The organism is Streptomyces sp. CB02009 (genome assembly GCF_001905825.1).
Taxonomy (GTDB): Bacteria; Actinomycetota; Actinomycetes; order Streptomycetales; family Streptomycetaceae; genus Streptomyces.
The window spans coordinates 517,355-748,040 of record NZ_LIVV01000003.1; the positions used below are offsets into that span (position 1 = coordinate 517,355).

Below are 230,686 nucleotides of genomic sequence, written 5' to 3' on the forward strand. Positions count from 1 at the left end.
CGACGGGGAGCACGGCCGCCGGACGGGCCACCGCTTCGACTCGCCCGGCAGGCGCCGCGGGCCCTCGCCCCGTGGGTGCCGCCGGTCCGGCCGGGCCCGGTGGGCTCGACCGGGTCTTCACCTCCGGGAGCCGCTCCGTCCCCGTCCCCGACGAACGGATCGCCGCCCTGGCCCGTACCGCCATGGACGAGGACGTCACGGTGCGGGAGGAGGTCCCGGCGGGGGACCGGACCGCCTACGCCGTGGCGCGGCCGTTCTACCACGACGAGACCCAGGAGACGACCGGCGCCGTCGTCGTCATCGGCGACCCGGGACTGCGGATGGCCGAACACACCCGCCTGACGTACGCGGTCCTCACCGGCTCCGGGCTCCTGACCCTGCTCGCCGCCTTCACCGGCCACCTCCTCTCGGGGCGCAGCCTGCGGCCCGCGTGGCAGGCGCTCGAAGCCCAGGAGCGGCTGCTCGCCGACGCCGCGCACGAACTGCGCACCCCGGTGGCGATCATGCGGAGCTCGATGGACGTCGCGGGGACCGACCCGAGGAACCTGCCCACCCATCTGCCGCGGATCCGGCGGGCCACCGACCGGCTGACCGATGTCGTGGAGAACGTCCTGACACGGGGGCGGCTCCAGGACTCCGCGGCCTCGTTCAGCCCGGTGCCGCTCCGTCTCGACCAGCTGGTGGAGGACGCGTGCGGGGAACTGCCGCCCGGTCGGCTCACGCTCACTCTGCGGCTCGACGAGTCGGTCGTGGACGCCGATCCCGCCCTGACGCGCGTAGCCGTGCGGAACCTCCTGGACAACGCGCTGCGCCACGGGCGCACGCCGGGCGATCCGCACGGGGGGGCGGAGATCGACGTCAGCGTGCGGGGGCACACGGTGTCGGTGGCGGACCGGGGGCCGGGCGTGGCGGCCGAGGAACTGCCCGAGCTGACCGAACGCTTCCGTTCGCGCGGGGGCGGCTCGGGGATCGGCCTGTCGCTGGTCCGGGAGATCGCCGCGGCGCACGGGGGAACGCTCACCGCACGTCCGAGGCCCGGGGGAGGGGCGGCTTTCCTGCTCGCGCTCGGACCGGCGGGGCAGGCCCGGCACGCGCGGGCGGGCACCTCATGAATTCCTCACGATCGAACGAGGAGGCTACGGACATCCTTTCCCCCCTCGTGCTGGAGAACGTGTGCCGAAGCATGCCCCCACCCCGTTCCGCCGCAGGAAGTCGACGCGGGCGGCGCTCGCCGCGGGCGTCGTCGCGGCGCTCGGCGCCGGTGTCCTGTTCACCCAGGCCAACGCGTCGTCGGGCGACACGCGGCCGCGCACCGCGCGGAACGCGACGACCCCCGCCACGGCCGAGCCGACGCCCCCGGCCGAGGCCGGGCCGACCACCGCTCCGAAGCCGTCGGCTCCCGCGAAGGCGAAGCCGACCACCGCTCCGAAGCCGACCACCACTCGGCGGGCGGGCACCACTCCCAAGGCGACGACCGCTCCGAAGGCCACCGCCCCGCCCGGGCCGACGACCGCGAAGGTGACGCCGCCCACCGCGAACGCGCCGTTCGACTACCAGATCGGCAGCCCCTACAGCCCGCCGAAGAACGTCCAGGTCGTCTCCCGCGACCGTACGGCGAAGCCCGCCGCCGGGCTCTACACCATCTGCTACGTCAACGCCTTCCAGACCCAGCCGGACGCGCTGGACTGGTGGGAGAAGAACCACCGGGACCTGCTGCTCCGTGACGGCTCCGGGACGCCCGTGCAGGACGAGGACTGGGGCGAGGTGCTCCTCGACACCTCGACCGCGGGCAAGCGCGAGCGGCTGGCGAAGATCGTCGGCGGATGGATCGACGGCTGCGCGAAGAGCGGCTTCCAGGCGGTGGAGCCCGACAACCTCGACTCGTACGAGCGCTCGGGCGACCGGCTGACGAAGCAGCACAACGCGGCGTTCGCCCGGCTCCTGGCCCAGCGGGCGCACGCCGCAGGACTCGCCATCGGCCAGAAGAACACGACGGAGCTGCTGCCGGAGCGCAGGACGATCGGCTTCGACTTCGCGGTGGCCGAGGAGTGCGGCCAGTACGAGGAGTGCGAGGCGTACGCGGCGGCGTACGCGAACCGCGTCTACGTCATCGAGTACACCGACACCGGCTACAGCAGGGCGTGCTCGGGCTGGGGCGGCAGGCTCTCGGTCGTCCAGCGCGACCTCGACGTGAGCGCCCCGGGCGGCTCGTACCGCTACCGCGCCTGCTGACCTCCCACGGGACCCCGGCGGGGACGGCCGACCGCCCCCGCCGGCATCCCGGCGAGAAAACCGGTGGCGCCCGCCGAAGCGGTGCGGCTACGGTGTCCCCGAGATCGCGAAGATCCACGCGAGAAGACTGATCAGGAGGTGTGACCGATGGCTGTCGTCACGACGGGCCTTGCCCTCACGCAGAAGTTCATCCACACCACCTCCGTGGCCACCGGCTGACCTCACCTTTCTGACACGCAGCGCCGGGGCCACCCCTGTGAAGGGTCCCCCTTGTCTTTCCCGCTTTCCCCCATCACCTCTTCCTTCTCCTCCTCCTCGCTCGACGCCCACGGCTGGGACTCCGGCTGGGCCGAGGCCTTCGCTCCGCACGCCGCCCAGGGACTCGTCCCCGGCCGGGTGATCCGGGTCGACCGCGGCCAGTGCGACGTCGCCACCGCCGAGGGGATCGTGCGCGCCGACACGGCGTTCGTGACCCCGCACGACCCGCTCCGGGTCATCTGCACCGGCGACTGGGCCGCCATCGACCCCGAGGGCGCCGGCGACCCCCGCTACGTACGGGCGTGCCTGCCGCGCCGTACGGCCTTCGCGCGCTCCACCTCGTCCAAGCGGTCCGAGGGGCAGATCCTCGCCGCCAACGTCGACCACGCCGTCATCACCGTCTCGCTCGCCGTCGAGCTCGACCTCGGCCGCATCGAGCGCTTCCTCGCCCTCGCCTGGGAGTCCGGCGCCCAGCCGACCGTCGTCCTCAGCAAGGCGGACCTCGTGCCCGACCCCGTCGGGCTCTCCTACCTCGTCGAGGACGTCGAGACCGTCGCCCCCGGCGTCCAGGTCGTGCCCCTGAGCTCGACCACCGGGGAGGGCCTCGACGTGCTGTCCGCCGTGGTCGCGGGCGGTACGACCGTGCTGCTCGGCGTCTCCGGCGCCGGGAAGTCGACCCTGGCCAACGCCCTCGTCGGCGAGGACGTCATGGACGTCCAGGCGGCCCGGGACATCGACGGCAAGGGCCGGCACACCACCACCACCCGCAACCTCTTCGTCCTCCCCACCGGGGGAGTCCTCATCGACACGCCCGGACTGCGCGGAGTCGGCCTCTGGGACGCGGAGACCGGCGTCGGCCAGGTCTTCTCGGAGATCGAGGAACTGGCGGCGGACTGCCGCTTCCACGACTGCGCCCACGAGTCGGAGCCCGGCTGCGCCGTGGCCGCCGCCATCGAGGACGGCTCACTGCCGGTGCGCCGCCTGGAGAGCTACCGCAAGCTGCTCCGGGAGAACCAGCGGATCGTGGCCAAGACCGACGCCCGCCTGCGCAGCGAGATCCTCAAGGACTGGAAGCGCAAGGGCGCCGAGGGCCGCCACGCCATGGAGATGAAGCGCGGACGCGTCCGGTAGCGGGCGCGGAGGGCTGGACTAGCGGGGTGCGGGGTGCGGGGTGCGGTCCTCGGCCGGGTGCGGGCCTCGGCCCGGGTGCCCTCCCCGCTCCCGCGAACGTCGTGTCCGAAAACCGCGAGCCGGGGGTCGTCGGCCGTCGCACACTGGGAGACGTGAAGGACGACGACACCCGCTACGAGGCGGTCAGCAGCCGGGACGCGCGGTTCGACGGAGAGTTCTTCTTCGCCGTCCGCACCACCGGCATCTACTGCCGTCCCAGCTGCCCCGCCGTCACCCCGAAACGGCAGAACGTCGCGTTCTTCCCGACGGCCGCCGCCGCCCAGGGCCACGGTTTCCGGGCCTGCCGCCGCTGCCGCCCCGACGCCGTGCCCGGCTCCGCCGCCTGGGACGTACGGGCCGATGTCGTCGGGCGCGCGATGCGGATGATCGGCGACGGCGTCGTCGACCGCGAGGGCGTCCCCGGCCTGGCCGGGCGCCTCGGCTACAGCACCCGGCAGGTGCAGCGCCAGCTCACCGCCGAGCTCGGCGCCGGACCCGTCGCGCTCGCCCGCGCCCAGCGGGCGCACACCGCGCGGCTGCTCCTCCAGACCACCGGGCTGCCGGTGACCGAGATCGCCTTCGCGGCCGGCTTCGCCAGCGTCCGCCAGTTCAACGAGACGATCCGCGCCGTCTACGCCCGCACCCCCAGCGCGCTGCGCGCCGAGGCGGGCAGCGGAGCCGGGGCCCGTACCGCGCTCGCCGCCGGGGTGCCGCTGCGGCTCGCCCACCGCGGTCCCTACGCGGCCGGCGAGGTCTTCGACCTGCTCGCGGCCGAGGCCGTGCCCCACGTGGAGGAGGTCGTCGGAGCCGCCGGCACCCGCACCTACCGGCGCACCCTCCGCCTCCCGTACGGCACCGGGATCGTCTCCGTCGACGAGCGGTCCGCCGGGCGCTGGCTGGAGGCCCGGATCCATCTCACCGAGCTGCGCGACCTGACCACCGCCGTGCACCGGCTGCGCCGCCTCTTCGACCTGGACGCCGACCCGTACGCCGTCGCCGAGCGCCTCGGCGCGGCGCCCGGGCTCGCCGCTGAGGTGGCCGCCCGGCCCGGCGTACGGTCCCCGGGGACGGCCGAGCCGGAGGAGTTCGCGCTGCGGACCCTGCTCGGCGCGGAGGAGTCCGTCCGGGTCGTCGAGGCGCACGGCACCCCGCTGGCCACCGGCTGCGGCAGCCTCACCCGCCTCTTCCCGGAGCCCGGGGCGCTCACCGGCCACCCCGTCGCCGGCCCGCTGGCCCGCGCGCTCGCCGACGGAGCCGTACGCCTCGACCCCGGCGCCGACCGCGACGAGGCCGAGGCCGCCCTCCGCGCCGTCCCCGGAGTGACCGCCGAGGCCGCCGCCCTCATTCGGATGCGCGCCCTCGGCGACCCCGACGTCCCCCCGGCGGGCGTCCCGGCCACGGAGGAGTGGCGGCCCTGGCGCTCCTACGCAGCCCGCTACCTCAGGACTCCGCTCCGGGGAGCTCCTCCAGGCCCCAGCTGTGGATCCGGCGCGGACGGATCCGGATCACCTCCTCGCTGAAGTGCGCGCCCAGCGCGTGCGGGCCCACCAGGAGCTCCGCCTCGCCCCGGATCTCCACGCCCCGCACCCGCCAGGGGCGGACGCTCGCGAGATCGTCCACGACCAGCGCCACCTTCGGGTTCGCCCGAAGATTGCGCCACTTCTTCGTACGGCCCATCGCGAGGCCGCCCACCAGGACCGTGCCGTCCTCCTGCGGGAAGAAGCCCACCGGATTGACCTGCGGCTGACCGGAAGGGTCGACCGTGGCCATCCGCGCGAGCTGCCGGCCGCCCGTGAGATAGGCCCGTTCCGCCGCGCTGAAGCCCTCGAAATCCCTCATGCCACCAGCATCCCGCTCCCGGACCCCGGGCGGATCGGCGTGGGGCCCCAGCGCGCCTCCCCCTTCCGTCCTAGGACTCAGCCCCAGAGCACCGCGCCCGCCCACGCCCCCACGACGAGCAGGCAGGCGAACAGCTCCACGAGGACGCTCGTGCCGGCCGCCCGCATCACCGTCCTGGTGGCCGCCCCGGCCTGGCCGTGGCCGCCCAGCCGGAGGCGTTCCGAGAGGTAGATCCCGCCGACGAAGCCGGGGATCGCGCCGATCACCGGCACCAGGACGAAGCCCAGGAGGGCGCCCACGCCGGCGTACGTCACCATCCGCCGGGTGATGCCCACGCCCCGGAAGCGGCGGGGCGGCAGCTGCCAGACGACCACCTGGGTGAGCAGCAGCAGACCGGTCGTGGAGGCGAGCAGGATCCAGGCGAGGTCGGTCCGCTCGTGCAGGGACCACCAGAGCATCGCGGCCCACACCAGCCACGTCCCCGGCACGCCGGGGGCCAGCACTCCGAACACGCCGAGCAACATCACCGTCGCGACCATCAGGAGCTGCCACACACCCACGCGCCCAGGGTCCCCCACAACCGGCGTCCGCGCAGGTCGCGGCGGGCATCCGGGTACGGCGGCCCGTTCGGCCGAACGTCACCGCCGGGGGCTCCGGCCCGTTCAGCCCGTTCAGCCCGTGCGCCGGGGCTCGGGACGTGTGACCCGCTCAGCCGCGTGCCACGGGCCGGAGGCTCCGGCCCTTCAGCCGCGCGCCACCCAGCCCTTCTCGTACGCGTGCCAGCCCAGCTGCAGCCGGGTCGTCACCCCGGTCAGCTCCATCAGGCCCTTCACCCGGCGCTGCACCGTCCGGAGCCCCAGGTCCAGCTGCTTCGCCACGCTCGCGTCCGTCATCCCGGCGAGCAGCAGCGACAGGATCTCCAGGTCCATGACGTCCGGACCCGGTGCCTCGTCCTCGGTGATCTGCGCGCCCGCCCCGAGTCTCAGCGGCAGCGCGTCCCGCCACACCGACTCGAACAGGCCCATCAGCGATTCCAGCAGCCCGCTCGCGTGCACGACGATCGCCGCCGGTTCCGCGCCCCGCCCGGTCAGCGGCACCATCGCCAGGTTCCCGTCGGCGACCACCAGCTTCGTCGGCACCCGGTCGGCGACCCGGATCCGCTCCTCACGGCTGAGCGCCGCCGAGAGTTCGAGCAGCCCGGACGGGAGCGTCAGCACGTCGCGCTCGATCACCACCCGGTAGCGCACCCCCCGCCCGGCGGCCTGCTCCTCCGCGTCGTTCTCCATGCCCGACACCGCGATCGGCTTGCCCGTCACCAGCGCGCAGACCTCCTCCTGCGCGCCCAGCTGGAGCTGGAGGAACCGGTGGGTGACGGCGCTCGCGCCGGTCACCACCTCCACCAGGTCGTGCACGGCCGCCTCCGTGGCCTCCGCCCGGTACTCCTCGGCCAGCAGCGCCGCCGCCAGCTCCGCCTGCTCCAGCTCGTGGCGCTGCTGGGTCAGGAGGGCGCCCAGGGCCACCCCGGGCGGCGCCGCCACCCACCGTCCGGTCCTCGCCGAGGACTGCGCGGCGAGGCCCTGCGACTCCAGGCGGCGCAGCGCCCGCTCGGTGTCCGGTTCGGGCAGCGCGAGCCGGTGCGCCAGGTCGGTCACCTCGGCCGCGCCCAGCGCGACCAGCGCCCGGTACGCGGACTCCTGGCGCTCGTCGAGTCCTATCGCTCCCAGCATGGATGCCCCACCCCTCGCCCCACCTGCGGTGGTGCGCCCCGGATCTTCCCAGGACATTCACCGGAGGCATTCGTTCCGTTGGTGACCTGGCGGGAAACGGCCACGGCGTATTCCCGCCTCGCCCATCATCCCTGTACCGCCCTCACCTCTGCCAATGTGGCGCCACCGCAGCACCAACAGCCTCCGGAGACGGGTGCCTTGTGCCCTTTTTCCGGAATCAGATGGGGAGAGCGATGCGTCCGATTTCGCGTACGGCCCTGGGGGCGGCGACCGCCGCCGTCCTGGCCGTCACCGCGGTCGCGCCGTCCGTGGCGAACGAGCCGCAGGACGACACGGCCGGCAAGCGACCGCTGGTGGGGAGCGAGGCCGCGGCCCGCGCCGGGGACCGTCCCGTCACGGTGACCCTGGTCACCGGGGACCGCGTCGTGGTCGCCCGCGACGCCGACGGCAACCCCTCCGCCACGGCCCTGCCGCGCGAGGACGGCACCGTCCCCCTGGTCCAGACCCGCCGCTCCGGCCAGGACCTGTACGTCTACCCCGAAGGCGCCACCGCCGCGCTCGCCGCGGGCCGCGTCGACCAGGAGCTCTTCAACGTCACCGGCCTCGTCCGGCAGGGCTACGACGACGCCGCCAGCACGACGCTGCCCCTCATCGCGGTCTACGGCTCCGACCTCGCCCGCTCCGTCCCCGCCGCCCCGCGCGGCGCCCGGCGCGGCCAGGTCCTCAGGACCGTCGACGGCGTCGCGCTCACGGCGGAGAAGAAGCAGGCCGCCACGTTCTGGGCCGAGGTGAACACCCCCACGGCCCGCTCCGCCTCCGGAATCACGAAGCTCTGGCTCGACCGCAAGGTGCAGGCCACCCTGGAGCGCTCGACGAAGCAGGTCCACGCCCCCGAGGCCTGGGCCGCCGGCTACGACGGCACCGGCACCAAGGTCGCCGTCCTCGACACCGGCGCCGACGCCGAGCACCCCGACCTCAAGGGCCGGATCGCCGCCTCGGAGAACTTCACCGACTCCGACAGCACCGACGACCGCCAGGGCCACGGCACCCACACCCTCTCCACCGTCGGCGGCTCCGGCGCCGCGAGCGACGGCAGGAAGAAGGGCGTCGCGCCCGGCGCCGACCTCCTCAACGGCAAGGTCCTCAACGACTCCGGCTCCGGCGCCGCGTCCTGGATCATCGCGGGCATGGAATGGGCCGTCGCCCAGGGCGCCGATGTCGTCTCCATGAGCCTCGGCAGCCCCGAACCCACCGACTGCACCGACCCGATGAGCCTCGCGGCCGAGGAACTCGCCCGTAACGAGGGCACGTTGTTCGTCGTCGCCGCCGGAAACTCCGGTCCCACCCTCAACACGGTCTCCTCGCCCGGCTGCGCGCCCAGCGTGCTCACCGTCGGCGCCACCGACCGCGACGACTCCACCGCGTACTTCTCCAGCCGCGGCCCGACGATCGTCAACCACACCCTCAAGCCCGAGATAGCCGCCCCCGGCGTCGCCATCTCCGCCGCCGCGGCCGGCGGCCGCGGCGTGTACGCCTACCAGTCCATGTCCGGTACGTCGATGGCCACCCCGCACGTCGCGGGCGGCGCCGCCATCGTCAAGCAGCGCCACCCCGACTGGACCGCGCAGCAGGTCAAGGCCGCGCTCGTGGCCTCCGCCGAGAGCTCCGTCCCCGGCGACGTCCGCGAGGTCGGCGGCGGCCGCCTCGACGTCAAGGCCGCGATCGACCAGACGGTCCTCGGCTCGCCCGCCGTCCAGGGCGGCACCTACAACTGGCCGCAGGACAGGACCGACCGCACCACGGTCTCCGTCCCGTACACCAACACCTCCGGCGCCCCGGTCGCCCTGAACCTGGCCGTCGAGAAGGTCACCGGCAACGACGGCTCCCGGGTCGGGAGTTCGGTCGCCCGCCTGGGCAGGCGCACCGTCACCGTCCCGGCCGGTGCCACCGTCCAGGTCCCGCTGGAGCTCGACCCCACGGCCCGCCTCGACCGCGCCCAGTACGGCGACGTCACCGGCCGCGTGGTCGCCACCGGCCGGGGCGGCATCCATGTCTCCACCCCGTTCTCGCTCTACGTCGAGCCCGAAACGGTCACCCTGCGCGTCAAGTTGATCGACCGTCAGGGCAAGCCGGCCGCGGGAGCCTCGTCCCTCGACGTCATCGGCACCGATGTCGCCAGTGGCGAGCGCCGCTTCAACGACGGCGCCACCGACCAGGTCTACCGCGTGCGCCCCGGCAGCTACTTCCTCTCCTCCTTCGTCACCACCCCCGACGCGGGTGAGGGCGCCACGCTGAACGACTCGCTCAGCTACCTCGGCCGCCCGCAGGTCGAGGTCAAGAAGGACACCACCGTCGTCCTCGACGCCCGCAGGGCCCACAAGCTGTCGGTCGCGACCGACAAGGACTCCGAGGCCCGCGGCACCACCCTCGCGTTCGCCCGCTCGTGGGACGACTTCTGGCTGCACGCCGGCACCGCCGCCGGCGGGCGCACCATCCGCAGCTACTACGCCTCCGTCGAAGGCGCCGCCACCGAGGGCGACTTCGAGTTCGGCAGCTACTGGCGCACCGCCGCCCCGCTGATCTCCTCGCTCCGGACCACCGACGGCCTGACCCTGCACCCGGTCACCGCCTCGACCGGATCCGACAACCTCGACGGCACCGGCACCGCCGGTCTCGTGGACGCCGGCACCGGCACCCCCGAGGAGCTCCAGGCCGCCGGCGTCCAGGGCCGTATCGCCCTGGTCCGCTTCCCCGACACCTCCAACTCGGCCCTGACCGTGGCCCGCAACGCCAAGGCCGCGGGCGCGGTCGCCGTCCTCGCCCACCGCACCGGCCCCGGCCGCTGGTACCCCTCGGGCGGCTTCGCCGGGGCCGGCTTCCCGGTCCTCGCCGTCGACTCCACCGAGGGCGCGGCCCTGCTCGGCAAGCTCGCCACCCGTGAGGTCGCCCTCTCCTGGAAGGCCACCGCCAAGAGCCCGTACCTCTACAACCTCGCCTTCCCCGAGAAGGGGTCGATCCGCGGCGACAGGAACTACCGGGTCCGGGACGCGCAGCTCGGCCGCACCGAGTCCACCTACCGCGCCATGGGCCTCGCCAACGACTTCATCGACTTCGGCGGAGCCTCCCGCCCCGACGGCACCTCCGTCTCCTTCGGCGACCTCGCGACGGTCCCCGCCCCGGGCACCCGCACCGAGTACTACACCGCCGGTGACACCAGCTGGGACCGGATGCTGTCCTCCAGCTTCCCGTTCGGCGAGTACATGATCGGCACCCCGCACACGTACAAGGCCGGCGAGCGGCGCACCGAGCGGTGGTACGACGGGGTCGTCGCCCCCACCGCCCCGCGCGACAGCACCGGCAAGCCGGTCCTCGTCGCGGAGCGCCAGGGCGACTACATCGGCTTCTCCGCCGCGATCTGGGGCGACACCGCCCACCACGGCGAGGCCGGTTCCTTCGGGGACATCGGCAACCTCCGCCTCAGCCGCGACGGCGAGCTCATCGGCCAGAGCAGCTGGCCGTTCGGCGCCTTCCCGGTGCCCTCCGACGCGGGGACGTACACCCTCGAACAGAACGTCACGAAGATCGGGAGCAGGGTGTGGGCCCGCTCGAACTCCGTCAATTCGGTATGGAAATTCACCTCCAAGCTTGACGAGAGCGTCTATTCTCAAGGCATCCCGATTCTCTTCCCCCGGTACGACCTTCCGGAGGACGGACTCAAGACCCTTGCCGCGACCGACGGCCAGCACATCGGCCTCACCGCGACGGGTCACGCGGGCTACACTCCCGCGGCGCTCACCTCGGCCAAGCTCTCGTACTCCTACGACGGAGGCGAGACCTGGACCGAAGCGCAGGTCTCTCAGCAGGGCGGCCACTGGACCGCGACCGTGAACCACACGGGCGCGACCGGCCGGCAGGTCACCCTGAAGACCGAACTGACGGACGCCAACGGCAACTCCGTCACCCAGACCGTGGTCCGCGCCTACGACGTGCGCTGATCACGCCGGTCCGCCGGGCGTCCTTCCCGTGGGGGGTGGGGTCGCCCGGCGGACCACCCTTTCACCGCAACGGTTTTCCGGATGTCCCGTTTTCGGGCGCCCCCCGCGGTGGACAATAAGGGCATGACTCAGCAGGGGGACGACAACTGGTGGGACAAGCTGTACGACGAGTCGGCGCCGGACACGGCCCCGACGGCGTCGGGTGACACCCTCGACGACCACTTCACCACGGCGACCCGCGCCACCACGGGCCCGCCGGGTGCGCCTCCGGGCCCGGCGCCCGACCCGTGGGCCACGGCGGCCGTCCCGGTGCCGCCGCCGAAGGCCGCCGCGCCACCGAGCCCGCCCGCCGCACCACCCACGCCACCCGCCCCGCCCGCGCCGCCGGTGGCCGCCTCTCCGCCGGTGGCCCCGCCGCCGCCTCCGCCGCCCGGCCCCGCCGTACCCCTCGTGCCCGGACGGGCGCCCTGGGAGGCACGGCAGGAGGGCCCGCAGACCTTTCCCGCCCCGCCTCCGCCGCCTCCACCGGCCCCGCCCGTCGAGACACCCCCCGTCCGGGCGCAGACGCCCGGAAGCCCGGACGACCCCGAGGGGACCGGGACCGAGACCGGGTTCAGGACCGGGTCCGATCCCGAGTCCGGCTCCGCCTCCGGCTCGGGATCTGCCGGCGAGGCCCCGACCGACGGGCCCGACTCCCGCTCCGACTCACCATCCGACTCCGGCTCCGGCCTCACCGTCGAGGTCTCCGTGCCCCGGCCCCGCACCGGACACGTCGGGAGCCGGCCGCCCACCTACGAGCCCGAGCCGACCGCGCTGCCCGTCGCCCGGCCCGGAGAACTCGGCGAGCTGGTGTCCGACACCGTGCTCGACGGAGCCCGGTACGGCACCTGCACCCTGCGGGCCGCCTCCGTACGGGGCGACTCCGCCCGCTACCGGGGCGAACCCCGCCGCGACGCCCTCCTCACCGCCCGCTTCGGCCACGACGAGACCGCGCTCGTCCTCGTCGCCGTCGCCGCCGGCTCCCGCGCCGCCGAGGACGCCCATCTCGCCGCCGCCGACGCCTGCCGGTGGATCGCCGAGGCCGTCTGCCGCAGCCACGCCCGGCTCTCCGAGGACATCAGGTCCGGCCGCCGCGGCGACCTCAAGTCGGGACTGCACCGGCTCACCGACCGTACCTACGGCAAGCTCCGCACCCGCGCCGCCGAGCGCGGCCTCGCCCCCGACGAGTACACCGCGACCCTCCGCTGCCTGCTCGTCCCCGCCGACCCCGACTGCCGCACCCGGGTCTTCTTCGGCATCGGCGGCGGCGGTCTCTTCCGGCTCCGCGACGGCGCCTGGCAGGACATCGAACCGCTGCTGCCCGAGCCGGCCGCCGTCACCGGCGCCCCCGTCGTGGGCTTCGGCTCGCCGCCCCCGCAGGGCGTCGCCGCCGAGACCGAGGAGGGCGACCGGCTCACCATGGACCTCGGCATCACGACCGCGCCGGGACCGCTCGTCGAGGAACCCGTGCCGCCGCCCGCCGAGCCGTTCCGCTTCCGCGCGTCCGTCGCCCGCCCCGGCGACACCCTGCTCCTCGCCTCGCCCGGCCTCGCGGAGCCGATGCGCGGAGAGCCCGCCCTCGCCCGCGAGCTCGCCGCCCGCTGGGCCGACGCCGAGGCGCCCGGCCTGGCCGCGTTCCTCGCCGACACCCAGCTGAGGGTGACCGGATACGCCGACGACCGCACGGGGGTGGGCGTCTGGGAGGCGTAGGCCGTCTCTTTCGGATCTTGCCTGACCCGTGCCGCCCGGCACCGCACCTCGCCGCGTTGTCGAGGCACCCGAGTACGTCCAGTACGCGGGAGCCTCTCCGCCTTGCGATGTACGGCGCCGGACGACACGGGCTTGACCGGCAAGATCCGAAAGAGACGGCCTAGTCCACCGGGCGCAACCCGCCGGACCATGGGTTGATGGAGCCATGGCCAAACAGAACGTGGCGGAGCAGTTCGTCGACATCCTCGTCCGCGCGGGCGTCCGGCGCCTGTACGGCGTCGTCGGCGACAGCCTGAACCCGGTCGTCGACGCGATCCGCCGTACCCCCTCGCTCGACTGGATCCAGGTACGGCACGAGGAGACCGCGGCCTTCGCCGCCGGCGCCGAGGCCCAGATCACCGGGGGCCTCGCCGCCTGCGCCGGTTCCTGCGGCCCGGGGAACCTGCACCTGATCAACGGCCTGTACGACGCCCACCGCTCGATGGCCCCGGTCCTGGCGCTCGCCTCGCACATCCCGTCGAGCGAGATCGGTTTGGGCTACTTCCAGGAGACCCACCCCGACCAGCTGTTCCGCGAGTGCAGCCACTACAGCGAGCTCATCTCCAACCCGAAGCAGATGCCCCGGCTGCTCCACACCGCGATCCAGCACGCCGTCGGCCGCGGCGGCGTCAGCGTCGTCACGCTGCCCGGTGACATCGCCTCCCAGCCCGCCCCGGAGAAGGCGGTGGAGACCGCGCTCGTCACCTCCCGGCCGACCGTCCGCCCCGGGGACGCCGAGATCGACGCCCTGGTCCGGATGATCGACGAGGCCGACCGCGTGACGCTCTTCTGCGGCAGCGGCACGGCCGGCGCGCACGCCGAGGTGATGCAGTTCGCCGAGCGGATCAAGTCGCCCGTCGGCCACGCCCTGCGGGGCAAGGAGTGGATCCAGTACGACAACCCGTACGACGTCGGCATGAGCGGACTGCTCGGCTACGGCGCCGCGTACGAGGCCACCCACGCGTGCGATCTGCTGATCCTGCTCGGCACCGACTTCCCGTACAACGCCTTCCTGCCCGACGACGTCAGAATCGTCCAGGTGGACGTCAGGCCCGAGCACCTCGGCCGCCGCTCCCGGCTCGACCTGGCCGTCTGGGGCGACGTCCGGGAGACCCTGCGCTGTGTGACCCCCCGGGTCCGGGCGAAGACCGACCGGCGCTTCCTCGACAAGATGCTCAAGAAGCACGCCGACGCGCTCGAAGGCGTGATCAAGGCCTACACCCGCAAGGTCGAGAAGCACGTCCCGATCCACCCCGAGTACGCGGCCTCCCTGATCGACGAACTCGCCGACGCCGACGCCGTGTTCACGGTGGACACCGGGATGTGCAACGTCTGGGCGGCCCGCTACCTCAGCCCCAACGGACGGCGCAGGATCATCGGATCGTTCAGCCACGGATCGATGGCGAACGCGCTGCCGCAGGCCATCGGCGCCCAGTTCGCCGACCGGAACCGGCAGGTCGTCACGCTCTCCGGCGACGGCGGATTCTCCATGCTGATGGGCGACTTCCTCACCCTCGTGCAGTACGACCTGCCGGTGAAGGTGATCGTCTTCAACAACTCCTCGCTCGGCATGGTCGAGCTGGAGATGCTGGTCTCCGGGCTCCCCTCGTACGGGACGACGAACAAGAACCCGGACTTCGCGGCCATCGCCCGTGCCGCCGGGGCCTACGGCGTACGGGTCGAGAAGCCCCGGCATCTGGCGAGCGCCCTCAAGGAGGCCTTCAAGCACAAGGGCCCGGCGCTGGTGGACGTCGTCACCGACCCCAACGCCCTCTCCATCCCCCCGAAGATCAGCGCGGACATGGTGACCGGCTTCGCCCTCTCCGCCAGCAAGATCGTCCTCGACGGGGGCGTGGGCCGGATGGTCCAGATGGCCCGCTCCAACCTGCGCAACGTGCCCCGACCCTGAGGGAATGCGGGCGTTTCGGCGGGGCATGCATCCCCGTGAGCCTGTTCGACGCGATCTGTGGGTGGGGGATATGGCCGGGGAGGCACGACAGCCGACTCAACTGCTCAGAAAGGTGGGATGCGCGGATCTCACCGCAGTGCCGGAAGTACGGCACGCCCTGCGTGAACTGCTGCGGAAATGGGGCGGGCCGGGCGCGTCCGACGTCGCGGAACTCCTCACCAGCGAGCTGGTGACCAACGCCCTGATCCACACCGAGCACGGAGCCGTCGTGACGGCGACGGTCGTGCCCGAGCAGCTGAGGGTCGAGGTCCGCGACTTCGTCCCCGGTATCGCGCCACCGCCCGTACCGCCCGCCGACGACGGTACGCACGGCAGGGGACTGATCCTCGTCGAGGCCCTCGCCGACTCCTGGGGAGTCGAGAACCACGGGGTGGGCAAGGTGGTGTGGTTCGAACTGAACGGCGGGGCCGCCTGAGAGGCGGCCCCGCCGTTCTGCGGTGGACGGAACGGTCCGTTCAGCCGAACTGCTGCTCCAGGTCCTTGAGCTTGCGCTCCAGGGAGTCGAGACGGGGCAGCGTCTGGGTGTCGTCCTCCGCGGTGAGGTCCACCGTCCGGGAGTCGCCCGGGTGGAGCTCACGTCCTCCGACGGCTTGGAGGGAGGGCCGGGGTCGAAGCGGCAGTTGTCCCGGATCCGCTATGGCCGGTTCCGCGACGGCGGCCTGCACGGACGCCGACGCGGAACCGGAACCCGAGCTGCCGCCGGACCCCGCACCCGGACCCGTACCCGCGCCCGAGGGGGCGTTGAGCGCCGCCATCTCCACCTGGCGGCCGCCACCCCGGCCGAGCCCGAAGGCGCGGTGCTGGCGGTTGATCGCCTTCAGCCGTGCCCGGTCGAGCTTCACCTGGTCGCGCCGGCGGATCCGGTTCTGCTCCTTCTCCCGCCGGTCCTCTCGCACCTCGTCGACGGCCTCGTCCAGGGTCCGCACGCCCTCCAGCAGCATCAGCGACCAGGCGGCGAACGTCTCCCGCGGCGCCCTCATCCACCGCACGATCCGGATCTGCGGCAGCGGGCGGGGCACCAGGCCCTGCTCGCGCAGCGCGGCCCTGCGGGTCTGCTTGAGCGCCCGGTCGAAGAGGACCGCCGCCGAGAGGGACATGCCCGCGAAGAACTGCGGCGCGCCGTCGTGGCCCAGGCCGCGCGGAGCGTGCACCCAGTTGAACCAGGCCGCCGCGCCCGCGAACAGCCAGACGAGCAGCCGCGAGCCGAGGGCCGCGTCGCCGTGGCTGGCCTCGCGGACCGCGAGCACCGAGCAGAACATGGCGGCGCCGTCGAGGCCGAAGGGAACGAGGTACTCCCAGCCGCCGGTGAGGTTGAGGTTCTGCCGGCCGAAGCCGACGAGCCCGTGGAAGGACAGGGCCGCGGCGACCGCGGCACAGCAGAAGAGGAGGACGTAGGAAGCGGTGCCGTACACGGCCTCCTTGCGTCTGCGGCGCTCCTCGCTGCGTTCCCAGGAGTCCTCGGCCGCGGCCTGGTCACCGGCGCGCTTCCCGCGCGCGAGCACCGCCACCGCCGTCAGGACTCCGGCCACCATGACGCCGCCCGGAAGCAGCCAGTCCAGCGATATGTCGGTCAGTCTCATGCGGTGTCCCTTGCATCGCAGTAGGGCGTTTGGCGGCCCATACTGGCCGACCCCGTGGGGTGCTCAAGGGGTTTCCGGGCAAGAGCACGCCATCGGGGCGCCACGACCTACGAATAGGTGCGATCTGGTCGAACGTCCATGCAAGGAAAGGGAGTTGAGTTCGATTTACGCCACCCGTCCGGGTGGCGTAATCGCGGGGGAGCCTCAGGCGGTCGCCGTGAGCCGGCGGACCCGCTCGGCGTCGCACGTGCGCGGACAGGTGATGCAGGTGTCCTCGGGGCGCAGCGTGTAGAAGAAGCAGCAGGTCGCGCGGTCGCGCGTGGCGCGCGGGGCGCCGTCAGGCCCCTCGGTGCCGGTCAGTTCGCGGAACCCCGCCGCGCCGGCGTAGGGCTTGTACGGCTTGGCGGTGCCCGGCATCAGGAGGTCGAGCTCGGCCATCGCCCGCCGCTCCTCGTCGAACAGGGTGCCGATGTACCAGAGGCCCTCGACGATCTCGTCCGTGGCCATCCCCCACAGGGCGCGGCGGCCGCGCCGCATCCGCGAGCCGAAGCCGTCGAGGATCGCCTCGAAGTGCTCGGCGAGCGAGGCGCGCACCTCGGCCCGCAGCGCGTCCTCGTCGGGGACCACCCGGGCGCCGGGGAGGGACGCCGCGGGGTCGCCGGGCAGGCAGGCGAACTCCTCCACCCGGACGGCCATCCGCCCGAGCGCCCGCTGGAACGACACGTTCCGTGCGGGCAGCCGGGGCACCCTGCGGTCCAGGAACCAGGGAACGGTGACGAGGAGGCAGGCGGGCCAGGCGTACCGGTGCAGTCCGAAGCTGGCGACGACGTCGGGACGGGCCTGGGTGCCGTAGTCGCGCAGCACCTGCGCGTTGTCCCAGGCGAGGAAGGCGTCGAGGTCGGGGCCGCCGGCCGCGAGCTCGTCCGCGCCGACCCAGCCCGCGCCGCGCGGCAGCCGGTCGCCGTCGGCGTGTTCCTCTATCCGGAGATGGGGGAAGACCTCGGCGAGCCGGGCGTAGGCAGCCGCGACGGGCGAGGTCGGAGAGGCGGGCAACAGGGCGGGGACGGTCATGCGGACCACCGAATCGCGAGCGTTTGAAGGTTAGCCTTACCTTACCCGATTCGGAGTCGCCTCTCACCACCGGCCGCGACCCTCCGACCAGCGAGGCAGTCCTCACACCCCTGATGCCGGTCCGTTCGCCTATGGTGCACAGAGGACCCGCGCGACGCGAGCCGGGCCCGGCACGAGGCCGCAGGAGGACCCGGGTGGAGCAGGGCGCAGCGCGCGAGCGGGCGACGGAGAGACCGTCCCCGCCCTTCGGCGACGCCGCCCGGGGCCCGGAGGAAGCCGCCCGGGTGCCGGAACAGGCCCGCTCCGAGTCCGCCCGGGGCGAGCACACCCACGGCGAGCCGGCCGCCCCCGGCGCCGCCCCGGCTCCCGGTGCCGCCGCCGCCCCGGCTTCCGGCGTCGCCTCCGCCGCCGCTTCCGGCCCGGCTCCCGTTCCCGCGCGTGCCGCCGTGCCCGCGGCGCGTACCGCCCCCGCCGCCCGTGTCGTACGGCACTCCGTCCGCGGTCAGATCCTCGACGCGCTCCGCACCGCCCTCGTCGGCGGCGAGCTCGTGCCCGGCGAGGTGTACTCCGCCCCCGCCCTCGGCGAGCGGTTCGGCGTCTCGGCCACCCCGGTCCGCGAGGCCATGCAGCGCCTCGCCGTCGAGGGCGCCGTCGAGGTCGTGCCGAACCGCGGCTTCCGGGTCACCGAGCGGACCCCCCGCGAGCTCGCCGAACTCGCCGAGGTCCGCGCGCTCATCGAGGTCCCCGTCATGCTGCGGCTCGCCCGTACCGTGCCGGCCGGCCGCTGGGCCGAGCTCCGGCCGCTCGCCGAGGCGACCTCGACCGCCGCGGCCCGGGGCGACCGCGCCCACTACGCGGAGGCCGACCGGGCCTTCCACCGGGCGGTCCTCTCCCTCGCGGGGAACGAGCAGCTGCTCGCCGTCGCCGACGACCTCCACCGCCGCTCCCAGTGGCCCCTGATCAGCGCGCCCGTCGTGCGCCACGGTGTGCTCGTGGCCGACGCCGCCGAGCACACCGCCCTGCTCGACGCCCTGACGGCCCAGGACCTCACGGTCGTCGAAGCCCTCGTCCGCGAGCACTTCACCGGCTCGAACGCCTGACCGTCCGGCCCGCCAGGGTCGATGGTCATGCCAACCGGCGGAGTCGCGGGGGGAGTCGGGAACGCCCCTCCGGCGTCCTCCGGCTTCGGCGACGGCACGCTCACCGGCGGCGACCCCGACGCCTCACCGCGTCGCGTACCCGTCGACGCCCCAGGAAGACCGTCCCCGCGACGGGGCGGTCACAGGGGCCCCGCGCCCATTAAGGTCAAGGGCGACAGCCGCCCGTACCGCGTCGCCCGTGAGGTGCCCCATGCCGTCCGCGACCCCGTCCCCTGCGGACGGAGGCCGACCCGTCACCGGTACGGAGACCGAGGCCACCGCCCTGCTCGGCTGGCTCACCGATCCCGAGGCGCCGCGGCTCTGCCTCGTCACCGGCGCCCCCGGCAGCGGCAAGACGGCTCTGCTCGGCTGGTTCGCCAAGCACGGCCCGCGAGCCGGCCGGCCGCGCCGCCGCACGGCCCGGGTGCTCGTCCCGCTGGCCGGACAGAGCGCCCTCGGCGCGACCTGGACGATCGCCGACCGCCTCGGCGTGGTGGCGCGGTCGCCCGGCGACCTGGTGCACGCGCTCGCCACCAGCGAGGCCCGGCCCGCCGGCCGTGCCGTCCTCCTCCTCACCGATCTGCACGCCGCCGCCGAACCCGCCGCGCTCACCGATCTGATCGCCGAGCTCGCGGGGGTCGGCCGGGTCCGCCTGGTGGTCGAGGCCCGCAGCGGCACCCCGGCCCCCGCCGCCCTGCGCACCGACCGGCGGGTCGCCGTCGTGGACCTCGACGGCGAGGACGGAACCCCCGGCCACGGCGCCCCCGAGCGGGCCCGGCCGCTGCCGGACCTCTCCGACCCGGTCGGCGTCTGCACGGCCGACCCGCTGCTCGTCACCACGGCGTACGTCACGGGGGCGGCCGCCGCCGGACTCCCGGGCACGCTCGACGGCCCGGAGGTGCCCGGGCGCCCCGGTGAGAACGCCGCCGAGGACCACGGCGGTCTCCGCGCCGCCTGGATGCGGGCCGGCCAGTCCCTCTGCCGCGAACAGGCGCCCGCAGAAAGGGCGTTGGTGCTGCTGTCCGCGCTCGGCGACGGTGCCGACCCGCGACTGCGTCCCGCGCTCGCCGAACTCGCGGAGGGGTCGCCCTGGCGGCTCCGCTGGGCCCGGCACCGGGGCGACCTGACCCCGCCCTGGCCGGGTCCCGTCACGGTCCTCGGGGCGGCGGGCGGCCCGTTGGAGGGGACGCTGCTCGTCGGCGACCGCACCGGCGCCGTACGCCTGCTCCACGAGGCCGACGCGAGCCCGGCGGGCCGCCTCGCCCACACCGTGCCCGGCCGGGTCACCGCGCTCGCGCCCGCGCCCGACGGCACCGTGCTGCTCCTGGACGACCGGGGCCGGCTGCACACCGTACGGGGGACGACACCGCGGGCGCCGTATCTGGAGCGCCTCACGGAGGCGGTCTCGGCGACCCTGGCCCGTCACCCGGGAACGGCCCTCGCGGCGATCGCGGGCTCGGTCGTGGTGGGGGACAGGCTCGGCTCGGTGCACGCCTTCGGTCTGCGGGGCCTGCACCAGGCCGCCTCGCACAGCGGCCGGGTCACGGCGGTCGCGGCGGTGGACTCCGAGACGCCGTTCGTCTGCTCCGGCGGCGCCGACGGGACCGTCCGGCTCTGGACCCCGGGCCGCGATCCGCGCCCCGAGCCCCTCGCCGAACGGCCCTCGCCGGTGATCTCCCTGCACGCGACGGAGACCCCGCACGGTCCGCTGGTCGCCGTCGCCTGGGGCGACGGCCTCGTCGAACTCCACCGCCCGGAGGGCGGCCCGACGCTCTCGTTCCGCCCGGGCCCCCCGGTCCGCGCGGTCGCCGTCACGGGCGCCGGCTCCCTGCTCATCGGCACCGACGAGAGCCTGGTGTGTCTCACCCCGAGGCGCCCGTCCTCCTGAGCACGCACCGGCGGCGTGGCGTGCTGATGAGCCGTCACCAGTGTTTCGTGTGTTGGTACTTCACGTGGCGGGCTGCGGTGTCAGCTGGGCGGCGAGCCAGGTCGGCACGCCGCCCAGGAGGCGGAACAGGCGGCGGGCCTCGGCGCGCAGCCGCCCCGCCTCCGGTTCGGTCTCGGTGGTGGCGAGAGCGGTGAGGGCCGGGGCCGTACCGACCAGATAGCCCAACTCCTCGCGGATGCGCAGCGATTCGGCGAAGCCGTGCCGGGCCTCCGCCAACTCTCCCTCCCGAAGGGCGAGTCCGGCGAGGTGTCGCCAAGTGGAGGACAGCAGCAGCGAGTCGCCCTGCGCGGTGGCCCCGGCGTGCGCCCTGCGGTACGCGGCGCGGGCCGCCTGCGGGGAGTCGCCGAGGTTCTGCGCGATGAGCCCGCGCCGGAGGTCGAGCAGCGGCCGGCCCTCGTCGGACGGGGCGATGAGGGCGGCGGCCCGGCCCAGGGCCATGCGTGCCTCGTCGGCCCGGTCGCGTACCCCCAGAAGCGTCGACGCGTAGGCCAGATAGCCGCGTTCGCAGGCGGCGGCGCCGCGTTCCTCGTCGGTGCCGGCCACCGCCTCGGCCGCCCTGAGCGCGTCCTCCGCGTCGGCCCAGCCCTGTTCCGTGTAGAGGCAGCGCTCGATCAGCAGCGCGGCCCGTTCGAGTGCGGCGGCCGGTTCGGTCGCGTGGGGCGCGAGGAGCGCGGCCGCGTCCGTCCAGCAACCCCGGGAGCGGAGACGCCATATGGCGGTCTCCACGGGAGTCTCCTTGCCGTAGGCGAGGGACGGATCTCCGCCGCCCCCTGATTCGGAACCAGACATGGCGGTGTCCGCCACATTGCCCTCCCCGAGCGCGCCATTGAGCTGTTGAGTGAGACCCGCATCTCAGCACGAAGGGGAGTACGTGGCCAAGAGGTCAGGTGAAAGAATTCACAAGAGTTCGGCGGATCGGTGTACCGCTGTCCGGACCGTGGCCGAAAGGGCGTCGAAGCCCCGCCGGGCCCGCGATCAGGCCCCGGCGGGGCCCGCCGGCCGCCCCGGCCGACGGGCCCCCACCGGCCCTGACGTCACTCCGTCGGACTCGCCCGAAAGGGTGAATCCGCGGGGGATCCCCCGGGTCGTCCGATCAGCTCGTGTCAGCTCATCCGCAGGGCGAGGAAGAAGTCGAGCTTGTCCTCGAGACGGGACAGATCACGGCCCGTGAGCTGCTCGATCCGGCCCACCCGGTAGCGCAGCGTGTTCACGTGCAGGTGGAGCCTGGTCGCGCAGCGGGTCCAGGAGCCGTCGCAGTCGAGGAAGGCCTCCAGGGTCGGGATGAGCTCGGCCCGGTGCCGCCGGTCGTAGTCGCGCAGCGGGTCGAGCAGCCGGGCCGTGAAGGCGCGCCGCACGTCGTCCGGGACGAACGGCAGCAGCAGCACGTGCGAGGCCAGCTCGTGGTGGCCCGCGGCGCAGACCCGCCCCGGACGGGCCGCGGCGACCCGGCGGGCGTGCCGGGCCTCCTCCAGAGCCCCCCGCAGCCCCTCCGCCGAGTGCACGGCGGCGCTGACCCCGAGGGTCAGCCGCCCGTCGTCGGCCAGGCCGGCCGACAGCGGAGCGCGTACGGCCGCGAGCAGCGCGTCCGCGTGCAGGCCCAGCGCGGTCGCCGGGCTCTCGTCCTCGCTGTCCGGCAGCGGACCCGCGGCCAGCGGGACCAGCGCGATGGCCTCGTCACCGCTGTGCGCCACGGCGATCCGGTCGGCGGACTCGGCGCCCACGGTCGCCGGGTCGACGAGGATCTCCTCCAGGAGCGCCTGGGCGACCGGTCCGGCGTCCACGGCGGGGCTCTGACCGGCCTCCTGCTCCCACTCGACTCTGGCGACGACCACCTGCCAGTGCGGGGCCGTACCGAGCCCCGGCAGCAGCACCGGGGCGGCCACCCGCAGCCTGGCCGCGATCTCGGCGGGCGCCGCGCCCGTCTGCACCAGCTCCAGGACCTCCTGGGCGAGCCGGCGCCGTACCGTACGGGCCGCGTCGCGCCGGTCCCGCTCGACGGCGATCAGCTGGGTGACGCCCTGGAGCAGGTCGAGCCGGGCGGCCGGCCAGTCGCCCGCGTCCGCCTCGACGGCGAGCAGCCAGTCCGACAGGACCGTCTCGCGGACGTCGCGGGAGGCGGGGGCGGCGCCCCGGCCGGTGTTGCGGATCGGAAAGAGGGAGTACGCCGTTCCGCCCGTGCTCAGCCGGTGCGGGCCGCGCCGTCCGGTCCGGGTGGCGGCCAGGTGCTCACCGGCGAGGGTGGCGGCGAGCGGGGCAGGGAGGGGCTCGCCCGCCCCCGCGATCTGGCGGCCGGTGGGGGAGAGGACCCAGGCCCGCAGGTCCAGGTCGGAGCCGAGCAGGTCGAGGACCACCTCGGGTCCGCCGCCGGCGGGTCCCGAGGTCATGAGCCGCCGGTGCCGGTCGACGACGGCCGCCAGGTCCCCGGCCCGCTCGCCGGAGACCTGTCGAACAACGTGTTCGGTGATCGTCGCGAACGCAACGGTCTCGTTCACCGCGAACAGCGGCAGACGATGGCGTGAACACGCCTCTACGAGATCGTCGGGGATGTCGCCGAGCTCGGCCTCGCCCGCCGCCAGGGCGGCGACCCCGGCCGAGGCCAGGATCCGTACGAAGGGCTCCGCGTCGGCCTGCTCCCGCAGCCAGGCGAGGCCGGTCAGCACCAGCTCGCCGCCGGACAGGTACCGGCTGGGGTCCTTGAGGTCCGTCGTCATCACGCCGCGGACGGTGCGGTCCAGCTCGTCCTCGCCGCCGAGCAGGCGCAGCCCGAGCGCGTCGTTCTCCAGCAGTGCGCGCAGCCGCATCGTGTCGCCGCCGTTCCTTCGTCAGTGGGTGGTGGGGTTGTCGCGTTGTCGACGGTGGCGTGGGGCCACCGTTTCCAGGGGAAAACGGCGAGGTAACTGTTCCCCGCCTTTCGTTCGAATCTACAAGACGACGACGGGACCCAGCCAACTCCTTCATGTTTTCGGTGACTGCACCCGGGCGAGCGTCGGCTTGTGTACTAGGCCACACACCGCGTTAACAGCACATGAACGTGAAGTCGAGGACCCGGCCGTCCCCCCGGAACCCCTGCGCACGACCCCCGATCACCAGAATCACTAGAAGAGAGCCACCATGGACTTCCTTCGCCCCGCCAGCTGGGAGGAGGCGCTCGCCGCCAAGGCAGAGCACCCCACGGCCGTGCCCCTTTCGGGTGGCACGGACGTCATGGTCGAGATCAATTTCGACCACCGGCGGCCCGAGTACCTCCTGGACCTGAACCGCATCGAGCTGCTGCGTGAGTGGGAGGTCGGCGAGGAGAACGTCCGCCTCGGCGCCGCCGTTCCGTACACCCAGATCATGGAGAACCTCCGTGCCGAGCTGCCGGGCCTCGCGCTCGCCTCGCACACGGTCGCCTCCCCGCAGATCCGCAACCGCGGCGGCGTCGGGGGCAACCTCGGCACCGCGTCGCCCGCCGGCGACGCCCACCCGGCCCTGCTCGCCGCGGGCGCCGAGGTCGAGGTCGAGTCGGTGCGCGGCAACCGGTTCATTCCGATCGACGAGTTCTACACGGGCGTGAAGCGCAACGCGCTGCAGCCCGACGAGCTCATCAAGACCGTCCACATCAAGAAGGCGGACGGCCCCCAGCAGTACTCCAAGGTCGGCACCCGCAACGCGATGGTCATCGCGGTCTGCGCCTTCGGCCTGGCCCTGCACCCGGAGACCCGGACCGTGCGCACCGGCATCGGCTCCGCCGCGCCGACCCCGATCCGCGCCAAGGAGGCCGAGGCCTTCCTGAACGCGGCTCTGGAGGAGGGCGGCTTCTGGGACAACGGCAAGATCATCACCCCGTCGATCGCGAAGCAGTTCGCCGACCTCTGCTCGGGCGCCGCCAACCCGATCGACGATGTCCGAGGCACCGCCAAGTACCGCCGCCACGCCGTCGGAATCATGGCCCGCCGCCAGCTCGGCTGGACCTGGGAGCAGTACCGCGGCACCGGCCGCACGCTTGAGGGAGCTGCATAACCATGCGCGTCAATTTCACGGTCAACGGACGTCCGCAGGAAGCCGACGACGTCTGGGAGGGCGAGTCCCTCCTCTACGTCCTGCGTGAGCGGATGGGCCTGCCCGGCTCCAAGAACGCCTGCGAGCAGGGCGAGTGCGGTTCCTGCACGGTCCGCCTCGACGGAGTGCCGGTCTGTTCCTGCCTCGTCGCGGCCGGACAGGTCGAGGGCCGCGAGGTCGTCACCGTCGAGGGCCTCGCCGAGTTCGCCAAGGAGCGTTCCGAGCACGCCGGTTGCGCCTCCGGCGCCTGCGGCACCTCGCTCGACGCCGCCAAGAAGTGGGAAGCCAAGCCCGGTCAGGACTCGCAGACCGGCGAGGGCGTCGAACTCTCCCCGATCCAGCAGGCGTTCATCGACGCCGGCGCCGTCCAGTGCGGCTTCTGCACCCCCGGTCTGCTGATCGCCGCCGACGAGCTCCTGGAGCGGCAGAGCGACCCGTCCGACCAGGACATCCGTGAGGCCCTCTCCGGCAACCTCTGCCGCTGCACGGGCTACGAGAAGATCCTCGACGCGGTCCGCCTGGCGGCCGCCCGTCAGGGAGAGGCGGTCTGACCATGGCGCAGAACACGCGCACCGTTCCGGCGGGCACGCCGACCAACGTCACCCAGAAGCACACCAAGGGCGGCATCGGCGAGTCCACCCTCCGCCCCGACGGCACGCTCAAGGTCACCGGCGAGTTCGCGTACTCCTCGGACATGTGGCACGAGGACATGCTCTGGGGCCAGACGCTCCGCTCCACCGTCGCGCACGCCGAGATCGTCTCCATCGACATCTCCGAGGCGCTCGCGATGTCCGGCGTGTACGCCGTCCTCACGTACGACGACCTGCCGACCGAGATGAAGAACTACGGTCTGGAGATCCAGGACACCCCCGTCCTGGCGCACGGCCGGGTACGCCACCACGGCGAGCCGGTGGCCCTGATCGCCGCCGACCACCCGGAGACCGCCCGCCGCGCGGCCGCCAAGGTCAAGATCGAGTACAGGGAGCTGCCGGTCGTCACCGACGAGGCCTCCGCCCTCGCCGACGACGCCCCGCTGATCCACGAGGGCCGCGACGACCACCACATCGGTCACGTCCCGCACCCGAACATCGTGCACCGGCAGCCGATCATCCGCGGCAACGTGGAGGAGGCCCGCAAGCGCGCCGACGTCATCGTCGAGGGCGAGTACGTCTTCGGCATGCAGGACCAGGCCTTCCTCGGCCCGGAGTCCGGCCTGGCCGTGCCGTCCGAGGACGGCGGTGTCGACCTCTACGTCGCCACCCAGTGGCTGCACTCGGACCTCAAGCAGATCGCCCCCGTCCTCGGCCTGCCCGAGGAGAAGGTCCGCATGACGCTCTCCGGCGTCGGCGGTGCCTTCGGCGGCCGCGAGGACCTGTCGATGCAGATCCACGCCTGCCTCCTGGCGCTCCGCACCGGCAAGCCGGTCAAGATCGTCTACAACCGCTTCGAGTCCTTCTTCGGCCACGTGCACCGCCACCCGGCGAAGCTGCACTACGAGCACGGCGCCACCAAGGACGGCAAGCTCACCCACCTCAAGGCCCGGATCGTCCTCGACGGCGGCGCCTACGCCTCGGCCTCCCCGGCCGTCGTCGGCAACGCCTCCTCGCTCGGCGCCGGCCCGTACGTCGTCGACGACGTCGAGATCGAGGCCGTCGCGCTCTACACCAACAACCCGCCCTGCGGCGCCATGCGCGGCTTCGGCGCGGTCCAGGCGTGCTTCGCGTACGAGGCGCAGATGGACAAGCTCGCGGCCAAGCTCGGCATGGACCCGGTGGAGTTCCGCCGGATGAACGCCATGGAGCAGGGCACGATCATGCCGACCGGCCAGGTCGTGGACTCCCCGGCCCCGGTCTCCGAGCTGCTGCGCCGGGTCAAGGCCCGCCCGCTCCCGCCGGAGCAGCAGTGGCTCGCCGCCGGTGAGCAGGCGGACGTCCGCGCGCTGCCGGGCGGTCTGTCGAACACCACGCACGGCGAGGGCGTCGTCCGCGGTGTCGGCTACGCCGTCGGCATCAAGAACGTCGGCTTCTCCGAGGGCTTCGACGACTACTCCACCGCCCGCGTGCGCCTGGAGGTCATCAACGGCGAGCCCGTCGCGATGGTCCACACGGCCATGGCGGAGGTCGGCCAGGGCGGTGTCACCGTCCACGCCCAGATCGCCCGCACGGAGCTGGGTGTCACCCAGGTGACCATCCACCCGGCCGACACCCAGGTCGGATCCGCCGGCTCGACGTCCGCCTCCCGGCAGACGTACATGACCGGCGGCGCGGTGAAGAACACCTGCGAGAAGGTGCGCGAGACCGTCCTGGAGATCGGCCGCCGCAAGTTCGGCTCGTACCACCCCGCGTGGGCCACCGCCGAACTGCTCCTGGAGAACGGCAAGGTCGTCACCGACGGCGGCGAGGTCCTCGCGGACCTGGCCGACCTCCTGGAGGGCGAGGCCGTGGACCAGGAGCACGAGTTCCGGCACCGCCCGACCGTCCCGTTCGACCTGGTCACCGGTCAGGGCGACGGCCACGTCCAGTACACCTTCGCCGCGCACCGCGCGGTGGTGGAGGTGGACACCGAGCTCGGCCTCGTGAAGGTCATCGAGCTCGCGACCGCCCAGGACGTCGGCAAGGCGCTCAACATGCTCTCCGTCGTCGGCCAGATCCAGGGTGGCACCACCCAGGGCCTGGGCGTCGCGGTGATGGAAGAGATCATCGTGGACCCGAAGACCGCGAAGGTGCGCAACCCCTCCTTCACGGACTACCTCATCCCGACGATCCTCGACACGCCGACCATCCCGGTCGACGTACTCGAACTGGCCGACCCCAACGCGCCGTACGGCCTGCGGGGACTCGGCGAGGCCCCGACCCTGTCGTCCACCCCGGCCGTCCTCGCGGCGATCCGGGCCGCGACGGGCCTGGAGCTCAACAAGACGCCGGTCCGCCCCGAGGCGCTCACCGGCACCCTCTAGGACTCTCCGGGCGGTACGTGCCTCCCAGGGAACGTCACACTTCCCCAGCCCGTACCGCCCGGAGTAACCCCCAGCAACACCCCGCAGTACCAGCAACACCCCGCAGTAGTCGCAGTACCAGCAATACCCGCAGTACCGATTCACCGCAGTGCCGATTCACCCCGTTCGCCTCGGGCCGTCCCCCGGGTCGTGCAGCCCACGCAGCATCCCAAATCCCGCAACTTCAGCAGATCAGAAGTCCTTCGAAGTCTGACGCGGGTGCCCCTTTGAACCTTGGGAGTAGGCCCCATGACCCAGTCGTCTGTGGAGCCCAAGACCGCTTCGGAGGACGCGGGCTCCGGCTCGAACGTCCCCGCCGGCCGCTCTTGGCTCGACCGGTACTTTCACATCTCGGAGAGAGGATCCACCGTCGCGACGGAGATCCGCGGCGGCGTCACCACCTTCATGGCGATGGCGTACATTCTCCTGCTCAACCCCCTGATCCTCGGCGGCAAGGATGTGGACGGCAACGTCCTCAGCCAGCCCGCCCTCATCACCGCGACCGCGCTCGCCGCCGCCGTGACCACCCTGCTGATGGGCTTCTGGGGCAAGGTCCCGCTCGCCCTCGCAGCCGGTCTCAGCGTCTCCGGCGTGCTGTCCTCGCAGGTCATCGCCGTGATGACTTGGCCGCAGGCCATGGCCATGTGTGTGGCCTACGGTGTGGTGATCTGTCTCCTGGTGGTCACCGGCCTCCGCGAGATGATCATGAACGCGATCCCGCTGGCGATCAAGCACGCGATCACCATCGGCATCGGCCTCTTCATCGCGCTGATCGGCTTCGTCAAGGCCGGCTTCGTCCACGAGAACCCCTCTCCCGGGGGTGGGCCGGTCGTCCTCGGCCCGGCCGGTGAGCTGGCCGGCTGGCCGGTCCTCATCTTCGCCTTCACGCTGCTGCTGATCTTCGCGCTCCAGGCCCGCAACGTGCCCGGCGCCATCCTGATCGGCATCGTGGCGGGCACGGTCATCGCCGCCATCGTCAACGCCGTCGGCGACCTGCCGGCCAAGGCCTGGTTCTCCGGCCCGCCGGAGCTCAACGGCAGCGCGGTCTCCACGCCGGACTTCTCGCTCATCGGCGAGGTGTCGTTCAGCGGCTGGGGCGACGTCGGCTACATCACGATCACGATGATCATCTTCACGCTGGTGCTCGCCGGCTTCTTCGACGCCATGGCCACGATCATCGGCGTCGGCTCCGAGGCCAAGCTCGCGGACTCCCAGGGCCGGATGCCCGGCCTCTCCAAGGCGCTGTTCATCGACGGTGCCGGCGGTGTCATCGGCGGCGGCGTCGGCGGCTCCGGCCAGACCGTCTTCGTCGAGTCGGCCACCGGCGTCGGCGAGGGTGCCCGCACGGGTCTCTCCTCCGTCGTCACCGGCGCGTTCTTCGCGGCCTGCCTCTTCTTCACCCCGATCACCGCGATCGTGCCGGCCGAGGTGGCCTCCGCCGCCCTGGTCGTCATCGGCGCGATGATGATGCAGAACGCCAAGCACGTCGACTGGAGCGACCGCTCCGTCGCGATCCCGGTGTTCCTCACCGTGGTCCTGATGCCGTTCACGTACACCATCACCACGGGTGTCGCGGCCGGTGTCATCTCCTACACCGTCATCAAGACGGCGCAGGGCAAGGCACGCGAAGTGGGCGCCTTCATGTGGGGCCTGACCGCGATCTTCATCGTGTTCTTCGCGATCCATCCGATCGAGAGCTGGCTGGGCGTCAGCTGACGCCCGTACCGTCGCCCTCCACACACATATCGAGGAGTTCGAGATGCTGGACATCGCCGAAGAGCTGCACCGGTGGGTCGAGCAGGGACGCGATTTCGCCGTCGCCACGGTCGTGGCGGTCGGCGGGAGCGCGCCCCGGCAGCCGGGTGCCGCACTCGCCGTCGACAGCGACGGCACGGCGATCGGCTCGGTCTCCGGCGGGTGTGTGGAGGGCGCGGTCTACGACCTGTGCCAGCAGGCCATCGAGGACGGGAAGACCGTCGTCGAGCGCTTCGGCTACAGCGACGAGGACGCCTTCGCGGTCGGTCTGACCTGCGGCGGCATCATCGACATCCTCGTCACCCCGGTCCGCGGCGGGGTCTTCCCCGCCGCGCTGGCCGCCGCCACCTCGGGGGAGGCGGCGGCCCTGGCCCGGATCGTCTCCGGCCCCGAGGACCTGATGGGACGGGCCATCCTGGTCCGCCCCGACGGCTCGTACGACGGGAAGCTCGGCGGCCACCCGGAGCTGGACCGCACCGCGGCGGGCGAGGCCCGCGCGATGCTCGACGCGGGCCGCACCGGCACGGTGGAGATAGGCGAGGACGGCAGCCGCTGCGGACAGCCGCTGACCCTGCTCGTCGAGTCCTCGGTCCCGGCCCCCCGCATGATCGTCTTCGGCGCCATCGACTTCGCCGCCGCCCTGGTCCGGGTCGGCAAGTTCCTCGGCTACCACGTCACCGTGTGCGACGCGCGGCCCGTCTTCGCGACGCCGGCCCGCTTCCCCGAGGCCGACGAGATCGTCGTCGAATGGCCCCACCGCTACCTGGAATCCACGGAGGTGGACGGCCGCACGGTGCTCTGCGTCCTGACCCACGACGCCAAGTTCGACGTGCCGCTGCTCCGGGCGGCCCTCAGGCTTCCCGTCGCCTACGTCGGCGCGATGGGCTCCCGCCGCACCCACGAGGACCGCAACAAGCGCCTCCGCGAGGTCGGCGTCACCGAACTCGAACTCGCCCGCCTGCGCTCCCCGATCGGCCTCGACCTCGGCGCCCGTACGCCGGAGGAGACCGCCCTGTCGATCGGCGCGGAGATCGTCGCCAACCGCCGGGGCGGCACGGGCCTCTCCCTCACGGGCGCCCACACCCCGATCCACCACGACGGCCCCCGCGCGCCCGCCGGGCGCATAGGCTCCGTCGCCTAGCCGGAGCCACGGACTCCGCGGCCCGGCGCACGGTGACACGGCGGCAGGCCGGTCATCCCGGGTTCGCCGGGCGAGGTCCCCGACGGGAGGCGCGCGGTCAGTGCGCCTCCCGGTCCCGTACGGTCGACGCCCAGGCCGGCTGCTCCTCGACCGTCTCCGTCTCGGCCCGGCGGCCGCCCCGGGCGAAGAAGTCCGCGAGCGGCAGGATCGCCGCGCCGACCGTGACCGCATCGGGGCCGAGGGTGCCCATGCCGATGGCGACGCGGGCCGCCGGGTAGGTGAGCGCGTACTCCTTCGCGTAGCCGGAGACGGTTTCGAGGAAGCGGGTGCCGAGCTGGAGGCCGGCCCAGCCGCCGACCAGGATGCGCTCGGGCTGGAAGAGGTTGATGAGGTCGGCGAATCCGGCGCCCAGGTACTCGGCGGTCTCCGCCAGGACGGCGAGCGCCGTGGCGTCCGGCTCGGTTCGCGGCGCCGTCCCGGGGTCCGCTCCCGGCTCCGTCCCGGGACCCGTCCCAGGAGCCGTGCCGGGTTCGGCCGGGTAGGCCGCGGCCAGCATCGCCGTCAGTGCCGTCTCCTCGTCCGCGCCGGCCGGGGGCACCCCGCCGGCCTCCCGCCACCGCTCCAGGAGGGCCTCCGCCCCGGCGTACGCCTCCAGGCAGCCCTGGGCTCCGCAGCGGCAGCGGCGCCCCCGCACCCGTACCGTCAGATGGCCCCACTCGATCGCCCGGCCCGGTCCCATCGGGTCGTCGACCACGCACGCGCCGACGCCCGAACCGAACAGGACCACGACCGCGCTGCGCGCGCCCCGGCCGGCCCCGAACCACATCTCGGCCTGGCCGAGGGTCTTGGCGCCGTTGTCGATCCAGTACGGCACCGAGGCCGGAAGTTCCACGCTCTCCCGCAGCAGCCGCTCCAGGGGGACCGCGTCCCAGCCGATGGTCTGGCCGTGCACGACCGCGCCGTCCTCGGCGGTGCGGGCGACGATGCCGGGCACGCCGACCCCGACGCCGAGGAGCCGCTCGGCGGGCACGCCCGCGGTCCGCATCACCTCCGCGATGCCCTCCCGGAGGTGGTCGACGACGACCCCGACCTCGTACCGGTCGTGAGGGTCCGCGCTGTCGACGGCCAACGGGCGTTCGGTGCGCGCGAGTTCGGTGAGGGTGAGGTCGAAGAGCTCGATCCTGATCCGGGTCTCGCCGACGTCGACACCGATCATGCAGCCGCTGTCGGGGGAGACCCGGAGCAGCGTACGGGGGCGTCCGCCGGCCGAGTCGACGCTGCCCGCCTCCTCGACGAGGCCCTCCGCGACGAGCTCCGCGACCACGTTGCTGACGGAGCCCGAGCTGAGACCGGTGGCCGGGCCGAGCGAGAAGCGGCTCAGCGGCCCGTCGAAGTAGAGGCGCTGAAGGACGGCGGTGCGGTTCTCGCGTCGCAGATCCCGCACGGTGCGGCCGTTCCGCATGGTCACTTGGGCCCCCAGGTGAAGTAGTCCTGACCGCAACATACCGCTGCCGGGACCACGGGCGCGCTCTTCTCTTGAGCTTTAACTCACATCCTGAAATAAGCCTCCGGAGCGTTCAGGACCTGAACACGGGCTCAGGCCCTGCGAAGGCCGCTGAGGAGCAGCTCGGCCAGCTGCTCGTACGCCTCGGCGTCGGCGAGGCCGGTCGCCGCGGCCAGCTGGCGGCGCTGGATGCGGACCATCACCGAGGAGATGACGTCGGCCGCGAAGGTCACGTGGACCTCGCGGAAGGCGCCGGCCCGGACGCCCTCCTCGATCAGCTGCTGGACCCGGCCCGCCGCCGCGCGTGTGTTGCGCTCGTACACCTCTGCGGCCGGCTCGAAGGCCGCGACGTCGTCGAAGAACTGCGGCGAGACCGGCGCCAGCTCGGCCGAGACCGCCCGCAGATAGGCGGCCAGCCGCTCGGCGGGGTCGCTCGCGGCGGCCAGGACCGCCTCGACCCGGGCCGTCGCGCGCCGGAAGAAGTGCACGACCGCCGCCCGGACCAGCTGCTCCTTGCTGCCGGCCAGGCCGTACAGCGTCCGCTTCGAGCAGCGCAGGCGGGCGGCCAGGTCGTCGAGCGTCAGCCGGGCGAAACCCTCGCCGACCAGGAGGGCGACGAGCTCCTCGAAGAGGGCGGAGCGGCGCGCCGCTCCGCGGCCCGTCAGCTTCAGGGCGTCGGCGGCTGAGGTCTCGATCACCTGGTCAGTATTCCAGGCCGGCGGTCCGAGGGGGGTTGTGGGTGCAACCATCTGCGCTACTCTAAGCGGTACTGCAGTACCATCCCCAGTACCACTTTGCGCGCCGCTGGAGTCGCCATGGATGTCGACCGCCTGCTTCCCACCCCCGAGGCAGCGGACCTCATCGCCCTCACCCGGGAGATCGCCGACAAGGAGCTCTCTCCGCTGGTGGACGAGCACGAGGCCGCCGAGAAGTACCCCGAAGGGCTGTTCGCCACCCTCGGCGAGGCCGGGCTGCTCGGACTCCCGTACCCGGAGGAGTACGGCGGCGGAGGTCAGCCGTACGAGGTCTACCTGCAGGTTCTCGAGGAGCTCGCCGCCCGGTGGGCGGCCGTCGCCGTCGCCACCAGCGTCCACACCCTCGCCTGCCACCCGCTCCACACCTTCGGCACCGCCGAGCAGAAGGAGCGGTGGCTGCCCGAGATGCTGGAGGGCCGCACCATCGGCGGCTACAGCCTCTCCGAACCGCAGGCCGGCTCCGACGCGGCCGCCCTCGCCTGCAAGGCCGAGCGGCAGGACGACGGCAGCGGGTACCGCATCACCGGCACCAAGGCGTGGATCACCCACGGCGGCCGGGCCGACTTCTACGCGCTCTTCGCCAGGACCGCCCCCGGCAGCCACGGCATCTCCTGCTTCCTCGCCCCCGGCGCCGCCGACGGTCTCAGCTTCGGCGCCCCCGAGCGCAAGATGGGCCTCCAGGCCGTCCCGACCACCTCCGCCTACTGGGACGGCGCGCTCCTCGACGCCGACCGGCTCGTCGGCGACGAGGGCCAGGGCCTCCAGATCGCCTTCAGTGCCCTCGACAGCGGCCGCCTCGGCATCGCCGCCTGCGCCACGGGCCTCGCCCAGGCCGCCCTCGACGCCGCCGTGGCGTACGCCAACGAGCGCACGACCTTCGGCCGCCGGATCATCGACCACCAGGGCCTCGGCTTCCTCCTCGCCGACATGGCCGCCGCCGTCGACGCCGCCCGCGCCACCTACCTGGACGCGGCCCGCCGCCGCGACCTCGGCCGCCCCTTCAGCCGCCAGGCCAGCGCGGCCAAGCTCATCGCCACCGACACGGCCATGAAGGTCACGACGGACGCGGTCCAGGTCCTCGGCGGCTACGGCTACACGCGCGACTTCCCGGTCGAGCGCTACATGCGCGAAGCCAAGATCACCCAGATCTTCGAGGGCACCAACCAGATCCAGCGCCTCGTGATCAGCCGGGGGCTCGCCCAGCCGTGACGGAGCTCCGCCGACCCGCCCCGGGGGCGCTTCCGGCGCGAGCGCCGGGAGCACTCCCGAGGAGGTCGGCGATCTCCGTGAGGCCGTGCCGGACGGCGTGGTCGAGGGCCGTGTCGCCGTGCGGGTCGCGGATTCCGGGGTCGGCGCCCGCCGCCAGGAGGAGGGCGACGACGTCCTGGTGCGCGCGGCCGCCCGTACCGAGGATCACGGCCTCCAGGAGGGCCGTCCAGCCCAGCCGGTTGACGTGGTCCACGTCGACGGCCGTCTCCGCGAGGACGGCCCGGACGTAGGCCACGTGGCCCCGCTCGGCCGCCGGGATCAGGGCCGTACCGCCGTAGCGGTTCGTGAGACCCAGGTCCGGGCCCGCCGGGAGCAGGGTCCGCATCATGGCGACGCCGCCCGTGACGCCGGTGACCAGCCAGGGGCTGTCGCACCGGTCGTCCTGGGCGTTCGGGTCCGCGCCCGCGGCGAGGAGGACGCGGGCGGTGTCGACGTGGTCGTGCCGGGCCGCGTGCAGCAGCGGGGTGCGGCGGCGCCGGTCCAGGGCCCCGACCCGGGCGCCCGCGGTGAGGGCCGCGCGGACGGCCGGGGTGTCACCCCGCGCGGCGGCCGCCAGGAGGGTGTCGTCGAGCGCGTTCATGGGGGCCTTCCTCGTACGAGCGCGGGTGCGGGCGCCGGACCGCGGCGGTTACCGCGGTGGTTACTTGCCGAGGGCGGCGACGCCGGCCTGGGCGAACTTCTCGTCGAGGTCGCCCGAGGGGGCGCCCGCGACGCCGATGCCGGCGATGGGCGCGCCCTTGGCGGTCACGGGGGCGCCGCCGGCGAGGAAGAGGGTGCCGGGGATGTCCTTGAGGTGGGGGGCCTGGGCGAGGCGGCCGGAGAGGACGGAGGTCGGGGCGTTCCAGGAGACGGCGGTGAAGGCCTTCTTCTCGGCCGACTCGTAGGACTGCGGGCCCGCGCCGTCGCCGCGGAGGGTGACGAGGGTGTTGCCGTTGCGGTCGACGACGGCGACGGAGACGCGCTGGTTCTCCTTCTCGGCGGCGTCGAGCGTCGCCTGCGCGGCCTTCGTCGCGGCATCGATCGTCAGGTGCGTCGACCGCGTGGTGTTCTTGTTCTTGGCGTCCGCCGCCGAGACCGCGGCGGCGGGGGCGGCCGCCGTGTCCTCACCGGTCGCGCTGGCCGAGTAGGCACCGAAGCCACCGAGGGCGAGCGCGGCGACGACCGCGCCACCGGTGACGAGACGGGTGCGCGAGGTCTTCTTCACGTGCTTCATGGGATCTGCTCCAGTGAACTCGGGGGACAGCGGGGGCCGTCGGTGCTCCGCGGCCCGCTTCTCCTCCATCCTGGAGCCGTCCCCCGCCCCCTCCGGTCGTCGTCCCGGCTGCCCGCGGCGCCCGCAACGGTGGACCCCGGGGTCATCCGATCGGTTGACCCCCCGGGCCGCCCGTACCCCGCGGCCGCCGGTCCGCGGGACCGGGCCGAAGCCCCTCCGGCCGCGAGGAGTTCCACGACGGCGTCGTTTCCGCGATCACCTTCGGACGGCCCTCCCGGTTCCGCTTCCGGGGGCGCGGCCTGCGGTTCTATGGTGGGCGGCGCAGATCGCGCGGACCGCGCGGTCCCCCGCGGGCACGCGCCCGATCCGGCGGCCAACCCGGCGGCAGGGTCGCACCCGCACGACACGCACGAGGAGTTCCATGGACATCGCCGGCTCCGCCGCTCTCGTCACCGGTGCCGCTTCCGGTCTCGGCGCCGCCACCGCCGCGGCGCTCGCCGCCCGGGGCGCCACGGTCTACGGACTCGACCTGGACACGGCCGTGGCCGCTGCCGGGCAGCAGCCCGAGGGCGTCCGGCTGCTCGCCGCGGACGTCACCGACGAGCAGCAGGTCCGCGAGGCCCTCGCGGCGATCGACGCCGACGGCGCCGAGCTGCGGATCGCCGTGAACTGCGCCGGCATTGCGCCCTCGGCCCGCATCCTGGGCCGCAAGGGACCGCACGACCTCGACCTGTTCCGGGCCGTCGTCGGCGTCAACCTGATCGGCACGTTCAACGTGATGCGGCTCGCCGCCGAGGCCATCGCCCGGCACGAGCCCGACGAGCACGGACAGCGCGGTCTGGTCGTCAACACCGCCTCGAGCGCGGCCTTCGAGGGCCAGGTCGGCCAGATCGCCTACGCCGCCTCCAAGGCGGGCGTCGCCGGTATGACGGTCACCGCCGCCCGCGACCTGGCGCAGTTCGGCATCAGGGTCGTCACCGTCGCCCCCGGGATCGTCGACACCCCGATGATGGCCGGATTCGGGGAGGACGTCCGGGCCGGTCTCGCCGCCAGCGTCACCTTCCCGCAGCGGCTCGCGCGCCCGGAGGAGTACGCCCGCCTGGTGACGATGATCGCCGAGCACGACTACCTCAACGGCGAGACGATCCGCATGGACGGCGCCCTCCGGATGAGCGCCCGCTGAGCCCTGGCGCACCCGCCTCCGGGCCTCCGTACCCTCGCTACAGCACTCGGTGCCGGGTCGTTCCGGCACCTAGTGCCGCGTGGTGGCCTTCCGGGTGTTAGGTTCGGGCCATGGGAACAGCCGGATCAGCGTCGACGAACTCCACGAAGCCCGCGATGCGGGACTCCCTCATCGCCGCGGCCTTCCAGCTCTTTCTCGAGCGGGGCTACGAGCAGACCACGGTCGACGACATCGTCACCCTCGCGGGCGTCGGGCGTCGGTCCTTCTTCCGGTACTTCCCGTCGAAGGAGGACGTGGTCTTCCCCGACCACGAGCAGTGCCTCGCCGACATGACCCGCTTCCTCGCGGCGAGCGCCGACTCCGACGACCCCATGGTCCGGGTCTGCGGCGCCGCCCGGCTCGTCATGCGGATGTACGCCGAGAACCCGACCTTCTCCGTGCATCGCTACCGGCTCACCCGCGAGGTGACCGGGCTGCGCACGTACGAGCTGTCGGTGGTCTGGCGGTACGAGAAGACCCTGGGCGACTACCTGCGCACCCGCTGGGCCGACCGCAGGGACGGCACCCTGCGGGCCAACGTGGCCGCGGCGGCCGTGGTCGCCGCCCACAACCACGCCCTGCGGCACTGGCTCCGCTCCGGAGGCGAGGGCGACCCGCTGGCGGAGGTGGACAGCGCCCTGGAGTTCGTCCGCGGCACCTGGAGCCCCGACGCGGTCGCGGCCGCGCCGGCCGAGGAGGCCGAGGACGTGGTCGTGGTGATCACGAAGCGGTCCACCCCCATGTGGCGCGTGGTGCGCGAGGTGGAGTCGAGCCTCGGCGAGAGCTGAGAGCCGCCCCAGGGATCGCGGTATCTCTAATTCAGGGAACTCAGGTCTTTATTTGATGGCACTCAGTGCCATATCTTTGCTCCATGCACGGTCGAGCCGCCGAGTGCGAGGAGAAGGCATCGTGTTCCACACGGGACTGAGGAGCGGGACCGCCGTCCAGGCCGCCGAGGAGGCGGGCCCCGACGCCGAGCTCTACTTCCAGCGCTGCCGCTGGTGCCACACCACGACGTTCCAGCGACTGCTCTGTCCGACCTGCGGGTCGACCGATCTCAACCCCGAACTCAGCGAGGGCGAGGGCGTGATCTCCGTACGGCGCGGGGTCGCCGCCGCCGATGCCGACCTCTGGCCGGTGTACATGACGGAGGGCTTCACCGTCCGCTGCCGGGTCGACGGGCCGCTGCACGCGGTGCGCCCCGGCGTCCGGGTCAAGGTCGCCTCCGGGGTCGGCGTGACCGGTCGCAGGCCGGTCGTCCGGCTCTGCGAGGAGGTCCCCCTCGACGGGTGGATCTGACCCGCCGGACCGTCGCGCGGGACAGACGGAAGGGGCGGGTGGTGGCACAGAGTGCCACCACCCGCCCCTTCCGCGTCATCCGGTGCGGACGGGTCAGCGGGCGCCGATCTCGTCCGTCAGCTGCGGCAGCACCTCGAAGAGGTCGCCGACCACGCCGTAGTCCACCAGGTCGAAGATCGGGGCCTCGGGGTCCTTGTTGACCGCGACGATCGTCTTCGACGTCTGCATGCCGGCCCGGTGCTGGATCGCGCCGGAAATGCCCGCCGCGACGTACAGCTGCGGCGAGACCTGCTTGCCGGTCTGGCCGACCTGGTTGGAGTGCGGGTACCAGCCGGCGTCCACCGCGGCGCGCGAGGCGCCGACGGCCGCACCGAGCGAGTCGGCCAGCTTCTCGACGACCGCGAAGCCCTCGGCCGCGCCGACACCCCGGCCACCCGAGACCACGATCGCGGACTCGGTCAGCTCCGGGCGGCCGGTGGAGACGCGCGGGGTGCGCGCGACGACCCTGGCGGCGTTGCCGGTGAAGGAGACGGTGACGTTCTCGACCGTGCCGGCGGCCGAAGAGGCCTCCGGAGCGGCGGAGTTCGGCTTGACCGTGATGACCGGCACGCCGTGCGTGACCGTCGAGCGCACCTGGTACGAGGCGGCGAAGACGGACTGCGTGGCGACCGGGCCGGTCTCGCCGGCCTCCAGCTCCACGGCGTCGGTGATCAGACCGGAGCCGAGGCGGAGCGCGACACGGGCCGCGATCTCCTTGCCCTCGCCGGAGGAGGTCACCAGGACGGCGGCCGCCCCCTTCTCCTTCGCGAGCTGGGTGAGCGCGTCGACCTTCGGCACGACGAGCTGCTCGGTGAACTCGGCGCCGTCCGCGACGTACACGGTCGCGGCGCCGTACTCGCCGGCGGTGGCGGCGATCGAGGCCGCGGCCTCGCCGGCGCCGAGCACGACCGCCGAGGGCTCGCCGATGCGGCGGGCCAGGGTCAGCAGTTCGAGGGCCGGCTTGCGGACCGCACCGTCGGCGTGGTCCACGAGAACCAGGATCTCAGCCATGATTCGTTGCTCCTGTGGGGTGTCAGGCTGACGGTCGGTCAGATGAACTTCTGGGTGGCGAGGAAGGCGGCCAGCTGCTTGCCGCCGTCGCCCTCGTCCGTGACGATCGTGCCCTTGGTGCGGGCCGGCCGCGCGGCCACCGCGTCGACGAGGGTCCACGCCCCGGCGAGGCCCACCTCGTCGGCGTCGATGTCCAGGTCGTCCAGGTCCAGCTCCTGGACCGGCTTCTTCTTGGCCGCCATGATCCCCTTGAAGGAGGGGTAGCGGGCCTCGCCGGACTGGTCGGTCACCGAGACGACCGCCGGCAGCGGGGCCTCCAGGAGCTCGGTGGCGGCGTCGCCGTCGCGACGGCCCTTCACGAGACCGTCCTCGACGGAGAGCTCCGACAGCAGGGTGACCTGCGGCAGGCTCAGCCGCTCGGCGAGCAGCGCCGGCAGCACGCCCATGGTGCCGTCGGTCGAGGCCATGCCGCAGACGACCAGGTCGAAGCCGGTCTTCTCCAGGGCCTTGGCGAGGATCGCCGAGGTGGCGATCACGTCGGAGCCGTGGATGTCCTCGTCGTTGACGTGGACGGCCTTGTCGGCGCCCATCGACAGCGCCTTGCGCAGCGCGTCCTTGGCGTCGTCCGGGCCGACCGTGACGACGGTGACCTCGGCGTCGTCGGACTCCTCGGAGATCCGCAGGGCCTGCTCGACGGCGTACTCGTCGAGCTCCGACAGCAGGCCGTCGACCTCGTCGCGGTCGACCGTCAGGTCGTCGGCGAAACCGCGGTCGCCGGTCGCGTCGGGTACGTACTTCACACAGACAGCGATCCTCAGGGTCACGGCCTGGCTCCTTTCAAGTGACTGACGATTAAGGGAGGTTGCGGGCCATGACGATGCGCTGGACCTGGTTGGTGCCCTCGTAGATCTGGGTGATCTTGGCGTCGCGCATCATGCGCTCGACGGGGTAGTCGCGGGTGTAGCCGTAGCCGCCGAGGAGCTGGACGGCGTCGGTGGTGACCTCCATGGCGACGTCGGAGGCGAAGCACTTGGCGGCGGCGCCGAAGAAGGTGAGGTCCTCCTTGTCGCCTCCGGCGGAGACGCGCTCGGACTTCGCGGCGGCGGCGTAGGTGAGCTGGCGGGCCGCTTCGAGCTTCATGGCCATGTCGGCGAGCATGAACTGGACGCCCTGGAAGTCGGCGATGGGCTTGCCGAACTGCTTGCGCTCGGTGACGTAGCCCTTGGCGTAGTCCAGGGCGCCCTGGGCGATGCCGATGGCCTGGGCGGCGATGGTGATGCGGGTGTGGTCGAGGGTCTTCATCGCGGTGGCGAAGCCGGTGCCCTCGGCGCCGATCATGCGGCTCGCGGGGATGCGGACGTTGTCGAGGTAGACCTCGCGGGTCGGGGAGCCCTTGATGCCGAGCTTCTTCTCCGGGGCGCCGAAGGACACGCCCTCGTCGGACTTCTCCACGACGAAGGCGGAGATGCCCTTGGAGCGCTTGTCGGGGTCGGTGACGGCCATCACGGTGTAGTACTCGGAGACGCCGGCGTTGGTGATCCACCGCTTGACGCCGTTGAGGACCCAGAAGTCGCCGTCGCGCACGGCGCGGGTCTTCATCCCGGCCGCGTCCGAGCCCGCGTCGGGCTCCGAGAGGGCGTAGGAGAACATCGCGTCGCCCTTGGCCAGCGGGCCGAGGTACTTGTGCTTGAGTTCCTCGGAGCCGGACAGGATCACCGGCAGCGAGCCCAGCTTGTTGACCGCCGGGATCAGCGAGGACGAACCGCACGCACGGGCGACCTCCTCGATCACGATCACCGTGGCGAGCGCGTCCGCGCCCGCGCCGCCGTAGGCCTCCGGCACGTGCACCGCGTGCAGGTCGTTGGCGACCAGCGCGTCCAGGGCCTCCTGCGGGAACCGGCCCTCCTCGTCCACCGCCGCGGCGAACGGCACGATCTTCGCCTCCGCGAGCGCACGCACCGACTCCCGGAGCATGTCGTGCTCCTCGGAGGGCCGATACAGGTCGAAGTCCTTGCCCATGATGTGGAGCTCCCCTAGACGCTTGTGGCACTGAGTACCCTCAGCAAAACACACTCAGTGCCATGACGCCAGAGCGCCCCGACGCTGATCTGCGTCGGGGCGCTCAGGGGACCGGTTGGTCGGTTTTCTTAACCAGACGTGTCCGCGAGGTTTCCTTCCCCCCTCTTGAGCCGCTGAAGGTCGTACTCGGCGGCCAGCCGTCGGGCGCGCTCCTCGGTCATCTCGAGCGTGGTCAGCAGGGCCGGGGTACAGATCGTCGGCAGCACGTGGCGAAGCAGCACCAGAACGCGATGGGTAAGGTCTTTGCGATCGCACAGGATCTGGGACATCGTCTGGATGCCCGCGAAGGCGCCCGAGAACAGCTCGGCCGTGTCCGTCACGTCGACATGGACGAGGAGCTCGCCGCGGGCCTTCGCCACCGTCAGGACCTCCGAGACCTGATCGATCCAGGCCTTGAACGGAGCCGCCCGGTCGACCCCGGTGGCGCCGCTGTCGAGGGCCAGCGCGACACTCGCCCGCACCAGCGCGTCACGCTGCAGCCGGTGGGCGAGCAGGAAGCCCTGGTCCACCAGCTCCTGGAGCTTCACGGGCTGCGGCGTGAGGGGTTCGTCGAGCATCTGGGCGTCGAGCACGCCGAGGGCCAGATCTTCCTTGGAAGCAAAGTGGAAATACAGAGCCCCCTTGGTCACCCCGGCGCGCACCAAGATCTCCCCGATGGTCGTGCGCTCGTAGCCACGCTCCGCGAAGACGGCCGCGGCCGACTCCAGGATCGCCCGCCGGGTTCGGATTGCACGCGCTTGCTGTGCCAAGGCGCCTCCTGCTGTATCGCTGACTGTGCTCGACGTGTGACGTGAAGCATTGAAAAGAAAACCGCGCTGTACGTATTCTATTGAGGGCGGGTCTGCCGCCCAGGGGTGCGCGGGGACGCGAGGGGGAACCATGGATCAGAACCGCCGAGGAGCGACGACGCACGTCCCCGGGGAGTTCGTCCACCGAGCGGACCCCGCCGACATCTTTCCCACCGGCTGGACGCAGCGGGGAGAGAACCGATTCTCCGTCTCTGCTCACTGGCCCGCCTCACATCCCTTCTTCTCTCCGGTGGCCGGGGACCGGCACGACCCCGTTCTGGTGGCCGAGACGATACGCCAGGCCACCATGCTCGTCGCTCATGCGGAATTGGGGGTACCCGTGGACGACCAGTTCGTCATGTGGGACCTCCATTTCGCCGCCGACCCCGCGGCCCTCGCCGTCAACGGCCTCCCGTCGAACGTCACCGTGGACATCCACTTCCCCGAACTGGGCACCCGCCGGGGCCGTGCCAGGAACCTGCCCACTCTCGTGCGGCTCACCCGGGGCGGCCGCCCGCTCGCCACCGGCGGCGGCCTCGCCGGGTACACCTCGGCCGCCGCCTACCGACGCCTCCGCGGCGACCGGATGGCGGCGCTCGGCAGACCCGTCCCCCTGGTCCAGGGGGTCGCTCCGCATCTGGTGGGCCGCCGCCGCCCGCAGGACGTCGTCCTCGGCCCGGGCACCCGGGCCGGCCAGTGGCGGCTGAGGGTCGACACCGACCACTCCACGCTCTTCCGGCGCCAGAACGACCACGCGCCCGGGATGATGCTCCTCGAAGCCGCCCGGCAGGCCGCGACGATGACGACCGGCGGTGTGTTCCTCCCCACCGCCGTGAACGTCTCCTTCGAGCGCTACGCCGAACTCGACAGCCCCTGCTGGATCGAGGCCGAGGTCGTGCCCACCCCCGACCGCTCGACGACCGCGGTCCGGGTCACGGGCCGGCAGGAGGGCGCGCCGGTCTTCGTGTGTACGCTCACCTCCCCGTCCCCGGACCTCGCGGTGGCCGGAGCCGGCCTCGACGGCCGGCTGGCAGGCTGAACCGGAACGGAACGATGGGCCCTCGCATTCTGATCACCGGCGCGACCGGATTCATCGGCGCCCGGGTGGCGTCCGCGGCGGCGACGGCGGAGGAGCCCGCGCATGTCCGTCTGCTCGCCCGTACGCCGGCGGCCGTCCCGGTGGAGTTCTCGGGACCGGGGAGGGAGACCGTCCCCGGCGACCTCAGGGATCCCGTCTCGCTCCGTCGCGCCTGCGCGGGGACCGACGTCCTGATCCACTGCGCCTCGGCGATCGGCGGCGACGCGGCGACGGCCCGCGCGGTCAACGACGAGGGCACCCGCGCCCTGGTGGACGCGGCCGCGGCGGCCGGGGTGACCCGGATCGTCTCGCTGAGCACCGCGTCCGTCCACGGCCGCGGCCCCTTCCGGGCCGCCGCCCCCGGCACCCTGCCGTCGGCGCCGGTCTCGGCGACGAGCCGCACCCGGGCGGCGGGCGACCGGCACGTCATGGACGCCGGCGGGACCGTCCTGCGGCCCCATCTCGTCTACGGGTCGGGGGACCGGCAGGTGATCCCCGGACTGGTCCGGCTCCTCGGCGCCCTGCCCGGCCCCCTCGACGGGGGCACCTCGCTGCACTCCCTGATCGACGTCGACAGCCTGGCGGGCGCCCTGCTCGGCGCCGCGCTCTCGCCGGCGACCGAGCCGGGCGCGTACTACGTCCAGCACCCCGACCCGGTCCCGGTCGGGGAACTGCTCGCGGCCGGCGAGGAACTGCTCGCCCGACGGACCGGGACGGTCCGGGGCGCGGGGGTGGACGTCGCCGCCGCCCGTGCGCTGTTCGCCGCGGTCCCCTTCGCGCAGCACCACCTGGACATGCTCGCCACCGACCACTGGTTCGCGGACGACCGCCCCTGGCGGGAGCTCGGCTGCGACCCGGGGCCGGGCTTCACCGAGGGCTTCGCGCGCCACCTCCCGTGGTACCGCGGCCTCCTCGACCACTCCTGAACAGCTCGACCACTCCTGAACAGAAGGAAGGCGCCACCGACATGTCCGCGTTGGCCGGCAGGACCGCGATCGTCACAGGGGCGAGCCGAGGCATCGGAAGAGGCATCGCCCAGCGGCTGGCCCGGGACGGAGCCCTGGTGGCCGTCCACTACGGCAGCAACGAGGAGGCCGCCCGCGAGACGGTGGGGCTCATCGAGGAACGGGGCGGCCGGGCCTTCGCGTTCCGCGCGGACCTCGAGGCACCCGACGCCGTCGACACCTTCTACGCCGGACTGGACGCGGGTCTCGCGGAGCGCGGCGAGGACCCCGGGTTCGACATCCTCGTGAACAACGCCGCCGCCAGCGGTTCGGGCCGCATCCAGCAGCTCACCCCCGAGGTGTTCGACCGGCTGTTCACCATCAACGTGAAGGCCCCGCTCTTCCTCGTCCAGCGGGGCCTCGACCGGCTGCGGGACGGCGGGCGGATCGTCAACATCTCCTCGGCCGTGACGAAGCACGCCTTCCCCGACTCGGTCACCTACGCGATGACCAAGGGTGCCGTCGACACCATGACCCTCGCCCTCGCGAAACAGCTGGGGCCACGGGGGATCACGGTCAACGCCGTGGCCCCCGGCTACATCGCGACGGACATGAACGCGCGGCGCCGGGCGACCCCGGAGGCGAGCGCGGCCCTGGCGGCGCTCTCGGTCTTCAACCGCCTCGGGGCGCCGGACGACATCGCGGACGTGGTCGGCTTCCTCGTCTCCGACGACGCGCGCTGGATCACCGGCCAGTACGTGGACGCCACGGGAGGGACCGCGCTCTGAATCAGCCCACCGGAGCACGCGCGGCGGGAACGGCCCGACTGCCCGCCGGTTCCAGGCCGGCGAGTGCTCCGGGGGCGGCCAGCACCGGCAGGAGCGTGCGCCACAGTCCGGTGACGGTGCCGGGGGACAGCCACTCGCCGTTCTCCCGGCACAGTGCCTCCAGACCCACGGTGGCGGCCACCACCGTGCGCACCAGGTCCTGCTGACCGCCGTGGCCGGTGGCGAGCAGGCCCTCGTCGGCCGCCTCCGCGAGCCGCTGCTGGACGCAGCTCTGCCATTCCTGGCGCAGATTCAGATCCGTACGGCAGCCCCGGGAGCAGCTGAGCCGGTACCCCGCGCGGACGACGACGTCGTCACGGAGCAGCCGGGCCAGGGAGTGCGTGGTGTCGACGAGGTTCTGCAGCGCGTCGGACTCCTGCCGGTACACGGTCCGGGCCGTCCTGCGCAGGGCCGTGGACGCCTCGTGCTCGACGGCTGCGGCCACCGCGGGCTTGTTCTCGAAGTGGAAGTGGAGCGCACCGGGGCTCACCCCCGCGCCCGTGCTGATCGCCGACAGCTTGGCCAGGGTGTAGCCGTGCTGGTCGAACTCCCTGGCCGCAGACGTGATCAGCGCCTCGCGGGTCCGCGCGGCCCGCTCTTGTTTGGTCACCCGTGGCTCCCGTAGCACCGTGCGTCGCGGTGGCACCGGCGTGCCCGCCCCGTCGCGCCGTTCCGTTCGACGAATCAAAACCGACTGCTTGGTATTGTACGGGCTTTGCGTATGTCTCTGAGCGCTTCGACGCGGCTGGGTGACCGGGAGGCCTCCTGGAGGGGTACGGAACGCTTACGGGTGAGGCGAGTTGAAGGGAGACCGAAGGCGCGGGCGGGTGCCCCCTGTTCCATGGTCGATCCCAACCCGCAAACCGGGCAACAGGTTTGTCGCCCCCTCAGAAGAGGCCTGGCCGCTCCCCGGCGTACCCCTCTGCCGTGCTTCGCCCCATGGCCGGCGACGACGGACACCCCCGGCACCGGCACGTGCGCGCCGGGGGTGCGGGCGGGTTACAACCCGGGGCCGTTGTACGCGCCGCGGTGCGGCTTGGCGGTCGCGGACACCGGGTTCCCCCAGTAGTCGCGGCCCCCGCTGCCGCTGATCACGGAGCCGTTGTTCAGCGCCGGCGACGTGGAGCGGAGCCGGTACCCGTCGGCGGAGGCCAGCGAGTCGCCGCCCGTACCGGGGTTCACGAAGTGCGGGTCGCCCACGATGCCGTTGGCGGTCGGCCTCGGCACGCCCTGGAAGACGTTCCAGAGCCAGGAGATCCCCGCGGCCGTCGGCAGCCGGGAGTCGGTCGTGCCCACCCAGATGTTGTTCTCGACGACGCTCTCGTCGGGCAGGGTGATGCTGAACTTCTTGTCCGTGCAGTAGAGGACGTTGTTGTACATGCGCAGCGCGGACCGGCCCGCGCTGACGCTGCTCATCCGGCAGTCGTTCTCGGAGACGTTGTAGCGGATGACCTGCTGGGCACCGCCGATGGTGCCGCACCCGTCGCAGTCGAGGAAGAAGCCGCCGATGTTGTCGCGGCTGAAGTTGTACTGGATCAGACAGGTGCCGGTGTTGCCCCAGTCGCAGTCGAAGGCCTGGCTGTCGGCCACGGACATCCTGGTGATCCCGTACACCGCGTTGTACTGGATGGTCGGGTTGTGGTCGCCGAGCACCCAGACGCCGGCGAAGTTGCCGCCGGAGAAGGGGTAGACGCCGTTGCCGACGCCGGAGGCGTTGTTGTACTGGATCAGGGGCGCGTCGGCGTAGCTCGCGATGATGCCGTCGCCCCCGACGTCCTTGACGACGTTGTGCTCGATGAGGACGCCGGAGCCCTTGACCGCCAGGGCGCCGACGCGGATCTTGAGGCCGCCCCCGCCGGTGTTGGAGATCTGGTTGTGGTGGACGCGGACGTCGTGGAGGGTCGAGCCGGTGCCGCTCGCCCCCGTGACGATCCCGGCGGACTGGACGAAGTCCTCGGTGGTCGGGCTGTTCTTGCTCGTCTGGCCTGCGACACGGTCGACGACCAGGTTCCCGATGTCGAAGCCGCGGTGCGCCTTCCCGTCGGTCGCGGAGATCCGCAGTCCGGTACGGCGGGCGAGGGAGGCGGCGGGGTTCGTCAGCTTCAGTTCGCTGATCCGCCAGTGGTCCTGATCGGTCAGGGAGACGGCGTCCGGTGCGCCGCCGCCGTCGATCACGGGCAGCGCGCCGGTGCCGTAACGCGTCAGTGTGATGGGGGCGGTTGCGGTGCCGCTGCCCCGGGGGGCGAGGGACCCGGTGCAGAGGGTGCCGGACGCGAAGGCGAGGGTGTCCCCGGCCGCGTACGTCCGCCCGTTGGCCTGGGCGATGCTGTTCAGCGGCGAGGCCTGGCTGCCGTCGCCGGCGGCCGGGCGCGAACAGTCCACGTAGGTGGTGCTCCCGGCGGCCGAGGCGGGCGCGGTGGGGAGGACGACGCTGCCGGCGAGGGCGAGCGCGACGGCGATGAGCCCGCCGACCGTCGCACGCCGCCCCGGGAATGCCTCCATGGTCATGACGCGACACCTTTCTCGAGGTCTGGTGCCGCCAGAAGCTAGGTGCGGCCGATGAGCGAGTCAATGCAGAAGTGTCGAATGATCGAATATCGATCAGGATGCGGTTGATTGGTCGACTTCGGGGCCGGAGCGGTCCTTCCCCGTCGGGCGGGGGTGTGCGGGGAGGCGGCCTCCAGGGGGAGCTTCGTGGAGGCTCCGGGAGCGCTCCGGGGGGGGCGGCTCGGGACGGCTCCGGGGGACGGCTCGGGGTGGTGCCCGGTGGCTACAGTGGGGGCACGATGACACGTTTCCGCGAGAGCGTTCGGTCCCTGCTGCGCGAGCAGGTGCTCGACGCCGCCCACGGCCTCGTCGCCGCCGACGGCTGGAGCGGGCTGCGCATGACCTCCATCGCGCGCGCCGCCGGTATCAGCCGCCAGACCCTCTACAACGAGTTCGGCTCGAAGGAGGCCATCGGCAAGGCCCTGGTCCAGCGCGAACTGGAGGGCTTCCTGCTCGGCATCCAGGGTGAACTCGACGCACATCGCGGCGAGTTGGAGGCGGCTGCCGCCGCCGGGGTGGGCTACACGCTCCAGCAGGCCGTGGATAATCCCCTCGTCAAGGGCGTCCTGCTCGCGGACCGCGGCGGCGAGGACGACCTCCTCGCCTACCTCACGACCCGCCCGGAACCGGTCTTCGGGACGGCGATGGCGATGCTCGACGCCTACGCGGTCGAGGCCTGGCCCGATGTGGACGACGAGTCCCGCGGACTCGCGGTCGAGACGATCGTGCGGCTCACCGTCAGTCACATCGTCCAGCCGGTGGCGTCACCGGAGGAGTCGGCGCGGCGCATCGCCGCGATCACGGCGAGGATCGCGTACCCGGGCGTCAGCGGCCGACGAGCCTGACAGGTCTACGGGTCTGACGGGCCCGACGGGTCTGGCGCGTCCGACGGAAGGCGTGAAGAGGCCCGGTGGCGGACACGGGGGATCTCCGACACCGGGCCTCAGTTGAAAACTGTACTAGACCCGGGTGAGTGGTCTGCACCACCCGGGTCGGGTTCCCCCGCCGACGGGCGGGGAGCGGCCGCGCGGGGTACAAGTCCCCTGAGGCGCGGATGCGGGTCGACCGGGGTTCTCACCCCTCCGCCGCGCCCCCCGTGACGACGACGAGGAGGCCGCCGTGGGAGGCAGAAGCAAGGGGTTCGTGCAGTCCTTCAACCGTGCCGGCGGATACGGGTTCGTGGTTCCCGTGGACTCCGAGGACCAGGTGTACTTCAGTGCCGAGGACATCGAGGGCGAGGGCCGCACCCTTTCCGAGGGGCAGCAGGTCTCCTTCGTCCTGGTGCTCGGCGACGGCCGCTTCGAGGCGAAGGAACTGCGCGTCTGACGGACGGGCCGGGCCTGGGTGCTCCGGCCCCGCTCGGCCCGGCCGGCACCCGGGCCGGGCCCGCACCCGGGCCCGGGGCGGTGTGGGGCGTCGGTGGTCTCCGGGTGCGGCCGCGCGGCCGTCTCCGCCTGCCTACGATGGGCCCATGTCTGAGCGCGTAGATCCCGCGGCCCCGGCCGCGTCCCGGCCGCACGAGCGGACGCCGGGGGCGCTCGAACTCTCGGCGGCGGCGGAGGTGTTCGGCCTGCTCTCCGACCCGACCCGGCTGCACCTGGTCTGGCTGCTCACCCGCGGCGAGGCCGATGTGACCGCCCTGACGGAGGCCTGCGGGGCCGCGCGCCCCGCCGTCAGCCAGCACCTGGCCAAACTGCGGCTCGCCGGACTCGTGCAGTCCCGCAAGGACGGGCGCCGGGTCGTGTACGCGATGCCGGACGGGCATCTGAAGCGGCTCGTGGTCGAGGCGATCAGCCGCGCCGACCACGAGGTGAGCGGCGAGCCCTGGCACGACTGAGGGCCGCCCGCCCGCACCCCACCCGGCGTCAACATGTGCGCAAGTATGCACATGTCCGCTACGTTGGTGAGGTCCACAGTCCGCCGTGGCCGACCGGGGCGTCCTCATGCTGTCCGTGCTGCGCAACCCCACCTACCGCCGCCTCTTCTGCGCCCAGGTCGTCGCCCTCACCGGCACCGGCCTGGCGACCGTGGCCCTGAGCCTCCTCGCGTACGACCTGGCGGGCGCGAACGCCGCCGCCGTCCTCGGTACGGCCCTCGCCGTCAAGATGGCCGCGTACGTCGTCCTCGCCCCGCTCGTCGGCGCCCTCGCCGACCGCGTCCCCCGGCGGGCGCTGCTCGTCGCCATGGACCTGGCGCGCGCGGCGGTCGTGCTCGCGCTGCCGTTCGTCAGCCGGGTCTGGCAGGTGTACGTCCTGATCCTGCTGCTCCAGGCCGCCTCGGCCGCCTTCACACCGGCCTTCCAGGCGACGATCCCGCAGGTACTGCCCGACGAACGCGACTACACCGGCGCCCTGTCGCTCGCCCGGCTCGCCTACGACTTGGAGAGCCTGGCGAGCCCGGTGCTCGCCGCCGCACTCCTTACGGCCGTCCCGTACGCCTGGCTCTTCGCCGGCACGGCCGCGGGGTTCGTCGCCTCCGCGCTCCTGGTGCGCACGACGACCCTGCCGGACCCGGACCCGGACCCGGCACCCGACCTGCACCCGGACTCGGACCTTGCCCCGTACCCGGCACCCGACCCGGACGGCGGTCCCGGCGCAGCCCCGGACGCCGGCCACCCTCCGGTCCCCGGCCACGCCCCGACCCCCGGCCACGCCCCGGTCTCCAGCCCCGCTCTGTGCCCGGGCCCGGACCCGAAGCACATCGGTAGCGCGGCCGGCGCGGCCCCCCGCCCCGGTGCGTACGCCGGGGCGGTCTCCGGGATCCGGCTCGTTCTGGCGGCCCCGCGCCTGCGCGCCCTCCTCGCCCTCGACCTGGCCGTCGCGGCCGCCGGGGCCGTCGTCCTCGTCGACACCGTGATCCTCGTCCGCGACACCCTCGGCCGTCCCGCCGGGGACGTCCCCCTCGCCCTCGGCGCGTACGGCGCGGGCTCGATGGCGGCGGCCCTGCTGCTGCCACGCCTCCTGGAACGCGCCGGCGACCGCGCGGTCATGGTGCGGGCCGCCTTCCTGCTGCCCGGGGCCGTGGGGCTGCTCGCCCTGGGCCTCGCGCTCCCGCCCGGGGCCTGGTCCTGGCCCGCCCTGCTCGCGCTCTGGCTGGTCACCGGCGCCGCGGGCTCGGCCGTGCTCACCCCGGGCGGCCGGGTGGTGCGCGGCTCCGTCCGGAGCCGCGACCTGCCGGCCGCCTTCGCCGCCCGGTTCTCCCTCTCGCACGCCTGCTGGCTGCTCACCTACCCGCTCGCCGGCCTGCTCGCCGCGACGGCCGGCCCTGCGGCCTCGGCGGCGGTGCTGACCGCCGTGGCCCTCGCGGGGGCCACGGGCGCGGCGTGCCTGTGGCCGCGCGAGGACCCGGCCGCCGGCCGGCGGACACCCGCCCCCGCCTCCCGCGAACGGGGCAGCCGCGTCTCCGGGCCGTCCAGGACCACGTCGAGCCCCTAGCCGGAACGCCTCGTCCCGGCTACTCGCCCGGCTCCGGCGGCAGCGCGTCCATGAACGAGCTCACCGAGAACACCGCGCGCCCCGGTCCGGCCGGCCCGTACCCGGGCGGCGCCGTCAGGCCGTACTCCTGCAGCGTCGCCGTGTATGCCTCGAGCAGCCGCAGGTGGTACTCCAGCGGCGCCCCGTCCGGGTTCTCCCGGCCCAGCGGGGTCGTCGGCTCCGGGCACCAGGTGGTGAACCGGGGCGTGATCCCGCGCGACATGAAGAACCGCAGGCCCTCCCGGGTCGAGGCGATCGCCTCGTCGACCGTCAGGAAGCCGGAGGGCTTGGCCATCTCGACGCCCGCGACGAAGTTCGGGATGACGTTGCGCGGCCCGAAGACCTCGGCGGAGTCCAGGATCCGGCGGTGCCACTCGTCCCGGCCGATGTAGCGCTCCTTGCCGGGGCAGTACAGCTCGAACAGCCGGCGGTCCCACACCTCGTAGTTCGGGTGGTAGATCCGGATGCCGTAGTCGTGGAACCGCTGCACGTCCTCCTTCGGCAGCGCCTGCGCGACGACCTTGCCGATCCAGCGGCCGGGGAACCGCTCCTCGATCGCGCGGGCGTACTGCCCGTAGAAGTCGGCCTCGTCCTTCCCGCCGACCTGGGACGTGACCGCCCCGCCCGTGAGGGTGTACGCGGTGGAGGTGCGGGCCGTGTCGTGGCGGTCGATGATCTCCAGCGCCTCCAGGACCTCGTCGACCGGCTTCACCCCGGTGTAGGGGCGGCCCGCCGCCTTGTGCTGGCGCCAGTTGTGGTTGATGTCGCAGTACTGGCACTCCTCCTTGGCGCCGAAGTACTGGCAGACCCGGAAGACCGTCAGATAGATCAGGTACCCCCACTGGATCGTCGGCGCGACCTCCATCACGGACTTGCCGTTCGCCAGCGGGTGCCGGTAGTACTCCGGCATCGGCGGCAGACCGACGTCGGCGATCCTGACGCCGTCGAGGAACAGCGCGAGCGCCCCGTCGCCGTCCGGCGCCACCCGGTAGGGGGACGACGGGTTGACCCGGACGGACACCACCGTGCGGCGGAGCCCGTACGGCCCGCCCGTGAGCACGATCTCCTCCGGCGGGCGGTTCAGCGCCGCCTCGCCGAGCTCCGGCAGCGTGCGGTGGTCGAAGGAGAAGATGAAGTACGACTTCGGCTTCACCTCGCCGCCCTCGTTCCCGCTCAGCGCGGACGGGTCGAAGGCGAGCCCGCCGCGCAGCAGGTCCTCCTTGAACACGGCCTCCGCGGGGACTCCGGGGAAGCGGTCCATGAGGGATTCGACGACGGCGGTACGGGTCGGGGCGGCGCTGGACACAGGCGGATCTCCAGGTGAGGGACGACGGGAGCCGACACACCTCACGCTACGCGCGCGTACGCCGGTCCCGTCGACCGGGACCCGCCCGGCGGCCGGGGGGAAGGGCGGCCGCGTACCCCCGGCCATCTGCCGTCCGTGAAGCCCGCCGTACGTCACACCGGCGAGAGGGTCTGACGGCGCGATGGGAACGGGAACGCCGACGCGGTGGGAACGGGAACGCCGACGGGGCGGCGCCCTCCGACTTCCGGTCGGGGGGCGCCGCCCTCGGGCGGTCCGCATCAGAGGCTGCGGGCGGTGATGTCGCCGTAGGAGGTGGTGGCGTGGAGGGTCAGGGCAGGGCTGCCGGTGTTGGCGAGGGCGTTGTGGACCCGTCCGTAGCCGGTGCCGGCGTCGAGGGTGGCGGAGACGCCGCGTGCGGCGCCGACCGCGATGTCGCCCGCCTGGGTGTGCAGGACGACGGTGCCGCCCTTGGCCTCGGCGACGCGGAGGTCGCCCTTCTGGGTGCGGAGCTCGGCGGAACCGCCCAGCCGGCCGACCGTGATGTCGCCGGCGAGCAGGCCGAGGTGGGCGCTCGCCGCCTCGTCGAGCTTGACCGGACCCTGCGCGGCCTCGAAGACGACGTCCCCGAGCCGGCCGACGCCCCGGAGTTCGGCGGCGGCGGCCTTCGCCTCGACCCGGGAGCCGGCCGGGAGCTGGACCGTCACCTCGACCGATCCGGAGTCGCCCAGGATCTTGTTCTTCGCGGGGGCGGAGGCGATCCGCAGGACACCGTCGGCGAACTCGACCGTGACCTGCTCGGCGGCCTTCACATCGGCGCTCTTGGCGGCGTTCACGGGGCGGATGTCGACGGTCGCGTCGGCGCGGTCGGCGGCGATGAGCTGGATGCGGCCGGCCGTGATGTCGAGGACGGCGGCGATGGCGGCGGTGGTGGCGAACTTCTGCATGGTGCTGCTCCTTCGTCCTGGTGGGCCGCCCTTGCGGTGACCCGCTGTTTCCGATGAGGGAAAAGCTACGTTGCGTTCGTGGGTATGGCAACTGACTCGTTGTGTATGGGCCCTGTATTAGCAGGTCAGAGCCGGTAATTCATTGCAATGGGTCTGCGCTTAATGCAACGAGCGAGGCGAGTTGCGTTGCAATGGAGTGCCGGCGAACGCTATAGTGGGGTCCCCCAGAACCATGAAGGAGACCCGATGCCGGGCGGCAGACTCACCCAGCAGGAACGTCAGCAGATCGCGCTGGGACTGGCGGACGGCCTCGCCTACGCCGAGATCGCCCGGCGTCTCGACCGCCCGACCTCGACGGTCACGCGGGAGGTCATGCGCAACGGCGGCCCCACGGCCTACCGCTCCGACCTCGCCCACCGGGCCACCGAGCACCGGGCCCGCCGCAAGCAGGCCGCCACCCGGGACGCGACGGCGCCCGTGCGGGCCGACGGGCGCGACGCCGAAGCGGTGCGCGCGTTCGAGGAGGTCTTCACGACCGTCCTCATACAGTCGGGGACGCCCAGGATGATGGCCCGGGTGATGGCCTGTCTCTGCCTCACCGACTCGGGCAGCCTCACCGCGTCCGAGCTCGTCCAGCACCTCCAGGTCAGCCCGGCGTCCATCTCCAAGGCGATCGCGTTCCTCGACAGCCAGGGGCTCGTGCGCCGCGAGCGCGACGAGCGCCGTCGTGAGCGCTATGTCGTCGACGACGACATCTGGTACCAGTCGATGATCGCCAGCGCCCGGGCCGCCCTGCAGATCGTCGAGACCGCCCGTCAGGGCGTGGGCGTCCTCGGTTCCGACACGCCGGCCGGTGTCCGCCTGGAGGGCATCGCCCGCTTCCTCGAGTTCGTCTCCGAGAGCACCGCCAGGGCCGCGGAGCAGGCCCGCGGAATCCTCTCCGCGAAGCCCGCGACGCCGGATTCGGGGGCTCCGGCGCCCGCGACGACGCCGACGTAGACGACGACCCGGCCTACTCCTCCGTCACGTACACATGCTCGGAGGGCAGGCCCCGATCCAGATCCCCGTCACGGCGCTGACGTACCGGGCGCCGCACCGGTCGGAGGGGACGACGAGCTGGGTACCGGCCGCGTCGAGGTCCGCGCCGTCCATGCGGGTCGCGAGGAGCACGGGGGCGTTGCCGAAGTCGGCGTCGATCTCCGCCCACGACAGCACCGTGTGGTGGCCGTCGCCTCCGCTGACGGCGAGCAGGAACCGGGAGCGCTCCTTGCGGCGGGCGGGGTCGAAGTCCGGCCGGACGTGCCGGAGCACCTCGCGGAGCAGCGGCCCCTCGAAGGTGTGGTGCTGGGGGCCGGCGGTGGCGCAGTCGAAGACGACCTCGGCGCGGTGCTGCTCCCAGCCCGTCCGGAGGTCGGCGACGGTCAGACGGGCCGGCTGGGCCACCTCCCCCCACAGCGTGAACGCGGTGGACACGTCCGTCGGAGCTTCGTGCGCGGCGGGCGGAGCGCTGGGTCGACTCATCGGAATCCCCTTCGGACGGCCTGTGCGGGCGACTGCGCCCAGTGATACCCGACCGCCGGATCGAGGAACCGTGCATGCCAACTGAATCCCACGATTCAGCCGGTGATTGTGAGCTTTCTACGAGTTCCCTGTTCTCATTCTCCGGTCCAAGCTCTCAAGGAGGCGGCGGTCCCCACGCGGCCCCGTTCCCTGGTCCCCTTCCCCCGTCGTCCCGCCGGCGCCTCGACATGCTGAGGGAGGCCGGTCTCGTTACGCTGCGCAAGGAGAGGCCGAGCGAAGCGAGAAGCCCTGATGACGATCCCCCCGACCCCCATGGACACCGTCACCCTGGAGCGGCGCATCGCGGCCCGCCCCGAGACCGTCTTCGGCTTCCTCGACGACCGGGAGAAGTGGCTGTCGTGGATGGGCGCCGACGGCTCGTTCTCCTTCGAGCCGGGCGGCTCGTACCGCACCCGGGTCACCGGGCAGAGCGTCGCCTCCGGCCGTTTCATCACCGTCGACCCGCACCGCCGGGTCGTCTTCAGCTGGGGCTGGGAGTCCGGCCCCCTGCTCGTCCCGCCGGGCTCCAGCACGATCGAGATCACCCTCGCGCCCACCCCGGAAGGCACCCTCCTGCGCCTGATCCACAGCGGCCTGCCCTCCACGGAGGCCTGCGAGGCCCACGCGGAGAGCTGGCAGCACTACGTGGACCGGCTCGCGACCCGGGCCGAGGGCGGCGACCCCGGCCCGGACCCCTGGCTGCGGGACGGGCCGGAGAACGGGCGCGACCCCTCGGCGGGCTGAGCACCGGACACGGGCGCGGGGTCAGGCGGGGGCGCGGGTCAGGCGCCCACCGGAACCGGCGCGCGGCCCGGGGTCGCGGTGCCGAGTTCGCGGACCAGCCGGAGGCCGAGTCGCAGGTACGCGCCCAGGTCCGCGCGCGGGGCCCTGCGGACGAGCTGGCGGATCGCCTGCATCGCCTCCCAGGCGGAGGTGTGCGCCAGGGACCCGCCCCAGCTCTCCCCGAGACCGTCCGAGAGGTACGCGCTGAAGCCGAGCTGAAGGGCGCCCGCCCGGCGCCGCTCCTCCTCGTGCGCGTCAAGCGCCTGCACGAAGAATCGTTCCGCCTCTACGGGGGGAAGAGCGGAACCGATGATGCGCAGGTACGGCGCGACGAGCGACGCGACCTCGGGGCACTCCCCACCGGGAACGGCCGTGTCATGGAGGACGGGAGCGGCGGCGTGAGCGCGTGTCTGAGTCATGCACCTATCGATACGTCATCTGATCGCAGGAACGTCCGTGGCGCGCCCACGCACGGCACCGGTTCGCCCCACGGAGGCAGGGCGGACCAGGGCCCGGCATCCGACCCGGACCCGGCACCCCGCCCGTACCTCGCCCGTCACCCGGCCCGGCACCCCGCCCGGACCCGGCCCGGCACCGGGCCGGGTCCCCGGCCGCGGTCCCGCCCGCCGTCAGGCGCTGGTCAGGACGACGAGCTGCCTGGTCGCGCGGGTCATCGCCACATAGCGGTCGACCGCGCCCCCGATGCCCGCGCCGAACCGCTCCGGGTCCACGAGGACGACCAGGTCGAACTCCAGGCCCTTCGACAGACTCGGGGTGAGCGACTGCACGCGGGGCCTCGGCCGGAACCGGGGATCGCCGATGACGCACGCGGTCCCGTCCGCGTGGGCGTCGAGCCACTCGTCGAGGATCGCGTCCCGTTCCGTCACCGAGCCGTGGACGACGGGGAGACCGCTGCTGCGGACCGACGTCGGCACGTTCGCGTCGGGCAGCGCGGCCCTGATCGCCGGTTCGGCCTCCGCCATGACCTCCTCCGGCGTCCGGTAGTTGATGCCCAGCGACGCCACGGTGATCCGGTCGAGCCCGACCCGTTCCAGCCGCTCCTGCCACGACTCCGTGAAGCCGTCCCTCGCCTGCGCCCGGTCACCGACGACGGTGAAGCTCCGGGACGGGCAGCGGAGCAGCAGCATCTGCCACTCGGCGTCCGTCAGTTCCTGCGCCTCGTCCACCACGATGTGCGCGAACGGCCCGGCCAGCAGGTCGGGTTCGACGCCGGGCAGCGCGGCCTCGTCGACCAGGCTGTCCTTGAGGTCCTGCCCGCGCAGCATCGTCACCGCGCCCTCGCCGTCCACGTCGGCGGCGAGGACGTCGGCGATGACATCGGCCATGCGGGCCCGTTCGGCGGCGACGGTGGCCTGCTGCCGGCGCTTGCGCCGTGCCGCCTCCGGGTCGCCGAGCCGCTGCCGCGCCGCGTCCAGGAGCGGCAGGTCGGACACCGTCCAGGCCTGCGCGTCCGCCCGCTGGAGCGTCCGGACCTCCTCGCGGTCCAGCCACGGGGCGCACTTCCGCAGGTACGCGGGGACCGACCACAGGTCCCCGACCAGGTCGGTCGCCTCGAGCAGCGGCCACGCGCCGTGGAGCGCCCCGGCCACCTCCTCGTCCTGCCGCAGCGCCCGGCGGAACTCGTCCTCCGGGACCTCGTCGCCGAGCTTGCCCAGGAGGATCGAGCCCAGCTCCTCCCAGATCTGCTCACGGGCCTCGTTGTGCGGCGTCCCCGCCTCCGGCGCGTCGAACGCCTCGGCCCAGTCGCCGGCGGTGAGCGGGACATCGGCCCAGTCGGTCGACACCGTCGTCCCGCGGGTGGGCGGCTCCTCGTAGAAGCGGACGGCGGCCTCGATCGCCCGCACCATGCCGGCGGACGACTTCAGCCGCGCCACCCCGGGGTCGCGCTCGGTCGCCGCCCCGGCGCCCTCGGCGACGAGGTCCCGCACGGTGCAGGTCTGCACGCCCTCCTCGCCGAGGCTGGGGAGGACGTCGGCGACGTACGCCAGGTACGGCTGGTGCGGGCCGACGAACAGGACCCCGCCCCGACGGTGCCCGAGACGCGGGTCCGCGTACAGCAGGTGCGCGGAGCGGTGCAGCGCGACGACGGTCTTTCCCGTACCCGGTCCGCCGTCGACGACGAGGGTGCCCCGGGAGCCCGCCCGGATGATGGCGTCCTGGTCGGCCTGGATGGTGGCGAGCACGTCGCGCATCCGGGGCGAACGGCTGCCGCCCAGGCTGGCGATGAACGCGGACTGGTCGTCGAGTGCCGCGTGCTCGTCGAGGCCGTCGGCGGTGAACACCTCGTCCCAGTAGTCACTGATCCGGCCGCCGCTCCAGCGGTACCTGCGGCGGCTCGCAAGCCCCATCGGGCGGGCGTGCGTCGCCGCGAAGAAGGGCTCCGCCGCGGGCGAGCGCCAGTCGACGAGAAGACGACGGCCGGTGCTGTCGGTGAGGCCGAGACGCCCGACGTACACGGTCTCCGCGCCCTCGCCGCCGTCCACCCCCTCCGTACCCCGCGCGCCTTCCGCGGTGACGATGCGCCCGAGGCACAGGTCGAGGCCGAAGCGGCGCAGGGTGCGCAGGCGTCCGGTCAGCCGGTGGATCTCCGCGTCGCGGTCCATCGCCTCCCGCCCGGCGCCGCCGGGTGCCTTGCGTGTGGCGTCGAGCCGGTCGGACAGTTCGGCGATCGTCTCTTCGAGGCTCTTCGCGATGGCCGCGAAGTGCCGCTCGTCACCGGCGATGAGGGCCGGGTCCGTCTTGGGGGAGAGGCGGTCGGGAAGGTCGAAGGCACTGGTGCCGCGCGACGGGTCCACCGACGAAAGCACACGCACGAGGTGAGTCTCATTTCTGCAGGTCCGGGGGTGAGGAGAGTGATTCTGCGGTACGCCGGGGGCCTTGCCGCAAGCCCCCCTGTGCGCTATAAGTTGTAAGTGGCGAGAGGTGACTGCACCTTCTTGCCCTTTCTTTTGGGCAGATGCGGGCGGCATCGTTCCGGTGCTGCAATGACGTCATGGCCGAGACAGCGTCCCGCTCACGTGCTCCCGCCGTGAGCACCGACACCACCGACCTGATCGTCGTCGGGGGCGGTCCGGCGGGCTGCGCGGCCGCCCGTACGGCGGCCGGCGTGGGCATGCGCACGATCCTGATCGAGCCGGACGGGCTGTGCCGCACCCTCCATCGGATCCCGGCGCTGGACAACGTCCTCGGTGGCTGGACCGACGGCCGGGTACTCGCCGACTCCGTCGCGGCGGAGATCAGGGCCACGCGGCTGTGCCGACTCGAACTCGGCAGTCGCGTCACGGATGTTCACGCCGACGACGAACGGGTCACCGTCACCGTCACTGTCGTCGCCGACGCTGCCCACGCTGCCGACGCCGCCGACGTCACCGACACGCCGTGCGCGCCGGACACCCTCGGGAGCACGAAGACGATCACGGCCCCGTACGCGGTGATCGCCACCGGCGTGGCCCCCGTCCAGCCCGCCGACGCCGCCTGGATCACCGCCCCGCGCGAGCTGCGACTGCCCCCGCTCTGGCGGGCGGACGCGGCTTCCGGCGCGGCATCCCGCACGCTCCTCGTCCTGGGCGCAGACCGGCCGATCGGCACGTTCCTCCGCGCCCAGCCGGACACCGGTACCCGCCTCCTCGTCGCGTACCCCGGGGAGGACGCGTACAAGACCGAGGAGATCCGCGACGACCCGCGGGTCACCCTCCTCCCCGTCCGGCACGTGACGCTGACCCGCCACGGCCCGGACGGGGTGGCGGCGGAGCTGACGTGCCGGGACGGGCGGCGGCGTACGGTCACGGCGGACGTCGCGTACGCGAGCATCGGGAGCGCGCCCACCGCCCCGCGCGGCGGCCTCGTCCGGGGCGGGGACGGCTACTGCCGGCCGGCGGACCAGCACCCCCGACTGCTCGTGGCCGGTGACCTGCGCGCCGCCCGCTTCCAGCGGATCATGACCGCCATGGGCTCGGGCAGCGAGGCGGCGCTGAAGGCGTACTACACGTCTCTCACGTAGCCGTCCGCCACACAGCCGTCCGCCACATAGCCGTCCGCCACGCACCCGTCCCTCACGCGGCAGCCCGCCACTCGGCCCTCCGCCCCGCAGCAGCCCTAACGCGGGGACACGGAACCGTCGTAGACGTTCTCCGGCGTGATGACCGCCGTGACCGCCCGGGCGAGCAGGGTGGACGGCTCCTGCCCCCCGACCAGGGAGTCCGTGGTCACCATGAGGACCATGGTCGCCTTCTGCGAGGGCAGGTAGACCGTCACGGTCTCGTAGCCGGGGATGGAGCCGTTGTGCCCGATCCAGCCGTTGGCGTCGAAGATCCCGAGGCCGTAGCTCAGGCCGGGGAAGCCGGTCGGCAGCGTCCTGAGGCGCTGTGCCTGCGTCCCGGGGCTCAGCAGTTCGCCGGTGGCGACGACCTTCGCCCAGCGGCGCAGGTCGTGCAGGTTCGAGATCATCGCGCCGGCGGCCCACGCCCAGCTGGGGTTCCAGTCGGTGGCGTCCGCGGTCGTGCCGTCGAGCGTCTGGTCGGTGTAGCCGCGGGCGTGCGGCTCGGGGAACTCGGAGCCCTCGGGGAAGAGCGTGTGCCGCAGGCGGGCCGGGCGGAGCACCCGGCGCTCGATGACGTCCTCCAGTCGCTGACCGGTGACCTTCTCGATCACGAGGCCGAGGAGGACGAGGTTGCTGTTGGAGTACTGGAACTGCGCGCCGGGCGCGAAGGTGTTCTTGTGCCTGAAGCCGTACGCGAGCGATTCCCACGGGGTGAACGAGCGCTCCGGGTCGCTCAGCAGGTCGTGGACGAAGTCCTCGTCCGCGGTGTACGGGAACAGGCCGCTGCGCATCTCGGCGAGGTGACGCAAGGTGATCCGGTGGCCGTCGGGAACCCCGCGGACGTACCGGGCGATCGGGTCGTCGAGACCGATGCGGCCCTCGTCGACGAGCTTGAGCAGCGCGGTGACCGTGAAGGTCTTGGTCTCGCTGCCGATCCGGACGAAGGAGTCGGCGAACATCGGCGCGCGGGTGGTCTTGTCGGCGACGCCGGTGGCCCGGACGTAACTCCCCTTGCCGGGCATCCAGATCCCGACCACGACACCGGGGATGCCGGCCTGCTTGCGGACGTCCGCGATCGCCCTGTCGAGGCGGGCGGTCAGCTCGGGTCCCAGGCCGCCGGGGGGACAGTCCTCGTCACCGTGCCGGTCGACGGCGGCCGCGGCGTGGACGGGCGTGGCGGGAGTCGCCGCCATCGGCGCGAGCACGGAGGCCACGAGGACCGTCGCGGCGAACAATCGGCGATAGGGGGTACGTCGCATGTCGGCAGACCTCTTCCAGGGGCACGGTCAGGGCACGTCAGGGACCGCCACATCACCACCGCCACCCCGCGGTGCCGCCGCCCGCCCCGCCCCACCACCGGGCAAGTCCACTCGTTCGGCGCCACCTGGGTCACCGGGCCGGCCCTGGGGCCCGCGTCCGCTGCGGCGGCGCCCGACCGGAGGCGGCCCGCCCGGTGGGGAGGGAACTCGCCGGCGGCCCCGGATTCTCCCGGGATTCCGCCCCGGTGACAGGGCCTCGCCTGGCACGCTTGCCGACGTGACCTACGTCGTAACAGTGGACATGTGCCTGCCCGACGGTGCCGACGAGTTGGACGCGCTGCAACAGGTCGGCGCGTCCGCGCTCCTGGAGCACGGCTTCGACGCGGTGGAGGCGATCGAGGGGCCCGGCGGGGTCGAGGTCGACGTCCTGGAGACGATCGTCGCCGTCCACCCCCGCGGGTCGATCGTCAAGGTCTTCGTCCACGCCTCCTCCCTGGAGACCGCGGAGGACGCCGTCGGCTCCGTGGCCGCGGAGGTCCTCGAACGCTCCGAACTCCTCGCCGACTGGGTGGTCGAGAGCAGCGAGGTCAAACTGCACATCGATCTGACCCGCGAGAGCCTGGCGGCCGCCGACGGGCCGGACGCGCCGCCCAGCGACCTCCGGGCCCGCCGCGCCCGCCACACGGCCGGGACCGGCCCCGGCGACACCACGCACGCCGCCCCTTCCCACGACGGGGCCGACGACGAGAGCGCGGAGTACGACGAGAGCGTGGACGACGAGGAGAGCGCGGACGACGTGGAGCAGGCCGACCTGGAGGCCCAGATCCGGGCCCTGGCCCCGCGCCTGATCTCCTTCGACCCCCGGCCTCCGGAGGGCGGCGAGACGGCCGCCATCGGCTCCGAGGCCGCCGAACTGGCCGCCGGAGCCCTGGTCTACGCCGCGGAGGTCCTCATCGACGAGCTGTACGACGACGTCCAGACCCTCGCCGACGAGGAGACCAACGTCGCCGAGTGCCGGGCCGAACTCTGGCACCTCGCCGAGCTTCCGCCGCGCTACGGCCTCGCGTACGACGAACTCTTCGCGCGCCGCTTCCTCGTGACCGCGATAGCCCTCACCACCCGGTTCACCGACGGGAGCTTCCGCGAGCTCGGCTGCCTCGCGGAGGAGCTCGTACTGAAACTGCTTCTGCAGCAGGCGCACTCCACGCTCGACCTGTACGGGCTCCTCGGCGACGACGTCGCGGAGGCCCTCGGCCGCTTCGCCGACGAGGTGTACGAGGACACGGACTTCGAGTGGCTCTACGACGACGCGCGGGACGGCGCCGACGAGGACCCCGCCCTCGCCGGCGCGGGCATCACCCCGACGGCGATCGGCACCTGGTTCACGCCCTTCGACGACGACCGCTACGTCCACCCGTACGCCGTCGACGAGGAGACGGGCCCGCGGAGCACCCACGAGTGACCGGCGCTCAGGGGGACGCCCTCGGCCCGCTCACTCGATGGTGTGAACCTCGGGTGCGGGCCTCCGCGGCGCGCACCCGCGTGCGGGCGCGCGCTCCGGCGTTCGCGGCGAGGAACGGGCGCCGCGCGTGCGCCGGGCGACAGCGGCCGGATCCCTAGACTCCCCGCACATGTCGCTCTGGCTGCTCAATCAGTTCAGCACCTTCACCCTGGCCGTGGTCACCGTCGGCGGAACCGTCCTCGTGGCGGTGGCCGGCAGCGTGCTGCTGCGCCGCAGGCACCCCTCGCTCTCCGACGGAGAGCACAACGACATGGTCGGGGTGACCCTGGGCATGTTCGGTGCGATCTACGGGATCATCCTCGCCTTCGTCATCGTGACCCTCTGGACGCAGCTGGAGAGCACGCAGACCATCGTGGCCTCCGAGGCCACCGACGTCGCCCTCATCGCCCGCGACGCCGCCGCCTTCCCGCCCCCGGTCCGCGCCCGCGTCGACGAGGCTCTCAGCGGCTACGTCCACTCCGTCGTCGAGGTCCAGTGGCCCCGGATGCGGGAGGGGCAGCCGAGTTACGGGGCCACCGCGGAGAAGCTGCAGACCGTCTACGACGTCCTCCAGGCGTACGACCCGAAGACCCCCCGCGAGGAGGTCTTCTACGAGCAGGCCGTCAGCCACCTCAACGGCGTGGCCTCGCAGCGCCGGGCCCGCCTCACCATGGCCGAACAGGAACTGCCCCCGCTCCTCCAGGTCCTCGCCTTCGGCGGCGCCCTGGTCCTGATCCCGCTCACCTTCCTGTACGGCATGCGCAAGCTGCGGATCCAGCTCCTCTTCGTCGCCTCCGTCGCCGCTCTGATCGGCTTCAGCCTGCTCCTGGTCTTCGTCCTTGACCGGCCCTTCGCCGGAGAACTCAGCGTGAGCCCGGCCCCGTACACGGAGGGGGCCCTGGAGCGCTACTGGTAGCGGGTTCAGGCCGGTCCCGTGTGCAGGACGCGGAAGCGTCCGTGCGCCGCCGGATCCCGGTCGACGACCTGGACCGGCGGCCACGCCCACTGCCACACGCCGATGCCCGGCACGCGGGCGAGGCGGATCCGCCCGCGGGTGCCCTCGGTGTCGACGTGCGGCCAGGACCTCGCGATGCCCGCGCGGTCCGTGCCGTGGCGGCGCAGCAGGTCGGCGAGGACGGTGACGGTGTCGTAGCCCTCGAAGGCGACGAAGGAGGGTGCCTCGCCCAGTTGCTCGCGCAGGGCCCTCCCGACGCGGGTGCCGAGCGGGCCGAGGCGCTCGGGCAGGTAGCGCAGGAACGGGATCGCGGCGCCGTCGTCGCCGAGCGACGCCGCCCACGTGGCGAACTCCGGCTGCCCGGCCGGAGCGCCGATCAGGACCTCGGCGAGGCGCCGGTCGCCGCGGACGGCGCGGACGAGCGGCACGGCCGGATCCGGGTGGCCCACGAGCAGGAGGAGCGCGGTGGCGCGCTGCTCGACGAGCGCGTCGCACACGGCCGCGGGCGTGAGCACGGCCATGTCGAGCGGGACGACCGTGCCGCCGCGAGGAGCGAGGTGCTCCCGCAGGACGCGGGTCCCGGACGCCCAGTAGACGCTCGGCTGGGCGGCGACGGCGATCCGGCGGTGCCCCGCCGCCAGGAGGAAGTCCCCGTAGATCCGCCAGCCGTGGGACTGCGCGGGCGCGAGGCGCGCCACGAAGTCCGTCGGCTCGTCGGTGAGCGTGTCGAGGACGGCCGACGAGCAGAGGTACGGCAGGCCGAGCGCGGCGGCCCCGGCCGCGGCGGAGCGGGCGACGACGCTGTGGTACTCGCCGACGACAGCGGCCACGCCCAGGCCGGCCAGTTCCTCCACCGCCGCCGCGGCCCGCTGCGGATCGGCCGCGGTGTCCCGGACGACCAGTTCGAGCGGCCTTCCGCCGCGGGTGGCGGGGGTGCCGGGGGAGTCTGTGGTGCTGGCAGGGTCTGTGGTGCCGGGGGTGCGTGTGGTGCTGGCAGTGTCTGTGGTGCCGTTCGCGTCGATCCCGGCTGCCCCTCCGATCCCGCCGGCCTCGTTGACCTCACGGACGGCCAGTTCGAGTCCGGCGAGCAGGTGCCGGCCGGCTTCGACCCAGCCGGGCGGCGTCAGCGGAACGAGGGCTCCGATCCGGACGGACGGTCCGCCGGTCCGTGCTGATCCGGGCGTGGAGTGGGTGATCATGCCGGTCATTGCACCCGTCACCGCTGCCCCGGGCAAGCGATTATGCGAGGGCGGGACGCCGACCCGCCGCAGCGGTTCCGAGGAGCGGCGGCGGGTACGCTCGGCGATCATGACTGTCGCTCGTTCCCTCGCCCTGTTCGTGGTGGCCGCCCTCTTCGAGATCGGCGGCGCCTGGCTCGTCTGGCAGGGCATCCGCGAACACAAGGGCTGGGTCTGGATCGGCGCCGGGGTGATCGCCCTCGGGCTGTACGGGGTGGTGGCCACGCTCCAGTCCGACGACGACTTCGGGCGCGTCCTCGCCGCGTACGGCGGGATCTTCGTGGCCGGGTCGATCGCCTGGGGCATGGTCGCCGACGGCTACCGCCCCGACCGCTACGACGTCATCGGTGCGCTGGTCTGCCTCGCGGGCATGGCCGTCATCATGTACGCGCCGCGCGGCAACTGACCCCGGCCCTCGCCGCCCGGTACGGGGGACAGGGGGCGGGCGGGCGCGTCAGGGATCCGCCAGGGATCCGGCTCCCGGCGTCAGAGGACCGTCAGCGCCGCCCTCACACGCCACCTGCCGGGTCTTCCCTTGGACGCGACGAGCGTCGAGGGCTCAGACGCGACGAGCGTCGAGGGCTCAGACGCGACGAGCGTCGAGGGCTCAGAGGAAGGCGGGGACGGCGGAATGACGGTGCGAGGACGCGTCGTGGTGGGGACGAACGGATCTCTGGGGAGCCTGGCGGCCCTTCACGAGGCCGCGACCCAGGCCCGGGCGCGGGACGCGGAACTGGTGGTCGTCCTGGCCTGGCAACCGCCCGGCGGCGGCTCCGGCAGCCGGACCTCCTGCGGGCCCTCCGTACTCGCCGACTGCCGGGACGCGGCGGCCGCGCTCCTGCGCGTGACCCTCGAAGGCCTCGGCGCCTGTCGGCCCGGGGTGTCCCCGGCCGGCCGCCTGGTCCGGGGCACCCCCGGTGTCGCGCTCGTCGACACGGTCCACGATCCCGGCGACCTCCTCGTCGTCGGCACCGGCTCGCGCGGGCTGCTGCTCCGGATGCTGCGCCCCTCGGTGGCCCGCCACTGCCTGGCGCACGCCCCCTGCCCGGTTCTCGCGGTGCCGCCCTGCCCGCTCCAGGCCGACCTGGAGCGCCTGGAGCGCCGGGACGGACTCGCGGAGGACGGATGGCGCGGTCTCCTTGCGGGCCCCCGTTCGGCGTTCCCGCCGCGGCCGCGCGGCCGGTTCCTGCCGCAGGGCTCAGGGCATGGCGCGGACGATGACGAGTGAGCCCTCGTACGTCGGCCGGGTGCGCAGGTCGCCGAAGCGCTCGTCCCAGGTGCCGGACGTCAGGTCGTGGCGCAGGGCGCGGTCGAAGCGCTCGCGGACGCCGTCGTCGACGAAACTCCAGGCCGAGCAGGCCTGACGGGCCGCCGGGTCGAGGAGCATCTCGGGGCGCCCGTAGTACGCCTCGTTGAAGTCGTCGGTGCAGTCGAGCGGGACCGGTACGGCGTCGACCGCGCACGATCCGCCGAGCGCGGCCGCGATCTCGTCGACCGGCGGGTAGCGGTCGGCTTCCGTGTCGAGGACCTCGGGCGCGTAGTCGTACAGCCAGAAGTCCCGCACCGCCGCCGGGTCGCAGGTGAGGACCACGACGGGGCCGCGGGTCACCCGGCGGACCTCCCGGAGACCGGCGGCCGCGTCGCTCCACTGGTGCAGGCTGAACAGGGTCATCGCGGCGTCGAACTCCCCGTCGGCGAACGGCAGGTCCTCGGCGACCGCGTCGACGGCCCGGGTGAGGCGGGGCGGTCGCCGGGCGCGCATCGACGCGGACGGCTCGACGGCCGTCACGGCGTCGGCGACGTTCTCGTAGGACCCGGCTCCCGCACCGACGTTGAGCACGCTGCGGGCTCCGCCCAGGGCGTCGGCGACGAACTTGGCGACGCGTTCGTCCGGCCTGCGGCTGCCTGCCCAGCCGGATCCGATCGTGCCGTAGTCGACTGCGGCGGCGCCGCCGTCGTGCGTACGTGCCTTCATGTGCCATACCTCGCCTCGTGAGCAGGAACAGCGGGGCAGGGAGGAACGAGGGCGTCGGTGTCTTCGCCCGGCCGCTGCCGCTCCGCCAGTCGCTCGACCCATCCTGCAGGTGCTGGCCCGATCCCACAATTGATTCGCGAATGCTTGGTTGATCGCCCGTATCGGCACGCAAATGTGATGTGGAGGATTGGATGTACCGACAGCGCCGACGCGGCTGGCGGTGCGCGGTGTCGACGTCACTGCTGCTGCGGTCGTCGGCGGCGATCAGTCGCGGCGCTCGGCCCGGGCCAGGAAATGCCCTGCGGCGTCCTCGTACTCTGCCAGGTGCCAGCCCGTCGACTGCAGGGCGGGGCGGAGGTTGTGCTCGGCCAGCAGGTCGTCGGGGTCGAGAGGGCGGTGGTGGCGGGCCGCCCGCTCGGCGCGTCCGGAGGGGTGGAAGAGGAGCAGCACGGCGTACGGGGTGCTGACGCGGGCCCATTCGAGGAGCGTGGTGCGGGGGTGGGGGAGGTGGTCCAGGAGGCCCGCCGAGAAGATCCCGTCCACGGAACGACGGGGCAGCGGAAGCCGGTTGCAGTCGGCCGCGAGGAGCCGGCCGTGACGGGTCCGGCCGTGCCGGGCGGCCGAGGCCGGCATGGCCGGCGTGACGTCGATCCCCAGCACGCGGCCGGCCTGCCCGACCTGGGCCCGCAGCGCGGGCATGGCGCGCCCGGTGCCGCATCCGAGGTCCAGCGCCAGGCCGCCCGGCCGCAGCCGCATCCGGGCGACGGCGGACTCGTAGGCGGGTGCCTGGTAGGCGAAGCGGCCCTCCCAGTCGTCGGCGCGGCGGGTGAAGAAGGCCCGGGTCGCGGTGTGTTCGGCCCGGGCGGCCACGAGGGCGGCCCACCGGCGCAGCAGCCGCTCACCCCACGGGCCGAGCGCGGCCCCGGCGCCGGCCAGGAAACGCACGCCCCAGGCGCCGGATCCCAGGCGGAACGCCTGCTCCGGGTGTCCCGCGCACGTGGCCAGGACGACGGCGTCGGCGGGGAGGGGGAGCGCGTCACCGGCCGGTAGCCGGTCCGGGGGCGGGCTTCCGATGCCGGCGAGCAGCGGGTCCGCCTCCGAGGCGGGGGTGAGCGCCACCGGGCAGCCTGGATCGGCGGAGACGGAGGCTGCGGTGAAGGTAGACGTGAGGGAGGGGGCGACGCCGGACACGGTGGCGGTTCCCGTCAGCAGCCGTGTGCCCGTTCCGAGCGCCAGGACGGGCACGTCCGCCGCGAGGGCTTCCCGGAGCAGGGCGTGTTCTGCGGCGGCCGGGGACGACGGCGGTACGGAGAGGACGAGGAGGCCCTGGACATCCCTCAGGTCCGCGGGCAGGCCGCCACCGTCCGCGGTGACGTGCCGGACGGCCAGGCCGGCTTCGGCCAGCACCTTGCCGACATCGGCCGGCGCTCCCGTCGGCGAGTGCCTCCCCATGACCACGACCGTCATCAAGCGCCCCTCGTATGCGGGCCGGTCCGGGCATCCTGCGCGCCGAACACCGCGGACAGCGCGCAGGACCCCTCCTGGCCCGGTTGTTCCCGACGGCGAGAGCCACTCCGTCGCCGGGGCCGGTGGGAGCAGTGAATCAGTCGTCGACCCAGCGTGACGACTGGATACAGACACAGAAACCGGCCTCGATGGCCGAGGTCGATACAGTCGATCATCCAAGAGGTGAGAGGTCCCCTCTGGATCACATCTGCAAGGTGCCCTGCCGGTCTTATCTTGCGGATGCGGAATCGTGGGGATCTGCGCGTGCGGGGGATGTGGCTTCCTCCGACGGGTGGGGGGTCCGATGTGGAGCATTCCCAGAATCCTTCGCCCGGAGGCTCTCAGAAGCCGTTCCGTCGGTATCTTTCAGCACGTATCCGCCACCCGATTCCCCACCTTGAGCGTGCAGTTGTGGATGGCGTCCGTCTTCGGGCAGGAGTTCCGTCATGAACCTTCGTGCGTCACGTGCCGCCGTCGCCGCGGTCGCGGCTTTGTCCCTCTCGCTCCTCGCCGGCTGCGCGGGAGACACGGACGCGAAGGGCGCCGCGGTGAAGGAGTCCGCTGCGCCGGGCTCGAAGTCCCCGGGCGCCGCGTCGAGTTCCGCGACGGGCGGCGCCGCCGTTCCTCTGAAGCCCGGTGAAGTGCGGGTGACCGGCCAGGTGGACAAGCCCTTCACCGTGACCCTCGCCGCGCTGCGCTCCCGCCCCCAGGTCTCCGTGAAGGTGGAGTACGGCAGCGCCAAGGGCCTCCAGAAGCACACCTACCAGGGAGTCCTGCTGTACGACGTGCTCAAGGAGGCGCAGCCGCGCTTCGACGAGTCGAAGAAGAACGGTCAGCTCCGCGGCGTCGTCGCGGCGACCGGCGGCGGCGACTACCGGGCCGTCCTGGGCTGGGCGGAGCTCGACCCCGGGTTCGCCAAGTCCCGTGTCCTGCTGGCCGTTTCGGAGGACGGCCGGCCCTTCGGCGACGCGGCCGGGCCGCGGCTCGTCGTGCCGCAGGACACGCGGGGCGGCCGGTACGTCTCCGAGCTGAACCAGCTCTGGATCGGCACCGTGGACGGAATCGTCGACGGCGCCGCCGGGACGTCCGGTGCCGGGAGCTGACGAGCGCCCCGGGGCGGCGGGCGGCGAGGGGCCCGGCTCCCGTGCGCACGCCCCAGCCGGTCGGCCCCCGCGCGTCTCGCGCCGGGCGCTCTTCGGTTCGGCCGCCGGTGGCCTCACGGTGGTTGCCGGGGGCGCCGCCGCGGCGGCCCTGCGGAGCGGCGACGACCGAAGTATCGCACCCGCGACCATCCCTTTCCACGGCCTCCATCAAGCGGGCATCCTGACGCCTCGTCAGAGTCAGGTGCGCCTTGCCGCGTTCGACCTCGGGGCCCGAACGGATCGGGGCCGCGCCGCGGCCCTGCTGCTGCGGTGGACGGCGGCGGCCGAGCGGCTGACCCGGGGCGAGTCCCCCGATCCACGGAACGAACCGCCCGGCTCCCGCGCCGCCGAGACCGGAGTGCTCGCCGGGACCGGTCCGGCCCGTCTCACCGTCACCTTCGGTCTCGGCCCCGGCTTCTTCGACCGGCCGGGACTGACGCGGCACCGCCCCGCGGCCCTCGCGCCCCTCCCCGCCTTCCCCGACGACCGGCTGGACCCGGCCCGCAGCTCCGGGCACCTGCTGGTGCAGATCGGCGCCGACGACTCCTTCGTCGCCGCGCACGTCCTGCGCACCCTGCAGCGGCTGGCCCAGGGCGAGGCCCGACTGCGCTGGACCATGACCGGGTTCACAGCCGCCGACGGGCGACGCAACCTGATGGGGCAGATCGACGGCACCAACAACCCGGACCCGCGCCGTGCCCTGCTGTCGGCACCGGGGGTTCCGGCGTGGCTCGTGGGTGGTTCGTACGTCGTGATCCGACGCATCCGGATGCTGCTCGACCACTGGGACACCCTTCCGGCGGCGCACCGCGAACAGGCCCTCGGGCGGAGGGCCGCCGACGGGGCACCGCTGAGCGGCGGTGACGAGCGGACGCCCGTAGACCTGGCGGCGGTCCGCCCGGACGGGGTTCCGATGGTCGCCGCCAACGCCCATGTACGGCTGGCCGCTCCGGCCGCCGACGCGGGCGACGGTGCCGTCATGTTCCGCCGCGGCTGGTCGTACCACGACGGCGTCCGGGCGGACGGCACCCCCGACGCCGGGCTGCTGTTCCTCGCCTGGCAGCGGGACCCCCGGACCGCCTTCGTCCCCGTCCAGCGGCGACTCGCTCGCGGGGACGCGCTGTCCCGGTACCTGGTGCACGAGGCGTCCGCGGTGTTCGCGGTACCCGGCGGCGTCAGCCCCGGAGAATACGTCGCACAGGGGCTCATGGAGGGGTGAGCGGGATGTCGGGGCACCGGGGGAATCGGCCCCGGGGAGGGCGCGGAATGCGCGACCCGAAGAATGCGGGGAATCTGCGGAAGAGACTCAAGTCGCAGGTCAGGAGGGCAGAATGGCCTGCGGAAGCGGTGTTTCCGGCCCTTCGTCGGATACGCGAGGAGAATGCGCCCATTCGGCTGGTGAATGCGACGCGACTCCTCTGGCGGAATTTCCCTTCCGGTACGGTCGGCCATGACGCAGGTCACAGAAGTGACAACTGTTCCGTTTCCGGCTTTGCGAGGCGCTTTCCCCATGACCCTGTCCATTCGTAACCAGCTCCCCGGCACCGTCACGTCCGTCACCGCCGGTGAGGCGATGGCGTCGGTGAAGGTGCGCCTCGCCGGTGGCCAGGACATCACCGCCGCGATCACGGCCGACGCCGTCAAGGACCTCGGCCTGGCCGAGGGTTCGGCGGTCAAGGCGCTCGTGAAGTCGACCGAGGTCGCCCTCGCGACCGGCCCGGTGGAGGGCATCTCCATCCGCAACCAGCTCGCCGGATCCGTCACCGAGGTGGCGACCGGTGGCGCCATGGGCTCGGTGAAGGTCTCCGTGGAGGGCGGCGAGCTCACCGCCGCGATCACCAAGGACGCCGTCGAGGACCTGGGCCTGAACGCCGGAACCTCCGTCGTCGCGCTGATCAAGTCGACCGAGATCTCCCTCGCCTCCGCCTGACGGCTCACACCCCCCACGCACCGGGTGTGAACCGATCGGTGCGCGAGGGACATCGGGCCCGCGGCGAGCGGAAACACCGGGAGCCGACCGTCGGGACCATGCCGCACCTCCCTCGTACCGCCCCGGTCGCCCCTCGCACCGCCCCGGTGGCCACGCGTACCGCCCCGGCGGCCGCGCCCGCCCTGCCCGTCCCGCCTCCGCCGCCCGCGGCGGGACCATCGACGACCCCGGCCCGCACGGTGTCGTGGGAGAGGGCCCGGGCCAGGGCGCACGGCGCCGCGCGACCCCCGGCCGGCCGGTCGGTGCCCCTGCGTGAGGCCGCCGGTCGCACACTCGCCGAGGACCTGCGCGCCCGCCATCCCCTCCCGGCCTTCGACACGGCGGCCATGGACGGATTCGCCGTCGCCGGCGGACCGGGACCGTGGACCGTGCGAGGGGCCGTCCGGGTGGGGGCGCCGTGGCCGGGCCGACTCGGGCCCGGCGACTGCGTGGAGATCTCCACCGGCGCGTGCGTCCCGCCGGGAGCCCACGCCGTGCTGCCCCTGGAAGGTGCGTCGGTCTCCGGTCACCGGGTGGCCGGAGACGTACAACTCCCCGGCCGCCACGTCCGGAAGGCAGGCGAGGACGCCGGGGCGGGGGAGTGCCTGGCCCCCGCCGGAACCCTGGTCGGCCCGGCGCTGACCGGGCTGGCCGCGGCCTGCGGACATGACGCGCTGACCGTGCGGCCCCGGCCCCGGGTCGCCGTCCTCGTCACGGGCGACGAACTGCACCACGCGGGCGTCCCGGCGGCGGGGCGCGTCCGGGACGCGCTCGGGCCGCTGCTGCCCGGCCTGATCGACCTACTCGGCGGTGAGAACGTCGCGTTGCGGCACATACCGGACCGTCCCGCCGGGCGCCTGGCGGAGGAGCTCGACCGTCTCGGCGGCGCGGAGGTCGTCGTGGTGACCGGTTCCACCTCGGTCGGCGTCACCGACCGGCTGCGGCGTGCGCTCGCCGACAGAGGCGCCCGCCTGGTCGTCGACACGGTCGCCTGCCGGCCGGGGCACCCGATGCTGCTCGCCGAACTGCCCACCACCCGCTGGCTGGTGGGACTGCCCGGCAACCCGTACGCCGCTCTCGTCGCCGCCCGTACCCTCCTCGGCCCGCTCCTCGCGGGGCTGTCGGGGCAGGCCCTCGGACCCCTTCCCCGGATGCCGGTACGGGGACGGGTCCGGGCCGCGCCCGGGCTCACCCGTGTGGTGCCCGTGTCCTGGGCCGGCGGTGACGTCAGGATCGTCGAAGGACATCGCGCGGCGTTCCTGCGCGGTGCGGCGGTGGGCGACGCGCTGGCCGCGATCGGCCCGGAATGGGCGGAGGGCGACCTCGCGCCGCTGCTGCTTCCGTGAGCGCGGTCAGAGGGGACCCGGCGTCCCTGCGCGGAGGGTCCGCGCGTGTCGACCGGCCCCGGACCCCTCGCACGCGCCCCGTCACAGCGGCACGATCGTCGCCTCCGTCGCCTTCACGCTCGTCCAGACTCGCACCCCGTCGGCGAGGCCGAGTTCGGCCGCCGACTGCGGTGTGATCTCGGCGACGAGGTCGGGGGCCCGGTCGGAGGTGATCAGGACCCGGAGCCGGCTGCCGCTCGCCGTGATCTCGCGAACGGTGCCGGGCCAGACGTTGCGGGGGCTGCCCTCGGGCCTCTCGCGGTGGACGGACACCGCCTCCGGCGCGACGATCGCGAGCGCGGGCGTGCCGGCCGGCGGCGGGTCGGTGGCGACCAGGGTGCCGCCGCCGGACAGAGCGAGGCCCTCCGGGGTCGCCGTGCCCGGCCAGGCGTTGCGGCCGAGCATCCGGGCGACCCAGGGGGAGCGGGGGTGCCGGGTGACCTCGACGGGGGTCGCGTCCTGGAGGGCCCTGCCCTCGTCGAGGACGAGGACACGGTCGGCGAGCGACACCGCCTCGACCGGGTCGTGGGTGACGATCAGGCACACGCCGCCGAAGCCGGCGAGGTGGGTGCGCAGGGTGTGGCGGACATGGGCGCGGGTCGTCTGGTCGAGCGCGGCGAGCGGTTCGTCGAGGACGAGGAGCCGCGGCCGGGCGGCCAGCGCCCGGGCCAGGGCCACGCGCTGGGCCTGCCCGCCGGAGAGCTGGGTCGGCCTGCGATGGGCGAGCGGGCCGACCCCGAGCCGGTCGAGCCAGGTCCGCGCCTCGCGCCGGGCCTCGGCCCGCGCGACACCCTGGGCACGGAGTCCGTACGCCGTGTTGGCGAGGGCGCTCATGTGCGGGAACAGCGCGCCGTCCTGGGGAACCCAGGCGACATGCCGCCGGTGCGGGGGCAGAGCGGTGACGTCCTCGCCGCCGAGCCTCAGGTCGGCGTGGGCGCGCGGGGTGAGGCCGAGGAGGGCGCGGAGCAGTGTGGTCTTCCCGGCGCCGTTGGGTCCGACGACGGCGATGGTGGTGCCGGGGTCGGCGTCCAGGGTGAGCCGGGTGAAGCCGGTGACGTCGGCGTGCAGTGCCCAGCGCTCGGTGTCCTCCGCCGCGGCGGGCGCGAACGGATCCCCCGACGCCGACGCCGATGCCGATGCCGATGCCGATGCCGATGCCGACGCCGACGCCGATTCCGGTCCGGCCGACTCCGCAGGTCCGGACTCCGCAGGTCCGGGGCCCGTAGCTCCGGATTCCGCGGGCCCGGGTTCCGAGAGCCCCGAGTCGGAGGGCCCGGTGTCCGATGCCCCGGCTTCCGGGGCGGGGCGGGGGCGGCGGTCCGAGGGCGTTCCCGTCCAGCGGCCGCGCAGGGCGATCAGGACGCCCATGGCGATGGCGAGGAGCAGGAGCGAGACGGAGGTCGCGGCCTCGGGCTCGTCCTGGAGCAGCAGGTAGACCTGGAGCGGCAGCGTCTGCGTCGTGCCCGGCAGGTTCCCCGCGAAGGTGATCGTGGCGCCGAACTCGCCCAGCGCCCGCGCCCAGGTGAGGGCCGCGCCCGCGATCAGGCCCGGCGCGACCATCGGCAGCGTGACGGTGAAGAAGACCCGTACCGGCGAGGCGCCGAGCGAGGCCGCCGTCTCCTCGTACCGAGGCCGCAGCCCGCCGAGCGCGCCCTCCAGGCTGATGACGAGGAACGGCATCGCGACGAATGTGGCCGCGATCACCGCCCCCGACGTGTGGAAGGGGAAGACGATGCCGAAGGTGCTCTCGAGCCAGGGGCCGAGGAGCCCGCGCCGGCCGAAGGCGAGCAGCAGCGCCACACCGCCGACCGTCGGCGGCAGCACCATCGGCAGCAGGACGAGGGAGCGGACGAGCGCGTTGCCGGGGAACGGCACGCGGGCCAGCAGCCAGGCGAGCGGCACACCGAGCAGCAGGGACAGTCCCAGCGCCCAGAACGACACGACGAGGGAGAGCTTCAGCGCCTCGACCGTGCCCGGTGAGCGCAGGTGGTCGGCGAGTTCGCCCCACTCCGTGCGGACGAGGATGCCGAGCAGCGGCAGGGTCAGGAACGCCACGGCCAGGAGCGCGGGCAGCGCGAGAGCCAGGGGCGGCCGATTGCCTGCCGTGCGTACGCCTGCTCGTTTCATCATCGACCCCGAAGACATGAGGGAGGAGGGCTGTCCGTTCCCCCGGGACGGACAGCCCTCGCGATCTGGTGATCCCGGACGGTTACGGCTTCTGGAAGCCGGCGTCCTGGAGGATCTTCTGGCCTTCCGGCGAGGAAAGCCAGGCGACGAACGCGGCGGCCGCCTCGGCGTTCTTGGAGTCCTTGATCGTGGCGGCCGGGTACTTCGCGATGGCGTTCTGGTCGTCGGGGATCTCGACGGCGTCGACCTTGTCGGCGGCGCTCGCGGCGTCCGTCTTGTAGACCAGGCCGGCGTCGGCCTCGCCGAGCTCGACCTTGCTGAGGACGGCGCGCACGTTGGGCTCCTGGGAGACCGGCTTCACCGTGACCTTCTGGGCGTCCAGGATCTGCTTGCTGTACTTGCCGGCCGGGACCTCGGGGGCGGCGAGGACGACCTTGAGCTTGGTGTCGGCGAGGTCCTTGAGGTCGTCGACCTTGAAGGGGTTGCCCTCGCCGGTGGCGATGACGAGCCGGTTCTTCGCGATGATCGCGGGGGTGCCGGTGTCGGCCTTCACCTTGTCCATGCTCTTGGTGTCGGCGGTGACCAGGACGTCGGCGGGCGAGCCCTGCGAGACCTGCGCGACGAGCTCCTGGGAGCCGGCGAAGGAGAAGGTGAGCTTCGTGCCCGGGTGGGACTTCTCGTACGCCGCGCCGGCGGTCTTGAAGACGTCGGTGAGCGAGGCGGCGGCGAGGACGGTCAGGTTCGCCGCGGGCGCGCCGCTCGTGGAGCCGGTGGCGGAGGCGGACGCCGAGCCGGAGGGGCCGGCGGTGTCCTTCTTGGTGTCGTCGCTGTTCCCGCAGGCCGCGAGCGGCACCAGCAGCGCGGCGGTGAGCGCGGCGGCGGCGGTACGGCGTCTGGCGGGGGTGAGGGTGAGGGACATGAGGGTCTTGACTCCTTGATGGGAACGGAAGGGGTGGCGGGAGGCGGCCGCGCCGACGGCCGTGGTGCTCGGTGGTGCGTGAGGGGTGGTCAGGTGCGGTCGATGTGCACGCTGGTCGACTTCACGCGGGCGGTGGCCTGCATGCCGACTTCCAGTCCCAGTTCCTCCACGGCCTCACGGGTGAGGAGGGAGACAAGCCGGTGCGGACCGGCCTGGAGGGTGACCTGGGCCGCGACGTCGCCGAGCTTGATCGCCGTGACGATCCCGGGGAACGCGTTGCGCGCCGAGGTGTACGAGGCGTCGTCGTCGTAGCCCTGCGCGATCTCCACGGAGAACTCCGCGAGCGACTTCCCGTCGATGACACGCCGACCGCTCTCGTCGCGGTGGGTCGCCACCCTGCCCGCGTCCGCCCAGCGCCGCGCCGTGTCCGGGCTGACGCCCAGCAGACGAGCGGCCTGCCCGATCGTGTAGGACTGCATATGCGACACCGTAGGCCGTGCTCGATCTCATCTGCAACAACGTCGTGGGACTCTCCATTGCGAATGAGAGGGGGCTTGGAGGAAGTGACGAGAGGGGTCGCCGGTGTCAGCCGCTGATACGGCGGTCTCAGGTCCCGGACCTCGCCTGTCGGTCGAGGGCGAGCCAGACGCGGTCGCGGGTCACCGGCAGCTCGGTGAAGCGGATGCCCGTGGCGTCGCGCAGGGCGTTGGCGAACGCCGGGCCGACCGGGTTGAACGGGCTCTCGCTCATGGACTTCGCCCCGAGCGGGCCGATCGCGTCGGACGTCTCCGTGAAGTGGACCTCGGTACGGGGGACGTCCGCGTACTGGGGAAGCCGGTAGCGGCGGAACGCGGCCGTGGTGACCTCGCCGCGCTCGTCGAGCCGTACGGTCTCGAAGAGGGTCGCGCCCAGCGCCTGGGCGACTCCGCCCTCCACCTGGCCGCGGCACTGCATCGGGTTCATGACCTTGCCGGCGTCGGCGGCGTGCACGCTGCGCAGGATGCGGATCTCGCCGGAGCCGGGGTCGACCGCGACGCGGAACCACTGGGAGTTGAAGGCCACCGAGCGCGGCGACCCGCCCCAGTGCCCGTCGGCCGCCAGCTCCTCCGCCGCGCCGAGCGCGTGCCCCGCCTCGTACAGCTCCTTCAGGGTCACCGTACGGCCCGCGCAGTCGACGGACTCGGCGCCGAGCACGCACAGGTGGCGGGCCGTGCCGGTGTGGCGGGCGGCGAGGGTCCGCAGCCGTTCGGCGAGGGAGGTCGCGGCGAGCAGGACGGCCTTGCCGGCGACGACGGTGCCTGCGGAGCCGAAGGCGCCGGTGTCGTGGCGGACGACGTCGGTGTCGGACTGGCGGACGGTGAGGCGGTCCTCGGTGGTGTGGAGGGCCCCCGCGGTGATCTGCTTGTGGACGGTGGTCGTGCCGTTGCCGAACTCGGCGGTGCCGACGGCGATGTCGTACGTGCCGTCCTCCAGGAGCGAGACGCGGGCGTCGGCGTAGTGGCCGCCGGGCGGCCCGGTGGCGATCATCGCCATCGCGCTGCCCTGGCCGACCAGCCAGCCCTCCGGTGCCTCCTCGGCGCTGCGGTCCTCGGCCAGGGCCTTCCGGACGACCGACAGGCACTGGTCGAGGCCGTAGGAGGCGATGTACAGGTCCTCCTCCTCGCCGATCGGGCTGTGCATGCCCTCGCCGGGCCCGATGATGTTCTTCTCCCGGAGGACGAGGGGGTCCATGTCGAGGAGACGGGCCAGTTCATCCATGACGGACTCGACGGCGAAGGTGACCTGGCCGAGGCCGTAGCCGCGGAAGGCGCCCGCCGGGACCGCGTTGGTGTAGACGGAGAAGGCGTCGACCTTCTTGTGCGGGGCGCTGTAGACGGCGAAGGACTCGCCGACGCTGTGGAACATCACCGCGGGGCCGTGGTTGCCGTACGCGCCGGTGTTGGACACGACCCGCATCTGCACGGCGGTCAGCGTCCCGTCGGCGCGGGCGCCCACCTTGATGCCGATGGTGAACGGGTGCCGGGTGGTGGCTCCGTAGAACTGCTCGGCCCGGGTGTACTCCAGCTTCACCGGCCGGCGCAGCTTCAGCGCCGCCAGCGTCACGATGTCCTCGGTGAGCATCTCCTGCTTGCCGCCGAAACCGCCGCCGACCCGGCCGGCGACCACCCGCACCTCGTCCTCCGGCAGGCCGTACAGCGCGCACAGGGCACGCCGGGTCAGGAACGGCGTCTGGGTGGAGGAACGCACGGTGAGGCGCTCGCCCGTGCCGGCCCCCTCGCCGTCCTTCGGCTCGAAGTAGGCGACGCAGCCGTGCGTCTCCAGACTGGCGTGCTGCACGCGCTGGGTGCGGAAGGTCTCCTCGTACACGACGTCGGCCTCGGCGAAGCCCTGCTCGACGGAGCCGATCTCGCCGTGGACCTCGCCGGCGACGTTGTTCTCGACCCGGGCGATCCGCACCTCCGGTCCCTTGCCGGCGTGCAGGACGGGGGCGCCGGGGCGCATCGCCTCCTCCGGGTCGGTGACGTAAGGGAGTTCCTCGTACGTCACCTCGACGCGGCGGCAGCCCTCCTCGGCTGCCTGCTCGCTGTCGGCGACGACGGCCGCCACCCGCTGCCCCACGTACCGGACGACGTCGTCCAGGACCCGGGTGTCGTCGGGATCCTCGGTGGGGTGCTCGTGCCGTGCGGAGGAGTACAGGGTCGCCGGGGCGTCCTCATGGGTCAGTACGGCGTGGACGCCGGGGACCCTGAGCGCGGCCGAGGTGTCGATCGCGAGGATCCGGGCGTGCGGGTGCGGGGAGCGCAGCAGCTTCATGTGGAGGAGGCCCGGCACCTCGACGTCGAAGGTGTAGCGGGCGGTGCCGGTCACGACCTGCGGTCCGGCCGGGGCGGCCACGTTGCGGCCCACCGCCTGTCCCGCGCACGGCCGTTCGGTGTGCTTCACGCCCCGGACGGCGTCCTCGATCGCCCGGTAGCCGGTGCAGCGGCAGATGTTGCCCTTGAAGGCGCGGGGCAGGTCGTCGAGCTTGCCGTCGTCGTGCGCGGCACCCCGCTCGTCCTCCAGCGCGGCGGTCGTCATCAGGAACCCGGCGGTGCAGAAGCCGCACTGGTACCCCTGCGCGTCGAGGAACTTCTGCTGTACGGGGTGGAGTTCGCCGTCGCGCGAGGCGAGGCCCTCCACCGTGGTGACGGCCCGCCCCCCGGCCCGTACCGCCGGGTAGACGCAGCTGTGCACGGGAGCCCCGTCGACATGGACCGTGCAGGCCCCGCAGTCGCCGGCGTCGCAGCCCTTCTTCACGCCGAACCAGCCGCGCTCGCGCAGATAGGTGCGCAGACACTGGCCGGAGCGCGGCTCGGCGTCGAACGGGCGGCCGTTGACCTGGATCTCGAAGCTCATCGGGCACCTTCCTCGGAGCCGTGGGGGGTGGTGGGCGCGGTCAGTTCGCGGCGGACCTCCTCGGCGAGGCGCAGGCCCATGTGCCGCCGCCACTCGGGCAGTCCGTGGATGTCGTCGAACCACTCGGGCCCGGACACCGCGCCGTCGATCGTGGTCCGGAGGTGCTCCGCGGTGGGCGGCAGCGGGAACCAGAACCGGAACGGACGGGCGGTGGCCGCGGTCACCGTCACGGCGAGCGAGCCGTCCACCGGGTCGAGCGCCCCGATCACCAGGGCTCCGGACCGGCCGAGTCCGTACAACGACGCCTGCCGGAAGGCCGTACGGCACTCCAGCGCGCGCCCGGGCAGCGTCACCGAGCGCAGCAGCTCCCCGTCCGCGAGGTCCTTGACGCCCGCGCCCCGGACGAAGTCGGCCACCTTCACCTCGCGCGTGGAGCCGTCCTGCGCCTGGAGCAGGCAGCTGCCGTCCAGCGCGGCGGTGAGCGAGATCATCGGCCCGGCCGGGAGGCCGTTGCAGAGGTTCCCGCCGACGGTGGCCATGTTCCAGATCTTGAACGAGGCCAGGAAGGCCCGGCAGCACTGCTCGAAGAGCGGTGCGGCGGGGGAGTCGAGGGAGCGCCGCCCGAAGCGGGACAGCTGGGTGATCGTGCACGTCGCGGAGATCTCCAGCGAGCCGTCCGGGTGGCGCGTGAGCGGCTCCCAGCCCATCCGGCTCAGGTCGACCAGCCGTCGCAGATGGGGTTGGGGCTCGGAGAACAGGTACGTCCCGCCCCCCAGCCACGCGTCCCCGGGGCGCCAGGGCTCACGCAGGCGCGCGTCCCTCACGTCCGTGATCGTGTTCAGGTCCATCCCCACCACTGCCTTCCGACCGGTGCCTTCAGGCCAGTGAAGCCCGGCGGACACCTGCCGCACGACTGGACGGGAACCCGGAAAACATCCACCTCCCGTCCTCCGCCACTGGATGATCAACCAAGAACGGTTCCCCGCCTTCACCTTGGCATCTACGATGCATCGACTCGTATTCGCCTCGTGAATGTGAGAGCGGGCCACTCCCGCGACCGCGCAAGGAGCCACGCATGCACGTCGACCACCTCCTCCGGCTCGACCGTCTGGACCTCTCCCTCGTCTGGGGCGAGGAGTCGCTCCTCGGCCAGGAGATCGCCGGGGTCACCGCGACCGACCTGGAGGACCCGGAGCGCTTCCTCCAGCCCGGCGAGGTCGTGCTGAGCGGACTCGTGTGGTGGACCCCGGACGGCACACCCGCCAAGACCGACCACTTCGTGTCGGCCCTGCGCCGGGCGGGCGCGGTGGCCCTCCTCGCCGGCGAGGAGACCCACGGGCACGTGCCCCGCGAACTCGCCGACGCCTGCCGCAGGCACCGCGTCGCCCTGATCGCCGTGCCCCCGCACACCAGCTTCCGGGCCATCACCGAAGCCGTGTACCTGCGGCAGTGGGGCGAACTCAGCCGCCGCCCCACCGGGCACCACGCCCTCCCGGAGAACGTCCGCCTGGACCTCGACCGCGCCCTGGAGACCGGCGCGACGGCCGGCGAGCTGCTCGACCGGGCCTTCGCCCATCTCGGCTCGCCCGCCTGTCACCTGCTCACCGCCAGCGGCCGCACCGTCACCCGCACCGGGGCCGCCGCGGAACTCCCCGCAGCGGCGGCCGTGGAGGCCCTGCGCGGCGGGCGGGGCACGACGCTGCGCGTCGAGGCCGAGGGCACGGACTTCGACACCTGGTACCTGCACCTGCCCGAGGAGGGCCAGGTGCCCCCGCGGGTCCTCCACGAGATATCCGAACTCCTGGGCCGCCACCGGCGCCGCCAGGACCAGCACCGGGCCGCACGCGGCCCCGCCGCCGCCCGGCTGGTGGAGGCCATCGGCGCCCTGCGCGCCGACACCGACCACCTGCGGGGCGTGCTGGCCGCCTGCGGCCTGGGCGACCGGCCGGCCTACACGGTGGTCGTCGCCTCCCTCGAACCGCACGGCGACGCCGGCGCCGACGGCATCGCCGCGCTCACCGAGGCACTCGGCCATCTGACGTCCGTCGCGTTCGCCGTCGCCCCGTGCGCCGGGGCCGAGGTGGCGGCCGTCCTCGCCCACGAGGCCGACACCGCCGACGGCGGCGCCGACGCCACGAGGGACCGGCTACGGGAGGTCTGGCCCCTGGTGCAGGCCTGCCGCCCCGCGAGCAGCTGGCAGGCCGGTCTGAGCACGCCCGTCACCGCACCGGGGGAGCTCAACGCCGCGCTGACCCAGGCCCGTTACGCCCTCGCCGCGGCCCGCACCACGACCCGTCCGGCACCGCGGGTCGCCGGCCTGCACGACCTGGACGGCCTCGCCCTGCTCCTGGGCGGCATCCCCGACGCCGTACGCGAGGTCTACCGCGAGACGGTCCTCGGACCCCTGCTGGACGGCGGGCGGTCGGGGTCCATGCTCCTGGACACCCTGGAGGTCTTCCTGGCGCACGACTGCTCCTGGACCCGGACCGCCGAGGCCCTCCACATCCACGTCAACACGGTCCACTACCGCGTCGAACGCATCGAGGTCCTCACCGGCCGGGACCTGTCCCGCCTCGACGACCGGGTGGACCTGAGCGCCGCGCTCCTCTGCCGCTGACCCCGACCGCGGCCGTCACGGCAGGTCGATGTGCACGCTGGTCGACTTCACCCGCGCGGTCACCGTGACCCCGACGTCGAGCCCCAGCTCCCGGACCGCCTCGCAGGTCACCAGGGACACCAGCCGGTGCGGTCCGCACTGCACCTCGACCTGCGCGGCCACGTCGTCGCTGCGCACCCCGGTGACGATCCCCACGAAGGAGTTCCGCACCGAGGTCGACACCTCGTCCTCGGGGACGGCCTGCAGCCCGGCCCCGCGCTCCTGCGCGAAGCGGGCGAGCCCCACCCCGTCGATCACCCGGTTGCCCGAACCGTCCCGGTCCATGCGCAGCCGACCGCCGTCCGCCCACCGGCGAACGGTCTCCGAACTCACTCCGAGCAGCCGCGCGGCCTGCCCAATGCTGTACGACGGCACACCCGCACTCTAGGTCACACCGGGGCCTCCGCGTCCCGGGCGTCGCCCAGTAGGTTCGGGGCATGACGACACCCCTGGCCGGCAGTGCCTTCGACTCGCTCCTCCTCGACGCCGTCTCCGACCAGGAGGCGCTGCGCCGGGTCTACGAACTCCCCAGGGACGCGGCCGTACGGAAGCAGATGACCGCGCTCACCGAGCAGACGAAGCGGTTGATCGGATGCTCGTCGCTCGTCCTGGTCGCCAGCGCGGACGCCGACGGCAACTGCGACGTCTCCCCGCGCGGGGGGCCCGCCGGGTTCGTCGCCGTCCTGGACGAGCGGGCGGTGGCGATACCGGACGCGACGGGCAACAAGCGCCTGGACACCCTGCAGAACGTCATCGCCACGGGCCGGGCCGGGCTGCTGTTCGTCGTCCCGGGGCGCACCACGACGCTCAGGGTGAACGGCCGGGCCTGCGTCTCCACCCGTCCGGAGCTGCTCGCGCAGCTGACCGCGGTGGGCAAGCCGCCGGCCAGCGCGCTGGTGGTGTCGGTCGAGGAGGTGTACCCGCACTGCCCCAAGTCGTTTCTGCGCAGCGGGGCCTGGAAGCCGGAGCAGTGGCTGCCGGCGGACGCCCAGCCGACCTCGGCCGAGGTGACACTCGCCCAGCTGCGGATGCCGGAGCTGACGATCGCCGACATCGAGCGGGCGGAGGAGGACTCGCTCAGGTACCGCTACGAGTGACGGGCCGCGGCGGGTGGTCCCGCCGCGGCCCGTTGCCCGGGTCAGGGGTGTGCGTCGGAGCCCGACGGCGCTTCATGAGCGTCGCGGGCCGGTGGTCTGCCCGCCCGCAGCTCCCGCCGCCGTGCGCGCAGCGCGGTGCGTTCCTCCGCGCGGCGGCGCCGCCAGGCACGCCGTCGCCCGCGCGTGACGACGAGGAGAACGGCCAGGACGAGGAGGCCGCCGACGGCGAGGGCGGCGATGAGCCAGGGGAAGAAGGTCAGCCGGACCGAGTTGCTGTCCACCGTCTTCGCCGCGCCGCCGGGAACCGTGGCGGTCACCGAGGCGGTGACCGTCCGGCGGCCGAGAGCGGGCAGGTCGGCCACGCGGCCGGTGAGGGTGGCGCTGCCGCCGGGGATCACGTAGATCCCTGTGGGAGTGAGCGGGACGGTACGCGGGGAGCCGCCGCCGGTGATGCGCAGCGTCCCGGCGAAGGTGTAGAGGACGTTGCCCGTGTTGCGTACGGTCACGGTGAACTCCTCGCCGCCGCCCGCGGACCGGTGCCCCAGTTCCGTGAGGGAGACCTGCAGGTCGGCGGTGCCGGGAACGGTGAGCTCGACGAGCCGGGCGATACGGGTCTCGGTGTTCAACCCGCCGCTGACCGCGGGCGTGCGCAGCGCGGTGACCAGGCTGCCGAGATAGCTGCCGGGCGGAGTGCCGGCGGGGACCGCGAGGGAGAAGCGGACCGTGGCACGGCTCTTCGGCCGCACGGTGACCGCGGCCTCGGAGTCCAGCTTCAGCCAGGCCCCGACCCCGGCCATCCGCTGGCCCTCCTGCGCGGGCGCCAGGCCGCCGCCGGCCGCGTGGGCGACATCGGCGGCGTAGACGTGGAAGGTCCGGGCCTCGTCGCTCTCGTTGTAGATGACGGCGGAGTCCTCGATCCGGGCGCCCGCCTTCAGCGCGTACCCGAAGTGCCCGCCGGTCAGCGTCGTCAGACCGTAGAGCCCGGCCCGCACGCCGAACGGAGCCTTCGCGGCGGACTCCGGCGGGGCGGGCGAGGGCCCGGCGGCCGACGCTGCCCGCGCGCCCGGCGCCAGAGCGAGCACGAGGCCCGTGAGGAGGAGGCACCACAGGGCGGGGGACCGCACCCGGTGGGTGGCGGTGGCGCCGCCCCGGGCGCGCGGACAGCCGTTCACGGGATCAGCCGGTGATCGTGTACTGGAGGGTGCCGCTGTACGAGCCGGGGACCGTCTCCGCGGGGATGTTCCACTGCGCCGTCGACCCTTCGTGGGCGAAGACACCGCGGGTGCCGCCGTCGCCGGTCGCCATCGTCACGGCCGGGGAGAGGCTGGTGCCCGGCTGCGGGTCGGCGCCCGTCGGGAACTGGCCGCCCGAGCCGGGCTTGGCGATGCCGGTCCACTGGCCGCCGGTCCCGTTGAGGGATCGGCCGGTCGTGACCAGCAGGTTGCCCCACCCGATGGTGTCCTTGCCGCTGACCAGGTCCGTGGTGGCGACGGTCACCGACCAAGGGGCCTTGGTGGAGAGGGCGTTGGTGTACGTGAGGGTGCCGAGTCCGGCCGGGGCGCCGACCTCTCCGGGGGTCAGCGTGCCGAAGTTGACGGTCGGCAGGTTCACCTCCATCGACAGGACACCGGGCGTCCTGGCGACCTGGACCGCCATGGCCTGGGCCGTGCCCTTCGGCTTCGAGGTGTTCAGCAGCACCTGCGCCGCGACGCCCGCGGCGGCGGTGGAGGCGGCCGCCAGGTCGGGCCGGCCGTCGGCGTTCAGGTCTCCGACGGCGTACGCGCCGTTGGCGCCGGCCTTCGTGTCGTACACCGGGCCGGCGTTGCGGAAGGTGCCCGTGCCGTCGCCGAGGAGGACGGTGGGCTGGTTGTCGGGGCCGTTGTTGGTGACCAGGTCCGGCTTGCCGTCCGAGTCGACGTCGGTCAGGGCCACGCCTTCGAGGGCACTGCCGCCGACCGGGTGGGCGACCGGGGCGCCGAAGCCTCCGGCGCCGTCGCCCAGGAAGACGGTGACGGTCCGGTCGGTGTGCGCCACGGCCACGTCCGGCGTGCCGTCGCCGTTCACGTCGCCCAGGGCGACGGCCCGGCCGAGGGAGACGCTGTCGGCGAAGCGGGTGGCCGGGCCGAGACGGCCCTTGCCGTCACCGAGGAGGACGGAGATGTCGGACGTCCCCGCGTTCACGGTGACCACGTCGAGCCTGCCGTCGCCGTTCACGTCCCCGGTCTTCAGGCCGGAAGGACGCAGCTGACCTGCCGAGTAGGCGCTGGGGCGGCCGCCCCCGACGTAGTAGTTGCTCGCGGTGCCCAGCGCGCCGGTGCCGTCGTTGGTCCACACCGAGACGTTGTCGCCGTTGGCGTTGGACGTCAGCACGTCGGGCCTGGCGTCACCGTTCAGGTCGGCGACCGCGATGTCCACGGGGAACAGGGCGTCCGTCGACGGGTTGACGAGGGTCGGCGCGGCGTAGGAGGTGGCCGGGGCGAAGCCGCCCTTGCCGTCACCGAGCAGCTCGACGACGCTGCCCATGCCCTCCGTGCCGTGCTGCGTGGGCTGCTTGGTCAGGGCCGCGGCGACGACCGCGTCCAGCCGGCCGTCACCGTTGAGGTCGGCGAGGGCGACCGCCGTCGGGAAGACGCCGGTGTCCAGCTTGAACGAGGCACCGGGACCGAAGCCGCCCTTGCCGTCGCCGAGTGCGGCCACCAAGGTGTTCGACCCCTTGACCGGGGTGACGAGGTCGGCCTTGCCGTCGCCGTTCAGATCGCCGAGCGCCGGAGCGGTCCCCTTTCCGGAACCCGCGGGCAGCGGAACGGCAGTCGCCCCGCCGAAGGAGACGCCGGGATCCGGCGCGGCCTGGGCGGCCGGCGCCAGACACAGCCCGGCCACGAGCGCGGCGGCGGACCCGAGCACGAGCCCGGCTCCGCGCGGTGTGGAAGTCTTCAACGTACCTGCCCCTTGAGCATGTCGAGGCACGCCGACGGGAGGAGTCGACCTGCGGTGGTGTGAGGGGGGTCGATTGCAGTCAACACCGCAGCGCAGGCAAAGATCAGTGGACGTCCCACCAGTTCCGGGCCCCACTCCACAGGCCGGCCCTGGTGGTTCGTACGGCGGGCATGCGCTTGGCTACAGCCAGTCCTTCTTCTTGAAGACCACGTAGAGGCTCACGCACACCACCGCCATCAGCAGCACCGCGAACGGATACCCGCCCGCCCAGTGCAGCTCCGGCATGTTGTCGAAGTTCATGCCGTAGATCGTGCCGACCAGGGTGGGGGCGAAGAGGATGGCGGCCCAGGCGGAGATCTTCTTGAAGTTGTCGCCCCCAACGGGCTGACCTGCGCAAGCAGCTACTTCACTGGTGCTGGCCTGCGGCTTTGCTCATTTCCAGCACTTTCACGGTGTCGGCGTTTTGTGCGGTCGACTCTCCCCAGCCGCTCCCCAACGGGCGTGCGTGCTCCCCAGATTCTCCCCAGACGCCGCCTGTGAGGGTAGGTGTTCCTGAACTCGGGGACAGGGGCTGCGGGACCTCCGGAGCGCACCGTGAGTCGAGGTAAGGATGACTGTCCGCTCCTGGGCGTGGCGCCGAGGGTGGGTGATGCTCTGCTCTTGTGCGGACGGAGTGTGACAGCGCTGACGATCCGCGCGAGTTGGAGCCAGGCGGCCATCAACAATCACAAAATGGGGAAAGTGCCACAGGAAACCCACGCCTCGGCATAGTCTGCAGGAGTTACCGCAGGCAGGCCGGGTGGTCTGCAATGCGGCGGAGGTGCCATGGGTGGGGACCCGCATGTGTCAGCAGCGGCCGACGATCACGGACGAACGGGGGTACCCGATCCGTACGGTGACCACGCTCTGCTGACCCCGGCCATGACGAAAGGCCATGACGCCGTACCTGGCGGTGAACGACATCTGCTGTCGCGCTATCTCGAAGCGGTGGTTGCCGCCCGCCAGGCACCCGTGCACACCGCTGTCGCCTTCAACGCCGTGTACTTCGGTTACGACGTCGCCGGCGACGGATACGGGGGCAGCCCGCTACGGCTCGACGACTTCCCTGTGATCACGCTCGGGGGGCGCGCCCCCGTACTCCCGGTCGGTGCCATGGTGTGCGTGGCTACGGGATCGGACCCGCTCTATGCGGAGATCGTCCACCGCGAGGGCGCACACCCGGAGGTGGGGGCCCTCGGGGACGTACCGGCTTGGGTGTCCGGGGCACCTGTCGGGGCCGTGGGCCCGGGCAGGCCGGCGATCGGCGAGGCTCTCCGCCGAAGGGAGCTCCTGGTCCCGGATCTCCATGCCTTCGGCCCGGCGCTGAGCCTTTCACCGGCCCAGCTCCATCGCTTACGCGCACGCCGCCGCTGGATCAACGAGGACGGGCACGTCGTCGTCGACGTCTCCTACCCGTCCCCGGAGGCGGCTCGGTACGACGACCTGACGGCCTACGCGGACCACCTCCTGACCACGGCGCGGGAGCAACTGCTCAGCCCCTACGTTCCCGTGTCCCTTGCCGAACTTGTCGGCGCTACGGGCGATGAGGAACTGCGAGCGGGTCTGCTCGGTCTGCTGGACACGGTGCGGGGAGTCCTCGGCTCCAGTGCCACCCTGCGCACGTGGGGCCACTACGCCGTGACCCGAGCCTCCCTCGCGGAGTGCTGGGGCGATACCGGCCCATTGGGAGGCAACGACCTCAGGTCCCTCGCCGCAGCGGTGGAACACGCGGCCGTTCCGTCGAGGCGGCGCCACGGGCTCGCCACGCCGGTCACGGTGTACACCGCGGTGGGACCGCGGCTTCGCCAGTTCCCCGGTGCGATCGAACTGCTCAGGGGAGTGGGATACGCCGCAGCGGTCTGCCGGGCGAATTTGACACTCGCCGACGTCGTCCGAGGCGACAGCGACCAAGGCCTGTTCGAGAACAGTTCCCGGATCACGCTCGACGACGCCTTCGAGAGCGGGGGAGTCTGGCGCTCTCATCACCCTGGCGATGCGGAGGTGCCCAGAGACCCCCTGCTCCCCGCCGGGCGTGGCTGGGCGTCGACGCTTCCCGAACAGCAGGAGCCGGAAGCGCAGATCGATCCGGTCGACCTGCCACTCGCCGACGATGCTTTCCTCGGCCTCGGCGAACTCCTGCGGAACGACGCGAAGGAGGTCGCCTGGCGGTCGCCACTGCGCCTGGCACATCTCATCGACGGCTGGTTCCCCCTGCACCCGCACGTCGCACGCGAGCTCCGCCGGTCCCACGGCCCACGCCTCGCGACACGCCTCCAACTCGACCATCCGGGCCAGACACTGACCGCACAGGAGGCGACTCAGGACGTCTCCGCCGAACTCGATGACGAATCAGGCCGTTTGACGGGAATCCACTGGCCCCACGACTTCTTCCCCGGCTTGATGCTGGAGCTGCGCTGGCTCCGCGCCGAAACAGTGATTCGCGTCGCCACGACCCCGCTCACGGATCCGGTCCACGTCGACGACCGCATGATCGGGCACCGCTACGACCCCCGGGTGCTCACCAGGGAGGGAGCCCCGGGCAGCGATCGCCACGGCGACAGCGCGGTCGGTCTCGGCCCCCGGCAGCTGGTGATGCGCACCGTACGCCGCTGCGGGCTCCTGACCCTGGACGGCCATGCCCTACTGGACCGTTCGGTCCTGCCGAGTGCGGTATACGGGCGTCGACCGGCACGGTCCCAGGCCGTCGCTCTGGAGACGGCCATCGCGGAACTGTTGGCTGTGCGACTCCTGGAGCCGGCCCTCGGCAGCCGGGATGCCTGGGGCCAACCGCACTACCCGGCGCGCGACGGACAGCCGGCCATCCCGCTCATCGGCTACCGCCCTGCACGACGAAGGGTGATACGCCCATGGGGCAGCACGGAATCCGACGGCCCAGGCCTGCTCGCCCTTCAATTCGTCGCCGGTCACTTGAGGCGCCTCCGGCCGGGCTGCTCGCCCAGTGAGGTGCAGCGAACGGCCTTCCGCGAACACTGCCGCAGGCTCGGCAAGGCGGACGGCTGGGAACTGCCCCACGGCTACACGTTCGTCACCGAGCACACACGCGGCCACTGACCGCGAACCCACCCCTCCGCCCCTCTTCCCGCCGTCCTGTTCCTCCTTCCCGGCTCCTCGGCGTCGAGCGAGCCGACCTCCACAGACCAGCAGCAGAAACGGAGTAGGCGTACATGCACGACCGCTACCGCGTGATCACGGGGCCGCCGATGTCCCCGCCGACGGCCTCGGCCGAAGACCTCGAAGGTCTGGCCGCCGCGCTCAACGCCTTGGACCATCCGGTCGGCGCCGCTCTGAACGAGCTCACGGTCGACATGGTGGAACTCGCCTTCAACTCTCTGCCGCCCAGAGACCGGCAGAAGTTGCTCGGCGGCCTGGGTATCCGCATGGCGGCCCCTCGACGGGCAGGCAGGGCACTGTGCCAGGACGTTCTCTCGCGGCTGCGGCGCGACGCTCGGCAGCACACCTGTAGCTGCGGTATCAGGGACCTCACGCCCACCGTGCTGGACCAGCTCGTTGACGTCGCCTTCGCCCAGAACGGAAAGAGCGTCTCGGAGCCCGTTTCTCGATGGGGCGCGACGCTGCTCCGGGCCGCGGTGTTCGCTTGGTGCAACGCCTCCGTCGCCGACGCTTACCTTCTCGCCTGGGCGGCCGACCAGGACTGGTTCACTGAGACTGCTGACGAGGAGGAGTCCGTACGCCTGGCCGCCGTAGCCAATGAGGCTCGGTCCGTCCTATCCGCATACCCGGACTTCGACGGCGTACGGGACGGCGCCGAGCGGCTGTCCGCGAGTGGCGGGAAGAGGAACCCGGTCGTCGCCGCTGACGGCCCGGGCAGGAAGGCTGCCGCTGTCGAGGGCGCCGCGCCGGAGTGCGGCGCCCCGCACGAGGTGCCCGCGATCGTGTCCGAAGACGCCCGTGCCGAGTGGGGAACGGGCCCGGAGGAGGCCTGCCGGCAGCTGGAGTCAGCTCTCACGGGGGCACGGCGAGCCGCGGAGAACGTCACCGGCGCAGTCGCGGACGGTCGTCCGCCGCATGACGAGGACCTGGCCGCGCTTGGCGCGCTGGGCGCCGCTTTCGACAGCGCCGACACCGTGTTTCGCGCGGCGGGGATGGACGGGGTGCCCCGCCGTCTGGAGGACATGGCGGAGGCCGCACGCGAGTACCAGGAGGTACGCGACCTCGACCACCAGGCACGCGAGACCCTGCGGGAACTGCTGGATGTCGCAGGTCTGCCGGACACCCCTGCCGACTTCGCGGCCGAAGCCGTGCGGGGAGCGAGCCGCCGTCTGCTGGACGCGGCGGTGTGGGACCAGACGCAACGCCAGGAGAGCACCGCACTCGCTGACCTGGCACGACTGATCCGTGAGGGACGACAGTCGTACGCAGCGACGGAGATCCTGGCCCTCCAGGACCGGGTGGTGCGGGTGTTGCCCGCGTGTGCCATGGCGATGGTCATGGCCCATGATCTGGTGCTGTCCCAGCCGGACGAGGCCGTCGCGGAATCGGGCGGCCCGGGCGCCCCCGAAGGCGACGCCGATGGAGTCGAGGAGCCCGCCGTCGACGACACAGCCACCGAGCGCGGTGAGCGGGTCGTCGAGGAGAAGGACGACAGTCCGTCCGAGGTGCCGCATGGCCGTGCCGCCGACGGACCCCCGCCCCACACCGCACCCGAACCGGAAGCCCCGGCCCTGACGCCTACGGCCGGTTCGCTCGACACCAACGACGTACCGGCCGCGACCCTCACCGACGTGCCGACGGCACCCGCCGAGGTCCCGGAAGCGGACCTCCCTGCCGCGCCCGAACCCGCCTCCACCGCGTCGCGCGGCGAGGACGCTCCGCCCGTGGAGCCGGCCCTGGAGGCCCTCGCCCCCGCCACCGAGGAGACGTCCGACGAGGCGGCGACGGAGCGGGTCCTGACGCGGCTGGTCGTGGAGCGGCGCTTCGGACTTGCCCACCACGTAGCGAGTGCCGCCGGTCATCCCGAACAGCAGGTGACGGTGCTCCGCCTGGCCGGTGCCGCCGGGCTGCTGACGTCCGGTGACAGCCAGGGAGCTCGGCTGATCGCCGACCTGCTCCAACGGTACGGCGGGCACTCCGGCCGAGACGCGGAAGGCAGCGAACTCCTTCTCCTGCCCGCCCTGCTTCGTACGGCGTTGATCACCGGGGACCATCTGGCGGGCGCCCAGCTGAAGGCTCTGGCGCCCAGGCTGCCGGAACGGCTGGCGGAGACCGCGACTGCGGTCGCCGACCGCACCCTCAGCGGCGCACTGATGATGGCCTCGCCGCTGGTGGTCAGCGCCGACGTCTCGGGGGCGGAGGCACGGCTGCGGGAGTTGCTGGAGCAGTGCCGTGCCCTGCTCGTGCCGCCGAGGCTTCGGTTCGCTCGGGCAACGGAGATCGCGAAGCGCTGGCTGTCCGACGACGGGCTGCTCGGAACGCTGCTCATGACCGTGGCCGGAGACCACCGGGACGGGGTGACCGAGGTGCGTGAGCAGGCCGACCGCCTGTCAAAGTTGCCCGAGGTCAGCAACGAGATCGATCGCATGGACCGCAAGCACCGCTCGCCCAGCGGCAAGCCGCTCCAGGGCTCCGGGCGGCAAGACCTGGTGCATCTCGTGGAACGAGCCGTCAGCCTGGCCAAGGAGTGGTGTCTCGCCGTCGACACCATCCGCCGTGGTGACCGCTCCGACGGCAACCGGGCGGTCAAGGAGATCTCCTCCCTGCGCCGCTCCCTGCTGGAGAGCAGGGAGGACGCGCTGGGCGAACTGGAGCAGTTGGAGCGGGGCTCGGTCGCGGTCAAGGCCGCGACGGCCTGGGCCGCTCGCGCCTCGATGGAGGAGCTGTTTGCCCTGCTGACCGATGGCACGACGACAACGCGTCCCGACGGTCCGGTGGACCCCGAACTCGTCCTGGATGCAGAGCTGCTGAAGGTGTGTGACCGCCGCGGCGAGCGGCCTTCGCTCGACCTGCTGTTGGCCGCTGTCGACCGGAGCTGGGAGGACGGGCTCGCCGAGCGGATCGCCCACGATGCCTTCGGCGCGGCCTGTACGCTCGTCGAGCTGGCGGAACGAGGGCTGCTGCCTGGTGCCCGGGTCGGGGACTTCACTCCACCCGCGGTGGCCGAGATTGATGCTCAGGTGGCCGTCCGGCGCGCTGAGCTGCGCGGGAATCACGACGACCTCGTCGCCGAGCTGCACCGCGCGCAGGCCGATGGCGCCGTGACCGACGACCAGGATCTCCGCGTCCAGGAACTCCTCGCCGATGCGAAGGACCGGCTCGACGGCACCGAAACGTACGACCTGGTGGACGTACGACGAGCACTCGACACCGTACGGGGCGACCTGCCCGCCTTCCGGCAGCAGGCCGCCGACCGAATCCGGGCCCGGCTCGATGCCCTCGACCCCACCGAGGAGCAGCGCGCGCAGGTTCTGCGGCACCTGGACACCGGTGGCCTGGCAACGGCCGCCGACCTGGTCTACTTCCTGGAGATCGGCGAGGACGTCCCGGAGATCGACGGTGGCGAGTCCCACCTGACGGAGTTCTTCCCTGCTGTGCCGGACGGGCTGCCCAAGGGTGTCGACCGTGCCCTAGTCGACCTCGTCCGCTCCGGCGGGACACACCCGGACATTCCTATCCTGGACTACAGCGCGCTCTCGACCGACGAGGCGGCCTTGGCGGCCGACGTCCTCGACGAGTGGCGGGTGCTGGGGGCGACCGAGCCGAAGGACCGGCTCGACGTGTCCGCGAGGCGGCAGCTGCCGCCGCTCCTCAAACTCCTCGGCTACGAGGCCAAGAGCGCCAGGCCGCTCGACGAGCGGTCCCCGCACCTGCGCCGACGCGAGTACCGCCTCTTCGAAGCGACCGAGGTGGAGATCAACGGCAGGGCGAAGGCTCCCGCGTTCGGCTCGCAGATCCGGGAGCAGGGCGGCAGCCTTCGCGTACTGATGGTCTGGGGCCGCCCGCCGGCCAAGGTCGTCATGAGCCTGGCGGAGCGCGACAACAGCGGAGCGAGCCTCCTCGTCCTCTACTTCGGGACGCTGGGCCGCGAGGCGCGCGGTGAACTCGCCGTCGGCTCCGGCCGACTGCAGCCGATGCTGGTCGTGGACGACGCCGCGCTGGCCTACCTCGCGGCGCGGGGCAACCGCCAGGTCAGCACTGCCACGCAGACTCTGCTGCCATTCTCCGGCGTCAACCCGTACATCCGAGAGAAGCGCGGCCGGATCGGCGGCGAGATGTTCTACGGCCGTGACGCCGAGCGCAAGAGCGTCCTGGACCGGCACGGCACGCAGGTCATCTTCGGTGGTCGGGGGCTCGGCAAGTCCGCCCTGCTCAGTGATGCCGGGGAACGGTTCGAGGAACAGCGTCCCGGCTATCAGCTCGCGGTGTATGTGAACCTCGACCAGGAGAACATCGGCAAGGGCAGCTCGCTGGGACCGGAGGCGCTGTGGAGCGTCCTCGACCGGGAGCTCCGGGCGGCCGAGGTGCTGAGCGGGCAGCCGAGCCGCCGGTCGCGGCAGGACATCTCCGATCGGGTCCGCGCTGGCATCCGGGCCTGGCTCGACGGGGACTCCCGTAGGCGTCTGCTGGTCCTGCTCGACGAGTGCGACCAGTTCTTCGAGGCGGACGCTCCCCGCTTCGACCAGACCAAGAAGCTCAAGGGCCTCGGTTCCGACACCAAGGATCGCGCCAAAGTCGTCTTTGCCGGTCTGCACTCCGTGCAGCGCTTCTCCAAGCTCGCCAGCAACGGCCCGTTCGGCCACCTTGCGCAGACCCCGAAGGTGATCGGTCCACTCGCCCCCCAGTCCGCCGCCGAACTGCTGGTCGACCCGATGCGGGCGCTCGGATTCGAGTTCCAGGACATGGATCTCGTCAACCGGGTGCTCGGATACTGCTCGTACCAGCCTTTCCTGCTCCAGATGTTCGGCCACCGGCTGGTCGAGGTGATGCACCGCAAGCGAGCGCGGCGGGGAGCCGAGGGGCCTCCGTACTCGGTCGAGATCGCCGACATCGAGGTCGTGGAGTCGGACACCGGGCTCAGGGACGGCATCTCGGCGGCGTTCAAGGACACCCTGAGCCTCGACCACCGCTACGACGTGATCGCCAACGTGCTTGCCTTTCACGCGCGCCATCGCGGCCTTGAGGTGCGGCTGAGCGACGCCGAACTGCGCGAGGAGTGCGAGACGTTCTGGCGCAAGGGCTTCGAACAGCTCGACACCGAGGGATTCCGCGCTTACCTCTCCGAGATGGTGGGCCTCGGCGTGCTCGCACCCAACCACGACGGGCAGGGCTGGCATCTGAGGGGTCCGAACGCCCTGCGCATGATCGGCACCTCCCACGAGGTGGACGCCCGTCTACTCAGGGCCGAACACGACTGCGAGCTCCAGGAGAGCATCGTGCAGGAGGGTCGTCCTGAGCTGCTCGACGGCCGGCCGGCTCCGCTCACCATCACCCAGCTCGACGACCTCCTCGGCGAGCGGTCCAACCAGACGAGGGTCGTCCTCGGCACCACGGCGACGGGTGTCGGCGACGTCGGCGACACTCTCCGTGAGATTGCCGGGCGCATCGCCGACTGGGTGCTGCCGCCTGTCGGTAAGCCCAGCGTCTACAAGCAGGAACTCACAGGAGGACGCCCTCGGGAACGACGCGTGGTCATCAGCGACTTCGCCCGCTACCCGGACGCCCGGCCCGAGGCCCCTCGGCAGGCTGTCGACCTGGCCGAGACGCTGCTGCCCGCCACGCCGGGGGTGACCCGTGCGGTGGTTGTCGTCACCGATCCCACCCAGCTGGGCCTGTGGCGGCGCCTGCTGATGAGCACCGAACTCACCTCGGCCGCCCCCGTGGTGCTGCGCCGGCATGACCGTCGCAGTCTGCGCGGCTGGGCCCAGCGGGTCGAGAAGTTCCACACGGAGGACCGCCTGGCCCGTCTCCACGAGCTGACCGGAGGTTGGCCGATCCTGGTCGATCGGGCCCACCGCCTCCACGGCGAACTGGGTGATCCTGACGCGGTGCTGCACCGTCTGGCCGATCTGTGCGCGGATCGGACCGAGGCTCGTGCTTTTGCCGAGGCGACCGGCGTGTATGCGGACCCGCTGCTCGTGACGGGCTACCGGTCTCTCGTCGAGGAGTTCATGGAGAGCCCGTTCGACCTGGAGAGTGCGGTGACCGCTGTGGCGTTCCGGAACGAGGACGAAGACGAGGCCCGCTGGATCGTGACCTGTCTTGATGCCCTCCAGGCGTTCGAAGCCCAGGGCAACCAGTTGTGTCTGGAGCCGCTGCTTCGGAGGTGCGTGATGCTCCAGGAGTGATGCCGAGGCAACAGCGGGCTTCTGCCCGGCGGTTCCGGTAGGGGCGGCCCTCGCCGGCCGAGACGACTGGCTGCCTTGCCGGGGGCGACTTCAATGTGCCGCGGTTGACGAGAAGGGCGAAGAGGAGACCCCGTCTTGAAGGGGGTCTCCTCTGACAGAGCTGTCGCCGCGGCGCGAGATGGTCTCTGAATGAATATCGGTCGAGACGTGCGGCCAAGTACTTAGAAGACATTTGGTGGGTGGAGGAGAGGGGTAGCTCGTACCTGTGCGAACGTGCCCAAGGGCCTGCCGTGCCCCGGAACTTCGGGCGATTTCGGGACGGCGAAGGAGTGGCGGCCCAGGAGGCCGCCGCCGTCATTTGCCTGGCACAAGTTCCAAGAGGCGACCCACACGGTGCCAGCCGCCGACGAGGATGGCTGCCAGTACGGAGCATCCGACAATAAGCCAGGGTCGCAGGTCGTCGTTCACTCCCAGTGCGGGGAGTACCGAAGAAGCTCCGACTGCGGCCGTCATGGCGGCGATGATGACCACAGCCACATGCGCGGACTCCCGCAGCGCGGTGCGAGCCGCAGAGGCGGGGGTGGCCTCCGATAGGCTGCTTCTGGCAGTAGGGCCCCGATACGGCCCTCTGCAGAGCGTTCCGCGACCATGGCCAGCATTGCTCCGAGCCGTGGCAGTGCGTTATCCGGCTCTGCGTCGATTCTCAGGGCTTCGGCTCGCAGGGCTCCGGCAACCAGCGCCGCGTGTGAGCGCGCAGCCGCACGCCTGACTGATCTGCGAGGGATCGTCCCTGCGTGGCGATGAGCACGAAGGATGGCATCCTCTGCAGCCCTGAGGCCCCAGTCGAGGTCCCGAAGCTGTGAGGCACGGTCTCCTGGTGGTTGTCTGTACGCCGCCGCGCAAAGGTTCAGGGCGTCCAAGGCTCGCATCGTCGCCCGGTGGCGGAAGATGGCCCCTCGTGCCATCCGGCGTTCCATCAGCCACCACATTGGCACTATCAGGGGCGTGGACACTACGACCACGAAGACGAGGCTGCCCCAGCCATGTGCGGGTTGATTCGCGACCTCAGGGCGAAGCTGCCACAGAACGTAATTCGCCGCCCGTGCAGTGGAGTCGGCGCCGACGGCTTGTGCCAAGTCATGGAGGAGGACCACCGACGGCTTGATCATCTTCAAGCCCATCAGCCCGGCGAAGAGGGCCACGGCCATTGACCCGTATGGCGCTGTCTCGAGCGTCATACGGGTGTCCCGTAATGCTCTGCGGGTGTGCGGCAAGGATCTTTCAGTCACGCGAAGAGTTTGAAGCGAGGCCCTGAGATCGCCTACCCGCGTGCGGATCACCCGCTGGTTGACGCCGAGACGCCAGGACTTGATCTTTGATCGTGCTTGCGAGACGTACGGAGATATCAGTGCTGTGGTCGTGCGTGCCAGGCTCAAAGCACCCCTTCCTCGGTACCGATGGACTGATAGTGCCCGGGGCGCGCGACTGCTGTGTCTCGTCTAGAAAAGGATCTTCGCCTGGGCTAAGGGCTGTCCCGTAAATGATCTACAAGTCGTCTCAGGCATGGTTGGCCGCAGTGTGGCCTGCTGATCTACCCGGCGAGTGCGAGGGTTGTGCATCCGGGCGATGCCGAGCATGGCGTGGTGGACGCCGTCGCCCTTCAAGCGGCAGTCGTGGAGGATCTTCCCGGTCTTCATGCGAGCGAAGACGTGCTCGACGCGGGCCCGGACCTGCTTGTGGCACTTGTTGTGGTCCTCCTTCCAGTCCGGGAGTTCACTCTGGCCGCGCTTGCGACGGTGCGGGATGACCAGACCGGTGCCCGGGTACCCGCCGTCGGCGATCGTGAGGGTCTTGCCGACGGCGGCCTTGGCGCCGGACTCCTCCCACGCCTTGCAGTCGTTGCGGTTCCCGGCGAGCGGCCGGCCGACCACGACGACCAAGCGGGTGTCGGTGTCGATGACGACCTGGTGGTTGGTGGAGTACCGATGGTTCTTCGACCGCTCGGCGATGGCGTGGTCACGGGTAGGGACCAACGTGCCGTCCACGATGAGCACGGCATCCTTGGCGAACCGTTTGCTGGACTGGAGCCCGAACATCGGCCCCAGGTGGTCAATGATCCGATCCGCTGCCGACTTCGAGATCCCGAACAGCGGGGCGAGCTGGCGCATGGTCAGGTTCGTCGCCAGTACGCGGTGACCAGCAAGGTCCGGTCTTCCAATGAAAGGCTCCACGGCCGGCCCTTGCGGACCGAGTTCGCACCTGCGCGACGCAGCACCGTCACCAGCTTCCCGAAGGCACGCGGGCTCAGCCCAGAGAACGGCGCTATCCAGGACGGCTCCGACGCCGTGATCACACCAGCCACATCGAGATCATCTCGCCCATGCGACCACTTCTGCTCAGGCCCGTGGTCGAGAATCCTGCCATGAGCGAAGGTGACCGCTACGAGGCATCCACACGTACATTCCTTGCATGCGCAGCCGAAGTGGCTCGCCTGCTGGATGTTGAGGCTGCGGCCGACGTGTCTGAAGACCGACGTGCGCGGCACCTGGCCGGAGCCGCGCGAAGGCCATTGCTGGAACGCGCCACCATGTCTGAGGAGTTCTTCGATCCGCTGATGGCTGCTGCTGTCTACGACCCGGACCCAAGCTTCTGCCGCTGGTCGTCGAGCCGGCGCTCTACGCATTCGGACGCCGCAGGGTCATGACAGCATTGCTCGGCTATCTCCGCACGGGCATAACCGCGGAGCAAGCAGGTGCCCGGCGCGCCTGGTACTGCGCACATCTGCCACTACGCGCTGACCGGTCCCCGGCCTACGCGCCCAGCGGAAGTCGCGAACCGGTCCTGGATGAAGTGGACGACGTGGTGAACCAGTGGCGGAAGTCGTCCAGCACCCAGCAGGGTGATCACAGTTCCTCAGAGAGCCACCGGGGCTCTCGTCGGCCGTTCTCCTGAGCTGCGACACTCTGCGCGTGAGTTATCCCGCGACAGACCAGCTGTCCTCCGCCGAACGCGCCTTCATGATCAACGCCACCGAGATCGACATTCTCCCCGGTGTTTTGGGTGACCTCGACGAGCCGCTGGTCTCAGGGCCTGCCCCGGCTCTCGTGCCGATCCTCCTTCCCCTCGTCGACAGAGGATGGATCGAAGTGTGCCGGCTCGTTCCCTGGACAGCGCCGGATGGCACTCTCGGAGAGCAGCCCGGGCCCACTATCCTGAAGCAGGATCTTCCCGCCGTTCTGGCGGACGCTGAGAACTGGGAGTACCCGCCATCCGGCACGTGTCTGGGGTGCCTCACTCTGACCCTCACCGAAGCGGGACAGGGGCCCCCGCTGACACGCAGCCTTAACGGCCCCCCTCCGCTCTCTGGAAGGTCCTCCGCGACAGCCGCCTCAAGGACGAAGGCGCTCTGTGAAGCCGCAATGTCCGACCCCGCTCGTAGGCTTGTCAGTGTTGGGTCAGGAGCAGGGAGGGGTTCATGGCAAAGCAGTTGACGCCCGGACAGCGGCTCGGTCTGATCAGCAGGTGGAGGAATCCGCCTGGCCCCTCGGAACAGGACCGCCTGGAGCGCGCCGAGCGCATGGTGAAGGAAGCGGTGCGCCAGCACGAACCGTTCCAGAGCCTCGACATCACGGTGGCGGCGAAGGGCTCGTACCCCAACAAGACCAACGTCCGCGGCGACAGCGACGTGGACATCATGGTGAAGCTCAACGAACCCTTCCACACCGACGGCATGGCGGCGTGGTGGTTCGGCCAACCTGCCCGCTACACGGGGCCGTGGACCAAGGACAAGCTCCGGCAAGAGGTCCACGCCGCGCTCACCGGCCGCTTCGGGCCCGTGGACGCGGACCACAACCTCGCCTTCTACATCCCTGAGGTCGCTGGCAGCCGTCCGAGCATCGACGTGGTGCCATGCTTCAAATGGGTGGTGTACGACCCGACGGCTCCAGGCGGTCAGCACGAGGGGAGCGTCGTCTACGGGCGTAACGGCAAGAAGGTCATCAACTGGCCGGAGCTCCAACTCGCCAACGGCCGGGCGAAGAACACCAACACCAAGCTCCGGTACAAGTTCGTGGTACGAGTGCTGAAGAATGTGGAGAACGACTTGGCGGCAGAGGGCGTGATCAAGTCGCTGCCGTCGTACTTCTCCGAGTGCCTGATCTATAACGTGCCGGACCACGTCTTCCTCGCCGGCGACTTCGACGATGCAGTCCGCGCGAGCCTGCAAGAGGTCTACCGGCAGCTCACAAGCTGGCTCGGCCCTCAGCGGATGCGTGAACCGAACGGGATGAAGAAGGTCTTCGGCGAAGGCCAGAAGTGGGGCGAGAAGGACGCACGGAACCTGATCGAGTCCGCATGGCACTACCTCAACTTCGAGGGCTGAGGATGAACACCGCCAGCACCATCCGAACCGGCGCAACTATCGCCGCCACCCTCTACACGGTAGTCCTGCTCGTCCTGGGCCTGTACCCCTCCGAGTTCCGGTACCTCTTCGCGTACATCCCGGCTGTCGTCGGCTACGGCGTGCTCGTCTTCGACAAGTGGGCCTGGCACTGGCCCGTCATCCACCGCCTCACCGGCCAGCCCTGGGTTACTGGGACCTGGCGTGTGACCCTCCGTCCGAGCCCGGACAGCCACATCCCCGAAGGGGGAAACCGAGGCCCTATCACCACGTACATGACGATCGAGCAGACCTTCTGGAGCGTGCACGCCACCCTCCGCACGAAAGAGAGCACATCGCGGTCGAGCAACGCGACCATCGGCGCTCCCGAGAACTCCGGGACCGCCGAGATCGGGTTCCTCTACGACAACACACCCCGTGTGGAGCACCAGCACCGCAGCCCCCGGCACGAGGGAGCCTGCCGCATCGCGGTGACGGGCCTCAAGCCCACGGCGGCCACCGGGCACTACTACACCAGCCGGTTCACGGCCGGCGACATGGACTTCACTTTGCTCAACCGCTCCACCGGCTACGGCACCTTCGCCGAAGTGCAGGCCGCCGACCTGGACCACCCCGCTAGCTGACCGTAGGTACCACCGCCTCCAGGCACGCGGGGCCCCGTCCGGTCGAGTGACACCCGCAGGTCGCCGTGCCGCCCGGACATGCCATGCGGAGTGGTCGTGCCCGGTGCTCAAACCGCGGAGTCCGCCGGGACGACGGTGGGCACGCGGCGAAGCCCGTAGAGCGGGTACGAATCGGCAGCGCCGATTTGTCCGGGTAGGTCGACAGTGCCGACTCACGTGAAGCCTGCATCGATGAGCGCCCACGAGTAGACTCCAGGCTTGACCTAGGAACTCGCGTTTTTGCAGGGCTACTTAAGGGCAGAGGGGGACACTTGCACATCAGGTGTTCGAGTGGGGCCATGCATCGCATGGCCCCCAGGACGGGGGTCTCGGGTGAGTAGTCAGACACCGGCGCCCGAGGCGCCAGAAGGCGGTGCCCCCCAGGCCGACGAGGCTGATAGTTCCACCTCACACAGTGGCCACGCCACGATCACGGTGACCTCCACCGACGTGGCTTCCAACACCATCACCGCAACAAACGGCACGATAACGGCCACTAGCCCAAGCACCGCACACGACCCTTGGATGAAAGTCCTTCACTGGGCATTCTTCAGTGTCATCTTCGCCGTGTTGCCCATCGCAGCCGGATACCTCATCGATGCCACACGCCAGGGCGACCGATCATTCTCCGATCTCATCAGCCACGGTGAACTCTATATCGTCTCGGCCGGCTTGACTGCTGCCGCAGTTGGGCAGTCGTTCATGAAGAAGAACTCCAAACACCGGTTTCTCCACGCCATTCTGACGTTTACGAACATCGGCCTGTTCTTCCTCACGTCATTCCTGTACGCCGACGCGGTGGCACCGAATGCCGCGAACAACCCCGAGGTACGTCGCGATGTCATGGCGGAGCTCTCGCTGTGGTTCTTTGCGATCACCCTCATCACTACGGGCGCCAGTACCGTGCTTGCTGAGGTGGAAGAGTGACTGAGGCTATCGACGTTCTCGCTGTGGCTGGTGCCGTTGTTGGTTCACTTTTGGCCGCAACGTTTGCCATCTTCACCCTGCGCATTGCTAGCCGGTCCCGCCATGCTGCGGAGGAAGCCCGCGCCTCGGCTGTTCAAAGGACGAACATCACGATTGAAGGGAACGGGCGCGTAATCAGTATCTCTGATGCCCAACTCCTGACTCGCGAGCAGTTGGCCGAGCTGAGGCGCATCATCGAGAACGAGATGCCACCGGCGTCATCGGGCCAGGAGCTCGGCAGCCCCAGCATCCCCACTCCGCGCACGGACGCGCCGTCAGGCGAGAAGTTGCCTGGAACCTGACGACCGGGCCGGGAAGGAGCCTAACGAGCTCGTGCACGTAAGCGGTGAGACGTCGAGCCACGGATGGTCGATCATGGTGGGGTGGTGGGGACCGTGACTCGTGCAGCGATCGTCAGCAGCCGTCGGATCACGGGCCTGTCGGCCGATGTGATCGCTGAACTCGTCGCGGACCTCGGCCCGTTATGGCATGAGCGTCACCAGGCAAAGCTGGCCTCCCGGCTGCGGCAGCGGGGTGTGGGAGCCGGCGCGAAGCACCGGCTGGTGTTCGTCGACCGGCTCCTGGCCACGCTCGTCCATCTCCGTCACGGGGTCACCCATGACGTGCTGGCCTGCTGGTTCGGCGTGGACCGCTCCACCATCACCCGGGCCATCGGCGAAGTGCGGCCCCTGCTCGCCGAGCGGGGGTGCACGATCAGCCCCGGCGTCCGGCTGCGGACCCTGGCCGAGGTCGTCGACCACCTCGGCGCCGGCGAACAGACCGGGATCATCGACGGCACCGAGATCCGGGTCCGCCGTCCGGCCGCCGGACGCAAGGACCGGGACACCTTCATCTCCGGGAAGAACAAGCAGAACGCCGTCAAGACCATGGTGGTCACTGACAGCGAGGGCCGCGTGCTGTGGTGCAGCCCGACCGAGCCCGGCAGCTGCGCGGACATCACCCACGCCCGTCAGTTAGGGCTGGTCAAGCTCCTGGCCGACGGCCCCGTAGTCGAGATTCTTGCCGATGCCGGCTACCAGGGCCTCGGCGCTCAGACCGGCGGACGCGTGGTCACACCACCGCACCGCAAGTTCAAGAAGAACGCCCCGGACTGGTACGAGGAGATGTACGAGCGCCAGCGCAAGGCACACTCATCACGCCGCATCCGGGTCGAGCACGGTATCGCCCATCTGAAGAACTGGCGGGCTTTGGCCCGCCACCTCGGCAGCCGCGAGCACATCAGTGACACCGTCCAGGCCGTCGCCAGCCTGCTGTCCCACCAGCAGACCGCGGACCTGAACCCACGACGACAGAGGTGAGCACCAGGTCTGCCGGAGCCCTCGACGTCTCACCGCTTACCGTGCACGAGCTCGTTGGGCGCGGACGCTGGCAACTGTGGAGGAGTCGAGGCTGGATGAAGGTCGGCCACGCTGTATCGGGACCCTAGCCGCACCCCCGTAGTCGGGCAGAGCGACAGCGATCCACTCCGGCCGCCCCGGCGCTGGCAGGGAGCAGTTCCTCTGCGCAGGGTGACGTGCCGACGCGGGGACGCACTCGATCGTGATTCGGCATCGCCTCCTTGTCGAGTCAGTCTGGCGCACTCAGATGGGCAGAGCGTGTACGTCACCTTGGGAGCTCGTGACGTACATGAAGCCATCACTGATTGCGGGGGAGCCTTGGGGGTCCGGACTCACAAGAAGGTCGTGCGATCGGACCCTTCGGCCTGTCGGGAGCTTCCAGCCGGTCACCTTCGCGGCGCGGTCTGCCGTAAACAAGGTGTCACCCGCAATGAACGGTTGGTGGAGGAGGAGGCCCTCAGTCTTCTTAGCCCATAGGTGGGCTTTCGTCCTCGTGTCGAGAGCTACGAGCCGTCTGTCTGCGCCGCCGAAGATCAATGTCCCATCTGCGACGACCGGCGCCGAGGCGAGACGGGTATTAGTGTCGAACGACCAAATGAGTTGTCCGCTCTCAGGGGCCAACGCCACGATGCTCTGAGGCGCTGAGGGTCCGTTCGGCTGTACGACCGCGTATACGCCTTGGTCCGTTACTGCCCAATTCGGTGACAGAGGCGCGTCGGTTATGTACGACCAGGCCTCACGTCCCTTGGAGACGGCTACTATGCGATCGGCGCCATGGCCTGTGGTAGCGCCCGACACCTGAGAATCCCTAGCCATGAACAACACGTATCCGGCGGCGGCCTGGGGTCTGGACACGATAGTGAGCTTGTTTATGGGAAGAGACCATAGGGGCCTGAGTGTCGACGGATCGAAGGCGTACAAGCTGCCATTCTGTGCCGGCGCGTACAGTACGTCCTTCGAAACGCTCAATAGTCCGTCACGGACCAGTATTGGATGAGACGCGCGGGGCTTTCCGGTCCGTAGATCGACCGCATATAGACGTCCGTCTTTTCCGGGAAAGTAGGCGTTGTCCCTGTAGAGGGCAGGGCTGCCGGAGTACCTCATCTTGATCAGGCCACGCCGCTGCCGAGACTCGGGATCCATCACATGCAGCCTGTATGCCTCATGTACCACCAACAGGCCGTCGGACAGGACGGGCTGCTGAGCGGGGCCGGAGGCGGCACGGGTCTGCCAGGGCTCGGGCTTGTGCTGCGACTTGGTCCCAGCGGACCTACGGCTCTGGCCGTCCGCGCGGTCTGAGGACCGCTGCTTCCGTTTCTTCCGAACCTTGGCCAGCGCGATGTCGTACTGTATCTCGCCACCCATGCGAGGGTTTTGCGCAGCCCCTTCCTGGTGAAGACGCTCACAGGCATACCGATAGAGCTCTTGGAGAGTGACGAAGCCGTCGCCATTGAGATCGGCGGCACCGCTGGAAATGCCCTCGATGAGCATCCCTGTGAAGAGGGACGGCGCGGGCGTATCAGCATCAGGGTGATGCCCTTCCCAAGTCCTCTGCGACCTGGTGCCAGCAGTGATGACGACGCGACCGTGGCCGGCCAGCGCCTCCTCGAATCTCGCCGATTCGTCGCTCTTCGCCCCTGGGAGGAAGAGACCGCTGTAGCAGCAGTCCAGGATCACGACGATGCTTCGTGCGCGGCATTCCTCCATGACATCGTGGATGTAAGCTGCGGAGATCGTCGTATAGGCGGGCCGCTCGGGGTCTGTCTGACGGATGGCGAAATGCAGCTTGTCGTTACGGCTCAGGATCCCATGGCAAGAGAGGTACAGGAGGCGTACGTCGTCGCCCCAAGCGGTGAGGAAGAACTCGGCAATCGCCCGTTCGAGTGTGGATCGATCCGCGTCGATGAGCGTCTGGACCTCGAATGCACCGATCTCGGGGTCACGGAGGAGCGTATCCAGGCGAGTGCAGTCCACCTCAGGTGAGCGGAGCGCTGGCAGTTCCGGATGGTCGTATGTCCCCGTCCCGATGAGCAGGGCTCCACGGTTTCCGTTGCCGAACGATTGCGTGGTCATATTCGTCAGGTCTGCTCGGAGGGACCTTCTTCGGGCTGGCGCTCGGCTGGGACCTCGCGGTGAGCGAGGAACTGGTCGATCAAACATTCCCGCTCAGCAGTTGAGGCGTCACTCAGCTCGATCACGCGTCCCTCCAACTCCACCTTGATGCCGCGCACAGGCCGGTTCTTCAGCCAGGTGTGGGCGAGAAGGAGAGCTTGACGCAGGGCAAAGGACGCGGCCGTGACGACAACCGACCCGGCGGCGATCAGCTCGCCGCTCTTGGCCCCGTTCGAGATTCCTCCTGCGGAACGCCCCGACCGTACGTCCACTACGTCCAGCTCTTCGAGAGCACGGCGCAACTGGCTTCCTAGCCGCAGCAACTCGTCATCGTCCGAGTCAGCAAGCCCTAGAATTTCCAACCGTGCGATCTTGTGCATAGTCCCACCCCACTGTCAGCGTTCTGTGCGCACGACACTTTACGGGGAGATTCGGCTGGGCCGGGGCAGACGTCGGGACTGAGGTCGACAGCCTTCTCTCGTTACGCACACGGGAGTCGGATCGGCATTTGCGGTCGTCGAGGTGCACCATCCATCAAGTGGAGGACCATCGCTTGCGGTGTCCTGTGCAGGCTTGCCAGCTTCTGACCCACCGGAGGGTCGTCCCGGACGGGAGCCTGCTGCTCGGTCTCTACTCATTTCCTGCGACGGGAGCTTTGCGGGTGCACCGATCCGGGAAGGTTCAGGGGCGTCCGAAAGCCAGTGCACGGAACGCGTCGCGTGCGATGGCAAGTGGTTCGCGATCGCGGGTGAAGTAGAGCCTGTTGGTGAGGAGAGTTGCCCAGCGCTGTTGCTTCGGGCTGATCCACATCCCGGTGCCGGTGAAGCCGTAGTGGACCCAGATGCCCTCGCGTAGTTCCGTGCCAGGTGCGGGATGCCAGAAGAGGCCGCGGGCGGGTACGAGTTCGCCGGTCCGGATGCGGAGGGAGTCTGCGATCCAGGTCGGGCCGAAGGCGGCCTGAGTCGGGGCGAGCATGTGCTGGAGGAAGCGGCTGAGGTCGGCGAGGGTGGAGAAGGCGCCGGCGATGCCGCAGGTGCCGCCGAGGAGACGGGCGGAGAAGTCGTGGGCGGTTCCCTTGAGGTGGGTGCCGGTTTTCTCGTCGAGTTCGGTGGGGGCGCAGCGGACGATCATGTCTGCGGGCAGGGGGCCGAAGCGGGTCTCGGCCATGCTGAGGGGGGCCCAGATCCGGCTTGCGGCCAGGTTGTCGAGGGGTTGGCTGGTGAGGTACTCGGCCAGGTAGCCGAGGACCAGGGCGGCTCGGTCGGTGTATTCGACGGCCTCACTGGGGGCTCGGTGGAGGGCCTCGTGGAGGACGCCGTCGCGGATGTCCTGGCGGTCGGTGCCGTACAGGTTCTTGAGGTTGGCGCGTAGAGGTAGGCCGGCAGTGTGGGTCAGAAGCTCATGGGTGGTGACCTGGGCGAGCGGGTGGCCGGTGACCTCGGGCCAGAAGGTGCCGAGTGGGGTGTGGAGCTGGAGCTTGCCCCCTTCGACGAGGGTGCCGATGACGGCCCACACGGCGACGATCTTGGTGAGGCTGGCGATGTCGAAGACGGTGTCGAGCCGCATCGGCTCGTCGGGACGGGTCGGGTCGAGGAGGCCGACCGCCCCGCTCGCCGTCGTACCGGAGGCGTTGCCGACGGCCCAGACGGCTCCCGGGTAGACCCGGTCGCGGACGCCGTCCTGGAGGAGCTGCTCAATGTGCGGGATGTCGAGCGTCATGGTGTTCCGATCGTAGTGAGACGGCCGGCCCTGGTGGGGGTGCGCCACGGGTGATCAGGCGAGTCGCCTGCCGAGGTCGGCAAGGGCTTTGGCGGTGGCGCTTAGAGGGAAGCGGGCCGCGTTGGTGGCGCCGGCCGCGCGGAGCGCCGGCAAGAGGCCGGGGCTGGTGCGGAGGCGGTCGAGTTCGCGGGCGACGGCGTGCGGGTCGGCGAAGTCTGTGGCGAGACCGGTGCCGCCCAGTGCCTCGGTGAGGCCGGGCACGGGTTGGTAGAGGACGGGGAGTCCGCATGCCTGGGCTTCGAGCGCCACGAGGCCCATGGCCTCCAGTGTCGTGGAGGGCATCACCAGGACGTCGTGGTCGGCGAAGGTCCTCCAGAGCTGTGGTCGGCGTAGCCAGCCGAGGTAGTGGATGTGTACTCCGCGCTGGTGGAGACGGGGGCGCAGGGCGTGGAACTCGGCTCGGGGTGCGGCGATGGACAGCTCGGCGGACTGAGTGAGCGGGAGGGCTGAGAGGAGGGTGTCGAAGCCCTTCTCGGGGGTGAGGCGGCCGGCGTACAGAATTCGCAGGTGGCTGGAGGGCTGGTTTCGGCGCCGTGGAGGAGGGGTGGCGATGAGGTGGTCGGGGATGCCCCAGGGGATCTTCTCGATCTTGCGGCGTCTGGTGTCGGGGGCAAGAAGAAGTAGCCGGTCCGCCATTGCGCCGGTCGGCACCACGATCGCGTCGGCGGCCCAGGCTGCCTCGCGCAGGGTGGCCAGCTGTTCGGGGTGTGTTTCGGCGAAGAGAAGGTCGGTTCCGTGGACCAGGGCGATCCGAGGGAGCTTCGGGAAGGCTCTGAGCAGGGCCGGTGTGGCGCCGAAGGCCAGGTGCTGCAGATGCAGGACGCCGGCCTCGCCCGGATCCGCCCCTTCGGCCAGGACTCGCTGGAGGGTGGCGACGTAGCGGCGGAAGGCGTACCCCGTCAGGCACTTTCCCGGCGCCTGCACCAGCCCCAGCCCCGCTGGCACGGGCGGCCGCAGGCCCCTGCGCTCGGGCGCGAGCATGAAGGCCCGGGCGGGCAGGAGGGGAACATGGCCGGTGTACAGGTCCAGGAAGAGCTCGACGCTTCCGCCGGGGCTCGGGAACGGCAGGTCGAGGGCCGTGACGACGGTGGGGTTCACGCGGGGCCTCCCGGGTTCTCCTCGTAGAGGCGGGATGTCTCGATGCCCTGGCTGGCCCGGTACTTCAGGCCGTGATTCTGGTAGCTGGCCGTGGCACCGAGGGCCTGGAGGAAGACCAACTTGCCGAACGTCATGCGCGGGTAGACCCGGACCGGCCGGCTCGCCCGGATCTCCAGCGTCCATCGGATGGCGTGGCCCTGGTGCCCGAGGGGAGCGGACACGTGGACCCAGATGCCGAGCGCGCCGATCGTCCGGTCGCCGTTGAGTAACTGTGCGTACGCCTCCGAGCCGGTCCGCTCGTACGTCGTCCCCAGGTAAAGGACCTCCGGCCGCAGCACGTACCCGGACTCGGGGATCGGCACCTCCTGGAATTCGATCGGCCTCGCCGCGTCCAAGGAGCCGTCGTGAAAGCGCAGGGTGGCGCCGAGACGCCAGTCGTAGGCGTTGGGGGAGAACCTCCGCGGCTCGTACGGCTCGATGGTGATCTCACCGGCGGCTCTGGCGGCAGCGATGGCGGGGCCGGTGAGGATCACGAGGTCACCAACCCAGGGGCTGCCAGGTCGCGCCAGTAGGCGGACGGCTGGGGGCCGGCGGAGGCCTGGTACTTGCCCGCGTACAGGGCGACGGGCCCGACCGACACGAAGAACATGATCTGGCCGATCCGCATGCCCGGGTACACGCGCAGTGGCCGGATCGGGGAGAGCATGAGCGTCCACTGGCCGTGGAAACCAATGTCCCCGATGGGAGCGGTGATCTCGACGAAAAGGCCGAGGCGACCGACCGATGAGCGGCCGAAGAGGAGCGGGACGAAAGTGTCCGAGCCGACCTCCTCGATGGTGTGGCCGAGATAGAGCTGGCCGGGCTGGAGCTCGAAGCCGTCCGGGCCGATCTCGACCGGCTCGGTGAGGTTCGGACGGTGGGCGTCCAGCGTGTCCGAGGCGTAGGTGAGCAGGGTGCCGCCGAGGCGGACGTTGTAGCTGTTCGGGTTGACCTGGGTTGCCTCGAACGGGGAGATGCGGATGCGGCCGTCGTTCGTGGCCTGCGTGATCTCGGGGCCGGTGAGGATCATCGGGGGTCTCCGTCGGTGAGAGTGTGCCGGACGGCCTGGGCGAGGCGCAGTCCGGCTTGCCGGGTTCGGCCGCCGAGGTAGGCGGTGGCGAGGTAGCCGGTGGTCAGCACGGTCGGCACGTGGGTAGGCAAGGGATGTGGCGCGGACACGATCGGGCCGGCCTGCTCGGTGAGGCGGGCCAAGAGAGCGTCTGGGGCAGTCGCGAGTTCGTCGGGGACGTGGGCGTGGACGAGTTCGTTGTCGAACGGCTCGATGGCCAGGAGGTCCCCCTGGGAGACGGCGGTCCCGAGCCGAGTGGCACGGAGAGCGGTCTCATTCAGGACGACGACTTCAGCTCCCAGCCCGCCGTGGAGGCGTTCGACGAGCTCCTTGAGCAGGGCACGGCGGTCCAGCGGACTGTTCCGATAAGGAAGCCGTAGCGGCCCGAGCGACGTCTGCAGCTCATTCCGACAGGAGGCGATGGAGCCCCGCAGCGAGGCGAGTTCGTCGGGAAGCTCCGCCGTCGGCGGGAAGTCGGCCACCTGGGCGGCCCAGCCGGTGCCCAGGGGTTGGGCAAGCGCGTACCCGGCCGCCAGCTCCCGCCCCTTGAGGAACAGCGTGTCCCCGACGTGCACGGGCTCGGGCTGTTCGCTGTGGCAGTGCCCGGCGAGGACCACGTCGAGGAACGGGCAGGACTCGGCCAGCTTGAGGTCCTCGTCGAACCCGGAGTGGCTGAGCACGACCCACGAGTCGGCCTCGTTGTGGTGGGCCAGCATCAGCTCTCGCAGGGCCCGGACCGGCTCGACGACTCGGTGGCCGGCCCGCTGTTCGGCCGGGATGGCGTTGAACGCCTGGGGGCCGATGATGCCAGTGACCGCCACTCGTCGCATGCCGATGCGTACCAGCTGCACCGGGTGGAAGAGCGGCTTGCTGGTGCGGTCGTCGACGGCGTTCACGCACACGGTGATGTGGTGGAGCTCGGGCTCGAAGTGGTGAGCCCAGCCGTGGTTGCCCGGGGCGATCGCGTCGTAAAGACGGACGAGGACGTCGCGTTCGATCCGCCCGTGGCCGAGCCGGTAGTAGCCGGTGCCCTCGAAGAAGTCTCCGCAGTCCACGACGAGGCTGTCGTGCCGCGCTGCGTGCAGATGCGCGAGCATCGGTACGGCGCTGTCGAAGGCAGAGTGGAAGTCGGTCGTGGCGATGATCCGCTGGAGGCGCCTCGTGGCGGTCACGGGGTGACCTCACAGATGTCGGCCCCCAGGGCGAGGAGCTTGCCGGGGAGGTCGGCGTGCCCGCGGCGCAGTTGATCGACTCCGCCGAGCGTGGTGACGCCTCGTGCCGTGAGCCCGGCGACCATCAGAGCGGAGCCGGTTCGGATGTCGGTGGCCTCGACTCCGGCTCCGGTCAGGCGCTGCGGGCCGGTGAGCCGGCACTCGGTGGAGGAGACTTCTGTGATGGTGGCGCCCAGTCGGACGAGCTGAGGGATGAGATTGCCGTGGCGCCCGGGATTGATCGGGTCAGAGAAGAGGTGAGTGCCCGGGAAGCCGAGGGCCAGGGCGAGAAGCGGCGGCTCGAAATCGGCGTCCAGGCCGCCGGGAGCGAGGGTGGCCAGCCCTCGAAGAGACCGGCCGGTCGGCCGGGTCTCCTGACCGTGCACTACGAGCGCCCCGGACTCCTCGGCCGTAGGAATGCCCATCTTGTGCAGAGCAACGATCAGCGGCGTGACGTCAGGGGCGTGGACGCCGTCGATCCGTGCTGTTCCGCCGGTCGCGGCCACGGCGCAGGCCAGGGTTCCGGCCTCGATTTTGTCCCCCGGAACCTTCCAGACGGCGGCGTCCGCCGAGACGGACGACGGCGGGACGATCGTGAGGACGCGCTCGCCGGAACGGCACTCGTAGCCCACCGATGCCAGGGCGTTCAGGACACAGAGGACCTCCGGCGAGAGGTTCGGCTGCCCGAGACGCAGCGGAGTACCCGCGGCCACGGCCCGCAGGATCGCGACGACGGTCGCTCCTCGCGATCGGAACGGCAGCACCAAGGACACGGTGCCCCTGACAGGCTTGCCGGCCTCGACGACGTACCCCTTGTCGTCCACCCGGACCCGGTCACCGAAGGTCTCATAAACCTTGAAGTGCTGCTCCATGCCTCGGTCGCCGATCCGGCAACCTCCCGGCCAGGGAAGCCGGGCCCTGCCGTGCAGCGCGAGCAGGGCGGGGACCAGGTAGTACGAGGCCCGGATACTGGACGCCTGCTCGCCCAGGCCGTCGAGCGGTGGGGTGGAGCCGGCGGGCAGGACCAGTGAGGTGCGTCCGTCGCCGACTGGCTGCGCCGTGTTCCAGCCGGCCTGCCGCAACAGGTCCAGCAGGATCTGGACGTCGGAGCTGGCGGGGACGTTGCCGAGTTGCACGGGACGGAGGAGGGTTGCCGCGGCGGCGATCAGCGGAAGCGCGGCGTTCTTGGAGCCGTCGACGGCCACGGCGCCGGCGAGGGGCCGACCGGGCCGGATCGCGATCACCTGGGCCGTGACGGCGGGGACGCGGGTGCTCACGTGTAACTCCTCTGTACGGGAAGGGGTGAGGCGGCCAATGCCGCGGCGGGCGAGGGCTCGGCCATGTCGATCTCGGCCCAGCAGGTTTTGCCGGAGTCCGTGGACGTCGTTCCGAAGCGGTCGGCAAGTACGCCGACGAGGAAGAGGCCGCGTCCGCCCTCGCTGTCGTCCTCCGGCAGCGTCGGGGCGGGCAACGCGGGGCCTCGGTCATGGACCTCCATTCGCAACACCGCGCTGGACAGCCGGACGGCGACGGGGATCGGGCGGTGCTCGGAGAACCGGATCGCGTTCGTTGCGAGTTCGCTGAACACCACCTCGGCCGTGTGGACGACGTCGGAATCCGGGGATGTCTCCGCCCAGTCCTGGACGGTGTCCCGCACATGCCGACGTGCCGTGGTCACGGCGGCTGGCGTCGGCAGAACGGAGAACGTGATCTGGTGCGCTTCCACGAGCGGCCTCCAGGAGTGGGATCGGCCACCCCAAGAAACCGTGGAGCGCGAGGCGTTCGCGATGGCCTGTGCCCGTGGTGCATCGGCTATGCAGAAGCTGCATGGCTGCCCCGTACGGCTCGCATACGCTCGCCCGCACGGGCATGCTCGACATGGACGGAAGGGCATGGATGGCCGACGTGAAGACCGAAGCCGAGAAGATCGGCGAGACGATCAAGCGCGCCCGCCAACTCAGCGGACGCTCGCAGAAGGATGTCGCTGCCGCTCTGGGCTACCACCAGTCCAAGCTCAGCCGCCTGGAAGGCGGACGCGGCACGGACGACATCCGCGTCTTACGCGTCGTCGCCGCCGAACTCCGCATTCCGCCACACCTCCTCGGCCTGAGCGACGCCGACGCGTCCGCCGCACCCCACCCCGACGATCCCGAGACAGAAGACATGCGCCGCCGCACCTTCCTGGCCGCGAGCATCGCCTCCCTCACGACCTCGGCCACGCCCGCCACCGCCGCCCATGACGACCTCGTCCGCGCACTCCTCCCCGGCCCCAGAGCCGCCACTGCCTCTTCGTGGAACGGAGAGATCCAGCCCCTGCGGGACAGACTCACCACCGCCCGCCGCCTCTTCTGCACCTGCGACTACGCGGAGCTGGAGGCGATGCTGCCCGGTCTCATCACCGATCTGCGGGAGGCGGCCGGTGACCACCGCAACGCCGAGGAGACGGCCGCGCTTCTGGCCACCGCATACCGGACTTCCACGAGTCTGCTGCTCAAGCAGGGAGACCAGGGAAACGCCTGGTTGGCGGTGGGACGCTCCATGGCAGAGGCCGAGCGCTCCGGCGATCCCGTCGTCCTCGCCTCCAGCGTCCGCCTCCACGCTCACGTCCTGACCCGTGAGAAGCACACCGCCCAGGCCGCCACCCTGGTCCGTCACACCGCGGGGCAGCTTGCCGGCTCCTACGATCGGCACTCGCCCCAGTACCTTGCCGCCGTCGGCCTACTGCTCCTGCGGGGAGCGACCGCGGCCAGCCGCGGCGGCGACCGCGCCGCCACCCGTGAGTTCCTCGACGAGGCACGGGAGGTCGCCCGGTACGTTGCACTCGACCAGCCCGACGCCTGGGCCAACTTCAGCCCGACCAACGTCGCGATCCACGCCGTCAGCGCCTCGGTGTCCTTCGGCGACGCCGGCATCGCACTGAATGCGGCGGCTCCCCTCATGCGCCGGCACATCCCCGCCCCCGAACGCAGAGCAGCGCTCTGGGTCGAAGCCGCCCGTGCCTACAGCCAGCAGGGCCGCCTCGCCGAGGGCTACCAGGCCCTCCGCATCGCCGAGACCTGCGCCGCCCAGGACGTTCGCCGCCCAGCCGTCCGCGACCTGGTCGCCGACATGGCCGCCCGGGACCGACGACGTACCCTGCCCGAGCTCCACCACTTCAGCCGCCGACTGGGAGTCCCCGCGTGACCGCACAGCCGTTCCTGTACGTCGTCGTCTGCGCCGCCGGCATCGCGGGCGACGTCCACAAGCTGATCACCGCGGCGCAGAAGGAGGGCTGGGGCGTCGGCGTCATAGCCACCCCCCAGGGGCTCGGCTTCCTTGACGCGGAAGCGATCGAGGCCCAGACCGGGTACCCGATCCGCTCGGCCTGGCGCAGACCAGGCGACTCCCGCCCGCTCCCGCCCGCCAGCGCCATCGCCGTCGCGCCGGCCACGTTCAACACCGTCAACAAGTGGGCCGCCGGAATCGCCGACACCCTTGCCTTGGGCATCCTGTGCGAGGCATACGGGATGGGCATCCCGACGGCCGTGCTGCCGTACGTGAACGCCGCCATGGCCGCCCATCCGGCGTACGGCCGGAGTCTGGACCAGCTGCGGGAGATGGGCGTCCGGGTCGGGTCCTACGAACCGCACCGGCCCAAGGCGGGTGGGGGAGCGGAGCGCTTCCGGTGGGAGGAGGCGCTTTCGTTGCTGTCTCGGGACGCCTGCCGCTGACAAGGTGAGGCGTGCGGACGGTCGATTGTGCTGGTGTGGGCTGGGGCCGCCTCTGACACGAACGGCGGCCGGGGATGATCCCGGCCGCCGTTGTGCTGTGCGAGGTTCCCAGGTGAGCCCACCGTCGGGTGGATCGCGGGCTGTGGGCTCAGGTGCCTGGGGCTGGTGTCACTGCTTGTGGGGGACGAACCCGTTCATCACGTAGGCGAGGCGCTCGATGTCGGAGGGGCCTTCCTGGGGCCGGTCGGTGAGCACGTTGCCGAGCGTGAAGTCCTCGTCGGGCTGGTCGTCGTACGGGGCCAGAACGATGTTCAGTCCGGCGGTTCCTACCTTCTTCTGGATCTCGGTGTCGATGAGGAGACGGACCTCGAGGATTGCTTCGAGCTCGTCCCGGTTGGCCAGGAGGACGGTGGCCTGTTCCTCGTCGGTGAAGGGTCGGCCGTCGTAGTGGGAGAAGGTGCCGGTGTCGGGATGGAGCCGGAAGTCGGTGTCGATGAGCAGGGTGAAGATGTCGGCGCGGAGGTAGGTATCGGTTTCGGGCAAGGGTGTTCTCCTCACATGGTGGGGTGGGTGCTGATAGGTCCATGGTGCGGAGATTCGCCGGTTAGGCTAACCGGCGCTTATGCGCTATCTTTCCGCCGCGCTTCATGAGGTAGGGCTTCCGGCTCCCTCCATGAGGCTGCCTTGGCGAGGGGCGTGGTGAGGTTGCGGCCGGTGGTTTCGGTGACGGCCAGGGCGTTGAACTCGCCTCATTGAGAAGAATGTTGGAAATGCAGCCCTACACGTGCCGCCGTCCGCGGGGCCTCCTCCGGGGAACGCTGCATCGGCTGCAGTCCGCCCTCGCCGCCGCTCCGTGGTCCAGCACCCCCCGGTGCTGGACTGCTCCCGCCACCCCTGGGACGGGACTGGCCAAGGCGCGCTTCCCCGACGGGGAAGAGTGTCTTGGCCGATAACTTGCTCCGCTCGGGGGTGGGGTGGTGGAGGAAGTGGTGCTCGCTCCAGGGGGTCTCCGGGAGAGCTGCTGGTGTGGCCTAGGCAGCGGTGGCGTTGGCCTGGTTTCGGTCGAGCTCCGCTTGGAGTAGGTCCTTGGCCCGCTCCAACCGTGCGCGGCCTCCGGGTCTGAGGCCCTTGCCACGAATGGCCGTCTCCATGTGGCGGCGTGAGACGCGGTTGTCACGGCCCACGGGAGCGGTGCGCCCGATCTCGATCACCTGCTCCCACGTGGCCGTTGGTGGCTGGTCGCCACGTTCGGCGGACGAGTTCTCCGGCTGAGCCACTTGCTCGGCGGATGCATCGTCTGCCTCGGCCACATCCTCGTCCGACGGTGGTTCGTTTGTGGCTGTTGCTGCGCCACGTTCGGGAGGGGCGGCCACCGCGATGCGGCGGGCGTCTTCCAGCAGCGCTGCGTGCGTGGGGCGGCGCTGGACGAGGAGGTAGAGGTGGACGGCGCCGGCGAGGGCGAGTGGGGCTATGGCGGAGATGACGCCGACGGTGAGGTCGTCGAGGGCAAGTCCGCCTGGGCGGCTCTGCTGGTTGAGGCGTACGGCGTGGAGGACGTTGGCCCAGATGCTGGTGGCGGTGGCGATGCCGACCAGAGCCGAGACGTATAGGCGGGCCCGCAGAGGGGAGTTGCGCAGGACGAGGAGGGCGGCGATGCCGATGGCGATGAAGCCGTCGATTACGAGAGGGAAGGCGTAGGTGAGCAGCCGGTGGATGTGGCTGGCGGCGGCCATCTGACGCAGGGCGTCGTACGAGAGGGCGAAGGCGGCCAGGGCGAGGAGGGCCACGCCGGTTCGGATCAGGACGGGCAGGGCGGCGGGAGTCGCGGCAGTGCTGGGTGAAGGCAAGGGGAATGGGCTCCGTGAGGTAGGGGGAGTGGGGGCGGCCGTAGCGGGTGGGACCCGTTGCGACTCGTCGCATGCCTGGTCAGAGCAGGTACGGGTCAGGGTGGCGATGTCGGGTCGACTCGTTGCGGGCCGGTGACCCGTCCCGGCTCTGACCTGCGCGGCGACGGGTGGGGACGGGTCGTGTCGGGTCAGGCGCTGGTGGCGGGTGCCGTCAGGGCCATCGGCTCGGCGGCCGGTGCGGGCTCGGGGCAGTAGCGGGCCCAGGCGTCGGTGAACTGCAGGCGGGTGAAGCCCTTGGCCTGGAGGCCGTCGGGGAAGCGGCGGTTGGCCGAGCGGATGCCGTAGTCGTTCAGCAGGATCTGCAGGCCGCGCGGTGTGAGGCCCTTGTCGCTGTACTCGGGCCAGGGCGACTCGGCGTCCTCGTTCAGGATGCCGAGCAGGCGGCCGGTACGGATCACTACCGGATTTCCTTCGGAGGCGAAGGCACGGCGGATGTCGGCGAGGAGCCGGATGTTCAGGGCGCTGTGGTCCTGGTCCTGTTCGGCCTCGTGACTCGTCATCGCCAAGCAGGCGGCGCGTGCGGCCTCGGGCCAGGTGCCGCCGGCGAGGTCGGCGACGGCGATCAGAGGCTCCCACGTGTCGGCGGCCCGGTCCTCCACCGGCATCTTCGGCGTGAGGTCCATCGCGGTTGCGTGGAGCGGGACCAGCCAGGCCACGAGCCGGTCCCGCACGGCGTGCAGGGCAGGGGTGTCCCGTACGGTGCGGAACTCGGCGACTTTCTCGCCCGGCCGACGGCGCCGCATCCGGATCACGACCGACCGGTCCATGATCGTGTCGGGAAGGTCGCCGATGCCGGCGAGGGCCGCCATGGCGAAGGTCGGGAACTTCGACACCTCGTGGTTCGGGCCGGAGACCCGCAGAGTTGGGCGGTTGCGCTGGTGGCCAGCGTTGAGGAGGCCGCGCATCTCCTCGTTCTTCTCCGCCACCTTCGCCGACCCGAAGAGGGTGTCGGCCTCGTCGACGAGCAGAGTCGGTGGGTTGTCGGTGATCGACCGGAACACCGCGGCCGGTGAGGCATTGACCGTGATCAGCGGGTCGTGGACGGTCTCGGTGACCACGTCCAGCAGGCGGGACTTCCCGCATCGCTTCGCAGGACCGACGACCGCGAGACGTGGGGCGTGCTGCCACGCCGTCTGGAGGTGCGTGGCCGCCACCCACAGCGTCACGGCTGTCAGTGCGTCTTCGCTCGGCAGCACTACGTACCGCCGGAACTGCGCGCGCAGGTCTGAGAGCACCAGTTCGCCCTCGGAGGGCACTGCGGGTTGGGGCCGAGATGTGGCCGGCTGGCCGGGGATGGCGACCTGCGGCCAGGCCGGCTGAGCGTCGTCAGGGGAAGGTATGGGCATGGGGGTGGCGGCTTCCAAGGGGCGGCTCCTTCGGCGGTCGCGTCGAGAGACCGCATGGGGAATTGGGGGGGGTCCGGCGGGGCCGGTGTGCGTGGCCAACACAGCCACACCCGGCGCGTGAAGTCCAGCTTTAGCACTGGAATTCGTTACAGGTTGCGTGTTCCCTGTGTCGACGGTCCGGCAACTATAGGGGTGAAATCCCGGTTGTCGAAATCCACGCCGAAAATCGCCACGCCATCCGCATCGCCCACAGCAGACAGGGAAACTCTTCCCGCGCTGGCGATCCGCAAGCTACAACACCACGCATGCCGCCACGCCCCCTCGAAATCGGACCCGCCGGACATGCCGCGGCCCAGGCCATCGAACGCACCCGCACGGCCCGCGGATACTCCCAGCGCCAGCTCGCCGCGCGCGTCACCGCACTCGGGCGGCCCATGACCTTCACCGCGCTCTCCCGCATCGAACGCACCGTCCGACGCTGCGACATCGACGACCTCGTCGCCATCGCGGCCGCCCTCGGAACTGCGCCCCAAGCTCTCCTCGCCGACACCTGTACACCCTCAGGGGTGGCCGGAGGGGGCGCAACATAGCCGACGATCCCCGGTTAGCCTAACCGGGGATTCTCCGGATCATTGGTCGTCCCGGAACGCCTTTCCATCGATGCGTGCCGAATCGTCCTGTACTCCGACTTAAGGAATCTCGCTTGTCCGTCGTCACCCCTATTTCATCTCCCGGTACGTCCGTAGTCGGAGACCTCCGCGCAATCGATAGAGCTTTTCTCGGAGTGAAGGAAGCAGCGGCATATCTTGGCATTTCGCCGCGCACGTTGTACGTGTGGCGACACCGTCGGCAGGGGCCGCCGAGCTTCCGACTGGGAACCCGCGGACGAGTGACGTACCGGCTCGATGACCTCGACGCGTGGGTGCGTGAGCAGGAGCGGGCGGACTCCCGCTCCAACCCCCTCCTGAACCCCGCGAACGCGGTGCCGCAGCGCCGTGCCAACTACACGGCCACCGCCTGACCCTCCGCCTGGCAGGTGACTGCCGAACCCCTACCTACGAGGAGATACTTGGCCGGCTACATCGAGGACCGCTGGATCAACAAGAAGAAGGACCCCGTCACCGGCAAGCGGGAACGCACCGCCCGCTACGGGAAGGGCACTCGGTACCGCGTCGCCGGGATCCCCGGCGTCCGGGACATGTCGTTCGACGTCCTGGAGGACGCCAAGGCGTGGCTGCGGCGCGCCGGCACCGACAGCGAACGCGGAGAGTTCGTCGACCCGCGCGACGGATCCATCACCGTCGCCGACTACGTCACCCGCTACTGGAAGGTGGGTGTGCGGGGTGCGCCGGGCACGGTCAAGCGGATCGACGAGCGCGTAAGGCTCCATGTCCTGCCCCATCTCGGTGAGGTGGCGCTCAGGGACGTGTCCGCAACCGTCCTGCGCGGCTACATAGCCACCCTGGAAGGCGAATGCGCACCCCGGTATGCCCGGCAGATCCTCACCTCCCTCTCGAACATCTTCGAGACGGCGATCGACGACAGGCGGCTCGTCCGCAACCCCATGCGCGCCAAGTCGGTGCGCTGGCCCAAGGCGCCCGACGATCAGCGGGAGGCATGGCCCCTGGAGACTGCGCAGCGTGTACGGGACGTCATCAACCCGCGCTACCGGATCGCTGTGGTCGTCGCCCTTGGATGCGGCCTACGCCAAGGCGAGGTCTTCGGCCTCTCACCGCAGGACGTCGACTTCGAGCGTGGCGTCATCCGCGTGCGACGGCAGGTTCAACTGCTGAATGGGCGCTTGTACTTCACCTTGCCCAAGGGTGGGAAGACCCGCGTCGTCGACATGCCCCGCTCGGTCGCCGCAGAGCTGGCCGCCTACTTCCTGCAGTGTCCGGCCGTGGAGGTTGAGCTGCCTTGGGGCGGTCCGGAGCCCGAGCGGGAGCGGCGAGCATTCCCGCTCGTCCTGACCACGACGTACGGGAACGCCATCCGGGCGAACATCTTCAACGTCGAGGTGTGGAAGCCCGCGCTCGCGAAAGCCGGGGTCATCCCCATGCGGGAGAAGGGCGCGAGCTGGAAGGCGTCCCGCAAGGACGGCTTCCACATACTCCGGCATACGTACGCCTCGATCATCCTCGAAGCCGGAGAGTCCGTGGTCACTCTCGCCCGATGGCTCGGCCACTCCAGCCCGACCATCACCCTCGACCACTACGCCCACTTCATGCCTGAGGCAGGCGGCAAGGGCAGGGCCGCCGTCGACGCGCTGCTCGGCGTGGTCCCCGAGTACGTCCCGGAGAACCTCACCTTGGCATGAGCCAGCGGGGGCACAGCACACGCTGTGCCCCCGTCGTCGTTGGGCTGCCTGCCGGATTCAGCCGGTGAGGCTTTTGCGGCGGACCCGCATGCCGTACTTCGTTCCCTCAGGTCCGTCGCTGCTGCCCCAGCCGACGCTCGTGGCGACGTCCCATCCCCTCTGCGCTTTCATCTGGGCCGCGAAGGTCCGGAGGTCGTGGATCGTGCAGCCGCAGTCCAGCGAGACATCGATGCTCAGGTACGGGCTGCGGGGGTTGTCGTTTCCGTACGAGGTTTCCTCCCACCGCACCTCGTGGACGTGCTCCTTGAGGCCGGTCCGCACCTCGTCGTGCTTGATGCCGTGGGCCTTGGCGTACTCGTCCAGGTCGTCGATGACGAACAAGTGGCTGGACCACTCGCCGGGCCAGACCGCGAAGAGCCGCGAGCTGCCGGCCAGAGCGCGTTCGTAGGTGGCCAGGTCTGCCCCGTGTGTCACTCTGCCGTCTTCGTGGACCTCGATGTAGCACGTCGTACGTGAGGTGTACGGGAAGTCCTTCCCCGCAGCCGCTGCACTCCTCGGTTCCAACCGGCCCTCCTGTGTGCGATGCCCTGCGCGGAAGCCAACAGCATCCAGGGAGCGGCCCGCAGGGCTTCGCCCGACACTCTCGGTGACCGCTGACCGTCAACCTTACTGTGGGGCCGTTCCCGTGGTCGCCGCAGGCATGCAAGCAAGGGGCAGCAGGCGTTCACTCCCCGGCGTCGCGCATTCTCCCCAGATTCTCCCCAGGGGTGCGGAACGCCCTCTTCCAGGCGTTCGCGTCTGTGAAGGAGATCGGGGCGTGGTGGGGTTTTGCTACAGCCAGTCCTTCCGCTTGAAGACCACGTACAGACTCGTGCACACCGCCGCCATCAGCACCACTGCGAAGGGGTAGCCCCCCGCCCAGTGCAGCTCCGGCATGTTGTCGAAGTTCATCCCGTAGATCGTTCCCACGAGTGTGGGTGCAAACAGAATCGCCGCCCACGAGGAGATCTTCTTGATCTCCTCGTTCTGCTCGAAGCCCGCCTCCGCCAACGCCCGCATCTCCGCGTTCTGTTGCTGGGTGACCAAGGTCGCGTTGACGGTGAGGATGTCCGCGAGTGCCTGGCGGAAGCCGTCGACGCGTTCGCTGGTGTGGGTGACATGGTCCGCCACGTCGCGGAGGTAGCGCTGGAGTTCCTCGTCCGTGCCGTACTTGGCGAATCCAGCCATCAGGCCGTGCAGCATGCCGACCAGGGGGCGGGTGGCGCGCTGGAACTCGACCATTTCCCGGGAGAGTTCGTAGATGCGGCGGGAGACCGCCGGGTCGCCGCCGAAGACCTCCGTCTCGATCTCGTCGATGTCGTTCTGCACGCCCGCCACCACCGGCGCGTAGCCGTCGACCACCGCGTCGAGGATCGCGTACAGGACCGCCTCCGGGCCCAGGGCGAGCAGTTCCGGGTCCTTCTCCATGCGGCGGCGGACCGTGGAGAGGTCCGGTGCGGCGCCGTGGCGGACCGTGATCAGGAAGTCCGGGCCCACGAAGATGTGCAGCTCGCCGAACTCGACCTCCTCCTGCGCGTCCAGGTAGCGGGCCGCCCGGAGGACCACGAAGAGCGTGTCGCCGTACCGCTCCAGCTTGGGGCGCTGATGGGCCTCCAGCGCGTCCTCGACCGCCAGTTCGTGGAGGTCGAACTCGGCTGCCAGGGAGTGCAGTTCCTCCTCCGTGGGGCGATGGAGGCCGATCCACGCCATGCCGTCCGGGTGCTCGCGCAGCTGCCGGAAGGTCTCCGCGAGCGTCGCCGGGGACGAGACGCGGCGACCGTCCCGGTACAGGCTCGCCTGCACCACGCTCCGCCGCTCCTCCTCCGCCGTGTCCGCCGCCTCCGGGGTGGCGTTCGTCGGCGGCTCCGCCTGGGGGCGGCGCCAGGCCTGGCGTGGGCGGCGGTCGGACATCTCGTGCACCTCCTGAGTCTCCGGGAGAGATATGAAGGATATATGGGGTTAGTTTCGGGTGAATGGGATGGATCGGCGTGCATTCCGTCTTGTGGTCGCGGTCCGATCCGGCCTTGCGGACCGTATCTGTCCGCAAGGCCGGATAGCGTGCCGCCATGGCCCTCAAGACGACCCACCCCGTGCTCGGTGCCCGCGCCCTGAACCGTGCCACCCTCGACCGCCAGCTGCTCCTCCGCCCCGCCTCCCTGGGCGTCGCGGAGGCCGTCGAGCACCTTCTCGGGCTGCAGGCGCAGAACACCAAGCCCCCGTACTACGCGCTCGCCGCCCGCCTCGACGGATTCCGCCCCGAGCAGCTCTCCGCGCTCATAGAGTCCCGCGACGTCGCCCGTATCGTCACCATGCGGTCCACCGTGCACACCCACACCGCCCGCGACGCGGTCGCCCTGCGCGGGCTCGCGCAGGGCGGGGCCATCGACCGCGAGCTCGCCATGTTCGTGTCCCGCGGGGGTCTCGACGGCGTCGACCTCGACCGGCTCGCCGACCTCGCCCGCGCGCTCGTCGCCGAGCGGCCCCGCACCCCGAAGGAGCTGCGCGAAGAGCTGCTTCCCGAGTGGCCCGACGCGGACCCGCAGTCGCTCTCCGTCGCCGCCCGCTGCCTCCTTCCGATGGTCCAGGTGACCCCGCGCGGCCTCTGGGGGCGCGGTGGCCAGGTCGCGCTCACCACGACCGATCAGTGGTTCGGCGATCTCGCGGGCGATGCCGCAGGCGATCCCGCCGAGGATCCGGCCGGCGGCGCCGCCGATCTCGACGCGACCGTGCTCCGCTACCTCGGCGCCTTCGGACCCGCCTCCGTCAAGGACATGCAGACCTGGTGCGGCCTCACCAGGCTCGGCCCCGTCTTCGAGCGGCTGCGTCCCGGGCTCCTCGTCTTCCAGGACGAGCGCGGCACCGAACTCTTCGACCTGCCCGACGCGCCCCGCCCGGACGAGGACACCCCGGCACCGCCGCGCTTCCTCCCCGAGTTCGACAACCTGCTGCTGTCGCACGCGGACCGCAGCCGTGTCGTGCCGGCCGAGGCGAAGGGCCGCACCTGGACCGGGAACCAGGCCCACCGCGTCTTCCTCCTCGACGGCTTCCTCGCCGGGCTCTGGCGCCTCGACGAGGGCAAGGACCGCACCACCCTCACGGTGGAGCCCTTCGCGCACGTGACGCGCGCCCAGCGCGCGGCGCTCACCGCCGAGGCCGAGCGGACGCTCCGGCTCATGACGCCGTCGGACATCCCGTACGAGATCGTCCATGCGGAGTGACGGCGTAGACGGCCGGGGGACGGGCGCGCGATCCGTCGCCGCCGCCCTCGGCGCGGCCGGCTGGTACACGGGGCGTGACATCGGCGCGCGGCTGCCCGGGCTCCTGGCGCTCGTCGTCGACCGGTTCGCCGAGGAAGGGCACCCCGTCGAGGCCTTCCGGGCCGCCCAGGACTTCGTCCGGGAATTCGGCGGTCTGCGCCTGGTGATTCCGGGAACGCCGCCCGACGCCGTCGCGTTCACTCCGCACTGGATCTACGAGGAGAGCGGCGAGGACGTCGCCGAACTCGCCCGGAACCTGGGCAGGAGGCTGTTCCCCGTCGGATACGAGGCGTTCGACGGGGCGATGGTGCTCATCGACGACACCGGACGCTTCTTCCTCCTGCACCACACCGGGCCCTACTTCCTGGGCCCGACCTCGCACGAGGCCATCAGCTGCCTGCTGTACGGGCCCCAGCGGGAGGCGCGGGACTTCTTCGCCTGACACCCCGGCCGCGGCACCCCAGCCTCCCGGTGCTCCTAGGACAACCCCCGGCACCCCTACGGCAGCGCCCCCGCCCTCCGCGCCGCCACCACCGCCTCCAGGCGGGTGTGCGCGCCCAGTTTGCGCATCGCCGAGCGCAGATAGCCCTTGACCGTCTCCGGGCGCAGGCCGAGGCGGGTCGCCGCCGTCGCGTTCGTCGCGCCCGAGGCCACCGCCGCCAGGACGTCCGTCTCCCGGGGGGTCAGTGCCACTCCCGGCAGGTCGCGAGGCGCCCCCGAGGCCGTCTCCAGGCGGCCGCAGACCGCGAGCAGGCGCTCCCGCAGCGCCGGGTCCAGGACCTGCGGGGCCAGTTCGCGCAGCTCCCCGTACGCCTGGCGGACCTCCTCCCAGGACGGTCCGGGAGCGGGGGGCGTGTCGAGGCGGCCGACCTCGTCCCGTACGGCCAGCGCCTGCTCCACGTCACGGGCCGCCGCGACCGCCGCGTCGAAGACCCGCTCGCCGATCGGCAGGGCGTCGCGCAGTGCCCCGTACAGGACACCGCGTACCTTGCGGCGTACGACGACGGGCACCGCGATCACCGAGCGCAGCCCCTCCGCCGCGACCGGGCCGTCGTACTCGTGGGTGATGTGCCGGGCCGAGGGGTAGTCCGTGACCGCGCACGGCCGCGACAGGGCCAGGCACTTGCCGCCGAGGCCCGAGCCGGTCGAGATCGTCAGGCCGTGCAGCGCGGGCGTCACCGCCCCGCAGGTCTCGCCGATCCGCATCGCCCGCCCGTCCTGGAGCAGCCCGCCGAAGACCACGGGCAGCCCGCTGCCCCGGCGCAGCCGCAGCAGCGCCGCGCGCAGCTCGGTCGTTTCCCTCTGCTCGGGCACGGGACCACTCCTTCACCCCCGAACGGGGGTAGTGAGACCTGGGTCACTGATTACACGATGTCCGGGACGGGTCCCGCAACGAGGAGGACGTATGACGGCACAGGGCGCGACCGGTGCGACGGAGAGGTTCCGGGCCGCCCGGGACTTCCTGCTCCAGCACCGCGAGGACTACGGGGCGGCCTACGAGGGCTTCGCCTGGCCCCGGGCCGACCGGTTCAACTGGGCGCTCGAATGGTTCGACGTCATCGCCGAGGGCAACGACCGGACCGCGCTCCACCTCGTCGAGGAGGACGGCTCCGAGACCAAGGTGTCCTTCGCCGAGATGTCCGCGCGCTCCAACCGCGTCGCGAACTGGCTGCGTGCCCAGGGCGTCCGCCCCGGCGACCGGATCATCGTGATGCTGGGCAACCAGGTCGAGCTGTGGGAGACCGTGCTCGCCGCCATGAAGCTGCGCGCCGTCGTCATCCCCGCCACCCCGCTCCTCGGCCCCGCCGACCTCCGCGACCGCGTCGACCGGGGCCGCGCCCGGCACGTCGTCGTGCGTGCCGAGGACGCGGCCAAGTTCGACGACGTCCCGGGGGAGTACACCCGGATCGCGGTCGGCGGCGACGGGGTGAGCTGGCTGGGGTACGAGCACGCCGCCCGCGAGTCCGAGGTGTTCGAGCCCGAGGGCGTCACCCTCGCCGACGACACCCTCATGCTGTACTTCACCTCGGGCACGACCGCCCGTCCCAAGCTGGTCGAGCACACCCACACCTCGTACCCGGTCGGGCACCTCTCGACGATGTACTGGATCGGGCTCAAGCCCGGCGACGTGCACCTCAACATCTCCTCGCCGGGCTGGGCCAAGCACGCCTGGTCCAACCTCTTCGCCCCGTGGAACGCCGAGGCGACCGTCTTCATCCACAACTACACGCGCTTCGACCCGGCCCGGCTGATGGACGAGATGGAGCGCAACGGCGTCACCAGCTTCTGCGCCCCGCCGACCGTGTGGCGGATGCTGGTCCAGGCCGACCTGAGCCGGCTGAAGACCCCGCCGCGCGAGGTCGTCGCCGCCGGCGAACCGCTCAACCCCGAGGTCATCGAGTCCGTACGGCGCGCCTGGGGCGTCACCATCCGGGACGGCTTCGGCCAGACCGAGACCGCCGTCCAGGTCTCCAACAGCCCCGGCCAGCGTCTCAAGGAGGGCTCCATGGGCCGCCCGAGCCCCGGCTTCCGGGTCACCCTCGTCGATCCGGCGAGCGGGCGGGCGGACGTGGCGGAGGGCGAGATCTGCCTCGACCTGTCCACCCACCCGGTGGGCCTGATGACCGGGTACCACGGAGACCCGGAGCGCACGGCGGAGGCGATGGCCGGCGGGTACTACCGCACCGGTGACATCGGCTCCCGGGACGCCGAGGGGTACATCACCTACATCGGACGCGCCGACGACGTCTTCAAGGCGTCCGACTACAAGATCAGCCCCTTCGAGCTGGAGAGCGCGCTCCTGGAGCACGAGGCCGTGGCCGAGGCCGCCGTCGTCCCCGCCCCCGATCCGCTGCGGCTCGCCGTCCCCAAGGCCTACGTCGTCCTCGCGGCCGGCTGGGAGCCCGACGCGGAGACCGCGAAGGCCCTCTTCGCCCACTCGCGCGCGGTCCTCGCCCCGTACAAGCGGGTCCGGCGCATCGAGTTCGCCGAACTGCCCAAGACCGTCTCCGGCAAGATCCGGCGGGTGGAGCTGCGCCGACTGACCGCCGAGGGCGGCGGCAGGGAATTCCTGGAAGGGGACCTCGCATGACCACGTCCGGCACCGCCGCGCCCACCGAACTCTCCTACGCCCACGGGGTGTCGGAGACCCCGCTGCTCGGCGACACCATCGGCGCCAACCTCGACCGGGCCGTCGCCGCCTGGCCGGACCGGGAGGCGCTCGTCGACGTGCCCACCGGACGCCGCTGGACGTACGCGCAGTTCGGCGCCGACGTCGACCGGCTGGCCGGGTCCCTGCTCGGCAGCGGGGTGCGGAAGGGCGACCGGGTCGGCATCTGGGCGGTCAACTGCGCCGAGTGGGTCCTCGTGCAGTACGCCACCGCCCGGATCGGCGCGGTCATGGTCACCATCAACCCCGCCTACCGGCCCCACGAGTTGGCGTACGTCCTCAACCAGGCCGGGATCACCCTGCTCTTCGCCTCGCTCGCGCACAAGACCAGCGACTACCGGTCCATGGTCGATCAAGTGCGGTCCGAATGCCCGGAGTTGCGCGAGGCCGTCTACTTCGGCGACCCGGGCTGGGACGCGTTCCTCGCCCGTACGCCGGGAGAGCTGCGCCCCGAGCCGCTCTCCTGCGACGAGCCCGTCAACATCCAGTACACCTCGGGGACCACGGGCTTCCCCAAGGGGGCCACGCTCTCCCACCACAACATCCTCAACAACGGTTACTTCGTGGGCGAGATGATCGCCTACTCGGAGCAGGACCGCATCTGCCTCCCGGTGCCCTTCTACCACTGCTTCGGCATGGTCATGGGGAACCTGGCCGCCACCTCGCACGGGGCCTGCATGGTGATCCCCGCGCCCTCCTTCGACCCGGCCGCCACCCTCCGGGCCGTGCAGGAGGAGCGCTGCACCTCGCTCTACGGGGTGCCCACGATGTTCATCGCCGAGCTGAACCTCCCCGACTTCGCCGGCTTCGACCTGTCGAGCCTGCGCACCGGCATCATGGCCGGATCGCCGTGCCCGGTGGAGGTGATGAAGCGGGTCGTCGCCGAGATGAACATGGCGGAGGTGTCGATCTGCTACGGCATGACCGAGACCTCGCCGGTCTCCACGCAGACCCGCCGCGACGACGACCTGGAGCGCCGCACGGGCACGGTCGGCCGGGTCATGCCGCACGTCGAGGTGAAGGTCGTCGACCCGGCGACCGGCCTCACCGTCGGGCGCGGCACCGCGGGCGAGCTGTGCACCCGCGGCTACAGCGTGATGCTCGGGTACTGGGACGAGCCGGAGAAGACCGCCGACGTGATCGACTCCGGCCGCTGGATGCACACCGGCGACCTGGCGGTGATCCGCGAGGACGGCTACGTCCAGATCGTCGGCCGCATCAAGGACATGATCATCCGCGGTGGCGAGAACGTGTACCCGCGCGAGATCGAGGAGTTCCTCTACGGGTACCCGAAGATCGCCGACGTGCAGGTCGTGGGCGTGCCCGACGAGCGCTACGGCGAGGAGATCCTCGCCTGCGTCATCCCCCGCGACCCGGCCGACCCGCCCACCCTGGAGGACGTCACCGCCTTCTGCCGCGACCGGCTCGCCCACTACAAGATCCCGCGCCGGGTGGAGATCCTCACCGAGTTCCCGATGACGGTGAGCGGCAAGGTACGGAAGGTGGAACTGAGGCAGCGGTACGGGGACGGGGGCGGCGGACCCGCGTGAACCCGGGCCCGGCCGGGCCGCCCGGCGGCCGCCCACCGCCCGGCGGTCCGGCCGCCTAGCCGCTCTGCCGGGCCTCCAGGGACTCCGGAGCGCCCGCGCCCGCCGGAGCGGGGTCCACCTCCCGGCGCATGCACACCCGGGGCCAGACCGAGAGCCCGTGGGCCGCCTCCGCGCGGCTGATGGCGCGCAGGCCCTCCGTGAGCGCCGGGTCGGAGTCGGCGAGCGGACGGAAGCCGAGCCGCGCGTAGTACGGCGCGTTCCACGGCACCTCGGCGAACGTCGTCAGGGTCAGCGACGCCAGGCCCTGCTCCCCGGCGGCCGCCGCCAGGTGCTCGATCAGGGCCCGGCCGACGCCCCGGCGGGCCGCGTCCGGATGCACCGACACCTGCTCGATGTGGGCGGAGCCGTCGACCGTGTCCGTCAGCAGGTACGCGACCGGGCGGTCGGCGGCGTCCACCGCCACCCACGCCCGGCCCGCACACCGATAGGACTCCAGGACGTCCAGGGGCAGCGGGTCGTCGTCGGCGATCGCCGCCATGCCGAGCGTGCGGAACGGCTCGCCCGCCGCCCGTTCGATGTCCTGGAGCAGCGGGAGTTCGGCCGGAGCGGCCGCTCTGATGCGCATACGACAGTATGGCGCGGCCTCACCCCGTACCGTCGCCCGGAACCGGACCCCTTTCCTGCGGAGGCCGGTTCCCGTCCACGTCGCCCGGCCGGTCGAGCAGCCCGCCGTCCCGCGAGAAGTGGGGGAGGAACAGCGCGAGCGCCGGATCGCCGTACAGCGCCACGTACAGCTGGACGAGCCGTCCGTCCGTCACCTCACGCCGATGCGCCGGCAGCGGGTACCGCTCCCGCAGCCCGGCGAGGAGCCGCCGCGCCGCCCGGGTCGCGTGCGGCAGCCGCAGCAGCACCGCTGCCGCGAGCAGGACGGGCAGGGCCCCGGCCGCCAGCGCCCCGGCCAGGCCCGTACCGCTCGCCTCCGTCGCGTACGCCCCCACCGCCACGGTCAGCGGTACGCAACCGAGCAGCGCCCTGGCCGCCCACAGCCGTGTCGTCGGCCGCAGCAGCCCCGCCCCCCGCAGCTCGTGGCCGAGCGCGTCCACCGCCCGCCGTGCCTCGGGGCGCAGCGTGAGGTCACGCAGGGCGAACGCCCGGTGGAGCGCCCCGTGCACCCCGAGCTGGACGGGGTCCCGGGTGCGGCCGGGGCCGCCGTTGGCCCGAATCGTATGTTTGCGACCCGCCGCGACCGCCCCGCGCTGGTGCAGTGCCACCAGGGCCACGGTGACGGCCGCCCGTCGCCCGCCCCGCAGCAGCGCGAGCGCCTGCGGCGGTGGCACGTCGTCCGGACGCGGCCCTTCGCTTTCCTTGCTGCGGCTTCGCAACAACGCGACGGCGAGGAGCAGTTGACCGCAGGCCGCTCCTATGAACCACCACATCCCCGTCGGCATGACGCCCACCCCCCGAGGGTGTTGTGCCCGGGAGAGCGTGATCGTCACGCGTGAATGGCCGGTTTCGGATGCCGAGGTGTTGTGGGCATCGCGTGCGCCGCGCTCAGACGGCGCCCGCGGCCAGGTCGTCGGCGGCGCCGTTCACCGGCTGCGGGGTGCCGGTCAGGTCCAGCACGAAGAGCGGGAGCCCGATCTCGGCGGCCCGCGAACGGGCCTCCGGGGTGTAGCCCGCGAGCGAGAAGAACACGCTCACGGAGGAGCCGCTCAGCCCGTTCAGCCAGAGGCACTCGACGGCCCGGAGCCCGGTGGGCCGGGTGCTCGGGTCGACCTGTGCGACCAGGCCGGGCGCCCGCAGGTCCACGCCGGACGCGGGACGCTCCTCGGGCTGGACCACGTCCCGGAACCCCAGCCAGCGCAGATACCCGGCGGCCGCGGCGACCGCGTCCCGGGCGGTCCGGATGGTCAGCGGCCGGAAGTCCCCGCGCACCGGGGCCGGACGAGGGGCGGTGGGCGGCAGCGGTATGTGGAGGGGGTAGCGCTCGGCGAACGTGCGGGGCCCGCCCGGACGGGGCGGGTCGGCGGGCCGCCGGTGGGAAGCGGGCCCCGGTACGGCTCCGGGGGCGTCGGAGGCCGGACCGGATGTCCCTCCGGGGGCGCCGGGGGCCGGGCCGGACATCCCTCCGGGGGCGCCGGGGGCCGGGCCGGATGTCCCTCCGGGGGCGCCGGGGGCCGGGCCGGATGCCGCTCCGGGGGCCGTGCTCGCGGGTCCGGGACCCGTACCGAACCACGCCGAGCCGGGCTCGACGGGCTGGGGGTCGTCCGTGCCGGGGGAGGCGTCGGCACGGGGCGACGGGCGGTCGTCCGCGGAGATCGCGTCGGAAGGTGACGGACCGAACGGATCGGACGGACCGGACGGACCGATGGCCCCGGAGGGGCCGGACGCCTCGGACGCTCCGGACGGCTCGACGGGCTCGGTCGGGCCGGCCGGGCCGACCGAGCCGGACCAGGACAAGTGCGGCGAGGGCGAAACCCGGCCGCCGCCGATCGCTCCCCGCTCCGCAGCGCCCGTACCGGGACCCAGACCCGTACCCCGACCCGGACCCGGATCCGTACCTGGACCCGGACGTGGATCCGTACCTGGATCCACGTCCCCGCCCGTACCCGTGCCCGGACGCGACCCCGCACCCGCACTCACGCCCGGACGCGTACCCGAGCCCGTGACCCCGTCCGTGTCCCTGTTCCCGGCCGTGGCCGATCGGTCCGCGCCCGCTTCCGGCCACGGTCCGGTGGCTCCTCCGGAGCCTTCCGCGGGCCCGCCGGTCCTCGGGGTCCCCGACTCCACCGCCCGCACCGGTACCCGCAGGACCGTCCCGCACGTGCAGCCCGTCTCCGGGTGGGGCCAGTCGTCCTCGCGGCCGCAGGCTCCGCAGCGGACGGTGACCCACTCGTCCGTCCAGTTCCGGTGCGTGATGCGTTCCGCCGGCACGCCCGTGGCGAGGGGCGGCGCCACCGGGCTGCCGCACGCGCAGGGGAAGACGGGTGCCGCGTACGCCTGCGTGCGCAGGCATTCCGGGCAGCGCACCGGTACCGACTCGCCCACAACCAACCCCCTGTCGTTCCGTCCCATCGTCCACCCATCGGACGCCTCGGGGGGAGGTGTTCGGCCACTTCCGTGATCCCGCCGGTCGGACTTCTCTTGACGGCTCTCAGGACCCCGACCTACATTGCTTCCGTATAGCAGAACAGTATTTCCGCATTACGGAAACAAGCCGCTCCGGGCTCCCGAGCCGACCGGTGGGCTTGGATCCGCCCGGCCGAAGCAGGAGCACTCCCATGCCTCGTATGACCGCCGCCGCAGCGGCCGTTGAGATCCTCAAGCGCGAAGGCGTCACCACCGCGTTCGGCGTGCCCGGCGCGGCGATCAACCCCTTCTACCGCGAGCTCAAGAACGTCGGCGGCATCGGCCACACGCTGGCCCGCCACGTCGAGGGCGCGTCCCACATGGCCGAGGGCTACACCCGCGCCAAGGCCGGCAACATCGGTGTCTGCATCGGCACCTCCGGCCCCGCCGGCACCGACATGATCACCGGCCTGTACTCGGCGATCGCCGACTCGATCCCGATCCTGTGCATCACCGGCCAGGCTCCGGTCTCGAAGCTCCACAAGGAGGACTTCCAGGCCGTCGACATCGCCTCCATCGCCAAGCCGGTGACCAAGGCCGCGACGACCGTCCTGGAGGCCGCGCAGGTCCCCGGCGTCTTCCAGCAGGCCTTCCACCTGATGCGCTCCGGCCGTCCCGGCCCGGTCCTCATCGACCTGCCGATCGACGTCCAGCTGACCGAGATCGAGTTCGACCCGGAGACGTACGAGCCGCTGCCGGTCTACAAGCCGCGCGCCACCCGCGCCCAGGCCGAGAAGGCGCTGAGCTTCCTCCTGGAGGCCGAGCGCCCGCTGATCGTCGCCGGCGGCGGCATCATCAACGCCGACGCCACCGACCTGCTGGTCGAGTTCGCCGAGCTCACCGGCATCCCGGTCATCTCCACCCTGATGGGCTGGGGCACCATCCCGGACGACCACGAGCTGGCCGCCGGCATGGTCGGCGTCCAGACGGCGCACCGCTACGGCAACGCGACCTTCCTGGAGTCCGACACCGTCATCGGCATCGGCAACCGCTGGGCCAACCGCCACACCGGTTACAACCTGGACGCCTACACCAAGGGCCGGAAGTTCGTCCACGTCGACATCGAGCCCACGCAGCTCGGCAAGATCTTCGCCCCGGACTACGGCATCGCCTCCGACGCCAAGGCCGCGCTGGAGCTCTTCATCGAGATCGCCAAGGAGTGGAAGGCCGCCGGCCGGCTCCCGGACTTCTCCGCCTGGGCCGCCTCCGCGCAGGAGCGCAAGGCGACGCTGCAGCGCCGTACGCACTTCGACAACATCCCCCTGAAGCCGCAGCGCGTCTACGAGGAGATGAACAAGGCCTTCGGCCCGGAGACCCGGTACGTCACCACCATCGGCCTCTCGCAGATCGCCGCGGCCCAGTTCCTGCACGTCTACAAGCCGCGCCACTGGATCAACTGCGGCCAGGCCGGCCCGCTCGGCTGGACCATCCCGGCCGCCATCGGCGCCGCCACCGCGCAGCCGGACACCCCGGTCGTCGCCCTCTCCGGCGACTACGACTTCCAGTTCATGATCGAGGAGCTGGCGGTCGCCGCCCAGCACAAGGTCCCCTACGTCCACGTCCTCGTGAACAACGCCTACCTCGGCCTGATCCGTCAGGCGCAGGGCGGCCTGGGCATCAACTTCGAGGTCAACCTCGAGTTCGAGAACATCAACACCCCGGAGATCGGCGTCTACGGCGTCGACCACGTCAAGGTCGCCGAGGGCCTGGGCGTCAAGGCGATCCGCGTCACCGACCCCGACAAGCTGGGCGAGGCGTTCGAGGAGGCCAAGAAGCTGGCCGTCGAGCACCAGGTCCCGGTCGTCGTCGAGGCCATCCTGGAGCGCATCACCAACATCGCGATGAGCAAGACGGTCGACATGAGCGACGTCACCGAGTTCGAGGAGCTGGCCACCGAGCCCGGCCACGCGCCGACCGCGATCAAGGCCCTCACGGTCTGATCGTCCCCCTCGTCAGAGGGACCGACCCCCGCCCCGAGGAGCACCGGGGCGGGGGTCTCCCGCGTGTCCGCGCTGCGCCCGCACCAGCACGGCGCCCGCCTCCGTCCACTCGTACAGCACCGAGCGGCCCGCCCGTCCCCGCCGTACGAGTCCGGCGTCGAGCAGCACCTTCAGATGCCGTCCCACCGAGCCGAGCCCCTGCCCGGTCAGCGCCACCAACTGGCTGGTGGACAGCGGCGATCCGAGACGGACGAGCACACCCGCCCGCGCCGGTCCGAGCAGGGTCGCGAGCGCCTCGGGCACGACCGGCCCCGCCGTATCCGCCAGAACTCCCGCGCAGGGATAGACGATCGCGCTCCGCTCCGACCCCTCCCACGACACCCAGCCGGTGGCCGGCGTCACCGGGACCAGCAGCAGTCTCCCCCTCTCCAGGGAACGCGCGGGATAGTCACGGGTGTTGACCTGGAGTCGGCCGTCGCCGAGCCAGCGCGTCCGGCCCGGGATCAGTTCGTCGAGCGCCGCCGCCCAGCCCTCCCGGCTCAACCGTGCCGTCCGTGCCGTCACATCGGCCTGAAGGACGCGCCGCCGCCGCGCCCATTCCGGCAGCACCGTCTCCCGCCACACCCAGCCGAGCACGCCCGCGAGCCGCTGCGGCAGGTCGCGCGCCGAGCGCAGCGGCTCCGGCACCGGGCCGCCGATCGCCACGGCCAACTGGGCCACCGCGTCCGTCGGTTCGGTCGCGAGGACGGCCTCGACCTCCTCCTCGAAGCTCCGCTCGCGGTCACCCGAAGGGGTGGGAGTGAGGAAGTCCGCGTTCCAGGTGGGCCCGATGGCCGCCCGTACCAGCAGCGCGTCGAGCGGCTCGGCCGCGAGCCGCTCCCGGTACGCGGCCAGATGCCGGTCGAGCCAGCCGCGCTCGCCCGGGTGCGTCATCGCCCCCGCGTGCAGGGTCTTGAGCGAGGCGACCGTCTCGGCGAGCGGTGAGAGGACGAACCCGCTTCCCGCCAGGGTGTCCGCACCGATCCGCCACCAGCCCATGTTTCGCCTCCCCGCGAAACATTACCGGCGGCCGGGGCGCTCCCCGAGACTCCCCGCATGCCCCGCTACCGCGACCTCTTCCGTACCCCCGAGTTCACCCCGCTCTTCCTCACCGGGGCCGTCCACACCGCCGCGCAGACGGTCGCCGGGCTCGGGCTCGCCACGCTCGTGTTCCGCGCCACCGGCTCCCCGCTCCTCTCCGCGCTCGCCCTCTTCGGGCCCTCCCTCGCCCAGCTGATCGGCGCGACCACCCTGCTCTCGGCCGCCGACCGGCTGCCGCCGCGCGCCGCGATCTCCGGGATCGCGCTCTGCTTCGCCCTCGGCACCGCGCTCCTCGCGGTTCCCGGCCTGCCGACCTGGGCGGTCTTCGCCGTCCTGCTCGTCGAGGGGCTCGCCGCCTCGCTCGGCGGCGGCGTGCGCCACGGCCTCCTGAACGAGATCCTCGCCCGCGAGGACTTCCTCCTCGGCCGCTCGGTGACGAACATGGCCGTCGGCGTCTGCCAGATCGGCGGCTTCGCGACCGGCGGCCTCCTCATCGCCCTGTTCTCGCCGCGGGGCACGGTCCTCGTGGGCGCCGGCCTCTACCTCGCCGCGGCGCTCCTCGCCCGCCTCGGCCTCGGGGCCCGCCCGCCCCGTGCCGCCGGCCGCGCCTCGGTCGGCGAGACCTGGCGCACCAACCGGCGGCTGCTGTCCTCGCCCGCGCGCCGCCGCGCCTACCTGGCCCTCTGGATCCCCAACGGGCTGATCGTGGGCTGCGAGTCGCTCTTCGTGCCGTACGACCCCGAGCGCGCCGGGCTCCTCTTCGCCTGCGCCGCGCTCGGGATGCTGGCCGGCGACACCGTCGTCGGCCGCTTCCTGCCGGCCCGGCTGCGCGGGCCGATCCGCTTCCCGCTCCAGGCGCTGCTCGCGGCCCCGTTCCCGGTGTTCCTCCTGGACCCGGCCCTGCCGCTCGCGCTCCTCGCGGTGACGGTCTCGGCGAGCGGGTACGCGGCGAGCCTCCTGCACCAGGAGCGGCTGATGGCCCTGGTGCCGGAAGAGCTGAGCGGTCACGCCCTCGGCCTCCACACCTCGGGGATGCTCGCGCTCCAGGGGGTGAGCGCGGCGCTCGCCGGCGCCCTCGCCCAGTACACGTCACCGCGCACGGGGATGGCGCTCCTCGCCCTCGCGTCGCTGACCGTGACGTACGCGCTGGCACGGGCCGAGGCGAGGGCGCAGGGGCCTACTCCGGTGCCGCCGAGCGGATCACGACCGTCTCCTCGCACGGACCGTCGGCGAACAGCTTGAGCGCCTCCACCTCGTCCTTGTCGGCCGACAGGCCCCAGCGCAGCTTGGTGGACACCCACTCGCCGACGTAGCGGCAGTACCGGGCGGCGTCCGCGGGGACCCACTCGGCGGGGTCCCGGCCCGCCTTGTCCTGCCGGCTGCGGGCGGTGACGGCGACGAGGGTCGCGGTCGCGCCCTGGTCGTTCGCGAACCGCTCGCGCCGGGACGCGGTCCAGCCGGACGCCCCGGACTCCCAGGCCTCGCCCAGCGGGACGAGGTGGTCGACCTGGAGGGCGGCCGGGTCGGTGACGCTCTGGCCGTCGTAGTACGAGGTCCAGCGGCCCCCGGTCAGCGCGCAGCCGGTCCCGGCGGTGGGCGCGTCGACGGCTTCGGCGAGCAGGACCTCGGAGCGGGTGTCGCAGCCGTCGGTGGCGTCGAGGCCGGCGTTCCAGTGCGGGAACGCGGCCGCCGTGAAGCCGTCCGGGGCCTCCGACGCCTCGGTGAGCTCGGCGAGCGCGTCGGGCAGCATCACGACGTTCGCCGAGAGGGCGGGGGAGGTGACGGCGAGCGGGGACAGGATGAGGGCGAGCGGGGTGAGCCCGCGCACCAGGTTCTTGATCATGTACGAGTGGATAGCGCCGGCGACCGGGCACGGAGGCCCCGAACCGCGGTGCGCTCCTCCGAGCGGGTGCGGATCTTCACCGCAGAAACGATGCGCTGGCCGACGGCGGGCGCACAGAGTGCCTCGGCCCGCGCGTACGGGCGCCGGCCGGCCCGCGCACGCAAGAAGAGCGCGCAACCAGGGACCGTAAACCTGGTTGCGCGCTCTCCGGCTTGTGCCCGCCCGACGGCACGAGGCTGGCGCGACAGGACGTTCGCGCCGCCGGGCGGAGTCTCGGGTGGTGCCATGACCCCTCGGGAGGGGTCCGTCCGGGGGAGTCCCCCGGGAAGGGGCGTTGGGACCGCGGCGGTGCCGACGGGCGGCCGGTACTCCTCTTCTTTCAGGTCAAGAAGGGGGATCGGCGCCCTTACCACCGCACTGGCTCGGCGCCGCCGCGGTCCTCACGCTTGTCCGGATCACCGGCCACCCCTCATCCGGGTCGGCGATCCGGACCACGTACGGCACTGACCTCCCGTCAGGTGCCGTACGCAGTCTGGGTGCTGTCGGCCGTCAGTCCTGGCGCAGGGCTTCGACGGCCTCGGCCACGCGCTTGCCGTAGTCCGCGTCGGCGGCGGCGAAGTGCGCGAGGTTCTTCTCGATGACGTCCTCGCGGGACACCTGGGACAGACCGCCGGCGATGTTGGCGACCAGACGCTTCTTCTCGTCCTCGGACATCAGGCGGAAGAGCTCGCCGGCCTGGAAGAAGTCGTCGTCCTTGGTGTGCTGCGGCGCCTCGTGGGTGCCGGTCCAGCCGTGGATCGCGAGCGGGGCGGAGAGCGCCGCGTCGGTCTGGGCCGGGCCCTGGTAGGAGTTGGGCTCGTAGTTCTTGTCGTGGCGCGAGCCCTGGCGGGTGGCCATGGCGCCGTCCCGGCCGTAGTTCTCCGCGACGGTCGCCTTCGGCGCGTTCACCGCGAGCTGGGTGTGGTTGACACCGAGGCGGTAGCGGTGGGCGTCCGCGTAGGCGAAGAGGCGGCCCTGGAGCATCTTGTCCGGCGAGGGGCCGATGCCCGGGACGAAGTTGTTCGGGGAGAACGCGGCCTGCTCGACCTCGGCGAAGACGTTGTCCGGGTTGCGGTCGAGGACCAGGCGGCCCACGCGCTGCAGCGGGTAGTCGCTGTGCGGCCACACCTTGGTGAGGTCGAAGGGGTTGAAGCGGTAGTCGGCGGCCTCGGCGGCCGGCATCATCTGGACGTACAGGGTCCAGGACGGGTTCACACCGCGCTCGATCGCCTGCAGCAGGTCGGTCTGGTGCGAGTTCGCGTCCTTGCCGACGAGCTCGGCGGCCTGGTCGGCGGAGAGCGAGCGGATGCCCTGGTTCGTCTTGAAGTGGTACTTGACGAAGAAGGCCTCGCCCGCCTCGTTGGTCCACTGGTAGGTGTGCGAGCCGTAGCCGTTCATGTGACGGTACGAGGCCGGGATGCCGCGGTCGCCCATGAGCCAGGTGATCTGGTGGGTGGCCTCGGGGGCGTGGGCCCAGAAGTCCCAGACGTTGTCCGCCTCCTGCTTGCCCGTGAAGGGGTCGCGCTTCTGGGAGTGGATGAAGTCGGGGAACTTGATCGGGTCCTTGATGAAGAACACCGGGGTGTTGTTGCCGACGAGGTCGTAGTTGCCCTCTTCGGTGTAGAACTTCAGCGCGAAGCCGCGCGGGTCGCGGACGGCGTCCGCGCCACCGAGCGAGTCGGCCACGGTGGAGAAGCGGATGAAGGTCTCGGTCTTCTTGCCGACCTCACCGAGGAAGTTCGCCTTGGTGTACGAGGTGACGTCGTCGGTCACCTCGAAGTAGCCGTACGCACCGGAGCCGCGGGCGTGCACCACACGCTCCGGGATCCGCTCACGGTTGAAGCGCGCGAGCTTCTCCAGCAGGTGCTGGTCCTGGAGGAGGAGAGGGCCACCGACGCCGGCGGTGGCGGAGTTCTGGTTGTCGGCGACGGGGGCGCCGGACTCGGTCGTAAGCACGCGCTTCGACATCGTGACCTTCCGTACGGGAGCTCTGCTGACGGTGCGAGGAGCGTAAATTCGGCTCGAACGTGACGTCAACAGTTTGTTGAAAATGAAGTGTGGTGTTCCGGTCGGCGGCGGCGCCTGGGCGCGACAGGACAGTTGTCAGCGCCGCCGCCGACCGGAAATCTGGGGCCCCCGCAGGCGGGGGCGCTGGATCAGACCTGCTGGCCGGAGAGGCGCTCGACGGCGCGCAGCAGGGCCGAGTGGTCCAGGCCGCCGTCACCCTGGGCGCGCAGCGAGGCCACGAGCTGGGCGACGACCGCGCCGACCGGGAGGGCGGCACCGACGTTGCGGGCGGCGTCGGTGACGATGCCCATGTCCTTGTGGTGCAGGTCGATCCGGAAGCCGGGCTTGAAGTCCCGGTTCAGGAAGTTGTCCTTCTTGCGGGTCAGCACGGTCGAGCCGGCCAGACCGCCGTTGAGGACGTCGAGGGCGGCCTGGAGGTCCACACCGGACTTCTCCAGGAAGACGACGGCCTCGGCGCAGGCCTGGATGTTGACCGCGACGATCAGCTGGTTGGCGGCCTTCACCGTCTGGCCGGAGCCGTGCGGGCCGCAGAGGACGATCGTCTTGCCGAGGGCCTCGAGGATCGGGAGGGCCTCGTCGAAGTCGGCCTTCTCGCCACCGACCATGATCGAGAGCACCGCCTCGATGGCGCCGGCCTCGCCGCCGGAGACGGGCGCGTCGATGACGCGGATGCCCTTCTCCTTGGCATTCTTCGCCAGGTCGACCGAGGTCTGCGGGGTGATCGACGACATGTCGACGATCAGCGCGCCCTGCTTCGCGTTCTCCAGGATGCCGTCCGGGCCGTAGGCGATGGCCTCGACCTGCGGGGAGGCGGGCACCATCGTGACGATGACGTCGGCGTCCTTGACGGCCTCGGCGATCGAGGCGGCGGAGGTGCCGCCGGCCTTGGCGAGCCGGTCCAGCTTGTCCTGCTCGAGGGTGAAGCCGGCGACCGAGTAGCCGGCCTTCAGCAGGTTCTCGGACATGGGGGAGCCCATGATGCCGAGGCCGATCCAAGCGATCTTGGGAAGAGTGCTCATGGTGAGGGTGCCTCTCAAAACAAGGTGGTACGGGGAGGGGGCCTGCGTCAGCGAGCCGGGCGAGCCTCGACGGGCAGCCACTCGAAGGAAGCGGCGGCGTCGGCGGCCTTGTACTCCAGGCCGATCCAGCCGTCGTAGCCGGCCTTCTTCAGCTCGTCGAGGAGCTGCTCGAGCGGCAGGTCGCCGGTGCCCGGCGCGCCGCGGCCCGGGTTGTCCGCGATCTGGACGTGGCCGGTCTTGGCCGCGTACTCCGCGATGACCTGGCTGACGTTCTCGCCGTTCATCGACAGGTGGTAGATGTCGAGGAGGAACTTGGCGTTGCCGAGCCCGGTCGCCGCGTTGACCTTGTCGATGACCTCGATCGCGGAGGGGGCGCTCACCAGCGGGTAGAGCGGCGACTCCGGCTTGTTCAGGGTCTCGACGAGGAGGATCGCGCCGATCCGGTCGGCCGCGCGGGCGGCCAGGACCAGGTTCTCCAGGGCGAGGGCGTCCTGGATCTGCGGGTCGACGCCCTCGACGCGGTTGCCGTAGAGCGCGTTGAGCGCCTTGCAGCCGACCGAGGCGGCGAAGTCCGCGGCCACCTCGATGTTGGCGCGGAAGCGGTCCGACTCGTCCCCGGGTACGGAGAGGGCTCCGCGGTCCGGGCCGGGGAGCTGCCCGGCGTAGAAGTTCAGGCCCACCAGCTGGGTGCCGGCGTCCTCAAGAGCCTCCTTGAGGGCGTCGAGCTCGCTCTGCTCGGGGGTGGCGGTGTCGATCCAGGGCCACCACAGCTCGACCGCGGTGAAGCCCGCCGCGGCGGCGGCCGCGGGGCGCTCCAGGAGCGGGAGTTCCGTGAAGAGGATCGACAGGTTCACATCGAAGCGCTGGTCCGTGTATCCCATGAGGGGCGGCGCTCCTTCCGTATCGCGGAAGTAAGTTTCTGTCTGACGGAATGTTGCAAGGCGGGGGAGCTGCTTGTCAAGAGGTCGCCGCAGGTCCGGGGCTCCCGTGGACGGGAGCGGGGCCGTAGCGTGGGGCCATGGTGCGTTTGAGAGTGGAGTTCACGACCGAGCCGTTCGACCTCGACGAGGCGCCGGCGCACGCGGTCGTGGCCCGTGAGGTCATCCAGTCGGCAGAGCTCGACGCGGTCGACGTCGGCCCCTTCGGCAACACGGCGGAAGGCGGTGCCGACGAGGTGCTCACCGCCGTCGACGCGCTGCTGCGCGAGTCGCTCGCGGCCGGGGCCACCCGTGTCTCGCTCCAGGTCAATGTGATCGGGGAGGGCGAGAAGTGAACGAGCACCCGCTGGTCACCGCCGTCAAGCCGCTGGTCGACGCCATGGGCGCCGAGCTGCTCGTCCCCGCGCAGGCGGAGGCCGACGACGTCGTCCTGTCCTGGGAGGGCGAGGACGTGCTCGCGGTACGGCTGCCGCAGCTGTCCGAATCCCTCGACCACATCCTCGTGGCGATGGAGCGGCGGCACGGGATGCCGCTGGCCGAACTGGACCGCAAGGCCAAGCAGGAGGTCGTCCGCCTTCTGGAGGCGCGCGGGGCCTTCGCCGTACGCCATGGAGTGGAGACGGTGGCGGGTGCACTCGGTGTCAGCCGCTTCACCGTGTACAACTACCTCAACCGGGAGACCGCCCTGAACAGGGAAAAGGCCGCCAAGGGCGAGTAGTTGATCATGTGTGGCCACAAGCCGTCGTCCGGATGTCGGGACGACGGCTTTTGTGTGGCCGAGTTTTCAACAAAGTGTTGACGTTGTGTTGCGGAGGGCGTTAGCTATCCGCAGCCCGTCCGACGCACAGCGAAAAACAGCCACGGAGGCTTCCCGTGACTTCAGGTACGACACCGGGCCTCACCCGGTTCAACACCTCCGCGGACAGCGAGGCCCTCGCCGCGCTCCACGAGGTGTGTTCCAGTTCGGCGTGGGGGAGCAAGATTCTCGCCCAGCGCCCGTACACCACCGCCGAAGCTCTCTTCCTCGCCAGCGACGCCGCCATGGCCGAGCTGACCGCCGAGGACCTGGCCGAGGCGATGGCGGGGCACCCGCCGATCGGTCGTCCGAAGGCCGGGGACCCGACCTCCTCCCGTGAACAGAGCGGGATGGCCGGCGCCTCCGCGGAGCTCAAGGCCGAGATGCTCGAACTCAACCTGGCCTACCAGGACACGTTCGGACACGTCTTCCTCATCTGCGCCACCGGCCTGACCGGCGAGCAGATGCGCGACGCGCTCCGGCAGCGGATCGGCAACTCGCCCGAGGCGGAGCGGGAGATCGTCCGCACCGAACTGGGCAAGATCAACCGCATCCGGCTGACCCGTCTCGTAGAGACCTCCGAGGAAGAGAGCTCCGCATGAGCACCGACACCACGGCCTCGGTGTCCACACACATCCTGGACACCAGCATCGGCCGCCCCGCCGAGGGCGTCGCCATCACGCTCGCGGCCCGCAGCGGCTTCGACGCGGAGTGGGTCGCGCTCGGCGGTTCCGCCACCGACGCGGACGGGCGCTGCAAGGACCTGCCGGCGCTGCCGGAGGGCACCACCCACGTACGCCTCGACTTCGAGGTCGAGACGTACTTCTCCAAGAAGCAAGCCGAGGCGCAGCAGGACGCCCCCCGCGTAAGGGACAGCGGTGCGTTCTTCCCGGAGGTGGCGATCACGTTCGCCGTCACGCCGGGCGAGCACTATCACGTACCGCTGCTGCTCAACCCGTTCGGCTACTCCGTATACCGAGGGAGCTAGCAGACATGCCCACGATTCTCGGCCAGAACCAGTACGGCAAAGCAGAGAACCGCGTCGTCAAGATCACGCGGGACGGCGACACCCACCACATCAAGGACCTGAACGTCTCCGTCGCCCTCTCCGGCGACCTCGACGACGTCCACCTCACCGGCTCCAACGCCAACTGCCTCCCCACCGACACGACGAAGAACACCGTCTTCGCGTTCGCCAAGGAGTACGGCATCGAGTCCGCCGAGCAGTTCGGCATCCACCTCGCCCGCCACTTCGTGACGAGCCAGGAGCCGATCAAGAAGGCGCGCATCCGGATCGAGGAGTACTCCTGGGAGCGCATCGCGTCCTCCGAGGCCAACTCCAAGTTCATCGGCGCCGACGAGGTCAACCACTCCTTCGCCCGCAAGGGCCAGGAGACCCGCGTCACCCAGATCACCTACGACGGCGCGAACTGGGAGGTCATCTCCGGCCTCAAGGACCTCGTGGTCATGAACTCCACCAACTCGGAGTTCTGGGGCTACATCAAGGACCAGTACACGACGCTCCAGGAGGCGTACGACCGCATCCTGGCCACGCAGGTGTCCGCCCGCTGGCGGTTCAACTGGACCGACGACGAGCAGCGCATGCCCAACTGGGAGCGGTCCTACGAGCAGACCAAGAAGCACATGCTCGAGGCCTTCTCGGAGACGTACTCGTACTCCCTCCAGCAGACGCTGTACCAGATGGCCACGCGCATCATCAACCACCGCTCGGAGATCGACGAAGTCCGCTTCTCGCTCCCGAACAAGCACCACTTCCTGGTCGACCTCGAGCCCTTCGGCCTCAAGAACGACAACGAGGTCTACTACGCCGCCGACCGCATGTACGGCCTCATCGAGGCCACCGTCCTCCGGGACGGAGCCACGGCGCAGATCCCGGTCGACATGACCAACCTCTAAGCGGCGTCCGCGTGACCGGCCCCCGCCCGCCCGCAGTCGGGCGGGGGCCGCGCCGGACCGGAGGGAATCTCATGGCACAGCCAGCAAAGGGGCCGGCACCCGCCGAAGGCCCGTGTTCCACCCTGCCGGGCACGACCGACCAGGTCCACCCGGTGGACGAAAAGCTCCCCGCCTCGCGGCTCGTCCCCGCGGCACTCCAGCACATCGCCGCCATGTACGCGGGCGTCGTCACCCCTCCGCTCATCATCGGGCAGGCGGTCGGCCTGGACGCCGCCGGAATGACCCGGCTCATCGCCGCCAGCCTGCTCATCGCCGGCTGCGCCACCATCCTGCAGACGCTCGGCGTCCGGAACTTCGCCGGCAACCGGCTCCCGTTCGTCAACGCGGCCTCCTCCGCCGGCATCGCGCCGATGCTCGCCATCGCCGAGACCAGCGCCCCCGGCCACCAACTCCCCGCCATCTACGGTGCAGTGATGGTCGCCGGAGTGTTCTGCCTCGCCGTCGGCCCCTTCTTCGGCAGGCTCCTGCGCTTCTTCCCGCCGCTCGTCACCGGCGTCGTCATCACCCTCATCGGGGTGACCCTGATGCCCGTCCCCGTCGGCTGGGCGCAGGGCGGCGACCGGACCGCCGCCGACTTCGGCGCCATGAAGTACCTGGCACTCGCCGGCTTCACCCTCGTCGTCATCCTGCTCTTCCAGCGCTTCGGCAAGGGCTTCGTCAAGCAGATCGCCCTGCTGCTCGGCCTCTTCATCGGCACCCTCGCCGCGATCCCCTTCGGGATGGCCGACTTCACCGCCCTGCGCGAGGCGCCCGTCGCGGCCCTGCCCGCCCCCTTCGCCTTCGGCGCCCCCGAGTTCCAGCCCGCCGCGATCCTCTCCCTGTGCATCGTGATGCTGGTCCTGATGACCGAGTCCAGCGCCGGCATGCTCGCCCTCGGCGAGATCTGCGACCGCCGCAGCGACGGCCGGACCATCACCCGCGGACTGCGCACCGACGGCATCGCCACCCTGGTCGGCCCCGTCTTCGGCGGCTTCCCGACCTCGGCCTTCGCCCAGAACGTCGGCGTCGTCTCGCTGACCCGGGTGCGCTCCCGGTACGTGGTCGCCGTCGCCGGCGGCGCCCTGCTGGTCCTCGGCGCCTTCCCGGTCCTCGGCGCCGTCGTCTCCATGGTCCCGATGCCCGTCCTCGGCGGCGCCGGTATCGTGCTCTTCGGTTCGATCGCGGTCAGCGGCATCCGCACCCTCTCGGAAGCCGGACTCGACGACAGCTCCAACATCATCCTGGTGGCCGTCGCGCTCGGAGCGGGCATCATCCCGCTCGCCGCTCCCACTTTCTACGCCGACTTCCCCGCCTGGGCGCAGACCGTGCTCGGCTCCGGCATCAGCGCCGGCGCGCTCGTCGCCGTCCTGCTGAATCTGTTCTTCCACCATCTCGGCACCCGGAGCCGTCGCACGGCTCCGGCACTCAAATCCTCCTAGGGTCCTGCCGTGCCCACACCACCCCCGAGGAATGAAGGAAGCACCGCCATGGCAGCACCTTCGGCAGCCCAGCGCATCGTCATCGAGAACGCGGCGATCGCGACCGTCGACGCGAACGACACCGAGTACGCCTCCGGCTACCTCGTCGTCGCGGACAACAAGATCGAGTCCATCGGCGCCGGCAAGGCTCCCGAGGGCCTGGAGAACGTGGTCCGGCGCATCGACGCCACCGGCCATCTCGTCACGCCCGGTCTCGTCAACACCCACCACCACTTCTACCAGTGGATCACCCGGGGCCTGGCGACCGACCACAACCTCTTCAACTGGCTCGTCGCCCTCTACCCGACCTGGGCGCGGATCGACGAGCAGATGGTGCGCGCCGCGGCGCAGGGCTCGCTGGCCATGATGGCCCGCGGCGGTGTCACCACCGCCATGGACCACCACTACGTGTACCCGGTGAACTCCGGCGACCTGTCCGGTGCCATCATCGGCGCCGCCTCCGACATGGGCGTCCGCTTCACCCTCGCCCGCGGTTCCATGGACCGCAGCGAGAAGGACGGCGGCCTGCCGCCGGACTTCGCCGTCGAGACCACCGAGGGCGCGCTCGCCGCGACCGAGGAGACGGTGAAGAAGTACCACGACGCCTCCTTCGACGCGATGACCCAGGTCGCCGTCGCCCCCTGCTCGCCCTTCTCGATCTCCACCGAACTCCTCCGGGAGGGCGCCGCGCTCGGCCGCCGCCTCGGTGTGCGCATGCACACCCACGGCTCGGAGACCGTGGAGGAGGAGAAGTTCTGCCACGAGCTGTTCGGCATGGGCCCGACGGACTACTTCGAGTCCACCGGCTTCCTCGGCGAGGACGTGTGGATGGCGCACTGCGTCCACATGAACGACTCCGACATCGCGGCCTTCGCCCGCACCAAGACCGGTGTGGCGCACTGCCCCTCGTCCAACGCGCGTCTCGCCGCCGGCATCGCCCGCGTCCCCGACATGCTGAAGGCGGGCGTACCCGTCGGCCTCGGCGTCGACGGCACCGCCTCCAACGAGTCCGGCGAGCTCCACACCGAGCTGCGCAACGCGCTCCTCATCAACCGGCTCGGCGCCCACCGCGAGGCCGCGCTCAACGCCCGCCAGGCCCTGCGCCTCGGCACCTACGGCGGCGCCCAGGTCCTCGGCCGCGCCGACAACATCGGCTCCCTCGAGGCCGGCAAGCTCGCCGACTTCGTCCTGTGGAAGATCGACGGCCTCGGCCACTCCACCATCGCCGACCCGGTCACCGCCATCGTCTTCGGCGCGGCGGCCCCGGTCACCGCCTCCTTCGTCAACGGCAAGCAGATCGTCGAGAACAACCGACTGCTCACCGTCGACGAGGACACCATCGCGCGCGACGCGCGCGCGGAGGCCCAGCGTCTGGCCCGCATCGCGGCCCAGGCCTGATCCTCCCCACGGAGTCCGACCGAGGGGGACGGCCCTCGGTCGGTCGCCGCGGACCCGAGCGGGGTCCGCGGCAGCCCGACCGGGAGGTGCCGTACGCAGAAGACGTACGGCGCCTCCCGGGACGGTGATGTCCGCCCGCACCCCCACCGGGCGCCCGTCCCCGCGTCGCAGACTCCCCTCGCGCGCACCGCACCTCCGCCGTACCCCGCAACGAGCCGCACCTCCTGCACCCCGCACCGCATCGCACCACCTCCCTGAACCCCGCGTCACCGCCGACGCGTAACCGACCGGAGGAACCGCCGTGGCCGCCAAGCCCCAGGTTCGCAATGCACAAGACGCAGGCTCCGCCGCCGACGACCGCGAGACTCATCCGGTCGACGAGACGCTGCCCCCACTGAAGATGCTCACCAGCGGCCTCCAGCATGTGGCCGCCATGTACGCCGGGGTCGTCGCCCCGCCCCTGATCGTCGGAGCGGCCGTCGGCCTCTCCGGCACCGAACTCACCTTCCTGACCGGCGCCAGCCTCTTCACCGCGGGGCTCGCGACCTTCCTCCAGACGCTCGGGGTCTGGAAGATCGGCGCCCGGCTCCCCTTCGTCAACGGCGTCACCTTCGCCGGTGTCGCACCGATGCTCGCCATCGTCGACACCACCGACGACAAGGCCGACGCGCTCCCCGTGATCTTCGGCGCGATCATCGTCGCCGGACTTCTCGGCTTCCTCGCCGCCCCCTGGTTCTCCCGGCTCGTGCGGTTCTTCCCGCCAGTCGTCACCGGCACCGTGATCACCCTCATAGGCGTCTCCCTCCTCCCGGTCGCCTTCGGCTGGGCGCAAGGGCCCAATCCCGCCGCCGAGGACTACGGTTCGACCACGTTCCTCACGCTCGCCGGCATCACGCTCGTCGTCGTCCTCCTGCTCCGCCGCTTCACCCGCGGCTTCGTCAAGCAGATCGCGGTCCTCCTGGGCCTCGTCATCGGCACCCTCATCGCCATACCGTTCGGCGTCACCGACTTCTCCCCGGTGACCGAGGCGGACATCGTCGGCTTCCCGACGCCGTTCCACTTCGGCGGCCCGCAGTTCGCCCTCGCCGCGATCATCTCGATGTGCGTGGTCATGCTGGTCTCCATGACGGAGTCGACCGCCGACATGCTGGCCCTCGGCGAGATCGTCGAACGGCCCGCCGACGAGAAGACCATCGCGGCCGGACTGCGCGCCGACACCCTCGGCTCCGCGCTCAGCCCGCTCTTCAACGGCTTCATGTGCAGCGCCTTCGCGCAGAACATCGGCCTGGTCGCCATGACCCGGATCCGCAGCCGCTTCGTCGTCGCCTGCGGTGGCGGCTTCCTGGTCCTGATGGGCCTCTCCCCGGTCGCCGCCTCGCTGATCTCGGTCGTCCCCCGGCCGGTGCTCGGCGGCGCGGGTGTCGTCCTCTTCGGCTCGGTCGCCGCCAGCGGCATCCAGACCCTGGTCAAGGCCGGTCTCGAGAAGGACAACAACGTCCTCATCGTGGCCGTCTCCCTGGCCGTCGGCATCATCCCGATCACCGCGCCGGAGTTCTACCACGCCTTCCCGGAGACGGCGAAGATCATCCTGGACTCGGGCATCTCGACCGGCTGCGTCGCGGCCGTCCTGCTCAACGTGGTCTTCAACCACCTGGGCCGGGGCCGGGACGACGACGACGTCACCGCACCGATGGAGCCCGGCGACGAGATCTCCGGCAGCCGCACGGCGAAGGCGGCGCACGTCCACTGAACCCGCCCGCCGCTCCACCCCACGCCCCGGTCCCCGCGCACGCCGCGGGGCCCGGGGCCGTGGTGCTGATCAACCCCAACACCTCCACCGCCACGACCGCGATGATGACCGCCCTCGCCCGGCGCGCCCTGGGCGACGCCTTCCCCGTCCGCGGCGTGACGGTGACCCGGGGCCCGCGCATGCTCACCGACCCCGCCGCACTGGCTGCCGCGGCCCCGGAGGTCGTCGCCGCGGGCCTGCGCGCCGCGGCCGCCGGCGACTGCGCCGCCCTCCTCGTCGGCGCCTTCGGCGATCCGGGCGCGGAGCTGCTGCGCGCGGCCACCGACGTGCCCGTCATGGGCCTGGGCGAGGCGGCCCTCAGGGAAGCGGCCGCCGGCGGAACCCCCTTCGGCATCGCCACCACGACACCGCTCCTGGCCGACGCCATCGCGGCCCGTGTGACGGCCCTCGGCCTCGCCGACCGGTACACGGGCCTCCGCCTGACGGCGGGCGACCCTGAACACCTCTCCGCCCGACCGGAGCTGCTCCTCGACGCGCTGGAGCACGCGGTCCGCGCGTGCGTGGACCGGGACGGAGCCCGGGCGGTCGTCATCGGCGGCGGCCCGCTGGGCGACGCGGCGGAGGAACTGCGCACCCGCTGCGCCGTGAGGATCGTGGCCCCGATCCCGGCGGCGTGCGGGGCGCTGGTACGCGCGCTGCAACGGTGATGCCCGACGGGCGGCCCGTCCGGCCCCCGATGCCGCGGACGCCACCGGCCCACGCTCCGGCACACCCGACCACGGCCCCCGGCCGAGGAGCCACCGGCCCGACGCCGACGCGGGCGCCCCGCGGCGGTCCCGCTTTCCCGACGGCCATGGAGGCGCCCCGCGACGGCCCCGCTCACCGTTCCACCGCGGCCCTGCGGCGGCACTCCTGAGCCAGCGTCGGATACGCCTCGCCGATCGCCTCGTACAGCCGTCGCCGCAGCAGCCGCTCGGCCTCGCCGCGGCCGGTCTCGCCGTACAGGCCGTCGAGCAGCGCCTCGTACCGCGCGAGCGCGTGGCGCAGGTAGCTCACCTGCCACCGTACGAGCGCGCCGGCCTGAGCTCCCCCTCCCGGTGGCGTCCCGGGACTCCGCGCGCCCAGGAGCTGCCGGTGCCGGACAGCCCGGCGCTCCAGCTCAGGACCGGGCAGCCGGGGAACCTCGATCGGCTCCGCCCGGATCGCGGCCAGGACGGCGGTGCGGCGCCGCCCGGCGTAGGCCGCCGCGGCCGCGGAGCGGGCCGGTGAGAGCGCCGACGTCTCGGCGAACTCGGGTGTCCGCTCGACCGTCTCGACCCGCGCCAGGAGGTAGAGCCGCAGTGGCGTGGGGGACCAGCGGCGCGGGTCGCGGCCCTGCACGTCGGGCGTGCCGAGCAGCTCCCGCACCATCGTGTCGGTCCAGCCCCGCCGCCGTACCCCGGCGTGGCTCACATAGGTCGTACGGTCCGTCATGATTCCCCCAGATCCGATTACGGAGAGTGATGTTTTCAGTGAAGCGCACGCCACTGACAACGCCCCCTTGTCGAGTCCGGCCCGACTGTGCGATATAGGTCTGGACCTTTCCGACGGACGGAGGCCGGCCCGTGCAACGACCGCTCGCCGCAAGCCTGTTGACTGCCCTCGCGCTGACGCTCGGCCTTGCCGGCTGCTCCGGCGCCGTCGCTCCCGAGGCCGAGGACACCCGCGCCCCCACCGTCCCCTCCGGTGTCACCGCGACGGCGGGCAGCGCCACCACGGTCCATGTGATGTGGAGCGCGGCCACCGACGACCGGGCCGTCAGCGGCTACGCGGTCTACCGCGAGGGCCGCAAGGTCAAGGACCTCCCCGCCACCACCCTGATGACCGACGTCGTCGGCCTCGCCCCCGCCACCCTCCACCGCTTCACCGTCCGGGCCAGGGACGCCGCAGGCAACGTCTCGCCCCCCAGCGCCACCGTCACCGCGACCACCCTCCGTGCCGCCGCCGAGGACCGCACGCCCCCCACCACGCCGGCCGCGCTCCGCGCCACCTCCGACGGCAGCCGCGCCGTGACCCTCCGCTGGTCCGCGGCCAAGGACGACACCGAGGTCACCGCGTACGACGTCTACCAGGCCGACACCCGCATCCACACCGTGCCCGGCACCGCCACCACCGCGCACGTCACGGGCCTGCGCCCCGGCACCGCCTACGCGTTCACCGTCCGTGCCCGCGACGCCGCCGAGAACTCCTCCCCGGACAGCACCCCCGCCGACCTCACCACGGCCCCGTCCCCCGGCGCGCCCGCGAACACCGCCCCCACCCGCCTCACCGTGACGGCGGCCAAGGGCGAGATCACCGTCACCTGGACCCCGCCGGACACGGGCGCCCCGGTGACCCACCACGAACTCCACCTCAACGGAAGGTTCGCCACCACCATCATCTGGGGCACCGCCCCGCCCCCCGGCCGCGCCGGTTACACCTTCCCGGTCCAGGACCCCCCGGGCACCCGTTACACCGTCACCCTCCGTGCCAAACTCCCGGACGGGACCTGGGGCGACCTCTCGGCACCCCGGACGGTGGTGGTCCGCTGACGGCACGCCCGGAACCGCAATCGGGATCGCAATCGGATCGGAATCGGGACCGCGGCGCCCCGGCCCCGCCGCCGCCCGCCACGCCCCCCTGCGTCGTACGTCCGATTCGTCCCCCGCCGAACTACCCTGGAAGCGTGGCCGAGACCGTTCTCACCAACACCGGGCTCGACAGCTTCCTCGACGGAGCACCCGAGCGCCGCGATCCCGATTTCGTGCGTGCCGCCGAGGCGGTGCTGGGTCTCCTCGCCCTCCGGGGGGCCGACCGGGAGTCAGGGGTGCCCGAGCCGACACCCGGACTCGTACGGCGGCTGCTCGTCGAGGACCTGCCGACCTTCGTGTACGCGCCGCCCAGGGCCCTCGCGGCCTATCCCGCCGTCCTCGGCAGGCTCGCGGCGCGCTTCGACGGGGGCCGGGGCGAGCAGGTCGCCGGCACCGTCCGGGAGGCGGCCGGTGACTTCGAACGGGCGATGACCGACCCGGGGAACCTGACCTGGCACCGCTGGTACGCCTCGCTCCTGCGCGCCTGCGGCGCCGACCTCGCCGACCCGGAGGACGTACGGCGCCGGCTCGCCGCACTCGACGGGGCGCCGCTGCCCGACGGGGTGCACCGGGCCGACCTCATGGGCCGTACGGCCCTCGCCGACGTCCTGCTCGCCGAGGCCCTCACACGCGCGTACGTACGGGACGCCGAGGCCCCGCCCGCCGCCGGACCGCTGCTCACCGACCACGACGTCGCGACCGGCATCGGGCAGGTGGCCGCCGCGCTCCAGGACCGGTGGACCGCCGCCGGGCTCGCCGAGCAGCTCGCCGGACCGTACGCGCGCTTCGCGCCGGGGCCCGACGACTTCCCCCACCTCGTCCTGGCCGACGCCCTCCTGGACGAGCACCTCGACCACTACGGCGACATCGGCGTCCCCGTACCCCCGCCGCCCGCGGTCGAGGCGGGGGCGGTCGAGGAGGACGCGAACACCCTCATCGCCGCCGTCGAGGAGCTGTCCGAGGAGGAGTTCGAGCCCTACGGGGGCGAGGCTCCGCATCTGCTGTACGTGGTCTACCGGAGCGGCTGCTCGGCCGAGTCCGTCTCCCGCAAGGCCGCCGAGTACGAGGACTGGACCGTCGATCCGGCCGTGGAGGACCTGCCCGTGGCCGTTCCGGCGGCGGTGCCGGACGGGGCGTTCACGTCCTCGCACCTCGTCCCGCCCGTCGCCGAACTCGTACGGCTGCTCGGCACGGCCGACCTGACGGAGACCGACCGGGCCCGGCTCGAAGGCCCGGCCCGCGACCTCGCCGCCGTCGTCGACCGACTCGCCGGCACCGGCCTGGTCTTCCGCTCAGGCGACGCCTTCGGACTCACCCCGCGCGGCGCCGGTGTCGTCCGCTATCTCCTCGGCGTACGCGGGATCGCCGCCCCCGACGCCGCCGAGGCCGCGGCGTGGCCGGCCGCCGAGGCGGTGGCCGCCGCCGTGGGCTGGCCGACCTGCGTGGCCTCGCGGGTGCTCGCCGACTGGCTCCACGCGCGCGGGGACACCGCCGACGCCTGGTCCCGGCTGCTCGCCACCCTCGGCACCGTCCACGCGGGCACCACGGACGCCGCCGCCACCCGCGGGCTCTTCACCGTCCTCGACACCGCCGCCGCCCCGCCCGAGGCCCTGCGTTCCGCCCTCCGCGACCCCGTCATCGGCGCGTACGCCCATCAGGCCCTCCGCGCGCGCGGCGAGCCCTCGGACCTGATCCAGGTGGGGATCTCGGCGCGGGCGCTGTTCGTGCTCGACGCGCTGCCCGCGAAGAAGGGCCCGCTGGAGTCCCGCAGGGCCGCCTTCGACACGGCGGCCGCCGCCTGGCCGGGTGGTTCCGCCGCCCTGGTCCGGGCGATGCGGGCGGCGGACCGGCACGAGGCCGAGCGGGTCCTCGGCCCGCTCGGCCTGGCGCCCTAGCAGGCGCTGCGACGCCTGCCCCGCTCGGCCGCTACCCGGCCGTGAGGTACATCGCCGACGGACCCGAACCCGCCGTGTTGCGGCAGCTGTGGTTGCCCGTCGGGCGGGCGTGGACCAGGGCCAGGCAGCGGCCCAGGGCCTGCTGGCCGTAGGCGTTGGGGTGCATGGACTCCTGGACGAGCCCCTGCGTGCTCTGGCTGTCGATCCAGCGCGCCCACTCGCTCGTCGTCCCCGACGCCGGCGCCGTCGACGTCACCTGACGGCTCGCCTTCGCGCAGACCTCACGCCCCTGGAGCGCGTCCCGCAGGTCCATGAACTGCACGCCCTTGGCGGTCGCGACGCCCTTCAGGCGGTTGGCGAGCTGCGGGACGAGGGAGTCGCGGGCCCAGTCGGCGTCGGCGTTCCAGAACGGGCAGCCGCCGGTGTTCGTACGGGTCCACCCGCTCTCGCCGTACCGGTTCTCGGCGGCCCGGGGGATGGGGGAGGGGTAGGACTGCAGGACGATCCGGTAGTCGGACGAGGCGTATCCGGCGCCCGTCATCACGGCCCGGATCTCGTCGACCGAGCGGCCGACGTCCGCCATCACGCCGTCGATCCGGGCGTCGACCTCGGCCTGCTGGTCGTCGTGGCAGTACGAGTACCAGACGATGTAGTCCTTGGCGCAGGTGGCGATGATGTCGGCGAAGCCGAGGTCGTTGCCGCCGATGGAGAGGGCGATCAGCTCCACGTCGTACGAGGCGGCGACGGCCCCGAGCTGGTCGGCCTGCGGGGCCTCGCCCTTGTAGGGCTGACCGCCCTGCGAGGCACGGAAGACGTTGTCGGTCGTCGCGCCCGAGCAGGCCAGGTTGACCAGGGAGCTCGCGAGCGGTCCCGCGCTCTTCACCTCCGCGGTGTCCGAGCGGTGGCAGCCGCCCGCGGTGGCGCCGTACACCCGGGACGGGTCGTAACCGCTGCCCGTCCAGGCCCGGTCGGTGCCGTTGCGGTTGCCCGAGTTGGTGAGGCTGTTGCCCAGCCAGCGGCCGGCCTCCCCGGAGATGTAGCTGTCGCCCATGGCGACGACGGCGGTGGGGCCCGTGCCGGGGGCGGCCTGGGCGGGAGGGGCGGCGACGGAGGCGAGCCCGGCGGCGGTACACAGTGCCAGGAGTGCGCGCAGCGCACGGTGGGGCGACGAAGGCATGGCTGTGCTCCTGCGGTACGCAGTGACGTGGGGGACAGCCGCCGGCCGGTGGCATGGCGGAATCTGTCACCCACTGGCTTGTTACCGCTAGGTAGCTGCATATCTCGGTTGCGTCACGTCCCCTGTGCTCCCACAGGAACGGCGACAGGGCCCCGTCTCCGGTGCTGTGCGACACCGGGAACGAAGCCCTGCTCCAAGCTGTCCGACCGACTGTGCGGGCCGTCGGGTCAGCCGTGCTGCTGCGGGATCAGCCGACCAGCTGCTCGTACGCGGGAAGCGTCAGGAAGTCCGCGTAGTCGGCGTCGAGGGAGACGTGCAGGAGCAGGTCGTGCGCCTGCTGCCACTTGCCGGCCGCGAAGGCCTCCTCGCCGATCTCCTCGCGGATCGCGGCCAGCTCCTCGGCGGCGACCTTGCGGGCCAGCTCCGGAGTGGCCTTCACCGTCTCCCCGGCGTGCTCGAATTCGACACCGGCGTTGATCCACTGCCAGATCTGCGAGCGCGAGATCTCGGCGGTGGCCGCGTCCTCCATCAGGTTGAAGATGGCGACGGCGCCGAGGCCGCGGAGCCAGGCCTCGATGTAGCGGGTGCCGACCTGCACGGCGCTGACCAGGCCCTCGTACGTGGGCCTGGCGTCGAGGGAGTCGATGGCGATCAGGTCGCCGGCGGCGACGGAGACGTCCTCGCGGAGGCGGTCCTTCTGGTTCGGCTTCTCGCCGAGGACGGCGTCGAAGGAGGCCATCGCGATCGGGACCAGGTCGGGGTGGGCGACCCAGGAACCGTCGAAGCCGTCGCCGGCCTCGCGGTCCTTGTCGGCCTTGACCTTCTCGAACGCGACCTTGTTGACCTCGGCGTCCTTGCGGGACGGGATGAATGCCGCCATGCCGCCGATCGCGTGCGCGCCGCGCTTGTGGCAGGTGCGCACCAGGAGCTCGGTGTACGCGCGCATGAACGGGGCCGTCATCGTGACCGCGTTGCGGTCCGGAAGGACGAACTTGGCGCCGCCGTCACGGAAGTTCTTGACGATGGAGAACAGGTAGTCCCAGCGGCCCGCGTTCAACCCGGCGGCGTGGTCGCGGAGTTCGTAGAGGATCTCCTCCATCTCGTACGCGGCCGTGATGGTCTCGATGAGGACCGTGGCGCGGACGGTGCCCTGCGGGATGCCGACGTAGTCCTGGGCGAAGACGAAGATCTCGTTCCAGAGGCGGGCCTCCAGGTGCGACTCCGTCTTCGGCAGGTAGAAGTACGGGCCCTTGCCGAGGTCGATCAGCCGCTGGGCGTTGTGGAAGAAGTAGAGACCGAAGTCGACGAGCGCGCCGGGGACCGGGCGGCCGTCGAAGGTGAGGTGACGCTCCTCCAGGTGCCAGCCGCGGGGCCGCATGACGACCGTCGCCAGCTCGCCGGCCGGCTTCAGCGCGTACGACTTGCCCGAGCGAGGGTCCGTGAAGTCGATCTTCCGGGTGTACGCGTCGATCAGGTTGACCTGACCCAGGACCACGTTCTCCCAGGTCGGCGCGGAGGCGTCCTCGAAGTCGGCGAGCCAGACCTTCGCGCCGGAGTTGAGCGCGTTGATCGTCATCTTGCGGTCGGTCGGGCCGGTGATCTCGACACGGCGGTCGTTCAGGGCCGCCGGGGCCGGCGCGACCTTCCAGGAGTCGTCGGCGCGGATCGCGGCGGTCTCCGGCAGGAAGTCAAGGGTGGACGTGCGGGCGATCTCGGCGCGACGCTCCGCTCGGCGGGCGAGGAGCTCGTCCCGGCGCGGAGTGAACCGCCGGTGCAGTTCGGCGACGAAGGCCAGGGCGGCCTCGGTGAGCACCTCTTCCTGACGCGGCAGGGGCTCGGCATCGACGACGGCCAGGGGGGACGGCGCTGGTGCGGACATGAACTGTCACTTCCTTCAGCGGACTTCACGGGGCGGTGCCAGACGGCCGCCGGGCGTCGCGGGACGGCACGCAGTGCCGCAGGCGCCGAGATACGGCCGCAAGCGCCTTCTGAACGAAAGGCGCTTCTGAACAGTGGATACTAGTTTCCTCATGGTGGAAGTTCAATGGTTTGTTGATGTCGAGATTCTCCGCGTCGACAGACCATGGCGCTGGGTGCCACGCCCTTCACTCCAAGTGCGCCAGATCCCCCTCGGTGTCGATGTCATAGGGCTCGGCCACATCCGAACAGTCCACCGGGGTGATCGCATCCCGGTGCGCCGCCAGATAGTCCCGCGCGCCCCGGTCGCCCACCGCGAGCTCGGCGATCCCCGCCCAGTGCCCCGCGCCGAACAGCACCGGATGCCCCCGCTGCCCGTCGTACGAGGCGGCCGCCAGCGAATCCCGCGAGACGTACGCCGCCCGGACCCGGGCCACCGCCTCCGCCCCGATCCCCGGCTGGTCGACCAGCAGCACCAGCGCCGCGTCCACCCCGCGCGGATCGGCGGCCAGCGAGTCGAGCCCCGCCCGCAGCGAGGACCCCATGCCCTCGGCCCACCGCAGGTTCTCCACGAGCACGCACCCGGGCAGCTCCGCCCGCTCCCGCACGACCCCGGCCGACGCGCCCAGCACCACGTGCACCACCTCGCACCCGGCCGCGCGCAGCACCCCCACGGCGTACTCGACGAGCGGCCGCCCCCGATGCGTCAGCAGCGCCTTGGGCCGCCCGCCGAGCCGCCGCCCGCCGCCCGCGGCGAGCAGCAGTCCGGCGACGAGGGGCGTGTGGACATCCGTTCGGTCATGCGCAGTTGTCATGGGGACTGCATACCTCATCAGGCGGAATCACACGGTCGCCTGAATTACCCGGGCGAAGGGTGGCGCGGCGGGGTGGCGAAGGAGTTAACTGACCCGCAACTCACGGCGCCCGACCACCGCCCGGGGGTCGGCTCGGAGCGCTGCTCCGGGTGCTCGGAGTTCGGAGTATGGAGTTCTGCGCACAGTGTCGTGCGAGGGGGAGAACCATGTTGCGAAGCGTGGGGCAGAGGCGAGTGACCGGCGAGGGCGTGGACCCGAGGGTGGCCGAACTGCGGTCCGCCGTGTCCCGGCTCCGACGCGAACTGGCAGCCCACCGAGTCGAGTTCGCCGACCGGGGCATCGCCGAGGACGAACTCGCCGCGCTCGACGCGATGGCGCTCAGCGGCGCCCCCGAAGTACGGCGGCTGCGCCGCTCGCTGCTCCTCGTCGCGGGATCGGTCGGGTCCGTCAGCGCGCTCTCGGAGGGACTCGCCGGCGTCCGCCGGGCGGTGGAACTCTTCGGGCCGCCGACGCCCCGGGGGCCGGTCGACTGAGGGGTCCGCGCTAGCGCCTGATCAGGCGGCGGGCCGTCGCCGCCGCCACCGCCGCCGTGCGGGAGTCCACGCCCAGCTTCGCGAAGACATGCACCAGATGGGACTTCACCGTCGCCTGGCTCAGGAACAGCACCTTGCTGATCTGCTGGTTCGACAGGCCCTCGCCCACCAGCTGGAGCACCTCCAGCTCGCGCTTGGTCAGCGCCTCGGCCGGGGTCCGCATCCGGTCCATCAGCCGGTGCGCCACCGCGGGGGCGAGGGCCGACTGCCCGGCCGCCGCCGTACGGACCGCCGCCGCCAGCTCCTCCGGCGGAGCGTCCTTCAGGAGGTAGCCGGAGGCGCCCGCCTCCACCGCCGCCAGGATGTCCGCGTCCGTGTCGTACGTCGTCAGGACCAGCACCCGCGGCCCGCCGGACACCGCCGTGATCGCTGCCGTCGCCTCCGAACCGTGCATCCCGGAGCCGAACTGCAGGTCCATCAGGACCACGTCCACACCCCCGGCCGCGGCCAGCTCCACCGCCCGCTCGGCCGTCGCCGCCTCCGCGACGACGGCGAAGTCCGGCTCCGTGTCCAGGACCGCGCGCAGGCCCGCCCGTACGACCGGGTGGTCGTCGGCCAGCAGAAGACGGATGGTCATGCTCTTCACGCTCCAGCGGGGAGGGGGAGGGACACGGCGACGGCCGTGCCCTGGCCGGGGGCGGACTCGACGGTGAACGTGCCGCCCAGCGACTCCGCGCGCGAGCGCATCGCCGGAAGCCCGAAACCGCCGTCGGAGGAGGGCCGCACGGCGCCGGGGTCGAACCCCGCGCCGTCGTCGACCACGTCCAGGGTCACCGAGGCGTCCATGAACGACAGGGTGATCTCCACGCGCGACGCGCCCGCGTGCCGCACCGTGTTCGCGACCGCCGACTGGGCGATCCGCAGCAGCGCCACCTCGTAGGGGGTCGGCAGCTCGACCGGCGTACCGCTGACGGAGAAGCGGACCCGCGGCCCCGCCCCCGGCTCGCACAGGCGCTCCAGGGCGGCCGCCAGGGAGCCGTGCTCCAGGTCCGGCGGCGACAGCGCCCGGACGAACCGCCTGGCCTCCGCCAGGTTGTCCTGGGCCTCCTGCCGGGCCCGGTCGATGTGGCCCGCGGCGGCGGAGCCCGGCGGCAGCGCCCGCTCGGCCGCGCGGAGCAGCAGCTGGATCGAGGACAGGCCCTGCGCGAGCGTGTCGTGGATCTCGCGGGCGAGCCGTTCCCGCTCGGCGAGCGTCCCCGCGTGCCGCTCCGCCGCCGCCAGCTCGGCCCGCGTCTCGATCAGCTCCTCGATGAGCCGTCGCCGCCGCTCGCTCTCCCGGTACAGCGCGTGGTAGCCCAGGACCGTCGCCACCGCGACCGCCGCGCCGAGCAGCGGCCCGATGAAGACCCCGGGATTGAGCGCGGCGCCGTGCCCCACGTACGAGAGGATCGCCGCGAACGCCGTCAGCCCGACCGCCGGCAGCGACCAGCGCACGGGCAGCAGGTGCAGCTGGAGGAAGTAGAGCGGGAAGGCCACCCAGAGCGCCTCCGGGGTCAGCCACAGCATCGCGAACCAGCACGCGCCCAGGACGCCCAGCCACACCGCGGCGGCCCGCTGCGAGTCCCGTACGGACGGCAGGTACGACCCGGCGGCGTAGACGGCGCCCGTCACCACCGCGAGCACCGTCCCGGCGACCGAGTCGGCCCGCACCGCGGCGAGGACCAGCAGGCCCGCCATCAGCAGGTGCAGACAGAGGCGCAGCGCGCGCAGGACGGGCGTGAGGGGCCGCTGGGTGGGATGGAGGGAGGCGGCGGAAAGCTCGGTGGGGCGGGCGGGGGAGCGGGGAGCGCGGTGGAGGGGGGAGCGGGGAGCGGCGGGGAGGGAGGAGTGGGGATCCATGTTCCCTCCAGCGTAGACAGCGGCAGACAATCCGGGCTCAACCGAAAGTTTGATGCCGGAGCCATCCGTGGCGCGATGCCCCCCGGGCACCTCGCCGACCACTCTGGTCAGCATGTTCGTCGCATGGAGAGACCTCCGATTCGCCAAGGGGCGGTTCGCGCTCATGGGCACCGTGATCGTGCTGATCACCCTGCTCGTGGGCCTGCTGTCCGGACTGACCGCCGGCCTGGCGCGGGAGAACATCTCCGCGATCACCGGCCTGCCCGCCGACCGGCTCGCCTTCGCGGCGCCGCCGTCCGGGCAGTCGGTCTCCTTCACCAACTCGACGGTCACCGAGAAGCAGTGGGGCGAGTGGGCCGAACGGCCCGGGGTGACGGCGGCCTCGCCGCTCGGCATCCGTACGCTCAACGGCGCCGCCGGGGACCGCACCGCCGCCGTCTCCGCCTTCGGTACGGAACCGGAGGGCGGGCTCGCACCCGTGGCGCCCGCCTCCGGCAAGGCCGTGCTCTCGGAGTCGGCGGCCGAGGAACTGGGCGTCGCCGTCGGCGACCCCGTCCGCCTCGGCCCCCTGGAGCTGACCGTCGCGGCGGTCGCGGGCGACGCCTCGTACAGTCACACGCCGGTCGTGTGGACGACCCTCGACGACTGGCAGCGGTTCGGCCACAGCGGCACCACCACGGAGGAGCAGGCCACCGTCGTCGCGCTCCGCGGGGCCGGGGGGACCGACTGGGGCGCCGGCGACAAGGCCGCCGGCACCGAGGCGAGGACCGTCGACGAGGCCCTCACCGCCATAGGGTCCTACCAGGCGGAGAACGGCTCGCTCCAGCTGATGCGCGGCTTCCTCTTCGCCATCTCGGCCCTCGTCATAGGAGCCTTCTTCACCGTCTGGACCATCCAGCGCAGCGGCGACGTGGCCGTCCTGAAGGCCCTCGGCGCCTCGACGCCGTACCTGCTCAAGGACGCCCTCGGGCAGGCGGTCCTGATGCTCACCGCGGGCACGCTGCTCGGGACCGGGCTCGCGGTCGCCGTCGGGGCGCTGGTCAGCGGCGGGAACGTGCCGTTCGTCCTCGAACCGCTGACCGTCCTCGCGCCGGCCGCCGTGATGGTCGTCCTCGGAGCCCTCGGGGCGGCGCTGTCCATCCGGCGGATCACCGCCGTCGATCCCCTCACCGCGCTCGGGAGTGCCCGATGAGTCTCGTCCTCGATGCCGTCACCCTCACCTACCCGGACGGCGACGGCCGGCTGACCGCGCTCGACGCGGTCTCCCTCACCGTCCCCGCCGGCTCCCTCACGGCCGTCGTCGGACCCTCGGGCTCCGGCAAGTCCAGCCTCCTCGCCGTCGCCGCGACGCTGGTGACACCGGACAGCGGGAGGGTCGTCGTCGACGGTACGGAGACGGGGGGACTGGACGCGGCAGGGCGGGCGGCGCTGCGGCGGGAGCGGATCGGGATCGTGTTCCAGCAGCCGAACCTGCTGCCCTCGCTCACCGCGGCCGAACAGCTCCAGGTGATGGCGCACGTCTCGGGACGGCCGGCGAAGACGGCGCGCGGCAGGGCCCTGGCACTGCTCGACGCGGTCGGCCTCGCGGACCTGGCCGGGCGCAGGCCGCACCAGCTGTCCGGGGGCCAGCGGCAGCGGGTCAACATCGCCAGGGCGCTGATGAACGAGCCGGCGGTCCTGCTCGTCGACGAGCCGACGAGCGCGCTGGACCACGAACGGGGGGCGGCGGTGATGGAGCTGCTGGCGGGGCTGACGGTGGGGAGGGGGACGGCGACGGTGCTGGTGACGCATGACAGGGGGCATGCGGGGCGGGCGGACCGGGTGGTGGAGGTCAGGGACGGCCACCTGTCGACCCCGATCCCGGCCTGACCCTCCCTCTCGCCGGGAGCCGCGCCGCTTGCGGGGAGCCACGCCCGGTCGCAGCCTGCGGCTTGGCAGGAACCTTGCCGTGGTCGCGCCCACCCCCGTTGTGGGCATCTGTTCCGCTGGGGCGGAACGGGTGGGCACAACGGAACGGCGCCCCTTGCCGGGCCTAGGCTTCCGCGCCCTGACCCGCACCCCGACTGTGGCGCACTGGTGGTGCGGGTCCAGGCACAAGGGGCGGAGGCGCCGCAGAGGGCGCCGTCCCGTGTGCCCACCCGTCCCGCCCCAGCGGGACGATTGCCCACACGGCGGTGGGCAAGCGGCTCGGCAGAGGCGACGCGCTCCGTCAGGTGCCCACCCGTCCCGCCCCAACACAGGCGGTGGGTGGCGGGGGCAGCCGCAGGGCGCAGACCGCAGGGGCCGCGCGCGGATCGCGCCGCGACGGGGCGGGAGGTCGCGTGCACGCGTGGAGGCGTCCGTTCGGCCGGGCGCACACGTACAGCGGCGGCGGGTCCGGACCGTAGCCCCGTGCCGGCGGTGCGGTGGTCGCCCCGCCGCGGGGGAACGGGCCCCCGGTGGATCCGGGACCTAGTCCAGGTGCCGGCCCTGCAGGCCAAGCCCCGGCCCTGCAGGGCCAAGGTCCGACCCCTAGGGCTACGCGCCCCCGTTGGCCGTCGTGTTCGCCAGTGCCGCCGACAGTTCCCGCGCCACCTCCTGGAGGATCGGCACGATCTTCTCCGTCGCCGCCTCCGTCACCCGCCCCGCCGGGCCCGAGATCGAGATCGCCGCGGCCGTCGGGGAGTCCGGGACCGAGACGGCGAGGCAGCGGACTCCTATCTCCTGCTCGTTGTCGTCGACCGCGTACCCCGTCTCGCGGACCGCGACGAGCGCGTCGAGGAAGCCGTCCGGCGTCGTGATGGTCTTCTCGGTCGCCGCCGGCATGCCGGTGCGGGCGAGCAGCGCGCGGACCTCCTCCGCCGGGGTGTGCGCGAGCAGCGCCTTGCCGACGCCCGTCGAGTGCGGCAGCACCCGCCGGCCGACCTCGGTGAACATCCGCATCGAGTGCTTGGACGGCACCTGCGCCACGTACACGATCTCGTCGCCGTCGAGCAGCGCCATGTTCGCCGTCTCGCCGGTCTCCTCGACGAGCCGCGCCAGGTAGGGGCGGGCCCAGGTGCCGAGGAGGCGGGAGGCGGACTCGCCGAGCCGGATGAGGCGGGGGCCGAGCGCGTACCGGCGGTTGGGCTGCTGGCGCACGTACCCGCAGGCGACCAGGGTGCGCATCAGGCGGTGGATGGTGGGGAGCGGGAGTCCGCTGCTGGCGGAGAGCTCGCTCAGCCCGACCTCGCCCCCGGCGTCGGCCATCCGCTCGAGGAGGTCGAAGGCACGCTCAAGGGACTGGACGCCCCCGCTCGCGGCGGGCTTGGCGGCGTCGGTGGTGCTGGCGCTGGACGTCGGCACGTCAACGGTCCTTTCGGGGCAGGCGGGCAAGGCAGCAGCCTACCGGCCCATTGGCCGGGGTACATGGTCCTGGTGGCGGCGTCCGCGCCGGTCAGGGCGTGTTTGTCCGGTGTCGGCGACGGCCCGGAGCCGTCCGGGTCGCTCCCGGCTGTACGGAGCTACGTTCTACTGTACGGAATTTGCATTTCACTTGGTGGAAACATCCAAGTGGCCCACGGCGCCGCCCGGCATCCTCGCCGATGCTGGAAGTGTGCCCTTGACGACATGTCGTCCGGAAGTGAAGACTCCTTCAACAGTTCGTTGAATTTTTTTCTTGAAGCACTGGAAGAGGGGTACGGGTGGACGTCAACCTGGTCCTGCGCTCGACGCGTGTCATCACCCCCGAGGGGACACGCCCGGCGTCGATCGCCGTCTCCGGAGGGACGATCGCGGCCGTGCTGCCGTACGACGCCGAGGTACCCGCCGGTGCCCGGCTCGAGGACGTCGGCGACGACGTCGTCCTGCCGGGACTCGTCGACACCCACGTGCACGTGAACGACCCCGGCCGCACCGAGTGGGAGGGCTTCTGGACCGCCACCCGCGCGGCCGCCGCCGGCGGCATCACCACCCTCCTCGACATGCCCCTCAACTCGCTGCCGCCCACCACCACCGTGGAGAACCTGCGCGTCAAGCAGGAGGTCGCCCGCGCCAAGGCCCACGTCGACGTCGGCTTCTGGGGCGGCGCCCTGCCCGACAACGTCAAGGACCTGCGCCCACTCCACGACGCCGGTGTCTTCGGCTTCAAGTGCTTCCTGTCGCCGTCCGGCGTGGAGGAGTTCCCCGAGCTCGACCAGGAGCAGCTGGCGACCTCGCTCGCCGAGATCTCCGGCTTCGACGGCCTGATGATCGTGCACGCCGAGGACCCCCACCACCTCGCCGCCGCGCCCCAGCGCTCCGGCGAGGCGTACGCCGACTTCCTCGCCTCGCGCCCCCGCGACGCGGAGAACACGGCGATCGAGAACCTGATCAACCAGGCCCGCCGGCTCAACGCCCGCGTCCACGTCCTGCACCTCTCCTCCTCGGACGCGCTGCCCGTCCTCGCCGCCGCCAAGGCCGAGGGCGTCAAGGTCACCGTCGAGTCCTGCCCGCACTTCCTCACGCTCACCGCCGAGGAGATCCCGGACGGCGCCACCGAGTTCAAGTGCTGCCCGCCCATCCGCGAGGCCGTCAACCAGGACGCGCTGTGGCAGGGGCTCGCGGACGGCACGATCGACTGCATCGTCTCCGACCACTCCCCGTCGACGACCGACCTCAAGACGCCCGACTTCGCGTCCGCCTGGGGCGGCATCTCCTCCCTCCAGCTCGGCCTCCCCGCCATCTGGACCGAGGCCCGCCGCCGCGGCTTCGACCTGACGGACGTCGTCCGCTGGATGTCGGAGGGCCCGGCCCGGCTCGCCGGCCTCACCCGCAAGGGCGCCATCGAGGCCGGCCGCGACGCCGACTTCGCCGTCCTCGACCCCGAGGCCACCTTCACCGTCGATCCGGCGGAGCTCCAGCACCGCAACCGGATCACCGCCTACGCGGGCAAGACCCTCAACGGCGTCGTCACCTCCACCTGGCTGCGCGGAGAGCGGATCGCCGACCACGGCACCCTCGCCGAGCCCTCCGGCCGCCTCCTCGAAAGGAACAACTGACCCGTGAGCACCGGCATACCCTCCTTCACCGGCGACGCCAGCCCTTACGGCGGTGGTGACCCCTACGCCGACTACCGGACGGCCGACTTCCCCTTCACCCAGTACGCCGACCTCGCCGACCGGCGCCTCGGCGCGGGCGTGATCGCCGCCAACGACGAGTTCTTCGCCGAGCGCGAGAACCTGCTCAAGCCCGAGGCGGCCGAGTTCGACCCCGAGCACTTCGGCCACAAGGGCAAGATCATGGACGGCTGGGAGACCCGCCGCCGCCGCGGCGTCTCCGCCCAGCAGCCGCACCCCACCGAGGACGACCACGACTGGGCCCTCGTACGGCTCGGCGCGCCCGGCGTCGTCCGCGGCATCGTCCTCGACACCGCCCACTTCCGCGGCAACTACCCGCAGGCCGTCTCCGTCGAGGCCGCCTCCGTCCCCGGCTCGCCCTCGCCCGAGGAGCTCCTCGCCGACGACGTGAAGTGGACGGTGCTCGTCCCGCGCACCGCCGTCGGCGGCCACGCCGCCAACGGCTTCGCCGTCGACGTCGAGCAGCGCTTCACCCACCTCCGCGTCAACCAGCACCCCGACGGCGGCATCGCCCGCCTCCGCGTGTACGGCGAGGTCGCCCCCGACCCGCAGTGGCTCGGCGTGCTCGGCACCTTCGACCTCGCGGCCCTGGAGAACGGCGGCCAGGTCGAGGACGCCTCCGACCGCTTCTACTCCCCGGCCACCAACACCATCCAGCCCGGCCGCTCCCGCAAGATGGACGACGGCTGGGAGACCCGCCGCCGCCGCGACAAGGGCAACGACTGGATCCGCTACCAGCTCGTCGCCGAGTCCGAGATCCGCGCCGTCGAGATCGACACCGCGTACCTCAAGGGCAACAGCGCCGGCTGGGCCGCGCTCTCCGTCGCGGCCGAGGGCTCCGAGGAGTGGACCGAGATCCTGCCCCGGACCCGCCTCCAGCCCGACACCAACCACCGCTTCGTGCTCGACACCCCGGCGGTCGGCTCCCGCGTGCGGATCGACATCTACCCGGACGGCGGCATCTCCCGCCTCCGCCTCTTCGGCTCCCTCACGGACGCCGGTACGGCCCGTCTGACCGCCCGCCACCAGGAACTGGGCGGCTGACCACAGCCCGTACGCACCAGCGGGCCGGGGCACGCCCCCGGGCCCGCCCCATGAACTGGGCGGGTACGACACCCCGCCCGGCCCGCGAGGGCGCAGCGGCACGACAGCACCGCTGCGCTCTCGCGAATCACGCACCCCCCTTTCTGAGGGCTCGGTTCGCCTCCGGGCGCCCGGAGCCGGGCTCACGGCCCCGACCGTGCTCGACCCCCTCGTTCCTCGGGGGCCTCCGCGCGCTCGGGGCCGTTCCCCCGGCGGCGCCCTTCGGCTCACTCGCCGGTCCTAGGGGCGGGCGTTTTGGACCGGCCTCCTCCAGGCGGGCGCCCAGCGCCGGCCCGGTCCAGCCGAACGCAGGCGCGTCACGCCGCGTGCCCGCCGTCCACCGAGAACTCCGCGCCCGTCACGTACCGCCCCTCCGGCCCCGCCAGGAACGCCACCATCGCGGCCACCTCGTCCGGAGTGCCGAAGCGGCCCAGGGCCGTCAGCGCCGTCTGGCCCTCCGCGTACGGGCCGTCCGCCGGGTTCATGTCGGTGTCGACGGGGCCCGGGTGGACGAGGTTCGCCGTGATGCCGCGGCCGCCCAGATCCCGCGCGAGGCCCTTCGTCAGGCCGATCAGCGCCGTCTTGCTCAGCGCGTACAGCACCCCGCCGGGGCCCGGTACGCGCTGCGTCATGCAGCTGCCGACGGTGACGATCCTGCCGCCCTCCGGCAGCCGCCCGGCCGCCGCCTGCGCGGCGAGGAAGGCCGCCCGGACGTTCACGGCGAGGACCCGGTCCACGTCCGTGAGCGCCAGGGACTCCAGCGGGCCGAGGACCCCGATGCCCGCGTTGTTCACCAGGACGTCGAGCCGGCCCAGGGCGTCCGCCGCCCAGTGCACCGCGCCCGCCGCGTCCCCGGCGTCGGCCGCGTCGGCCCGCAGGGGCAGTGCCTTCCGGCCGGTCGCCTCGATGCGCGCCGCCACCTCCTTGGCGCGCGCCTCGTCCTGGACGTAGGTGAAGGCGACGTCGGCGCCCTCCCTGGCGAGCCGTACGGCCGTGGCCGCGCCGATCCCGCGGCTGCCGCCCGTCACCAGAACCGCCGTGCCGTGCATCGTGGACATCCCGAACCTCCGTGGAAGAAGCCATAAGTGGTTGCGGGTTCAATGAAACTCGCGAGGGTGTCCCGGCGCTGGCATGAATCGGACGCCGACCCGGCCACCGATGAGTTCCGCCCGGCGGCACGGTCTGAACTGCCGAGACACGATGGACCGGAGACGAAAGGGCACCACCATGGCCACGCTCAGCCTCACCCAGTTCCTCACCCTCGACGGCGTCCACCAGGCCCCGGGCGGCCCGGAGGAGGACCCCAGCGACGGCTTCACGCACGGCGGCTGGTCCGTGCCGTTCGGGGACGAGGACTTCGGACGGTTCATGGAGGGGGTCTTCACCCGGCCGGCCGCCTTCCTCCTCGGCCGCCGTACGTACGAGATCTTCGCCGGGTACTGGCCGAAGCAGACGGACCCCGCCGACCCGATCGCCACGAAGCTCAACGCACTCCCCAAGTACGTCGCCACCACCACCCTCGACTCCGCCGACTGGGCCGGGACCACCGTGCTCCGCGGGGACGTCGTCGAGGAGGTCAGGGCGCTCAAGGAGCGCACCGACGGGGAGATCCAGATGCACGGCAGCGGCGGTCTCGCCCGGACCCTGCTCGACCACGACCTGATCGACACCCTGCACCTGCTCGTCTTCCCGGTGGTCCTCGGCACCGGCCGGCGCCTCTTCGCCGACGGAGTGCGCCCCACCGCCTTCCGGCTGACCGACGCGCGCACCACCGGCGCCGGCGTCGCCCTCACCACGTACGAGCGCGCGGGCCGCCCCGAGTACGGCAGCTACGCCTGACCGGCCGGGCCGCCACGCGTCGGGTCGCCACGTGTCGGGCTGCCGCACCCGGGCCGTCACGTGTCGGGCTGCCGCGTCCAGGCCACCGCGCGTCGGGTCGCCGCGCGCCGGGCCGCGCATTCGGCCGTTGCCGACCCGGCCGTTGCCCACCGCGCCGCCGCCCACCCCCGTCCGCCGCCCCGAAAGATGTAGCCACCACAGGCCCGTCCCGGTACGGTGATCGCTCCATGTGCGAGCCGTCGAAGTCTCCACCCCACCCCGAGCGTTGGAGATACGGCCGCCATGTCAGCTTCGTCGTCGATCGCCGCCCCCGTGCCCCTCGGTGCCCCGCGCCGCGCCTGGCTCACCGACCTGCCCGTCCTGCTCGTCGCCGTCGTCTGGGGCGCCAGCTATCTCGCGGCCAAGGGCATCACCACCACCCACACCGTCATCGCCGTCCTCGTGCTGCGGTTCGCGGTGGTGCTGCCCGTCCTGGTCGTCGCCGGACGGGCCAGGCTCCGGGCCCTGAGCGCCGCCCAGTGGCGCGGCGCCGGGATCCTCGGACTGATCCTCAGCGGGATCTTCCTCCTGGAGACCTACGGCGTCGTCCACACCTCCGCCACCAACGCGGGTCTGATCATCAGCCTCACCATGATCTTCACCCCGCTCGCCGAGGCCGCCGTCACCCGGGTCCGCCCGCCCCGCGCCTTCCTCGGCGCCGCCGCGCTCTCCGTCCTCGGCGTCGTGCTCCTCACCCAGGGCGGGGGCTTCACCACCCCGTCGCTCGGCGACCTGCTCATGCTGCTCGCCGCCCTCGCCCGTACCGTCCACGTCCTGGCGATGTCCCGGATCAAGGCCGTCCGGTCGGCCGACTCGCTCTCCCTCACCACCGTCCAGCTGGGCTCCGCCGTCGCCGTCTTCGCCGTCATCGCGGCCTTCCCCGGCACCGGCGCCTCGCCCTGGGCGGTGGCGCTCGACTTCGGCCCGCGCGAGTGGGCCGGGCTGGTCTTCCTCTCCGTCTTCTGCACGCTCTTCGCGTTCTTCGTGCAGATGTGGGCGGTCCGCCGCACGTCCCCGTCCCGGGTCAGCCTCCTCCTCGGTACGGAACCGCTCTGGGCCGCCGCCGCGGGCATCGCCCTCGCCGGCGACCGCCCCGGTGTCCTCGGCATCGCGGGCGCCATCCTCGTGCTCGCGGGCACCAGTTGGGGTCGCCGTGCCGCCGACGACGAGGCCCGGTAGGTTCTTCGATCATGCGTTCACTGGTGTACGACAACGAGTTCCGCGCCAAGGCCCGGCGCACCCAGGGCTGGGGCCTCGGCCTCTTCACCATCGCCGCTCTGCTCTGGGTCTGGTTCGGCGTCCTGCTGCTGACCCCCTACGAGGACGCCGACGGCGGCGGCAGCCCCTGCCCCGCCCTGCTCACCAGCGACTACGTCCACGACAAGGAGTGCGTCGAGAGCCGGGACTGGCCCGGCATGCTCGCCCTCCTCGGCGGTTCCGTCCCGTTCGCCGTGGTCGGCGGCGCCCTCTACACGAGCGGCTCCGTCTCGCACCGGATGGCCGAGCACCTCGCCGAGGTGACCCGGCTCGACACGACGAGCGTCTGAGCCCCGGCGGGCGGCGCGGTCAGGACTTCGCCACCCGCTGCGACGCGATCACGAGGACCAGGCCGAGCACCGCGATCACGATGTTGGCGAACAGCTCGCGGCCCTCCAGGAACCACACGTTCTCCGTGAGGAACCGGGTCGCGCCGAGCAGCCGGAACCAGCCGTCCGTCAGCTCGCGCACCACCCCGGCCGCACCGAGGAGAGCGAGCAGGGAACCGGCGACCTCCAGAAACCTCTTCATGAAGTGATCATGGCGGGGCCGGAAGACCGGCCGCGTCCGCCACCGGTCCACGGGCACCGCTACCGAAGTATCGACCTCCGCGACTTCGGTAGCGGCCCGGCCGTCCGATGCCCCGCGCGCCGCCCCCCGCTGCGTACATTGCCGGTATGACTCGCACGGACCGGCAGCTCTGGCTGCTCCCCTCCCACCTGGTCACCTCAGGGGGGAACGGGGAGAGCCGGCCCCGCCGTACCGTCCGCGACTGGATCGTGGACACCTCGCTCTTCCTTCTCGCCGCCTTCGTCGGCCTCCTCGCCGCCGACGCCAGCGCGGAGTACACGAGCGAGGCCGTCACCCTCGTCGACCAGCTCCTCGGCGCCGCCGCCTGCTGCGCCCTCTGGCTGCGCCGCCGCTGGCCCGCCGGGCTCGCGATCGGCCTCGCGCTGCTCAACACCGTGGCCCCGGTCGCCGCCGGCGCCCTCCTCGCGGGCCTCTTCAGCGTCGCCGTACGCAGACCGTTCCGCGAGGTCGCCGCGATCGGCGCGCTCGCCGTCGCCACCTCCACCGCGCAGGCCTTCATCCGGCCCGACCCCACCACCAACACCGGGCTCTCCATCGCCCTCGGTTTCACCCTCATCCTGCTCGTCACCGCCTGGGGCATGCTCGTCCGCTCCCGCCGCCAGCTCGTCGAGGCCCTGCGGGAGCGCGCCCGCCGCGCCGAGGCCGAGGCCGAGCTGCGCGCCGCCCAGGCCCAGCGGCTCGCCCGCGAGGCGATCGCCCGCGAGATGCACGACGTCCTCGCCCACCGCCTCACCCTGCTCAGCGTGCACGCCGGAGCCCTGGAGTTCCGGCCCGACGCCCCGCCCGAGCAGGTCGCCCGCGCCGCGGGCGTCATCCGCGACAGCGCCCACGAGGCCCTCCAGGACCTCCGCGAGATCATCGGCGTGCTGCGCGCCCCCGGCGAGAACGGCGACGGGGGCGACCGGCCGCAGCCCACCCTCGCCACCCTCGGCGCGCTGATCGAGGAGTCCCGCGAGGCCGGGGCCGACGTCGTCCTCGACACCACCGTGGACGAACCGGCCGCCGTGCCCGCCGCCACCGGCCGCACCGTCTACCGCATCGCCCAGGAAGGCCTCACCAACGCCCGCAAGCACGCCCCCGGCACCACGGTCACCGTCACCGTGCGCGGCCGCCCCGGCGAGGGTCTCACCGTCGACGTCCGCAACCCGGCACCCGCCGGACCGGTCCCGCCCGTCCCCGGCTCCGGCCAGGGCCTGATTGGCCTCACCGAACGCGCCGCGCTCGCCGGTGGCCGGATGGAGCACGGACCCGCCCCCGACGGAGGTTTCTCCCTCCACGCCTGGCTACCGTGGCCCTCATGACCATCCGGCTGCTCATCGTCGACGACGACCCCCTGGTCCGCGCGGGCCTCACCTTCATGCTCGGCGGCGCCGAGGACCTGCAGATCGTCGGCGAGGGCGCCGACGGCCGCGAGGTGCCCGAACTCGTCGCCCGGTACGCCCCCGACGTCGTCCTCATGGACATCCGCATGCCGCACGTGGACGGCCTCACCGCCACCGAGCGGCTGCGCGCCGAGCCCGGCGCCCCCGAGGTCGTCGTCCTCACCACCTTCCACGCCGACGAGCAGGTGCTGCGCGCCCTGCGGGCCGGTGCGGCCGGCTTCGTCCTCAAGGACACGCCGCCCGCCGAGATCGTCGCCGCCGTCCGCCGGGTCGCCGCCGGTGACCCGGTGCTGTCCCCGGCCGTCACCCGCCAGCTCATGACGCACGTCGCCGGACAGCCGGAGCAGTCCCCGCGCACCTCGGCCGCCGGACGCCTCACCGAACTCGCCGACCGCGAGCGGGAGGTGGCCGTCGCCGTCGGCCGCGGCCTGTCCAACGCGGAGATCGCCGCCGAGCTGTACATGAGCGTGCCCACGGTCAAGACCCATGTCTCGCGGGTCCTCGCCAAACTCGGCCTCAACAACCGCGTCCAGATCGCCCTCCTCGTCCACGACGCGGGCCTCCTGTCCGCAGGAGAGGACGAGGACGGCCGGAACTGATCACTTCGGCCCTGTCGCCTTCGGATAGTCTGCGTCGATGTCCGTCATCGAACTGGGGGAGTACGGCGCGGACTTCACCGCGCACCCGTACCCCTACTACGCGAAGTTCCGCGAGAACGGCCCCGTCCACGAGGTGCGGATGCCCGACGGCTTCCAGTTCTGGCTGGTCGTCGGGCACGAGGAGGGCCGTGCGGCGCTCGCCGACCCCCGGCTCGCCAAGTCCCCGCACGTGATCGGGGTACGGCCGCCGGAGGAGGACATCATCGGCGTCCACCTCCTCTCGGCCGACGCGCCCGACCACACCCGGCTGCGCCGCCTGGTCACGGGCGAGTTCACCGGCCGCCGGGTGGAAGCCCTGCGGCCCCGCATCGAGCGGCTCACCACGGAGCTCGTCGACGCGATGGAACCGGCGGGCCGGGCCGACCTCGTCGACGCCTTCGCGTACCCGCTGCCGATCACCGTGATCTGCGAGCTCCTCGGCGTCCCCTCGGCGGACCGCGACACCTTCCGCCGCTGGTCGACGGAGCTGGTCAGCCCCACCGGCGAGGAGGACTTCGGCCGGAGCATGGTGGACTTCGGCGCCTACCTCGACGAGCTCATCGAGGACAAGCGGGCCGCGGGCCCGGCCGACGACCTGCTCTCCGGTCTGATCGCCTCCCGCGCCGAGGACGGCGACCGGCTCTCCGGGCCCGAACTCCGGGCCATGGCCTATCTGCTGCTCATCGCGGGCCACGAGACCACCGTCAACCTGATCGCCAACACCGTCCGCAACCTGCTCACCCATCCCGATCAGCTCGCCGCCCTGCGCGCCGACCCGGGCCTCCTGGACGGGACGATCGAGGAGTCCCTGCGGTTCGACGGTCCGGTGGAGACCAGTACCTTCCGGTTCAGCCGGGAGCCCGTCACCCTCGGCGGCACCGAGATCCCGGCGGGCCGGCACGTCCTCGTCGCCATCGGGGCGCTCGACCGCGACCCGGCCCGGTTCCCCGAACCCGACCGCTTCGACATCCGCCGGGACACCCGGGGCCATCTGGCGTTCGGGCACGGCATCCACTACTGCCTGGGCGCCCCGCTCGCGCGGCTGGAGGGCCGGATCGCGCTCCGGACCCTCCTCGACCGCTTCCCCGGCCTGGAACTCGACCCCGAGGGCGAGCCCTGGGAGTGGCTCCCCGGCCTCCTGATGCGCGGAGTCCGGCACCTTCCGGTCCGGTGGTGACACCCGCCGGTCCGGCGCCCGCGCCGAGGGGCCGCTAGCCGATGTCGTCCACCCGTACCGGTCGCCGCTCCCGCCGCGAGCGCTCGCACGCCTCGGCGATCCGCAGCGCCGCCAGGGCCTCCCGCCCGTCGCACGGGTTGGGCGCCTCGCCGCGGACCAGCCGTACGAAGGCGCCGAGCTCCGCCTCGTACGCGGGGGCGAACCGCTCGAGGAAGCCGCTCCAGGGCTTGCCCGGCGGCGCCGGCGCCCAGGGCTCCACCGAGGTGAGCGGCGTGCGGTCGTCCAGGCCCACCGCGATCTGGTCCAGCTCGCCCGCCAGCTCCATGCGGACGTCGTACCCGGCGCCGTTGCACCGGGTCGCCGTCGCCGTGACCAGTGTGCCGTCGTCCAGGGTGAGCAGCGCGGCGGCCGTGGACACGTCCCCCGTCTCCCGGAACATCGCGGGACCGGCGTCCGAGCCCGTCGCGTACACCTCCACGACCTCCCGCCCGGTCACCCAGCGCACGATGTCGAAGTCGTGCACCAGGCAGTCCCGGAAGAGACCCCCGGAGAGGGGGAGGTACGCGGCCGGCGGCGGCGCCGGGTCCGAGGTCGCCGCCCGCACGGTGTGCAGCCGGCCGAGCCGCCCCGCGCGGACCGCCTCACGCGCCGCCCGGTACCCCGGGTCGAAGCGCCGCATGAAGCCGAGCTGGAGCTCCGTGCCCGCCTCGGCCACCGCCGAGAGCGCGGTCGCCGTCCCCGGCACGTCCAGGGCGATCGGCTTCTCGCAGAAGGCCGGGAGCCCGGCGCCCGCCGCGCGGGCGATCAGCTCCGCGTGCGCCGCCGTCGCCGAGGCGATCACGACGGCGTCCAGGGCGTGCGCGAACAGCGCCGTGACGTCCGGCGCGGCCTCCGCGCCGAGCGCCCCCGCGACCCCGGCCGCCCGCGAGGCGTCCGCATCCGCCACGACCAGCGACTCGACCTCCGGGTGGCGGGCCAGCACACCCGCGTGGAAGCTCCCGATCCGGCCCGTACCGATGAGTCCGATGCGCATGGCCCCACCGTGGAACGGTCCGCCCCCGGTGTCAAGGATTTGTCAGGACAACCGGACGTCACGACTTCCCGTCATCAGCGCCCCGGGCTACGCTCCCCCCGTGTCCAAGCAGTCAGGCTCCGCCCTGCCCCCGCTCTCCGTGGACCGCACCAGCCCGGTCCCGCTCTACTTCCAGCTGGCCCAGCAACTGGAGAGCGCCGTGGAGAACGGCACGCTGACCCCGGGCACCCTCCTCGGCAACGAGATCGACCTCGCCACCCGCCTCGGCCTCTCCCGCCCCACCGTCCGCCAGGCCATCCAGACCCTCGTGGACAAGGGCCTCCTGGTCCGACGCCGGGGGGTCGGCACCCAGGTCGTGCACAGCACGGTCCGCCGCCCGCTGGAGCTGAGCAGCCTGTACGACGACCTGGACGCCGCCGGACAGCTCCCCGCCACCCGGGTCCTGGTCAACCGCCTCGAACCCGCCACCGGCCCGGTCGCCGCCGCCCTCCGCGTCCCCGAGGGCAGCGAGGTCGTCTACCTCGAACGGCTCCGTACCGCGCACGGCGAACCCATGGCGTATCTGCGCAACCACCTGCCCGCCGGGCTTCTCGGCCCCGGCGAGCCGGACACCGCCCGTCTGGAGACCACCGGCCTCTACCGGATGCTCCGCTCCGCCGCGCTCACCCTGCACAGCGCGCGCCAGGCCGTCGGCGCCCGCGCCGCGACCGCCGCCGAGGCCGCGCTGCTCGACGAGGAGGAGGGCGCGCCGCTGCTGACGATGGAGCGCGTCACCCTCGACGACACCGGCCGCGCCGTGGAGCACGGCTCCCATCTCTACCGGGCCGACCGCTACTCCTTCGAGTTCCAGCTGATGGTCCGTCCGTAGGCCGTACCCCACCGGCCCGAGAGCCGGACACCGGCCCCCTGGCGAGCGCCACGCCCCGCATGACCGATACTGCAATGCACGACTGCAACGCACGCAAAGGACACAAAGGAGGGCACGGCCTCGTGACCAGGCTTCGGACAGGAGGGGTACGCGCCGCAGTCGGCGCCGTGCTCGCGCTCGCGCTCACCGGGGCGCTCGCCGGGTGCAGCAGCACCGGCGGAAAGCGGGCGGAGGACGCCCGCAAGGCCGCCGAGGCCCAGGGCAGGGCGGCCGTCGACACCCCCCGCTGGACCTTCGCCATGGTGACCCACTCGGGTGACGGCGACACCTTCTGGGACATCGTCCAGAAGGGCGCCAAGCAGGCCGCCGCCAAGGACAACATCAACTTCCTCTACGCCCACAGCGACGAGGCGCAGCAGCAGGCGCAGCTGATCGACTCGTACGTCGCCAAGGGCGTCGACGGTCTGATCGTCACGCTCGCGAAGCCCGACGCGATGAAGGCCGCCGTCGAGAAGGCCGTCAAGGCCGGCATCCCGGTGATCACCGTGAACTCGGGCGCCGAGCAGTCCAAGGCGTACGGGGCGCTCACCCACATCGGCCAGGACGAGACCGTCGCCGGCGAGGCCGTCGGCGAGGAACTCGACAAGCGGGGGAAGAAGAAGGCCCTCTGCGTCCTGCACGAGCAGGGCAACGTCGGTCACGAGCAGCGCTGCGCCGGCACGAGGAAGACCTTCGACGGCGAACTGGTCAACCTCTACGTCGACGGCACCAACATGCCGGACGTCAAGGCCTCCATCGAGGCCAAGCTCCAGTCCGACAAGGACGTCGACGCCGTCGTCACCCTCGGCGCCCCCTTCGCCGACGCCGCCGTCCAGGCCGCCAGGAGCGCCGGGAGCAAGGCCGAGATCGACACCTTCGACCTCAACGCCAAGGTCGCCGCCTCCCTCCAGGCCGGCACGCTCGGCTTCGCCGTCGACCAGCAGCCCTACCTCCAGGGCTACGAGGCCGTCGACCTGCTCTGGCTCTACCGCTACAACGCCAACGTCCTCGGCGGCGGCAAGCCGGTCCTCACCGGCCCGCAGGTCATCACCAAGGACGACGCCGCGAAGCTCGTCGAGTACGCCGAGCGGGGCACCCGATGAGCTCCACCGCCCCACCGTCCGACGGACTCGACCACGTCGACGAACGGCTGCTGCGCACCACCCCGCTGAAGAAGCTGCTGGGCCGCCCCGAGCTCGGCTCGGTCGTGGGCGCGATCGCCGTCTTCGTCTTCTTCTCCCTCACCGCCGACAGCTTCCTGAACCCGGCGAGCCTCGGCACCGTGCTCTACGCCGCCTCCACGCTCGGCATCATGGCGGTCCCCGTCGCGCTGCTCATGATCGGCGGCGAGTTCGACCTGTCCGCGGGCGTCCTGGTCACCAGCTCGGCCCTGGTCTCGTCGATGTTCAGCTACCAGATGACGGCGAACGTCTGGGTCGGCGTCGGCGTCTCGCTGCTCGTCACCCTGGCGATCGGCGCGTTCAACGGCTTCATGCTGACCCGTACGAAGCTGCCCAGCTTCATCATCACGCTCGGCACCTTCCTCATGCTGACCGGGCTGAACCTCGGCCTCACCAAGCTGATCAGCGGCACCGTATCCACCAAGAGCATCGCCGACATGGAGGGCTTCTCCTCCGCCCGCAAGCTCTTCGCCTCGCAGCTGACCATCGGCGGCGTCGAGTTCAAGGTCACCATCCTGTGGTGGTTCGGCCTGGTCGCGCTCGCCACCTGGATCCTGCTCCGCACCCGCTTCGGCAACTGGATCTTCGCGGTCGGCGGCGGCGCCGACGCGGCCCGCGCCGTCGGCGTCCCGGTCTACCGGACGAAGATCGGCCTCTATCTGGGCGTGGCGTTCTGCGCCTGGATCTCCGGCCAGCACCTGCTCTTCTCCTTCGACGTCGTCCAGTCGGGCGAGGGCGTCGGCAACGAGCTGATCTTCATCATCGCCGCCGTCATCGGCGGCTGCCTGATCACCGGCGGATACGGCTCCGCCATCGGCTCGGCGATCGGCGCCCTGATCTTCGGCATGACGAGCAAGGGCATCGTGTACGCCGAGTGGAACCCGGACTGGTTCAAGTTCTTCCTGGGAGCGATGCTCCTCCTCGCGACCCTGCTGAACGCCTGGATCCGCAAGCGTGTGGAGGCCACCAAGTGACGACGGCCACGAAGACCGGGCCCGCTCCGCTCGTCGAGCTCGACGACGTCAGCAAGTACTACGGCAACATCCGCGCCCTCGAAGGGGTCTCCCTGGAGGTCCGCGCCGGCGAGATCTCCTGCGTCCTCGGCGACAACGGCGCCGGCAAGTCCACCCTCATCAAGATCGTCGCCGGGCTCCACCAGCACGACGCGGGGACCTTCCGCGTCGAGGGCGAGGAGGTCACCCTCGCCAACCCGCGCGACGCCCTCGACCGGGGCATCGCCACCGTCTACCAGGACCTCGCCGTCGTCCCGCTCATGCCGGTCTGGCGGAACTTCTTCCTCGGCTCCGAGCCCACCAGGGGCTCCGGCCCCTTCAAGCGGCTCGACGTCGACCTGATGCGGACCACCACCCGCGAGGCGCTGCTCCGCATGGGCATCGACCTGCGCGACGTCGACCAGCCCATCGGCACCCTCTCCGGCGGCGAGCGGCAGTGCGTGGCCATCGCCAGGGCCGTCCACTTCGGCGCGAAGGTCCTCGTCCTCGACGAGCCGACCGCCGCGCTCGGCGTCAAGCAGTCCGGCGTCGTCCTGAAGTACGTGGCCGCCGCCCGCGACCAGGGCCTCGGCGTGGTTCTCATCACCCACAACCCGCACCACGCGTACCTGGTCGGCGACCGTTTCGTGCTGCTCAAGCGGGGCGTCATGGCCGGCAGCCACACCAAGGGCTCCGTCACGCTCGACGAGTTGACCCGGCAGATGGCCGGCGGCACCGAGCTGGAGGACCTGCGGCACGAGCTGGAGCGGCCGACCGGGACGTGACGGACGCGGCCGCGATCGAACGGCCCCTTGACACCTCACCTGGCAGAATCGGAGCCGATGAGTACCTACCGTGACCTCGCCCACCGGGGATCGGCCCGGGGCACCGTGCTGCGGACCGTCGGCTCCCGCGAGCGGCGCTCCCATCTGACGGCGCCGCGGGTGCCGACCGTCGGCATCGACATCGGCGGTACGAAGGTGATGGCCGGCGTCGTGGACGCCGACGGCAACATCCTGGAGAAGCTCCGCACGGAGACCCCGGACAAGTCCAAGAGCGCCAAGGTCGTCGAGGACACCATCGTCGAGCTGGTCCTGGACCTCTCCGACCGGCACGACGTGCACGCCGTCGGCATCGGCGCGGCCGGCTGGGTCGACGCCGAGCGTGCCACCGTGCTCTTCGCCCCGCACCTCGCCTGGCGCAACGAGCCCCTCAAGGACGCCCTCCAGAGCCGCCTCGCCGTCCCCGTCATGGTGGACAACGACGCCAACACCGCCGCCTGGGCCGAGTGGCGCTTCGGCGCCGGACGCGGCGAGGACCACCTCGTCATGATCACCCTCGGCACCGGCATCGGCGGCGCCATCCTGGAGGACGGCCAGGTCAAGCGCGGCAAGTTCGGGGTGGCCGGCGAGTTCGGCCATATGCAGGTCGTCCCCGGCGGCCACCGCTGCCCCTGCGGCAACCGCGGCTGCTGGGAGCAGTACAGCTCCGGCAACGCCCTGGTCCGCGAGGCCCGTGAGCTGGCCGCCGCCGACTCCCCGGTCGCGTACGGGCTCATCGAACGCGTCAAGGGCAACGTCCCCGAGATCACCGGACCGCTCATCACCGAGCTCGCCCGCGAGGGCGACGCCATGTGCGTCGAGCTGTTCCAGGACATCGGACAGTGGCTCGGCGTCGGCATCGCCAACCTCGCCGCCGCCCTCGACCCCTCCTGCTTCGTCATCGGCGGTGGCGTCTCGGCCGCCGACGACCTGCTCATCGGCCCCGCCAGGGACTCCTTCCGCCGCCATCTCACCGGCCGCGGCTACCGTCCCGAGGCCCGTATCACCCGCGCCCAGCTCGGCCCCGAGGCGGGCATGGTCGGCGCCGCCGACCTCGCCCGGCTCGTCGCCCGCCGCTTCCGCCGCGCCAACCGGCGCCGGGTGGAGCGGTACGAACGGTACGAGCGCTACGCCCAGGCCCTGCGCAGCGGGACCTCGGGCCGGGCCGCCCGTATCCCCGAGGACCCGCCTTCATGACCCTGCCCCACCAGTCCACCCCGCCGCGCGACACCGGGGGCAAGCTCCCCGAGGACCGCCGGCACATGATCCGCCGCCGCTGGCTGACCGCCGTCATCATCGTCCTGCTCGTCGGCATCCCGGCCGGCTACCTCGTCATCTCCGCGGGCCAGAGCCGCGACAGCGGCCGCGACAAGGAGCGCGAGTCCTCGGCGGCGGGCCTCCAGGACAACTGGCCCTCGCTGATGAAGCGCCGGATCTTCGAGGTCCCGATCCCCGCCGGGGCGTGGGGCGTCGCCTACTACGAGACGAGCAACTGGAAGACCAGCCGGCTGTACGTGCAGTTCACGACGACCGCCGCGGGCCTGGACGCCTTCCTCGCCGAGTCCGGCACGAGCCGCGCCGCCCTCACCCCGGGCCGGATCACGGTCGGCGACCGTGACGCGGACATCGCGGGCTGGCGCTTCGTCGAGGGCATGACCTGGGCGGGCACGACGGTGAAACGCGAGGAACCCCGCCCGGCGACCGACCTGACGGTCGACCTCACGGAGCCGGCGTTCCCGCGGGTGTACGCGGTCTCGACGACGAGCCCCTGACGGGGCCGCCGGCCGTCAGGCGTTCTTCTCCATGCCCGGCCGCAGCCGGGCCAGCAGCTCGTAGAGGGTGGTGCTCTCGGCCGCGTCGAGGGTGTCGAGGGCGCCGCTGGTGGCCTGCATCTCCTCGCGGACGCGGCGGATGACGTCCCGGCCCTCGTCGGTGGCCACCACGTTCTTGACGCGGCGGTCGGAGGCGTCGGGCTCGCGGCGGACCAGGGAGCGGGCCTCCAGCCGGTCGATGATGCCGGTGACGTTGGACGCGTCGCACACGAGCAGGGTGGCGAGGGCGCGCATCGGCAGGGGGCCGTTGAGCTGGGCGAGGACCTTCGCCTGGGTGGAGGTCAGACCGTGGTGGGCGGCGGCCGCCGCGAAGTCCCGCCACTGGGCCGTGCCGATGGCGGCGAGGAGCTCCATGAGCTGGAGCCTGGTGGGGGTCTCGGTCGTCGCGCTCATGGGGCGAGCGTACTCAGAACACTTGACATTATCAATTGTTTACTTGACCACCTCAAGTATCCGGGTCTACCTTCGGGCAAGTACTTGATGACATCAAACATCGATGATCTGAAGCTCCCGTGTCACCGGAAAAGGCCCTCCCTGCCATGAGTCATGCCCCCACACCGCCCGCCGCCGACGCCCGGCGCGAGACGGTCATCGTCTTCGCCCTGAGTCTCGCCGCCATGGTCGTCTCGATGATGCAGACCCTGCCGGTCCCGATCCTCGGCCTCATCCGTACCGACCTCGGCACCTCCACGGCCAACGTCAGCTGGGTGACCACCGCCACCCTGCTCTCCGCCGCCGTCTTCACCCCGCTGCTCGGCCGCTTCGGCGACCAGCACGGCAAGAAGCCCACGCTCGTCGCCGTCCTCGGTGTCATGGTCGCCGGCTCCGTCGTCGCCGCCCTCGCCACCTCGCTGCCCCTGCTGATCCTCGGCCGCGTCCTCCAGGGCGCCGCCACCGCGATCTTCCCGCTCGCCCTCTCCGTCCTGCGCGAGGAGGTCAGGCCGCAGCGACTGCCCGGCGCCATGTCCCTGGTCAGCGGCACCCTCGCGTTCGGCAGCGGCCTCGCGCTCGTCGCCACCGGCCTGCTCACCTCCGGCTCCGACGCCGACTACCGCAGCGCCTTCTGGATGGCGACCGGCTTCGCCGCCCTCGCCCTGCTCGCGGTCGTGTTCCTCGTCCCCGCGACCCGCCACAAGACCGGCGGCCGCACCGACTTCCTCGGTGCGCTGACCCTCGGCATCACGCTGCTGCTGCTCCTGCTGCCCATCTCGCAGGGCCACGAGTGGGGCTGGGCCTCGGCCCGGACGCTCGGCAGCTTCGCCGGCGCCGCCGTCATGGCGGTCGTCTGGGTCCTCGTGGAGCGGAAGGTCCGCGAACCGCTCGTCGACATGAAGATGTTCGTCCACCGCCCGGTGCTCATGGCCAACCTGGCCGGCATCCTCGTCGGCTTCGGCATGTTCGCGAACTTCCTGGGGGTCTCCTACCTCGTCCAGATGCCCGAGGCCCTCACCGGCTACGGCTTCGACGCGTCCATCCTGCGCGCCTCCGTGGAGTTCCTGCTGCCCGGCGCGATCGTCTCGCTGCTCGCCTCCCCGATCGGCGGCCAGCTGGTCCGCCACCGCGGACCGCGCACGGCCCTCGCCCTGGCCGCGGGCCTCGGCGCCGTGGGCTTCGCCTGGCTCGCCCTCGGCCACGGCCACACGGCCTCGGTGATCGGGGCCGGGATCGTCGTCGGCGCGGCCGTCAGCTTCGGTTACGCGGCCATGCCCGCCGTCATCATGTCGAGCGTCCCGCACCACCAGAGCGGCATCGCCAACGGCATCAACTCCATCTCCCGCTCCACGGGCAGCGCGATCGGCAGTGCGGTCGTCACCACGATCCTCGCCTCGCAGACCATCGAGCACCTCCCGGCCGGTGTCCCGCCGCTGCCGGCGGAGTCGGGCTTCACCCTCACCTTCTGGATCGGCGCCACGGCGTTCGCCCTGGTCGCGCTCATCGCCGGGCTCGGTCTGCGGGGGCGCCCGGCGGCCCGCCCGGCTGCGGTGACGCCGTCGGCCGCCCAGGTCCCCGCTCCCGAGGAGGCGGCGGTCTCCTCCTAGTCGGGTCCGCTGCGCCGGAGCGGCGCTCGGAGTCCGGTCGGCACCCTGGGTGCCGACCGCCTCACCGAGCGTCGCTCCGGCGAATCTTCACATCGTGCAAGAGGAGGGTGTTCTTCCCTTTGCGGTGTCTCTCGACTTGGCGGCCGCGCCCTCGGCGGTTGGGGCCGCTATGTCCTCTTGTGTTCCGCCGGGGCGGCGGAGGGCCGATTTTGTTACTCGATCCTGCGGAGAACCTGTGGTGATCTCCTGGCGATCTGTCAAATAGATCGAAACGCCCCTCGATTCGGTGATGAATCCGTGTGCCGCGGCACGTCAACTCGGTTGGCCGGGAAACCCGTTCGCGTGCTTACATCTGCACATCGCGGCCGCCGTCAGAACGGTGCTTGATTCCGGCCGGGGTAAGAACATTCACACGAACACGAATTGAAGGGTGCGCACACATGCGTAACGACATCGAGACCCGTGAGATCGCCGACGCCGAGCTTGACGCCGTTTCCGGCGGCCTCGCCATCTCCGGTGGCCTCGCCGGCGCCGTGGTCGGCGACGTCAGCACCGTCCTCGGCACCGTGACCTCGCTCCAGACCGTCCAGGGCGTGCAGGCCCTGCCGGGCGTCGTCACGGGCCTCGCCGGTGTCAACGTCGGTGTCGCCGGTCTCTGAGCGGCCCGTCCGTGAACCCCGGAACGCATGTCCGTTCCGGGGTTCACGGCTGCCCTTCCCGCCCGGCGCGGGCGGGCTTCCGCCGGTCAATTCGGCAGCCCGTGAAGAATGCAGTCGAAGGAAGGGTCCGTGCAGTTCCGTCAGAAGGCGCTTTCCAAGCTGCAATCGCCCGAAGAGCTCGACCTGCCGGTAAGGTTCGCGCGCCCGCAGGGGCGGCTCGTGCTCGCGGTCACCGTCGCCGTGATGGCCGCCGCGACTTTCTGGGCATTCACCGGATCCGTGTCCTCCAAACTGAGCGCACCCGGAATTCTCACCCGTGCCGAGGGCAGCTACCTCCTGCAGAGCCCGTTCGCCGGACAGGTCACCGCCGTCCACGCCGAGGAGGGCCAACTGGTCGCCCCGGACGCGCGCCTGCTCACGGTCCGGACGCCCCAGGGCGACCGGGACGTCCGCGCGGTCGAGGGAGGGCGGGTCACGGCCCTTCTCGCCAAGACCGGTCTCGTCGTCACCACCGGCGCCGACGTGGCGACCGTGGAACGCGTGAAGTCCCCGGACGACCCGCTGGTCGCCCTGCTCTACGTGCCCGGCGGCAGCGGCGCGGCGATCCCCGTCGGCGCCCAGGTCGACCTCGGTGTCCAGTCCGCGCCCCAGCAGCGGTTCGGCGTGCTCCGCGGCCGGGTCAAGGCGGTCGGCCGCGCCCCCCAGACGACGGCGCAGATCAGCGGCTTCCTCGGCGACAGCAGGCTCGCCGCGCAGTTCACCCGGCACGGCGACCCCGTCGCGGTGCTCGTCCAGCTGGAGCGCTCGGCCGCCACGCCGTCCGGCTACCGGTGGTCCTCGGCCGAAGGACCCCCGTACGCCGTCGACTCCACGACGCCCGTCACCGGAACCGTCCACCTCACCGCGCAGCGCCCCGTCGACTGGCTGCTCCCGTGACCGCGTCGTCCGACACGACTCCTCAGCCCGATTGGCCGCTCCCGTGACCGCGTCGCCCGACACGACCCAGACCCCGCAGCTCCCGGCCGCCGGCCACCGGCGGCACCGACCCGCGCCGCAGAGCGCCGGCAGGCGCCGCCGCCCCGAGCCGGCCGGCCGGAGCCCCCGGCGCCGCAGGCCCGTCCCGAAGGGCCGTACGCCCCGACCCGTCCGTACCCCCACCGTGCTGCAGATGGAGGCGGTGGAGTGCGGCGCCGCCGCGCTCGCCATGGTGCTCGGCCACTTCGGCCGGTTCGTCGCCCTGGAGGAGCTCCGCATCGCCTGCGGCGTCTCCCGCGACGGCTCCCGCGCCAGCAACCTCCTGAAGGCGGCCCGCAGTTACGGCCTGAAGGCCAAGGGCATGCAGATGGACCTGGCCGCGCTCGCCGGAGTGCGACCGCCGGCCGTCCTCTTCTGGGAGTTCAACCACTACGTCGTCTACGAGGGCATCGGGCGCCGCCTCGGCCGCCGAGGCGTCCACATCAACGACCCGGCCAAGGGCCGGCGCTTCGTCCCCATGGACGAGTTCGACACCAGCTTCACCGGCGTCGTGCTCACCTTCGAGCCCGGCGAGGGCTTCCGCCGCACCGGTCGGAAGCCCGGTGTCCTGGGCGCGATGCCCGCCCGGCTGCGCGGCACCTCGGGGACCCTGCTCGCCGCCGTGCTCGCCAGCCTCCTCCTCGTCGTGGTCGGCGCGGCGATCCCCGCGCTGAGCCGCACGTACATCGACATGTTCCTGATCGGCGAGCAGACCTCGCTGCTCGGCGTCCTCTTCGCGTCGATGGCGGCGGCCCTGCTGCTCACGGCGGTGCTCACCCTCCTCCAGCAGTCCAACCTGCTGCGCGGCCGCATCATCTCCTCCACGCTCGGCAGCGCCCGCTTCCTGCGGCACCTGCTCCGCCTTCCCGTCGCCTTCTTCTCCCAGCGCAACCCGGCCGACCTGGTCCAGCGCCTGCAGTCCAACGACGCGGTCGCCGAGGCCCTGGCACGGGACCTCGCCGCCGCGGGCGTGGACGCGGTCGTGGTGGTCCTCTACGCGGTGCTGCTCTGGACGTACGACCCGCAGCTGACGGTCGTCGGCATCGGCATCGCCCTGCTCAACGTCGCCGCCATGCGGATCGTGATCCACGTGAGGGCCACCGACACCCAGAAACTCCGTGCCGAGAGCGCCCGGCTGACCAACACCTCGTACAGCGGTCTGCAGCTCATCGAGACGATGAAGGCCACCGGCGGCGAGGACGGCTTCTTCCGCCGCTGGGCCGGCCAGCACGCCGTCACCCTCGACGTGCAGCAGCGGCTCGGCGTCCCCAGTATGTGGCTGGCGATCGTCGCCCCGACACTCGCCGCGCTGAACAGCGCGCTGATCCTGCTGATCGGCGGTCTCCGCGCGGTGGAGGGGCACCTGTCGGTCGGCCTGCTCGTCGCCTTCCAGGCCCTCATCACCAGCTTCACCACACCGATCACCCGCCTCAACGGCGTGGCTGGCCGCATCCAGGACTTCGCGGCCGACGTCGCCCGGCTCAAGGACGTCGAGAACTTCCCCGTCGACCCGGTCTACTCGCGGCGCGAGCCGCCCGCCGCCACCCGCCGCCTCAAGGGGCACGTGGTGCTCGACGGCATCACCTTCGGCTACAGCCCGCTCGACGCCCCGCTCCTGAAGGACTTCTCGCTCACGGTCGGCCCCGGGCAGCAGGTCGCGCTCGTCGGCGGCTCGGGGAGCGGCAAGTCCACCGTGTCGCGGCTGATCTCCGGGCTCTACGCCCCCTGGGAGGGCGCGGTCCGCATCGACGGCATGCGGCTGGAGGACATCCCGCGCGGCGCGCTCGCCGCCTCCGTCTCCTTCGTCGACCAGGACGTCTTCCTCTTCGAGGGGACCGTCCGCGACAACGTCGCCCTCTGGGACCCCTCGATCCCCGACGAGGCCGTCGTGGCCGCCCTCGAGGACGCCGCCGTGTACGAGGTGATCGCGCGCCGCCCCGGCGGCATCCACAGCCGGGTGGAGCAGGACGGCCGCAACTTCTCCGGCGGCCAGCGCCAACGCCTGGAGATCGCACGGGCGTTGGTGCGCCGGCCCAGCGTCATGGTCCTCGACGAGGTGACCAGCGCCCTGGACGCGGCGACCGAGCGTCTCGTCATCGACAACCTGCGGCGCCGGGGCTGTGCCTGCGTGGTCATCGCCCACCGGCTGAGCACCGTCCGCGACAGCGACGAGATCGTCGTCCTGGAGCGGGGCACCGTGGTCGAGCGCGGCCGGCACGAGCACCTGCTCGCGGCGCGGGGCGCGTACGCCGACCTGGTCAAGGAGCACTGAGGTGACGTCCCCCCACCCCGCACCCGTCGCCGTGGACCCCGTCGTGGCCGCCCTCGGCGGGCTCGGCACGCCCCTCGACTGCACGGGCATGCGCAGCCTGTCGCTGGAGGGGCCGCTCGTGCTGTGGCTCGTCGTCGAGGGCGAGCTCGACCTGTTCGCGACCGACGCGGCACAGGAGGGCAACTGGCACTTCCTGGGCCGGCTCGCCCCGGGCACGCTGCTGCTCGGCCCGGCGGAGGGCCCCGGCCACACGCTGATCGGCCGCCCTCTGCAGGGCTGCCTCCTGCGCCGCGTCGAACTGCGCGAGCTGCAGCCGTACGGGCCGGAGGCGTACGGATCGGAGGCGTACGGACCGGAGGCGTACGGACGACCGGGGCAGTACGGGCCGGGGCAGTACGGTGTCGCCCAGGTGCCGCTGAGCCCCCTGGAGAACGCCTTCGCCCTCGGCATCGGACGCGGTCTGCGCGTCCTCTACCAGGCGCCGCTCGAGAGCCGCGCCACCGCCGGGCCGGGCGCGGCCGACGACGACGTGCTGTGGATGCAGATCGCCCCGGGCAGCGTCCGGTACGGCGCCGTGTACGAAGGGTACGAGGGGTACGACACCGCCGCCGCGCTTCTCGTCGACGGGGCGATGTGGCAGGGCATGGTCGACCAGCAGTACCGGCTGCTGTACGCCCTGGACCACTGGATCGAGCAGGCCGAGCGTGCCCACGAGGACCGCACGGCGGCCGGCATCGAGGCCGGTGAGGCCGCCCGCACCCAGGCCGACCAGGCCCTGCTCGCCTCCATCGGCCGCCCCGGTGGCCGGTCGCGTGGGGCGGCCGGCCGAGGCGGGGGCGACGACGCGGCGTTCGCCGTGTGCCGGCTGGTCGCCCGCGAGGCGGGCATCACCCTGACGCAGCCGGTCGGGACCGGAGCCGACGCCGGACGGACCGACCCCGTGGAACGCATCGCGGTCGCCTCACGGATCCGCACCCGGCCCGTCAGCCTCCACGGCCGCTGGTGGCGCGAGAACAGCGGCCCCCTGGTGGGACGGCGGGAGGACGACGGCTCACCGGTCGCCCTGCTGTGGCGGCGCGGCGGGTACGTGGCCGTCGACCCCGCCACCGGCACCCGGGAGCGGGTGGGCGCCGCCGAAGAGGGCACCTTCGAGCCGGGCGCCGTCATGTTCTACCGCCCGCTGCCCGACGGGCGGCCGGGGCTGCCCGGGCTGCTGCGGCTGCTCCGTTTCAGTCTGCGGGGGACCGGCGCCGACCTGCGCGGCCTCCTCGTGGGCGGTCTGGTCGCGGTCGGCCTCGGCGCGCTCGTCCCCCTCGCCACCGGCAAGGTCCTCGGCGAGTACGTGCCGCGTGCCGAGGACAGCCTCATCGTGCAGACGGCGCTCGCGCTCGTCGCGGCCGCTGTCGTCTCGGCCGCCTTCATGCTGCTGCAGAACATCGCGATCCTGCGGGTGGAGGGCCGCGTCGAGGCGACCCTGCAACCGGCCGTCTGGGACCGGCTGCTGAGGCTGCCGGTGACGTTCTTCGCCGGTCGCTCCACCGGGGAGCTGGCGAGCGCGGCCATGGGCGTCAGCGCCATCCGCAGCGTGCTCTCCGGCATCGGCTCGATCTGTCTGCAGGCGAGCACCGTCGGCACGGTGAACCTGGTCCTGCTGCTCTTCTACAGCGTGCCCCTGGCCCTGGTCGCGCTCGCCATGCTGTGCGTCATCGCGGCTCTCTTCCTGGGGCTCGGACTGTGGCAGCTGCGGTACCAGCGGCGGCTGCTCGTCCTCGGCAACAGGCTCAACAACCAGGCCTTCCAGACCCTGCGCGGACTGCCCAAGCTGCGTGTGGCCGCCGCCGAGAGCTTCGCCTACGCCGCCTGGGCGCGGGAGTTCGCCCGCACCCGGGAGCTCCAGCAGCGGATCGGCCGGATCAAGAACGCCCTCACCGTCCTCAACGCGGTCTGCCCGCCGCTGTGCATGCTGGTGATGTTCATGCTGCTCGCGGGACCGGCCCGGGGCAGCATGTCCGCCGCCGAGTTCCTCACCTTCAGCACGGCCGTGACGATCCTGCTGTCCTCGGTCACCCAGCTCACCGGCGCGCTGATCTCGGCCGCCGCCGTGCAGCCGATGTTCGAGCAGATCGGCCCGGTCTTCCGGGAGCCCCCGGAGGTGCGCGGCTCCAGCACCCGGCCGGGGGTGCTGAGCGGGGCGGTCGAGGCGAAGAACCTGTCGTACCGGTACGCCGAGGACGGCCCGCTCGTCCTGGACGACGTGTCGGTCCGGATGGAGCCCGGCGAGTTCGTGGCGATCGTCGGGGCCAGCGGCTGCGGCAAGTCGACCCTGCTCCGGCTGCTCATCGGCTTCGACAGGCCGGCCGCGGGCAGTGTGCTGTACGACGGCCAGGACCTGGCGGCGCTCGACCGGGCGGCGGTGCGCCGGCAGTGCGGTGTCGTCCTGCAGAACGCGCAGCCGTTCTCCGGCTCGATCCTCGACTGCATCCGCGGCGCGGAGCCGTACACGCCGGAGGAGGCCTGGGAGGCCGCTGCCATGGCCGGTCTGGCCGAGGACATCAAGGCCATGCCCATGGGCATGCACACCATGCTGTCCGACGGCGGCGGCACGGTCTCCGGCGGTCAGCGCCAGCGGCTGATGATCGCCCAGGCCCTCATCCGCAAGCCGCGTGTCCTCTTCCTCGACGAGGCCACCAGTGCCCTGGACAACGAGGCCCAGCGCGTCGTCATCGAGTCCACCCGTACGCTGCGTGCCACCCGTGTCGTGATCGCCCACCGGCTGTCCACGATCATGGACGCCGACCGGGTGATCGTCATGGCGGAGGGCCGGGTCGCCCAGCAGGGGCCGCCCGCCGAACTCCTCGCCGACACGAGCGGTCCGTTCCACGCGCTCGTACGCCGCCAGCTCGGCTGACGGGCGGCCCGCGCGGAGCCGCGGAGAGGGCGCCTGCCGGAATCCGAGCCTCCCTGAAGCAAAAGCCGGAATGCCTCGACGGAAGGGCTTTCGATCGGGGAAGCTGTCCCCAACAGGCCTGCATATAGGCGCAGTTGAGCAGTTTCCGCACCATTACGGGGGAGAAGATGACAAGCCTCACGAACCGATGGCTCGCGCGCGCGGCAGCGGTGGCGGCCGCGGCCTTACTCGTCACCGGCGGAACGGCCGGCGTCACGTTCGCCAGCGAGGCGGACCGCGCGGGCATCGTCGCCGACACCTGGCTGCCCACCGTCGACATCGCCTCGAACTTCAGCGTGGTCGCGACCACGCATCCGGACACCGTGGGCTGCAACGGCTACAACGTGGTGGGGACGGGGACCGCCACCGGCAAGCCGGTCGGCAGCGCCACCTGGTCCCAGACCGAGGTGGTCTGTCTCGCGACCATACCCGGCAAGTACGACATCAAGGGGACGCTGACGCTCACCGAGGCGGACGGCGACAAGCTCAACTTCAGCTACGCGCTCACCGCGCCGGTGTCGACGGCCACCCTGGTCTACCCGACCGGCACGTTCAAGATCACCGGCGGTACCGGCAACTACGCGATGGTCGCCGGCAGCGGCAAGATGAACGCCCGGGTCAACCTCCTCGATCACGACCACGTCAGCGCCACCCTGGTGGGGGACATCCAGTACCTGGGCTGACCCGACGCACCGGCCCCGGCCGGGCGGGCGTGGGTGACGGCGCGCTGCCGCCACCCACGCCCGCCGCCGTTCGCGAAATCCCCGCCACCCTCCCTCTCCCGCAGCACCCTCAGAGCCGTCACCCAGCGTCGGAGCCGGCTCCGCCCCAGGGGCAGGCTCCGCCCTTCTGACGGCGCGACCTCCAAGGAGCCGCACCATGAAGAGCACGATGCAGGACCGCGAACTGCTCGTCCGCGACCTCCTCACCCACGGGCAACGCGTGTACGCGGACAGCCGGGTGGTCCGATGTGCCGACGCGCGGATCGTACGGTCCTTACAGACCTTCGCCGACATCGCGGCCCAGGCCGAGTAACTGGCTTCCGCACTGACGGGGTTGGGGGTACGGATCGGCGAGCGCGTCGCCACGCTCGCCTGGAACACCCCCGAGCACCTGGTCGCCTATCTCGCCGTACCGAGCATGGGGGCCGTACTGCACACGCTCAACCTCCGTCTCCACCCGGACCAGTTGGGCTACGTCGTCGAGCACGCCGAGGACTCCGTCCTCCTGGTCGACTCGACCCTCCAGGACATGCTCACCCCGCTGCGGGACCGGCTCGGCAGCGTACGGCACGTGGTCGTCATCGGCGGCGCGCCGGAGGCCGACCTGCCCGGACACATCGCCGTGCACCGCTGGGACGACCTCATCGCGGCCGAACGGCCCGGCTACGACTGGCCCGACCTCGACGAGCGGGACGCGGCCGCCCTCTGCTACACCACCGGCACCACCGGGGACCCCAAGGGCGTGGCCTACAGCCACCGCTCGATCACCCTGCACACCCTCGGGGTCTCGGGCGGCTCCGGCTTCGCCATGCACGACGGCGACCGCGTCCTGCCGATCGTGCCGATGTTCCACGCCAACGCCTGGGGCTGGCCGTACTCCGCCTGGCTCGCCGGTTCCGACCTGATCATGAACGGCCGGCAGCTGCACACCCCGGACCTGGTCCGCATCATCAACGAGGAGCGGCCCACCGCGGTGGCCGCGATCTGCACGATCTGGAACGCCCTGGTCCACCACGGCGAGCGGCACCCGCTGGACCTCAGCAGCGTTCGGCTCGCGGGCTGCGGCGGCGCGACCCCGCCGCGCGCCCTGCTGCAGCAGCTCAAGGACCGCTACGGTGTCCGCCTCGTACAGGGCTGGGGACTCACCGAGACCAGCCCCCTCGCCACCTTCGCGGTCCCCCCGTACGGCACCCCGGACGAGGAGGAGGTCGGCTGGCTGGCCAAGAGCGGCCGGGTGATGCCCTACGTCGACGTGCGGCTGATCGCCGAGGACGGCACCGAACAGCCCTGGGACGGCACCTCGGTGGGCGAACTGGAGCTGCGCGGACCCTGGGTCACCGGCTCGTACCACAACACCCCCGACTCCCCGGAGAAGTTCCACGACGGCTGGCTGCGCACCGGCGACCTCGGCGTGATCGAGCCGGGCGGCTGGGTGGTGGTGAGCGACCGCCTCAAGGACGGCATCAAGAGCGGCGGCGAGTGGATCTCCACCATCGAGCTGGAGAACGCGATCATCGAGCACCCCGCGGTCCTCGAAGCGGCCGTGGTCGGCGTGCCCGACCCGCGCTGGGAGGAACGCCCGCTCGTCTGCGTGTCGTTGGTGCCGGGAGCCGAGACCGACGGGGACGAGCTGCGGGAGTTCCTGACCGGCAGGGTGGCGCGCTGGTGGGTGCCGGAGCGCTGGTCGTTCGTGGACGCGGTCCCCAAGACCAGCGTCGGCAAGTACGACAAGCGGGCCGTACGGACCCTGTACGCGCAAGGGGCGCTGGACGTCTGGGTCCCGACCCCCGGCGACTCCGACGCGCAGACGCCCACGGGGCCCGGGGCGCCCGGGGAGTGAACGGGGGAGCGGCACTCCGCGGGTGAACGGAGGCGCGGCACCCCGGTGGTGAACGGAGGAGCGGGGGAGCGGCGCTCCGGGACCGTACGGCGCGGCGCGCCCCGGGCGGTCCCGGAGAGCACCAGGACCGCCCGGGGCGCCGCTCCCGGCCCCGTGAACGGCCTCAGGCCGCCAGCCGGTCCGCCGTCTCCGCCAGCAGCTCCCGCTGCCGGTCGGCGTCGAGTCCCAGCTCCCGGACCAGCCGGAGCGTCAGCACCAGCCGGGCCTGGATCGTCGTCTCGGGGTCCGGGTGCTCACCGCCGGGCACCGAGCCCTCGTCGAGCCCGGCCGTGACCAGGCCTTCGAGGAACACGGGGTCGAAGTCCTCCGCGCCGGCGTCCAGCGAGCCGAGGACCTCCGCGACGTACCCGCTGACCTCCCGCGGCGTGGCCCCCTGCGGGAAGCGCCGGCGGGCGGCGATCCCGAAGGCGACGCCGACCGCCTCGCCGTACCGCGGTCCGGTGGGGTCGAGAGCGGCCGACTTCTGGGCGAAGCCGATGAAGTCGAACGCCAGCAGCGCCCCGAGCACATCGAGTTCGGTGGAGGTGGCACTGGTCATGACGCCTGGCCTTCCGTCGTGGGCGGAGTGGTCGTGGTGGCCCTGCTCCGGGCGGTGGCGACGAGCGCCGTCGCGACGTGCTCGGCGTCGTGCCCGACGAAGCCGATCAGCGCCGAGCCGCGGGTCCGCATCCGGTACAGCCCCAGGTAGTGGCTGCCGGGCACGGCTCCCGCGCCCTCGGTGTGCCGGGGCTGCCCGTCGACGTCGAGCATCTCGGGGTCGAGCCAGCTCCAGTCGGTGCGGAAGCCCGTCGCCCAGATCACCGTGGACGGCTTGAGGCGTTCGCCGTCCGCGACGAGGAGCTCGGCGCCCTCGGCCGCGACGACGCGGCCCGCGGTCCGGATCGCGCCCGCCGCGACCAGTTCGGGCACCCGGTCGCCGACGACCGGGTCGGGCGCCTGCATGCTCACGGGCAGACGCATCACCCCGAGGACGCTCATCCACCAGAACATGTCCCGGCCGACGACCGTCTGCGGCAGGGGCGGTGACACGGCCTCGCCGCAGCTCAGCACCACGTCGTGGGTCGCGGACAGCTCCGCGGCGATCTGCCGGCCGGAGTTGCCGTCACCCACGACCACCACGGTCCCCGGCGCCAGCCGCGCGGGGCTCCGGTACTCGCTGGTGTGCAGGGTGGCCACGTCCGGGCTCAGCGCGGCGGCGAACTCCGGAAGACGGGGTATGCCGAACGCCCCGGTCGCGATCACGACCTGCCCCGCCCGGCACTCGCCGCGCGTCGTGCGCAGCAGATAGCCGTCACCGTCCCTGCGTACCGACAGCACCCGGTGGTCCGGCAGCACCGGCAGGTCGAACCGCTCGGCGTAGTCCCGCAGGTACGCCGCCACCTCGTCCTTGCCGGGGTAGTGCCGTCCGTCGCCGGGGAAGGGCAGGCCCGGCAGTCCGGAGAACTGCGCGGAGGTGAACAGCGTCAGCGAGTCCCAGCGGCGCTCCCACGTCTCGCCGACCTCGCTGCCCGCGTCGAGCAGCACGCACTCCACACCGGCCTGCCGGAGGTGGTACCCGACGGCGAGCCCGGACTGGCCCGCTCCGACGACGGCGACCGGCACGGCGGCCGGCAGCGTGCTCGTCCGCCCACCGGCCTGCCGCCGCACCGGGTCGGCCTGATCAATTCCCATACCGATCGTCCTCATCTCATGGACCGGGCCCCTGGAACCCGAGGGCCCGGTCCGGGGTGGATCGGCCGGGCCGCCGGAGGGGCGGCCCGGCCGGGTCGGTTCAGTGGGCGCCGAGAGCCCGGCTCAGCTCGCCCGCGAGGACCCGCAGCCGCTCACCGCGCATCACCGTGTAGTGGTCGCCGGGGACGTCGACGAGGGCGGCGTCGCCGGGGAAGTACTCCATCCAGCGGGACGCGGTGTCGACGGACGCGCCGCCGTCCGCCGCCCGCAGCGACAGCACACGCCCGGCGAAGGAGCGGGGCGCGTACCGCAGCAGAGCACGGTAGTTGCTCTGGAACCGGCCGACGATGGAGCTCAGCGTGTCGAGGTCGATGTCCTCGGACAGCGCCCCGGCCGCACGCGCCTCGGCGTGCAGCACCTCCACCGGCGGACGGCCGTCGAACGCCTCGGCCGGCAGCTCCCACGCCACCCCGGCGAGGCCCGCCAGATCCCGGGCGAACCAGGACAGCAGCACCTCGTCGGAGACCGGCGCGCCCTCGGCCGGGCCGGGTCGCTCCATCAGGTCGACCACGGCGAGCAGTTCGACCTCGGCTCCCGCCGCGGTGAGCTGGGCCGCCATCTCCAGGGCGATCACACCGCCCATCGACCAGCCGCCGACGCGGTACGGGCCCTCGGGCAGCGCCTCGCGGACCGCGGCGACGTAGTGGGCGGCCATGTCCTCCACGCTGAGCAGCTCCGTGTCCGGCAGCTGCAGCGCGTAGAACGGCTGGTCGTGGCCCAGCAGTTCGGCGAGCTCCGCGTAGCAGAGCACGTCACCGCCGACCGGGTGCACGAACACCAGCGGAGTCCGCCAGCCCGTGGTGCGTACCGGGACGAGGGCCCTGCGGCCGTCCTCGGCGCTGCCCGCCTCCCGGACCGCCTGGGCCAGCAGCTCGATCGTCGGCCGGGCGAACAGGGTGGAGAGCGGCAGGCTGCGGCCCAGACCGCGGGCGATCCTGGCCATCAGCCGCACCGCCAGCAGAGAGTCCCCGCCGAGGTCGAAGAAGCTCGCGGTCACCCCGATCTCGGTGACGCCGAAGAACTCCGCCCAGATCTCCGCGAGTCGGTGTTCCACCGCGTCGCGGGGGGCGACGAAGCCAGCGCCCTCGGCGGCGACCTCGTCGGGAGCGGGCAGCGCCGCCCGGTTGACCTTGCCGTTGTCGCTGAGCGGCAGCTCGTCCAGGACCAGGATGCGCTGCGGCACCAGGTGCTGCGGGACCACCTTGCGCAGCGACTCGGTGATCCGCTGCTCGGTGTCGTCGCGCCCGTCGTCGAGGACCACGTACGCGATCAGCCGCTTGGGCCCGTGCTGCTCGCCCGCCGCGACGACCGCGGCGGCCCGTACGCCCTCGCACTGGGTGAGAGCGGCCTCCACCTCGCCCAGTTCGATGCGGTAGCCCTGGATCTTGACCTGCGAGTCCTGGCGGCCGAGGAACTCGATGGTGCCGTCGGGCAGGTAGCGTCCCAGGTCGCCGGTGCGGTAGAGCCGCTCACCGGTGACCGGGTGGCGCAGGAAGGCGGCGCTGGTCTTGGCCTCGTCGTTCAGATAGCCGCGGGCCAGGCCGACCCCGGCGATGTAGAGGTCGCCGGGGACCCACACGGGGCACGGTCGCATCGCGCCGTCGAGCACGTGGAACCGCTGGTTGCGCATCGCCTTGCCGTAGGGAATGCTCACGCAGTCCTCGGTGACCTCCCCGATGGGGTGCAGGATCGACCAGATCGACGCCTCGGTGGCGCCGCCGAGGCTCCACAGCTCGGCATCATCGAGGAGCAGCCGGATCCGGCCCGGCAGGTTCACCGGGATCCAGTCCCCGCTCATCATGACCAGCCGCAGCGGCAGCCCGGTGAGCCGGTTCGCGAGGGCGTGCTCGGTGAACATCTCCATCAGCGCGGGCACGCTGTTCCAGATCGTCACCCCGTGCTCGGTGACGAGCTCCGCCCAGCGGGCGGGCTCGCGGTGCGCCGACGGCTCGGGCAGCACCAGGGCGCCGCCCGCCGAGAGCAGTCCGAAGACGTCGTAGACCGACAGGTCGAAGTGCATCGCGGACAGGCCGAGCGCCCGGTCCGCCGCGGTGACGCGATAGCGCTCGTTGATGTCCACGATCGTGTTCAGGGCCGCGCCGTGCTCGATCATCACGCCCTTGGGCAGCCCGGTGGAGCCCGAAGTGAAGATCACATAGGCGAGGTCGGTGGGCTTGGCGCCGGACGGCCCGAGAGGCTCGAGCTCGCCGAACGGCTCCCGGCCCGCGCCGTCGCCCTGCCCTGCGGCCCCTCCACCGGCCTCGCCATCGGCCCTTCCATCGGCCTCTTCGCCGGCCGTCTCGCCGGCCTTCTCGTCGGTCCGCACCACGGTCCTGGCCACGTCCCGCGGCCAGTCGGCGCTGTCGTCCACCCACGGCTGGGTGACCACCTGGCTGATCCCGGCGCTGTCGAGCAGCACACGCAGCCGCTCGGCGGGCACCCGGGCGTCGATCGGCACGTACGCCGCACCCGCCCGCAGGATGCCGAGGGCCGCGACGACCTGCTCCCAGCCCTTGTCCATGACGATGCCGACCAGGTCGCCGGGTCCGGCCCCCAGCGCGCGCAGCCGGTGGCCCACCTGGTGGGACCTCCGCTCGAGATCCGCGTATGTCAGGGTCAGCGACTTCGTGACGACCGCCGGAGCGTCGGGCGTCTCCGCCGCCCGGGCGAGCACGGCGTCGTGCAGCAGCCCGTCGGGCACCGGCCCGTCGGTGGCGTTGGCCTCGGCCCGTACGTCCAGGTCGGCGGCCGGCGCGAGGGCGGGCCTCGGCCGCTGCCAGGCCGCCGCGTCGCGGGACAGGTCGCGCAGCGTCCGCTGGTACGCGGCGAACATCGCGTCGACGCAGCCCGCCGGGAACAGCTCCTCGATCACATCCCAGTTCAGGAGCAGCTCACCCGCCTCCTCGACCGCCTGGTGGTCCAGCCACACCTGCGGGGTGCGGACCGAACTGCTCACCTGACGGCCGTTCTCACCGATCCCGGCGAGGTGCCGCACGACTCCGCCGCGCTCGGCGTCCTGCTGGTCGGCCAGGTTCACCAGGCTGGTGAAGACGACCGGCGCGGCGGCCCGCACCGAGGCGCCCCGCGCCCGGTTCAGCTCCCGGAGCACCTGCACACCGCTGACCTGGCTGTGCTCCATGTCGCTCCACAGCCGGCTCTGCACCGCGGAGGCGCGGGTGGCGAACGAGTCGGTCGCCGTGTCCCTGATCTCCAGCATCAGGGTCGTGGAGAACTGGCCGATGACGTCGTCGACCTGCGGGTGCAGCGGCAGCCGGTTGAAGTAGAGCAGGTTCAGGCAGAAGTCGGGACTGGCACTCCACTCCGCGATGACCTGCGCGTACGCGGTGCACAGGGCCGCCGACGGGCTGACCCCGGCCGCGGCCGCGTGCTGCTTGAACCGGTCCCAGTCCTCCTTGGCCAGCGTCGCGCCACGGTGGTTGAACACCGGCCGCTCCAGGCTGGACGGGGCTACCGCCAGGGGGAGTTGGGGAGCGGGCGGCAGGGTGTCGAGCCGGTCACGCCAGTAGGCGAGCGCACGGTCGTACTCGGGTCCGGCCTCCAGGGCGCGGGCCTCCCTGACGTAGTCCCGGTAGCGCAGCCGCAGTTCGGGCAACGTCTCACCGCAGTAGTGCGCCGCCCACTCCTTGAACAGGATCGACGTGCTGAAACCGTCGATGATCAGCGCGTCGAAGCCGGCGTGCAGCCGGATCACCCGCTCGTCGACACGGGTCACCCGCACGTCGAACAGCGGCCAGCGCGTCGTGTCGAAGACCTGGTGCCGCATCTCCTCGTGCACGGCGACCAGTTCGGCCTCGCGCTCGGCCGGGTCCAGGGCGGAGGCGTCGGTCTCCCGGATCACATAGGCCGGGACGTCACGCCGGATCCGCTGCTCGCCCTCGGTGGTGAACACCGCGCGCAGCATGTCGTGGCGCTCGATCATCGCCCGGAAGGACGCGCCGAGCCGCTCCAGATCCACGTTCTCCAGGTCGATCTCGATCTGGAAGTACGTGGAGGTGTTGCCGAGTTCGAAGGCGTCGCCGCGTCCCACGAGGTAGGCCTGCTGGAGGTCGGTCAGACCGAACGGCGCGTACTGATCGGAGTCGTCCGCGGCCACGACGGCATCGCCGCCGGCCTCTGCCGCCTCCGCACCCTCCTGGCTCTCCGTACCGGAGCCGAGAGCGGCCAGTATGTCGTCGGCGAGGTCCTCGGCGCAGCGGCCTTCGAGGAACGCCGCCATCGGCAGCAGGACGTCGAACTCCTTGTTCAGCGACGTCCGGATCTTCATCGCGATCAGCGAGTCCAGCCCGAGGGCCTGCAGCGACTGCCGGGCGTCGAGCCGGGCCGCCGCCGTCCCGAGGGCCCGGGCGACGGTCCGGGTCACGAAGGCCCGCACCGCGTCGGGCTCCACGACGGGCGTCGCCCCGGCGGCCTCCTCCGAAGCCGCCGCGGTGACGACAGCGGGGGCCACGGCGCCCGGGCGCGCCTCGGGCGCCGGAGCCGGAGCCGGAGGCCGCACGGCCGCGGGTCCGTGGTGCGCCGCCGGTGCCTGGGCCGACTCCGGGGCCGCCACTGTTTCCGGGACCGTCACCGACTCCGGGTTCGCCATCGACTCAGGGGCCGGCATCGACCGGGCCAGGGCGGGGGCGAACCGTACGCCGTCGGCCTCGGCCACCAGCCGGCCGTTCGCCGACACGAGCCGGATACGTGCCCGGGCGCCGCCTTCGAACAGCTCGGCATGACATCGCAGCCCGTCCTGGGGGCCGCCGCGGTCGTAGTGGACGAAGCGTTCGAGACCGACGGGCACGAGCGCCGGACCGTCCGCGGGGAAGCAGGCCAGCGCGGTCTGGAACATCGCGTCGACGAGCCCGGGGTGGATCACGTACGCCTCGGCCTCGCCGGACACCGCGGACCGGATCTCGGCCGTGGCCTCCTCGCGGCCGAGCCTGATCCGCTCCACCCAGCGCGCGGCGGAACCCAGGTACAGCGCACGCTGCCACAGCAGCCGGTACAGCTCGTCGCCGGACAGCTCACGGCCCGACCCGCCCGCCGCGAGCGCCACCGTCGGCGCGGCCGCCGCCCCCGACCATGCCCGCGCCTGCGCGTGCAATTGCCAGCCACCGCCCGAATCCTGCGCGTGGAAGCTGAACCGGTCGTCGTTCAAGACGAGTTGAGCAGCGCGCCCGACGCCGGCCGGAGCGAGCGCCAGATCCACGGGCAGCTCCAGGTCCTGAACGGACACGGGCCCCGGGCCGGCGAGTGAGGTGACCGCCTCGATCAGCGTCTCCACGAACACTCCGGCGCTGACCACCGGCCGCCCGCCGACCACGAAGTCGCCGAGGCAGGGGTGCGCCGACGGGTCGAGCGGCGGCGAGAACTGCGCCTGTGCGAGGGGCGAGGACGGAAGCCGTACGCCCAGCAGGCCTGCCGACTCGGCGGCGGGCACCGCCGGGAGGGACGGGCCCGGCTCCACGGAAGGGGCTTCGGGCGCGAGCCAGTAATGCTGACGCTGGAAGGGGTAGGAGGGGAGCTCGGTGGAGTGGGTCCGGTAGGGCTGGAGGAGCGTGGGCCAGTCGATGGTGGCGCCGTGGGTCCATGCTTCGGCGGCGGAGTGGATGAAGCGTTCGAGGCTGCCGTTGTTGCGGTGGAGGGTGCCGATGGCGGCGCCGGTGTCGTCGAGGGTTTCGGTGATGCCGGAGATGAGCACCGGATGTGCGCTGACTTCGATGAAGAGGACGTCGGGGGCGGCGAGTTGTGTGACGGTGTCGGCGAGGCGGACTTTGCTGCGGAGGTTGCGGAACCAGTAGTCGGCGTCGAGTGCGCTGGTGTCGAGGATGCCGCCGGTGACGGTGGAGTGGAAGGCGATCTTGCCTGTGCGGGGTGCGACGTCTTGGAGGGCGGTGGCGAGGGTGTCGTGGATGTCGTCGACGTGTGCGGAGTGGGAGGCGTAGTCGACGGGGATGCGGCGTGCCCAGATTCCGGTGGTGTCGCAGTGGGTGAGGAGTGCGTCGAGGGCGTGGGGTGTGCCGGCGACGACGGTGGAGGTGGGGCCGTTGACGGCGGCGACGGTGAGTTGTCCGGGCCAGGTGGTGAGGATGTCTTCGGCTTGGGTTTCGGGGATGCTGAGCCAGGCCATGCCGCCGCCTCCGGAGAGGGCGCGGAGGGCTTGGGAGCGGAGGGCGACGATGCGGGCGCCGTCCTGGATGGTGAGTCCGTCTGCGACGACGGCGGCGGCGATCTCGCCTTGGGAGTGGCCGATGACGGCTGTGGGGTGGATGCCGTGGCTGCGCCAGAGTGCGGCGAGGGCGATCATCATGGCCCAGGAGGCGGGCTGGACGACGTCGACGCGGTCGAGGCCGGGGGCGTCGGGTTGGCCGCGTAGGACTGCGGTGAGGGACCAGTCGACGAAGGGTGCGAGGGCTGCCTCGCACTCGGCGATGGTCTGGGCGAAGACGGGCGAGGAATCGAGCAGCTCGACGGCCATCCCGGCCCACTGCGACCCCTGCCCCGGGAACACGAACACGACAGGAGCACCCGAGGCGCGCCCCGGCTTCGCGCCGGAGACCGCCGCGGTGACGGCGTCGACCTCGCGGGAGGCGAGTGCGTCGAGACCGGCGAGGAGTCCGTCGCGGCCGTCGGTGCCGGGGATCATGGCGCGGGACTCGAAGGCGGACCGGTTCGCGGCCAGGGAGAACGCCACGTCGGCCGGGCGGAGTTCGGGCCGTGCGCGGACGTGCTCGGCGAGTCGGCCGGCGGCGTCGGCGAGTGCGTCGGCGGACCGTGCCGACACCATCCACGGCAGACCGTCGCCGGGGCGCGCGGTCTCGGTCGCTTCCTCGGTGGCCGGTTCAGTTGTGGGTGCTTCGGCGAGGATGACGTGGGCGTTGGTGCCGCTGATGCCGAAGGACGACACTCCCGCCCGCCGGACCTTTCCTTCGGTGGCGGGCCAGGCGCGGGCCTCGGTGAGGACCTCGACGCCGCCGGATTCCCAGTCGACGAGTTCGGTGGGCTTGCTGACGTTGAGCGAGGCGGGGACTTCGCCGTGGCGCAGGGCCATGACCATTTTGATGACGCCGCCGACGCCGGCGGCGGCCTGGGCGTGTCCGAGGTTGGACTTGAGAGACCCCAGCATCAGGGGTCGGTCGTTGTCGCGTGCGCTGCCGTAGGTGGCCAGAAGGGCCTGTGCCTCGATGGGGTCGCCGAGGACGGTTCCGGTGCCGTGCGCCTCGACCGCGTCGACACCGGAGAAGGAGACTCCGGCGTCCTGGACCGCGGCGCGGATGACGCGCTCCTGCGCCGGGCCGCTGGGGGCGGTGAGCCCGTTCGACGCGCCGTCCTGGTTCACAGCCGTACCCGCGACGACAGCGAGAACCTCATGGCCCAGGCGGCGGGCGTCCGACAGACGCTCCACCACGAGCACACCGACGCCCTCGGCCCAGGCGGTGCCGTCCGCGTCCGCCGAGAACGACTTGATGCGGCCGTCCGCCGCGAGCCCGCGCTGACGCGAGAACTCGATGAACGTGTGGGGCGTGGACATGACCGCGGCGCCACCGGCGAGGGCGAGCGAGCACTCGCCGGACCGCAGGGCCCGCACGGCGAGATGCAGCGCCACCAGGGACGACGAGCACGCCGTGTCCACCGTCAGAGCCTGACCCTGCAGGCCCAGGGTGTACGCGACTCGGCCGGTGGCGACGCTGCCGGCCGTGCCGGTGAGGAAGTGGCCCTCGGCCTCCTCCGGGAGCCGGCCGCCACCGCCGTAGTCGTGGTACATGATGCCGGCGAACACGCCCGTGTCGCTGCCGTGCAGCGTTCCGGGCGCGATCCCCGCCCGCTCCAGGGCCTCCCACGACACCTCCAGGAGCAGCCGCTGCTGCGGGTCCATCGCCAGCGCCTCACGCGGCGAGATCCCGAAGAACCCGGGGTCGAACTCGCCGGCCTCGTGGAGGAATCCGCCACGTCGCACGTACGACGTACCCGAGTGGTCCGGGTCCGGGTGGTAGAGGGCGTCGAGGTCCCAGCCGCGGTCGGTCGGGAAGTCCGAGATGACGTCACGCTGTTCTGCGACGACCTGCCACAGTCCCTCGGGGGAGTCCACCCCTCCCGGGAAGCGGCAGCCCATGCCGACGATCACGATCGGGTCGTCGTCCGTACGCGGTGCGACGGCGACGACGGGCTGCGGGGCGGCCCGCTCGGCCCGCTCCCGTGCGAGCGCGAGCGTGACGTCGACGACGGCCGCCGGTGTCGGGTGGTCGAAGACGAGGGTCGCCGGAAGGCGCAGTCCGGTCGCGGAGTTGAGGCGGTTCCGCAGCTGCACGGCGAGCAGCGAGTCGACGCCGAAGCTCTTGAACGGCTGGTCCGGGTCGATCCCGTCCGCCGAGTCGCGGCCGATGACCGCGGCGAGGTGGGTGCGGACGAGGTCGAGCAGCAGTCGGCGGCCCTCCTCCTCGGACAGCCGGCCGAGCTTGCGGCGCAGACCGGACTCCCCGGGGCGTCGCTGCGGGATCCGGACCAGCGAGCGCAGCACCGGGGACAGGGTCCCGTCGAGTGCGTCGGAGCGCAGCGCGGCCGGGTCGAGCCTGGCCGGTACGAGGAGTGCCGCGTCGTCGCCGAGTGCCCGGTCGAGGAGTTCGAGGCCCTGCTCGTTGGAGAGCGGGGCGATGCCGCGGGTCGACAGAGTGCTGTCGTCCAAGTGGCCGGTGAGCCCTGTCCGTTCGGCCCACAGCCCCCAGGCGAGCGAGGTCGCGGGGAGACCGGAGGACCGGCGGCGGGCGGCGAGTGCGTCGAGGAAGACGTTGCCGGCGGCGTAGTTGGCCTGGCCCGGGTTGCCGAGCACGCCCGCGACGGAGGAGAAGAGGACGAACGCCGCGAGGTCCTGGCCGGCGGTGAGCTCGTCGAGGTGTGCGGCGGCGTCCACCTTGGGGCGGAGCACCGCGGCGAGCCGGTCAGGAGTCAGCGACTCGACCACGCCGTCGTCGAGGAGGCCCGCGGTGTGGACGACGGCGGTGAGCCGTACGCCGTCGAGGAGCTGTGCGAGCGCGTCGCGGTCGGCGGTGTCGCAGGCGGCCAGAGTGACGTCCGCACCCAACCCACGCAACTCTTCGGCGAGTTCCCCGGCACCCGGGGCGTCGGGCCCGCGCCGGCTGACGAGGAGCAGTCGGCGGGCACCGTGTTCGGTGACCAGGTGTCGTGCGACCGAGGCGCCGAGGACGCCGGTTCCGCCGGTGATGAGCACCGAGCCGTCCGGGTCGAGCGGCGCGGCACCGGCCAGGTCGGCGACGGCGGTGTGACGGACGAGCCGGGGGACGAGGACCGTGCCCTCGCGCAGGGCGAGCTGCGGCTCGGCCAGTACGGCCCCGGGAACGGCGTCGACGTCGTACGCCGCGTCCGCGTCGGTGTCCAGCAGGGAGAAGCGGTCGGGGTGCTCGGACTGAGCGGTCCTGATCAGGCCCCACACGGTGGCCTGGTCGGGGTTCGTGACATCGGGCCCGGCGGCCCCGTCGGTCAGGACGAGGAGTCGGGAGCCGGAGAAGCGGGGTTCGGCCAGCCATTCCTGGACCAGGGCCAGCGCCCAACCCGCCGCGCGGTGCGCGTGCCCGGCGAGGCCGGCCCCTGTGCTGTCGGAGTCCTGCGCCGAGCCCGGACATCGTACGGCGACGAGCTGCGGCACGGGATCCGGCACCTCGGCCAGATCGGCGACCAGGCACACGTCGACGTCGGTCGCGGTGGCCTGGACAGGCTGCCACTCCAGACGGAACAGCGCGTCCGTGCCGCGCGCGGCCGACAGGTCGGCGGTGAACGGCCGCATCGTGACGGACTCCGCTGACAGGACGGGCTTGCCCGTGCCGTCGCTGACGCGCAGGCTCACCCCGTCCTCGCCCTTGGCGCTGAGCCACACCCGCAGGGCGTCCGCGCCCTCGGTGTGGCGCGTGACTCCGGACCAGGAGAACGGCAGGACCGTACCGCCGTCCTCGCGCAGCAGACCCACGGCGTGCAGAGCGGCGTCCAGCACGGCCGGGTGGACGCCGAAGGAGGCGGCGTCGAGACCGGCGGGCAGGCTCACCTCGGCGAAGACGTCACGGCCGCCGCGCCAGGCGGCGCGCAGGCCCTGGAAGGAGGGGCCGTAGTCGTAGCCGGCTTCGGAGAGCGTGTCGTAGCGGGTGTCGACGTCGATCTCGTGAGCGCCCGGCGGCGGCCACTCGGCGAGGTCGAAGTCCGCCGTCTCGTCCTCGATGTCGAGCAGGGCCGCGGCGTGCCGCGTCCACGGAACTCCCGCCTCGGCGTCCTGCGGCCGCGAGTGCACGGCCAGCTCCCGCTGACCGTCCGCGTTCGGCGGCTCGACGGTCACCCGGAGCTGCACGGCCTCGTCCGGCGGCAGCACCAGGGGTGCCTGGAGGGTGAGTTCGGAGAGCCTCCGCCAGCCCATCCGGGCGCCCACGGCCATCGACAGTTCGAGGAACGCGGTACCGGGCAGCAGGACCGTGCCGTGCACGGTGTGATCGGCGAGCCACGGCTGGGTGTCGAGGCCGAGCCGCCCCGTGTACACCAGCCGGTCCTCCTCGACGAGCTCGACCACGGCGCCCAGCAACGGGTGCCCTGCCGAGTTCAGGCCGAGTCCCCGGGCGTCCGTCGCGGCCGGCTCGGGCTCCAGCCAGAAGTGCTGACGCTGGAAGGGGTAGGACGGCAGCTCCACCGTACGGGCCCGGTAGGGCTCCAGGAGCGTCGTCCAGTCGGCGATGACGCCGTGGGTCCATGCTTCGGCGGCGGAGTGGATGAAGCGTTCGAGGCTGCCGTTGTTGCGGTGGAGGGTGCCGATGGCGGCGCCGGTGTCGTCGAGGGTCTCGGTGATGCCCGAGATGAGCACCGGATGCGCGCTGACTTCGATGAAGACGACGTCAGGTGCGGCGAGTTGTGTGATGACGTCTGCGAGGCGGACTTTGCTGCGGAGGTTGCGGAACCAGTAGTCGGCGTCGAGTGCGCTGGTGTCGAGGATGCCGCCGGTGACGGTGGAGTGGAAGGCGATGCGTCCGGACTTGGGCGCGATGTGTTTGAGTTGGATAGCGAGGGTGTCGTGGATGTCGTCGACGTGTGCGGAGTGGGAGGCGTAGTCGACGGGGATGCGGCGTGCCCAGATTCCGTTGGTGTCGCAGTGGGTGAGGAGTGCGTCGAGGGCGTGGGGTGTGCCGGCGACGACGGTGGAGGTGGGGCCGTTGACGGCGGCGACGGTGAGTTGTCCGGGCCAGGTGGTGAGGATGTCTTCGGCTTGGGTTTCGGGGATGCTGAGCCAGGCCATGCCGCCGCCTCCGGAGAGGGCGCGGAGGGCTTGGGAGCGGAGGGCGATGATGCGGGCGCCGTCCTGGAGGGTGAGTCCGTCTGCGACGACGGCGGCGGCGATCTCGCCTTGGGAGTGGCCGATGACGGCTGTGGGGTGGATGCCGTGGCTGCGCCAGAGTGCGGCGAGGGCGATCATCATGGCCCAGGAGGCGGGTTGGACGATGTCGACGCGGTCGAGGCCGGGGGCGTCGGGTTGGCCGCGTAGGACGGCGGTGAGGGACCAGTCGACGAAGGGTGCGAGGGCTGCCTCGCAGTCGGCGATGGTCTGGGCGAAGACGGGCGAGGAATCGAGCAGCTCGACGGCCATCCCGGCCCACTGCGACCCCTGCCCCGGGAACACGAACACGGCACGGGAAGAGGGCACGCCGTTCTCACCCTCGACCTCGCGGGAGGCGAGTGCGTCGAGACCGGCGAGGAGTCCGTCGCAACCTTCAGTGCCGGGGATCATGGCGCGGGACTCGAAGGCGGACCGGTTCGCGGCCAGGGAGAACGCCACGTCGGCCGGGCGCAGTTCGGGCCGTGCGCGGACGTGCTCTGCCAGTCGGCCGGCGGCCTCGGCGAGTGCGTCGGTGGATCGTGCCGACACCATCCACGGCAGGGCGTCGCCGGGACGCGCTGTTTCGGTCGTGTCCTCGGTGACCGGTTCCGTTGTGGGTGCTTCGGCGAGGATGACGTGGGCGTTGGTGCCGCTGATGCCGAAGGAGGAGACGCCGGCGCGTCGTGTGTGGTCCTCGGTGGCGGGCCACGGCTGGGGCTCGGTGAGGACCTGGACGCCGCCGGATTCCCAGTCGACGAGTTCGGTGGGCTTGCTGACGTTCAGGGAGGCGGGCAGTTCATGGTGGTGCAGCGCCATGACCATCTTGATGACGCCGCCGACGCCGGCGGCGGCTTGGGCGTGACCGAGGTTCGACTTGAGGGAGCCCAGCATCAGGGGCTGACCACCGTCGCGTGCGCTGCCGTAGGTGGCGAGGAGGGCCTGCGCTTCGATGGGGTCGCCGAGGACGGTTCCGGTGCCGTGGGCCTCGACCGCGTCCACTCCGGAGAAGGAGACTCCGGCGTCCTGGACGGCGGCACGGATCACGCGCTCCTGCGCGGGGCCGCTGGGAGCGGTGAGTCCATTGGAGGCGCCGTCCTGGTTGACGGCGGTACCGGCGACGACGGCGAGGATCTTGTGCCCGAGGCGGCGGGCGTCCGACAGACGCTCCACGACGAGGACGCCTACGCCTTCGGCCCATGCGGTGCCGTCGGCGTCGGCGGAGAAGGACTTGCAGCGGCCGTCGGTGGCGAGTCCGCGCTGACGCGAGAACTCGACGAAGATGCCGGGCGTGGACATGATCGTCACGCCGCCCGCGAGAGCGAGCGAGCACTCGCCGGACCGCAGGGCCTGTACGGCCAGATGCAGTGCCACCAGGGACGACGAGCACGCCGTGTCCACCGTGAGCGCGGGTCCCTGCAGGCCGAGGGTGTACGCGACCCGGCCCGAGGCGACGCTCGACGTGGTGCCCGTCAGGCCGAACCCGGCGGAACTGGCCGCGGCCTCACCGAGTCGCGGACCGTACTCCTGCGCGATCGCGCCCAGGAACACGCCAGTCGATGTCCCGTGCAGCGTTCCGGGTGCGATCCCCGCCCGCTCCAGGGCCTCCCACGACACCTCCAGGAGCAGCCGCTGCTGCGGGTCCATCGCCAGCGCCTCACGGGGGGCGATCCCGAAGAACGCGGGGTCGAACTCGCCCGCACCGCTCAGGAACCCGCCGTCGCGCACATAGGACGTGCCGGCGTGGTCCGGGTCCGGGTGGTAGAGACCGTCGAGGTCCCAGCCGCGGTCGGTCGGGAGTCCGGAGATGACGTCGCGCTGCTCGGCGACGACCTGCCACAGCGCCTCGGGGGAGTCCACCCCGCCCGGGAAGCGGCAGCCCATGCCGACGATCACGATGGGGTCGTTGGTGCCGGCCTCCAGCTCCCGGACCCGCTGACGGGACTGGTGGAGGTCGACGGTGAGGCGCTTGAGGTATTCGACGAGTTTGTCGTTGTCCGGTGTTGTCATGGCGATGATGCCCCCGTAGGCGTCGTGAAGCTGTGCGTGTGCGCGGTGCGGGCGCGGCACGCCCGGGGGATGAGTCCGGGTGTGCCGCGCGCGGCGAACAGGACGGGCGGACCGGGGTCCGGGGCCGTGCGGTGCGCGGGTGGAGTTGTGGTCGGAGCGGGGATCGGTGTCAGAGTTCGGAGTCGATGAACGCGAGGAGCTCGTCGACCGAGGCCGACTCGACCCGTGCGGCCAGATCCGTGTCGTGGGCCGGGGTCCGCTGAGCCGGTACGCGGGCCGCCAGGGCCTGCAGGCGTTGGACGATCTCGTCTCTGACGTCGTCCTGGGTGTCGTCCGGCAGGTCGGCGAGCGCCGCCTCGAGGCCGTCGAGTGCGACCAGTCCGGGTACGGCCGTCGAGTCGCCGGAGGAGTCCGGTTCCGTCTCGGCCGGAGCGAGTTCGGTGTGCAGATGGGCCACGACCGCGATCGGCGTGGGGTAGTTGAAGAGGAAGGTGGCAGGCAGTCGCAGATCGGCGCTGGTCTGCAGCCTGTTGCGGAGTTCCACGAGCGTCAGCGAATCGCAGCCCATGTCCTTGAAGGACCGGTCGGCGGGAATGCCGGATGCGGAGGAACGGCCGAGCACGGCGGCGGTCTGCACCCGGACGAGGTCCAGGAGCAGTTCCTCCCGCTCGGCCGGGGCCAGAGCGGCGAGCCGGTCGCGCAGTGCGGCGGTCGTCGGGGCTGTGGCGGCCGCCGTCTGGGCCGGCCGAGGTGCGGCCGGTGCCAGGTCCCGCAGCACGGAGGGCAGTTGGGTGCCTAGCGCACCGAGCGTGGTGCGGTCGAGCGGAGCCGGGACGAGCGCGGCGGTGTCCATGCGCAGTGCCGCGTCGAGCAGGGCCAGGCCCTCCGTCCGGTCGATCGGAGCGAGGCCGGTCCGGGCGAGCCGAACCCGGTCGGCCTCGGACAGGGACCCCGCCATTCCGGCGGCGCCCGGTCGTCCCGCGCTGTCCGCCCACATGCCCCAGGCGAGGGAGAGCGCGGGGAGGTGCTGGGCCCTGCGGTGCTGGGCCAGGGCATCGAGGTAGGCGTTGGCCGCCGCGTAGTTGCCCTGCCCGGCGCCGCCGACGACACCCATGACGGAGGAGAAGAGGACGAAGGCCGCGAGGTCGTGGTCCGCGGTCAGCTCGTGCAGATTGCGGGCCGCGACCGCCTTGGGGGCGAGCACCGTGTCGAGGCGCCCCGGGTCGAGCGCGGTGATCACGCCGTCGTCGAGCACCCCCGCCGCATGGACGACGGCGGTGAGCCGTACGCCGTCGAGGAGACGGGCGAGCGCGTCGCGGTCCGCGGTGTCACAGGCGGCGAGTGTCACCTGCGCACCCGACTCGGTCAGCTCGGCGGCCAGTTCCCGGGCGTCCGGCGCGTCGGGGCCCCGGCGGCTGACGAGTAGCAGTCGGCGGGCGCCGTGCTCGGTGACCAGGTGCCGCGAGACGAGTCCGCCGAGGGCGCCGGTGGCACCGGTGACCAGGACCGTACCGTCCGGGTCGAGGGCCGCGGGCAGGGTGAGGACCACCTTGCCGATGTGCCGGGCCTGACTGACGTACCGGAACGCCTCCGGTGCCCGGCGCACGTCCCAGGTGCTGACCGGCAGGGGAGCGAGCGCCCCCGAGGACAGCAACCGCAGGACGTCCGTGAGCAGTTCGGCGATCCGCTCCGTCGGCTCCTGCAGCAGGTCGAAGAAGCCGTAGTCCACACCGGGGTGGTCGGCCGTCACCTGCTCCGGGTCGCGCAGATCGGTCTTCCCCATCTCCACGAAGCGGCCGCCGCGCGGCAGCAGCCTCAGGGAGGCGTCGATGAACTCACCGGCGAGCGAGTTCAGTACGACGTCCATGCCGCGGCCTTCGGTGGCCGCGCCGAACGCGGACTCGAAGTCCAGGGTGCGGGACGACGCCAGGTGCGCGCCTTCCAGGCCGAGGGGGCGCAGGGCGTCCCACTTGCCTGGGCCCGCCGTGCCGTACACCTCCGCACCGAGGTGCCGGGCGAGCTGGACGGCGGCCATGCCGACACCGCCGGCGGCGGCGTGGATCAGGACGCGCTCGCCCGCCGTCAGGCCGGCGAGGCCGACCAGGGCGTGGTAGGCGGTGAGGAACACGATGGGCGCGGACGCCGCCTGGGCGAAGGTCCAGTCGGCGGGCATGACGGCGACCCGCCGGTGGTCGGCGACGACCACCGGGCCGAACGCCCCGGAGAACAGGCCCATGACCCGGTCGCCGACGTCGAGACCGGTGACACCGGGTCCGACCTCGGTGATGACACCGGCCCCTTCGAGGCCGAGCAGACCGGGATCGCCGGGGTAGAGGCCGAGGGTGTTGAGGACGTCGCGGAAGTTGACGCCCGCGGCGCGCACGGCGACGCGTACCTCGCCGTCGGCCAGCGGGGCCAGGGCCTCCGGGCAGGGTTCGAGAGCCAGGTGGTCCAGGGTCCCGCGGTCGCGGACCCCGAGCCGCCAGGCGGCGCCGGCCGGGGGAACGAGCGAGCCGTCGGCCGTGGCCCGGCCGAGCATCGGAACGAACAACTCCTGGCCGCGTACGGCGAGCTGGTGCTCCACCGCGACGAGCGGCAGGGCCGTACGGCAGTCGGCGGCCGACTCCACGTCGAGGAGTCCGACGCGTCCGGGGTTCTCGGTCTGGGCCGAGCGGGCCAGACCCCACACGGCGGCGAGGTCGGGGTCCACGTCGGCGTCCGCCGTCGTGGCCACGGCGCCCCGGGTGACGAGCACCAGCCTGGAGTCGGCGAGCCGGTCGTCGGCCAGCCACTCCTGGAGCAGGGCGAGCGCACGGTGCACGGCGGGCCGGGAGCCGGCCCCCGCCCCGTCGGCGCGCTCACCGGGCCCGGCGGCGGCAGCGGTGTCCCCGAGGTCCGCGAGCGGCGCGAAGACCATGGCGGGAACGGGAAGCCCCGCGTCCAGGGCCCGGCCCAGGGCCGCGAGGTTGGCGTGGAGTGCGCCGACGCCCAATTCGGCGGCGCCGAGCGCGACGGCCGACGGCGCCGGTTCCCGGTCCCTGGTGGCCGGGATCCAGTCCAGCCGGTGGAGGGACCGCGGGACGGCCACCTCGTCGCTCACCGGGCGCAGGACCAGCTCCTCGACCTCGGCGACCACCGCGCGGGCCTCGTCCAGCAGGGTCAGCGACACCGTGTCCGGCCCGGTGGTGGTGATGACCGCACGGGCGGAACGGACACCGGGCTGACGAACCGTCACCCCGTGCCAGGAGAAGGGCAGAAGGCGCCGGTTACCGTCGTCCAGGGCTGCCATGACGAGGGGGTGCAGAGCCGCGTCGAGCAGCGCCGGGTGCAGCCCGTACGAGGCGGCGTCGGTGACGGACGGCGGCAGCGCGACCTCGGCGACGAGGTCCTCGCCGTGCCGCCACGCGGCGCGCAGGCCCTGGAAGACGGGACCGTAGGCGTACCCCGCGGCGGCCAGCTCGTCGTAGCAGCCGTCGAGGGCCGGCGGTCCGCCCTCGGTGGCGGGCGGGCCCGCCGTGGTCGCGGGGGATCCGTCCAGCGGTGCGAGGGCGCCGGTGGCGTGCAGGGTCCACGGCTCGACGGCGCCGTCCGGCGTCTCGGTCCGGGCGTGCACGGTCAGCGCCCGCTGACCGTCGTCGCCGGGTGCGGCCACGACGAGCTGCACCTCGGTGCGGCCCTCCTCGGGGATCACCAGCGGGGCGAGCAGGGTGAGTTCGGCGACCCGCGGCGCACCGGTCTCCGAACCGGCGCGGGCGGCGAGTTCGAGGAACGCGGTGCCGGGCAGCAGGACCGAGCCGAGGACGGCGTGGTCGGCCAGCCAGGGGTGCGTACGGCGGCTCAGACGGGCGGTCAGGACGGCCTGCCCGGACTCGGCGAGTTCCACGGCGGTGCCGAGCATCGGGTGACCGGCCGCGCTGTCGCCACCGCGTGCGGTCAGCCAGTACCGCTCCCGCTGGAAGGCGTACGTGGGCAGCCCCGGCGTCGGTCCCGGGCCGAACACGGCCTCCCAGTCCGGGCCGCGGCCACGGACGTGCAGGCTGCCGAGCGCGCCGGCCAGGGTGCGCTGCTCGGACCTGCCGCGGCGCAGCACGGGAACGAACGCCAGCGCGTCGTCGTCGAGGCAGTCCCGGCCCAGCGCCGACAGCACGCCGTCAGGCCCGAGTTCGAGGAAGGTCCGCATCCCGAGGCCGTGGAGCGCCGCCAGGCCGTCGGACATCCGTACTTCCCGGCGGATTTGCCGCACCCAGTAGTCGGCGGTGACGTCGACGGGCCCGCCGGTGACGGTGGACACCATGGCGATACGCGGCTCCGCGTACGCGACTCCCGCGGTCACGGCCGCGAACGCGTCGAGCATCCCGTCCATGCGGTGCGAGTGGAAGGCGTGGCTGACGACGAGCCTGCGCGTCTTGCGGCCCGCGGCCGCGAACGCCTCGGCGACCTGCTCGACGGCCTCGTCGTCGCCGGAGACGACGACGGCCAGGGGGCCGTTGACGGCGGCGATGCTCACCGCGTGCTCGCGGCCTTCGAGGAGCGGGAGGACCTCCTCCCGCGACGCCTGGACGGCCAGCATCGCGCCACCGGCCGGAAGAGCCTGCATGAGCCGGCCGCGCGCGGCGACCAGGGCGCAGGCGTCCGGCAGGGTGAGGATCCCGGCGACATGGGCGGCGGCGAACTCGCCGATGGAATGGCCGAGTACGGCGTCCGGAGCCAGGCCCCGGTGTTCGAGGAGCCGGAACAGCGCCACCTGGAGGGCGAAGAGGGCGCACTGGGTGTTCTCGGTCCGGTTGAGCGCCTCGGCGTCCTCGAACATCACCTCGCGGATCGGCGGAGTGCCGGGGACCGAGGCGCGGCAGGCGTCGAGCTCCGCGCACACCGCGTCGAGGGCGGCGGCGAACACCGGCTCGCTCGCGTACAACTCGCTTCCCATCCCGACGCGTTGGCTGCCCTGCCCGGTGAAGAGGTAGGCGAGACCGTCGTCGGGGCGTGCCGTGCCGAGCGTCAGCGCGGAGTGCGGCTCGCCGCGGCCGAGCGCGGCCAGGGCCGCGACGGCCTCGGAGCGGTCCTCGGCGGTGACGGCCGCGCGGTGGTCGAGCGCGGTACGGGTGGTGCCCAGGGCGCGGCCGAGGTCACGGTCGGACACCTCGTCGGTGGTGCCGAGGGCATCGAGAGCGCCGACGAGCGCGGTGGCCTGGGCGCGCAGCGCCGCCTCGGTACGGCCGGACAGCACCCACAGCGGCGCGGAGTCGTCGTGTCCGGAGCCGGCTCCGGACACGACCGGTTCTGTCGTGGGTGCTTCGGCGAGGATGACGTGGGCGTTGGTGCCGCTGATGCCGAAGGAGGAGACGCCGGCGCGTCGTGTGTGGTCCTCGGTGGCGGGCCACGGCTGGGGCTCGGTGAGGACCTGGACGCCGCCGGATTCCCAGTCGACGAGTTCGGTGGGCTTGCCGACGTTGAGCGAGGCGGGGACTTCGCCGTGGCGCAGGGCCATGACCATCTTGATGACGCCGCCGACGCCGGCGGCGGCCTGGGCGTGACCCAGATTGGACTTCAACGAGCCCAGCATCAGGGGCTGACCACTGTCGCGCCCGCTGCCGTAGGTGGCGAGGAGGGCTTGTGCCTCGATGGGGTCGCCGAGGACGGTGCCGGTGCCGTGGGCCTCGACCGCGTCCACTCCGGAGAAGGAGACCCCGGCGTCCTGGACGGCGGCACGAATGACGCGCTCCTGCGCGGGGCCGCTGGGAGCGGTGAGTCCGTTGGACGCGCCGTCCTGGTTGACGGCCGTACCCGCGACGACGGCGAGGACCTCATGGCCCAGCCGGCGGGCGTCGGAGAGTCGCTCCACGACGAGCACACCGACTCCCTCGGCCCATGCGGTGCCGTCGGCGTCGGCGGCGAAGGACTTGCAGCGTCCGTCGGTGGCGAGTCCGCGCTGACGCGAGAACTCGACGAAGATGCCAGGCGTGGACATGATCGTCACACCGCCCGCGAGGGCGAGTGAGCACTCGCCGGACCGCAGGGCCTGTACGGCGAGGTGCAAGGCGACGAGGGACGACGAGCACGCCGTGTCGACCGTGAGCGCGGGTCCCTGCAGGCCCAGGGTGTACGCGACCCGGCCCGAGGCGACGCTCGACGTGGTGCCCGTCAGGCCGAACCCGGCCGCACCCGCACCCGCCTCACCGAGCCGCGGACCGTACTCCTGGGCCATGACACCGGCGAACACGCCTGCCTGGGTGCCGCGCAGCGAGTCCGGGGCGATGCCGGCCCGCTCCAGGGCCTCCCAGCACGTTTCGAGGAAGGCACGCTGCTGCGGGTCCATCGCCAGAGCCTCGCGCGGCGAGATGCCGAACAGCTCGGCGTCGAACTCCGCCGCGCCCTCCAGGAAGCCGCCGTTGCGCACGTAGGTGGTGCCCACATGGGCGGGGTCGGGGTGGTGGAGGGCGTCGAGGTCCCAGCCCCGGTCGGTGGGGAATCCGGAGATGACGTCGCGCTGCTCGGCGACGACCTGCCACAGCGCCTCGGGGGAGTCCACCCCGCCCGGGAAGCGGCAGCCCATGCCGACGATCACGATCGGGTCGTCGTCCTGGTCGGCCCGCTCCCCGGGTGCCGCCGTGTCCTGCCGGCCGTCGGCCAGCACCGCGGCCAGGGCGGCGGGGCTGGGGTGGTCGTACACCACGGTGGTGGGGAGCTTGCGCCCGGTGGCGGCGACGAGCCGGTTGCGCAGCTCGACGACCGTCACCGAGTCGATGCCCAGTTCCTTGAACGTCCGCCGCGGCTCGATCTCGGCGGCGGAGTCGTAGCGGAGTACGGCGGCGGTGTGCGCCCGCACCAGCTCAAGGGCGGCAGGGCCGGTCAGCGAACGGGCCGGCTCGGTGTCCGTCGCGAGCGCGCCGTCCTCCGGGAGCTCCGGTGCCCGGGAGGAGCCCGTCCCGGCCGGCGCGGTGCCGGCGGGCGGCAGCGCGCGGGAGGTGTCGGCCTGCCCGGCGACCCAGTGGCGGCGCCGCTGGAAGGCGTACGTCGGAAGCTCGGCGCGGGTGCCGCCGGAGGGCAGGACGGTGGACCAGTCGACGTCCGCGCCGTGGCAGAACGCCTCGCCGAAGGCGAGCAGCAGACGCTGCGGGCCGCCTTCGTCGCGGCGCAGGGTGCCCAGCGCGGCGACCGGCAGGTCCGCGGCCTCCGCGGTCTGCTGGACGGCGAGCGCGAGCACCGGGTGCGGGCTCATCTCGATGAACAGCTCGTGTCCCGCGTCGAGCAGCGCGCGTACGGTCGGCTCGAACCGCACGGGCTCCCGCAGGTTGCGGTACCAGTAGTCCACGTCGAGCTCGGACCCGTCGAGCGCCGTGGCGGTCACGGTCGAGTGCAGCGGCACGCTTCCGGCGCGCGGTGCGATTCCGGCGAGCTCGGCCGGCAGCGTGTCGCGCACGGTGTCGACGTGCGGGCTGTGCGAGGCGTACGCGACCGGCACGCGGCGGGTGCGGACGTCCTCGCCGTACCGGGCGGCCAGCGCGTCGAGGGCGTCCCCGTCACCGGCGACCACGGTCATGCCGGGCGAGTTGACGGCCGCCACGCTCAACCCCGGGTACGCCGCGAGGTCTTCGCGCACCCGGTCGGCGGGCAGCGACACGGTGAGCATCCCGCCGCCGCGCCCGGCCAGCGCGCCGAGGGCGGAGCTCCGTACGGCGACGAGCCGGGCCGCGTCGTCCAGGGACAGGGCGCCGCTGACGGTGGCGGCGGCGATCTCGCCCTGCGAGTGGCCGACGACCGCGGCCGGTTCGACGCCCGCCGCGCGCCACAGCGCGGCCAGGCCGACCATCACGGCCCACAGCGCGGGCTGCACGACGTCGTCGCGGTCGAGGGCGGGTGCTCCGGGGCGGCCGCGCAGGACATCGGTCAGCGACCAGTCGCGGTAGGGGCGCAGCGCGCGCTCGCAGTCCTCGACGACCTCGGCGAAGACGGGCGCGCTGTCGAGGAGTTCGGCGGCCATGCCGGCCCACTGCGACCCCTGGCCGGGGAAGACGAACACGGCCTCGCGGACGGCCTGGTGGGTGCTGCCCCGCACCGCGGCCCGGTCCACGCCGGCGTCGGCGACCGCGTCCAGGGCGGCCAGCAGGTCCTTCCGGCCGGTGCCGACCAGGACGGCCCGGTGGCTGAAGACGGTCCGGTCGTGGGCGAGGGCCCGGGCGATCTCGGCGGCATCCGCTTCCGGGTGCACGGCGAGGAATTCACGTAAGCGGACGGCTTGGGCGCGCAGTGCTGTGTCGCCGCGCCCGGACAGCACCCAGGCAAGGGATTCGGAACGGTCCGAATCACCCCGCTTCCGCGGCCTGTCGGGTTCGTTCCCGGCGGCGGCGGAGGAGGTGTCCTTCGGCCAGGATCCGAGCACCAGGTGGCAATTGGTTCCACCCATTCCGACCGATGTCACGCCGGCGACGAGCGGCCCGTCGGGATGCGGCCACGGTCCGGTCTCGGTGGCGGCGGTGAGCCGGAGATCGGCGAAAGGAATCTGCGGATTCGGGGTCTCGTAGTTGAGGGTCGGTACGAGTTCCCGTTCGGCGAGGCAGAGAATCGTCTTGACAAGCCCCGCGATGCCCGATGCGCCTTCGAGGTGGCCGATATTGGTCTTGACGGACCCGAGCCTGAGGGGGTTCTCCGAAGATCGGGACGAGGCGAAGACAGCGCCCAGAGCGGCTGCTTCGACGGGGTCGCCGACCCGGGTGCCCGATCCGTGTATTTCTACGTACTGTGCTTGTTCCAGCGGTATTCGCGCGTTGTCCCAGGCATCGCGTATGACGCGTTCCTGGGCTTTCGCATTCGGGGTGGGAAGGGTGTCGCTCGCGCCGTCGCTGCCGACGGCCCCGCCGTGCAGCACGCAGTGGATCCGGTCCCCGTCGGCGAGGGCCCGGCTGAGGAGTTTCAGCGCCACCACTCCGCCGCCCTCGCCCCGGACGTAGCCGTTCGCGCGGGCGTCGAGTGCGTAACATCGCCCGTCGGGCGAGAGGCTTCCGAAGGCGGCCAGGGCGTGGGTGCTCTCCGGCGCGAGGTTGAGGTTGACGCCGCCGGCCAAGGCCGTGACGGACTCGCCGCGGCGCAGGCTCTCGCAGGCCAGATGCACCGCGACCAGCGCGGACGACTGCGCGGTGTCGACCACCATGCTGGGGCCCCGGAGCCCGAGGGCGTACGAGACCCGGTTGGCGATGATGCCCCGGTGCAGTCCGGTCACGGTGTGCGCGGAGGTGGCGTCGGGCCCGGCGGCGTGCGTGACGGCCGTGTAGTCGTCGGCGATCGCGCCCATGAAGACGCCGGTGGCGGTCTCGGCGAGCGTGGCCGGGACGATGCCGGAGTCCTCCAGCGCCTCCCAGGCGAGTTCGAGGACGAGTCGCTGCTGCGGGTCCATCGCGGCTGCTTCACGCGGAGAAATGCCGAAGAACTCGGCATCGAACGTGTCGACCCTGGGCAGAAATCCACCGGGACGCGGTGATCCGTCGCTCATGGAGGCCAGATGTGCGCGATCAGCGGGCGGCTCTGCTATGGCATCCCGGCCGTTCCTGAGAAGATCCCAGAATTCGGCGGGATTCGCCCCGCCGGGAAAGCGGCAGGAAAGTCCGACGACGGCGACCGCCTGGTCGTCGATCCCCTCCTGCACCTGCTGTGACGGTCCATCCTGGACCTTTGGTAACCGCTTTTCCGCCGCACCGCCTGAAAGGCCCTGTACCGCGCTGTCTGATGCTGGCGTTGCTGCCGACTGAATTTGGGCATGGCGGATCATGATGTTCCTGCTCCCCCCGTGAAGCACGATCAACGGCACGGCCGACTCGGCGGCCCAGCCTGAGTCAATCTCGATTTGGACCCTAGCATCGAGTGGGCACTCCGTAAACCAAAGGCCAGACGCGCGAGTTGGTTCAGGAATCAATATGCCGGTAATACGGGGGGACCGGCATGGAGGACCCGTCTCGCGTAGCCGCGCAGTTAACCGCGCGGAAACAGCGCGTACCCGTGCGGCACACGCTTTCTCGCCCCGGAAGGCTTATTCCGTCGCAGAACGACGGGCCTTCCGGTGGACCGTGCCTTCCGGCCCGGCGGCCTCACCCAGGTCGGCCGACAAGGATGAGAACCAGCCGGACCGGAAGCCCGGAAACCCTGAACCAGGGGTCACGGGGATACCGGCGTGCCCGAGGCCTTCGCCGCCGGGTCCGCCTTGGTGAGGGTGCAGACGCCGTCCACGCACTGGCGCTCCAGCCGGCCGCGCGAGATCGTCTGAGCCAGGCCGACCATCCAGCAGGTGGGGCAGCCGCGGAAGGCGATCAGGGCGAGCGGGGCCGCGAGCAGCGTGGCCGGACCGGCGACGGGCACCATGGCGATCGAGCCGATGATCAGCCCGAAGCCGATGGCGCCGCGCGCCAGGTGGCGCGGAACGGACTTGCTGGCGAAGTTCATGTCGTTCGCCGGGGCCTTCGTGGTGACCCGGATCTGGTCGCCCTGCGCGGGCTTCACGATGTTCACGGTCGTGACTCTCCTCCGACGGGTGGTCGTTGGCTCGATCAAGCCGCCTGGTCGGTGGCCTGCTCGGGTGCTTGGTCGATCGCTTCCAGTGACTGGCGCACGGTCGCGCGCGCTCGGTGCAGCCGGGACTTCATCGCGGCCGTGCTCAGACCGAGGGAATGAGCGACGGTCCTTCCGGGCAGGCCCTGGATGTCGCGCATGATCAGGACCTGCCGCTGGTCGCGGGGCAGCGCGCCGACCGCGGCCGCGATCCGCTCCACTTCCAGCCGGTGCAGTACCGCTTCCTCGGCGGACGGCTCCGCGGACGCCTCCGGCTCGACCGGCGGCTCGTCGTTGCGGTGAACGAGGAAGCGCACCTGCCGGAGGCATTCGTTGCGGACGATCCGGAACATCCACGAGGCGAGCGCGCCGGTCGCCCGCAGGGTGCCGATCTTCCGGTAGAGGATGATCAGCGCCTCCTGCGCGGCGTCCTCGGCGTCCTGGGGCGAAGCGCACAGCGACTTGGCGAACTTGCGCACATGGGGCTGCGATTCCATGACGACGGTGGTGAGCGACGTGACGTCGCCGTCCTGAGCGGCCTTGATCAGCCGCTCGTCCGGCCAGGAGAAACGTGGGTTCATGTGCTACTCATACCCGGCGGGCTCCACGCGCGCGGACACTCGTCAGCTTCGGCTCTTGTAGCGCCGCATGAGGTGCCAGCTGCACGCGCCCACGAGCAGGACTCCGATGACGACGAGGGCGGTGACCATGGTGTTCCTCCTGTTGTTCCGCCGGCGCGTTCGGCCGGTACACACATAAGAGACGGCGACCCCCCGAGAGGATTCAGCTCCGGCAGAAGTTTTTTCCGCCGTGCGTCGCCCGGGGGGCCGCCAGGGGGTCGTCGGGTGGCTCGCAGGAGTCAGCTGCCCGTGCGTCGTGCCAGGTCGGAGCCTTGCGCCGGGGTCCGGAGGAGGGCTACCAGGAGGACTTGGTGACGCCGGGAAGGAAGCCCGCGTGCGCCTGCTGCCGGGTGCGGACGCGGGAGAGCCCGAACCTCCGCAGGTAGCCGCGGGGCCGGCCGTCGACGCTGTCGCGGTTGCGGACCCGGGTGGCGCTGGCGTCGCGCGGCTGCCGGTCCAGTTCCTGCCGCGCGGCCAGACGCTGCTCCGCGGTCGACGACGCGCGCCGGAGGATCTCCGTCAACTCGGCCCGCCTGGCGGCGTACCGCTCGACGGTCTCCTTGCGCCGCTCGTTCCGTGCGATCTTGCTCCGCTTCGCCATCAGACCTTCCCTCCACGCGCCCGGATCCGGGCCACGGCCGCCTCGATGCCGATCGAGTCCACCGTCCTGATCGCCCGCGCGCTCAGGGTCAGCCGGACGGTGCGGCCCTCGCCGGGCAGCCAGTAGCGCTTGTGCTGGATGTTCGGGTCGAAGCGGCGCGAGGTGCGCCGGTGGGAGTGGGAGATCGCGTTGCCGAAGCCGGGCTCGGCGCCGGTCAGCTGGCAGTGGGCGGACATGAGTGACCTGCCTCTCTCGGTGGCCGTCGCCGACCACCCTTTATTGGAAATGAAAACCGTTGCCATATACTAGCCTCATGGCACGCAACGAACTCCGCCCCGTCATCAAGCTCCGCTCCACCGCGGGCACCGGCTTCACCTACGTCACCCGCAAGAACCGTCGCAACGACCCCGACCGGCTGGTGCTGCGCAAGTACGACCCGACGGCCCGCCGTCACGTCGACTTCCGCGAAGAGCGCTGAGCGCACTCCGCCGTACAGAGCGGCCATCACCCGCTCGCACCCGCTCATACCCGCACGCAGCCGCACAGAAGGAAGGTCCTGCCATGAAGCCCGGCATCCACCCCGCCTACGGCCCCGTCGTCTTCCGCGACACCGCCTCGGGCTCCGCGTTCCTGACGCGCTCCACCCTCACCAGCGAGAAGACGATCGAATGGGAGGACGGGCGGACGTACCCCGTCGTCGACGTCGAGATCTCCTCGGTCAGCCACCCCTTCTACACGGGCACCGCCCGTGTGATGGACACCGCCGGACGCGTCGAGCGCTTCGAGCGCCGCTACGGGGCCCGCTGATGCCGCGGGATTCCCGGCTGCCCGTCGTGATCGTCGCCGGGATCCACTCGGACGCCCGCAAGGAGGTCGTCGACCGCCTCCTGCGGGCCGTCCCCGGCAGCGTCGCCCTCCACCATGACCTGACGGACGCGCCGGGCGGCACGGTGCGCCGCCTCGTCCGCGACGCGCACGGACTCCTGTCCGAGGACGGGACGCCCCTCGTCAACGACTGCGCGTGCTGCGCGCTGCGCGAGGACCTCGTACCGGAACTGGAACGCCTGGCCGGCGCCGGCCTCACCCGGCTCGCCGTGGTCGAACTCTGGGACTCCGTCGAGCCCAGGACGATGGCCGAGGTCGTCGCCGCCCACGCCGGGGACGGCCTGGCCCTCACCAACGTGATCACCGCGGTGGACCCGGCCCTCGTGCTGCCGTACCTCGGCAACGGCGACGACCTGGCCGACGTCGGCCTGGCCGCCGCCCCCACCGACCGGCGCACCGTCGGCGACACGTTCGCCCGTCAGCTGGAGTACGCGCCCGTCCTCGCGCTCGTCGACTCGGAGGCGGCCGACGACGAGGACCGTGCGCTGCTCGCCCAGTTGCATCCCACCGCACGCCGGGTGGCGGCCGGCTCGGGCGAGCTGGCCGAGGCCGCCTTCGCGGCCCACGCCCGCTTCGACGTCGAGGCCGCCGCGGCGGCGCAGCATCCCGCGTGCGCGCTGCTGCCGCAGGACGCGGACGACGCCGGTGTCACGACACTCGTCTGGCACCGCCGACGCCCCTTCCACCCCGAGCGCCTGTACGCGGCGCTGGAGGACCTGTGCTGCGCCGCCGCGCGCAGCCGCGGCCGGTTCTGGCTGGCCGACCGTCCCGACACCCTGCTGGCCTGGGACGCCGCGGGCGGTGCGCTGTGCGTCGAGAGCGCCGGTCCCTGGCTCGCGTCCCTGCCGGACGCCGCCTGGGAGCTGGTCCCGCCGATGCGCCGGGCCGCGGCAGCCCTGGACTGGCACCCCGAGCACGGCGACTGCTGCCAGCACCTCGTCTTCACCTCGCCGGGCCTCGATCGCGACGGACTGGAACGTCTCCTCGAGTCCTGCCTGCTCACGGACGAGGAGTACGCGGCGGGGCCGGACGGCTGGCGGCACCTGCCCGCCGCCTTCGACTCCCTCCTCGACGCCGCCTGACCCTGCGCCGCCTGACCCTGAACCGACCGACCTGCCCCCCCGACCTGAACCGCCCGACCCGGAAGGACACCCCCCATGGCCCGCCGCCAGGAACCCCGCAAGCCGCTGAAGTCCCGGCCCAATCCGCTCGAGGCCGCCGGGATCACGTACATCGACTACAAGGACACCGACCTGCTCCGGACGTTCGTCTCGGACCGCGGCAAGATCCGCAGCCGCCGCGTCACCCGGGTCACCGCCCAGCAGCAGCGGCAGCTCGCCGCCGCCGTCAAGAACGCCCGGGAGATGGCCCTGCTGCCGTACGCCGGCCGGTGAGATCCGGGAGGGGAGCCGGGAGGGAGAGGGGGGTCGGGGAGGGGCAGAAGAGGGGAGCCCGTCCGCCGGTACGGCTCGTGGAGCGCCCGATGGTCACGTTCCGTCATCCCTCTGCTCCATTCGGCAGGCGCCGTTCATGCCCCGCAGTGAGTACGGCCCCCGACCGGATCAACCCCGGAGGCCGTGCGTGGTGCTCCGACCAGGGGGAACAGAGACTCGCGGCATGACATCCGCCACTCATCGGCGCCCGGCGCGCCCTCGGAGACGTACCGCCGCCCTCGGGCTCGCGTACGCCGTGTCCCTCGTCGCGGTCCCCGCGCTCATGCTCGGTCCGAGCGCGTCCGTCGCGCTCGCGGCCCCCCTCCCCGGAGGCCTCGGCCCCTGCGTCCCCGGGGACTGCCCGGACGAGTTCCCCGAGATCGACAACGGCGCCATCGCCGGACGCGACGCCGCGATCAACATCTTCGTCGGCGACGACTTCCTCGTTCGGGGGCGCGCGGCCGAGGCCGAGGGGCGGGTCGTGGTCCTGGACGACTTCGACCAGAACAAGGACGCGGCCGCCGGCGGTACGTACAACCTCGGCATCGTCGGCGTCGGATCCCGCGTCCCGCCGCCCGACGGCTCGGACTTCCTCACCACCGGCGGAGGCGTCACCGTCGCCACGGGCCAGACCCTCGACACGAAGGGCGGCATCGTGGCGGAGCAGGGCATCGTCCGTCACGCGGGCCCCGTCTCGGGCACGGTGACCGGCACCCTGGTCGAGGACGCGAACGCCGTCGCGCCGTACGCCGGACTGCGCGACCAGCTCACCGCCGCGAGCCAGTGCTACGCCCGGGTCGACGGCCGGCCGAGGACGCCCACCGGCACGGCGGTGCACCAGAGCGGCCAGACGCTCTTCACCGGTGACGGGACCTCTGCGCTCCAGGTGTTCAACGTCGACTTCGACATGCAGAGCCCGACCGGCGGCCAGGAGGGGATCGTCTTCGCGAACATCCCCGACACCGCGACGGTCCTCGTCAACGTCACGGGCGACGCCCGGAAGCTCACCACCTACAGCGGCGGCATCGACGACGACACCGACCCGCTCAACTCCTACCGCGAGCGCCTGCTCTGGAACTTCCCGGACGCCACCACGGTGGACCTCGCCGGCACCGGACAGTTCCAGGGCAGCTTCCTCATCGGCAACCAGGCGTCGAGCACGACCGTCACCCTGCCCGGCATCAACGGCCGCTTCTTCACCACGGGTTCCCTCACCCACACCAGCGCGGCATCGGGCGGCGGCGGCCAGGAGTTCCACGCCTACCCGTTCAACGGCGACCTTCCGAACTGCGACGGGACCAACACGGTCACCGGCGAGGTGCGGGTCCTGAAGACGGACGCGGCGTCCGGCGCGGTGCTCCCGGGCGCGACCTTCCAGCTGTGGGAGGAGACGAACGGCGTTCCGGGTCTGCAGACGACCGGAGCGGACCCCGACACCTCGGTCGGCGCGCCCTGCACGACGGGTGCGGACGGCGTGTGCGAGCGCACGGTGGAGACGGGGACGTACTACTGGCAGGAGACGGACGCCCCTGACGGGTACGACCTGCCGGCCCAGCCCGTGTTCGGCCCCCTGGTGCTGACCGAGGACAACGCGGAGGCGGGGGTCCAGGTCACCGCTTCCAACACGCGTACCACGGCGACGACCGGCGAGGTGCGGGTCCTGAAGACGGACGCGGCGTCCGGCGCGGTGCTCCCGGGCGCGACCTTCCAGCTGTGGGAGGAGACCAACGGCGTGCCCGGACTGCAGACCTCCGGGACGAACACCGACACGCAGGTGGGAGCCGCGTGCACGACGGGCGCGGACGGCGTGTGCGAGCGGACGGTGGAGACGGGGACGTACTACTGGCGGGAGACCGATGCCCCTGACGGGTACGACCTGCCGGCCCAGCCCGTGTTCGGCCCCCTGGTGCTGACCGAGGCCAACGCGGCGGCGGGCGTGTCCGTCACCGCGGCCAACAGCCGCACGCCGGTGGAGCCCGGCACCGGCTCGGTCCGGCTGCTCAAGTCCGACGCGGACAGCGGCCTGCCGCTGCGCGGCGCGACCTTCGAGCTGTGGGAGGAGACCAACGGGACCACCGGTCTGCAGACGGGCGGCACCGACCCCGACACCCGCGTCGGGACGCCCTGCACCACGACCGCGGCGGGGCTCTGCTCCTTCGGCGAGCTGGACAACGGCTCGTACTACCTGAGGGAGACCGCCGTCCCCGACGGCTACGTGCTGCCCGCCGACCCGGTCACGGGCCCCTACGTCATCGACGACGACCACAAGCTCGTGGTGGCCCGGCTGGACAACAGCCGAGCCGACGACCCCTGTGAGCACGGGGGCTACGGCGACGAAGGGTACGGCGACGAGGGCTACGGCGAGCAGGGATACGGCGACTCGGGCTACGGCTCGTGCCGTCGCGGCATGAGCCGCACCGGCACCGCCTGAGTACCGACGAGGCGCACCGGCACCCCCTGAGTGCCGACGAGCCGAGCCGCGCCCACCGTCCCGAGTGACGGTGGGCGCGGCGCTGCGTGCGGGCGCTCCTCCGCGTGTGCGGGGCGGGCAGGCAGGGCGCACGAGGGTGTCCTCACCCGTTCGTCCCGCCCTGCGTGGCCCGAACCGTGCGCGCGGGATTGGCTGGGCGCACATCGCGAGGAGGCACCCGTGCCGGACGACGAGAATCAGAACGAACTGGCCGCGCTGCGCGCGCGGGTCGCCGCGCTGGAGAGCGAGGCGGCCGCCCGGCCCGCTCCCCGCCATCGCGGCCGCTCGTTCCTGGCCGCCGTGCTGATCGTGATCGGCTGCCTCCTCGTTCCGCTGGGCATCGTCGCCGCGTGGACCTCCGACATCGTCGGGGACACCGACCGGTACGTCTCCACGGTCGCCCCGCTCGCCTCGGACGCCGACGTGCAGGCGGCGGTCGCCAACCGGGTCACCGGCGCGGTGATGGAGCACATCGACCTGGAGTCCCTCCTGGAGGGGGTCGCCCCCGAGCAGCGTCCGCTGCTCGCCAAGGCGCTGGGGAAGCTCGGCGGCTCGCTGGAGAGCGCGGTCAGCAGCTTCGTCCACGACAAGGCGCAGGACGTCGTCGCGTCGGACGCCTTCGAGACGGTCTGGACCGATGCCAACCGGGCCGTCCACACCTCCGTCGTCCGGGCCCTGACGGGCAGCGGGGACGGAGCCGTACAGATCAACAACGACACCGTGACGGTCGACCTCGCGCCCGTGATCGAACGGGTCAAGGAGCGGCTGGTCGACTCGGGGCTCACCGTGGCCGGCAAGATCCCCGAGATCCACACCGACTTCACGGTGGTCAAGTCCGAGGACATCGGCAAGGTCAAGACCGGCTTCCGCCTGCTCCAGGTGATGGGGCTGTGGCTGCCGGTGCTGGCGGTGCTGCTGGTGGTCGCGGGAGTCCTGCTCTCCACCCATCGCCGTCGCACCGTGATCGCCTCGGCGATCGGTGTCGCCGTCGCGGCCCTGGTCCTCGGCATCGCGCTGACCGTGTTCCGCACGGTCTACCTCAACGCGCTGCCCGACACGGTCTCCCAGCCCGCCGCCGGGTCCGTCTACGACGCGCTGATCCACTTCCTGCGCACCACGGTCCGCATGGTGGTGACACTCGGCCTCGTGGTCGCCCTCGCCGCCTGGCTCACCGGCCCCAGCCGCCCCGCCGTCGTCGTCCGCCGCATGTGGAACTCCGGCATCGACGCGACCCGTGCCGCGGCGGACCGGGCCGGTCTGCGGACGGGCCCGGTCGGCCCCTTCGTCCGCCGGTACCGGACGTGGATCACCTGGATCCTGGTGGCCCTGGCCGTCCTCGTGTACGTCCTGTGGGACCACCCCACCGGCTGGGTGGTCGTCGGCCTCGCGCTCGCCCTGCTGTTCGTCTTCGCCGTGGTCCGGTTCCTCGGGGCGGAGCCCGCGGACGCCGACGAGGAAGCGTCCGTCCGGACGTAGGGCGGGCCGGATGCCGAGAGGGGGCGGCGGCCTGACGGGGCGCTGGGCGGCCCGGTTCCGGGGCCTGCGAGCGCGGGCCGAGGAGCGGCTGCCCGTCCTGACCGAGATCGCGAGCCGGCTGCTGGGCGGGACCCTGCTGGACGCGGGGACCCGGCTCGCGGCCCAGGCCTTCCTGGCCGCCGTACCGCTGCTGTTCGCCGTGGCGGCGTTCGCCCCCGCCTCCGTACGGGACCAGCTGCGGGACTCCCTGCGCGCCATGTTCGGGCTGAGCGGGCGCTCAGACGTCGAGCTGCAGCAGGTCCTGGGCGGTTCCGGCGACGAGGAACTGCGCGACACGACCGGTGCGATCGGCCTGGTCATCGCGCTGGCCTCCGCCACCAGCTTCAGCCGGGCCATGGCGCGGGTCTGCGAGCGGGCCTGGGCGCTGCCCAAGGCCAAGACGCGGGTCGCGGCCTGGCGGTGGGTGGTGTGGCTGCTCGCGCTGCTCGTGGTGGTCCTCGTGCAGGGCCCGCTGCGGGACGGCTTCGGCGCGGGCCTCTGGCTCGGGGTGCCGTTGTTCTTCCTGGTGAGCGTGGGCATCTGGATGTGGACCCAGCACCTGCTGCTGGCCAAGCGCGTGCCATGGCTGCCGCTGCTCCCCGGCGCGATCCTGGCGGCCGCGGCGACGAGCGCCCTGGCACTGACGGCCCGGCTGTACATGCCCGCCGCGCTCAACAAGGCGCTCGGGGAGTACGGCTCCCTCGGCCTCGTCCTGACGATGCTGTCCTGGCTGATCGTGGTGTGCGCGTCGATCACCTTCGCGTTCACCATCGGAGCGGTGCTGGCGCAGGAGCCGCCCCTGAGCCACCACCTCGGGCCGAGGACCTACGTGACGGAAGGGGCGGACGCGACGGACGAGGCGGACGGTTCCGTGGACGGGCCGACGGACGCGACGACGGCCTCCGGGTCGGAGCCGGACCGCTGACGCCGCGCACGGCTCACCGCTGTGTGCGGCTCACCGCTCCGCGCGACTCACCGCTGGGCGCGGCGCCGGGCGATGAACAGGCCGAGGAGCATGCCCACGAGCAGGGTGACGGTGAGGACGATCCACAGCGGAAGCGTGACCGTCGGGATCCAGAGCCTGACGGTGATCGAACCGGTGTTGGCCGCGATGAACCAGATGGCCAGGGCGGCGAGGACCACGAAAGCGATGGTGCGCACACGCATGTCCCGCCCCTTGACCGTCAAGGTCGAGGGCTCATGCGGCGTACCTGCGGTTTTCTGGCGCATAGGTCCCATTATCGACCGATAGTGGCGTCCGGTCGATCGGACCGCGCGTCACACCTGCTCAGCCCGCCCGGAGCGGCCGATAGGGTGAACCGCGCCAGGGGTCGGAGCCAGAAGTCGTACGGGGTGGGGAATGCCGAAGCACCGGTTGTCCAGAAGAGGTCGCTACATCGCCTGGGCGGCGACGGGAGCCGTCGTCGTGGCCGGCGCCGGCATCGCGGCGCAGACCTCCATGGCGGCCCCCGCGTGGCCGGCGCAGAAGACCTACACGGGCCGGGCGTTCGACGCCTGCACGGCGCCCTCGCCCACCGCGATGAAGGCGTGGAAGAAGGACGCGTACTACGGCGGCGTCGCCGTCTACGTCGGCGGCAAGAACCGCGGCTGCGCCCAGCCCAACCTGACGAAGTCCTGGGTGAAGTCGATGGACACCCTCGGCTGGCGCGTCATCCCCCTCTACGTCGGAGCCCAGCCGCCCTGCCAGAAGAGCCGGAACAAGGAGCGGTTCACCGCGGCCACGGCCGCCTCGGTCGGGGTGAGCAACGCCAACGACGCCGTCGCCAAGGCGGCGGCGCTCGGCATGAAGGCCGGCAGCCCGATCTACCTCAACATGGAGTCGTACGACATCGCCGACAAGGCGTGCAACGACGCCACCCTGACCTACGTGCGCTCCTTCACCAAGACCCTGCGCGCCAAGACCTACCGCGCCGGCCTCTACGGGTTCAGCAGCTCGAGCGCCAAGGCGGTCGCCACCGCGAAGAACCGCACCGACCTGCCGGGAAACCTCTGGTACGCGCTGTGGAACGGCCAGGAGACCACCACCAGGGACTGGCCCTGGGACCCGAAGCTGTACACCGACCACAGCCGCGGCCACCAGTACAAGGCCAACAGCAGGGAGACCCGCGGCGGCCACACCATCACCGTCGACCGCAACGCCTGGGACGCCCCGGTCGCCATCATCGGCTGACCTGCGCGGACCGGCACAGCCGTGCCCCCGGTCGAGGGGGCGGCCGTGAGAGATGAGAGGGTCTAGCGGGTGAGCGAGACATCACCGAACACCCTGCAATACCGCGTCGACGGCCGGGAAGAGGCTCCCGTCCTCGTCCTGGGCCCCTCTCTGGGCACCACATGGCACATGTGGGACCGGCAGATACCGGAGCTCACCCGGGACTGGCGGGTCGTCCGCTTCGACCTCCCCGGGCACGGCGGGGCTCCCGCGGAACCCTTCACCTCCGTCGCCGAGCTCGGCGACCGGCTCCTCGCCACCCTCGACTCGATCGGCGTCCAGCGCTTCGGGTACGCCGGCTGCTCCCTCGGCGGGGCCGTCGGCCTCGACCTGGCCCTGCGCGCGCCGCACCGGGTCGCCTCCCTCGCGCTGGTCGCCACCTCGCCCCGGTTCGGCAGCGCCGACGAGTTCCGCCAGCGGGGCGTCATCGTCCGGGCCAACGGCCTGGAGCCGATGGCCCGCACCGCGCCCGAGCAGTGGTTCACCTCGGTGTTCTCCGGCGCGCAGCCCGCGATCGTGGACTGGGCCGTGCAGATGGTCCGGACGACCGACCCCGCCTGCTACATCGCCGCGTGCGAGGCCCTCGCCGTCTTCGACGTACGGGAGGCCCTCGACCGGATCGCGATCCCGGCGCTCGTCCTCGTCGGCTCGGAGGACCAGGTCACCGGCCCCGCCGAGGCCCGCACCCTGGTGGCGGGGATCGCCGACGCCCGGCTCGCCGTCGTCCCCGGCGCCTCGCACCTCGCGCCCGTCGAGCAGCCCGCCGCCGTCACCGACCTGCTCATCGAGCACTTCGCCGGTACGGCCCCGGACTCCAGCGGCACCCTGACCGTGCCGCCGCTGCCCGCGGCCCCGGCGGCTCCCGCCGCCGAGCCGGTCCCGGACGCCGAGCCGGCCGAGGCGGGCCGCCCCGACCCGTACGAGAAGGGACTCGGGCTGCGGCGCGAGGTCCTCGGCGACGCCCACGTGGACCAGGCGCTCGCCCACGACGCCGACGGCGCCTTCCAGGACCTCGTCACCCGTTACGCCTGGGGCGAGGTGTGGAGCCGGGACGGCCTCGACCGGCGCACCCGGAGCGTCGTCACCCTCACGGCCCTCATCGCCGGAGGACACCGGGAGGCCCTCGCCGACCACACCCGCGCGGCCCTCCGCAACGGCCTGTCCGCCGAGGAACTCCGCGAGATCGTGCTCCACGCGGGCGTGTACTGCGGCTTCCCCGCCGCCGAGACCGCTCTGCGCGTGATCGCCCGGGTCGTCGAGGAGGAGACGACCCCTCCGGCGTAGCCTGGGCCTGTGAAGCTGACGAAGAAGTCCCACGCGTGCGTGCGGCTGGAGAAGGACGGGCGGACGCTCGTCCTGGACCCCGGCATGTTCACCGAGGAGGACGCGGTCATCGGGGCCGACGCCCTGCTCGTGACGCACGAGCACCCCGACCACTTCGACGAGGGACGCCTGCGGGCCGCCCTCGAAGCCGACCCGGCTGTCGAGATCTGGACGCTGCGCAGCGTCGCCGACCAGCTCTCGGCGGCCTTCCCGGGCCGTGTGCACACCGTCGGGCACGGCGACACGTTCACCGCCGCCGGGTTCGACGTCCAGGTGCACGGCGAGCTGCACGCCGTGATCCACCCCGACATCCCGCGCATCACCAACGTCGGCTACCTCGTCGACGGCGGCGCCGTCTTCCACCCCGGAGACGCGCTCACCGTGCCCGACCACCCGGTGGACACGCTGCTGCTGCCCGTCATGGCCCCGTGGAACAAGATCTCCGAGGTCATCGACTACGTCCGCGAGGTCGGGCCGCGCCGGGCGTACGACATCCACGACGCCCTGCTCACGGACCTCGCCCGGCCCATCTACGACCGTCAGATCGGCGCGCTCGGCGGCACCGACCACCAGCGGCTCGCCCCCGGCGCCTCCGCCGAGCTCTGAGCCCGCCCGCGCCGCTGTTCGACGAGGGGCGGGCGGGACGCCGGGCGCCCCGGGGCGCCCGGGCCCGGCACGGCGCCGATTGTCGGACCCCGCACGTAGGCTTGCGCACATGCGCATCGCCACCTGGAACGTCAATTCGATCACCGCCCGGCTGCCCCGACTCCTCGCCTGGCTGGAGAGCAGCGGCACGGACGTGCTGTGCATCCAGGAGACCAAGTGCACCGCCGAGCAGTTCCCCACCGAGGAGCTGCGCGCCCTCGGATACGAGTCCGTGGTCAACGCCACGGGCCGGTGGAACGGCGTGGCCCTGGTCTCCCGAGTCGGCCTCGCGGACGTGGTCACGGGCCTGCCCGGCGGCCCGGAGTACGACGGGGTCGAGGAGCCCCGGGCGATCTCCGCGACCTGCGGCCCGGTCCGCGTCTGGTCGGTGTACGTGCCGAACGGCCGGGAGGTCGAGCACGAGCACTACGCCTACAAGCTGCGCTGGCTCGAGGCGCTGAAGGCTGCCGTCGCGGAGGACGCCGCGGGGGACCGGCCCTTCGCGGTCCTCGGCGACTACAACATCGCGCCGACCGACGACGACGTCTGGGACCGGGCGGCCTTCGAGGGCCTGACGCACGTGACGGAGCCCGAGCGGGCCGCGCTCGCCGGCCTCCGCGAGACCGGTCTGGCGGACGTCGTCCCGCGCCCCCTCAAGTACGACCACCCCTTCACGTACTGGGACTACCGCCAGCTCTGCTTCCCGAAGAACCGGGGCATGCGCATCGACCTGGTCTACGGCAACAAGCCCTTCGCCGAGGCCGTCACGGACAGCTATGTGGACCGCGAGGAGCGCAAGGGCAAGGGCGCGTCCGACCACGCGCCCGTCGTGGTCGACCTCGACGTGTAGCGGATCCCGGACCCACCCGGCGGCGGAACGATCTCCGCGCGCCGGGTGGTCGACGGGGAGGTGACGGTGCGAGGCTGTTCGGATGAACATTCCATTCCTGGACACCTGGCGCAAGCGGCATGAGCCCGAGTCGGCCGACTCCCCGCTGGCCGCGGCCTTCGACCGTGACCCCGACGGCGTGGCCGAGCTGCTCGCCGAGTGCGAACTGCTGCGCGCCCGTGTCGCGCAGTCCGGGGTGGCCCTCGACGACACCCCGCGCTCCCTGCAGGAACTCGACCAGCTGCCGCCCCGCTGGCGCGACGACCCGGAGGAGCTGCCCTGGGTCGGGAACGACGCGGGGCTCTACCTCGGCACCGTGATCGTGCGGAACGTGCCGGGCGCGCGCTGGCAGGTCCGGCCCGGCGGCGGCCCCGTGGTGCGACTCGCCTCCGGCCGGGAGATCCAGGTCGTCGAGGCCGGTCTCGACTGGGCGGTGACGGGCTCGCCGGAGCTCTCCCAGATGTACGCCGAGGCCGCCGAGTACTGAGTCCGCGGCCTCGCCCAAGCCGGTCCCGCACCCTGTTCCCGCCACCCTTCCGCAGTAAATACGGCTTATTCGGGTTTCATGCGTGTCGGGCGTGAAGTCCCTTTTCTGGTGGATAGTTTGCGCTGACTCGACACCGCTGAGAAATGGGGCAGGGCAGCGTATGGCCGTCGTCGATCCGCTGATCGAACTGCGTGGCGTCAACAAGCACTACGGCACGTTGCACGTCCTCCAGTCCATCGATCTCACCGTCGGCCGCGGGGAGGTGGTCGTCGTCATCGGCCCGTCCGGATCGGGAAAGTCCACCCTCTGCCGGGCGATGAACCGCCTGGAGACCGTGGAGTCCGGCGAGATCGTCATCGACGGACAGCCCCTCCCCGAGGAGGGCAAGGCGCTCGCCCGGCTGCGCGCCGAGGTCGGCATGGTCTTCCAGTCCTTCAACCTCTTCGCGCACAAGACCGTCCTCGCCAACGTCTCCCTCGCGCAGATCAAGGTCCGCAAGCGCAAGAAGGAGGAGGCCGACCGGCGTTCACGCGAACTCCTCGACCGGGTCGGACTCGCCGCGCACGCCGACAAGTACCCCGCCCAGCTCTCCGGCGGCCAGCAGCAGCGCGTGGCCATCGCCCGCGCCCTCGCCATGGACCCCAAGGTGCTCCTCTTCGACGAGCCGACCTCGGCCCTCGACCCCGAGATGATCAACGAGGTCCTGGAGGTCATGCAGCAACTCGCCCACGAGGGGATGACGATGGTGGTCGTCACCCACGAGATGGGCTTCGCCCGCTCCGCCGCCAACCGGGTCGTCTTCATGGCCGACGGGAAGATCGTCGAGGACCGCGCTCCGGAGGACTTCTTCACCGCTCCGCGCAGCGAGCGCGCCAAGGACTTCCTGTCCAAGATCCTCAAGCACTGAGCGGGTGGGAAGCATGCAGCGTACGCACCACCCGCACCGCACCCCGGCCGTGCTCGCCGCCCTGCTCGCCCTGGCCGCGGCGCTCGCCGGCTGCGGCAGGGAGGGCAGCCCGCCCGTCAAGGGCCCTCAGCCCGACCAACTCCCCGTCTACCAGGTCCAGTCCGGCTTCACCCTGCCTGACTCCAGCACCTGGACCCGGGCGAAGAAGCGCGGACATCTCGTCGTCGGCGCCAAGGAGGACCAGCCGTACATGGGCGAGAGGGACCCGGCCACCGGACGCTACTCCGGCTTCGACATCGAGATCGCCAAGATGATGGCGGCCTCCCTCGGCTTCGACCCGGCCGGCATCGACTTCCGCACGATCGCCTCGGCCAACCGCGAAACCGCCCTGCAGAACGGGCAGATCGACTACTACGTCGGCACCTACACCATCAACGACAACCGCAAGAAGCTCGTCGGCTTCGCCGGGCCCTACTACATGGCCGGCCAGTCCCTCCTGGTCCGCACCGACGAGAACGACATCGACGGCCCGCAGGACCTGGCCGGCAAGCGCGTCTGCTCGGCCGCCGGATCCACCCCGTACCAGCGCATCGAGAAGGACTACCCGAAGGCCGAACTCGTCGCCTACGACACGTACTCCGCCTGTGTGGACAACCTGCTGACGTACCAGGTCGACGCGGTCACCACCGACGACACGATCCTCATGGGCTACGCCGCCAAGGTCCCGGACGAACTCAAGGTCGTCGGGAAACCGTTCTCGAAGGAGCCGTACGGCATCGGTGTCCCGCGCGGTGACAACGCCCTGCGCTTCGCCCTGGACGACGCGCTCGCCGCCCACGAGAAGAACGGCGACTGGAAGAAGGCCTACGACGCCACCCTCGGACTCTCCGGGGTCCCCGCCCCGACACCGCCGCCCATCGACCGCTACCCGGCGAGCTGACGAGAGGAGCCTCCCGACATGGACGTCCTGACAGACAACTTCCGGCTCTACGCCGAGGGATTCCTCGGCACCGTCGAACTCACCGTCTACTCCTCGGCGCTGGCGCTCGTCCTGGGCTTCGTCATGGCCTCGTTCCGGGTCGCTCCCGTGGGATCCTTCCGGGTCTTCGGCACGGTCTGGGTCACCGTCCTGCGCAACACCCCGCTGACCCTGCTGTTCTTCGCCGTCATGCTGGGCCTGCCCCGGTTCGGACTCGTGCTGCCCTTCCAGCTGTTCGCGGTCCTCGCGCTCGGCTGCTACACCTCGGCCTTCATCTGCGAGGTGCTGCGCTCCGGCATCAACACGGTGCCGCGCGGCCAGGGCGAGGCCGCCCGCAGCCTGGGGATGAGCTTCACCCAGTCCCTCGGCACCGTCGTCCTGCCCCAGGCCTTCCGTACGGTCATCCCGCCGATCGGCTCCACGCTGATCGCCCTCGCCAAGAACTCGGCCATCGCCGGAGCGTTCAGCGTCACCGAACTCCTCGGCACCTACAAGACCTTGAGCGAGCTCGGCTACAACATCGTCTGGACCTTCGTCTGGATCGCCGTCGGATACCTCATCATCACCCTCACCATCAGCGCCCTCTTCCACGTCCTCGAGAAGCGCTGGGGAGTCGCCCGATGAACGATTCCACCGCCCTCTACGACATCCCCGGGCCGCACGCCCGAAGGCGCCACCTCCTCTACGGCGTCGCGTCCACCGTGGTGATCCTCGCGCTGGCCGGCTGGATCCTCTACCTCCTCTTCGACAACGACCAGTTCACCTCCACCAAGTGGTCGCCCTTCCTCTACAAGGGCATCCAGGAGCTGCTGCTCGAAGGACTCGGCAACACCCTCAAGGCCTTCGCCTACGCCTCGGTGCTGTCGCTCGTCCTGGGCGCGGTCCTCGCCACCGGACGCCTCTCCGACCACCGGGTGCTCCGCTGGATCTCGACCCTGCTCGTCGAGTTCTTCCGCGCGATGCCGGTCCTCGTGATGATCTTCTTCATCTTCGTGGCGCTCAAGGTGCAGGCCCTGCCCGCCCTCGTCGCGGGCCTGACCCTCTACAACGGCTCCGTCCTCGCGGAGGTCTTCCGCACCGGCGTCCACTCCGTGGAGCGCGGGCAGGGCGAGGCGGCGTCCGCCCTCGGCATGCGCAAGACGCAGGTCATGACCTACGTCCTGGTGCCGCAGGCGGTCCGTGCCATGCTTCCGGCCATCATCAGCCAGCTGGTGGTCGCCCTCAAGGACACCTCGCTCGGCTTCCTCATCACCTACGAGGAGTTCCTCCACGCGGGCAAACTGATCGCCTCCAACCTGGACTACGACCTGCCGTTCATCCCGGTCGTCCTGGTGATCTCGCCGATCTACATCGGGATGTGCATGCTCCTCTCCTGGTTCGCCACCTGGGTGGCCCGCAGAGAACGCCGCAACCCGAAGACGAAGGCCGTGGACACCGACCCGGCCGAACCAGAGACGCTGCTGCCGGGACCGCAGTAGCGAGCGAGGGCCGCACCCGCCCGGCAGCAGCCGGTGATCACTCCTTCCGCAGCGGTACCGACACGTACGACGGGTCGGCCGAGGGGGAGGAGAAGGTCAGCTGCGCGCCGGTCGGGTTGTGCTCGATGTAGAGCGGGTCGACGGTGTCGACGACCAGTGCGAGCCTGTGCCCCGCCGGGACGTCGTAC

At 72.1% G+C, this 230,686-nt stretch carries 188 protein-coding genes and 4 pseudogenes (2 of these 192 cut by a window edge); 110 read left to right on the forward strand and 82 right to left on the reverse strand.

The annotated features are described in order from the left end of the window. From AMK27_RS43660 to AMK27_RS15060, 4 genes are all read left to right on the forward strand, one after another. Window positions 1-1,112, forward strand: the 3' portion of a protein-coding gene (locus AMK27_RS43660; protein WP_073906794.1) for a sensor histidine kinase. It extends 343 nt beyond the left edge of the window; 1,112 of the gene's 1,455 nt are visible here — the last part of the coding sequence; the start codon falls outside the window, past its left edge; the stop codon is at window positions 1,110-1,112. Window positions 1,113-1,173: 61 nt separating this feature from the next. Further along, window positions 1,174-2,232, forward strand: coding sequence for an endo alpha-1,4 polygalactosaminidase (locus tag AMK27_RS15050; RefSeq protein ID WP_241847500.1), 1,059 nt, complete (start codon window positions 1,174-1,176; stop codon window positions 2,230-2,232). A 270-nt stretch (window positions 2,233-2,502) separates the two neighbouring features. Continuing rightward, complete coding sequence (gene rsgA / locus AMK27_RS15055; protein WP_073906797.1) at window positions 2,503-3,621, forward strand: ribosome small subunit-dependent GTPase A; 1,119 nt, start codon at window positions 2,503-2,505, stop codon at window positions 3,619-3,621. 101 nt (window positions 3,622-3,722) lie between these two features. Continuing rightward, window positions 3,723-5,180 carry a DNA-3-methyladenine glycosylase 2 family protein gene (locus AMK27_RS15060; RefSeq protein ID WP_382501974.1) on the forward strand — a complete coding sequence of 486 codons (1,458 nt, stop codon included), beginning with the start codon at window positions 3,723-3,725 and terminating at the stop codon, window positions 5,178-5,180. Here AMK27_RS15060 and AMK27_RS15065 read toward each other — a convergent pair. From AMK27_RS15065 to AMK27_RS15075, 3 genes are all read right to left on the reverse strand, one after another. Further along, window positions 5,101-5,499 carry a PPOX class F420-dependent oxidoreductase gene (locus AMK27_RS15065; protein ID WP_073906802.1) on the reverse strand — a complete coding sequence of 133 codons (399 nt, stop codon included), beginning with the start codon at window positions 5,497-5,499 and terminating at the stop codon, window positions 5,101-5,103. The two genes, AMK27_RS15060 and AMK27_RS15065, sit on opposite strands and share 80 nt — an antisense overlap. Before the next feature lie 77 nt (window positions 5,500-5,576). Beyond that, window positions 5,577-6,059 carry a DUF456 domain-containing protein gene (locus AMK27_RS15070; protein ID WP_073906805.1) on the reverse strand — a complete coding sequence of 161 codons (483 nt, stop codon included), beginning with the start codon at window positions 6,057-6,059 and terminating at the stop codon, window positions 5,577-5,579. 183 nt (window positions 6,060-6,242) lie between these two features. Further along, window positions 6,243-7,226: a helix-turn-helix transcriptional regulator gene (locus tag AMK27_RS15075; protein ID WP_073906807.1), complete on the reverse strand. Its 984-nt coding sequence runs from the start codon at window positions 7,224-7,226 to the stop codon at window positions 6,243-6,245. A gap of 233 nt (window positions 7,227-7,459) precedes the next feature. Here AMK27_RS15075 and AMK27_RS15080 point away from each other — a divergent pair, with 233 nt between their 5' ends. The 4 genes from AMK27_RS15080 (at window position 7,460) to AMK27_RS15095 (ending at window position 15,393) form a co-directional block, all read left to right on the forward strand. Further along, window positions 7,460-11,221, forward strand: coding sequence for a S8 family peptidase (locus tag AMK27_RS15080; protein WP_073906810.1), 3,762 nt, complete (start codon window positions 7,460-7,462; stop codon window positions 11,219-11,221). A gap of 123 nt (window positions 11,222-11,344) precedes the next feature. Next, window positions 11,345-12,970: a protein phosphatase 2C domain-containing protein gene (locus AMK27_RS15085; RefSeq protein WP_107425573.1), complete on the forward strand. Its 1,626-nt coding sequence runs from the start codon at window positions 11,345-11,347 to the stop codon at window positions 12,968-12,970. A 205-nt stretch (window positions 12,971-13,175) separates the two neighbouring features. After that, window positions 13,176-14,918, forward strand: coding sequence for a pyruvate dehydrogenase (locus tag AMK27_RS15090; protein ID WP_073906813.1), 1,743 nt, complete (start codon window positions 13,176-13,178; stop codon window positions 14,916-14,918). 25 nt (window positions 14,919-14,943) lie between these two features. Continuing rightward, complete coding sequence (locus tag AMK27_RS15095; RefSeq protein WP_073906816.1) at window positions 14,944-15,393, forward strand: ATP-binding protein; 450 nt, start codon at window positions 14,944-14,946, stop codon at window positions 15,391-15,393. Between the two features lie 40 nt (window positions 15,394-15,433). On the opposite strand, the gene AMK27_RS15100 is transcribed toward AMK27_RS15095, so the two are convergent. Together AMK27_RS15100 and AMK27_RS15105 are read right to left on the reverse strand one after the other, a co-directional pair. Beyond that, complete coding sequence (locus tag AMK27_RS15100) at window positions 15,434-16,558, reverse strand: DUF2637 domain-containing protein (protein ID WP_073906818.1); 1,125 nt, start codon at window positions 16,556-16,558, stop codon at window positions 15,434-15,436. 204 nt (window positions 16,559-16,762) lie between these two features. Continuing rightward, the gene (locus AMK27_RS15105; protein WP_073907568.1) at window positions 16,763-17,629 is read right to left on the reverse strand and encodes a (2Fe-2S)-binding protein; all 867 of its coding nucleotides are present in this window, start codon (window positions 17,627-17,629) and stop codon (window positions 16,763-16,765) included. 194 nt (window positions 17,630-17,823) lie between these two features. Between AMK27_RS15105 and AMK27_RS15110 the strand changes: the two genes are divergently transcribed. Together AMK27_RS15110 and AMK27_RS15115 are read left to right on the forward strand one after the other, a co-directional pair. Further along, window positions 17,824-18,729: a GntR family transcriptional regulator gene (locus tag AMK27_RS15110; RefSeq protein ID WP_073906820.1), complete on the forward strand. Its 906-nt coding sequence runs from the start codon at window positions 17,824-17,826 to the stop codon at window positions 18,727-18,729. Between the two features lie 250 nt (window positions 18,730-18,979). Beyond that, window positions 18,980-20,656, forward strand: coding sequence for a hypothetical protein (locus AMK27_RS15115; RefSeq protein ID WP_073906822.1), 1,677 nt, complete (start codon window positions 18,980-18,982; stop codon window positions 20,654-20,656). Between the two features lie 60 nt (window positions 20,657-20,716). On the opposite strand, the gene AMK27_RS15120 is transcribed toward AMK27_RS15115, so the two are convergent. Together AMK27_RS15120 and AMK27_RS15125 are read right to left on the reverse strand one after the other, a co-directional pair. Further along, a complete protein-coding gene (locus AMK27_RS15120) occupies window positions 20,717-21,505 on the reverse strand; it encodes a hypothetical protein (RefSeq protein ID WP_073907571.1) in 789 nt (262 codons plus the stop codon). 314 nt (window positions 21,506-21,819) lie between these two features. After that, window positions 21,820-23,517, reverse strand: coding sequence for a PucR family transcriptional regulator (locus AMK27_RS15125; protein WP_073906825.1), 1,698 nt, complete (start codon window positions 23,515-23,517; stop codon window positions 21,820-21,822). Window positions 23,518-23,827: 310 nt separating this feature from the next. On the opposite strand from AMK27_RS15125, the gene AMK27_RS15130 reads away from it, so the two are divergent. The 5 genes from AMK27_RS15130 (at window position 23,828) to AMK27_RS15150 (ending at window position 30,648) form a co-directional block, all read left to right on the forward strand. After that, window positions 23,828-24,718: an FAD binding domain-containing protein gene (locus tag AMK27_RS15130; RefSeq protein ID WP_073906827.1), complete on the forward strand. Its 891-nt coding sequence runs from the start codon at window positions 23,828-23,830 to the stop codon at window positions 24,716-24,718. A gap of 2 nt (window positions 24,719-24,720) precedes the next feature. After that, window positions 24,721-25,308 (forward strand): (2Fe-2S)-binding protein, encoded by a 588-nt coding sequence (locus AMK27_RS15135; protein ID WP_073906830.1) that lies wholly within the window; start codon window positions 24,721-24,723, stop codon window positions 25,306-25,308. Between the two features lie 2 nt (window positions 25,309-25,310). Next, on the forward strand, window positions 25,311-27,713 hold the full coding sequence (gene pucD / locus AMK27_RS15140) for a xanthine dehydrogenase subunit D (protein WP_073906833.1): 2,403 nt from the start codon (window positions 25,311-25,313) through the stop codon (window positions 27,711-27,713). Window positions 27,714-28,001: 288 nt separating this feature from the next. Next, window positions 28,002-29,468: an NCS2 family permease gene (locus AMK27_RS15145; RefSeq protein ID WP_073906836.1), complete on the forward strand. Its 1,467-nt coding sequence runs from the start codon at window positions 28,002-28,004 to the stop codon at window positions 29,466-29,468. A gap of 43 nt (window positions 29,469-29,511) precedes the next feature. Continuing rightward, the gene (locus AMK27_RS15150) at window positions 29,512-30,648 is read left to right on the forward strand and encodes an XdhC family protein (protein ID WP_073906839.1); all 1,137 of its coding nucleotides are present in this window, start codon (window positions 29,512-29,514) and stop codon (window positions 30,646-30,648) included. 97 nt (window positions 30,649-30,745) lie between these two features. On the opposite strand, the gene AMK27_RS15155 is transcribed toward AMK27_RS15150, so the two are convergent. Together AMK27_RS15155 and AMK27_RS15160 are read right to left on the reverse strand one after the other, a co-directional pair. After that, window positions 30,746-32,110: an ROK family transcriptional regulator gene (locus AMK27_RS15155; protein ID WP_073907574.1), complete on the reverse strand. Its 1,365-nt coding sequence runs from the start codon at window positions 32,108-32,110 to the stop codon at window positions 30,746-30,748. 134 nt (window positions 32,111-32,244) lie between these two features. Beyond that, a complete protein-coding gene (locus AMK27_RS15160; protein ID WP_073906841.1) occupies window positions 32,245-32,850 on the reverse strand; it encodes a TetR/AcrR family transcriptional regulator in 606 nt (201 codons plus the stop codon). Between the two features lie 117 nt (window positions 32,851-32,967). Between AMK27_RS15160 and AMK27_RS15165 the strand changes: the two genes are divergently transcribed. After that, the gene (locus tag AMK27_RS15165; protein ID WP_073906844.1) at window positions 32,968-34,116 is read left to right on the forward strand and encodes an acyl-CoA dehydrogenase family protein; all 1,149 of its coding nucleotides are present in this window, start codon (window positions 32,968-32,970) and stop codon (window positions 34,114-34,116) included. On the opposite strand, the gene AMK27_RS15170 is transcribed toward AMK27_RS15165, so the two are convergent. Next, complete coding sequence (locus AMK27_RS15170) at window positions 34,091-34,756, reverse strand: ankyrin repeat domain-containing protein (RefSeq protein ID WP_079188442.1); 666 nt, start codon at window positions 34,754-34,756, stop codon at window positions 34,091-34,093. The genes AMK27_RS15165 and AMK27_RS15170 overlap by 26 nt on opposite strands. Before the next feature lie 60 nt (window positions 34,757-34,816). After that, complete coding sequence (locus AMK27_RS15175) at window positions 34,817-35,380, reverse strand: GlcG/HbpS family heme-binding protein (RefSeq protein ID WP_073907577.1); 564 nt, start codon at window positions 35,378-35,380, stop codon at window positions 34,817-34,819. 430 nt (window positions 35,381-35,810) lie between these two features. Between AMK27_RS15175 and AMK27_RS15180 the strand changes: the two genes are divergently transcribed. From AMK27_RS15180 to AMK27_RS15190, 3 genes are all read left to right on the forward strand, one after another. Next, complete coding sequence (locus AMK27_RS15180; RefSeq protein WP_073906847.1) at window positions 35,811-36,572, forward strand: SDR family NAD(P)-dependent oxidoreductase; 762 nt, start codon at window positions 35,811-35,813, stop codon at window positions 36,570-36,572. A 110-nt stretch (window positions 36,573-36,682) separates the two neighbouring features. Continuing rightward, entirely contained in the window at window positions 36,683-37,399 is a 717-nt protein-coding gene (locus tag AMK27_RS15185; RefSeq protein ID WP_073906850.1) for a TetR family transcriptional regulator, read from the forward strand. 121 nt (window positions 37,400-37,520) lie between these two features. Continuing rightward, window positions 37,521-37,910: a zinc ribbon domain-containing protein gene (locus tag AMK27_RS15190; protein ID WP_073906853.1), complete on the forward strand. Its 390-nt coding sequence runs from the start codon at window positions 37,521-37,523 to the stop codon at window positions 37,908-37,910. A 93-nt stretch (window positions 37,911-38,003) separates the two neighbouring features. Here AMK27_RS15190 and AMK27_RS15195 read toward each other — a convergent pair whose 3' ends face one another. The 4 genes from AMK27_RS15195 to AMK27_RS15210 form a co-directional block, all read right to left on the reverse strand. After that, entirely contained in the window at window positions 38,004-38,960 is a 957-nt protein-coding gene (locus AMK27_RS15195) for an electron transfer flavoprotein subunit alpha/FixB family protein (protein WP_073906855.1), read from the reverse strand. A 38-nt stretch (window positions 38,961-38,998) separates the two neighbouring features. Continuing rightward, complete coding sequence (locus AMK27_RS15200) at window positions 38,999-39,784, reverse strand: electron transfer flavoprotein subunit beta/FixA family protein (RefSeq protein ID WP_073906858.1); 786 nt, start codon at window positions 39,782-39,784, stop codon at window positions 38,999-39,001. 28 nt (window positions 39,785-39,812) lie between these two features. Beyond that, the gene (locus tag AMK27_RS15205) at window positions 39,813-40,979 is read right to left on the reverse strand and encodes an acyl-CoA dehydrogenase family protein (RefSeq protein ID WP_107425576.1); all 1,167 of its coding nucleotides are present in this window, start codon (window positions 40,977-40,979) and stop codon (window positions 39,813-39,815) included. A gap of 128 nt (window positions 40,980-41,107) precedes the next feature. Next, the gene (locus tag AMK27_RS15210; protein WP_073906861.1) at window positions 41,108-41,788 is read right to left on the reverse strand and encodes a ScbR family autoregulator-binding transcription factor; all 681 of its coding nucleotides are present in this window, start codon (window positions 41,786-41,788) and stop codon (window positions 41,108-41,110) included. A gap of 130 nt (window positions 41,789-41,918) precedes the next feature. On the opposite strand from AMK27_RS15210, the gene AMK27_RS15215 reads away from it, so the two are divergent. The 3 genes from AMK27_RS15215 to AMK27_RS15225 are packed head-to-tail and all read left to right on the forward strand — an operon-like array spanning window position 41,919 to window position 44,637. After that, the gene (locus AMK27_RS15215) at window positions 41,919-42,866 is read left to right on the forward strand and encodes a ScbA/BarX family gamma-butyrolactone biosynthesis protein (RefSeq protein ID WP_073906864.1); all 948 of its coding nucleotides are present in this window, start codon (window positions 41,919-41,921) and stop codon (window positions 42,864-42,866) included. 14 nt (window positions 42,867-42,880) lie between these two features. Next, on the forward strand, window positions 42,881-43,831 hold the full coding sequence (locus tag AMK27_RS15220) for an NAD-dependent epimerase/dehydratase family protein (protein ID WP_073906866.1): 951 nt from the start codon (window positions 42,881-42,883) through the stop codon (window positions 43,829-43,831). A 41-nt stretch (window positions 43,832-43,872) separates the two neighbouring features. Continuing rightward, window positions 43,873-44,637 carry an SDR family oxidoreductase gene (locus AMK27_RS15225; protein ID WP_073906868.1) on the forward strand — a complete coding sequence of 255 codons (765 nt, stop codon included), beginning with the start codon at window positions 43,873-43,875 and terminating at the stop codon, window positions 44,635-44,637. A gap of 1 nt (window position 44,638) precedes the next feature. Here the strand turns inward: AMK27_RS15225 and AMK27_RS15230 are convergent, their stop codons facing one another. Together AMK27_RS15230 and AMK27_RS15235 are read right to left on the reverse strand one after the other, a co-directional pair. Beyond that, window positions 44,639-45,286, reverse strand: a complete 648-nt coding sequence (locus AMK27_RS15230; protein ID WP_073906870.1) for a ScbR family autoregulator-binding transcription factor — start codon at window positions 45,284-45,286, stop codon at window positions 44,639-44,641. A 389-nt stretch (window positions 45,287-45,675) separates the two neighbouring features. Further along, window positions 45,676-47,184: a right-handed parallel beta-helix repeat-containing protein gene (locus AMK27_RS15235; RefSeq protein WP_073906873.1), complete on the reverse strand. Its 1,509-nt coding sequence runs from the start codon at window positions 47,182-47,184 to the stop codon at window positions 45,676-45,678. A gap of 278 nt (window positions 47,185-47,462) precedes the next feature. Between AMK27_RS15235 and AMK27_RS15240 the strand changes: the two genes are divergently transcribed. The 4 genes from AMK27_RS15240 (at window position 47,463) to AMK27_RS41220 (ending at window position 50,657) form a co-directional block, all read left to right on the forward strand. After that, window positions 47,463-48,068: a TetR/AcrR family transcriptional regulator gene (locus tag AMK27_RS15240; RefSeq protein WP_073906876.1), complete on the forward strand. Its 606-nt coding sequence runs from the start codon at window positions 47,463-47,465 to the stop codon at window positions 48,066-48,068. Window positions 48,069-48,342: 274 nt separating this feature from the next. Then, window positions 48,343-48,549: a cold-shock protein gene (locus AMK27_RS15245; protein WP_073906879.1), complete on the forward strand. Its 207-nt coding sequence runs from the start codon at window positions 48,343-48,345 to the stop codon at window positions 48,547-48,549. A gap of 145 nt (window positions 48,550-48,694) precedes the next feature. Then, complete coding sequence (locus AMK27_RS15250) at window positions 48,695-49,060, forward strand: ArsR/SmtB family transcription factor (RefSeq protein WP_073906883.1); 366 nt, start codon at window positions 48,695-48,697, stop codon at window positions 49,058-49,060. Between the two features lie 106 nt (window positions 49,061-49,166). Beyond that, window positions 49,167-50,657 (forward strand): MFS transporter, encoded by a 1,491-nt coding sequence (locus AMK27_RS41220; RefSeq protein WP_079188478.1) that lies wholly within the window; start codon window positions 49,167-49,169, stop codon window positions 50,655-50,657. 19 nt (window positions 50,658-50,676) lie between these two features. Here the strand turns inward: AMK27_RS41220 and AMK27_RS15265 are convergent, their stop codons facing one another. Both AMK27_RS15265 and AMK27_RS15270 read right to left on the reverse strand, forming a co-directional pair. Beyond that, a complete protein-coding gene (locus tag AMK27_RS15265) occupies window positions 50,677-51,957 on the reverse strand; it encodes a radical SAM protein (protein ID WP_073907583.1) in 1,281 nt (426 codons plus the stop codon). Window positions 51,958-52,280: 323 nt separating this feature from the next. Next, window positions 52,281-52,946, reverse strand: coding sequence for a DUF4097 family beta strand repeat-containing protein (locus AMK27_RS15270; protein ID WP_073906886.1), 666 nt, complete (start codon window positions 52,944-52,946; stop codon window positions 52,281-52,283). Window positions 52,947-53,192: 246 nt separating this feature from the next. On the opposite strand from AMK27_RS15270, the gene AMK27_RS15275 reads away from it, so the two are divergent. Next, window positions 53,193-53,945, forward strand: a complete 753-nt coding sequence (locus tag AMK27_RS15275; RefSeq protein ID WP_073906890.1) for a GbsR/MarR family transcriptional regulator — start codon at window positions 53,193-53,195, stop codon at window positions 53,943-53,945. 24 nt (window positions 53,946-53,969) lie between these two features. Here AMK27_RS15275 and AMK27_RS15280 read toward each other — a convergent pair whose 3' ends face one another. Then, window positions 53,970-54,467: a molybdopterin-dependent oxidoreductase gene (locus tag AMK27_RS15280; RefSeq protein WP_073906894.1), complete on the reverse strand. Its 498-nt coding sequence runs from the start codon at window positions 54,465-54,467 to the stop codon at window positions 53,970-53,972. Window positions 54,468-54,758: 291 nt separating this feature from the next. Here AMK27_RS15280 and AMK27_RS15285 point away from each other — a divergent pair, with 291 nt between their 5' ends. Next, window positions 54,759-55,250 carry an SRPBCC family protein gene (locus tag AMK27_RS15285; RefSeq protein WP_241847501.1) on the forward strand — a complete coding sequence of 164 codons (492 nt, stop codon included), beginning with the start codon at window positions 54,759-54,761 and terminating at the stop codon, window positions 55,248-55,250. Between the two features lie 38 nt (window positions 55,251-55,288). On the opposite strand, the gene AMK27_RS15290 is transcribed toward AMK27_RS15285, so the two are convergent. Beyond that, window positions 55,289-55,708, reverse strand: a complete 420-nt coding sequence (locus AMK27_RS15290; RefSeq protein WP_073906897.1) for a hypothetical protein — start codon at window positions 55,706-55,708, stop codon at window positions 55,289-55,291. Window positions 55,709-55,918: 210 nt separating this feature from the next. After that, the gene (helR, locus tag AMK27_RS15295; RefSeq protein WP_198955871.1) at window positions 55,919-58,123 is read right to left on the reverse strand and encodes an RNA polymerase recycling motor ATPase HelR; all 2,205 of its coding nucleotides are present in this window, start codon (window positions 58,121-58,123) and stop codon (window positions 55,919-55,921) included. A 179-nt stretch (window positions 58,124-58,302) separates the two neighbouring features. Between helR and AMK27_RS15300 the strand changes: the two genes are divergently transcribed. Further along, a complete protein-coding gene (locus tag AMK27_RS15300; protein WP_073906905.1) occupies window positions 58,303-59,310 on the forward strand; it encodes an FAD-dependent oxidoreductase in 1,008 nt (335 codons plus the stop codon). Between the two features lie 95 nt (window positions 59,311-59,405). Here the strand turns inward: AMK27_RS15300 and AMK27_RS15305 are convergent, their stop codons facing one another. Then, complete coding sequence (locus AMK27_RS15305) at window positions 59,406-60,608, reverse strand: serine hydrolase domain-containing protein (protein WP_073906909.1); 1,203 nt, start codon at window positions 60,606-60,608, stop codon at window positions 59,406-59,408. Window positions 60,609-60,885: 277 nt separating this feature from the next. Here AMK27_RS15305 and AMK27_RS15310 point away from each other — a divergent pair, with 277 nt between their 5' ends. Continuing rightward, window positions 60,886-62,070: a hypothetical protein gene (locus AMK27_RS15310; RefSeq protein ID WP_073906934.1), complete on the forward strand. Its 1,185-nt coding sequence runs from the start codon at window positions 60,886-60,888 to the stop codon at window positions 62,068-62,070. Window positions 62,071-62,239: 169 nt separating this feature from the next. After that, window positions 62,240-63,025, forward strand: a complete 786-nt coding sequence (locus tag AMK27_RS15315) for a bestrophin-like domain (RefSeq protein WP_073906938.1) — start codon at window positions 62,240-62,242, stop codon at window positions 63,023-63,025. Window positions 63,026-63,030: 5 nt separating this feature from the next. Here the strand turns inward: AMK27_RS15315 and AMK27_RS15320 are convergent, their stop codons facing one another. Then, window positions 63,031-64,263 (reverse strand): ABC transporter substrate-binding protein, encoded by a 1,233-nt coding sequence (locus AMK27_RS15320; protein WP_073907589.1) that lies wholly within the window; start codon window positions 64,261-64,263, stop codon window positions 63,031-63,033. Between the two features lie 109 nt (window positions 64,264-64,372). Here AMK27_RS15320 and AMK27_RS15325 point away from each other — a divergent pair, with 109 nt between their 5' ends. Then, window positions 64,373-64,708, forward strand: coding sequence for a YnfA family protein (locus AMK27_RS15325; RefSeq protein WP_073906942.1), 336 nt, complete (start codon window positions 64,373-64,375; stop codon window positions 64,706-64,708). Between the two features lie 246 nt (window positions 64,709-64,954). Then, window positions 64,955-65,530: a universal stress protein gene (locus tag AMK27_RS15330; RefSeq protein WP_338014309.1), complete on the forward strand. Its 576-nt coding sequence runs from the start codon at window positions 64,955-64,957 to the stop codon at window positions 65,528-65,530. Here the strand turns inward: AMK27_RS15330 and AMK27_RS15335 are convergent. Next, entirely contained in the window at window positions 65,501-66,277 is a 777-nt protein-coding gene (locus AMK27_RS15335) for a class I SAM-dependent methyltransferase (protein WP_073906945.1), read from the reverse strand. The two genes, AMK27_RS15330 and AMK27_RS15335, sit on opposite strands and share 30 nt — an antisense overlap. Before the next feature lie 264 nt (window positions 66,278-66,541). Continuing rightward, window positions 66,542-67,744: a methyltransferase domain-containing protein gene (locus tag AMK27_RS41225; RefSeq protein WP_241847502.1), complete on the reverse strand. Its 1,203-nt coding sequence runs from the start codon at window positions 67,742-67,744 to the stop codon at window positions 66,542-66,544. 485 nt (window positions 67,745-68,229) lie between these two features. Here AMK27_RS41225 and AMK27_RS15345 point away from each other — a divergent pair, with 485 nt between their 5' ends. From AMK27_RS15345 to AMK27_RS15360, 4 genes are all read left to right on the forward strand, one after another. Next, window positions 68,230-68,886 (forward strand): molybdopterin-dependent oxidoreductase, encoded by a 657-nt coding sequence (locus AMK27_RS15345; protein WP_079188446.1) that lies wholly within the window; start codon window positions 68,230-68,232, stop codon window positions 68,884-68,886. Beyond that, window positions 68,873-70,144 carry a Dyp-type peroxidase gene (locus AMK27_RS15350; RefSeq protein ID WP_079188447.1) on the forward strand — a complete coding sequence of 424 codons (1,272 nt, stop codon included), beginning with the start codon at window positions 68,873-68,875 and terminating at the stop codon, window positions 70,142-70,144. Before AMK27_RS15345 ends, AMK27_RS15350 begins: the two co-directional genes overlap by 14 nt. 291 nt (window positions 70,145-70,435) lie before the next feature. Beyond that, window positions 70,436-70,855, forward strand: a complete 420-nt coding sequence (locus AMK27_RS15355; RefSeq protein WP_073906948.1) for a TOBE domain-containing protein — start codon at window positions 70,436-70,438, stop codon at window positions 70,853-70,855. A gap of 98 nt (window positions 70,856-70,953) precedes the next feature. Next, window positions 70,954-72,240 (forward strand): molybdopterin molybdotransferase MoeA, encoded by a 1,287-nt coding sequence (locus tag AMK27_RS15360; protein WP_079188448.1) that lies wholly within the window; start codon window positions 70,954-70,956, stop codon window positions 72,238-72,240. Between the two features lie 81 nt (window positions 72,241-72,321). Here the strand turns inward: AMK27_RS15360 and AMK27_RS15365 are convergent, their stop codons facing one another. The 5 genes from AMK27_RS15365 to AMK27_RS15385 form a co-directional block, all read right to left on the reverse strand. Continuing rightward, complete coding sequence (locus AMK27_RS15365) at window positions 72,322-74,406, reverse strand: ABC transporter permease (RefSeq protein WP_073907603.1); 2,085 nt, start codon at window positions 74,404-74,406, stop codon at window positions 72,322-72,324. A gap of 82 nt (window positions 74,407-74,488) precedes the next feature. After that, window positions 74,489-75,325 carry a molybdate ABC transporter substrate-binding protein gene (modA, locus tag AMK27_RS15370; RefSeq protein ID WP_073906951.1) on the reverse strand — a complete coding sequence of 279 codons (837 nt, stop codon included), beginning with the start codon at window positions 75,323-75,325 and terminating at the stop codon, window positions 74,489-74,491. Between the two features lie 89 nt (window positions 75,326-75,414). Further along, the gene (locus AMK27_RS15375) at window positions 75,415-75,804 is read right to left on the reverse strand and encodes a TOBE domain-containing protein (RefSeq protein WP_073906954.1); all 390 of its coding nucleotides are present in this window, start codon (window positions 75,802-75,804) and stop codon (window positions 75,415-75,417) included. A 127-nt stretch (window positions 75,805-75,931) separates the two neighbouring features. Then, entirely contained in the window at window positions 75,932-78,721 is a 2,790-nt protein-coding gene (locus AMK27_RS15380) for a molybdopterin-dependent oxidoreductase (protein WP_073906957.1), read from the reverse strand. Next, a complete protein-coding gene (locus AMK27_RS15385; RefSeq protein WP_073906961.1) occupies window positions 78,718-79,569 on the reverse strand; it encodes an FAD binding domain-containing protein in 852 nt (283 codons plus the stop codon). Before AMK27_RS15385 ends, AMK27_RS15380 begins: the two co-directional genes overlap by 4 nt. Window positions 79,570-79,796: 227 nt before the next feature. Here AMK27_RS15385 and AMK27_RS15390 point away from each other — a divergent pair, with 227 nt between their 5' ends. Continuing rightward, window positions 79,797-81,338, forward strand: coding sequence for a PucR family transcriptional regulator (locus tag AMK27_RS15390; protein WP_073906965.1), 1,542 nt, complete (start codon window positions 79,797-79,799; stop codon window positions 81,336-81,338). A 15-nt stretch (window positions 81,339-81,353) separates the two neighbouring features. On the opposite strand, the gene AMK27_RS15395 is transcribed toward AMK27_RS15390, so the two are convergent. Next, window positions 81,354-81,752 carry a TOBE domain-containing protein gene (locus tag AMK27_RS15395; RefSeq protein WP_073906968.1) on the reverse strand — a complete coding sequence of 133 codons (399 nt, stop codon included), beginning with the start codon at window positions 81,750-81,752 and terminating at the stop codon, window positions 81,354-81,356. Window positions 81,753-81,814: 62 nt separating this feature from the next. Here AMK27_RS15395 and AMK27_RS15400 point away from each other — a divergent pair, with 62 nt between their 5' ends. Beyond that, window positions 81,815-82,474 carry an MSMEG_1061 family FMN-dependent PPOX-type flavoprotein gene (locus AMK27_RS15400; protein WP_073906971.1) on the forward strand — a complete coding sequence of 220 codons (660 nt, stop codon included), beginning with the start codon at window positions 81,815-81,817 and terminating at the stop codon, window positions 82,472-82,474. Window positions 82,475-82,515: 41 nt separating this feature from the next. Here AMK27_RS15400 and AMK27_RS15405 read toward each other — a convergent pair whose 3' ends face one another. The 3 genes and pseudogenes from AMK27_RS15405 to AMK27_RS15415 form a co-directional block, all read right to left on the reverse strand. Continuing rightward, complete coding sequence (locus AMK27_RS15405; protein WP_073906973.1) at window positions 82,516-83,646, reverse strand: COG1470 family protein; 1,131 nt, start codon at window positions 83,644-83,646, stop codon at window positions 82,516-82,518. Between the two features lie 4 nt (window positions 83,647-83,650). Further along, on the reverse strand, window positions 83,651-85,411 hold the full coding sequence (locus AMK27_RS15410) for an FG-GAP repeat domain-containing protein (protein WP_158076922.1): 1,761 nt from the start codon (window positions 85,409-85,411) through the stop codon (window positions 83,651-83,653). A gap of 180 nt (window positions 85,412-85,591) precedes the next feature. Next, window positions 85,592-85,783 (reverse strand): annotated as a pseudogene (locus AMK27_RS15415) (CorA family divalent cation transporter); the annotation flags it as partial. Window positions 85,784-86,959: 1,176 nt separating this feature from the next. Between AMK27_RS15415 and AMK27_RS15420 the strand changes: the two are divergent. After that, the gene (locus AMK27_RS15420) at window positions 86,960-88,522 is read left to right on the forward strand and encodes a hypothetical protein (protein ID WP_241847504.1); all 1,563 of its coding nucleotides are present in this window, start codon (window positions 86,960-86,962) and stop codon (window positions 88,520-88,522) included. Window positions 88,523-88,635: 113 nt separating this feature from the next. Then, on the forward strand, window positions 88,636-94,770 hold the full coding sequence (locus AMK27_RS15425) for a hypothetical protein (RefSeq protein WP_073906986.1): 6,135 nt from the start codon (window positions 88,636-88,638) through the stop codon (window positions 94,768-94,770). Between the two features lie 1,591 nt (window positions 94,771-96,361). Here the strand turns inward: AMK27_RS15425 and AMK27_RS15430 are convergent. After that, window positions 96,362-97,132: pseudogene (locus AMK27_RS15430) on the reverse strand (transposase). Window positions 97,133-97,192: 60 nt separating this feature from the next. On the opposite strand from AMK27_RS15430, the gene AMK27_RS42345 reads away from it, so the two are divergent. From AMK27_RS42345 to AMK27_RS15455, 6 genes are all read left to right on the forward strand, one after another. Further along, window positions 97,193-97,474: a hypothetical protein gene (locus AMK27_RS42345; RefSeq protein WP_143204855.1), complete on the forward strand. Its 282-nt coding sequence runs from the start codon at window positions 97,193-97,195 to the stop codon at window positions 97,472-97,474. Between the two features lie 771 nt (window positions 97,475-98,245). After that, complete coding sequence (locus AMK27_RS15435) at window positions 98,246-99,151, forward strand: nucleotidyltransferase domain-containing protein (RefSeq protein ID WP_073906990.1); 906 nt, start codon at window positions 98,246-98,248, stop codon at window positions 99,149-99,151. Window positions 99,152-99,153: 2 nt separating this feature from the next. Further along, a complete protein-coding gene (locus AMK27_RS15440; protein ID WP_073906994.1) occupies window positions 99,154-99,792 on the forward strand; it encodes a Cap15 family cyclic dinucleotide receptor domain-containing protein in 639 nt (212 codons plus the stop codon). A gap of 372 nt (window positions 99,793-100,164) precedes the next feature. After that, window positions 100,165-100,758: a hypothetical protein gene (locus AMK27_RS15445; RefSeq protein WP_206745435.1), complete on the forward strand. Its 594-nt coding sequence runs from the start codon at window positions 100,165-100,167 to the stop codon at window positions 100,756-100,758. Beyond that, window positions 100,755-101,099, forward strand: a complete 345-nt coding sequence (locus AMK27_RS15450; protein WP_073907004.1) for a hypothetical protein — start codon at window positions 100,755-100,757, stop codon at window positions 101,097-101,099. Before AMK27_RS15445 ends, AMK27_RS15450 begins: the two co-directional genes overlap by 4 nt. A 93-nt stretch (window positions 101,100-101,192) precedes the next feature. After that, window positions 101,193-102,116: a transposase gene (locus AMK27_RS15455; protein WP_241847505.1), complete on the forward strand. Its 924-nt coding sequence runs from the start codon at window positions 101,193-101,195 to the stop codon at window positions 102,114-102,116. Window positions 102,117-102,398: 282 nt separating this feature from the next. Here AMK27_RS15455 and AMK27_RS15460 read toward each other — a convergent pair whose 3' ends face one another. The 9 genes from AMK27_RS15460 to AMK27_RS15500 form a co-directional block, all read right to left on the reverse strand. Beyond that, window positions 102,399-104,228, reverse strand: a complete 1,830-nt coding sequence (locus AMK27_RS15460) for a caspase, EACC1-associated type (protein ID WP_073907013.1) — start codon at window positions 104,226-104,228, stop codon at window positions 102,399-102,401. A gap of 5 nt (window positions 104,229-104,233) precedes the next feature. Further along, window positions 104,234-104,647, reverse strand: a complete 414-nt coding sequence (locus AMK27_RS15465; protein WP_198955873.1) for a hypothetical protein — start codon at window positions 104,645-104,647, stop codon at window positions 104,234-104,236. A gap of 301 nt (window positions 104,648-104,948) precedes the next feature. Further along, window positions 104,949-105,986: a serine hydrolase domain-containing protein gene (locus AMK27_RS15470; RefSeq protein WP_073907018.1), complete on the reverse strand. Its 1,038-nt coding sequence runs from the start codon at window positions 105,984-105,986 to the stop codon at window positions 104,949-104,951. 54 nt (window positions 105,987-106,040) lie between these two features. Further along, window positions 106,041-107,144, reverse strand: a complete 1,104-nt coding sequence (locus AMK27_RS15475) for a glycosyltransferase family 4 protein (protein WP_073907022.1) — start codon at window positions 107,142-107,144, stop codon at window positions 106,041-106,043. Continuing rightward, complete coding sequence (locus tag AMK27_RS15480; RefSeq protein ID WP_073907027.1) at window positions 107,141-107,677, reverse strand: dCTP deaminase; 537 nt, start codon at window positions 107,675-107,677, stop codon at window positions 107,141-107,143. Before AMK27_RS15480 ends, AMK27_RS15475 begins: the two co-directional genes overlap by 4 nt. Next, entirely contained in the window at window positions 107,674-108,213 is a 540-nt protein-coding gene (gene dcd, locus AMK27_RS15485; protein ID WP_073907030.1) for a dCTP deaminase, read from the reverse strand. Before dcd ends, AMK27_RS15480 begins: the two co-directional genes overlap by 4 nt. After that, window positions 108,210-109,424, reverse strand: a complete 1,215-nt coding sequence (locus AMK27_RS15490) for a metallophosphoesterase (protein ID WP_073907033.1) — start codon at window positions 109,422-109,424, stop codon at window positions 108,210-108,212. The genes dcd and AMK27_RS15490 overlap by 4 nt, the downstream gene beginning before the upstream one ends. Continuing rightward, complete coding sequence (locus tag AMK27_RS15495) at window positions 109,421-110,740, reverse strand: UDP-N-acetylglucosamine 1-carboxyvinyltransferase (RefSeq protein WP_241847506.1); 1,320 nt, start codon at window positions 110,738-110,740, stop codon at window positions 109,421-109,423. Before AMK27_RS15495 ends, AMK27_RS15490 begins: the two co-directional genes overlap by 4 nt. Then, complete coding sequence (locus AMK27_RS15500; protein WP_241847507.1) at window positions 110,737-111,141, reverse strand: ATP-binding protein; 405 nt, start codon at window positions 111,139-111,141, stop codon at window positions 110,737-110,739. Before AMK27_RS15500 ends, AMK27_RS15495 begins: the two co-directional genes overlap by 4 nt. A gap of 218 nt (window positions 111,142-111,359) precedes the next feature. Between AMK27_RS15500 and AMK27_RS15505 the strand changes: the two genes are divergently transcribed. Together AMK27_RS15505 and AMK27_RS15510 are read left to right on the forward strand one after the other, a co-directional pair. Beyond that, window positions 111,360-112,646, forward strand: coding sequence for a helix-turn-helix domain-containing protein (locus AMK27_RS15505; protein WP_073907041.1), 1,287 nt, complete (start codon window positions 111,360-111,362; stop codon window positions 112,644-112,646). Then, entirely contained in the window at window positions 112,643-113,173 is a 531-nt protein-coding gene (locus AMK27_RS15510; protein ID WP_073907045.1) for a flavoprotein, read from the forward strand. Before AMK27_RS15505 ends, AMK27_RS15510 begins: the two co-directional genes overlap by 4 nt. A gap of 168 nt (window positions 113,174-113,341) precedes the next feature. Here AMK27_RS15510 and AMK27_RS15515 read toward each other — a convergent pair whose 3' ends face one another. The 3 genes from AMK27_RS15515 to AMK27_RS15525 all read right to left on the reverse strand — a co-directional run bounded on the left by AMK27_RS15515 (window position 113,342) and on the right by AMK27_RS15525 (window position 116,426). Beyond that, window positions 113,342-113,716: a hypothetical protein gene (locus AMK27_RS15515; protein ID WP_073907049.1), complete on the reverse strand. Its 375-nt coding sequence runs from the start codon at window positions 113,714-113,716 to the stop codon at window positions 113,342-113,344. Between the two features lie 488 nt (window positions 113,717-114,204). After that, on the reverse strand, window positions 114,205-115,020 hold the full coding sequence (locus AMK27_RS15520) for a DUF2637 domain-containing protein (protein ID WP_073907054.1): 816 nt from the start codon (window positions 115,018-115,020) through the stop codon (window positions 114,205-114,207). Between the two features lie 188 nt (window positions 115,021-115,208). Next, complete coding sequence (locus AMK27_RS15525; protein ID WP_073907058.1) at window positions 115,209-116,426, reverse strand: DUF3631 domain-containing protein; 1,218 nt, start codon at window positions 116,424-116,426, stop codon at window positions 115,209-115,211. A gap of 305 nt (window positions 116,427-116,731) precedes the next feature. Between AMK27_RS15525 and AMK27_RS15530 the strand changes: the two genes are divergently transcribed. From AMK27_RS15530 to AMK27_RS15540, 3 genes are all read left to right on the forward strand, one after another. Further along, entirely contained in the window at window positions 116,732-117,016 is a 285-nt protein-coding gene (locus tag AMK27_RS15530) for a helix-turn-helix domain-containing protein (protein WP_073907063.1), read from the forward strand. Window positions 117,017-117,210: 194 nt separating this feature from the next. Then, the gene (locus AMK27_RS44545; RefSeq protein ID WP_073907066.1) at window positions 117,211-117,447 is read left to right on the forward strand and encodes a helix-turn-helix transcriptional regulator; all 237 of its coding nucleotides are present in this window, start codon (window positions 117,211-117,213) and stop codon (window positions 117,445-117,447) included. Between the two features lie 48 nt (window positions 117,448-117,495). After that, window positions 117,496-118,743 (forward strand): tyrosine-type recombinase/integrase, encoded by a 1,248-nt coding sequence (locus AMK27_RS15540; protein ID WP_079188453.1) that lies wholly within the window; start codon window positions 117,496-117,498, stop codon window positions 118,741-118,743. Between the two features lie 57 nt (window positions 118,744-118,800). Here the strand turns inward: AMK27_RS15540 and AMK27_RS15545 are convergent, their stop codons facing one another. Further along, complete coding sequence (locus AMK27_RS15545; protein WP_241847508.1) at window positions 118,801-119,217, reverse strand: hypothetical protein; 417 nt, start codon at window positions 119,215-119,217, stop codon at window positions 118,801-118,803. Between the two features lie 357 nt (window positions 119,218-119,574). Further along, complete coding sequence (locus tag AMK27_RS15550; RefSeq protein WP_073907073.1) at window positions 119,575-120,693, reverse strand: magnesium and cobalt transport protein CorA; 1,119 nt, start codon at window positions 120,691-120,693, stop codon at window positions 119,575-119,577. A gap of 155 nt (window positions 120,694-120,848) precedes the next feature. On the opposite strand from AMK27_RS15550, the gene AMK27_RS15555 reads away from it, so the two are divergent. Beyond that, on the forward strand, window positions 120,849-122,000 hold the full coding sequence (locus AMK27_RS15555; RefSeq protein WP_073907078.1) for a winged helix DNA-binding domain-containing protein: 1,152 nt from the start codon (window positions 120,849-120,851) through the stop codon (window positions 121,998-122,000). Beyond that, complete coding sequence (locus AMK27_RS15560; protein WP_073907083.1) at window positions 121,990-122,481, forward strand: SUKH-3 domain-containing protein; 492 nt, start codon at window positions 121,990-121,992, stop codon at window positions 122,479-122,481. The genes AMK27_RS15555 and AMK27_RS15560 overlap by 11 nt, the downstream gene beginning before the upstream one ends. A 56-nt stretch (window positions 122,482-122,537) precedes the next feature. Here the strand turns inward: AMK27_RS15560 and AMK27_RS15565 are convergent, their stop codons facing one another. Further along, a complete protein-coding gene (locus tag AMK27_RS15565) occupies window positions 122,538-123,353 on the reverse strand; it encodes a helix-turn-helix transcriptional regulator (protein WP_073907086.1) in 816 nt (271 codons plus the stop codon). 91 nt (window positions 123,354-123,444) lie between these two features. Between AMK27_RS15565 and AMK27_RS15570 the strand changes: the two genes are divergently transcribed. Together AMK27_RS15570 and AMK27_RS15575 are read left to right on the forward strand one after the other, a co-directional pair. Continuing rightward, window positions 123,445-125,130 carry an AMP-binding protein gene (locus AMK27_RS15570; protein WP_073907090.1) on the forward strand — a complete coding sequence of 562 codons (1,686 nt, stop codon included), beginning with the start codon at window positions 123,445-123,447 and terminating at the stop codon, window positions 125,128-125,130. Beyond that, window positions 125,127-126,758: an AMP-binding protein gene (locus tag AMK27_RS15575; protein ID WP_073907093.1), complete on the forward strand. Its 1,632-nt coding sequence runs from the start codon at window positions 125,127-125,129 to the stop codon at window positions 126,756-126,758. Before AMK27_RS15570 ends, AMK27_RS15575 begins: the two co-directional genes overlap by 4 nt. A 55-nt stretch (window positions 126,759-126,813) precedes the next feature. Here the strand turns inward: AMK27_RS15575 and AMK27_RS44175 are convergent, their stop codons facing one another. The 3 genes from AMK27_RS44175 to AMK27_RS15590 form a co-directional block, all read right to left on the reverse strand. Then, on the reverse strand, window positions 126,814-127,383 hold the full coding sequence (locus AMK27_RS44175; protein WP_073907097.1) for a GNAT family N-acetyltransferase: 570 nt from the start codon (window positions 127,381-127,383) through the stop codon (window positions 126,814-126,816). Window positions 127,384-127,402: 19 nt separating this feature from the next. Next, window positions 127,403-128,206: a TIGR04222 domain-containing membrane protein gene (locus AMK27_RS15585; protein WP_073907100.1), complete on the reverse strand. Its 804-nt coding sequence runs from the start codon at window positions 128,204-128,206 to the stop codon at window positions 127,403-127,405. Window positions 128,207-128,309: 103 nt separating this feature from the next. Beyond that, window positions 128,310-128,882, reverse strand: coding sequence for a hypothetical protein (locus AMK27_RS15590; protein WP_241847517.1), 573 nt, complete (start codon window positions 128,880-128,882; stop codon window positions 128,310-128,312). Window positions 128,883-130,039: 1,157 nt separating this feature from the next. Here AMK27_RS15590 and gcl point away from each other — a divergent pair. Further along, the gene (gcl, locus tag AMK27_RS15595) at window positions 130,040-131,827 is read left to right on the forward strand and encodes a glyoxylate carboligase (RefSeq protein WP_073907105.1); all 1,788 of its coding nucleotides are present in this window, start codon (window positions 130,040-130,042) and stop codon (window positions 131,825-131,827) included. 12 nt (window positions 131,828-131,839) lie between these two features. Here the strand turns inward: gcl and AMK27_RS15600 are convergent, their stop codons facing one another. Next, window positions 131,840-132,865 (reverse strand): ArsR/SmtB family transcription factor, encoded by a 1,026-nt coding sequence (locus AMK27_RS15600; RefSeq protein ID WP_073907109.1) that lies wholly within the window; start codon window positions 132,863-132,865, stop codon window positions 131,840-131,842. Between the two features lie 57 nt (window positions 132,866-132,922). On the opposite strand from AMK27_RS15600, the gene AMK27_RS15605 reads away from it, so the two are divergent. Continuing rightward, window positions 132,923-134,149 carry an MFS transporter gene (locus tag AMK27_RS15605; RefSeq protein WP_073907114.1) on the forward strand — a complete coding sequence of 409 codons (1,227 nt, stop codon included), beginning with the start codon at window positions 132,923-132,925 and terminating at the stop codon, window positions 134,147-134,149. Here the strand turns inward: AMK27_RS15605 and AMK27_RS15610 are convergent. The 4 genes from AMK27_RS15610 to AMK27_RS15625 all read right to left on the reverse strand — a co-directional run bounded on the left by AMK27_RS15610 (window position 134,085) and on the right by AMK27_RS15625 (window position 138,717). After that, window positions 134,085-134,750: an HNH endonuclease gene (locus AMK27_RS15610; RefSeq protein WP_073907117.1), complete on the reverse strand. Its 666-nt coding sequence runs from the start codon at window positions 134,748-134,750 to the stop codon at window positions 134,085-134,087. The genes AMK27_RS15605 and AMK27_RS15610 overlap by 65 nt on opposite strands. Window positions 134,751-135,299: 549 nt before the next feature. Further along, window positions 135,300-136,757 carry a catalase gene (locus AMK27_RS15615; protein ID WP_073907122.1) on the reverse strand — a complete coding sequence of 486 codons (1,458 nt, stop codon included), beginning with the start codon at window positions 136,755-136,757 and terminating at the stop codon, window positions 135,300-135,302. A gap of 188 nt (window positions 136,758-136,945) precedes the next feature. Next, window positions 136,946-137,836 (reverse strand): 2-hydroxy-3-oxopropionate reductase, encoded by an 891-nt coding sequence (locus tag AMK27_RS15620; protein ID WP_073907125.1) that lies wholly within the window; start codon window positions 137,834-137,836, stop codon window positions 136,946-136,948. A gap of 47 nt (window positions 137,837-137,883) precedes the next feature. Further along, the gene (locus tag AMK27_RS15625) at window positions 137,884-138,717 is read right to left on the reverse strand and encodes a TIM barrel protein (RefSeq protein WP_073907128.1); all 834 of its coding nucleotides are present in this window, start codon (window positions 138,715-138,717) and stop codon (window positions 137,884-137,886) included. Window positions 138,718-138,857: 140 nt separating this feature from the next. Between AMK27_RS15625 and AMK27_RS15630 the strand changes: the two genes are divergently transcribed. The 9 genes from AMK27_RS15630 to AMK27_RS15670 all read left to right on the forward strand — a co-directional run bounded on the left by AMK27_RS15630 (window position 138,858) and on the right by AMK27_RS15670 (window position 146,859). Then, window positions 138,858-139,109 (forward strand): thiamine-binding protein, encoded by a 252-nt coding sequence (locus AMK27_RS15630; protein WP_073907685.1) that lies wholly within the window; start codon window positions 138,858-138,860, stop codon window positions 139,107-139,109. 44 nt (window positions 139,110-139,153) lie between these two features. After that, the gene (locus AMK27_RS15635) at window positions 139,154-139,492 is read left to right on the forward strand and encodes a helix-turn-helix domain-containing protein (RefSeq protein WP_073907682.1); all 339 of its coding nucleotides are present in this window, start codon (window positions 139,154-139,156) and stop codon (window positions 139,490-139,492) included. A gap of 155 nt (window positions 139,493-139,647) precedes the next feature. Next, window positions 139,648-140,172 carry a 2-oxo-4-hydroxy-4-carboxy-5-ureidoimidazoline decarboxylase gene (uraD, locus tag AMK27_RS15640; RefSeq protein WP_073907131.1) on the forward strand — a complete coding sequence of 175 codons (525 nt, stop codon included), beginning with the start codon at window positions 139,648-139,650 and terminating at the stop codon, window positions 140,170-140,172. Beyond that, window positions 140,169-140,558 (forward strand): hydroxyisourate hydrolase, encoded by a 390-nt coding sequence (uraH, locus tag AMK27_RS15645; protein WP_030323849.1) that lies wholly within the window; start codon window positions 140,169-140,171, stop codon window positions 140,556-140,558. The genes uraD and uraH overlap by 4 nt, the downstream gene beginning before the upstream one ends. A 5-nt stretch (window positions 140,559-140,563) precedes the next feature. Next, window positions 140,564-141,487 (forward strand): factor-independent urate hydroxylase, encoded by a 924-nt coding sequence (pucL, locus tag AMK27_RS15650; RefSeq protein ID WP_073907135.1) that lies wholly within the window; start codon window positions 140,564-140,566, stop codon window positions 141,485-141,487. Between the two features lie 71 nt (window positions 141,488-141,558). Beyond that, window positions 141,559-142,965, forward strand: coding sequence for a nucleobase:cation symporter-2 family protein (locus AMK27_RS15655; RefSeq protein ID WP_073907140.1), 1,407 nt, complete (start codon window positions 141,559-141,561; stop codon window positions 142,963-142,965). Window positions 142,966-143,013: 48 nt separating this feature from the next. After that, window positions 143,014-144,402, forward strand: a complete 1,389-nt coding sequence (locus AMK27_RS15660; protein WP_073907145.1) for an 8-oxoguanine deaminase — start codon at window positions 143,014-143,016, stop codon at window positions 144,400-144,402. Between the two features lie 400 nt (window positions 144,403-144,802). Further along, entirely contained in the window at window positions 144,803-146,152 is a 1,350-nt protein-coding gene (locus tag AMK27_RS15665; protein ID WP_107425591.1) for a nucleobase:cation symporter-2 family protein, read from the forward strand. A gap of 59 nt (window positions 146,153-146,211) precedes the next feature. Then, a complete protein-coding gene (locus AMK27_RS15670) occupies window positions 146,212-146,859 on the forward strand; it encodes an aspartate/glutamate racemase family protein (RefSeq protein ID WP_079188454.1) in 648 nt (215 codons plus the stop codon). 172 nt (window positions 146,860-147,031) lie between these two features. On the opposite strand, the gene AMK27_RS15675 is transcribed toward AMK27_RS15670, so the two are convergent. Continuing rightward, window positions 147,032-147,625 (reverse strand): hypothetical protein, encoded by a 594-nt coding sequence (locus tag AMK27_RS15675; protein ID WP_073907152.1) that lies wholly within the window; start codon window positions 147,623-147,625, stop codon window positions 147,032-147,034. A 131-nt stretch (window positions 147,626-147,756) separates the two neighbouring features. On the opposite strand from AMK27_RS15675, the gene AMK27_RS15680 reads away from it, so the two are divergent. Together AMK27_RS15680 and AMK27_RS15685 are read left to right on the forward strand one after the other, a co-directional pair. Beyond that, the gene (locus AMK27_RS15680) at window positions 147,757-148,722 is read left to right on the forward strand and encodes a fibronectin type III domain-containing protein (protein ID WP_073907156.1); all 966 of its coding nucleotides are present in this window, start codon (window positions 147,757-147,759) and stop codon (window positions 148,720-148,722) included. A gap of 134 nt (window positions 148,723-148,856) precedes the next feature. Next, the gene (locus AMK27_RS15685; protein ID WP_073907160.1) at window positions 148,857-150,656 is read left to right on the forward strand and encodes a hypothetical protein; all 1,800 of its coding nucleotides are present in this window, start codon (window positions 148,857-148,859) and stop codon (window positions 150,654-150,656) included. Between the two features lie 31 nt (window positions 150,657-150,687). Here AMK27_RS15685 and AMK27_RS15690 read toward each other — a convergent pair whose 3' ends face one another. The 3 genes from AMK27_RS15690 to AMK27_RS15700 form a co-directional block, all read right to left on the reverse strand. After that, window positions 150,688-151,833: a GDSL-type esterase/lipase family protein gene (locus AMK27_RS15690; RefSeq protein ID WP_073907164.1), complete on the reverse strand. Its 1,146-nt coding sequence runs from the start codon at window positions 151,831-151,833 to the stop codon at window positions 150,688-150,690. 247 nt (window positions 151,834-152,080) lie between these two features. After that, complete coding sequence (gene aceB / locus AMK27_RS15695) at window positions 152,081-153,712, reverse strand: malate synthase A (RefSeq protein ID WP_073907170.1); 1,632 nt, start codon at window positions 153,710-153,712, stop codon at window positions 152,081-152,083. Between the two features lie 226 nt (window positions 153,713-153,938). Beyond that, window positions 153,939-154,565 (reverse strand): nucleotidyltransferase family protein, encoded by a 627-nt coding sequence (locus tag AMK27_RS15700; RefSeq protein ID WP_073907174.1) that lies wholly within the window; start codon window positions 154,563-154,565, stop codon window positions 153,939-153,941. Window positions 154,566-154,771: 206 nt separating this feature from the next. On the opposite strand from AMK27_RS15700, the gene AMK27_RS15705 reads away from it, so the two are divergent. Continuing rightward, a complete protein-coding gene (locus AMK27_RS15705) occupies window positions 154,772-155,098 on the forward strand; it encodes a DUF5955 family protein (protein ID WP_073907177.1) in 327 nt (108 codons plus the stop codon). Between the two features lie 10 nt (window positions 155,099-155,108). Here AMK27_RS15705 and AMK27_RS15710 read toward each other — a convergent pair whose 3' ends face one another. Together AMK27_RS15710 and AMK27_RS15715 are read right to left on the reverse strand one after the other, a co-directional pair. Continuing rightward, entirely contained in the window at window positions 155,109-155,735 is a 627-nt protein-coding gene (locus AMK27_RS15710) for a response regulator (RefSeq protein WP_073907692.1), read from the reverse strand. 5 nt (window positions 155,736-155,740) lie between these two features. Beyond that, window positions 155,741-156,835, reverse strand: a complete 1,095-nt coding sequence (locus AMK27_RS15715; RefSeq protein WP_073907694.1) for a sensor histidine kinase — start codon at window positions 156,833-156,835, stop codon at window positions 155,741-155,743. Between the two features lie 274 nt (window positions 156,836-157,109). Between AMK27_RS15715 and AMK27_RS15720 the strand changes: the two genes are divergently transcribed. Beyond that, window positions 157,110-158,189, forward strand: coding sequence for an ABC transporter permease (locus AMK27_RS15720; protein ID WP_073907696.1), 1,080 nt, complete (start codon window positions 157,110-157,112; stop codon window positions 158,187-158,189). Continuing rightward, window positions 158,186-158,866: an ABC transporter ATP-binding protein gene (locus tag AMK27_RS15725; RefSeq protein WP_073907180.1), complete on the forward strand. Its 681-nt coding sequence runs from the start codon at window positions 158,186-158,188 to the stop codon at window positions 158,864-158,866. Before AMK27_RS15720 ends, AMK27_RS15725 begins: the two co-directional genes overlap by 4 nt. Window positions 158,867-159,514: 648 nt before the next feature. On the opposite strand, the gene AMK27_RS15730 is transcribed toward AMK27_RS15725, so the two are convergent. Further along, window positions 159,515-160,321, reverse strand: coding sequence for an IclR family transcriptional regulator (locus AMK27_RS15730; RefSeq protein ID WP_030323875.1), 807 nt, complete (start codon window positions 160,319-160,321; stop codon window positions 159,515-159,517). A gap of 338 nt (window positions 160,322-160,659) precedes the next feature. On the opposite strand from AMK27_RS15730, the gene allB reads away from it, so the two are divergent. Both allB and alc read left to right on the forward strand, forming a co-directional pair. Beyond that, window positions 160,660-161,994 (forward strand): allantoinase AllB, encoded by a 1,335-nt coding sequence (gene allB / locus AMK27_RS15735; RefSeq protein ID WP_073907184.1) that lies wholly within the window; start codon window positions 160,660-160,662, stop codon window positions 161,992-161,994. Window positions 161,995-161,997: 3 nt separating this feature from the next. Continuing rightward, on the forward strand, window positions 161,998-163,116 hold the full coding sequence (gene alc / locus AMK27_RS15740; RefSeq protein WP_073907188.1) for an allantoicase: 1,119 nt from the start codon (window positions 161,998-162,000) through the stop codon (window positions 163,114-163,116). Between the two features lie 356 nt (window positions 163,117-163,472). Here alc and AMK27_RS15745 read toward each other — a convergent pair whose 3' ends face one another. Beyond that, complete coding sequence (locus tag AMK27_RS15745; protein ID WP_073907191.1) at window positions 163,473-164,213, reverse strand: SDR family NAD(P)-dependent oxidoreductase; 741 nt, start codon at window positions 164,211-164,213, stop codon at window positions 163,473-163,475. A 169-nt stretch (window positions 164,214-164,382) separates the two neighbouring features. Here AMK27_RS15745 and AMK27_RS15750 point away from each other — a divergent pair, with 169 nt between their 5' ends. The 3 genes from AMK27_RS15750 to AMK27_RS15760 all read left to right on the forward strand — a co-directional run bounded on the left by AMK27_RS15750 (window position 164,383) and on the right by AMK27_RS15760 (window position 166,580). Further along, window positions 164,383-164,994 carry a dihydrofolate reductase family protein gene (locus tag AMK27_RS15750; RefSeq protein WP_073907195.1) on the forward strand — a complete coding sequence of 204 codons (612 nt, stop codon included), beginning with the start codon at window positions 164,383-164,385 and terminating at the stop codon, window positions 164,992-164,994. Between the two features lie 282 nt (window positions 164,995-165,276). Then, the gene (locus tag AMK27_RS15755; RefSeq protein WP_073907199.1) at window positions 165,277-166,212 is read left to right on the forward strand and encodes a DMT family transporter; all 936 of its coding nucleotides are present in this window, start codon (window positions 165,277-165,279) and stop codon (window positions 166,210-166,212) included. 11 nt (window positions 166,213-166,223) lie between these two features. Then, entirely contained in the window at window positions 166,224-166,580 is a 357-nt protein-coding gene (locus AMK27_RS15760) for a hypothetical protein (RefSeq protein ID WP_073907203.1), read from the forward strand. Between the two features lie 19 nt (window positions 166,581-166,599). Here AMK27_RS15760 and AMK27_RS15765 read toward each other — a convergent pair whose 3' ends face one another. Then, the gene (locus AMK27_RS15765; protein WP_073907206.1) at window positions 166,600-166,821 is read right to left on the reverse strand and encodes a hypothetical protein; all 222 of its coding nucleotides are present in this window, start codon (window positions 166,819-166,821) and stop codon (window positions 166,600-166,602) included. Between the two features lie 146 nt (window positions 166,822-166,967). Here AMK27_RS15765 and AMK27_RS15770 point away from each other — a divergent pair, with 146 nt between their 5' ends. Genes AMK27_RS15770 through AMK27_RS15780 form a run of 3 tightly spaced genes read left to right on the forward strand, consistent with a single transcriptional unit; the run spans window position 166,968 to window position 170,078 of the window. Next, window positions 166,968-168,182, forward strand: a complete 1,215-nt coding sequence (locus AMK27_RS15770; protein WP_073907209.1) for a sensor histidine kinase — start codon at window positions 166,968-166,970, stop codon at window positions 168,180-168,182. Continuing rightward, on the forward strand, window positions 168,179-168,862 hold the full coding sequence (locus tag AMK27_RS15775; RefSeq protein WP_073907700.1) for a response regulator: 684 nt from the start codon (window positions 168,179-168,181) through the stop codon (window positions 168,860-168,862). The genes AMK27_RS15770 and AMK27_RS15775 overlap by 4 nt, the downstream gene beginning before the upstream one ends. Window positions 168,863-168,899: 37 nt before the next feature. Then, window positions 168,900-170,078 carry a cytochrome P450 family protein gene (locus AMK27_RS15780; protein ID WP_073907212.1) on the forward strand — a complete coding sequence of 393 codons (1,179 nt, stop codon included), beginning with the start codon at window positions 168,900-168,902 and terminating at the stop codon, window positions 170,076-170,078. Between the two features lie 34 nt (window positions 170,079-170,112). On the opposite strand, the gene AMK27_RS15785 is transcribed toward AMK27_RS15780, so the two are convergent. Then, on the reverse strand, window positions 170,113-171,111 hold the full coding sequence (locus AMK27_RS15785) for a Gfo/Idh/MocA family protein (protein ID WP_073907215.1): 999 nt from the start codon (window positions 171,109-171,111) through the stop codon (window positions 170,113-170,115). 139 nt (window positions 171,112-171,250) lie between these two features. Between AMK27_RS15785 and AMK27_RS15790 the strand changes: the two genes are divergently transcribed. From AMK27_RS15790 to AMK27_RS15815, 6 genes are all read left to right on the forward strand, one after another. After that, entirely contained in the window at window positions 171,251-171,979 is a 729-nt protein-coding gene (locus AMK27_RS15790) for a GntR family transcriptional regulator (RefSeq protein WP_073907701.1), read from the forward strand. A 122-nt stretch (window positions 171,980-172,101) separates the two neighbouring features. Continuing rightward, complete coding sequence (locus tag AMK27_RS15795) at window positions 172,102-173,121, forward strand: sugar ABC transporter substrate-binding protein (RefSeq protein WP_073907219.1); 1,020 nt, start codon at window positions 172,102-172,104, stop codon at window positions 173,119-173,121. After that, window positions 173,118-174,173 carry an ABC transporter permease gene (locus AMK27_RS15800; protein ID WP_073907222.1) on the forward strand — a complete coding sequence of 352 codons (1,056 nt, stop codon included), beginning with the start codon at window positions 173,118-173,120 and terminating at the stop codon, window positions 174,171-174,173. Before AMK27_RS15795 ends, AMK27_RS15800 begins: the two co-directional genes overlap by 4 nt. Beyond that, on the forward strand, window positions 174,170-174,976 hold the full coding sequence (locus AMK27_RS15805) for an ATP-binding cassette domain-containing protein (RefSeq protein WP_073907226.1): 807 nt from the start codon (window positions 174,170-174,172) through the stop codon (window positions 174,974-174,976). Before AMK27_RS15800 ends, AMK27_RS15805 begins: the two co-directional genes overlap by 4 nt. A 57-nt stretch (window positions 174,977-175,033) precedes the next feature. Next, entirely contained in the window at window positions 175,034-176,209 is a 1,176-nt protein-coding gene (locus AMK27_RS15810) for an ROK family glucokinase (protein ID WP_073907230.1), read from the forward strand. Beyond that, window positions 176,206-176,784 (forward strand): hypothetical protein, encoded by a 579-nt coding sequence (locus AMK27_RS15815; RefSeq protein WP_073907233.1) that lies wholly within the window; start codon window positions 176,206-176,208, stop codon window positions 176,782-176,784. The genes AMK27_RS15810 and AMK27_RS15815 overlap by 4 nt, the downstream gene beginning before the upstream one ends. 15 nt (window positions 176,785-176,799) lie before the next feature. Here AMK27_RS15815 and AMK27_RS15820 read toward each other — a convergent pair whose 3' ends face one another. Continuing rightward, window positions 176,800-177,237, reverse strand: a complete 438-nt coding sequence (locus AMK27_RS15820) for a MarR family winged helix-turn-helix transcriptional regulator (RefSeq protein WP_073907236.1) — start codon at window positions 177,235-177,237, stop codon at window positions 176,800-176,802. Window positions 177,238-177,383: 146 nt separating this feature from the next. On the opposite strand from AMK27_RS15820, the gene AMK27_RS15825 reads away from it, so the two are divergent. The 8 genes from AMK27_RS15825 (at window position 177,384) to AMK27_RS15855 (ending at window position 188,337) form a co-directional block, all read left to right on the forward strand. Next, a complete protein-coding gene (locus AMK27_RS15825; RefSeq protein ID WP_073907239.1) occupies window positions 177,384-178,883 on the forward strand; it encodes an MFS transporter in 1,500 nt (499 codons plus the stop codon). A 440-nt stretch (window positions 178,884-179,323) separates the two neighbouring features. Next, complete coding sequence (locus AMK27_RS15830; protein ID WP_055600716.1) at window positions 179,324-179,542, forward strand: hypothetical protein; 219 nt, start codon at window positions 179,324-179,326, stop codon at window positions 179,540-179,542. A 129-nt stretch (window positions 179,543-179,671) separates the two neighbouring features. Further along, window positions 179,672-180,478 (forward strand): HlyD family efflux transporter periplasmic adaptor subunit, encoded by an 807-nt coding sequence (locus tag AMK27_RS15835; RefSeq protein ID WP_073907242.1) that lies wholly within the window; start codon window positions 179,672-179,674, stop codon window positions 180,476-180,478. Window positions 180,479-180,521: 43 nt separating this feature from the next. Then, window positions 180,522-182,828 (forward strand): NHLP family bacteriocin export ABC transporter peptidase/permease/ATPase subunit, encoded by a 2,307-nt coding sequence (locus AMK27_RS15840; RefSeq protein WP_073907246.1) that lies wholly within the window; start codon window positions 180,522-180,524, stop codon window positions 182,826-182,828. Window position 182,829: 1 nt separating this feature from the next. Continuing rightward, complete coding sequence (locus tag AMK27_RS15845) at window positions 182,830-185,736, forward strand: NHLP bacteriocin export ABC transporter permease/ATPase subunit (protein WP_073907250.1); 2,907 nt, start codon at window positions 182,830-182,832, stop codon at window positions 185,734-185,736. A 167-nt stretch (window positions 185,737-185,903) separates the two neighbouring features. Then, complete coding sequence (locus AMK27_RS15850) at window positions 185,904-186,458, forward strand: hypothetical protein (RefSeq protein ID WP_143204858.1); 555 nt, start codon at window positions 185,904-185,906, stop codon at window positions 186,456-186,458. A 196-nt stretch (window positions 186,459-186,654) separates the two neighbouring features. Continuing rightward, a complete protein-coding gene (locus tag AMK27_RS44350; protein ID WP_338014310.1) occupies window positions 186,655-186,810 on the forward strand; it encodes a hypothetical protein in 156 nt (51 codons plus the stop codon). A gap of 21 nt (window positions 186,811-186,831) precedes the next feature. After that, on the forward strand, window positions 186,832-188,337 hold the full coding sequence (locus AMK27_RS15855) for a long-chain-fatty-acid--CoA ligase (protein WP_445194850.1): 1,506 nt from the start codon (window positions 186,832-186,834) through the stop codon (window positions 188,335-188,337). Between the two features lie 163 nt (window positions 188,338-188,500). On the opposite strand, the gene AMK27_RS15860 is transcribed toward AMK27_RS15855, so the two are convergent. The 10 genes and pseudogenes from AMK27_RS15860 to rpmB form a co-directional block, all read right to left on the reverse strand. After that, on the reverse strand, window positions 188,501-188,935 hold the full coding sequence (locus AMK27_RS15860) for a hypothetical protein (protein ID WP_073907258.1): 435 nt from the start codon (window positions 188,933-188,935) through the stop codon (window positions 188,501-188,503). After that, window positions 188,932-190,068, reverse strand: a complete 1,137-nt coding sequence (locus tag AMK27_RS15865) for a flavin-containing monooxygenase (RefSeq protein ID WP_079188456.1) — start codon at window positions 190,066-190,068, stop codon at window positions 188,932-188,934. The genes AMK27_RS15860 and AMK27_RS15865 overlap by 4 nt, the downstream gene beginning before the upstream one ends. 100 nt (window positions 190,069-190,168) lie before the next feature. Continuing rightward, on the reverse strand, window positions 190,169-203,500 hold the full coding sequence (locus AMK27_RS15870) for a non-ribosomal peptide synthetase/type I polyketide synthase (protein WP_143204859.1): 13,332 nt from the start codon (window positions 203,498-203,500) through the stop codon (window positions 190,169-190,171). A gap of 169 nt (window positions 203,501-203,669) precedes the next feature. Next, complete coding sequence (locus AMK27_RS44550; RefSeq protein ID WP_445194854.1) at window positions 203,670-207,113, reverse strand: SDR family NAD(P)-dependent oxidoreductase; 3,444 nt, start codon at window positions 207,111-207,113, stop codon at window positions 203,670-203,672. Then, window positions 207,114-207,395: pseudogene (locus AMK27_RS44555) on the reverse strand (polyketide synthase dehydratase domain-containing protein); the annotation flags it as partial. It abuts the gene before it with no gap. A 186-nt stretch (window positions 207,396-207,581) separates the two neighbouring features. Next, window positions 207,582-213,263: pseudogene (locus AMK27_RS44560) on the reverse strand (type I polyketide synthase); the annotation flags it as partial. 383 nt (window positions 213,264-213,646) lie between these two features. Next, on the reverse strand, window positions 213,647-213,997 hold the full coding sequence (locus tag AMK27_RS15880) for a hypothetical protein (protein WP_079188458.1): 351 nt from the start codon (window positions 213,995-213,997) through the stop codon (window positions 213,647-213,649). Between the two features lie 38 nt (window positions 213,998-214,035). Beyond that, entirely contained in the window at window positions 214,036-214,617 is a 582-nt protein-coding gene (locus tag AMK27_RS15885) for an RNA polymerase sigma factor (RefSeq protein WP_079188459.1), read from the reverse strand. Between the two features lie 334 nt (window positions 214,618-214,951). Beyond that, window positions 214,952-215,257, reverse strand: a complete 306-nt coding sequence (gene rpsN / locus AMK27_RS15890; protein WP_073907266.1) for a 30S ribosomal protein S14 — start codon at window positions 215,255-215,257, stop codon at window positions 214,952-214,954. After that, a complete protein-coding gene (gene rpmB, locus AMK27_RS15895; protein ID WP_073907270.1) occupies window positions 215,257-215,493 on the reverse strand; it encodes a 50S ribosomal protein L28 in 237 nt (78 codons plus the stop codon). The genes rpsN and rpmB overlap by 1 nt, the downstream gene beginning before the upstream one ends. A gap of 77 nt (window positions 215,494-215,570) precedes the next feature. On the opposite strand from rpmB, the gene rpmG reads away from it, so the two are divergent. The 7 genes from rpmG to AMK27_RS15930 all read left to right on the forward strand — a co-directional run bounded on the left by rpmG (window position 215,571) and on the right by AMK27_RS15930 (window position 222,485). Continuing rightward, complete coding sequence (gene rpmG / locus AMK27_RS15900) at window positions 215,571-215,735, forward strand: 50S ribosomal protein L33 (RefSeq protein ID WP_030320026.1); 165 nt, start codon at window positions 215,571-215,573, stop codon at window positions 215,733-215,735. Window positions 215,736-215,818: 83 nt separating this feature from the next. Continuing rightward, window positions 215,819-216,064, forward strand: a complete 246-nt coding sequence (locus AMK27_RS15905) for a type B 50S ribosomal protein L31 (RefSeq protein WP_073907274.1) — start codon at window positions 215,819-215,821, stop codon at window positions 216,062-216,064. Next, a complete protein-coding gene (locus tag AMK27_RS15910; protein WP_073907278.1) occupies window positions 216,064-217,224 on the forward strand; it encodes a CobW family GTP-binding protein in 1,161 nt (386 codons plus the stop codon). The genes AMK27_RS15905 and AMK27_RS15910 overlap by 1 nt, the downstream gene beginning before the upstream one ends. A 75-nt stretch (window positions 217,225-217,299) precedes the next feature. Then, window positions 217,300-217,536 carry a 30S ribosomal protein S18 gene (gene rpsR / locus AMK27_RS15915; protein WP_073907282.1) on the forward strand — a complete coding sequence of 79 codons (237 nt, stop codon included), beginning with the start codon at window positions 217,300-217,302 and terminating at the stop codon, window positions 217,534-217,536. A gap of 223 nt (window positions 217,537-217,759) precedes the next feature. Beyond that, on the forward strand, window positions 217,760-220,006 hold the full coding sequence (locus AMK27_RS15920) for a choice-of-anchor A family protein (RefSeq protein ID WP_107425580.1): 2,247 nt from the start codon (window positions 217,760-217,762) through the stop codon (window positions 220,004-220,006). A 219-nt stretch (window positions 220,007-220,225) separates the two neighbouring features. Beyond that, entirely contained in the window at window positions 220,226-221,521 is a 1,296-nt protein-coding gene (locus AMK27_RS15925) for a hypothetical protein (protein ID WP_241847509.1), read from the forward strand. Between the two features lie 10 nt (window positions 221,522-221,531). Continuing rightward, entirely contained in the window at window positions 221,532-222,485 is a 954-nt protein-coding gene (locus AMK27_RS15930) for a YhjD/YihY/BrkB family envelope integrity protein (protein WP_079188460.1), read from the forward strand. A gap of 47 nt (window positions 222,486-222,532) precedes the next feature. Here the strand turns inward: AMK27_RS15930 and AMK27_RS15935 are convergent, their stop codons facing one another. Beyond that, window positions 222,533-222,727 carry a LapA family protein gene (locus AMK27_RS15935; RefSeq protein ID WP_073907720.1) on the reverse strand — a complete coding sequence of 65 codons (195 nt, stop codon included), beginning with the start codon at window positions 222,725-222,727 and terminating at the stop codon, window positions 222,533-222,535. 193 nt (window positions 222,728-222,920) lie between these two features. Between AMK27_RS15935 and AMK27_RS15940 the strand changes: the two genes are divergently transcribed. The 9 genes from AMK27_RS15940 (at window position 222,921) to AMK27_RS15980 (ending at window position 230,498) form a co-directional block, all read left to right on the forward strand. Next, complete coding sequence (locus tag AMK27_RS15940) at window positions 222,921-223,751, forward strand: glycoside hydrolase domain-containing protein (RefSeq protein ID WP_073907289.1); 831 nt, start codon at window positions 222,921-222,923, stop codon at window positions 223,749-223,751. 69 nt (window positions 223,752-223,820) lie between these two features. After that, window positions 223,821-225,074: a bifunctional 3-oxoadipate enol-lactonase/4-carboxymuconolactone decarboxylase PcaDC gene (pcaDC, locus tag AMK27_RS15945; protein ID WP_073907293.1), complete on the forward strand. Its 1,254-nt coding sequence runs from the start codon at window positions 223,821-223,823 to the stop codon at window positions 225,072-225,074. Window positions 225,075-225,083: 9 nt separating this feature from the next. Beyond that, window positions 225,084-225,719, forward strand: a complete 636-nt coding sequence (locus AMK27_RS15950) for an MBL fold metallo-hydrolase (RefSeq protein WP_073907297.1) — start codon at window positions 225,084-225,086, stop codon at window positions 225,717-225,719. Between the two features lie 109 nt (window positions 225,720-225,828). Next, window positions 225,829-226,608 (forward strand): exodeoxyribonuclease III, encoded by a 780-nt coding sequence (locus AMK27_RS15955; RefSeq protein ID WP_073907301.1) that lies wholly within the window; start codon window positions 225,829-225,831, stop codon window positions 226,606-226,608. A gap of 82 nt (window positions 226,609-226,690) precedes the next feature. After that, window positions 226,691-227,134 (forward strand): DUF6278 family protein, encoded by a 444-nt coding sequence (locus tag AMK27_RS15960; protein ID WP_073907305.1) that lies wholly within the window; start codon window positions 226,691-226,693, stop codon window positions 227,132-227,134. A gap of 160 nt (window positions 227,135-227,294) precedes the next feature. After that, the gene (locus AMK27_RS15965; RefSeq protein WP_073907309.1) at window positions 227,295-228,041 is read left to right on the forward strand and encodes an amino acid ABC transporter ATP-binding protein; all 747 of its coding nucleotides are present in this window, start codon (window positions 227,295-227,297) and stop codon (window positions 228,039-228,041) included. A gap of 13 nt (window positions 228,042-228,054) precedes the next feature. Continuing rightward, the gene (locus AMK27_RS15970; protein WP_073907723.1) at window positions 228,055-228,981 is read left to right on the forward strand and encodes a glutamate ABC transporter substrate-binding protein; all 927 of its coding nucleotides are present in this window, start codon (window positions 228,055-228,057) and stop codon (window positions 228,979-228,981) included. Between the two features lie 18 nt (window positions 228,982-228,999). Beyond that, window positions 229,000-229,644 carry an amino acid ABC transporter permease gene (locus AMK27_RS15975; protein ID WP_073907312.1) on the forward strand — a complete coding sequence of 215 codons (645 nt, stop codon included), beginning with the start codon at window positions 229,000-229,002 and terminating at the stop codon, window positions 229,642-229,644. Next, entirely contained in the window at window positions 229,641-230,498 is an 858-nt protein-coding gene (locus tag AMK27_RS15980) for an amino acid ABC transporter permease (protein WP_073907316.1), read from the forward strand. The genes AMK27_RS15975 and AMK27_RS15980 overlap by 4 nt, the downstream gene beginning before the upstream one ends. 37 nt (window positions 230,499-230,535) lie before the next feature. On the opposite strand, the gene AMK27_RS15985 is transcribed toward AMK27_RS15980, so the two are convergent. Beyond that, window positions 230,536-230,686, reverse strand: the 3' end of a protein-coding gene (locus tag AMK27_RS15985; protein WP_073907319.1) for an alpha/beta fold hydrolase. It continues 1,409 nt past the right edge of the window; the window shows 151 of its 1,560 coding nt (coding positions 1,410-1,560); the start codon falls outside the window, past its right edge; its stop codon occupies window positions 230,536-230,538.

Bases quoted from the DNA above. Each gene is read 5' to 3' on its own strand.
- AMK27_RS15715 (WP_073907694.1), bottom strand. From the start codon at position 156,835: ATGGCGGGCCTGCTGGTCCTCGCCGCGGTGCGGGCCGACTCGGTCGCC.
- AMK27_RS15355 (WP_073906948.1), top strand. From the start codon at position 70,436: ATGACCCTGTCCATTCGTAACCAGCTCCCCGGCACCGTCACGTCCGTC.
- AMK27_RS15770 (WP_073907209.1), top strand. From the start codon at position 166,968: ATGACTCGCACGGACCGGCAGCTCTGGCTGCTCCCCTCCCACCTGGTC.
- rpmB (WP_073907270.1), bottom strand. From the start codon at position 215,493: ATGTCCGCCCACTGCCAGCTGACCGGCGCCGAGCCCGGCTTCGGCAAC.
- AMK27_RS15765 (WP_073907206.1), bottom strand. From the start codon at position 166,821: ATGAAGAGGTTTCTGGAGGTCGCCGGTTCCCTGCTCGCTCTCCTCGGT.
- AMK27_RS15365 (WP_073907603.1), bottom strand. From the start codon at position 74,406: ATGAAACGAGCAGGCGTACGCACGGCAGGCAATCGGCCGCCCCTGGCT.
- AMK27_RS15320 (WP_073907589.1), bottom strand. From the start codon at position 64,263: ATGATCACCCACTCCACGCCCGGATCAGCACGGACCGGCGGACCGTCC.
- AMK27_RS15850 (WP_143204858.1), top strand. From the start codon at position 185,904: ATGACAAGCCTCACGAACCGATGGCTCGCGCGCGCGGCAGCGGTGGCG.
- AMK27_RS15460 (WP_073907013.1), bottom strand. From the start codon at position 104,228: ATGACCACGCAATCGTTCGGCAACGGAAACCGTGGAGCCCTGCTCATC.
- AMK27_RS15470 (WP_073907018.1), bottom strand. From the start codon at position 105,986: ATGACGCTCGACATCCCGCACATTGAGCAGCTCCTCCAGGACGGCGTC.
- AMK27_RS15780 (WP_073907212.1), top strand. From the start codon at position 168,900: ATGTCCGTCATCGAACTGGGGGAGTACGGCGCGGACTTCACCGCGCAC.
- AMK27_RS15550 (WP_073907073.1), bottom strand. From the start codon at position 120,693: ATGTCCGACCGCCGCCCACGCCAGGCCTGGCGCCGCCCCCAGGCGGAG.
- AMK27_RS15155 (WP_073907574.1), bottom strand. From the start codon at position 32,110: ATGCGGAACGGCCGCACCGTGCGGGATCTGCGACGCGAGAACCGCACC.
- AMK27_RS15930 (WP_079188460.1), top strand. From the start codon at position 221,532: ATGCCGAGAGGGGGCGGCGGCCTGACGGGGCGCTGGGCGGCCCGGTTC.
- AMK27_RS15215 (WP_073906864.1), top strand. From the start codon at position 41,919: ATGGATCAGAACCGCCGAGGAGCGACGACGCACGTCCCCGGGGAGTTC.
- AMK27_RS15940 (WP_073907289.1), top strand. From the start codon at position 222,921: ATGCCGAAGCACCGGTTGTCCAGAAGAGGTCGCTACATCGCCTGGGCG.
- AMK27_RS15675 (WP_073907152.1), bottom strand. From the start codon at position 147,625: ATGACGGACCGTACGACCTATGTGAGCCACGCCGGGGTACGGCGGCGG.
- AMK27_RS15810 (WP_073907230.1), top strand. From the start codon at position 175,034: ATGAGTACCTACCGTGACCTCGCCCACCGGGGATCGGCCCGGGGCACC.
- AMK27_RS15305 (WP_073906909.1), bottom strand. From the start codon at position 60,608: ATGCGACGTACCCCCTATCGCCGATTGTTCGCCGCGACGGTCCTCGTG.
- AMK27_RS15570 (WP_073907090.1), top strand. From the start codon at position 123,445: ATGACGGCACAGGGCGCGACCGGTGCGACGGAGAGGTTCCGGGCCGCC.
- rpsR (WP_073907282.1), top strand. From the start codon at position 217,300: ATGGCCCGCCGCCAGGAACCCCGCAAGCCGCTGAAGTCCCGGCCCAAT.
- AMK27_RS15375 (WP_073906954.1), bottom strand. From the start codon at position 75,804: ATGCAGTCCTACACGATCGGGCAGGCCGCTCGTCTGCTGGGCGTCAGC.
- AMK27_RS15920 (WP_107425580.1), top strand. From the start codon at position 217,760: ATGACATCCGCCACTCATCGGCGCCCGGCGCGCCCTCGGAGACGTACC.
- AMK27_RS15270 (WP_073906886.1), bottom strand. From the start codon at position 52,946: ATGCAGAAGTTCGCCACCACCGCCGCCATCGCCGCCGTCCTCGACATC.
- AMK27_RS15205 (WP_107425576.1), bottom strand. From the start codon at position 40,979: ATGGGCAAGGACTTCGACCTGTATCGGCCCTCCGAGGAGCACGACATG.
- AMK27_RS15380 (WP_073906957.1), bottom strand. From the start codon at position 78,721: ATGAGCTTCGAGATCCAGGTCAACGGCCGCCCGTTCGACGCCGAGCCG.
- AMK27_RS15775 (WP_073907700.1), top strand. From the start codon at position 168,179: ATGACCATCCGGCTGCTCATCGTCGACGACGACCCCCTGGTCCGCGCG.
- AMK27_RS15115 (WP_073906822.1), top strand. From the start codon at position 18,980: ATGCCGTCCGCGACCCCGTCCCCTGCGGACGGAGGCCGACCCGTCACC.
- AMK27_RS15620 (WP_073907125.1), bottom strand. From the start codon at position 137,836: ATGAGCACTCTTCCCAAGATCGCTTGGATCGGCCTCGGCATCATGGGC.
- AMK27_RS15970 (WP_073907723.1), top strand. From the start codon at position 228,055: ATGCAGCGTACGCACCACCCGCACCGCACCCCGGCCGTGCTCGCCGCC.
- AMK27_RS15435 (WP_073906990.1), top strand. From the start codon at position 98,246: ATGGCAAAGCAGTTGACGCCCGGACAGCGGCTCGGTCTGATCAGCAGG.
- AMK27_RS15860 (WP_073907258.1), bottom strand. From the start codon at position 188,935: ATGACCAGTGCCACCTCCACCGAACTCGATGTGCTCGGGGCGCTGCTG.
- AMK27_RS15600 (WP_073907109.1), bottom strand. From the start codon at position 132,865: ATGGGCTGGTGGCGGATCGGTGCGGACACCCTGGCGGGAAGCGGGTTC.
- AMK27_RS15390 (WP_073906965.1), top strand. From the start codon at position 79,797: ATGCACGTCGACCACCTCCTCCGGCTCGACCGTCTGGACCTCTCCCTC.
- AMK27_RS15590 (WP_241847517.1), bottom strand. From the start codon at position 128,882: ATGTCCGGCCCGGCCCCCGGCGCCCCCGGAGGGACATCCGGTCCGGCC.
- AMK27_RS15280 (WP_073906894.1), bottom strand. From the start codon at position 54,467: ATGAGTCGACCCAGCGCTCCGCCCGCCGCGCACGAAGCTCCGACGGAC.
- AMK27_RS15360 (WP_079188448.1), top strand. From the start codon at position 70,954: ATGCCGCACCTCCCTCGTACCGCCCCGGTCGCCCCTCGCACCGCCCCG.
- AMK27_RS15120 (WP_073907571.1), bottom strand. From the start codon at position 21,505: ATGTCTGGTTCCGAATCAGGGGGCGGCGGAGATCCGTCCCTCGCCTAC.
- AMK27_RS15285 (WP_241847501.1), top strand. From the start codon at position 54,759: ATGACGATCCCCCCGACCCCCATGGACACCGTCACCCTGGAGCGGCGC.
- dcd (WP_073907030.1), bottom strand. From the start codon at position 108,213: ATGATCCTCACCGGCCCCGAGATCACGCAGGCCACGAACGACGGCCGC.
- pucL (WP_073907135.1), top strand. From the start codon at position 140,564: ATGCCCACGATTCTCGGCCAGAACCAGTACGGCAAAGCAGAGAACCGC.
- AMK27_RS15195 (WP_073906855.1), bottom strand. From the start codon at position 38,960: ATGGCTGAGATCCTGGTTCTCGTGGACCACGCCGACGGTGCGGTCCGC.
- AMK27_RS15760 (WP_073907203.1), top strand. From the start codon at position 166,224: ATGCGTTCACTGGTGTACGACAACGAGTTCCGCGCCAAGGCCCGGCGC.
- AMK27_RS15705 (WP_073907177.1), top strand. From the start codon at position 154,772: ATGTTGCGAAGCGTGGGGCAGAGGCGAGTGACCGGCGAGGGCGTGGAC.
- AMK27_RS41220 (WP_079188478.1), top strand. From the start codon at position 49,167: ATGCTGTCCGTGCTGCGCAACCCCACCTACCGCCGCCTCTTCTGCGCC.
- AMK27_RS15665 (WP_107425591.1), top strand. From the start codon at position 144,803: ATGCTCACCAGCGGCCTCCAGCATGTGGCCGCCATGTACGCCGGGGTC.
- AMK27_RS15505 (WP_073907041.1), top strand. From the start codon at position 111,360: ATGGCCGACGTGAAGACCGAAGCCGAGAAGATCGGCGAGACGATCAAG.
- AMK27_RS15185 (WP_073906850.1), top strand. From the start codon at position 36,683: ATGGGAACAGCCGGATCAGCGTCGACGAACTCCACGAAGCCCGCGATG.
- AMK27_RS15885 (WP_079188459.1), bottom strand. From the start codon at position 214,617: ATGAACCCACGTTTCTCCTGGCCGGACGAGCGGCTGATCAAGGCCGCT.
- AMK27_RS15750 (WP_073907195.1), top strand. From the start codon at position 164,383: ATGGCCACGCTCAGCCTCACCCAGTTCCTCACCCTCGACGGCGTCCAC.
- AMK27_RS15615 (WP_073907122.1), bottom strand. From the start codon at position 136,757: ATGTCGAAGCGCGTGCTTACGACCGAGTCCGGCGCCCCCGTCGCCGAC.
- AMK27_RS15965 (WP_073907309.1), top strand. From the start codon at position 227,295: ATGGCCGTCGTCGATCCGCTGATCGAACTGCGTGGCGTCAACAAGCAC.
- AMK27_RS15235 (WP_073906873.1), bottom strand. From the start codon at position 47,184: ATGACCATGGAGGCATTCCCGGGGCGGCGTGCGACGGTCGGCGGGCTC.
- AMK27_RS15690 (WP_073907164.1), bottom strand. From the start codon at position 151,833: ATGCCTTCGTCGCCCCACCGTGCGCTGCGCGCACTCCTGGCACTGTGT.
- AMK27_RS15300 (WP_073906905.1), top strand. From the start codon at position 58,303: ATGGCCGAGACAGCGTCCCGCTCACGTGCTCCCGCCGTGAGCACCGAC.
- AMK27_RS41225 (WP_241847502.1), bottom strand. From the start codon at position 67,744: ATGACGGTCGTGGTCATGGGGAGGCACTCGCCGACGGGAGCGCCGGCC.
- AMK27_RS15090 (WP_073906813.1), top strand. From the start codon at position 13,176: ATGGCCAAACAGAACGTGGCGGAGCAGTTCGTCGACATCCTCGTCCGC.
- AMK27_RS15150 (WP_073906839.1), top strand. From the start codon at position 29,512: ATGCTGGACATCGCCGAAGAGCTGCACCGGTGGGTCGAGCAGGGACGC.
- modA (WP_073906951.1), bottom strand. From the start codon at position 75,325: ATGTCCCTCACCCTCACCCCCGCCAGACGCCGTACCGCCGCCGCCGCG.
- AMK27_RS15265 (WP_073907583.1), bottom strand. From the start codon at position 51,957: ATGGACCGCTTCCCCGGAGTCCCCGCGGAGGCCGTGTTCAAGGAGGAC.
- AMK27_RS15635 (WP_073907682.1), top strand. From the start codon at position 139,154: ATGGGCGCCGAGCTGCTCGTCCCCGCGCAGGCGGAGGCCGACGACGTC.
- AMK27_RS15170 (WP_079188442.1), bottom strand. From the start codon at position 34,756: ATGAACGCGCTCGACGACACCCTCCTGGCGGCCGCCGCGCGGGGTGAC.
- AMK27_RS15315 (WP_073906938.1), top strand. From the start codon at position 62,240: ATGTCGCTCTGGCTGCTCAATCAGTTCAGCACCTTCACCCTGGCCGTG.
- gcl (WP_073907105.1), top strand. From the start codon at position 130,040: ATGCCTCGTATGACCGCCGCCGCAGCGGCCGTTGAGATCCTCAAGCGC.
- aceB (WP_073907170.1), bottom strand. From the start codon at position 153,712: ATGTCCGCACCAGCGCCGTCCCCCCTGGCCGTCGTCGATGCCGAGCCC.
- AMK27_RS15905 (WP_073907274.1), top strand. From the start codon at position 215,819: ATGAAGCCCGGCATCCACCCCGCCTACGGCCCCGTCGTCTTCCGCGAC.
- AMK27_RS15575 (WP_073907093.1), top strand. From the start codon at position 125,127: ATGACCACGTCCGGCACCGCCGCGCCCACCGAACTCTCCTACGCCCAC.
- AMK27_RS15145 (WP_073906836.1), top strand. From the start codon at position 28,002: ATGACCCAGTCGTCTGTGGAGCCCAAGACCGCTTCGGAGGACGCGGGC.
- AMK27_RS15820 (WP_073907236.1), bottom strand. From the start codon at position 177,237: ATGAGCGCGACGACCGAGACCCCCACCAGGCTCCAGCTCATGGAGCTC.
- AMK27_RS15105 (WP_073907568.1), bottom strand. From the start codon at position 17,629: ATGACCGTCCCCGCCCTGTTGCCCGCCTCTCCGACCTCGCCCGTCGCG.
- AMK27_RS15975 (WP_073907312.1), top strand. From the start codon at position 229,000: ATGGACGTCCTGACAGACAACTTCCGGCTCTACGCCGAGGGATTCCTC.
- AMK27_RS15910 (WP_073907278.1), top strand. From the start codon at position 216,064: ATGCCGCGGGATTCCCGGCTGCCCGTCGTGATCGTCGCCGGGATCCAC.
- AMK27_RS15725 (WP_073907180.1), top strand. From the start codon at position 158,186: ATGAGTCTCGTCCTCGATGCCGTCACCCTCACCTACCCGGACGGCGAC.
- AMK27_RS15065 (WP_073906802.1), bottom strand. From the start codon at position 5,499: ATGAGGGATTTCGAGGGCTTCAGCGCGGCGGAACGGGCCTATCTCACG.
- AMK27_RS15075 (WP_073906807.1), bottom strand. From the start codon at position 7,226: ATGCTGGGAGCGATAGGACTCGACGAGCGCCAGGAGTCCGCGTACCGG.
- AMK27_RS15745 (WP_073907191.1), bottom strand. From the start codon at position 164,213: ATGTCCACGATGCACGGCACGGCGGTTCTGGTGACGGGCGGCAGCCGC.
- AMK27_RS15980 (WP_073907316.1), top strand. From the start codon at position 229,641: ATGAACGATTCCACCGCCCTCTACGACATCCCCGGGCCGCACGCCCGA.
- AMK27_RS15425 (WP_073906986.1), top strand. From the start codon at position 88,636: ATGCACGACCGCTACCGCGTGATCACGGGGCCGCCGATGTCCCCGCCG.
- AMK27_RS15385 (WP_073906961.1), bottom strand. From the start codon at position 79,569: ATGGACCTGAACACGATCACGGACGTGAGGGACGCGCGCCTGCGTGAG.
- AMK27_RS15225 (WP_073906868.1), top strand. From the start codon at position 43,873: ATGTCCGCGTTGGCCGGCAGGACCGCGATCGTCACAGGGGCGAGCCGA.
- AMK27_RS15960 (WP_073907305.1), top strand. From the start codon at position 226,691: ATGAACATTCCATTCCTGGACACCTGGCGCAAGCGGCATGAGCCCGAG.
- AMK27_RS15325 (WP_073906942.1), top strand. From the start codon at position 64,373: ATGACTGTCGCTCGTTCCCTCGCCCTGTTCGTGGTGGCCGCCCTCTTC.
- AMK27_RS42345 (WP_143204855.1), top strand. From the start codon at position 97,193: ATGAGCGAAGGTGACCGCTACGAGGCATCCACACGTACATTCCTTGCA.
- AMK27_RS15080 (WP_073906810.1), top strand. From the start codon at position 7,460: ATGCGTCCGATTTCGCGTACGGCCCTGGGGGCGGCGACCGCCGCCGTC.
- AMK27_RS15660 (WP_073907145.1), top strand. From the start codon at position 143,014: ATGGCAGCACCTTCGGCAGCCCAGCGCATCGTCATCGAGAACGCGGCG.
- AMK27_RS15800 (WP_073907222.1), top strand. From the start codon at position 173,118: ATGAGCTCCACCGCCCCACCGTCCGACGGACTCGACCACGTCGACGAA.
- AMK27_RS15785 (WP_073907215.1), bottom strand. From the start codon at position 171,111: ATGCGCATCGGACTCATCGGTACGGGCCGGATCGGGAGCTTCCACGCG.
- AMK27_RS15130 (WP_073906827.1), top strand. From the start codon at position 23,828: ATGGACTTCCTTCGCCCCGCCAGCTGGGAGGAGGCGCTCGCCGCCAAG.
- AMK27_RS15135 (WP_073906830.1), top strand. From the start codon at position 24,721: ATGCGCGTCAATTTCACGGTCAACGGACGTCCGCAGGAAGCCGACGAC.
- AMK27_RS15250 (WP_073906883.1), top strand. From the start codon at position 48,695: ATGTCTGAGCGCGTAGATCCCGCGGCCCCGGCCGCGTCCCGGCCGCAC.
- AMK27_RS15560 (WP_073907083.1), top strand. From the start codon at position 121,990: ATGCGGAGTGACGGCGTAGACGGCCGGGGGACGGGCGCGCGATCCGTC.
- AMK27_RS15830 (WP_055600716.1), top strand. From the start codon at position 179,324: ATGCGTAACGACATCGAGACCCGTGAGATCGCCGACGCCGAGCTTGAC.
- AMK27_RS15710 (WP_073907692.1), bottom strand. From the start codon at position 155,735: ATGACCATCCGTCTTCTGCTGGCCGACGACCACCCGGTCGTACGGGCG.
- AMK27_RS15610 (WP_073907117.1), bottom strand. From the start codon at position 134,750: ATGATCAAGAACCTGGTGCGCGGGCTCACCCCGCTCGCCCTCATCCTG.
- AMK27_RS44175 (WP_073907097.1), bottom strand. From the start codon at position 127,383: ATGCGCATCAGAGCGGCCGCTCCGGCCGAACTCCCGCTGCTCCAGGAC.
- AMK27_RS15180 (WP_073906847.1), top strand. From the start codon at position 35,811: ATGGACATCGCCGGCTCCGCCGCTCTCGTCACCGGTGCCGCTTCCGGT.
- AMK27_RS15605 (WP_073907114.1), top strand. From the start codon at position 132,923: ATGCCCCGCTACCGCGACCTCTTCCGTACCCCCGAGTTCACCCCGCTC.
- AMK27_RS15955 (WP_073907301.1), top strand. From the start codon at position 225,829: ATGCGCATCGCCACCTGGAACGTCAATTCGATCACCGCCCGGCTGCCC.
- AMK27_RS15165 (WP_073906844.1), top strand. From the start codon at position 32,968: ATGGATGTCGACCGCCTGCTTCCCACCCCCGAGGCAGCGGACCTCATC.
- AMK27_RS15220 (WP_073906866.1), top strand. From the start codon at position 42,881: ATGGGCCCTCGCATTCTGATCACCGGCGCGACCGGATTCATCGGCGCC.
- AMK27_RS15815 (WP_073907233.1), top strand. From the start codon at position 176,206: ATGACCCTGCCCCACCAGTCCACCCCGCCGCGCGACACCGGGGGCAAG.
- AMK27_RS15935 (WP_073907720.1), bottom strand. From the start codon at position 222,727: ATGCGTGTGCGCACCATCGCTTTCGTGGTCCTCGCCGCCCTGGCCATC.
- AMK27_RS15555 (WP_073907078.1), top strand. From the start codon at position 120,849: ATGGCCCTCAAGACGACCCACCCCGTGCTCGGTGCCCGCGCCCTGAAC.
- AMK27_RS15700 (WP_073907174.1), bottom strand. From the start codon at position 154,565: ATGACAACTGCGCATGACCGAACGGATGTCCACACGCCCCTCGTCGCC.
- AMK27_RS15465 (WP_198955873.1), bottom strand. From the start codon at position 104,647: ATGCACAAGATCGCACGGTTGGAAATTCTAGGGCTTGCTGACTCGGAC.
- uraH (WP_030323849.1), top strand. From the start codon at position 140,169: ATGAGCACCGACACCACGGCCTCGGTGTCCACACACATCCTGGACACC.
- AMK27_RS15125 (WP_073906825.1), bottom strand. From the start codon at position 23,517: ATGCGGCTGCGCGCACTGCTGGAGAACGACGCGCTCGGGCTGCGCCTG.
- AMK27_RS15865 (WP_079188456.1), bottom strand. From the start codon at position 190,068: ATGGGAATTGATCAGGCCGACCCGGTGCGGCGGCAGGCCGGTGGGCGG.
- AMK27_RS15335 (WP_073906945.1), bottom strand. From the start codon at position 66,277: ATGAAGGCACGTACGCACGACGGCGGCGCCGCCGCAGTCGACTACGGC.
- AMK27_RS15825 (WP_073907239.1), top strand. From the start codon at position 177,384: ATGAGTCATGCCCCCACACCGCCCGCCGCCGACGCCCGGCGCGAGACG.
- AMK27_RS15290 (WP_073906897.1), bottom strand. From the start codon at position 55,708: ATGACTCAGACACGCGCTCACGCCGCCGCTCCCGTCCTCCATGACACG.
- AMK27_RS15100 (WP_073906818.1), bottom strand. From the start codon at position 16,558: ATGAGACTGACCGACATATCGCTGGACTGGCTGCTTCCGGGCGGCGTC.
- AMK27_RS15345 (WP_079188446.1), top strand. From the start codon at position 68,230: ATGAACCTTCGTGCGTCACGTGCCGCCGTCGCCGCGGTCGCGGCTTTG.
- AMK27_RS44350 (WP_338014310.1), top strand. From the start codon at position 186,655: ATGAAGAGCACGATGCAGGACCGCGAACTGCTCGTCCGCGACCTCCTC.
- AMK27_RS15440 (WP_073906994.1), top strand. From the start codon at position 99,154: ATGAACACCGCCAGCACCATCCGAACCGGCGCAACTATCGCCGCCACC.
- rpsN (WP_073907266.1), bottom strand. From the start codon at position 215,257: ATGGCGAAGCGGAGCAAGATCGCACGGAACGAGCGGCGCAAGGAGACC.
- AMK27_RS15095 (WP_073906816.1), top strand. From the start codon at position 14,944: ATGCATCCCCGTGAGCCTGTTCGACGCGATCTGTGGGTGGGGGATATG.
- pucD (WP_073906833.1), top strand. From the start codon at position 25,311: ATGGCGCAGAACACGCGCACCGTTCCGGCGGGCACGCCGACCAACGTC.
- AMK27_RS15530 (WP_073907063.1), top strand. From the start codon at position 116,732: ATGCCGCCACGCCCCCTCGAAATCGGACCCGCCGGACATGCCGCGGCC.
- AMK27_RS15525 (WP_073907058.1), bottom strand. From the start codon at position 116,426: ATGCCCATACCTTCCCCTGACGACGCTCAGCCGGCCTGGCCGCAGGTC.
- AMK27_RS15085 (WP_107425573.1), top strand. From the start codon at position 11,345: ATGACTCAGCAGGGGGACGACAACTGGTGGGACAAGCTGTACGACGAG.
- AMK27_RS15720 (WP_073907696.1), top strand. From the start codon at position 157,110: ATGTTCGTCGCATGGAGAGACCTCCGATTCGCCAAGGGGCGGTTCGCG.
- AMK27_RS15275 (WP_073906890.1), top strand. From the start codon at position 53,193: ATGCCGGGCGGCAGACTCACCCAGCAGGAACGTCAGCAGATCGCGCTG.
- AMK27_RS15625 (WP_073907128.1), bottom strand. From the start codon at position 138,717: ATGGGATACACGGACCAGCGCTTCGATGTGAACCTGTCGATCCTCTTC.
- AMK27_RS15755 (WP_073907199.1), top strand. From the start codon at position 165,277: ATGTCAGCTTCGTCGTCGATCGCCGCCCCCGTGCCCCTCGGTGCCCCG.
- AMK27_RS15585 (WP_073907100.1), bottom strand. From the start codon at position 128,206: ATGCCGACGGGGATGTGGTGGTTCATAGGAGCGGCCTGCGGTCAACTG.
- AMK27_RS15400 (WP_073906971.1), top strand. From the start codon at position 81,815: ATGACGACACCCCTGGCCGGCAGTGCCTTCGACTCGCTCCTCCTCGAC.
- AMK27_RS15655 (WP_073907140.1), top strand. From the start codon at position 141,559: ATGGCACAGCCAGCAAAGGGGCCGGCACCCGCCGAAGGCCCGTGTTCC.
- AMK27_RS15240 (WP_073906876.1), top strand. From the start codon at position 47,463: ATGACACGTTTCCGCGAGAGCGTTCGGTCCCTGCTGCGCGAGCAGGTG.
- AMK27_RS15870 (WP_143204859.1), bottom strand. From the start codon at position 203,500: ATGACAACACCGGACAACGACAAACTCGTCGAATACCTCAAGCGCCTC.
- rpmG (WP_030320026.1), top strand. From the start codon at position 215,571: ATGGCACGCAACGAACTCCGCCCCGTCATCAAGCTCCGCTCCACCGCG.